The sequence below is a fragment of the Bacillus sp. LJBV19 genome (assembly GCF_017797845.1).
Taxonomy (GTDB): domain Bacteria; phylum Bacillota; class Bacilli; order Bacillales; family Bacillaceae; genus Bacillus; species Bacillus velezensis.
This window is the reverse complement of sequence record NZ_CP072563.1, coordinates 3768152-3973013: the sequence shown is the minus strand read 5'-3', so window position 1 is coordinate 3973013 and position 204862 is coordinate 3768152. Positions and strand designations below refer to the sequence as shown.

Annotated in this window: 201 protein-coding genes, 4 tRNA genes, 3 pseudogenes and 1 riboswitch (1 of these 209 only partly in view); of the genes and pseudogenes, 158 read left to right on the top strand and 50 right to left on the bottom strand. The window is 44.8% G+C overall.

What is annotated here, in order from left to right:
* The first annotated feature begins 622 nt into the window (after positions 1-622).
* From rpmH to J6600_RS19410, 10 genes are all read left to right on the top strand, one after another.
* Positions 623-757: a 50S ribosomal protein L34 gene (gene rpmH, locus J6600_RS19455; protein ID WP_003178075.1), complete on the top strand. Its 135-nt coding sequence runs from the start codon at positions 623-625 to the stop codon at positions 755-757.
* 153 nt (positions 758-910) lie between these two features.
* The gene (gene rnpA, locus J6600_RS19450) at positions 911-1261 is read left to right on the top strand and encodes a ribonuclease P protein component (RefSeq protein WP_004392944.1); all 351 of its coding nucleotides are present in this window, start codon (positions 911-913) and stop codon (positions 1259-1261) included.
* Between the two features lie 160 nt (positions 1262-1421).
* Positions 1422-2171 (top strand): YidC family membrane integrase SpoIIIJ, encoded by a 750-nt coding sequence (spoIIIJ, locus tag J6600_RS19445; RefSeq protein WP_007409906.1) that lies wholly within the window; start codon positions 1422-1424, stop codon positions 2169-2171.
* Complete coding sequence (gene jag / locus J6600_RS19440) at positions 2168-2809, top strand: RNA-binding cell elongation regulator Jag/EloR (RefSeq protein ID WP_017418434.1); 642 nt, start codon at positions 2168-2170, stop codon at positions 2807-2809. Before spoIIIJ ends, jag begins: the two co-directional genes overlap by 4 nt.
* 289 nt (positions 2810-3098) lie before the next feature.
* Positions 3099-4478 carry a tRNA uridine-5-carboxymethylaminomethyl(34) synthesis GTPase MnmE gene (gene mnmE, locus J6600_RS19435; RefSeq protein WP_209387806.1) on the top strand — a complete coding sequence of 460 codons (1380 nt, stop codon included), beginning with the start codon at positions 3099-3101 and terminating at the stop codon, positions 4476-4478.
* A 17-nt stretch (positions 4479-4495) separates the two neighbouring features.
* Positions 4496-6382 (top strand): tRNA uridine-5-carboxymethylaminomethyl(34) synthesis enzyme MnmG, encoded by a 1887-nt coding sequence (gene mnmG, locus J6600_RS19430; protein WP_007615086.1) that lies wholly within the window; start codon positions 4496-4498, stop codon positions 6380-6382.
* A 13-nt stretch (positions 6383-6395) separates the two neighbouring features.
* Positions 6396-7115: a 16S rRNA (guanine(527)-N(7))-methyltransferase RsmG gene (rsmG, locus tag J6600_RS19425; protein ID WP_007409901.1), complete on the top strand. Its 720-nt coding sequence runs from the start codon at positions 6396-6398 to the stop codon at positions 7113-7115.
* A 121-nt stretch (positions 7116-7236) separates the two neighbouring features.
* A complete protein-coding gene (gene noc / locus J6600_RS19420; protein WP_007615083.1) occupies positions 7237-8088 on the top strand; it encodes a nucleoid occlusion protein in 852 nt (283 codons plus the stop codon).
* A gap of 298 nt (positions 8089-8386) precedes the next feature.
* Positions 8387-9148 carry a sporulation initiation inhibitor protein Soj gene (gene soj / locus J6600_RS19415; RefSeq protein WP_007409899.1) on the top strand — a complete coding sequence of 254 codons (762 nt, stop codon included), beginning with the start codon at positions 8387-8389 and terminating at the stop codon, positions 9146-9148.
* Positions 9141-9992 (top strand): ParB/RepB/Spo0J family partition protein, encoded by an 852-nt coding sequence (locus J6600_RS19410; protein WP_004392966.1) that lies wholly within the window; start codon positions 9141-9143, stop codon positions 9990-9992. The genes soj and J6600_RS19410 overlap by 8 nt, the downstream gene beginning before the upstream one ends.
* Positions 9993-10021: 29 nt before the next feature.
* Here the strand turns inward: J6600_RS19410 and yyaC are convergent, their stop codons facing one another.
* Together yyaC and J6600_RS19400 are read right to left on the bottom strand one after the other, a co-directional pair.
* Positions 10022-10636 (bottom strand): spore protease YyaC, encoded by a 615-nt coding sequence (gene yyaC, locus J6600_RS19405; protein ID WP_004392969.1) that lies wholly within the window; start codon positions 10634-10636, stop codon positions 10022-10024.
* A 199-nt stretch (positions 10637-10835) separates the two neighbouring features.
* Entirely contained in the window at positions 10836-11120 is a 285-nt protein-coding gene (locus J6600_RS19400; RefSeq protein ID WP_245207596.1) for a GNAT family N-acetyltransferase, read from the bottom strand.
* Between the two features lie 250 nt (positions 11121-11370).
* Between J6600_RS19400 and J6600_RS19395 the strand changes: the two genes are divergently transcribed.
* The 12 genes from J6600_RS19395 (at position 11371) to J6600_RS19340 (ending at position 20724) form a co-directional block, all read left to right on the top strand.
* Positions 11371-12396: a YkvI family membrane protein gene (locus tag J6600_RS19395; protein WP_094296139.1), complete on the top strand. Its 1026-nt coding sequence runs from the start codon at positions 11371-11373 to the stop codon at positions 12394-12396.
* A gap of 85 nt (positions 12397-12481) precedes the next feature.
* Positions 12482-12688 carry a DUF951 domain-containing protein gene (locus J6600_RS19390; protein WP_004392973.1) on the top strand — a complete coding sequence of 69 codons (207 nt, stop codon included), beginning with the start codon at positions 12482-12484 and terminating at the stop codon, positions 12686-12688.
* Between the two features lie 46 nt (positions 12689-12734).
* Positions 12735-14738: a molybdopterin-dependent oxidoreductase gene (locus tag J6600_RS19385; RefSeq protein WP_209387805.1), complete on the top strand. Its 2004-nt coding sequence runs from the start codon at positions 12735-12737 to the stop codon at positions 14736-14738.
* 126 nt (positions 14739-14864) lie between these two features.
* Positions 14865-15965, top strand: coding sequence for a redox-regulated ATPase YchF (gene ychF, locus J6600_RS19380; protein ID WP_004392975.1), 1101 nt, complete (start codon positions 14865-14867; stop codon positions 15963-15965).
* Between the two features lie 111 nt (positions 15966-16076).
* Positions 16077-16364, top strand: coding sequence for a 30S ribosomal protein S6 (gene rpsF, locus J6600_RS19375; RefSeq protein ID WP_004392977.1), 288 nt, complete (start codon positions 16077-16079; stop codon positions 16362-16364).
* Positions 16365-16403: 39 nt separating this feature from the next.
* Positions 16404-16922 (top strand): single-stranded DNA-binding protein SsbA, encoded by a 519-nt coding sequence (ssbA, locus tag J6600_RS19370; protein WP_004392979.1) that lies wholly within the window; start codon positions 16404-16406, stop codon positions 16920-16922.
* Positions 16923-16965: 43 nt separating this feature from the next.
* On the top strand, positions 16966-17205 hold the full coding sequence (gene rpsR / locus J6600_RS19365; protein WP_004392983.1) for a 30S ribosomal protein S18: 240 nt from the start codon (positions 16966-16968) through the stop codon (positions 17203-17205).
* A 190-nt stretch (positions 17206-17395) separates the two neighbouring features.
* Positions 17396-17977, top strand: coding sequence for a bifunctional transcriptional activator/DNA repair enzyme AdaA (locus J6600_RS19360; RefSeq protein WP_209387804.1), 582 nt, complete (start codon positions 17396-17398; stop codon positions 17975-17977).
* Positions 17974-18531 carry a methylated-DNA--[protein]-cysteine S-methyltransferase gene (locus J6600_RS19355; RefSeq protein ID WP_209387803.1) on the top strand — a complete coding sequence of 186 codons (558 nt, stop codon included), beginning with the start codon at positions 17974-17976 and terminating at the stop codon, positions 18529-18531. The genes J6600_RS19360 and J6600_RS19355 overlap by 4 nt, the downstream gene beginning before the upstream one ends.
* Positions 18528-19286 carry an exodeoxyribonuclease III gene (gene xth, locus J6600_RS19350; protein WP_025650115.1) on the top strand — a complete coding sequence of 253 codons (759 nt, stop codon included), beginning with the start codon at positions 18528-18530 and terminating at the stop codon, positions 19284-19286. Before J6600_RS19355 ends, xth begins: the two co-directional genes overlap by 4 nt.
* Before the next feature lie 62 nt (positions 19287-19348).
* On the top strand, positions 19349-20287 hold the full coding sequence (locus J6600_RS19345; RefSeq protein WP_012118935.1) for a LacI family DNA-binding transcriptional regulator: 939 nt from the start codon (positions 19349-19351) through the stop codon (positions 20285-20287).
* Positions 20288-20343: 56 nt separating this feature from the next.
* Entirely contained in the window at positions 20344-20724 is a 381-nt protein-coding gene (locus tag J6600_RS19340) for a VOC family protein (RefSeq protein WP_209387802.1), read from the top strand.
* Between the two features lie 33 nt (positions 20725-20757).
* Here J6600_RS19340 and J6600_RS19335 read toward each other — a convergent pair whose 3' ends face one another.
* Positions 20758-22089, bottom strand: a complete 1332-nt coding sequence (locus tag J6600_RS19335; RefSeq protein ID WP_209387801.1) for an MFS transporter — start codon at positions 22087-22089, stop codon at positions 20758-20760.
* A 214-nt stretch (positions 22090-22303) separates the two neighbouring features.
* On the opposite strand from J6600_RS19335, the gene J6600_RS19330 reads away from it, so the two are divergent.
* A complete protein-coding gene (locus J6600_RS19330; RefSeq protein ID WP_209387800.1) occupies positions 22304-23200 on the top strand; it encodes a CPBP family intramembrane glutamic endopeptidase in 897 nt (298 codons plus the stop codon).
* On the opposite strand, the gene J6600_RS19325 is transcribed toward J6600_RS19330, so the two are convergent.
* On the bottom strand, positions 23197-25266 hold the full coding sequence (locus J6600_RS19325) for a thioredoxin domain-containing protein (protein WP_209387799.1): 2070 nt from the start codon (positions 25264-25266) through the stop codon (positions 23197-23199). The two genes, J6600_RS19330 and J6600_RS19325, sit on opposite strands and share 4 nt — an antisense overlap.
* 149 nt (positions 25267-25415) lie before the next feature.
* A complete protein-coding gene (locus tag J6600_RS19320; RefSeq protein WP_209387798.1) occupies positions 25416-26327 on the bottom strand; it encodes a DMT family transporter in 912 nt (303 codons plus the stop codon).
* Positions 26328-26455: 128 nt separating this feature from the next.
* Here J6600_RS19320 and pdxR point away from each other — a divergent pair, with 128 nt between their 5' ends.
* Positions 26456-27904 (top strand): MocR-like pyridoxine biosynthesis transcription factor PdxR, encoded by a 1449-nt coding sequence (gene pdxR / locus J6600_RS19315; RefSeq protein ID WP_209387797.1) that lies wholly within the window; start codon positions 26456-26458, stop codon positions 27902-27904.
* 42 nt (positions 27905-27946) lie between these two features.
* Here the strand turns inward: pdxR and J6600_RS19650 are convergent.
* Positions 27947-28088 (bottom strand): annotated as a pseudogene (locus J6600_RS19650) (DUF255 domain-containing protein); the annotation flags it as partial.
* 391 nt (positions 28089-28479) lie between these two features.
* Here J6600_RS19650 and J6600_RS19305 point away from each other — a divergent pair.
* The 3 genes from J6600_RS19305 (at position 28480) to J6600_RS19295 (ending at position 30790) form a co-directional block, all read left to right on the top strand.
* Positions 28480-29469: a S8 family peptidase gene (locus J6600_RS19305; protein WP_022554051.1), complete on the top strand. Its 990-nt coding sequence runs from the start codon at positions 28480-28482 to the stop codon at positions 29467-29469.
* 14 nt (positions 29470-29483) lie between these two features.
* Positions 29484-30269 carry an SAR2788 family putative toxin gene (locus J6600_RS19300; protein WP_014419374.1) on the top strand — a complete coding sequence of 262 codons (786 nt, stop codon included), beginning with the start codon at positions 29484-29486 and terminating at the stop codon, positions 30267-30269.
* Positions 30270-30331: 62 nt separating this feature from the next.
* Positions 30332-30790: a hypothetical protein gene (locus J6600_RS19295; protein ID WP_014419373.1), complete on the top strand. Its 459-nt coding sequence runs from the start codon at positions 30332-30334 to the stop codon at positions 30788-30790.
* A gap of 128 nt (positions 30791-30918) precedes the next feature.
* Here J6600_RS19295 and J6600_RS19290 read toward each other — a convergent pair whose 3' ends face one another.
* On the bottom strand, positions 30919-31464 hold the full coding sequence (locus J6600_RS19290) for a hypothetical protein (RefSeq protein ID WP_209387796.1): 546 nt from the start codon (positions 31462-31464) through the stop codon (positions 30919-30921).
* Between the two features lie 304 nt (positions 31465-31768).
* On the opposite strand from J6600_RS19290, the gene J6600_RS19285 reads away from it, so the two are divergent.
* The 3 genes from J6600_RS19285 to J6600_RS19275 are packed head-to-tail and all read left to right on the top strand — an operon-like array spanning position 31769 to position 33314.
* Complete coding sequence (locus tag J6600_RS19285; RefSeq protein WP_209387795.1) at positions 31769-32221, top strand: hypothetical protein; 453 nt, start codon at positions 31769-31771, stop codon at positions 32219-32221.
* 14 nt (positions 32222-32235) lie between these two features.
* Positions 32236-32664 carry an NUDIX domain-containing protein gene (locus J6600_RS19280; protein ID WP_014419370.1) on the top strand — a complete coding sequence of 143 codons (429 nt, stop codon included), beginning with the start codon at positions 32236-32238 and terminating at the stop codon, positions 32662-32664.
* 2 nt (positions 32665-32666) lie between these two features.
* Positions 32667-33314, top strand: coding sequence for an HAD family hydrolase (locus J6600_RS19275; RefSeq protein WP_209387794.1), 648 nt, complete (start codon positions 32667-32669; stop codon positions 33312-33314).
* A 246-nt stretch (positions 33315-33560) separates the two neighbouring features.
* Here J6600_RS19275 and J6600_RS19270 read toward each other — a convergent pair whose 3' ends face one another.
* Both J6600_RS19270 and J6600_RS19265 read right to left on the bottom strand, forming a co-directional pair.
* Positions 33561-34427: a DUF1259 domain-containing protein gene (locus J6600_RS19270; RefSeq protein ID WP_021494606.1), complete on the bottom strand. Its 867-nt coding sequence runs from the start codon at positions 34425-34427 to the stop codon at positions 33561-33563.
* A gap of 384 nt (positions 34428-34811) precedes the next feature.
* Positions 34812-35243 (bottom strand): GNAT family N-acetyltransferase, encoded by a 432-nt coding sequence (locus tag J6600_RS19265; RefSeq protein WP_014419367.1) that lies wholly within the window; start codon positions 35241-35243, stop codon positions 34812-34814.
* A 121-nt stretch (positions 35244-35364) separates the two neighbouring features.
* On the opposite strand from J6600_RS19265, the gene J6600_RS19260 reads away from it, so the two are divergent.
* The 8 genes from J6600_RS19260 to J6600_RS19225 all read left to right on the top strand — a co-directional run bounded on the left by J6600_RS19260 (position 35365) and on the right by J6600_RS19225 (position 41554).
* A complete protein-coding gene (locus J6600_RS19260) occupies positions 35365-35817 on the top strand; it encodes a MarR family winged helix-turn-helix transcriptional regulator (protein WP_029973037.1) in 453 nt (150 codons plus the stop codon).
* Between the two features lie 168 nt (positions 35818-35985).
* On the top strand, positions 35986-36864 hold the full coding sequence (locus tag J6600_RS19255; RefSeq protein WP_012118921.1) for a YitT family protein: 879 nt from the start codon (positions 35986-35988) through the stop codon (positions 36862-36864).
* 111 nt (positions 36865-36975) lie between these two features.
* Positions 36976-37437 carry a MarR family winged helix-turn-helix transcriptional regulator gene (locus J6600_RS19250; RefSeq protein ID WP_014722085.1) on the top strand — a complete coding sequence of 154 codons (462 nt, stop codon included), beginning with the start codon at positions 36976-36978 and terminating at the stop codon, positions 37435-37437.
* 13 nt (positions 37438-37450) lie between these two features.
* Positions 37451-38089, top strand: coding sequence for a nitroreductase family protein (locus J6600_RS19245; protein ID WP_014419365.1), 639 nt, complete (start codon positions 37451-37453; stop codon positions 38087-38089).
* Positions 38090-38119: 30 nt separating this feature from the next.
* On the top strand, positions 38120-38488 hold the full coding sequence (locus J6600_RS19240) for a DUF1304 domain-containing protein (protein ID WP_209387793.1): 369 nt from the start codon (positions 38120-38122) through the stop codon (positions 38486-38488).
* Between the two features lie 246 nt (positions 38489-38734).
* Positions 38735-39685, top strand: coding sequence for a DMT family transporter (locus J6600_RS19235; protein ID WP_209387792.1), 951 nt, complete (start codon positions 38735-38737; stop codon positions 39683-39685).
* A 91-nt stretch (positions 39686-39776) separates the two neighbouring features.
* Positions 39777-40994: an MFS transporter gene (locus J6600_RS19230; RefSeq protein WP_159353672.1), complete on the top strand. Its 1218-nt coding sequence runs from the start codon at positions 39777-39779 to the stop codon at positions 40992-40994.
* Positions 40995-41044: 50 nt separating this feature from the next.
* The gene (locus tag J6600_RS19225) at positions 41045-41554 is read left to right on the top strand and encodes a DinB family protein (RefSeq protein WP_209387791.1); all 510 of its coding nucleotides are present in this window, start codon (positions 41045-41047) and stop codon (positions 41552-41554) included.
* Between the two features lie 77 nt (positions 41555-41631).
* On the opposite strand, the gene J6600_RS19220 is transcribed toward J6600_RS19225, so the two are convergent.
* The 5 genes from J6600_RS19220 to J6600_RS19200 all read right to left on the bottom strand — a co-directional run bounded on the left by J6600_RS19220 (position 41632) and on the right by J6600_RS19200 (position 47790).
* Positions 41632-42294, bottom strand: a complete 663-nt coding sequence (locus tag J6600_RS19220; RefSeq protein WP_061861712.1) for a GntR family transcriptional regulator — start codon at positions 42292-42294, stop codon at positions 41632-41634.
* A gap of 79 nt (positions 42295-42373) precedes the next feature.
* A complete protein-coding gene (locus J6600_RS19215; protein WP_209387790.1) occupies positions 42374-43918 on the bottom strand; it encodes a glycoside hydrolase family 32 protein in 1545 nt (514 codons plus the stop codon).
* A gap of 73 nt (positions 43919-43991) precedes the next feature.
* Entirely contained in the window at positions 43992-45413 is a 1422-nt protein-coding gene (locus J6600_RS19210; RefSeq protein WP_014419358.1) for a glycoside hydrolase family 68 protein, read from the bottom strand.
* A gap of 346 nt (positions 45414-45759) precedes the next feature.
* A complete protein-coding gene (locus J6600_RS19205) occupies positions 45760-46671 on the bottom strand; it encodes a DMT family transporter (RefSeq protein WP_095060447.1) in 912 nt (303 codons plus the stop codon).
* 189 nt (positions 46672-46860) lie between these two features.
* Positions 46861-47790, bottom strand: a complete 930-nt coding sequence (locus tag J6600_RS19200) for a manganese-dependent inorganic pyrophosphatase (RefSeq protein ID WP_061861709.1) — start codon at positions 47788-47790, stop codon at positions 46861-46863.
* 206 nt (positions 47791-47996) lie between these two features.
* Between J6600_RS19200 and J6600_RS19195 the strand changes: the two genes are divergently transcribed.
* Entirely contained in the window at positions 47997-48368 is a 372-nt protein-coding gene (locus J6600_RS19195) for a winged helix-turn-helix transcriptional regulator (protein ID WP_007615010.1), read from the top strand.
* Positions 48369-48404: 36 nt separating this feature from the next.
* Here the strand turns inward: J6600_RS19195 and J6600_RS19190 are convergent, their stop codons facing one another.
* Positions 48405-48890 carry a spore coat protein gene (locus J6600_RS19190; protein ID WP_007407913.1) on the bottom strand — a complete coding sequence of 162 codons (486 nt, stop codon included), beginning with the start codon at positions 48888-48890 and terminating at the stop codon, positions 48405-48407.
* A gap of 133 nt (positions 48891-49023) precedes the next feature.
* Here J6600_RS19190 and J6600_RS19185 point away from each other — a divergent pair, with 133 nt between their 5' ends.
* From J6600_RS19185 to J6600_RS19140, 10 genes are all read left to right on the top strand, one after another.
* Positions 49024-49176, top strand: coding sequence for a hypothetical protein (locus J6600_RS19185; protein ID WP_004393059.1), 153 nt, complete (start codon positions 49024-49026; stop codon positions 49174-49176).
* 243 nt (positions 49177-49419) lie between these two features.
* Positions 49420-50355 carry a YybS family protein gene (locus J6600_RS19180; RefSeq protein WP_209387789.1) on the top strand — a complete coding sequence of 312 codons (936 nt, stop codon included), beginning with the start codon at positions 49420-49422 and terminating at the stop codon, positions 50353-50355.
* A gap of 30 nt (positions 50356-50385) precedes the next feature.
* Positions 50386-52365: a DHH family phosphoesterase gene (locus tag J6600_RS19175; RefSeq protein WP_007407911.1), complete on the top strand. Its 1980-nt coding sequence runs from the start codon at positions 50386-50388 to the stop codon at positions 52363-52365.
* On the top strand, positions 52362-52811 hold the full coding sequence (rplI, locus tag J6600_RS19170; RefSeq protein WP_004393063.1) for a 50S ribosomal protein L9: 450 nt from the start codon (positions 52362-52364) through the stop codon (positions 52809-52811). Before J6600_RS19175 ends, rplI begins: the two co-directional genes overlap by 4 nt.
* Positions 52812-52951: 140 nt before the next feature.
* Positions 52952-53515 (top strand): protein kinase family protein, encoded by a 564-nt coding sequence (locus tag J6600_RS19165; RefSeq protein ID WP_053573854.1) that lies wholly within the window; start codon positions 52952-52954, stop codon positions 53513-53515.
* An 87-nt stretch (positions 53516-53602) separates the two neighbouring features.
* Complete coding sequence (locus J6600_RS19160) at positions 53603-54259, top strand: PIG-L deacetylase family protein (protein ID WP_136803715.1); 657 nt, start codon at positions 53603-53605, stop codon at positions 54257-54259.
* A complete protein-coding gene (locus J6600_RS19155; RefSeq protein WP_209387788.1) occupies positions 54256-55590 on the top strand; it encodes a glycosyltransferase family 4 protein in 1335 nt (444 codons plus the stop codon). Before J6600_RS19160 ends, J6600_RS19155 begins: the two co-directional genes overlap by 4 nt.
* Positions 55580-56767, top strand: a complete 1188-nt coding sequence (locus tag J6600_RS19150) for a carboxylate--amine ligase (RefSeq protein WP_025285573.1) — start codon at positions 55580-55582, stop codon at positions 56765-56767. Before J6600_RS19155 ends, J6600_RS19150 begins: the two co-directional genes overlap by 11 nt.
* A complete protein-coding gene (locus tag J6600_RS19145) occupies positions 56760-57815 on the top strand; it encodes a phosphotransferase (RefSeq protein WP_209387787.1) in 1056 nt (351 codons plus the stop codon). The genes J6600_RS19150 and J6600_RS19145 overlap by 8 nt, the downstream gene beginning before the upstream one ends.
* A 22-nt stretch (positions 57816-57837) precedes the next feature.
* Positions 57838-59130, top strand: coding sequence for a glycosyltransferase family 4 protein (locus J6600_RS19140; RefSeq protein ID WP_209387786.1), 1293 nt, complete (start codon positions 57838-57840; stop codon positions 59128-59130).
* Positions 59131-59210: 80 nt separating this feature from the next.
* Here J6600_RS19140 and J6600_RS19135 read toward each other — a convergent pair whose 3' ends face one another.
* Together J6600_RS19135 and J6600_RS19130 are read right to left on the bottom strand one after the other, a co-directional pair.
* Positions 59211-61253, bottom strand: coding sequence for an ArnT family glycosyltransferase (locus tag J6600_RS19135; protein ID WP_209387785.1), 2043 nt, complete (start codon positions 61251-61253; stop codon positions 59211-59213).
* Between the two features lie 162 nt (positions 61254-61415).
* Positions 61416-61559, bottom strand: a complete 144-nt coding sequence (locus J6600_RS19130) for a YycC family protein (RefSeq protein ID WP_014306172.1) — start codon at positions 61557-61559, stop codon at positions 61416-61418.
* A gap of 118 nt (positions 61560-61677) precedes the next feature.
* On the opposite strand from J6600_RS19130, the gene J6600_RS19125 reads away from it, so the two are divergent.
* The gene (locus J6600_RS19125) at positions 61678-61887 is read left to right on the top strand and encodes a hypothetical protein (protein ID WP_015418617.1); all 210 of its coding nucleotides are present in this window, start codon (positions 61678-61680) and stop codon (positions 61885-61887) included.
* A gap of 30 nt (positions 61888-61917) precedes the next feature.
* Here the strand turns inward: J6600_RS19125 and J6600_RS19120 are convergent, their stop codons facing one another.
* Complete coding sequence (locus tag J6600_RS19120; protein WP_007407900.1) at positions 61918-62115, bottom strand: DUF2188 domain-containing protein; 198 nt, start codon at positions 62113-62115, stop codon at positions 61918-61920.
* Between the two features lie 170 nt (positions 62116-62285).
* Between J6600_RS19120 and dnaB the strand changes: the two genes are divergently transcribed.
* The 13 genes from dnaB to J6600_RS19055 all read left to right on the top strand — a co-directional run bounded on the left by dnaB (position 62286) and on the right by J6600_RS19055 (position 73492).
* A complete protein-coding gene (gene dnaB, locus J6600_RS19115) occupies positions 62286-63650 on the top strand; it encodes a replicative DNA helicase (protein WP_004393100.1) in 1365 nt (454 codons plus the stop codon).
* A gap of 117 nt (positions 63651-63767) precedes the next feature.
* Positions 63768-64181, top strand: coding sequence for a VOC family protein (locus tag J6600_RS19110; RefSeq protein ID WP_209388369.1), 414 nt, complete (start codon positions 63768-63770; stop codon positions 64179-64181).
* A gap of 238 nt (positions 64182-64419) precedes the next feature.
* On the top strand, positions 64420-65712 hold the full coding sequence (purA, locus tag J6600_RS19105) for an adenylosuccinate synthase (protein ID WP_022554035.1): 1293 nt from the start codon (positions 64420-64422) through the stop codon (positions 65710-65712).
* A gap of 202 nt (positions 65713-65914) precedes the next feature.
* Positions 65915-65990: transfer RNA gene (locus tag J6600_RS19100), tRNA-Lys, on the top strand.
* An 8-nt stretch (positions 65991-65998) separates the two neighbouring features.
* Positions 65999-66070: transfer RNA gene (locus J6600_RS19095), tRNA-Glu, on the top strand.
* Positions 66071-66154: 84 nt separating this feature from the next.
* A tRNA-Asp gene (locus J6600_RS19090) sits at positions 66155-66231 on the top strand.
* Positions 66232-66267: 36 nt separating this feature from the next.
* Positions 66268-66340: transfer RNA gene (locus J6600_RS19085), tRNA-Phe, on the top strand.
* A gap of 336 nt (positions 66341-66676) precedes the next feature.
* A complete protein-coding gene (walR, locus tag J6600_RS19080; RefSeq protein ID WP_004393104.1) occupies positions 66677-67384 on the top strand; it encodes a cell wall metabolism DNA-binding response regulator WalR in 708 nt (235 codons plus the stop codon).
* A gap of 6 nt (positions 67385-67390) precedes the next feature.
* Positions 67391-69226 carry a cell wall metabolism sensor histidine kinase WalK gene (gene walK / locus J6600_RS19075; RefSeq protein WP_004393106.1) on the top strand — a complete coding sequence of 612 codons (1836 nt, stop codon included), beginning with the start codon at positions 67391-67393 and terminating at the stop codon, positions 69224-69226.
* Complete coding sequence (gene yycH / locus J6600_RS19070; protein WP_191389389.1) at positions 69216-70574, top strand: two-component system activity regulator YycH; 1359 nt, start codon at positions 69216-69218, stop codon at positions 70572-70574. The genes walK and yycH overlap by 11 nt, the downstream gene beginning before the upstream one ends.
* Complete coding sequence (locus J6600_RS19065; protein WP_014419340.1) at positions 70561-71400, top strand: two-component system regulatory protein YycI; 840 nt, start codon at positions 70561-70563, stop codon at positions 71398-71400. The genes yycH and J6600_RS19065 overlap by 14 nt, the downstream gene beginning before the upstream one ends.
* A gap of 14 nt (positions 71401-71414) precedes the next feature.
* The gene (locus J6600_RS19060; protein ID WP_007407895.1) at positions 71415-72209 is read left to right on the top strand and encodes an MBL fold metallo-hydrolase; all 795 of its coding nucleotides are present in this window, start codon (positions 71415-71417) and stop codon (positions 72207-72209) included.
* An 86-nt stretch (positions 72210-72295) separates the two neighbouring features.
* A complete protein-coding gene (locus tag J6600_RS19055; RefSeq protein WP_014419339.1) occupies positions 72296-73492 on the top strand; it encodes a S1C family serine protease in 1197 nt (398 codons plus the stop codon).
* A gap of 387 nt (positions 73493-73879) precedes the next feature.
* On the opposite strand, the gene J6600_RS19050 is transcribed toward J6600_RS19055, so the two are convergent.
* Positions 73880-74791 (bottom strand): PepSY domain-containing protein, encoded by a 912-nt coding sequence (locus tag J6600_RS19050; protein ID WP_209388368.1) that lies wholly within the window; start codon positions 74789-74791, stop codon positions 73880-73882.
* Positions 74792-75004: 213 nt separating this feature from the next.
* Here J6600_RS19050 and J6600_RS19045 point away from each other — a divergent pair, with 213 nt between their 5' ends.
* The 7 genes from J6600_RS19045 to J6600_RS19015 all read left to right on the top strand — a co-directional run bounded on the left by J6600_RS19045 (position 75005) and on the right by J6600_RS19015 (position 83256).
* Positions 75005-75688 carry a response regulator transcription factor gene (locus J6600_RS19045; RefSeq protein ID WP_014419337.1) on the top strand — a complete coding sequence of 228 codons (684 nt, stop codon included), beginning with the start codon at positions 75005-75007 and terminating at the stop codon, positions 75686-75688.
* Complete coding sequence (locus tag J6600_RS19040; RefSeq protein ID WP_021494634.1) at positions 75685-77103, top strand: sensor histidine kinase; 1419 nt, start codon at positions 75685-75687, stop codon at positions 77101-77103. The genes J6600_RS19045 and J6600_RS19040 overlap by 4 nt, the downstream gene beginning before the upstream one ends.
* A 231-nt stretch (positions 77104-77334) precedes the next feature.
* A complete protein-coding gene (locus J6600_RS19035) occupies positions 77335-78342 on the top strand; it encodes a ThiF family adenylyltransferase (RefSeq protein ID WP_110124459.1) in 1008 nt (335 codons plus the stop codon).
* A complete protein-coding gene (locus J6600_RS19030; protein ID WP_209387784.1) occupies positions 78339-79661 on the top strand; it encodes a periplasmic substrate-binding domain-containing protein in 1323 nt (440 codons plus the stop codon). Before J6600_RS19035 ends, J6600_RS19030 begins: the two co-directional genes overlap by 4 nt.
* Before the next feature lie 18 nt (positions 79662-79679).
* Complete coding sequence (locus tag J6600_RS19025; protein WP_012118887.1) at positions 79680-80870, top strand: MFS transporter; 1191 nt, start codon at positions 79680-79682, stop codon at positions 80868-80870.
* 27 nt (positions 80871-80897) lie between these two features.
* The gene (locus J6600_RS19020) at positions 80898-82523 is read left to right on the top strand and encodes an ABC-F family ATP-binding cassette domain-containing protein (protein WP_007614956.1); all 1626 of its coding nucleotides are present in this window, start codon (positions 80898-80900) and stop codon (positions 82521-82523) included.
* Between the two features lie 13 nt (positions 82524-82536).
* Positions 82537-83256, top strand: a complete 720-nt coding sequence (locus tag J6600_RS19015) for a cupin-like domain-containing protein (protein WP_017418503.1) — start codon at positions 82537-82539, stop codon at positions 83254-83256.
* Between the two features lie 45 nt (positions 83257-83301).
* Here J6600_RS19015 and J6600_RS19010 read toward each other — a convergent pair whose 3' ends face one another.
* A complete protein-coding gene (locus J6600_RS19010; protein WP_481748175.1) occupies positions 83302-84717 on the bottom strand; it encodes a sigma-54 interaction domain-containing protein in 1416 nt (471 codons plus the stop codon).
* Between the two features lie 174 nt (positions 84718-84891).
* Here J6600_RS19010 and J6600_RS19005 point away from each other — a divergent pair, with 174 nt between their 5' ends.
* The 8 genes from J6600_RS19005 to J6600_RS18975 all read left to right on the top strand — a co-directional run bounded on the left by J6600_RS19005 (position 84892) and on the right by J6600_RS18975 (position 91722).
* Entirely contained in the window at positions 84892-85179 is a 288-nt protein-coding gene (locus tag J6600_RS19005) for an autorepressor SdpR family transcription factor (RefSeq protein ID WP_032875437.1), read from the top strand.
* Positions 85176-85811: an SdpI family protein gene (locus J6600_RS19000; RefSeq protein WP_209387783.1), complete on the top strand. Its 636-nt coding sequence runs from the start codon at positions 85176-85178 to the stop codon at positions 85809-85811. The genes J6600_RS19005 and J6600_RS19000 overlap by 4 nt, the downstream gene beginning before the upstream one ends.
* 229 nt (positions 85812-86040) lie before the next feature.
* On the top strand, positions 86041-87246 hold the full coding sequence (locus J6600_RS18995) for an ornithine--oxo-acid transaminase (protein ID WP_004393130.1): 1206 nt from the start codon (positions 86041-86043) through the stop codon (positions 87244-87246).
* 223 nt (positions 87247-87469) lie between these two features.
* Positions 87470-88870, top strand: coding sequence for an amino acid permease (locus J6600_RS18990; protein WP_021494640.1), 1401 nt, complete (start codon positions 87470-87472; stop codon positions 88868-88870).
* A 73-nt stretch (positions 88871-88943) separates the two neighbouring features.
* Entirely contained in the window at positions 88944-89834 is an 891-nt protein-coding gene (gene rocF, locus J6600_RS18985; protein ID WP_007407883.1) for an arginase, read from the top strand.
* A 130-nt stretch (positions 89835-89964) separates the two neighbouring features.
* Positions 89965-91080 carry a response regulator aspartate phosphatase gene (locus J6600_RS18980; RefSeq protein ID WP_209387782.1) on the top strand — a complete coding sequence of 372 codons (1116 nt, stop codon included), beginning with the start codon at positions 89965-89967 and terminating at the stop codon, positions 91078-91080.
* Entirely contained in the window at positions 91067-91201 is a 135-nt protein-coding gene (locus tag J6600_RS19725; protein WP_007407881.1) for a hypothetical protein, read from the top strand. Before J6600_RS18980 ends, J6600_RS19725 begins: the two co-directional genes overlap by 14 nt.
* A gap of 47 nt (positions 91202-91248) precedes the next feature.
* Positions 91249-91722, top strand: coding sequence for a GNAT family N-acetyltransferase (locus J6600_RS18975; protein WP_209387781.1), 474 nt, complete (start codon positions 91249-91251; stop codon positions 91720-91722).
* Positions 91723-91751: 29 nt separating this feature from the next.
* Here J6600_RS18975 and J6600_RS18970 read toward each other — a convergent pair whose 3' ends face one another.
* Positions 91752-92732 carry an aldo/keto reductase gene (locus J6600_RS18970; protein ID WP_209387780.1) on the bottom strand — a complete coding sequence of 327 codons (981 nt, stop codon included), beginning with the start codon at positions 92730-92732 and terminating at the stop codon, positions 91752-91754.
* Positions 92733-92915: 183 nt separating this feature from the next.
* On the opposite strand from J6600_RS18970, the gene J6600_RS18965 reads away from it, so the two are divergent.
* The 8 genes from J6600_RS18965 to J6600_RS18930 all read left to right on the top strand — a co-directional run bounded on the left by J6600_RS18965 (position 92916) and on the right by J6600_RS18930 (position 101868).
* The gene (locus J6600_RS18965) at positions 92916-93665 is read left to right on the top strand and encodes a YiiX/YebB-like N1pC/P60 family cysteine hydrolase (protein WP_160216942.1); all 750 of its coding nucleotides are present in this window, start codon (positions 92916-92918) and stop codon (positions 93663-93665) included.
* Positions 93666-93675: 10 nt separating this feature from the next.
* Positions 93676-94839, top strand: coding sequence for a hypothetical protein (locus tag J6600_RS18960; protein WP_209387779.1), 1164 nt, complete (start codon positions 93676-93678; stop codon positions 94837-94839).
* Positions 94836-94979 (top strand): hypothetical protein, encoded by a 144-nt coding sequence (locus J6600_RS18955; protein WP_209388370.1) that lies wholly within the window; start codon positions 94836-94838, stop codon positions 94977-94979. The genes J6600_RS18960 and J6600_RS18955 overlap by 4 nt, the downstream gene beginning before the upstream one ends.
* 153 nt (positions 94980-95132) lie before the next feature.
* Positions 95133-95303, top strand: a complete 171-nt coding sequence (locus tag J6600_RS18950) for a CxxH/CxxC protein (RefSeq protein ID WP_004393147.1) — start codon at positions 95133-95135, stop codon at positions 95301-95303.
* An 80-nt stretch (positions 95304-95383) separates the two neighbouring features.
* Positions 95384-95863 carry a 23S rRNA (pseudouridine(1915)-N(3))-methyltransferase RlmH gene (gene rlmH, locus J6600_RS18945; protein ID WP_013354196.1) on the top strand — a complete coding sequence of 160 codons (480 nt, stop codon included), beginning with the start codon at positions 95384-95386 and terminating at the stop codon, positions 95861-95863.
* 116 nt (positions 95864-95979) lie between these two features.
* Positions 95980-97464: a P-loop ATPase, Sll1717 family gene (locus tag J6600_RS18940; RefSeq protein ID WP_057080356.1), complete on the top strand. Its 1485-nt coding sequence runs from the start codon at positions 95980-95982 to the stop codon at positions 97462-97464.
* Positions 97465-97749: 285 nt separating this feature from the next.
* Positions 97750-100506 carry a hypothetical protein gene (locus J6600_RS18935; protein WP_209387778.1) on the top strand — a complete coding sequence of 919 codons (2757 nt, stop codon included), beginning with the start codon at positions 97750-97752 and terminating at the stop codon, positions 100504-100506.
* An 84-nt stretch (positions 100507-100590) separates the two neighbouring features.
* On the top strand, positions 100591-101868 hold the full coding sequence (locus tag J6600_RS18930; RefSeq protein ID WP_209387777.1) for a hypothetical protein: 1278 nt from the start codon (positions 100591-100593) through the stop codon (positions 101866-101868).
* 481 nt (positions 101869-102349) lie between these two features.
* Here the strand turns inward: J6600_RS18930 and J6600_RS18925 are convergent, their stop codons facing one another.
* Positions 102350-102511, bottom strand: a complete 162-nt coding sequence (locus tag J6600_RS18925; RefSeq protein ID WP_004393168.1) for a hypothetical protein — start codon at positions 102509-102511, stop codon at positions 102350-102352.
* Positions 102512-102569: 58 nt separating this feature from the next.
* Positions 102570-103124, bottom strand: coding sequence for a Pathogenicity island protein (locus J6600_RS18920; RefSeq protein ID WP_088461918.1), 555 nt, complete (start codon positions 103122-103124; stop codon positions 102570-102572).
* 316 nt (positions 103125-103440) lie between these two features.
* Between J6600_RS18920 and J6600_RS18915 the strand changes: the two genes are divergently transcribed.
* The 6 genes from J6600_RS18915 to J6600_RS18890 all read left to right on the top strand — a co-directional run bounded on the left by J6600_RS18915 (position 103441) and on the right by J6600_RS18890 (position 109782).
* Positions 103441-104457, top strand: coding sequence for an FUSC family protein (locus J6600_RS18915; protein ID WP_209387776.1), 1017 nt, complete (start codon positions 103441-103443; stop codon positions 104455-104457).
* A 69-nt stretch (positions 104458-104526) separates the two neighbouring features.
* Entirely contained in the window at positions 104527-105543 is a 1017-nt protein-coding gene (locus tag J6600_RS18910; protein WP_182072157.1) for an XdhC family protein, read from the top strand.
* On the top strand, positions 105540-106160 hold the full coding sequence (locus J6600_RS18905; protein ID WP_209387775.1) for an NTP transferase domain-containing protein: 621 nt from the start codon (positions 105540-105542) through the stop codon (positions 106158-106160). The genes J6600_RS18910 and J6600_RS18905 overlap by 4 nt, the downstream gene beginning before the upstream one ends.
* A 5-nt stretch (positions 106161-106165) precedes the next feature.
* A complete protein-coding gene (locus J6600_RS18900; RefSeq protein WP_209387774.1) occupies positions 106166-108496 on the top strand; it encodes a xanthine dehydrogenase family protein molybdopterin-binding subunit in 2331 nt (776 codons plus the stop codon).
* Positions 108483-109325, top strand: a complete 843-nt coding sequence (locus J6600_RS18895) for an FAD binding domain-containing protein (RefSeq protein ID WP_209387773.1) — start codon at positions 108483-108485, stop codon at positions 109323-109325. The genes J6600_RS18900 and J6600_RS18895 overlap by 14 nt, the downstream gene beginning before the upstream one ends.
* Positions 109318-109782: a (2Fe-2S)-binding protein gene (locus J6600_RS18890; protein ID WP_209387772.1), complete on the top strand. Its 465-nt coding sequence runs from the start codon at positions 109318-109320 to the stop codon at positions 109780-109782. Before J6600_RS18895 ends, J6600_RS18890 begins: the two co-directional genes overlap by 8 nt.
* A 60-nt stretch (positions 109783-109842) precedes the next feature.
* Here J6600_RS18890 and fbp read toward each other — a convergent pair whose 3' ends face one another.
* Positions 109843-111768, bottom strand: a complete 1926-nt coding sequence (gene fbp / locus J6600_RS18885) for a fructose-1,6-bisphosphatase (protein ID WP_014419314.1) — start codon at positions 111766-111768, stop codon at positions 109843-109845.
* A 298-nt stretch (positions 111769-112066) separates the two neighbouring features.
* A riboswitch (glycine riboswitch) is annotated at positions 112067-112147 on the top strand.
* Between the two features lie 145 nt (positions 112148-112292).
* Between fbp and J6600_RS18880 the strand changes: the two genes are divergently transcribed.
* Together J6600_RS18880 and J6600_RS18875 are read left to right on the top strand one after the other, a co-directional pair.
* Positions 112293-113639: an amino acid permease gene (locus J6600_RS18880; protein WP_014419313.1), complete on the top strand. Its 1347-nt coding sequence runs from the start codon at positions 112293-112295 to the stop codon at positions 113637-113639.
* A 140-nt stretch (positions 113640-113779) separates the two neighbouring features.
* Positions 113780-115012 (top strand): Fic family protein, encoded by a 1233-nt coding sequence (locus J6600_RS18875; protein ID WP_061861691.1) that lies wholly within the window; start codon positions 113780-113782, stop codon positions 115010-115012.
* A 42-nt stretch (positions 115013-115054) separates the two neighbouring features.
* On the opposite strand, the gene ahpF is transcribed toward J6600_RS18875, so the two are convergent.
* Positions 115055-116584, bottom strand: a complete 1530-nt coding sequence (ahpF, locus tag J6600_RS18870; protein WP_007614902.1) for an alkyl hydroperoxide reductase subunit F — start codon at positions 116582-116584, stop codon at positions 115055-115057.
* Between the two features lie 13 nt (positions 116585-116597).
* Positions 116598-117161 carry an alkyl hydroperoxide reductase subunit C gene (gene ahpC, locus J6600_RS18865; RefSeq protein ID WP_004393188.1) on the bottom strand — a complete coding sequence of 188 codons (564 nt, stop codon included), beginning with the start codon at positions 117159-117161 and terminating at the stop codon, positions 116598-116600.
* 561 nt (positions 117162-117722) lie between these two features.
* Here ahpC and J6600_RS18860 point away from each other — a divergent pair.
* From J6600_RS18860 to J6600_RS18850, 3 genes are all read left to right on the top strand, one after another.
* Positions 117723-118634 carry a restriction endonuclease gene (locus J6600_RS18860; protein ID WP_061861690.1) on the top strand — a complete coding sequence of 304 codons (912 nt, stop codon included), beginning with the start codon at positions 117723-117725 and terminating at the stop codon, positions 118632-118634.
* A 148-nt stretch (positions 118635-118782) separates the two neighbouring features.
* Positions 118783-119673: a M48 family metalloprotease gene (locus J6600_RS18855; protein WP_061861689.1), complete on the top strand. Its 891-nt coding sequence runs from the start codon at positions 118783-118785 to the stop codon at positions 119671-119673.
* 37 nt (positions 119674-119710) lie between these two features.
* A complete protein-coding gene (locus tag J6600_RS18850) occupies positions 119711-120397 on the top strand; it encodes a VOC family protein (protein WP_209387771.1) in 687 nt (228 codons plus the stop codon).
* Between the two features lie 36 nt (positions 120398-120433).
* Here J6600_RS18850 and J6600_RS18845 read toward each other — a convergent pair whose 3' ends face one another.
* The 3 genes from J6600_RS18845 to J6600_RS18835 form a co-directional block, all read right to left on the bottom strand.
* On the bottom strand, positions 120434-120889 hold the full coding sequence (locus J6600_RS18845; protein WP_209387770.1) for an RDD family protein: 456 nt from the start codon (positions 120887-120889) through the stop codon (positions 120434-120436).
* Between the two features lie 69 nt (positions 120890-120958).
* Positions 120959-122125, bottom strand: coding sequence for an MFS transporter (locus J6600_RS18840; RefSeq protein WP_209387769.1), 1167 nt, complete (start codon positions 122123-122125; stop codon positions 120959-120961).
* Positions 122126-122203: 78 nt separating this feature from the next.
* Positions 122204-122515, bottom strand: a complete 312-nt coding sequence (locus tag J6600_RS18835) for an ArsR/SmtB family transcription factor (protein WP_014471266.1) — start codon at positions 122513-122515, stop codon at positions 122204-122206.
* A gap of 142 nt (positions 122516-122657) precedes the next feature.
* Here J6600_RS18835 and J6600_RS18830 point away from each other — a divergent pair, with 142 nt between their 5' ends.
* On the top strand, positions 122658-123077 hold the full coding sequence (locus J6600_RS18830) for a DUF5391 family protein (RefSeq protein ID WP_029972995.1): 420 nt from the start codon (positions 122658-122660) through the stop codon (positions 123075-123077).
* 130 nt (positions 123078-123207) lie between these two features.
* Positions 123208-124428, top strand: a complete 1221-nt coding sequence (locus J6600_RS18825) for an outer membrane protein assembly factor BamB family protein (protein ID WP_088005523.1) — start codon at positions 123208-123210, stop codon at positions 124426-124428.
* Between the two features lie 36 nt (positions 124429-124464).
* Here J6600_RS18825 and J6600_RS18820 read toward each other — a convergent pair whose 3' ends face one another.
* On the bottom strand, positions 124465-125802 hold the full coding sequence (locus tag J6600_RS18820) for an aldehyde dehydrogenase family protein (RefSeq protein WP_209387768.1): 1338 nt from the start codon (positions 125800-125802) through the stop codon (positions 124465-124467).
* Between the two features lie 141 nt (positions 125803-125943).
* Between J6600_RS18820 and J6600_RS18815 the strand changes: the two genes are divergently transcribed.
* From J6600_RS18815 to J6600_RS18800, 4 genes are all read left to right on the top strand, one after another.
* Positions 125944-127101 carry a TetR/AcrR family transcriptional regulator gene (locus J6600_RS18815; RefSeq protein WP_032875496.1) on the top strand — a complete coding sequence of 386 codons (1158 nt, stop codon included), beginning with the start codon at positions 125944-125946 and terminating at the stop codon, positions 127099-127101.
* A 246-nt stretch (positions 127102-127347) separates the two neighbouring features.
* Positions 127348-128397, top strand: a complete 1050-nt coding sequence (gene desA / locus J6600_RS18810) for a Delta(5) desaturase DesA (RefSeq protein WP_099722005.1) — start codon at positions 127348-127350, stop codon at positions 128395-128397.
* 118 nt (positions 128398-128515) lie between these two features.
* Positions 128516-129652 (top strand): sensor histidine kinase, encoded by a 1137-nt coding sequence (locus J6600_RS18805; protein WP_209387767.1) that lies wholly within the window; start codon positions 128516-128518, stop codon positions 129650-129652.
* Complete coding sequence (locus J6600_RS18800; protein ID WP_007407848.1) at positions 129649-130248, top strand: response regulator transcription factor; 600 nt, start codon at positions 129649-129651, stop codon at positions 130246-130248. Before J6600_RS18805 ends, J6600_RS18800 begins: the two co-directional genes overlap by 4 nt.
* 56 nt (positions 130249-130304) lie before the next feature.
* Here the strand turns inward: J6600_RS18800 and J6600_RS18795 are convergent, their stop codons facing one another.
* Positions 130305-131126: an SDR family oxidoreductase gene (locus tag J6600_RS18795; protein WP_021494664.1), complete on the bottom strand. Its 822-nt coding sequence runs from the start codon at positions 131124-131126 to the stop codon at positions 130305-130307.
* 128 nt (positions 131127-131254) lie between these two features.
* On the opposite strand from J6600_RS18795, the gene J6600_RS19645 reads away from it, so the two are divergent.
* Together J6600_RS19645 and htpG are read left to right on the top strand one after the other, a co-directional pair.
* Entirely contained in the window at positions 131255-131503 is a 249-nt protein-coding gene (locus J6600_RS19645) for a hypothetical protein (protein ID WP_014306134.1), read from the top strand.
* 171 nt (positions 131504-131674) lie between these two features.
* A complete protein-coding gene (gene htpG, locus J6600_RS18790) occupies positions 131675-133555 on the top strand; it encodes a molecular chaperone HtpG (RefSeq protein ID WP_209387766.1) in 1881 nt (626 codons plus the stop codon).
* Between the two features lie 42 nt (positions 133556-133597).
* Here the strand turns inward: htpG and J6600_RS18785 are convergent, their stop codons facing one another.
* The 3 genes from J6600_RS18785 to J6600_RS18775 all read right to left on the bottom strand — a co-directional run bounded on the left by J6600_RS18785 (position 133598) and on the right by J6600_RS18775 (position 136872).
* Positions 133598-134986: a sugar porter family MFS transporter gene (locus J6600_RS18785; protein ID WP_014419298.1), complete on the bottom strand. Its 1389-nt coding sequence runs from the start codon at positions 134984-134986 to the stop codon at positions 133598-133600.
* 120 nt (positions 134987-135106) lie between these two features.
* On the bottom strand, positions 135107-136039 hold the full coding sequence (locus J6600_RS18780; RefSeq protein WP_007407843.1) for an aldo/keto reductase: 933 nt from the start codon (positions 136037-136039) through the stop codon (positions 135107-135109).
* 77 nt (positions 136040-136116) lie between these two features.
* Positions 136117-136872 carry a DeoR/GlpR family DNA-binding transcription regulator gene (locus tag J6600_RS18775; RefSeq protein WP_007614879.1) on the bottom strand — a complete coding sequence of 252 codons (756 nt, stop codon included), beginning with the start codon at positions 136870-136872 and terminating at the stop codon, positions 136117-136119.
* 444 nt (positions 136873-137316) lie between these two features.
* On the opposite strand from J6600_RS18775, the gene iolA reads away from it, so the two are divergent.
* The 10 genes from iolA (at position 137317) to fba (ending at position 148594) form a co-directional block, all read left to right on the top strand.
* Positions 137317-138780: a methylmalonate-semialdehyde dehydrogenase gene (gene iolA, locus J6600_RS18770; RefSeq protein WP_209387765.1), complete on the top strand. Its 1464-nt coding sequence runs from the start codon at positions 137317-137319 to the stop codon at positions 138778-138780.
* 73 nt (positions 138781-138853) lie between these two features.
* Positions 138854-139669: a 5-deoxy-glucuronate isomerase gene (gene iolB / locus J6600_RS18765; protein ID WP_209387764.1), complete on the top strand. Its 816-nt coding sequence runs from the start codon at positions 138854-138856 to the stop codon at positions 139667-139669.
* Positions 139670-139692: 23 nt separating this feature from the next.
* Complete coding sequence (iolC, locus tag J6600_RS18760; RefSeq protein WP_029972986.1) at positions 139693-140685, top strand: 5-dehydro-2-deoxygluconokinase; 993 nt, start codon at positions 139693-139695, stop codon at positions 140683-140685.
* Between the two features lie 24 nt (positions 140686-140709).
* Positions 140710-142623 carry a 3D-(3,5/4)-trihydroxycyclohexane-1,2-dione acylhydrolase (decyclizing) gene (gene iolD, locus J6600_RS18755; protein ID WP_209387763.1) on the top strand — a complete coding sequence of 638 codons (1914 nt, stop codon included), beginning with the start codon at positions 140710-140712 and terminating at the stop codon, positions 142621-142623.
* Positions 142624-142638: 15 nt separating this feature from the next.
* Complete coding sequence (gene iolE, locus J6600_RS18750; RefSeq protein WP_209387762.1) at positions 142639-143535, top strand: myo-inosose-2 dehydratase; 897 nt, start codon at positions 142639-142641, stop codon at positions 143533-143535.
* A 12-nt stretch (positions 143536-143547) separates the two neighbouring features.
* On the top strand, positions 143548-144843 hold the full coding sequence (locus J6600_RS18745; RefSeq protein ID WP_205161014.1) for an MFS transporter: 1296 nt from the start codon (positions 143548-143550) through the stop codon (positions 144841-144843).
* A gap of 22 nt (positions 144844-144865) precedes the next feature.
* Positions 144866-145900, top strand: a complete 1035-nt coding sequence (iolG, locus tag J6600_RS18740) for a bifunctional inositol 2-dehydrogenase/D-chiro-inositol 1-dehydrogenase (RefSeq protein ID WP_014419289.1) — start codon at positions 144866-144868, stop codon at positions 145898-145900.
* 19 nt (positions 145901-145919) lie between these two features.
* Positions 145920-146789 (top strand): sugar phosphate isomerase/epimerase family protein, encoded by an 870-nt coding sequence (locus tag J6600_RS18735; RefSeq protein ID WP_007407833.1) that lies wholly within the window; start codon positions 145920-145922, stop codon positions 146787-146789.
* An 87-nt stretch (positions 146790-146876) separates the two neighbouring features.
* Positions 146877-147719 carry a 2-keto-myo-inositol isomerase gene (gene iolI, locus J6600_RS18730; RefSeq protein ID WP_209387761.1) on the top strand — a complete coding sequence of 281 codons (843 nt, stop codon included), beginning with the start codon at positions 146877-146879 and terminating at the stop codon, positions 147717-147719.
* Positions 147720-147721: 2 nt separating this feature from the next.
* Positions 147722-148594, top strand: a complete 873-nt coding sequence (gene fba / locus J6600_RS18725; protein WP_209387760.1) for a class II fructose-1,6-bisphosphate aldolase — start codon at positions 147722-147724, stop codon at positions 148592-148594.
* A 262-nt stretch (positions 148595-148856) separates the two neighbouring features.
* On the opposite strand, the gene J6600_RS18720 is transcribed toward fba, so the two are convergent.
* From J6600_RS18720 to J6600_RS18710, 3 genes are read right to left on the bottom strand one after another with little or no spacing between them, the layout of a single operon-like run.
* Positions 148857-149591 carry an ABC transporter permease gene (locus J6600_RS18720; protein WP_021494674.1) on the bottom strand — a complete coding sequence of 245 codons (735 nt, stop codon included), beginning with the start codon at positions 149589-149591 and terminating at the stop codon, positions 148857-148859.
* 16 nt (positions 149592-149607) lie between these two features.
* A complete protein-coding gene (locus J6600_RS18715) occupies positions 149608-150366 on the bottom strand; it encodes an ABC transporter permease (protein ID WP_007614844.1) in 759 nt (252 codons plus the stop codon).
* Positions 150363-151274, bottom strand: a complete 912-nt coding sequence (locus J6600_RS18710) for an ABC transporter ATP-binding protein (protein ID WP_209387759.1) — start codon at positions 151272-151274, stop codon at positions 150363-150365. The genes J6600_RS18715 and J6600_RS18710 overlap by 4 nt, the downstream gene beginning before the upstream one ends.
* Positions 151275-151495: 221 nt before the next feature.
* Between J6600_RS18710 and J6600_RS18705 the strand changes: the two genes are divergently transcribed.
* From J6600_RS18705 to J6600_RS18675, 7 genes are all read left to right on the top strand, one after another.
* Complete coding sequence (locus J6600_RS18705; RefSeq protein WP_014419282.1) at positions 151496-152218, top strand: response regulator transcription factor; 723 nt, start codon at positions 151496-151498, stop codon at positions 152216-152218.
* A complete protein-coding gene (locus J6600_RS18700) occupies positions 152215-153654 on the top strand; it encodes a sensor histidine kinase (RefSeq protein WP_209387758.1) in 1440 nt (479 codons plus the stop codon). Before J6600_RS18705 ends, J6600_RS18700 begins: the two co-directional genes overlap by 4 nt.
* Before the next feature lie 149 nt (positions 153655-153803).
* The gene (gene yxdJ / locus J6600_RS18695; RefSeq protein WP_032875556.1) at positions 153804-154493 is read left to right on the top strand and encodes a two-component system response regulator YxdJ; all 690 of its coding nucleotides are present in this window, start codon (positions 153804-153806) and stop codon (positions 154491-154493) included.
* Positions 154490-155467, top strand: a complete 978-nt coding sequence (gene yxdK, locus J6600_RS18690) for a two-component system sensor histidine kinase YxdK (protein WP_209387757.1) — start codon at positions 154490-154492, stop codon at positions 155465-155467. Before yxdJ ends, yxdK begins: the two co-directional genes overlap by 4 nt.
* A gap of 143 nt (positions 155468-155610) precedes the next feature.
* On the top strand, positions 155611-156384 hold the full coding sequence (yxdL, locus tag J6600_RS18685) for an ABC transporter ATP-binding protein YxdL (protein WP_007614823.1): 774 nt from the start codon (positions 155611-155613) through the stop codon (positions 156382-156384).
* Entirely contained in the window at positions 156359-158227 is a 1869-nt protein-coding gene (gene yxdM / locus J6600_RS18680; protein ID WP_209387756.1) for an ABC transporter permease YxdM, read from the top strand. The genes yxdL and yxdM overlap by 26 nt, the downstream gene beginning before the upstream one ends.
* 13 nt (positions 158228-158240) lie before the next feature.
* Complete coding sequence (locus J6600_RS18675) at positions 158241-158588, top strand: YxeA family protein (protein WP_004393256.1); 348 nt, start codon at positions 158241-158243, stop codon at positions 158586-158588.
* Positions 158589-158628: 40 nt separating this feature from the next.
* Here J6600_RS18675 and J6600_RS18670 read toward each other — a convergent pair whose 3' ends face one another.
* Complete coding sequence (locus tag J6600_RS18670; RefSeq protein WP_209387755.1) at positions 158629-159591, bottom strand: iron-hydroxamate ABC transporter substrate-binding protein; 963 nt, start codon at positions 159589-159591, stop codon at positions 158629-158631.
* Between the two features lie 129 nt (positions 159592-159720).
* Here J6600_RS18670 and J6600_RS18665 point away from each other — a divergent pair, with 129 nt between their 5' ends.
* A complete protein-coding gene (locus J6600_RS18665) occupies positions 159721-160113 on the top strand; it encodes a hypothetical protein (RefSeq protein ID WP_007407824.1) in 393 nt (130 codons plus the stop codon).
* Between the two features lie 50 nt (positions 160114-160163).
* Here J6600_RS18665 and J6600_RS18660 read toward each other — a convergent pair whose 3' ends face one another.
* Both J6600_RS18660 and J6600_RS18655 read right to left on the bottom strand, forming a co-directional pair.
* Entirely contained in the window at positions 160164-160526 is a 363-nt protein-coding gene (locus J6600_RS18660) for a hypothetical protein (RefSeq protein ID WP_007407823.1), read from the bottom strand.
* A gap of 160 nt (positions 160527-160686) precedes the next feature.
* A complete protein-coding gene (locus J6600_RS18655; RefSeq protein ID WP_094296187.1) occupies positions 160687-161073 on the bottom strand; it encodes a hypothetical protein in 387 nt (128 codons plus the stop codon).
* Positions 161074-161182: 109 nt separating this feature from the next.
* Here J6600_RS18655 and J6600_RS18650 point away from each other — a divergent pair, with 109 nt between their 5' ends.
* The 7 genes from J6600_RS18650 to J6600_RS18620 all read left to right on the top strand — a co-directional run bounded on the left by J6600_RS18650 (position 161183) and on the right by J6600_RS18620 (position 167371).
* Positions 161183-161602 (top strand): lipocalin family protein, encoded by a 420-nt coding sequence (locus J6600_RS18650; RefSeq protein ID WP_021494681.1) that lies wholly within the window; start codon positions 161183-161185, stop codon positions 161600-161602.
* Positions 161592-162116: a hypothetical protein gene (locus J6600_RS18645; RefSeq protein ID WP_014306122.1), complete on the top strand. Its 525-nt coding sequence runs from the start codon at positions 161592-161594 to the stop codon at positions 162114-162116. Before J6600_RS18650 ends, J6600_RS18645 begins: the two co-directional genes overlap by 11 nt.
* Positions 162117-162184: 68 nt before the next feature.
* Positions 162185-162997, top strand: coding sequence for a sugar-phosphatase (yidA, locus tag J6600_RS18640; RefSeq protein WP_209387754.1), 813 nt, complete (start codon positions 162185-162187; stop codon positions 162995-162997).
* Between the two features lie 70 nt (positions 162998-163067).
* Positions 163068-164009, top strand: a complete 942-nt coding sequence (locus J6600_RS18635) for a DNA-binding transcriptional repressor DeoR (RefSeq protein WP_004393275.1) — start codon at positions 163068-163070, stop codon at positions 164007-164009.
* 90 nt (positions 164010-164099) lie between these two features.
* The gene (gene deoC / locus J6600_RS18630; protein ID WP_004393277.1) at positions 164100-164768 is read left to right on the top strand and encodes a deoxyribose-phosphate aldolase; all 669 of its coding nucleotides are present in this window, start codon (positions 164100-164102) and stop codon (positions 164766-164768) included.
* Positions 164769-164860: 92 nt separating this feature from the next.
* Complete coding sequence (locus J6600_RS18625; RefSeq protein ID WP_004393280.1) at positions 164861-166042, top strand: NupC/NupG family nucleoside CNT transporter; 1182 nt, start codon at positions 164861-164863, stop codon at positions 166040-166042.
* A gap of 27 nt (positions 166043-166069) precedes the next feature.
* Positions 166070-167371, top strand: coding sequence for a pyrimidine-nucleoside phosphorylase (locus J6600_RS18620; protein WP_007407816.1), 1302 nt, complete (start codon positions 166070-166072; stop codon positions 167369-167371).
* A 39-nt stretch (positions 167372-167410) separates the two neighbouring features.
* Here the strand turns inward: J6600_RS18620 and J6600_RS18615 are convergent, their stop codons facing one another.
* The 6 genes from J6600_RS18615 to hutP all read right to left on the bottom strand — a co-directional run bounded on the left by J6600_RS18615 (position 167411) and on the right by hutP (position 174868).
* Complete coding sequence (locus tag J6600_RS18615; protein ID WP_151295908.1) at positions 167411-168829, bottom strand: amino acid permease; 1419 nt, start codon at positions 168827-168829, stop codon at positions 167411-167413.
* Positions 168830-168899: 70 nt separating this feature from the next.
* Positions 168900-169850, bottom strand: coding sequence for a formimidoylglutamase (gene hutG / locus J6600_RS18610; RefSeq protein ID WP_209387753.1), 951 nt, complete (start codon positions 169848-169850; stop codon positions 168900-168902).
* The gene (gene hutI, locus J6600_RS18605) at positions 169843-171108 is read right to left on the bottom strand and encodes an imidazolonepropionase (protein WP_014419269.1); all 1266 of its coding nucleotides are present in this window, start codon (positions 171106-171108) and stop codon (positions 169843-169845) included. The genes hutG and hutI overlap by 8 nt, the downstream gene beginning before the upstream one ends.
* A 1-nt stretch (position 171109) precedes the next feature.
* Positions 171110-172774: a urocanate hydratase gene (gene hutU, locus J6600_RS18600; protein ID WP_095271191.1), complete on the bottom strand. Its 1665-nt coding sequence runs from the start codon at positions 172772-172774 to the stop codon at positions 171110-171112.
* Positions 172771-174309, bottom strand: a complete 1539-nt coding sequence (hutH, locus tag J6600_RS18595) for a histidine ammonia-lyase (protein ID WP_209388367.1) — start codon at positions 174307-174309, stop codon at positions 172771-172773. The genes hutU and hutH overlap by 4 nt, the downstream gene beginning before the upstream one ends.
* Positions 174310-174421: 112 nt before the next feature.
* Positions 174422-174868, bottom strand: coding sequence for a histidine utilization transcription antiterminator HutP (gene hutP, locus J6600_RS18590; protein ID WP_004393292.1), 447 nt, complete (start codon positions 174866-174868; stop codon positions 174422-174424).
* 241 nt (positions 174869-175109) lie between these two features.
* Here hutP and abnB point away from each other — a divergent pair, with 241 nt between their 5' ends.
* From abnB to J6600_RS18575, 3 genes are all read left to right on the top strand, one after another.
* Positions 175110-176516: an arabinan endo-1,5-alpha-L-arabinosidase AbnB gene (gene abnB, locus J6600_RS18585; RefSeq protein WP_209387752.1), complete on the top strand. Its 1407-nt coding sequence runs from the start codon at positions 175110-175112 to the stop codon at positions 176514-176516.
* A gap of 156 nt (positions 176517-176672) precedes the next feature.
* A complete protein-coding gene (locus J6600_RS18580) occupies positions 176673-177596 on the top strand; it encodes a restriction endonuclease PLD domain-containing protein (RefSeq protein ID WP_280878683.1) in 924 nt (307 codons plus the stop codon).
* Between the two features lie 12 nt (positions 177597-177608).
* Positions 177609-179615 carry a Z1 domain-containing protein gene (locus J6600_RS18575; protein WP_209387750.1) on the top strand — a complete coding sequence of 669 codons (2007 nt, stop codon included), beginning with the start codon at positions 177609-177611 and terminating at the stop codon, positions 179613-179615.
* A gap of 132 nt (positions 179616-179747) precedes the next feature.
* On the opposite strand, the gene J6600_RS18570 is transcribed toward J6600_RS18575, so the two are convergent.
* Positions 179748-180854, bottom strand: a complete 1107-nt coding sequence (locus J6600_RS18570; protein ID WP_209387749.1) for a DNA cytosine methyltransferase — start codon at positions 180852-180854, stop codon at positions 179748-179750.
* Between the two features lie 169 nt (positions 180855-181023).
* On the opposite strand from J6600_RS18570, the gene J6600_RS18565 reads away from it, so the two are divergent.
* The 3 genes and pseudogenes from J6600_RS18565 to J6600_RS18555 form a co-directional block, all read left to right on the top strand.
* Entirely contained in the window at positions 181024-181434 is a 411-nt protein-coding gene (locus tag J6600_RS18565; RefSeq protein WP_032875610.1) for a very short patch repair endonuclease, read from the top strand.
* 242 nt (positions 181435-181676) lie between these two features.
* Positions 181677-181913: a YwqH-like family protein gene (locus J6600_RS19890; protein ID WP_209387748.1), complete on the top strand. Its 237-nt coding sequence runs from the start codon at positions 181677-181679 to the stop codon at positions 181911-181913.
* Between the two features lie 55 nt (positions 181914-181968).
* Positions 181969-182786 (top strand): annotated as a pseudogene (locus J6600_RS18555) (protein rep); the annotation flags it as partial.
* Positions 182787-182830: 44 nt separating this feature from the next.
* Here the strand turns inward: J6600_RS18555 and J6600_RS18550 are convergent.
* The gene (locus J6600_RS18550; protein ID WP_032875613.1) at positions 182831-183454 is read right to left on the bottom strand and encodes a hypothetical protein; all 624 of its coding nucleotides are present in this window, start codon (positions 183452-183454) and stop codon (positions 182831-182833) included.
* A 133-nt stretch (positions 183455-183587) separates the two neighbouring features.
* Here J6600_RS18550 and J6600_RS18545 point away from each other — a divergent pair, with 133 nt between their 5' ends.
* On the top strand, positions 183588-183764 hold the full coding sequence (locus J6600_RS18545) for a hypothetical protein (RefSeq protein WP_024085988.1): 177 nt from the start codon (positions 183588-183590) through the stop codon (positions 183762-183764).
* Positions 183765-183963: 199 nt separating this feature from the next.
* Here J6600_RS18545 and J6600_RS18540 read toward each other — a convergent pair whose 3' ends face one another.
* On the bottom strand, positions 183964-184419 hold the full coding sequence (locus J6600_RS18540; protein ID WP_041482386.1) for a MerR family transcriptional regulator: 456 nt from the start codon (positions 184417-184419) through the stop codon (positions 183964-183966).
* A gap of 277 nt (positions 184420-184696) precedes the next feature.
* Between J6600_RS18540 and J6600_RS18535 the strand changes: the two genes are divergently transcribed.
* The 20 genes and pseudogenes from J6600_RS18535 to J6600_RS18445 all read left to right on the top strand — a co-directional run bounded on the left by J6600_RS18535 (position 184697) and on the right by J6600_RS18445 (position 202660).
* Positions 184697-184876 (top strand): hypothetical protein, encoded by a 180-nt coding sequence (locus J6600_RS18535; protein WP_209387747.1) that lies wholly within the window; start codon positions 184697-184699, stop codon positions 184874-184876.
* A 41-nt stretch (positions 184877-184917) separates the two neighbouring features.
* Positions 184918-185064 carry a hypothetical protein gene (locus tag J6600_RS18530; protein ID WP_024085986.1) on the top strand — a complete coding sequence of 49 codons (147 nt, stop codon included), beginning with the start codon at positions 184918-184920 and terminating at the stop codon, positions 185062-185064.
* Between the two features lie 93 nt (positions 185065-185157).
* A pseudogene (locus J6600_RS18525) lies at positions 185158-185286 on the top strand (family 1 glycosylhydrolase); the annotation flags it as partial.
* Positions 185287-185367: 81 nt separating this feature from the next.
* Positions 185368-185814 carry a universal stress protein gene (locus J6600_RS18520; protein ID WP_021494690.1) on the top strand — a complete coding sequence of 149 codons (447 nt, stop codon included), beginning with the start codon at positions 185368-185370 and terminating at the stop codon, positions 185812-185814.
* 147 nt (positions 185815-185961) lie between these two features.
* The gene (locus J6600_RS18515; RefSeq protein ID WP_209387746.1) at positions 185962-186873 is read left to right on the top strand and encodes a DMT family transporter; all 912 of its coding nucleotides are present in this window, start codon (positions 185962-185964) and stop codon (positions 186871-186873) included.
* 141 nt (positions 186874-187014) lie between these two features.
* A complete protein-coding gene (locus J6600_RS18510) occupies positions 187015-188079 on the top strand; it encodes a polysaccharide lyase family 1 protein (protein WP_014419260.1) in 1065 nt (354 codons plus the stop codon).
* 161 nt (positions 188080-188240) lie between these two features.
* Complete coding sequence (locus J6600_RS18505; protein WP_209387745.1) at positions 188241-195272, top strand: DNRLRE domain-containing protein; 7032 nt, start codon at positions 188241-188243, stop codon at positions 195270-195272.
* Positions 195273-195288: 16 nt separating this feature from the next.
* Complete coding sequence (locus J6600_RS18500) at positions 195289-195666, top strand: DUF2750 domain-containing protein (RefSeq protein ID WP_043867560.1); 378 nt, start codon at positions 195289-195291, stop codon at positions 195664-195666.
* Between the two features lie 452 nt (positions 195667-196118).
* Complete coding sequence (locus J6600_RS18495; RefSeq protein ID WP_048367823.1) at positions 196119-196334, top strand: hypothetical protein; 216 nt, start codon at positions 196119-196121, stop codon at positions 196332-196334.
* A 100-nt stretch (positions 196335-196434) separates the two neighbouring features.
* Positions 196435-196986 (top strand): Imm26 family immunity protein, encoded by a 552-nt coding sequence (locus J6600_RS18490; RefSeq protein ID WP_245207593.1) that lies wholly within the window; start codon positions 196435-196437, stop codon positions 196984-196986.
* Positions 196926-197192, top strand: a complete 267-nt coding sequence (locus tag J6600_RS19640) for a hypothetical protein (protein WP_228092438.1) — start codon at positions 196926-196928, stop codon at positions 197190-197192. The genes J6600_RS18490 and J6600_RS19640 overlap by 61 nt, the downstream gene beginning before the upstream one ends.
* Positions 197193-197290: 98 nt before the next feature.
* Positions 197291-197740, top strand: coding sequence for a hypothetical protein (locus J6600_RS18485; protein ID WP_095271171.1), 450 nt, complete (start codon positions 197291-197293; stop codon positions 197738-197740).
* A 58-nt stretch (positions 197741-197798) separates the two neighbouring features.
* Positions 197799-198212 carry a WapI family immunity protein gene (locus J6600_RS18480; protein ID WP_106067791.1) on the top strand — a complete coding sequence of 138 codons (414 nt, stop codon included), beginning with the start codon at positions 197799-197801 and terminating at the stop codon, positions 198210-198212.
* 11 nt (positions 198213-198223) lie between these two features.
* Positions 198224-198631, top strand: coding sequence for a YxiG family protein (locus J6600_RS18475; protein ID WP_017418577.1), 408 nt, complete (start codon positions 198224-198226; stop codon positions 198629-198631).
* 156 nt (positions 198632-198787) lie between these two features.
* The gene (locus J6600_RS18470) at positions 198788-199393 is read left to right on the top strand and encodes a hypothetical protein (protein WP_209387744.1); all 606 of its coding nucleotides are present in this window, start codon (positions 198788-198790) and stop codon (positions 199391-199393) included.
* A 1-nt stretch (position 199394) separates the two neighbouring features.
* Entirely contained in the window at positions 199395-200240 is an 846-nt protein-coding gene (locus tag J6600_RS18465; protein WP_209387743.1) for a DNA-binding protein, read from the top strand.
* Between the two features lies 1 nt (position 200241).
* Positions 200242-200607, top strand: coding sequence for a YxiJ family protein (locus J6600_RS18460; protein WP_209387742.1), 366 nt, complete (start codon positions 200242-200244; stop codon positions 200605-200607).
* Positions 200608-200623: 16 nt separating this feature from the next.
* Positions 200624-200839 carry a DNA-binding protein gene (locus tag J6600_RS18455; RefSeq protein WP_209387741.1) on the top strand — a complete coding sequence of 72 codons (216 nt, stop codon included), beginning with the start codon at positions 200624-200626 and terminating at the stop codon, positions 200837-200839.
* A 102-nt stretch (positions 200840-200941) separates the two neighbouring features.
* On the top strand, positions 200942-201166 hold the full coding sequence (locus tag J6600_RS18450) for a hypothetical protein (protein WP_209387740.1): 225 nt from the start codon (positions 200942-200944) through the stop codon (positions 201164-201166).
* Between the two features lie 54 nt (positions 201167-201220).
* A complete protein-coding gene (locus tag J6600_RS18445; protein WP_017418583.1) occupies positions 201221-202660 on the top strand; it encodes a DEAD/DEAH box helicase in 1440 nt (479 codons plus the stop codon).
* Between the two features lie 30 nt (positions 202661-202690).
* Here J6600_RS18445 and J6600_RS18440 read toward each other — a convergent pair whose 3' ends face one another.
* Entirely contained in the window at positions 202691-203941 is a 1251-nt protein-coding gene (locus tag J6600_RS18440) for an MFS transporter (protein ID WP_172869697.1), read from the bottom strand.
* A gap of 171 nt (positions 203942-204112) precedes the next feature.
* Here J6600_RS18440 and licT point away from each other — a divergent pair, with 171 nt between their 5' ends.
* Positions 204113-204862 carry the 5' portion of a BglG family transcription antiterminator LicT gene (gene licT, locus J6600_RS18435; protein ID WP_209387739.1) on the top strand. The gene runs 78 nt beyond the window's last position, so only the first 750 of its 828 coding nucleotides appear in the window; the start codon lies at positions 204113-204115; its stop codon lies off the right edge, out of view.

The window sequence follows — 204862 nt, the reverse complement described above, 5'->3', positions numbered from 1 at the left end:
TATCCGGCACAGCCCTCCTTTTCTTTAAAAATCAGCGCCCTTTCCCTGTTATAGAACACAAAAAAAGAGCATATGGCTCTGACCATTCGTACACACGAAATGTTGAAAACATATAGTATAGTAGAAAAATAGCTTTTCGACAAATTCCACAAGTTGTGGACAACAATCTACACAAGCTGTGTGAAAACAATCCACAACTTATCCACAAATTGTGGATAAAGAGAATGGACTGGATAAGTAATTAAGAGTTAAAACACAAATATAATATCAAATTAAGCGAGGACTTGCAATGGTTCTCGTAATCTTATCCACAAACCTGACAACTTGTTGAAAAATCTTTGTCCACAGGGGTTAGCAATGTGAAAATGTTGTCGATAACGATTGTGGATATTAAAAAAAGACCGAAAAATTATCCACATGTCGTTTTTTCGAGGGAGCGCGGCTTTTTTTTTTGCGTTAAAAAAAGGAATATGAAAAATAAGGTTTCTAAACTGGTTAAGGTATGTTATCCTATTATGGTTGTAAGAAATAAAAGCACTGCTGAAGTTGACAATGAATAGGCAGCACAAATATAATAAGTAAGACTGTCTTTAACAGCTATTCCTCGAGGGAGGTGTCATAAATGAAAAGAACATTCCAACCGAATAACCGTAAACGCAGTAAAGTTCATGGCTTCAGAAGCCGTATGAGTTCAAAAAACGGTCGTCTAGTATTAGCACGCCGTCGCCGCAAAGGCAGAAAAGTATTATCAGCTTAGGCCACTGAATAATGTCAGTGGTCTTTTTTCACATTAAGAGAGTGAGATGTCATGCGTCGCCCGGTACTGGAGAAATTTCTTCAGTATTCCGGCGGCCCGTTTTTTTTAGATAGAAATAAAAGTTTCTGCGAGTGAATATCGGAGTGAATTAAAGTGAAGAAGCGAAATCGGTTAAAGAAAAATGAAGATTTTCAAAAAGTGTTTAAACGCGGAACGTCTATGGCAAACCGCCAGTTCGTGCTGTATACGCTTGATCAGCCGAAACAGGAAGAGCTCCGGGTAGGGCTTTCTGTCAGTAAAAAAATCGGCAATGCCGTCGTGCGCAATCGGGTGAAGCGGTTAATAAGGCAGGCTGTTCAGGAGGAAAAAGAGCTGCTCAAGCCGAAAGATTTTATTATTATCGCAAGAAAACCCGCCGGCGACCTCAGTTTTGAAGAAACGAAAAAGAGTCTGCAGCACTTATTCAGAAAAACCTCATTATATAAGAAATCTTCGTCAAAATAGCTCATATTTTGTTTTCTTCACGTTTTTAAAAGCGCTTCCTTTTATTTGGCGAAAAATGAACGCCATTTGAAACTGAAAGATGCTAAAATACATACAAGGTTTATAAAGATTGGTATAGGAGGAAACGTTCTTGAAAAGGAGAATATGGTTACTACTGAGTATGGTCGGTATGCTCGTGCTGCTGGCCGGGTGCTCGAGTGTGAAAGAGCCGATTACGGCGAATAGTCCGCATTTCTGGGACAAATATGTTGTGTATCCATTGTCAGAAGTCATTACGTACGTAGCGAAACTGACGGGCGATAACTATGGTTTATCGATCATCATCGTTACGATTTTAATTCGTCTGCTGATTCTGCCGCTGATGATCAAGCAGCTTCGAAGCTCAAAAGCGATGCAGGCGCTGCAGCCTGAAATGCAGAAGCTCAGAGAAAAATACAGCTCTAAAGATCAAAAAACGCAGCAGAAGCTTCAGCAGGAAACAATGGCCCTGTTTTCAAAGCACGGGGTAAACCCGCTGGCGGGATGTTTCCCGATCCTGATTCAAATGCCGATTTTGATCGGATTCTACCACGCCATTATGCGTACGCAAGCCATTTCACAGCACAGCTTTTTATGGTTTGACCTAGGAGAGAAGGATCCTTACTATATTCTTCCTATCGTTGCCGGTGTGGCCACTTTTGTCCAGCAGAAGCTGATGATGGCCGGAAATCCGACTCAGAATCCTCAAATGGCAATGATGGTATGGATTATGCCGATCATGATCATCGTATTTGCGATCAACTTCCCGAGCGCACTTTCTCTGTATTGGGTAGTCGGAAACCTGTTTATGATTGCTCAGACATTCCTTATTAAAGGACCTGACATTAAACACGATCCGGAAACGCAGAAAGCGGGAGGAAAGAAAAAGTGAAGAAGGTGACTGCTGCGGGACGGAATGTCGAAGAAGCAGTTCAATCAGGCCTTCAGGAACTTCAACTGACGAAAGATCAAGTAGAAATAACGGTGGTGCAAGAAGAATATAAAGGGTTTTTGGGTATTTTCGGAAAAAAGAATGCGATCGTAGAACTGGAAGAGAAAAGAAATCCTGTTCAGGAAGCGAAAGCGTATTTGGAAGAAATCATCCATTCCATTGCCGGGCCTTCTGAGATTGTTACGGAAGAAAACAAGAAAACAGTCTGTTTTCACATTAAAGGTGAAAAAGCGGCGCTGCTTATTGGCAAAAGAGGACAAACACTCAATGCCCTGGAAACATTGACGCAGCTTGTTTTGAACCGCGGCTCCGGCCAGTATCGCCAAGCCGTTGTCGACGCTGAGAATTACCGGCGGAAAAGAAGAGAAATTCTGGATCAGCTGGCAAACAGGCTGGCCAAGCAAGTGTCGAAAACGAAAAAAGATGTGCATTTAGAACCGATGCCGTCAGGTGAAAGAAAAATCATCCATGACGCGCTGTCAAAGCATCCAAATATCAAAACGTTTTCTACCGGTGAAGGCCGGTACCGCCATCTCGTTATTTCCCATAAAGATAGCAGAAAACCGAAGTCCGGGTAAAATCGGAACTTCGGTTTTTTTATTGGTAAAAATGGCTCTATTCCTAAGCAGAATCGCATTTTTAGCGTTTAAGTTTTTTCTTTTTCGGTCTATGCTGTTGATAAAAAAGGTTTTAGGAAATAAAATTAATTGTTATTCACATGTGGATAAGTTAAAGTAATAAGGGATGAATTTCTGCCTTTGTGGATAACGTATCTTCCACTTCAAACCAAACTATGTTATCTTTTAATTTTGGCGTAAATAAAATTTTTTATATAGATGGAAACAGAGATAAAGAGAGGTGAACAGCATGGATACAATTGCAGCGATTTCAACTCCGATGGGTGAAGGCGCGATCGCGATCGTTCGGCTGAGCGGCCTGGAAGCCGTAAAGATCGCCGACAAAATGTACAAGGGTCCGAAAGGCAAAACGCTCAGTTCGGCAGAATCGCATACCATTCATTACGGGCATATCGCGGACAGCACGACGGGACGGATTATTGAGGAAGTCATGGTGTCTGTTTTAAGAGCGCCCAGAACATTCACAAGGGAAGATGTCATTGAAATCAACTGTCACGGGGGTATTGTGACGGTTAATCAGGTGCTCCAGCTTGCTTTAAGAGAAGGCGCGAGACTGGCAGAACCCGGTGAGTTTACGAAGCGCGCATTTTTAAACGGACGGATTGACCTATCACAGGCGGAAGCGGTGATGGATCTGATCAGGGCCAAAACGGACCGTGCCATGAATGTCGCCATGAACCAGATGGAAGGACGGCTTTCCGCGCTTGTCCGCCGTCTGCGTGATGAGCTGTTAGAAACACTTGCCCATGTTGAGGTTAATATAGATTATCCGGAATATGATGACGTCGAAGAAATGACGCATCAGCTTTTAGTGGAGAAGGCAAGCGGCGTGAAGAAAGAAATCGAGGCGCTGCTCCGTACGTCTGAGCAGGGGAAAATTTTGCGTGAGGGACTGTCTACCGTGATCATCGGCCGTCCGAACGTCGGAAAATCCTCTCTGCTTAACAGCCTTGTCCATGAAACGAAGGCGATCGTAACCGATATTCCGGGAACGACGCGTGATGTGATTGAGGAATATGTCAACGTGCGAGGCGTGCCGCTTCGGCTTGTCGATACCGCCGGAATCCGTGAGACAGAAGATATCGTCGAAAGAATCGGTGTGGAACGGTCACGGCAGGTTCTGAAGGAAGCGGATCTCATTTTGCTTGTGCTTAACCACAGCGAAGAGCTTTCTGAAGAAGATATAAAATTGTTTGAAGCGGTTGAGGGAATGGACGTCATTGTCATTATGAATAAGACGGACCTTGAGGCTAAGATTGACGCTGAGCGCGTCAAGGAACTGGCGAAAGGCCGGCCTGTCGTCACGACCTCATTGCTGAAAGAAGAAGGCATTCAAGATTTAGAGGAAGCGATTCAGTCGCTATTTTATACAGGAGCGATCGAAAGCGGAGATCTCACCTATGTCAGCAACACCCGTCATATCTCGATTCTGCATCAGGCAAAGCAAGCGATTGATGATGCGCTGAACGGAATTGAACAGGATGTTCCGATTGATATGGTCCAAATTGATTTGACAAGGTGCTGGGAGCTGCTCGGCGAAATCATCGGTGATGCCGTTCACGAAAGCTTAATTGATCAGCTCTTTTCACAATTTTGTTTAGGTAAATAAAAGGGAGGAAAAAAACCATGGGGTATGAAGCAGGCCAATACGACGTGATTGTCATCGGCGCCGGGCATGCCGGTGTTGAGGCTGCCCTCGCATCCGCGCGCCAGGGAGCCAAAACGCTTGTTTTGACGATTAATCTTGATATGGTTGCGTTTATGCCATGTAATCCGTCTGTCGGCGGCCCCGCGAAAGGGATTGTCGTCCGCGAAATTGACGCGCTCGGCGGAGAAATGGCTAGAAATATAGATAAAACTCATATTCAAATGAGAATGCTGAATACAGGAAAAGGTCCGGCCGTACGGGCGCTGCGTGCGCAGGCGGATAAATTCCAATATCAGCACGAAATGAAGCATACGCTGGAAAAAACACCGAATTTGACACTTCTTCAAGGGATTGCCGAGCGTTTAATCATTGAAGACGGGGAGTGCCGCGGTGTCATTACGCAAACCGGTGCTGAATATAAAGCAAAAACGGTCGTGCTGACAACCGGAACGTATTTAAGAGGGCGGATCATTCTCGGTGATTTGTCTTACTCAAGCGGTCCGAATAACCAGCAGCCGTCTATTAAACTTTCTGAGCACTTAGAGGAGCTCGGTTTTGATCTCGTCCGTTTTAAAACGGGCACGCCTCCTCGTGTCTCAAGCGATTCCATTGATTACAGCAAAACAGAAATCCAGCCGGGGGACCCGGTTCCGCGCGCTTTCTCATATGAAACGGTTGAATACATTACCGATCAGCTGCCTTGCTGGCTGACTTACACAAGTCCTGAGACTCATGAGATCATCGACAGCAACCTGCATCGTTCGCCAATGTATTCCGGTATGATTAAAGGAACGGGACCGAGATACTGTCCTTCGATTGAAGATAAAGTCGTTCGGTTTAATGATAAACCGCGTCATCAGATTTTCCTTGAGCCGGAAGGCAGAAATACGCAGGAAGTATACGTTCAAGGTTTATCCACGAGTCTTCCTGAGGACGTGCAGCAGCGGATGCTGGCGACCATTCCGGGACTGGAAAAGGTGCAGATGATGAGAGCCGGATACGCGATTGAGTATGACGCAATTGTACCGACGCAGCTCTGGCCTACACTGGAGACGAAAAAAATCCCTAACCTGTACACAGCCGGTCAAATTAACGGTACATCAGGTTATGAGGAAGCAGCCGGGCAAGGAATTATGGCAGGGATCAACGCAGGCCGCAAAGCGCTTGGAAAAGAAGAAGTGATCCTCAGCCGTTCCGATGCTTATATCGGTGTATTGATTGATGATTTGGTAACGAAAGGAACCAATGAACCGTACCGTCTGCTGACTTCACGGGCGGAATACAGACTGCTGCTCCGTCACGACAACGCGGATCTTCGTCTGACGGAAATCGGCCACGATATCGGCTTAATTTCTGATGAGCGCTATGAAGCGTTTGAGAAGAAAAAAGCGGCGATCGAGGCGGAGAAAAAACGTCTCTGGTCTGTTATTATCAAGCCGTCTCCTGAGAATCAGGAATATATCCGTTCACTCGGCGGAAGCGAGCTGAAAGACGGAGTGCGCGGCACAGATTTAATGAAACGTCCGGAAATGAACTATGAAACAGTGACAAAACTTGCGCCTGCAGATTCTCCGGTTCCGCAAGATGTGGCGGAACAAGTGGAAATTCAGGTGAAATATGAAGGATATATCGAAAAATCCTTGCAGCAAGTGGAAAAGCTGAAGAAAATGGAAAACAAAAAAATCCCTGATCGGATTGATTATGACGCCATTAAAGGAATTGCTACTGAAGCCCGTCAAAAGCTGAAAGAAGTGCGTCCTTTATCAGTTGCTCAAGCGTCCCGTATTTCCGGTGTCAATCCGGCAGACATTTCAATCCTGCTGGTATACCTGGAGCAGGGCCGTATTGCCAAGGTAGCTGAATAGAAAGGATGACGGCATGAATATAGAGGAATTTACATCCAGTTTAGCGGAGAAAGGGATTTCCCTTTCTGACCGCCAGCTGGAGCAATTCGAGTTGTATTACCGGATGCTCGTGGAATGGAACGAAAAAATGAATCTGACATCCATCACTGAGAAAAAGGAAGTTTATCTCAAGCATTTTTATGATTCGATAACGGCGGCATTTTATATTGATTTTGAAAAGGTCACCACTCTTTGTGATGTCGGCGCCGGCGCCGGTTTTCCAAGCCTGCCCATCAAAATCTGCTTCCCGCATCTGCATGTCACCATCGTCGATTCACTGAATAAGCGGATTACGTTTTTGGAAACTCTCTCTGATGCTTTACAATTAGAGCATACGACATTTGTCCATGACAGAGCGGAGACATTCGGACAGCGGAAAGACGTACGGGAAAGCTTCGATCTCGTGACGGCCCGTGCGGTGGCGCGTCTGTCGGTCCTGAGTGAGCTTTGTCTGCCGCTGGCCAAGAAAAACGGCGTATTTGCCGCACTGAAAGCAGCCGCCGCTGATGAAGAGCTGAAAGCGGGGCAAAAGGCGATTAAAGTATTGGGAGGAGAGCTTGAACAAGTTCATTCCTTTACACTTCCTGTTGAAGAAAGTGAACGGAACATTATGATCATTCGCAAGACGAAAAGCACTCCGAAAAAATATCCGAGAAAACCGGGTACTCCAAATAAATCGCCAATTGAAGGGTAATTTAGACAGCCTGATGTGACAATTCCATCATATTTTCTGCAAAATTGATGAAGATACAGCAGGAAAAACCATGAGAAAATAGAATTATAAAAATGGCAGTTTTTAAAGGTGGTGTAGGTACATGAAGCATTCATTCTCTCGTTTCTTCGGGTTTGGTGAGAAGGAAGAGGAACCGGAGATAGCTGAGCATGATACAAACAAAGAAGAGATACTCGAAATACCGGTACATGCTATCGTTCCCAACCGTTTTCAGCCACGCACCATTTTCTCAGATGAAAAAATCAAAGAGTTAGCAATGACTATCCATACACACGGCATCATTCAGCCGATTGTTGTCAGACATACAGAAGATGAAGGACAATATGAGCTCATTGCGGGTGAAAGGCGCTGGAGAGCGGTACAGACGCTTGAATGGGAGAAGATTCCCGCAATTATTAAAGATTTTTCTGATACGGAAACAGCATCTGTCGCTTTGATTGAAAACCTGCAAAGGGAAGAATTGTCCTCCATTGAGGAAGCTCATGCGTACGCAAGGCTGTTAGAACTTCATGATTTAACACAGGAAGCCTTGGCGCAGCGCTTAGGAAAAGGCCAGTCAACGATTGCGAACAAGCTCCGATTGTTAAAGCTCCCGGAACCGGTCCAGGATGCGATTATGGAGAAAAAAATTACGGAACGTCATGCAAGAGCACTGATTCCGCTCAAACAGCCGGAGCTTCAGGTCACATTGCTTGCGGAAATCATTGAGAAAAGCTTAAACGTCAAGCAGACGGAAGACAGAGTGGTGAAAATGCTTGAACAGAATAAGCAGAAACCAAAGCCGAGACGCAAAGCGTTCAGCAGGGATACAAGAATTGCGATGAATACGATTCGTCAGTCACTGTCCATGGTAGAAGACAGCGGCGTCAGACTGAATACCGAAGAAGAAGAATTCGAAGAGTACATCCAGCTTACCATTCGGATACCTAAATAAAAACTCTCCTGATCAGCAGGGGAGTTTTTATTTTAATCAAAAAACTATTTTGAGATAATGATAGATTTATTGTGCACTATACATTGTATATGTAAAATTTTATCTTTTTGTGTCGTGAATTGTCTTTTTACAGTCAAAAAAGTCACTTTATCGGAGAACTTATATTAGAAAGTGTCTTTTTCGTTTACATTTTTTTCACTTGCTGATAAACAAATTATGAAAAAAATAAAACGCTTTACTCTTTTTTTGATAAGATAGAAACAAGACAGTACATGTTCATGTGAAGGTAGGTGACATCGTGGGAAAAATCATAGCAATTACGAACCAAAAAGGCGGAGTCGGGAAGACGACGACTTCTGTTAATCTGGGGGCTTGCTTGGCTTACATAGGTAAAAGGGTTCTTCTTGTTGATATTGATCCGCAGGGCAATGCAACGAGCGGATTAGGGATTGAAAAAGCCGATGTGGATCATTGTGTGTACGACATTTTAGTAGATGATGCAGATGTTACAGATATTATTAAACCGACTTCAGTAGAGAACTTAGATGTCATTCCGGCCACGATCCAGCTTGCGGGAGCGGAAATCGAATTGGTTCCGACGATCTCACGGGAGGTCAGGCTGAAAAGAGCATTAGAATCAGTGAAACAAAATTACGATTACATGATTATTGATTGTCCTCCGTCTCTCGGGTTATTAACGATTAATGCGCTTACCGCTTCAGATTCAGTCGTTATCCCGGTTCAGTGCGAATACTACGCTCTTGAAGGATTGAGTCAATTATTAAATACAGTTCGGCTTGTGCAAAAACATTTAAATACCGACTTAATGATAGAAGGAGTGCTTCTGACGATGCTTGATGCCAGAACGAATCTGGGCATTCAAGTGATAGAGGAGGTAAAGAAATACTTTAGAGATAAAGTGTATCAAACCATTATCCCTCGCAATGTCCGTTTAAGTGAGGCGCCGAGTCATGGCAAGCCGATCATATTATACGATCCGCGTTCGAGAGGTGCGGAAGTATATTTAGATTTAGCAAAGGAAGTGGCAGCGAATGGCTAAAGGCGGGCTCGGAAAAGGGATTAACGCGTTGTTTAATCAGGTTGATTTGTCTGAAGAGACAGTGGAAGAGATTAAAATCAGTGATTTGCGCCCCAATCCTTATCAGCCAAGAAAACAATTTGACGATGAGTCATTAGCTGAACTGAAGGAATCCATCATTCAGCATGGCATTCTTCAGCCCATTATCGTGAGAAAATCATTGAAGGGCTATGATATTGTAGCCGGCGAACGCCGTTACCGCGCCGCAAAACTTGCCGGTAAAGAGACAGTGCCGGCTATCGTGCGGGATTTATCTGAATCGCTGATGCGGGAAATCGCTCTTTTGGAAAACCTTCAGCGTGAAGACTTATCACCGCTTGAAGAAGCTCTGGCATATGACTCACTGCTGAAGCATTTGGATTTAACCCAGGAACAGCTCGCTAAACGGCTCGGGAAAAGCAGGCCTCATATTGCCAACCATTTAAGACTGCTGACGCTGCCGGAAAGCATCCAGAACCTCATTGCAGAAGGTACGTTATCCATGGGACACGGCAGAACCTTGCTTGGTTTGAAAAATAAAAACAAGCTTGAACCGCTTGTGAAGAAAGTGGTTGAAGAACAGCTGAACGTCCGTCAGCTTGAGCAGCTGATTCAGCAGTTAAACAACAATGTTCCACGTGAAACAAAGAAAAAAGAACCTGTTCAAGATGTTGTGTTAAAAGAGCGGGAATCGTATTTGCAAAATTACTTCGGAACAACAGTAAATATTAAGAGACAAAAGAAAAAAGGGAAGATTGAGATTGAGTTTTTCTCAAATGAAGATCTTGAACGTATCCTAGAACTATTGTCTGAAAGAGAAGCGTAAAAACCATCTTTTTTTAAAAAGATGGTTTTTTATATACGTCTTGTCAGCTTATGAAACGGACTGAGCCGTTCCTGCCGGCCTTCTGATTTATCTGTCAGCTGTAACCCCTCTGCTAAAACATTTGCCATGCTCATAACAAGATGAAGCCTCGTATTCTGCAGGACAAAATACTCCATAAACCCGCTGACATTGACGATTCCGTTGATATGGACGTCGCCGATTTCAGGAAGGTCTTTTTGAACACCTGCCCCGGGCTTCAGCGGTCCATCGCCGATTTGAAATGAGCCTACGCTTTTGACGCGGCCTAAACAAGCATCAACCGCTATAATAAACGGATTTTTATGTAGATGTTGAATATCTTTCAGCTTGTCTTTCATATTGACGGCGTGAACAGGATCTGACAGCGTGCCGTAAACGTGCAATCTGCCTAAATTCATTTTTTCTAACTTTGTTCCTACGAGCGGACCTAATGAATCTCCGGTCGACCGATCTGTACCGATACACACGGTGACTAACGGTCTGCCGGCTGCTTTACGTAAAGATGAAGTAAGGATCGCTTGTATTTGATTCGCAGCAGAAGAATCCGTATGAGATACATATTGTTTTGCCCGTTCTTGAGAAAAAAGCCCGCCTTTTCGATTCATAAGGTTCACTTCCTTGTCATGTCATACGAGTATTACATTGTTGTTTTTGGTGATGTAGGTTGTTTACAGTATATCCAGCGCTGCCTTTTTTTATGCTTATGTCATGATCAGCATGCCGGTTGTTTGAAAAGAGCGGGATAGAAAAAAGAACTCAGAGCAGTTATTCTTTAAGTTCATGAAAGAAATAAGACCATTTGATCTACATTACATATTGCTGATGATCTAATTTCAGCGCTCTTTTTTCTGCAGAAAAGAGGATAAATTCTAACTGAGCGTAGAGTTTTTTTGCGGGTTCATTTGTTGAAGTAACAGAGAGATGGAGCTGTTCTGTGTCTTTCATCTTTTTTGCTTCCGCGCCTGACCTTCGATGTTTGGGGGAAATATACATAGAACCGATAACCGCAATGTATCTTAGGTTAAACAGCGAATGCTTGGAGATCTTGAGGATTCCTATCAGTCTGTCTTTTTCAAAGGCGCCAAGCACGATGGCATTACCGGATTCAAGCCTCGCGTCCGGGTGATCTTTTAAGCTTTGAGCCTGATATCGGTGTAAGGCTTGGTATCATTTGCGGTTAAACGCCTGATGTACACGATTTGAGCTCCTTATATAAATAAAATTTTCTGAATAGTCAATCGTCGTTATCATACCATATTTGTCCCATTTGTATGAATGATTGCCGCTGTCACTCAATATAGTAGCAATATGCGGAGATTATCAGAAATTTTATGAGGTGATGAGGGTGTGGAGAGCCGGGATGAAGTGGATGCTGCTCATATTAAGCAGCCAGATTGGGGCTGGGTATGCAAGCGGGCAGGAAATATGGCAGTTTTTCGGTGTCGAAAGCGGACTGGCTATTGTATTGTTTACAGTCATGTTTACGATTTCGGCTTATATTGTGTTGAAGATCAGCTATCGGGTTCAATCAACGCACTTTTTACCTGTGCTTGAGCATCTGATGGGGCCGGCTCTTGCTAAAGTCTATGATGTGCTTATTATGTTTTATTTGTTTTCAATGACGATGGTTATGATTGCCGGCGGCGGTGTGACGCTGCAAATGTACAAGCTGCCGTTTTGGATCGGTATTTTTCTTCTTTGCATTGTGACCGTCGGTTTATTCTTTTGGGATATAAAAGGAATACTATCTCTGAATAGTATTTTGATACCGATTCTTGTAGCGGGACTGTTATATGCATTGGTCTTTTTTCAGACAACCCATCATTACACGTGGACGATAGATTTGACCCGCCAGTATAATTGGCCGGCAAGCATTACCTTCACGTCCTTAAACATCCTTTCTGTTGTCGCTGTTCTTTCTTCAATCGGGAAAGATATGAAAGGATTGGGAGAAGCGAAAATCGCAAGCGTTGCAAGCGGGCTGATTTTCGGTGTGATTTCATTTGTTTACAATGAAACGCTTGTGCAGCTTTCAGGCAGTCTTACACAATATGAGATGCCTCTTTTCGCCGTCCTTGAAGGCGCTCCTTATCCGTTATTTCTTTGTATGGCCGCCGTGCTTTTTTTAGCCATCTATACGACAACCGTGACCGGTCTGTTCGGGCTTTCCAGCCGCATGCTTGCATTTGTGAAATTGCCGAGATGGACGCTCGTATCTCTTCTTTTAGCTGTGATGGTGCCTTTTACGACAATCGGTTTTTCAGATTTGATCGCCATTTTATATCCCATTTACGGGCTTTTAAGTCTTTATTTGCTGGTATGTCTTCTTCTTTACCCTATTTTAGGGAGATGGAAAAAAGTATAATGCTCATTTTGAGTGCGGCCGTTGCTCTTATCCTGTTTTTTTTTGTACAATAAATAAAGCAGTCTATGGAGAGAGGTGAAGGGTCTTGGCGGATAAAGACTTTGGCCTGAATGATATTGTTGAAATGAAGAAACCGCATCCTTGCGGTGAAAACAGGTGGAAAATCATTCGGATGGGAATGGATATTCGGATCAAATGCACGGGTTGTTCCCACAGTGTCATGATTCCGAGAAGAGATTTTGAGAGAAAGCTGAAAAAAGTACTCGTCAAGCATGAGGAGCCTACATCATAAGGGCTGGCGCTCATGCTTTTTCATATAGAGGAGAGGAAGAGGCCAGATGAGCAAAGTGCATCAGTCAGCGTGCCCGCTGAATTGCTGGGACAGCTGCGGCTTTTTGGTGACAGTTGAGGATGGAAAGGTGACGAAAGTAGACGGAGACCCGAATCATCCCATTACGGAAGGAAAAATTTGCGGCCGGGGCAGAATGCTGGAGACGAAAACGAATGCGCCGGAACGGCTTCGTTTTCCTTTAAAAAAGAAAGACGGCGAATTTGTCCGCATTTCCTGGGAGCAGGCGTTAGATGAAATTGCTGAAAAAATGGCGGTGATTAAGGAGACGTTGGGCACTGCCGCAGTGCTGCACAGTCATGATTACGCCAATAACGGTCTTTTGAAGGCGCTCGACCAGCGTTTTTTCAATGGATACGGCGGTGTAACGGAGATTGCGGGCAGCATTTGCTGGGGTTCCGGCATTGAAGCGCAGCGCTGGGATTTCGGGCGTTCTTACGGGCATGGACCGCTTGATATTTATCACAGCAAGCATGTGATCGTATGGGGCAGAAACGTGTCCCGGACGAATATGCACCTCTATCATCATCTGCAGCAGGTGAAGAAAAAAGGAGCGACACTGACGGTCATTGATCCTATTTTTAACCCGACTGCAAAGCTTGCCGATCGGTATATATCCGTCAAACCCGGCATGGATGGCTGGCTTGCGGCGGGTGTTTTAAAAATATTATGCCAAACCGGCAGAACCGATTCCGGTTTCATTCAAAGGCATTCGGTCGGTTTTGAAGAAATAGAAAAGCTTCTGAAGACGATTTCTTTTGAGGAGATCATTGAGAAAACAGAAACGTCTTTAGAAGTGATTGAATATCTTGCTGATTTATATGCTGACGGTCCCGCCTCCACTTTTATGGGTCTTGGGATGCAGAGATATAAAAACGGGGGCGGGACGATACGGTGGATTGACGCTTTAGCTGCGACGAGCGGAAATGTCGGTATCAAAGGCGGCGGCGCAAATTTCGGAAATGTGCAAGTCGGTGAAAGCTTTGCAAAGGCCGAGCTCACCCGTCCTGATCTGAAGAAAAGTTCGAGAACGTTTTCGATGATGACTCAAGCCGAAGAGGCGCTGAATGCAGCCGATCCGCCGATTGAGATGATCATCGTGACGTGCGGCAATCCGCTGACACAGGTGCCGAATACAAAAAAAGTGAAGGAAGTGTTTGAAAAAACACCGGTCACAGTGGCCATTGATTCGGTCATGACCGATACGGCGAAGCTCTGTGACTATGTGCTGCCGACGGCCGTTGTTTTCGAAGAGGAAGATATTTATTATTCCAGCATGTATCATCACTATGTTCAATATGGCAAGAAGCTTGCGGAACCGCAGGGAGAGGCAAAATCAGACCGCTGGATCTGGACGGAACTCGCAAAGCGTCTCGGATTCGGGGAGCTCTTTGATTACAGTACGGAAGATTTCTTGAAAATGGGGCTCTCTTCTTTGGAGAAAGAAGGAATCACCCTTGAGCAATTAAAGGAAAAAGGACATATGCCGCTTCCGGTCAAACAGGTTCCGTGGAGTGATTTTCAATTTTTAACCCCGAGCGGAAAATTTGAATTCGTCTCGTCACTGGCAGAAGAGAAAGGATACAGCGGCCTCCCTCAATTGGAGGTGCCGGAGGAGTCTGTTTATCATGACGCCGGGCTTGCCGGGAAATACCCGTATACGCTGCTGTCCATTCACCCGCAGCGCTCTAATCATTCACAGCACGTGCCGTTTATTGAAAAGCTCCAGCAGATTCAGGTGGACCTGTCGCCGGATATCGCCGAGGAGCTTTCACTTCAAGACGGAGATACGGCAGAGGTATACAATGACCGCGGCCGTCTGCGCGGCAGGGTGAAAATCATGAAGCAGGCTCACCCGAAGACGGTGAATATAGATGAAGGCATGTGGGCGGCATTCGGAGGCTCCGTCAACATGCTCACAAAGGATTCAAATTCCGATAATGGAATGGGAAGTACGCTTTTTGACTGTCTGGTAGCGGTTAAAAAAGGATAATCTAAGGAGAGAGAGGGCGGGAAATGCTTTTTTCTCAGCTTGTCTTTTCCTATGAACCTCCTTATAATTGCTCTAGGTTTACAATACGTTTATACGATGATGGTTTGATATAGAGGAGATGAAAGAATGGCTTTAACTGCTGGAATTGTCGGTTTGCCGAATGTCGGAAAATCGACGTTATTTAATGCAATTACCCAGGCTGGTGCCGAATCAGCCAACTACCCGTTCTGTACAATTGATCCGAACGTGGGAATCGTGGAAGTGCCGGATGAACGTCTGCAAAAGCTGACTGAATTGGTGAACCCGAAAAAAACGGTGCCGACTGCGTTTGAATTCACTGATATCGCGGGGATCGTAAAAGGCGCATCTAAAGGTGAAGGACTCGGAAATAAGTTTCTTTCTCATATCCGTCAGGTAGATGCGATCTGCCACGTTGTACGCGCATTCGCTGATGACAATATTACGCACGTGTCAGGGAAAGTCGATCCGATTGACGATATTGAAACGATCAACCTTGAATTGATTCTTGCCGACATGGAGACAGTCGAAAAACGCATCACGCGTGTAAGCAAGCTTGCGAAGCAAAAAGACAAAGAAGCGGTTTTTGAATTTGACATTCTGTCTAAATTAAAAGAAGCTTTCGAACAAGAAAAGCCTGCCCGTTCCGTTGAATTTACGGAAGAACAGCAAAAGCTTGTGAAGCAGCTTCATTTGCTTACGTCAAAACCCGTGCTTTATGTAGCAAATGTAAGCGAGGATGAAGTGGCTGATCCTTCAGATAATGAATATGTTGCGAAAATCCGGGAGTACGCCGCGGGTGAAAACGCCGAGGTTATCGTCGTCTGCGCGAAAATTGAGTCTGAAATTGCTGAATTGGAAGGCGAAGAAAAGCAAATGTTCCTTGAGGAGCTCGGCATCGAAGAGTCAGGTCTTGATCAGCTGATTAAAGCGTCATACTCTCTTCTCGGTCTTGCGACATACTTTACGGCGGGCGAACAGGAAGTGCGCGCATGGACATTCAGAAAAGGCATGAAAGCTCCTGAGTGTGCGGGTATCATCCACACTGACTTTGAACGCGGCTTTATCCGCGCTGAAACGGTTGCTTATGAAGACCTTTTGGCAGGCGGCGGAATGTCCGGAGCGAAAGAAGCCGGGAAAGTGCGTCTGGAAGGTAAGGAATATGTAGTCCAAGACGGAGATGTCATTCATTTCCGATTTAATGTATAGGACACAGTTGTAAAGGGACAAGAGCTTTGGTATAATATAAACTTGTGAGTAATAGAATTATTGCTCCTTGCCCATTATAGGGCCGCTTAGACCAAAAGGAGGTGCAAACAGATGAAAAAGTACGAAGTTATGTACATTATCCGTCCGAACATTGACGAAGAGTCAAAGAAGGCAGTTATCGAGCGTTTCAACAACGTATTGACTTCTAACGGAGCGGAGATCACTGGAACAAAAGATTGGGGTAAACGTCGTCTTGCTTACGAAATCAATGATTTCCGTGACGGTTTCTACCAAATCTTAAACGTTCAGTCTGAAGCTGCAGCGGTTGCTGAATTCGACCGTTTAGCTAAGATCAGTGACGATATCATTCGCCACATCGTTGTTAAAGAAGAAGAATAAGCAATTTGAAATATATAATGTTAAAAGGTGGTCTTTCATATGCTTAACCGAGTTGTATTAGTCGGAAGACTGACAAAAGACCCAGAGCTTCGTTATACGCCAAGCGGTGCGGCTGTCGCCACGTTTACTCTTGCTGTGAATCGTACATTCACGAACCAGTCCGGAGAACGTGAAGCCGATTTCATTAATTGTGTCACTTGGAGAAGACAAGCCGAAAACGTTGCAAACTTTCTTAAAAAAGGAAGCCTTGCCGGCGTAGACGGCCGACTCCAGACAAGAAATTATGAAAATCAGCAGGGACAGCGTGTCTTCGTGACAGAAGTCCAAGCTGAAAGTGTTCAATTTCTTGAGCCTAAAAACAGCGGCGGTTCTGGATCAGGCGGATACAACGAAGGAAACAGCGGCGGAGGCCAATACTTTGGCGGAGGCCAAAATGATAATCCGTTCGGCGGAAATCAGAACAACCAGAGACGAAATCAAGGGAACAGCTTTAATGATGATCCATTTGCCAACGACGGCAAGCCGATTGACATCTCGGATGATGATCTTCCGTTCTAATAGATTATCGCTATATTCATAACGAGAAAGGTGGGAAATGACAATGGCAGGAGGACGCAGAGGCGGTCGTGCGAAACGCCGTAAGGTTTGTTACTTCACTTCTAACGGCATTACGCACATCGATTACAAAGATGTAGATCTTCTTAGAAAGTTTGTTTCTGAGCGTGGTAAAATCTTACCTCGCCGTGTAACTGGAACAAACGCGAAATACCAACGTAAATTGACTATCGCGATCAAACGCGCACGTCAAATGGCTTTACTTCCATACGTAACTGGCGAGTAAGCCGAAAAAAGAGCAAGAGCCTGCGGGCTCCTGCTCTTTTTTTATATCAGTCCCCCTCCATCCTGCCGAAATGTTTCACATGAAACATGGAAGTGCTCCTGACACCTATCTTTGTTATCTTGCTCCTCTATTCAAAAACGCGTACTTATGCAATGAATTTGTTTATACTGAAAAACAGGGGGTGGCTGAGATGGAGACAGACAGAAATATCCTGACTGATGAAAAGTGGAGCGCAATCATACGCAATGATGCTTCTTATGACGGAGTATTTTATTATGCAGTAAAAACGACGGGGATTTTCTGCCGGCCTTCTTGTAAATCGAGAGTTCCGAATAAAGAAAACGTGCTGGTGTTTGATACGGCTGATGCAGCGCTCGAGAGACATTTTCGTCCCTGTAAAAGGTGCCGGCCGAACGGTCTTCGTCTTCCTGATGAAGAATGGATTGCTCAAATCATTGAATACATTGAACGCCATTATTACGAATCTCTGACTCTGAGTGTACTGGCCGAAATGTGTCACGGCAGCCCCTATCATTTACAGCGGACATTTAAAAAAATCAGGGGAATGTCCCCGATTGCGTATATACAGAAAATAAGATTGTCGAAGGCGGAACACCTTTTAAAGCATACTGATATGACAGTCATGGAGATCGCTCTGACTGTCGGAATTCCAAACACAGCGCATTTCGCGACTCTTTTTAAAAAGAGAACCGGGAGTTCGCCCACAGAATACAGAAAAACGGCCAAAATGGGACAGGGAGGTTCAATATGAGTAAAGAGCCTATGATCTATTGGACACTCTTCACACGGAATGATTGGAGCCTGTATACAGCCGCCACATCTAAGGGGCTTTGCTTTATAGGTTCAAATCATGGAAGCTTTGAAGAGCTTGAGCAGTGGACAAAAAAATCACTGCCGCAATACCGATTGGCACGTGATGATGAAAAGCTGGCGTCTTACACGGCAGAGCTGTCCGAGTACATTGAAAATGGCAGATCAGCTTTTTCAGTGCCGGTGGATCTTTACGGAACAGAATTTCAGCTTGCTGTATGGAAAGCGCTTATGGACATACCGTACGGCGAGACATACTCCTATTCGGGTATAGCAGAAATGATTCAGAAACCGGCAGCCGTAAGAGCTGTGGGCGCCGCGATTGGAAAAAATCCGGTATTGATTACGGTTCCGTGCCATCGCGTCATCGGGAAAAACGGGAAACTGACCGGATTCAGAGGCGGTTTAGAAATGAAAAAGCAGCTGCTGGCATTAGAGGGCGGAAACATTGAAACACTGGAATACCGGCTGAGCCGGACAGGAGGGAACACATGAAACTGATTTCTTGGAATGTAAACGGCTTGCGTGCCGTGATGAAAAAGATAGATATCAATACTTACGTTCAGGAAACGGAAGCCGATATTCTATGTCTGCAAGAAACAAAAGTACAGGACGGACAAGTATCATTACAGCCTGAAGGATATCACGCCTATTGGAACTATGCGGTGAAAAAAGGCTACTCAGGCACGGCTGTTTTTTCGAAAGAAAAGCCGCTGCACGTGTTCTATGGACTGGGGATTGACGACCATGATCAAGAAGGACGGGTGATCACGCTTGAATTTGAGCATGTGTTTGTCGTCAACTGTTATACGCCTAATGCCAAACGCGGATTAGAGCGAATTGATTACCGTCTTCAATGGGAAGCCGATTTTAAGGATTATCTGCAGAAGCTTGACCGGAAGAAGCCCGTGATATTATGCGGCGATCTGAATGTCGCACACAGGGAGATAGACTTAAAAAATCCGAAAGCCAACCGGAAGAACGCCGGTTTCTCGGATCAGGAGCGGGAAGCGTTCAGCGCCCTGCTGAACGCCGGATTTACCGACTCATTCCGCTATTTATATCCTGATCGGGAAGGCGCCTATTCCTGGTGGTCTTACAGGACGAACGCACGTGAGAAAAACATCGGCTGGCGGCTTGATTACGTCATTGTTTCAGACAGACTGAAGCAGCGGATCAGCGAAGCGGCCATTTGTGCCGATATCATGGGTTCTGACCATTGCCCTGTTGAAATGACAGTGGATTTATGATGAGATAGCAGTAAGAGAAATCCACTCTTGCTGCTTTTTTATCACTGAAAATGGAGGAGCACATGGCAAATATAAAAGAGATTGCGAAACTGGCGAATGTGTCGGTGGCCACCGTATCACGCGTGTTAAACCGACACCCGTACGTATCTGAGGAGAAACGGCGTCTTGTGAATCAAGTGATGAAGGAGCTGGATTATACCCCTAATCGAACTGCCATTGATCTGATTCGCGGAAAGACCAATACAATCGGCGTGATTTTGCCGTACAGCGACCATCCCTGCTTTGACAAAATTGTAAACGGTATCACGAAGGAAGCGTTTGCCCATGATTACGTGACAACCCTTCTCCCCACCAACTATGACCCCGCTATAGAGATGACCTATTTCGAACTGCTGAAAATGAAAAAGATTGACGGACTGATTGTCACGTCCCGCGCGAATGAATGGGAAACCGCCGTGCCTTACCTGGAATACGGCCCCATTGTCGCTTGTGAATATACACAGCATCAAGAGATTCCCTGCGCTTATAATGACAGGCAGGCAGCATACAGAGAAAGCTTTTTGTATTTGAAAAACCGCGGGCATCAAGACGTTGCTTTTACATGTGTGCGGGAAGCGGAAAAAAGCCCGAGTACGGCCGACAAGGTAACCGCATATAAGGCGGTTTTCGGCTCTCTTGATGAAACCCGCATTCTGGTCGGATGCCATGATATGGACGACGGAAAGCGGGCGGGTGAGCACTTCTGGGGTTTCGACAAGGCGCCGACGGCCATCTATGCGCACAGTGATGATGTGGCTGCCGGCTTGTACCAGTTTGCGAAAGAACAGAAATGGGACGCGGAGATCATCGGCGAGGGAAATCTGAGCGTCAGCCGGGCATTGAATATTCCATCTCTGGAACTTCATTTGGAACGGGTCGGAAAGGAAGCATTTTTATTGTTTTTTCACGAAGAAACGGCTAAAAAACAAATTATGCATCAATTTCAGCGGAAAAAGTCTTGAGATGAAATGGGTTTCATGCTTTATAACTAGATTGAGAAAAAAAGGGAGGCGGACATATGCGAATTGAACATGCAGCGATATGGGTGAAAGATTTAGAACGGATGAAAGAATTTTATGAGAAATACTTCGGCGCCAAGGCCAATGACCTTTATCATAATGAGAAAAAAGATTTCAAATCGTATTTTCTGACATTTGACTCCGGATGCAGGCTGGAACTTATGAAAAAAGGCGGCATTGATGAAGCGCCGTCACAGAATATGACCGGATGGGCGCATCTCGCATTTTCTACAGGCAGCAAGGAGCGGGTGAATGAATTGACGGAGACGTTTAAAAACGATGGATTTCAGGTCGTAAGCGGCCCGCGCGTAACGGGTGACGGATATTATGAGAGTGTGATAGAGGATTGGGAAGGCAATTTGATAGAAATCACAGTGTAAACAGTGCGGAGTGATTCCGCACTGTTTTTTTGATTAAATTTGCTGAGCATTTGTTTTCGGGCCGAAGAGGATTAACAAAACGGAACATAGAAGCCAGCAGCCGCCGATGAACAAAAAGACGCTGATGTAGCCGAGCTTAACGGCAATAAATCCGACGAGCAGGGAGCCGAATATATTGGAAAAACGGCCGAGCCCGTACGCCAGCCCGCTCCCGGCCGAGCGATATTCCGTAGGATACGGCTCCGATGTATATGCGTATAAGTTTGAGGTGAAAATCCGTTCCGTGACGTTGACGACAAATCCAAACACAATAATCATGATGGGAATAAACGTCATGCCGTATAACAGTCCGGCAATGGCAGTCAGAAAAGCGCTTGCGGCCAGAATCCATTTCCTTTGGAACGTCTCGGATATCATGGAACCGAGCAATGCGCCAAGCGGCGCGCCGACAGAGTGAAGCACATTGTACCACAGCGTTTTTTCCATGGTGATGCCGTTGCTTTTCAGCAGGCTGGGCACCCATGAAGCAAAGCCGTAAAAGCCAAAGGTTTCAAGAATCCATACCGCTGACAGGATGATGGTGATCTTTAAATTCCTGCCCTGAAACAGCCCTAAGTAGCCTGCGTGCTTCACTGTATGTACTTCAGCCGCCTCTTTTGGCGCGGGAAGCGGGCCTTTTTCTTTCTCTATACGTGCTTCAAGACGATTCATAATGGCGTTTGCCTGATCATATGCGCCCCGATTTTCGTGCCAGCGCGGCGATTCCTCAAGCCGGCGGATAAAAAAGAAATAAATGAGACCGGCCGCCCCCCATACGAATACGAGCCGCCACCCCCATGAGCCTAAAGGAATGACAAAAGCGGAAACAACGTTTGTGACGGGAACGCCGATCAGTCCGATCATGGCGCAAAGGGAGATGTATTTTCCCCGTACGGAGGATGGAAAAAATTCCGCCAAATAGCTGTTCGTCACAATCATGGCGGCCGCGACGCCGAGCCCGGTCAAGAAGCGGAAAATCATTAAGGACGGAATGTCCCATGCCAGCGCATTCAGAAAAGATGAGATCGAAAAGACAAGGACAAAACAATTCAGCGCTTTTTTCCTGCCGATCCGATCGGACAGCCTTCCGCCGATGGACGCGCCTAAAAACATGCCCAGGAAGGATGCGGCCGTAATGTCGGCAATGGTGGACAGCTTCACGCCCCAATGCTCAATCAGCGCCGGAGCCACGTTGCTGAGCGTAAACAGATCAGCGAGATCGAAAAAATAGATGATTCCGAGAGCGGTTAATACTTGATAGTGCACACGCGAAATGGGGAGACGGTCTAATCGGTTCGCTACATTTGAGAATGTCTGATGTTTCATAAAAAACCCCCTGACTTTGCAATTGTAATCAGAAAATACTGTAAATTTATCTGACGAATACATTATAAAGGTCTTTTTTTGGCAAAAACAGAGTGTAAATAACCAGAGCCAAAGGAAACGGCATAGCGCTTTCTTCTTAAAATATATAACATTTCCTATATCTGTTTCTGTTTATATTGTAAAATGTTGAAGGAAAGGAAGTTGATGCATAAATATGAATACGTTTGTACGGCCAGCAGAGGGAAGAAATAGTGTATCGAGATATCTTCTTTCTCTTTTGGTCATTGTGGGTTTGTTCTTTTTCGGAAGCATACTGACCGTGTTTTATATGTTTCTCACGTCCGCTTTCAACCCTTCACTGACGATAAATTGGGATGAGGCGGCATTAAGTGACCCGCTGGCGGATATTTATTTACAGCATATCGTCTATTTCATTGCGATTCCGGGCATTTGGATAGCGGTTCGTTTCATTATGAAACGGCGGTTTTTATCCATCATCTCACCGAATCAGTCGCTGAACTGGAAGAGAATTTTCTTTGGATTCGGCACATATGTTGTGCTGATGTTTGTCGCGGGGCTGATTGATTTTACAATTCATCCGGATCGTTTCATGCTTCAGGAATTCCATGCTTCACGTTTTCTGCTGCTGTTAGCGGCGGCCGTCTTGTTGGTGCCGATTCAAACCTCTGCGGAGGAATTTCTCTTTCGCGGTTTTCTGCTTCAGTTCGCCGGAAAATTGACGGCAAACGCGGTGGTTCTGACAGTCATTATCGGCGGATTATTCGGCGCACTTCATTTCGGAAATCCGGAGATGGAAAATGGAGCTCTCTGGGCGGGAATCGGATATGTCACCATTGGCATGATCTGGACCTTTATCACGATTAAAACGGGCAGTCTGGAGATGTCCCTTGGCGGTCACGCTGCCAATAATATGTTTTTATTTATCTTTCTCACAGAGGATCATTCGGTGTACGGCGGCATTCCGTCGATATTTACAACAGCAGCCGGCGGCTATGAAATATATGATTGCATATCGACTCTGGTGATCAATATCATCTTCGCATGGCTCGCGTTCCGTTTTGTGAAAAAAGAAAAGCAGCAGGCCGCCTAGGCTCTGCTGCTGATTTGTAAGGTGTTCATCGCTTCATCAATATCCGTCGTCGGCCTCCGGCAGGCGAAATTCTCGCAAATGTAGACCGTTGTCTTTCCGTCGATCATTTGATAACCCGCGGCAAAGTCAGAAATGCCTTTAAGCTCATCCGGATGTTCTGCGGCGAGAATCGTATAGGCGGGAGTGAAATGCTCCTGAAGCGCCTCAATGAAACGTTTTCTGTCCGGGTCATCTTTGCTTCCGAAAACAACGATTTCTTTTTGGGGCATTGTATGTGCCAGTACGCTTTGCATGAAGAAAGCGTTGCTGCTCGGATAGGCCTCTATTTCCCGTTTGAACACGGAAAACATCGCTTCGGCTTTTTCAATCAGTGATATGTCACCCGTCAGGCGGCCGAGACGAAGCAGCTGTACGGCAGCCGCGCTGTTTCCGGAAGGCACGGCCCCGTCATAAACCTCTTTTTCCCTGACAAGAAGGGTCTCGGCATCATTCCCCGTAAAGAAGAAGCCTCCGTGCCGTTCATCCCAGAACAGCTCCAGCATGCTTGTACATAACGTTTTCGCTTTCTGCAGATAAGACGGATGAAAACCCGCTTCATACAGTTCAAGGTAAGCCCAGATGAGAAAAGCGTAATCATCGATAAACCCTTTGTTTTTCACTTCGCCCTCGCGATAGCGGACCATGACGCGCCCGTCCGGCATGAGGTGCCGTTCGAGAAAGCGGATCGCTGTTTCCGCCATGCTGAGAAAGTCAGGCTCGTGAAATACCTTTGCGGCCTTTGCCAGCCCGGCAATCATGAGCGCGTTCCATGAGGTCAGCACTTTGTCATCTGTATGCGGATAGCTTCTGTTTTCACGCGCTTCCAGCAATTTTGTTCTTGCCTCTTCAAGGCGATCGGCCAGCTCATGTTCTGTGAGGCCGGTCTCTTCTAGGATGGCCTCACGCCGCGTGAAAATGAGGTGCGGGATGTTTTCGCCTTCAAAATTGCCTTGGTCTGTGATGTTATACACCTTGCAGTAAAGCGGGCCGAGTTCATCACCGAGAAGGTTCATGATTTCTTTTTTGGACCATATGTAATATTTCCCCTCACGGCCTTCGGTATCAGCGTCTAAAGCTGAGAAAAAGCTGCCGTCTTCATGCATCATTTCCCGCTGAATAAACGTTACGATCTGCATCGCAATCTGTTTGTAGCGCTCATTACCCGTGACTTGGTAGGCTTCTGTATATGCGGTCAGGAGAAGGGCGTTGTCATACAGCATTTTCTCAAAATGCGGCACGAGCCATTCATTATCAGTCGAGTAGCGGGCGAATCCGAACCCGATGTGGTCAAAAATCCCGCCGTTCGCCATGCCGTCGAGTGTCTTGGTTACACCGGCCAAAGCCTGTTCCTTGCCCGTATAGCTGTAGTAGCGAAGCAGAAACATGAGCATATGCGGCATCGGAAATTTCGGAGCCTGGCCGAACCCGCCGTACACCGTATCAAACCCGCCGGCCAGCTGGCGATACGTGTCATGAACCGCCTGTTCGCCAAGCATGCCCTCAGCCGGGTGAACCTTGACTTCAAGATGAGCGGCGGCGTTTTCGGCGATATCCTCGACATGCTGCCGGTCATTCGCAAACGTTTCGGACAGATGTTCAAGCACATCAATAAAACCCGGACGGTTATATTTGCTCGTCTTCGGAAAATACGTCCCCGCATAAAACGGCTTTTGATCTGGTGTGACGAACACGTTCAGCGGCCACCCGCCCTGCCCCGTCATCAGCTGGCAGATTCTCATATACACGGAATCCACATCAGGCCGCTCTTCACGATCAACCTTGATGGCTATGAATTGATCGTTTAATATACCGGCGATCTCTTCGTCCTCAAAGGACTCGTGGGCCATTACGTGGCACCAATGACACGTCGAATAGCCGATGCTGACAAGAACCGGCTTGTTTTCGCGTTTTGCTTTTTCGAAGGCTTCTTCTCCCCAAGGGTGCCAGTTTACGGGGTTGTGGGCGTGTTGGAGCAGATAGGGGGACTTCTCCGTGATTAAACTGTTGGGTTTACTATTGTTTGGCATGGGCTCACCTGCTTTCTATTAATATTTGTACGTTTAACATACCACAATCCTCTAAAAAAATTCATACACTCAACTTTGTGATCCAAACCCAAGTCATTAAAAAGGAGAACTGCTTATGATTCTATTTTCAGGGTTAAACTTCATCCACCTTATTGCTTTTTAGATAAGAAATAAGGATTTAAAATCTTTATCATTTTATTTACTGTTAGATAAGTGAAACACACCCCGGCGACTGTAACCATCCCGCCTGTCAGTGCAATAAACGCAGGTACTTCACCTAACCACACCCAAGAAATGGCCAAGGTTATGGCTGGTGTTAAATAAAGTGAAATGGTTGCTTCTGAAGCACCGACGAGTGATGTTACATACGCAAGTGCAAAGTAAGGCACAACCGTTGGTAATAAACCTAAGTAAGCGATAGACAATGTTGAGTTCATGGAAGCGTTCAAAAACTCTTCCCCTAAGCCAGGCAGAAATAGAAGCATAGGTATTGTCCCGCCCCAAATAGTGAATGTAACGAATGGAATAAATCCATATTTTTTTATATAGCGGGCTTGAAAAACGAAATAAATACTCTCCGAAAAAGCTGCCAGCAGGATTAACAAAATGCCGTTCACTGAATGTGTATAGTTTCCTGCCCCAAATGTAATGATCGACACACCTAATAAACTTATGATAGAGCCAATCCATTTATAAAGCCCAAAATGTTCACCAAAAAACAGACGAGATAACATTGCAGAAAAAATAGGTGTCATGGTCACGAGTAAGCTTGCTACCCCTGCGCTGACGGTTTTTTCTCCGATATTCAGCAAAATGTGATATAGTGCAAAACCTAAAAATCCTAAAGATAAAATAGCAGGGATATCCTTCATGTCAGGTAAACGCATATGAGTCAAAACAGCAAAAACCACCAGTGCCATTGACCCAATCAACAAGCGAAACAAAGCGAGGTGTTCCGGCGTGTAACTCTCCAAACCCGCGCGAATTCCCGGGAAAGCTGATGCCCACAACCCAATCATCAGACTGTAAGATATACCGATTCGAACTGTTTTCTTTCGCATCTTTCTCACTCCTCTTTACAAAAACCAACCAGTTATTTAATGTGTTTCTATATTAATAAAGATTTGATGATATGACTTCAACCAGTTAAATAGATTTTGACCCAACCACTTTAAGGAGGATACTTTTTATGAGCGCTCCAGAAGAAAAAAAGATGAAAAAGCTTCCTAAGTACATACAAATCATTCAATTTATAAAAGAGAAAATAGGAAATGGAGAATGGCCGATTGGAAGTAAGATTCCAAGCCAGCGCACGCTTGCCAAACACTTTGAGGTGAACAGGAGCACAGTCATTACAGCTTTAGAGGAATTGACGGCGGATGGATTAATCGAAGGCAGAATGGGCAAAGGGACAGTTGTTACGAACAATACATGGACACTTTTGGCTAAGAATTCCGCCCCCGATTGGGATCAGTATGTAACCTCCGGAATCCAGCAGCCAAGCCAAAAAATTGTTCAAGAGATCAATAAATCAGAATCAAATTCCGATCTTATACAGCTCAGTAAAGGAGAACTTTCACATGAGATTTTTCCTTTAGCTGCTATGAAAAAGATGATGGGAAAGGTATCTCAAAACATAGAGGCATTCGGGTATGAGGAACCAAAAGGATATTTACCTTTGAGAGAGGCATTAAGCGGCTATTTAAGAACAATCGGTATTCAAGCTTCATCTTCTTCCATTCTTATTGTTTCGGGCGCACTGCAAGCCTTGCAGCTGATATCAATGGGGCTTTTGCAAAGGGGATCGACCGTTTATCTTGACCAGCCGTCCTATCTTTATTCATTACACGTATTTCAATCAGCCGGTATGAAGCTGACTGGAGTTCCTATGGATAATGATGGACTTTTACCGGAACATATCCACATGGCAAGGGGGGAACGGGAGAGAGCTATCTTATATACAAATCCTTGTTTTCATAATCCGACAGGTATTTTAATGTCAAAAAAGAGACGAGAAGAAATCCTTGCGGCAAGTGAGAATGCACAGCTTCCCATTATTGAAGATGACATTTATCGTGAGTTATGGATCGATGAGATTCCTCCAGAACCTATTAAAACAATTGATAAAAATGGGCATGTGCTTTACATAGGCAGTTTATCGAAAACATTAAGTCCGGGCTTAAGGATTGGATGGATCGTCGGGCCGGAACCAGTGATTGAACGTTTATCCGACATAAAAATGCAAACAGATTACGGCTCCAGTTCGTTATCCCAGAGAGTAGCGGCAGAGTGGTTTACATCCGGTGAATACCAGCAGCATCTAGAACAGGTGAGAAGTCAATTAAAGGTGAGAAGACAATTGGTCATGAGTCTCTTAGAAACCAATTTGAAGAATGTCGCTACATGGAATATGCCGAAGGGAGGATTCTTTGTCTGGGTAAAAATATTGCCTTCACTATCTATGAAATTACTTTATACAAAAGCTTTGACAAAAGGGATACTTCTCAATCTCGGCAGTATCTATGCTCAAGAAAAAGGGAACTATATTCGCTTATCATATGCTTATGCATCTCTTGAAGACCTTCAAAAGGGAATTTATGAATTGGGTTTGATGATTAAGGAATTGGCAAGCAGATAAATATATAATGATTACTTTAATAGAAAGAGACATGCTATCAATGACAAGAATCGGCTTGTTTTCGCGTTTCGCTTTTTCAAATGCTTCTTCTCCCCACGGGTGCCAGTTTACGGGGGTGTGGGCGTGTTGGAGTAAATGGAGACATCTCAGCGATTAATCTATTGGGTTTGTTGTTAATTGGCATGGGCTCACCTGCTTTCATGATCCTGGGAAGTTTTCGAGATAAAAAGAGAAAACTCCGGTGATCAAATTCGATTAAGTTAAATGGCGGATTGTTCGCTGACTACGGTTGGGGTACTGGTTTAAAAATAATGAGGAGAACTTGATATTCAAAGAACCGTAAGAGAAAGATTATCTTTAAAACCGTCACTAGCAGAAGTCTTCAAAATTATTTAAGTTAATATGCCAGTCTTTATTGAGATTTGTTTTAAATATGTATTTGAAGGTCAATTTTCTTTATAGTGACTAAGAAATACACTACTTTATAACTGCAATTTATTAATGAAATATTTCCTAAAATAACTTTGATTTTTAATTGTAGATTGATATAATATATTTGTTATTCTTGGCCAAGGATGAGAATATTTACAAATCTTCAAAAAGTGGTGTTATCAATTAAAAAACCTCATATTTTATTATTTATATTAATCTTTACATTAGGTTTTTTTGCGTGCTTTTTATTCATTTTTAAGCATATAGAGAGAAATGGAACAGAAAAAATTAATCATAACCGTGTACAAGAAGTACCGTGGGGGGTGAAAAAAATCAATGCTGCTTCAATATGGACTTCAAGAGAGAAACAGAAAGTGAAAGTTGCTATATTAGACAGTGGTATTGATAAAGAGCATAAAGATTTAAAAGGGAAAGTTAAAGGAGAATTTAATCCAATAAACATGACTTTAACCTCAGATGATGATGTGGGGCATGGAACTGCTATTGCAGGCATTATAGCAGCTAAAGATAATAGTTTTGGATTAGTTGGAATTGCTCCAGACACTGAAATATATTCAGTTAAAGTACTAAATTCAAAAGGAAAAGGTTCATTAGATAACCTTGTTAAAGCTATAGAGTGGTGTATTGATAATAATATTCAGGTAATAAATTTGAGTTTTGGATTATCCAAAGATAAACCGTTGTTAAGAGGTGCAATTGATAAAGCAGTAAACAGTGGGATCATAATCGTTGCGGCCGCAGGTAACAATTATGGCGGAGATGTTGATTATCCAGCAGCTTATGAAAAAGTTCTCTCTATTAATGCTGTAGATAGAAATAATAAAATAGCTAACTTTTCACCTAAAGGAAAGATTGACTTTTCTGCACCTGGTGTAGATATACCGATACTATCCCTCAATAATGGATATAAAACTGAAAGTGGTACATCTTTAGCAGCTGCACATGTTACCGGTGTAATATCATTAATTTTACAAAATAGAGATAAATTTGGAATTAATTCAAAAGAGGATATTTATAATCAGGTTAACCATGTATTGTCCAAATTGTCCATCGATCTTGGAAAGAAAGGAAGAGATGAAATTTATGGAAAAGGTTTTTTATCTTTTAAGTAAAGGGGTTAATTTGAATGAAATGTTTTAAAAAGAGTATTGCAGTTATTTTAAGCCTAGTATTAACTTTCACTTTTATTTTACATAATGAATCAAAAGCTGAGGCTTTAAACAATAAGGATTACCAAATTGTAACAAACGATGAAGAGAAATTAGTAATCACAGCAGAAAAAGGCGGAGTTAAAGGTTTAATGACTTTAGATAAAGAAAATATGAAACTTTCATTAATAACCGATGAAATTTCGCAGAAGACTGGTGAAAAAGGTAAAGAATATAAAGTTAATATTGAAAATGCTACAAATGAGAAGATAGAAGCAACTTTTACTGATACGGAAACAAATAAAAAATATGAGATTAATTCAGATGAGGTAACAGCTTCTTTTGTTTGGTTTATACCTATAGGAATAGTTATTGGAGAGGCACTTTTAGCGCATTTAATTTCAATTGGATTAGCTGTGACTATTTCAGGAGTGACTTATGTTGCCTATTCTGAGTTTAAGAAGCGTAAAAGAACCTATTCTCATTATATGGCAGTAAGAAAGTCTAAAGGATTATTTATCGGTAATGGTTTGAAAAGACCTGCTGCAATTGCACGCCTTAAAAGGGGTGATGACACTTGGTCTACGTCGAAGAACAATGCCAAATCTATTGCTAAAGCCGCAAGTCCGATTAAAAAAATAGTTGGTCCGGAGATAGATAAAAAGGGTAAAGGTAAACATTATCATTATCACTCGATCTCTAGGTATAAACATGGAAAAGGTGTCCGTATGAAAGCTCATGCTTTCTATGGTGCAGCAAGATAATATAGATTAATTTATAAACATCTAACTTTAAAGTAATTAAAAGATAGGAGAAGGAGGTAACTATGTTAATTATTGATCACAACCCAAAGGATCAGCTGTATTCAGAGTTAATTGATTTGGCTTTCGAAATTTGCGACGAATTTCATTTAGTTTTAAGAAAAGATATGGGATCTTTAAAATCATTCGATCCTCTGTTAAAAAAACTTGAAAGTTCGTTGAAAGTAATGAAAGAGCAATCAGAATGGGCCAGTACTATTCTAGGAGACAATCAAAAAGCAAAAGTTTATTACTATTATACAGATGAAAACGCAAAAAACATTCTGAAAGAATCCGCAAATTCTTTATATGCTTGGGAGCAGCCACATTTACCAGAAGACTTGTCTTTTTTCAAAGATGGAAAGGAGTGGTTGGTAACATGCTCTCATGAAGAAGAAAGTTATATCGATACTGAAGATGATAAAGAAATACAAAGAATATTGAGTATACCAGGATTAAAAGTGCATTTTGAAAAATGGGATTAAAATCATTCAACTTTTTATAAAAGAGTTGCATGGTTTTTAGTGAATAATAATATATATAAGTAAGGAAACCGTATAGAATGGTTTCCTTACTTATTAAACTAACATTATTCAATTGGGATTTTTCTTGTTTATTTCTTGACTAATACATATTGTTTATCTTCCAAATAGAATATATGACTAAGGTGATTTATATCTTTAAACTTTATATGTTTTCCAAATTGTAAAGTATTTAATTTGATAACTACATCCATACTGTCATCTTTATCTTCATCTTCATATCCATCTAAGCAGGAATATATTTCAACTGATTCACCTTTTGACAAGTGTTTTTCAATGAAAAGAAAAAGTGATTTAATAGATTTACGTTGGCCAGGTGTATTGTTGGCGTGTAAGTACCCTTGTAATTCATATATATAAGGATGTGTGAATTTGTTTCTGACTGCTTCATATCCAGGATCTAAATGAACAATATCAATTCCGTATGCATCTTCTTCTGTGTCATAAACCTTTACAAGTGAATTTTCGCTATTCTTTCGATTTTTTTTAAATTGAGAGCGTTTGTTGACATCAATTCCTTTTATTTCTAGTTCGGAGATGGGCTTAAGTGTAGGATTCCTGCCATACTCACCAATAGGAAGTTCTTTGTCAGCCCCAATAAAATGATGTAAAGTCAATCTATTTCCTCCTTTATTTTATACAACTAAAATACTCAATCTGACTTTGGATAATGAGATCTTTTTTGTTGTGTCTAACTATGATACTCCGTGTTTGCTTGCCTCATCAAGGCTTGATAATGTTTGGAGGCTGAAGATGGATGATGTGACTGATTTTTAGGCACAAGTTTTTCTTTAGGGAAAGAGGAACCGAATTGAATTAATTTAATTGTTATATTGTCGACGCATACTCCATCAATGTCCATTTAGATTGTATGTTTACAGCTGCAGCTTTTTCTTCGACTATTTCTAACGTTCTTTCAAGTTGATTATATATGTATCCGGAAAATTAAGTATACCGTTTGACCAATTCCAGCGTTATGAAGATTTCGTTGCCAGAATACCAACAATTGAAGAAAAATTGAAGCAGAATAGCATTAAATCTACTCTGCCGGATGCAGCGCCAACAAATCTGCATTGGGTTCTTCCTCAATATGTAACAGAAGCAGTGGAGGAATTTTTAAATCATTTGTCTTTATTATCCGAAGACCTAATTAATGGTGATACCTTACTGCACGCTCCGGTATGGGAACTATGCTGGGATCGTGTTCAAGCAGAAGAGGGTCTTCGTACCAATGTACCTGGATTCTATGTTGCCGGAGATGCCATTGGATGGGCACGCGGAATTATTCAAGCAGCGACTACTGGAATCGTTATTGCAAGAGTTATTCTTAATGGTAAAAAACCTAGCGATAAGGAGCTGACATCTACTGTCTAAAAGGAGGACTAACAGTGGAAAAAACAGAGCACCCAAGAGTGGGAGTCGGAGCATTTATTCTGAATGAGGAACAGGAATTACTATTAGTTTTACGAAAGAAGGACCCTGAAGCTAATCATTGGAGTATACCCGGCGGTAAAGTTGAGTGGATGGAAAAGGCAGAAGATACAGTTATCCGTGAAATAAAAGAGGAAGTAGGGGTCACTATTCAGGTTGATTCTTTACTTTGTGTCACAAACCATATTTTACATGATGAGGAGACTCATTGGGTATGTCCGACGTATCAATGCAGTATTCAAACTGGGACTGTAAGAAACTGCGAGTTAAATGCAATAATTGATGTTGGCTGGTTTTCTCTTCAAAATTTGCCTGATCCCTTAACGTTAACTACTAAAAATGCTTTAGAGAGTTATCTTAATAAATTTGAAAGTCAGAGAAAATAAAAATGCATACAATTTTATTCGATTTAGATGCAACCTTGGTAAATAGTGAATGGTTGGCAAAAGAGGCTTATAATCATGGAATTGAAACAGTATTAAAGAGAAAATTAACGAATGAAGAGAGAGAGTCTCTTGTCGGTAAGCCTATTGCGGTTTTTTTGAGAAGATTTCCAAACGAGGCAGAGCAAATACGTTCCTCGATATTGCAGTATTTCGAAAATAAAATCCATCAAATCAGACCGTATCCGGGTGTTATCTCTTTGCTGGAAAGTTTAAGTGAAAGAGGATATGGTTTGGGGATTGTGACCTCACAATTGAAAAAATTTGCTTATGGCGAGTTAATCAATAATAAATTAGATGGGTTTTTTAAAGTCGTTCTCGCGGCTGAAGATTGTGATGAGTACAAACCGAGTCCTAAGCCATTACTAACAGCGGTAAATCACTTACATGCAGATGTAAGCGATTGTTTATATATTGGAGATCAAATGACAGATATTGAGGCAGCTCATGCTGCTGATATGAAAAGTGCGGGCGCATTATGGGGAGAGGGGAATCTTACACACTTATCTGCAGCTTCACCGACATACTTTGTAAAAGAACCCCAACAACTTCTTCGCATTCTGCAAGACAACAACTATTCCGCTGCTTTTTAACATTCTCACATTAAAGGATTCAGGATAAAAAAGCCGCCGACAAAGCGGCTTTTCTTAAGTTAAGATGCCAAATATAAAAAAAAGGCTAACCTCTGCTCTCCTTGTTTTATTCAAACTTCAATCTGTATGGCTATGTCTTTCCTAGAAGAACATCGGCTTGGATTTTGAAGAGTAAATCTTTTTTGTTTTCGGTTGATCATATGTAAAAGCGATTATTTTAATCGCTTTTTGATACTTCAAAACATGCTAAGCTTTGACCTCTTTATCAGTAAGCACTCTTAAAGCATCTCTCACTTTTAAGGCGAAGTTGACAGGTTTATCAATCGATTCGAAATGAATATACATCAGTCTCGGTTTATCAAACAGCCAGTGATTGTGAAGTGACGTTACAGTCAGATCATGTTTCCGAAGGACGCTGATAAATGGATTGATTTCTTTTTGCAGAATTACAGTTTCTCCGCTGCAAAGAGCACGGCCGTCTTTTGTCATTGATTCAAATGAAAACATTTGCGGAATGAGCAAAAATGATCTTCCGGGCCGTCCCAGTACAACCGGTTTTATATTCGTTCGGGATCTCATTACTGTACAAATTCCATTTTCAAACGTATGCATGGTTCCGCCTAGAATATCGTTGAATTCGTCACAAAGACCATGCCGTTCAATCATTTCCCCGTCAGTTTTTGGTACCGCACGCACAGTTTTAGTAGTTAGAACTCTCAGGGCCTCTCTCACTTTTCTTGCAAAATTGAGAGGTTTATCAATTGATTCAAAATGCATAAACATCAGACGCGGTTTATCAAACAGCCAATGGTTATGAACGGCAGTTACGATGATACCGAATTTGCGCAGCTCACTCATTAACGGGTTCACTTCTTCTTGCAGTAAAACAGTCTCACCTAAACATAAAGCTCTGCCTTCCCGATCCATGCTTTCAAATGAAAAGGCCTGAGGAATAAAAGGAAATGCCTCGGCTCTTCTTCCGAGTACCACCGGATGAATGTTGCTTCGAAATCTTGTCGCCGTACATACGCCATTTACGACACTGGGCGTTGAATTGAGAATTCTAGCAAATTCTTTGCAGAGCCGTGATGGTTCCATACTCGTTTCTTCCACTTCATATCTCCTCCTGGAATCTATTTATAACGTACTTAGTATTAAAGATATGTGAAGATAGAAAAAATGTAACGCGTCAGCAGTCCATATTAGAGAGAATCAGCCTTTCTTGCATAATTCAGGATTTCATTCCCTTTTTATAATCTCTTTAACTATTAATTTTTAATAGATTAAAAGCTTTTGATCGGACTATTTAAGAAATGAAAACGTTATAAATTGGTAGTTTTATCCCGGATTTGATTTTTTTGTGGCGGCCATTTGTGACAAGCACCGGCTGCGCACACATACCTTTTAATTTGAGTTTCAGGCTAAGAAAAAAAGCCTTTATACAAGGCTTTCGGTAAATAATTCATACAGCCGTTTGGCTGCTCATTCAGTGACAGCTCACAGCTCTTTTGTCATCAAGACATGCGGGATGCCGTCTTCCATAAATTCCGGTGAATCTGTCTGATAGCCCAGTTTGTGATAAAAGCCTTCCGCATGTGTTTGTCCATGCAGTTTACATTGGGTGATGCCTTTTTCTTTTACCATGTTTTCTAATTCGCTTATGATGACTTTGCCCAACCCGTATTTGCGGTAAGGCTTCAGGATGCAGATTCGTTCGAGCTTGCCTGTATGGTTTACGATGCGGACGCGTCCTGTGCCGGCAGGCTGATTTTCATGATAAACCAAGACATGCCCGCACTGTTCCTCAAGCGTATCGAACTGGTCAAATTCATCGGATTCAGGTACTTGCTGTTCCTCAATGAATACTGCTTTTCTAATCTCAAGCGCTGCTTGTAAATCAATTTCCGTTGTTATCCTTTTTATCTGCATGATCAACCAATCCTTTTCACATGTTAGTCTGGACTGCACGGCTTGCTTGTGTTCTTATAGAAGTAACGATAAAACAATTATATTGCAAATGCAACAAAAACATGAAGGGTTTGAAAAAGATATGACTGATATTTTGCGGGAAATCGGCATGATCGCACGGGCATTGGATTCCATCAGCAATATTGAATTTAAGGAATTAGACTTAACAAAAGGGCAGTATCTCTATCTTGTGCGTATATGTGAAAACCCGGGAGTGATACAGGAAAAAGTGGCGGAAATGATTAAAGTTGACCGAACAACAGCGGCGAGGGCAATCAAAAAATTGGAAATACAAGGGTTTATTGAAAAGCGTCCTGATGATCAAAATAAAAAAATAAAAAAACTGTTCCCGACTGAAAAAGGGAGAAAGGTTTATCCGTTATTGCAAAGAGAAGGAGAGCATTCTGCGGAGGTAGCCCTGTCCGGCTTTACATCTGAGGAAAAAGAAACCATTTTCGGACTTCTTCAGCGGGTGAGAAAAAATATAGAACATGATTGGGAATATGTGAAGAAGGGGAATAAAAGAGATTATTGATGGTTATTAATTCCTTTTGGTGAATGATTAAAGTCATAAATGGATACGTTATCTGTGAAATCTCCTTCCTCGGTTCCTGCTTCAACATAGCCGATAGGCTTATTTTTAACGAAAAGTATCAATTATGGTATATTTAAATAAGAAAAAATAATTGAAGCGGGGAATGATATGAGTACAATCGAAAAACAAAGACGTAAGAAATTCAGAGTGAAATCAATCGTACGGGCCATCATGGTCATCATCGGCGGAATTATTGCCGCGTATGGACTGGAAACCGTATTGATTCCGAATAGTGTATCTGACGGCGGTGTAACCGGACTCAGCATTGTCGGTTCACAGCTGTTTCATTTGCCTCTTGGGATCTTAATTGCGGTGATCAATATACCGTTTGTCTGGTTAGGATATAAGCAAATCGGGAAAGGTTTTGCGTTTCTATCAATTATCGGTATTGTCTCACTTGCCGCGGGCACGAGTTTTTTCCACCACACACCGGCTATCATCGAGGGAGACACCCTGTTAATCACCGTTGTCGGCGGGATTATTCTCGGCTTTGGAATGGGATTGGCATTGCGCAACGGCGGCGCATTAGATGGAATTGATATGCTGGCTGTGCTTCTGTCACGGAAATTGCCGTTTGGCACGAGCGACCTCATTTTATTTTTAAACATGTTTGTGTTTATTTTTGTTTCTTTTGTATTTGGGCTGCAAGGCGCATTGCTTTCCGTCATTGCTTACTACATTGCATCTAAGGTGATCCATGTGGTTGAGGAAGGCTTAAGCGGTTCTAAAACATTTCAGATTATCACCAATGAGCCTGCATTAATGGTAGAGACCATTCGTGAAGAATTGGGCCGGAGCGCTACTTATAAAGAAGCATACGGCGGTTTTTCTCATGAAAAATTCCAAGAAATCACATGTGTCATCAACCGTTTGGAAGAAACCAAACTGAAAGAAATTATTAATGACATTGATAAACAAGCCTTTGTGACGGTATATGATGTCGCAGAAGTAAAAGGCAGTAATTTCAGAAAAGTCCATAATCATTAAGTAGAGAGCTGCCGTTAATCGGCAGCTTTTTTTAAAAAAGGAGAAAAAACTTGCAAAAAAAGAATGGCGGCTGTATATTATTGATATATCAAACATTGACTAGTCAATTAATTGCGCAAAAGAAAGTGGGGATGGGTTTTGACAGCATGTTGTTCAGAGGAAGGCGAGATTTTATATCAGCTCCAATCACTGCACAAAGTGATCGGCACGAAGTTTGAAGCGTGCACCGGAATCAGCCAATCCCGCCTTGAGCTTCTCGCCGTGCTTTTTTACGTCGACGAGATCAGCCAAAGCGATCTTCAGAAAAAGGTGAATATTGATGGCGCAGCCGTGACAAGACACTTGAAACAGCTTGAAGCCAAAGAAATGGTCACAAGAAGGCGGAAGCCCGAGGACAACCGAATTATACTTGTCCGGCTTACTGATCAGGGGCGGGAGAGAATTGAGGCTTCCAAAAAGGAGAAGGAGCGTTTCATAAAGGAAATGCTTGCCGGTGTCAGCGAGGAAGAACGCAGTATGTTAAAAAACGTATTGTCACAGATGCAGAATAATATAGAAAATATGAAAGCATAGGAGTGTATTACACATGAAAACAGAACTGAAAACAAACGATTTTATGGACATTATGAAAGGCCGCCGTTCCATTCGGAATTACGATCCGGCTGTTAAAATCAGCAAAGAAGAAATGACTCAAATCCTGGAAGAAGCAACGACAGCACCGTCTTCAGTCAACGCGCAGCCGTGGCGTTTTCTCGTCATTGACAGCCCTGAAGGAAAAGAAAAACTCGCGCCGCTTGCCAGCTTTAACCAAACACAAGTCAGCACATCATCTGCGGTGATCGCGGTTTTCGCAGATATGAACAATGATGACTATTTAGAAGAAATTTATTCGAAAGCGGTCGAACTGGGCTACATGCCGCAGGAAGTAAAAGACAGACAAATCGCTGCGTTGACGGCGCACTTTGAAAAACTTCCGGAGCAAGTGAACCGTGAAACGATTCTGATTGACGGAGGACTCGTTTCCATGCAGCTGATGCTTACGGCACGCGCGCACGGCTATGACACAAACCCGATCGGCGGCTACGATAAAGAAAAGATTGCCGAGGTTTTCGGAATGGATAAAGAGCGTTATGTACCGGTCATGCTGTTATCAATCGGAAAAGCGGCAGACGAAGGATATGCTTCCTACCGTCTTCCTATCGAAACAATCGCACAATGGAAATAAGGTTGAAGTGAAGCTGAGAGGAGAGGGACAGTGGACATAATTGCGGCTGTTTTCGTCGGAATTGTAGCTTTAGAACATATATTTATCATGATACTTGAAATGTTTTTTATCAATTCGAAGGCAGCTAAGCGGTCCTTCAAATTGCCGAAGCATTTAGAAGGTGATCGGAATGTAGCGGTCATGTTTGCAAATCAAGGTCTGTATAATGGATTTCTGGCTGCCGGCCTCATTTGGGGGCTGATCCTCGGAGCTGATCCGATGGGCCATATGATTCAAATGTTTTTCGTCATCTGCGTGGTCATCGCGGCCATTTTCGGAGGCTTTACTTCAAACAAATCAATTATCGTAAAACAAGGACTTCCGGCTGTTTTAGCGCTTATTTTTCTTTTATTGGCGTAGGCAGAACGGAGTGAGGGCTTCCGGAATGGGAGCCCTCTTTTTTTATTCTGTTTTAAAAATCATTCCTGATAAATGGCTGATTCCGGCCGCTTGTTCTTGAGATGATAGGTTAATTTGAAAGCCGATGCCTGCGCGCATCGGCTTTTTTTCGGGTGATAGAAATACATTTTAGTATATAAAACAAAAAGGGAAACTGCTCACAGAATCGAAATAAATAATATTCGCACTAAGGAAAGGTGTAAATCTATGAGCAAAGTCGAAGTGAATACTCCGCCAAAACTAAACCATCCGTTTCTCGCCGGAATGTTGTTTATGATTGTTGGTACGCTGTGTTTTGCCTCAAAATCGATCTTTATTAAGTGGGCTTACACATTCGGAGCCACCCCGGAGTCAACGCTATTTTTCAGACAAATGATTGCAACCCCTCTTTTTTGCATCATTTTTCTTATGTATCGTGCAAAATTATCTGAAAAACCGGCAAAGGCTGATATAGTCAGAGCAGGAATCACGGGTCTGCTCGTTTTTTTTCTATCTCCGCTGTTGGACTTTATCGGGCTGCATTATGTTTCAGCTATTGTAGAAAGGATGCTCGTTATGAGTTATCCGATTTTTGTCATGATTATCTCGTTTTTCGGAAAAATGGAGAAAATCACCGCTGCAGACATCATTTCTGTCGTTGTGGTCAGCATAGGAATCTTTTTTTCCATTGGCGGCTGGAATCTGCACGAATTGAGTGCTAATATATTTGGCGTTTTTCTCGTTCTTCTGTCGTCCGCGGTTTACGGACTTTATTTGGTCTTATCCGGTCAGCTTGTTCGCAAAGTAGGGAGTATCCGTATGAATGCATATGGGATGTCCTTAGCAAGCATTGCCATGGTGCTTTTTTTAATCGCAAGAAAGGGTTTTGGCTATCAGACAGAGCTATGGTCGTTTCAGCCACCCGTATATTTCCTTTTTTTAATCATTGCTGTATTTACAACAGTCGTTCCTTTTTTATTTATGCTGGAAGGTATCAAACGGATTGGGGCAGTAAGAGGGTCTTTGATTTCAATGATGGGCCCGATCATCACAATCATCTTTGGCGCTTTTTTCTTGGGCGAGCGCTTAACATGGATACAGTGGATAGGCTGTTTCATTGTCCTAAGCATGATTACTTTTTCGGAAGGCAGGAAGATCAAATTAAAGGTGAGAGCCTGACATACGAAAGCCTCCCACTAAGGAGAGAAAGTAAACGAAAAAATAAGCCGATGCCTGCGCGCTTCGGCTTTGGGGAGTGAGGTTGCTGAGGATGAATATGAAGAGAGCGTATTATGCTATTTTATACAGCCAGACCGCTATCAACTTGGGGTTCTCACTTTATACGATGGCTGTCATCTTGTTTTTGTTTACAAAAACCGGTTCGACGGCGATGGCCTCTCTTATGACGTTCGTCAGCATTGTATGTCGCGTATTGGGCAGCGCCGTTTTGCCGCTGGTCACCGGCCGGTTCACGCTTCGTTCTTTGTTAATCAGTTCTCAATTGATACAGATCACACTGTTAGTCTGTTTGTTTTTTGTCATCCAAACCGGTTCATCTGCATTCTTTTTTCTGCTGTTTTGTCTGATCGGAGGCATTTCTTTTTGCAACGGATGGTTTGCTCCGATAAAAAGCGCGCTGATTGGGGAAATCATTCCTCCTGATCGAAGGGCGAAAGCGAACGGTTTATTATCTGCGGCGGATCAGACCGTTCAGTTTGCGGGGTGGTCTCTCGGCGGCGTCATCATAGCGTTCTTGGGAGAGAGCGATACAATGATCGTCACTGTCATGTTATTGGTTTCTTCGGTTTTGGGCATCATTCTGTTTCTTCAAGTACGCATGTGTGCGCCGGCAGCAGTCAGGGAACGTTCCCTTTTTGCAGATGCGGCAAGCGGCTGGGTGTATTTATTTCAGCAAAAACAGCTCAGGGTTCTCATTGTGATGGATGTGATCGAATCGTGGGCAGGCATGATATGGATCGGGTCTGTGTCCTTAACTTATGTGCATGACGTCCTTCATAAAGGAGAGGCTTGGTGGGGGTATGTCAACGGCGTCTATTATGCGGGGACGATGATCGGCGGACTGATCATCTATAAGTTATCCGGTAAGTTTCAGCATCATCTCATTCCGCTTATGCTGACGGGAGCTTTGGCATATGGAATGTTCACGTTTATTTATGGGTTGATCACAAGCGCCGTTGCGGCCCTTTTTCTGGTGCTGTGTATGGGGCCGGCTTGTGTATTACGAGATCTCACGCAGGAAACATTACTTCAAAACATCACGACCGAAAAGACACGGGTCAATATATTAGCGGCGAGATCAGCTTTAGTTCAGTTCATTTTTATGTTTTCCATTATCGGAACGGGGGTTATCTCGGATGTATTCGGCGTGCGGTTTATTTATATTGGCGCAGGCCTCCTCTTATTAATTTCGGCTTTTATCGGATTTTCTCAGCTGCGAATGAAGAAGATGGTACAAAGCCGCATGTAGTGTAGTATAATTAGGAACGTACGTTCTGTATCGAGAGAGGAGAGGGTAATGTGGGACATCTGGCACTGCAATTGTATGATTATCATCTTTGGGCAAATCAGCAAATATTCACCCGGCTTAAAGAGCTTCCGGAGGATGTGTACCGTAAGGAGATTCAAAGTGTCTTTCCGTCGATAGCCGGTGTATTGACTCATGTGTATCTGTCGGATAAGGGGTGGTTTGATGTGTTCTCCGGAGAGCGTCTGAAGGATACGCTGAAATCAGCTGAACAGCAAAAAGAGGACATCTTGTCTAAAGAGATAGAAGAGCTGGAAGATATGTTCTCGGAATTATCAGACCGGTATCAATTATTTTTGCAAAAGGAAGAAAATATCAGTCTCCCCCTTGAAATAGAGCATCCGTCAGGTGACATCATGAAAACCGCAGCGGCCGATATGATCCTCCATGTTGTGAACCACGGAACGTATCATCGCGGGAATATAACAGCCATGCTCAGACAGATGGGGTATGCTTCTGTGCCGACGGATTACGGTATTTATTTATATATAAACAAAAAGTAAACAAGACAGCCAACGCGGCTGTCTTGTGATATCAGTAAAAAAGCCAAATCATATGAGTGATTTGGCTTTTTCGTTTGCTATGCCATGTTCTGCAGCCGTTCTAAACTGTTTTTCCAATTCGCTTCAAGCGCTGTAAAAGCAGCGGCGGCATCTTGCTGTTCTAATGCGTGAATGATATCAGAATGTTCATTATATGATCTGTTTAAAGCGCCGTTTTCACTGAAATAGCGGATTTCCATTCTCTGAATTTTGACTTTCAGGCTTACTAGCAATTTGTGAAGTTCGGCGTTGTCCGCAAGCAGAATGATGCGATGGTGAAATGCATTGTCCGCTTCCAGGATGGCCAGTTTATCGCCGTCTTTCATCATTTGAAGAAGATTTTCATTCAGCTGTTTCAATTCCTGAATCACGGCATCGTCCACATGCGGGAGAGCTTGCTGCAATGCGAGTTTTTCAAGCGTCCAGACGATGGAATACAAGTTTTCCGCATCTTTTAACTCAATCGGAGCGACAAGCGTCCATCTGTTCGCTTTTGTTATCACCAAGCCGTCATCTTCCAGCCGCAATAAGGCTTCCCGTATCGGGGTGCGGCTGATTCCCAATGTTTCCGACAAATCCTTGTCCTTTAACTTTGTTTCCGGTTTGAGCTTGCCCGTTATGATCCAGTTTCTGAGTGTGCGATACACTTCGTCCCGCATGATGGTTCTTTTCAGCACAGGTTCTTTGTTTTGATTATCCAATGGAACACCTCATGAATCGTAGTATACATATTTGCATTTTACCACAGTCCGGGCGCTGGTTAGAAATGAAGAGGGACGTCTAAGAATGAATCGAACCGAGATGCTTCATCTCAATATGCTGAAAGTCAGCGGAGCCGCCTTCAGAAAAGAGCGTGATTCCCTGATCTTCGTGTTTTGGGAACACTTCATTTGTCAAAACGGTTTTTCCGTCGTCTGCAAATACTTCAATACTTGTTTTGTCTACGAGAATTTTCAGATGGACGCGCCCTTTGTTTCCGTCAAATGGGGCTTTGCTTTCGGCGTATGCGCCGGTTTTATCAGGCTGGCCTGTAAACGATCTGTTCACATAGGCGTAGCCGCCTTCTGCTGAAATACCGACATCAATATGCCGGCTTTGGTCTGCCGATTCTCTGAGTCTGACGCCTGCATTTTTGATATCTGACCAAGCGATATCCATATCAAGCTGATATGTATCACCTTTGATCGGCAGTGTCTCTGAACCGTTCACCTGTTTGTGTTCTATGCTGTCAGTTGAAGAGGTTAATTGGTTCAATGCTTCAACCGGCTCTGACACAAGGCTGTATGTGCCGCCGTCTTGCTGCTGAAGGCGGATTTCACGGACGATAGAATCCGTGCCGTTAAAGCCGTTTTTTAGTGTCGGTGTTTCATTCGGATAATCCCAATTGTTCATCCATGCCAGCGCATAGCGTTTTGCCAGCGGATCTTCGCTATTACCGTCTTCAAATGTGACGCCGCCGTACCAGTCAAAGCCGTAATCGAGCCATTGCGGTTCTTCTTGATCGGCGGTAAATTCCTTCCCGTCAAAGTTTCCGGTCCAATACGCATACGTATTCGGTTTGCCTGCGGGTTTGCCGTTTGCGCTTACGCCTAGAACCCACTTGGCTGTTCCGTCATCTCCACGCATCATATAAAGGTCGGGGCATTCGACGAGGCCGATCTGCTGAGTGATAAAACCGCCCGTGTATGTCCAATTTTTCAAATCGGGTGATTCATAAAAACCGATTTTTTCGCCTTCGGCCATGGCCATCACCCATTTGTCATCCTGTTCATCCCAGATCACTTTCGGGTCCCGGAAATCCTTAGTTCCCGGGTTTTTCATCACGGGCTGATCACTATAGGAAGTAAACGTTTTTCCTTTATCCGTGCTGTACCATAAATATTGTTCCTGGGCTTTTGTTTTGGCTGTCGGCTGCGTTGTGACGGCGACCAGCGCGTTTTTGCCGAAGCCCGCCGTGTTGTGCTTGTCAATGACGACAGAACCGGACCATATATCGCCGTTTTCGTTGGTGTATTTCGGAATAGCCGTGCCTTCGTCCGTCCAGTGCACCAAGTCCTCTGATACGGCGTGCCGCCATTCTGTGCCGTTGCCGTTCGGGTAATCCCGATTATAAAGATAGTAGTAATGATATTTCCCCTCGAAAAAAATGGGCTTTTGAGGGTCGTTTTTCCATTTGTCCGGGGTCGTAAAATGATACGCCGCCCGGTAATCCTTCTTATGCTCCGTGTTTGTGTCAGAGGAATTGTGGGTTTTGTTCGGCAGTAAGCCGACAAACAGGAACGCACCCAAAAAGATCAATATTACAATGGGCCATTTTCGTACCATGATTGAATTCACCATCTTGTTGAGAAATAAAAGAAAATGCCAATGAAGTATCGGCATTTTCTTTTTGTTGTTATTAGTTGTTAACCGTAAGCTGTCCTTGTTCAAGGATGCTGTTTTTGACAACGGATGTTTTCTTGTTTTTGATGTTCAATAAGAAGCTTGGCGCAAATGTTGCCTTTTTATCCTCAAAGAAGCCTCTGTTTGTCATGTAGCTTGTGATCACGACATTGTTGCCTTTGGCTTGCGGCACTGCGAAGTGAGAGTAAGTGAACGTCACATCGTTAGGATCAAGACCCATTTGCAGTACAAGACCAGTTTTGTTCAGCGGCTTGTAAGGACCTGTTAAAGAGTTTGATACATAACCAAGCATGTAAATATCGTTTGAGTTAATACCGTCGATCGTCATTTTTGAACCGCGTGAATCAGTGAACAGGTACCATTTGCCGTTCATTTTGAAAACATTCGCGCGCTCGATTTCATCAGTTACCGTGTTTGAAGTGATCAGCGGCTTCATGACTTTTTTCAATGTGTAGTCATCGTTTAACTCTACGATACCGAGGGCGCCGTTCGCTAATTCAGCATCGCGTTTTTTAGCACTTTGCTGAAGCTTCTGACTTTCTTTACGGAAGAAGTTTGTGCTGCCGCCGTAGTACGCTTTGTTAAATAAAGATTCTTCGCCTTGGTATCCGTTATCTGTTCCCGTGTTGGCTTCGAATACAAGGTATTTATGGCCTTTGTCTTCAACGTAGTGCGGGTCTCTCAGCGTGTGGTTGTCGCCGGATGTATAGTTCCCTTCATCGATAAACTGCTGAACGTTCTGGTATGTTTTTCCGTCGCCGTCAAAAATCGTTTTATGATCTTCCACTCCGTTGATCTTGAGCGTGTCATCAGATTTTGACACATTTACCTGCGCCGTTGTCAGGCTTTGTTTACCGTAATGTGTACCGGAAAAGTCAGTGTAGAATAAACGGATTTTTCCGTCAGATGTAAAGGTTGCAGAACCGGACCATTCTTGTGTCTGTTCTTTCAGGATTTCATCGTTGGCGTCGAACTTATCGCTGTCTTTAAAGACACGGCCCGCGTTTTTCCAGCTGTCGATCGAGTTGTCGCCGACTTTTTGATAAAACATGTAGATGGATGTGTCATCAGCGTCTTTCGGGCTTCCCGCTAAAGCAAACACGACGTGATAGCCGTTGTATTCAGCTACTGTTCCGTCAGCGTTTTGGAGCGGCCAGCTGTCCCACACATCCAGTCCTTTCGCGGACTCGATATTTTTAATGGTTGATTGGTCGAATTGAGGCACTTGGTATTTTTCACTTTGCTGCTGTTTAGGGATCTGCAGCATATCATGGCGTGTGATATGAGAGACGCCGTACGTTTCTTTGTAAGGTTTTTGGGTATTTTCTTTCGCGAAGGCTTGAGTCGCTCCCCCTGCCAGAAGTGCAGTCGTAAAAGTTAGAACTGTGGCTTGTTTTGCAAATTTTTTGATGTTCATGTTCATGTCTCCTTTTGTATGTACCTTTTTTTGCGATCTGCCGATTCGATCCTCCTGCATCCATGGATGGCAGGTTTGTTACAGAAAAAAGACCTAAAATATGTAAGGGGTGACGCCAAAGAATACACTTTGCCCTTAACACATTTTAGGTCTTGCCTGCTTTATCAGTAACAATCCTGCATGATTTACTTGTCGACATCATTCTATTAGAGTCTGATTCTATTGACAACTGGTCTATTTTCCTCTTTTGGATGATAGTAAAATGAAAAAAGACCTTTTAATTTATGGGTAATTGAGACTAAGGGGTGCTCTGAGCCTAGGAAATAACCTCTCTAAAAAAGAGAGGTTATTTTTTCTTGATAGATAATAAAGCGATGGTGGCTAAAATCAGCAAAGTACCCAGCCATTCTGATATTCCGAAGGGAACATGCAGCCAGATAACAGCTAAAAAAGCGGCCGACAGCGGCTCCGCACAGGCGAGCAGGCTGGTTTCAGAGGCACTCAGATATTTCAGGCTTTCCAAGTAGCAATAAAAAGCGATGAGCGTTCCGAAAATGATGATAAACACAATCGCGGCATATGCCGGCAAGGACCACTCGCCTTCAAATTTCCAGGGCGGGCGGATCAAGCTGAGGGCGGCTCCGCCGATCAGCATGCCCCATCCGACAATAATGGCCGATCCCCATTTCTTCAGCAGACGATGCGGCTGAAGGGTGTAAAACGCCAGTGCAAACGCCGAACTGATGCCCCAAAAGACAGCCAGACCGGATATGGACAGGCTTCCGACATTCCCGTGCGTGACCAAAATGAATGTGCCGGCAACCGCCAATAAGACGGCGAGAAGCTCTTTTGCTGAAGGCATTCTCTTTGCGCGAATCGCTAAAAAGCATGTAATGATCGCTGGCCCTAAATACTGAAGAACGGTAGCAGCGGCCGCGTTTCCGTACTCAATTGCCGCGAAGTAGGTGTATTGAACGCCTAACATTCCGAAAACCCCGAATAAAAGAAGGGGAATTCTGTCCCGTCTGTCTTTCCAAACAGCCCATATCCGTCCTTTTTCTTTGCGGTACGCGATGCCGAGCAGAAGCGCCCCTGACACCAGAAGGCGCACTGAAGTCAGCCATTCTGTATTAAAATGGCGGTGCTGGAACAGATACTGGGCAACCGTTCCCGAGACCCCCCATAAGATAGCTCCTGTCAGCACAAGCCAAATGCCTGTTGTTCGTGAATAAGAAAGAGCAGCGTGTTTTTCCAGGATAGACCCCCCCGATTCTGATGTTGTGATATTGACTTACAATAATTAGGAAAACGAACACCTTTCATGTGATATATTATATATTGTATATCAAATTCCGTCAAAATGATTTTCGGAGAAAGCGCTTACGAAACGGCCGTCTGATGAATGAGCAATAAAAAAACACCCCGGCGGGTTTCCGGGGTGTTTTGGTTATTCTGCAATCGCGTCTGTTAAAACAGGAACGACTTGTTTCTTTCTGGATACGACGCCTTTTAAAAGAGCCGTGTTGTTTTCTAAAGTCACGTTGAATGCTTTTTCCACTTTTGACGCTTGATCACCGATGGCAAGCGCAAGGGAATCGTTTTCCAGAATATCCGTAATCACGAGAAGGAACAGGTCAAGGTTCTTCTCAGCAATTACTTTTGAAAGAGCCGCTTCTAATTCCGGCTGCCGCTTTTTCACTTCTTCAATATCAACTGTGTTGACTTGGGCGATTTCGACTTTTTTGCTGCCGAGCGTGAACTCTTTCGCATCAAGAGAAATCAGTTCTTCCACCGTTTTTTTGCTTAAGTCGGCGCCCGCTTTCAGCATGTTTAAGCCGTACTCTTCCGCATCTACGCCGGCAATTTCAGCAAGCTCTTTTGCCGCTGCGATATCTTGCTCCGTGCAAGTCGGAGATTTAAATAACAGAGAGTCGGAAATGATTGCTGACAGCATGAGGCCCGCAATTTCTTTCTCGATTTTCACGTTATTTTCTTTGTACATTTTGTTTAAAATTGTAGCCGTACAGCCGACCGGCTCAGCACGGTAGTAAAGAGGTTCCGCTGTTTCGAAGTTGGCGATACGGTGGTGGTCGATAACTTCAAGAACCTGAACGTCTTCGATATCCTTGATGCTTTGCTGGCGTTCATTGTGGTCAACAAGGATGACGCCGTTTACTTCGTTTGCGGCTGTTTCCACCAAACGCGGGCTTTCCTGCTTGAAATAATCAAGCGCGTATTGTGTTTCGCCGTTGACTTGTCCGAGGCGGACGGGCTCAGCATTGAAGCCGAGTTTATTTTTTAGATCAGCGTAGGCAATGGCAGAGCAAATGGTATCTGTGTCTGGGTTTTGATGTCCGAAAATAAGAATTTTTTCCATAATAACTCCTTGTCCTTTTTTGTAGTGTAAACAATCTTTTTATAGTTTAACACGTCTTGCGGAGGGTGTAATCTTCAAAACCTTAAAAATTGATGTGAAAAAGAAGCATTTTTGTTGAGAGTTGGGGAGGGTTGCGAGTAAAATACTGGGTAAGTCAGATGCTAATCAGCATATAGTATCAAAAAAGGTACTATGGAGGATGAAAAATGAACATATATCCGAATAAAGAAGGTTGTCCGGTTGAACTGACGCTTTCCGTTATCGGCGGAAAGTGGAAGGGTATTTTGTTTTATCATATGATCGGCGGAAAAAAGCGGTTTAATGAGTTTCGGCGCATTTGCCCCAGCATTACGCAGCGTATGCTGACGCTTCAGCTTCGCGAGCTTGAGGCGGACGGCATCGTGCATCGCGAGGTATATCAGCAGGTGCCTCCAAAGGTGGAGTATTCTCTTACCGAATTCGGCAGGTCGCTGGAACCGATCGTTTTGCAAATGAAGAAATGGGGAGATGCCAACCGGGAGTTTCTCGAGGCATACCGGGAAAAAACGTCTCCTCAAGATCAATCCGCTCAAAAATAAGAAGCAGCAAAGGATTAAATTCCTTGCTGCTTTTTTTTATTTCATCGCGATGGCTTTTCTGGCGTTGCGCACGTCATTCTTCAGCAATTCGCTCAGGTTGTAAGCCGGATATTGACCGCGTTCTTCCATATACTCAAAGACCATTTGGTGCCACTTGATGGCCGCGTTTAAGTGCTTGACGAAAACGTGTCTTAATTGAGGTGTGGCCGTCTCTGTAATGGCTCCGGCGTAATTGCGGACAGATGTTTTGGCCAGAATGAGCAGGCCGCCGCTGTAAAAGGAGGAATCAGCGCGCTCTTCTGTTTCATCCTCACGAAAAGCGGGAGCTTCAGGGAAGAAAGGAAGCAGTTCACGCAGATTTTGTTCGAGCGAATGGATGGAAAATCTATAAAGCTGTTTTAATCTGGCATCGCTTACGTCCCGCTCTGTTCTTTTTAATTTCACAAGTCCGTTTGCCTGGAAAGCTACTAACTCATGCAGTTCTAACGTTTCATGCCATGCTAATGTTCTCCGCTCAGTCATGGTGTAAGAATCTCCTTTATCCTTCATTTTCACTTTCAGCATATGCCCCGGTCCCGATGTTGTTCCTGATGTTTTGAAGTTTCCAGAAAGGGAAACTCAATGTAAAGGAAATACGAAATAGAGGTGAAACTATATGTGGGACATGATAAAGAACTTCTTCCTTTTCAGCAGCGGGGTTTTGCAGGCGACCACTCTCTTACTTATCGTTATCGTCTTGTTATATGTACGAAAAACCAAAAAGAAAAACAGAGATACTTCTGGTTTCATGGATGATCAGGATCACTGATACAACGGGCATTCTTTCACTGGGATGTCCGTTTGTCTGTTTTCATGTTTCACATGGAACATTGCGGCTGTCCGCGCTCATTTTACTTGCGATTTCGACTTATGTTAAAATATATACGTGTATTTTGGAGAGTTTATGGAAAATTCAGGTCTTGAAAGAGACATTGCGGCGTCAAAAGAGCAGTCGTCTAAGCTGCTCTTTTCTATTCGTATGTTCGAATGATACAAGGTTTGAGGTGAGTAAGTGAAAAATACAAGGGCTCTAATAGAAGGCGCCATTTTGATCAGTATTTTTGCAATCATTTCCCTTTTGGTCGTGTACCTCCCTTTACTGGGGGCAATTCTTCTCTTTGCTTTGCCGCTGCCGATCATTCTTTACACCATTCGGCACGGTCTGAAGCCAGGGGTATGGATGGGGCTTGCCAGCCTTCCTGTCAGCTTTATTGTAGGTTCGTTTACCGGGCTTACAGGCGCTTTTACGGCAGCCTGTACGGGAATCGCCATGGGATATTATTTTAAAAAGAAACAGCCCGGCTATGCGGTTGCTGCCGGCGCTATGGCGTATGTGCTGTGCGGCGTCGTTTTTTTTGTGGTCAGCATCGTGTTCCTTAACATGAATGTGGTTGATACCACCATGTCCCAGCTTCGGGAGTCGCTGTCTTTAGCAGAAACCATGTCAAAGCAGCTCGGTTATGGAGACCAGTTCGGGAAGCAGATCAAGCTGATGGAAAGTCAGCTGAGCACGGTTCAATATCTTTTTCCGACAGTGCTCGTATTGACCGGCATCGTTTTTTCTTTCCTCAGTTATGCGATGGCAAGGCCGCTTTTACGGCGATTTTCCCCTGATCTTCCGAAGATGAAGCCTTTTAGAGAGCTCAAACTCCCGCAAAGCGTTGTCATTCTGTATTTTATTGTGACGATATTAGGGTTTCTGCCTTTAGAAAAAGGGCATATGCTGTATTCGGTTTCATTGAATGGGGGATTTATTCTCAGCTTGCTGATTTGTATTCAAGGATTAGCGTTTATTTTTTTCTATTGCCGCGAAATGGAGATGCCGAAAGCCGTTCCTGTATTAGCAATTGTGCTGGGGGTGCTTTTTCCGCTCATCTTGTCCGTGTATCTCCTCTTAGGCATCATTGACATAGGCTTTAACATAAGAAATAAGGTGACGCGAAATTGAGTGTGACTTACAGGTGGGGAGTTGATAGAAATGCCTAGTTTTTATGAAAAACCGTTGTTTCGGTATCCCATCTATGCATTGATTGCATTGTCAATCATCATAATCCTCATCAGCATTTACTTTAACTGGCTGATAGGAGCCATCGGCGTTGTGCTGCTCGCCGTGATCTTGTTTTTCATTAAGCGTGCGGATTCTCTGATCAGAAAAGAAATTGACGATTATATCTCCACGTTATCGTATAGATTGAAAAAAGTAGGCGAAGAGGCATTAATGGAAATGCCTATCGGGATTATGCTGTTTAATGACCAATATTACATTGAGTGGGCGAATCCGTTTTTGTCTTCCTGTTTTAATGAAAGCACGCTCGTCGGACGCTCGCTGTATGACACATGCGAGGCCGTCGTGCCGCTGATCAAGCAGGAGGTCGATTCGGAAACGATCACCTTGAATGAGCGGAAGTTTAAAGTAGTGATTAAAAGAGATGAGCGCCTGCTTTATTTCTTTGATGTGACAGAACAGATTCAGATTGAAAAGCAGTACGAAAATGAGAGAACCGTGCTGGCATATATCTTCTTAGATAACTATGATGACGTCACACAGGGGCTGGATGACCAAACGAGAAGTACGATGAACAGCCAGGTCACCTCATTATTAAATGCGTGGGCGCAGGAGTACGGCATTTTCCTGAAACGGACGTCTTCGGAGCGGTTTATCGCGGTGTTAAATGAACACATTTTAACGGAGCTTGAAAACGCGAAATTTTCGATTTTGGATGAAATCCGAGAAAAAACATCCGTTCACACTGTATCTTTGACCCTCAGCATCGGGATCGGCGCATCGGTTTCTTCTTTGAAGGAGCTTGGAGATCTGGCGCAGTCCAGCCTCGATTTGGCTCTCGGCCGCGGAGGCGACCAAGTGGCGATCAAAATGCCGAACGGCAAGGTGAAATTTTACGGCGGCAAAACAAATCCGATGGAGAAGCGCACAAGGGTGCGCGCCCGGGTGATTTCTCACGCGCTCAAGGAGATTGTCTCAGAAAGCAGCAATGTCATTATCATGGGGCACAAATTTCCTGATATGGACGCGGTCGGAGCCGCAATCGGAATATTAAAGGTGGCGCAGGCCAACGGCAAAGAAGGCTACATCGTCATTGATCCGAACCAGATCGGATCAAGCGTTCAGCGCCTGATTGAAGAAATTAAAAAATATGAAGAGCTGTGGTCGCGGTTCATCACGCCGGAAGAGGCGATGGAAATTTCAAATGATGACACGCTGCTTGTCGTCGTTGATACACATAAACCGTCCCTTGTGATGGAAGAGCGTCTCGTGAACAAAATCGAGCACATCGTTGTGATTGACCACCACCGCAGAGGCGAGGAATTTATTAAAGACCCGCTGCTCGTTTATATGGAGCCATACGCTTCATCCACCGCAGAACTCGTGACGGAGCTGCTTGAATACCAGCCGAAGCGGCTCAAAATCAATATGATTGAAGCGACGGCCCTGTTAGCTGGTATAATAGTGGATACGAAGAGCTTTTCCCTTCGCACGGGCTCGCGGACGTTCGACGCCGCTTCTTATTTGAGAGCAAAAGGCGCAGATACGGTTCTGGTGCAGAAAGTTCTCAAAGAATCCGTCGGTTCTTATATCAAGCGGGCGAAACTGATCCAGCATACGTCTCTTTATAAAGAACATATCGCGATTGCTTCTCTTCCTGAGAACGAAGAGGAGTACTTTGACCAGGTGCTGATTGCGCAGGCGGCTGATTCCCTCTTATCAATGAGTGAAGTGGAAGCTTCATTTGCGGTAGCCAGACGGGATGAGCATACGGTGTGCATCAGTGCGAGATCGCTGGGCGAGGTCAATGTGCAGATTATTATGGAGGCGCTGGATGGCGGAGGGCATTTAACCAATGCGGCAACCCAGTTATCGGGCATTTCTGTCTCAGAAGCGCTCGTCCGGCTGAAGGAAGCCATTGATGAATATTTTGAGGGAGGCGTTCAGAGATGAAGGTTATTTTCTTACAAGATGTAAAAGGTAAAGGAAAAAAAGGCGAAATGAAAAACGTAGCAGACGGTTATGCACATAACTTTCTCATTAAAAAAGGCCTCGCTGTCGAAGCAAATGCGACAAACATCAGCGCATTGAAAGGACAGAAAGAAAAAGAGAAAAAAGAAGCGATTGCCGAGCTTGAAAGAGCGAAAGATTTGAAAGAAACGCTTGAACAGCTGACTGTTGAGCTGAGTGCCAAATCCGGTGAAGGCGGCCGTCTATTCGGATCTGTCACAAGTAAACAGATTGCAGAAGCGCTGCAAAAAACGCATAAGATTAAAGTGGATAAACGGAAACTGGAGCTCCAAGACGGTATCCGCACACTGGGATATACAAACGTTCCTGTAAAGCTGCACCCTGAAGTTCAGGCTGTGCTGAAGGTTCACGTAAAAGAAGAAGCGTAATACACAATGAAAAACCCGCCGATCCGGCGGGTTTTTTTCATGTCAGCAGACGGCGCAGCGCAAGAAAATGAGGAGAATGTTTCATTTCCGATCGTTACGGATTGAATATTATATTACATCATGACGAAGGATGTGTCGGTATGAAACGATTTTTTTCTGAAACATATTTTAATTATCCGGAGAATAAAAAAGCGCTGAAACACTATCCGCTGATCGGAGACGGAAAAGACGGGGAGGTCTATCGCTTAACACACAACAAATGCGTAAAATATTTTTTTAAAAAAGAGACATGTAAGAAGGAATTGGAAGCTTTACAGCTCGGATATGGTTCACCGGTGATCCCGAAACTGTATGAATACGGAGATCATTATATTGTGATGGAATACGTCAAAGGCACCTCCCTTGCGCGCCATATCAAAAAAGAAAAATCCCTGTCCGTCAAACTGACAGCTGATATTTTAAACATGCTGGATGAATTAAAAGATATCGGTTTTGCCAGATGGGATGCCGAAATCAGGCATATTCTGATCAACGAACAAGGTGAACTTAAAGTGATCGACCATAAAAGAGCCTTTTCGACCGTTACCCGAGTTCCCGTAAAACTATTAAAAGGACTGGACAAATACGGCTTGGCGGATGAGTTTTTGAACACCATAAAAAAATTAAAGCCGTCACGCTACCGGGAATGGCGAAGGGAATTGTAAGTTTCTGAAAATCCGCATATGTAAGTTTCCTTTTTTTAGGGTCGTCATATGATATTTGTAACATTTGTTTGGTGGAGTGTGGAAAAAATGGCAGAATATATTATGGTTATCGGCGCTCATCCCGATGATGAACTATTGGGATCAGCGGGCACCATAAAACGGCTGATCAATGAAGGATATAAAGTGATTTCCATTATTACGGCATTAGGAAGAAAAGAAGAAGCTCATCATATTAAACAATTAGGCGAACGCGCGAATCAAGAGCTTGGAATTGAGAAAGTCATCTTTTTGGAGCATACGAATTTAGAGCTGGAATGTATCCCTCTTCATAAGCTTGTCAAAGAATTAGAGCAGCTCATTCGCGTCTATCAGCCTGAAAAAATCTTTACACATCATTACGGCGATGTCAATATGGACCACCAGAGAACATTCCAAGCAGTTTTAACAGCCGCCAGACCGCTTCCGAATCAAAAGCCTATCGAACTGCTTACGTTTGAAACGCTATCTTCAAGCGAGTGGGAGAGGAATACGGCTGATAAACTCTTCAAGCCTAATTACTTCGTTAACATCACAGACACAATGGATGCCAAACTCGCGGCGCTTCACCACTATGACGTAGAAATGAGGGATTACCCTCATCCCCGTTCATATGAAGGCGTTACACATTTAGGAAGAGTCAGAGGGATGACGGCGGGTGTGGAATACGCTGAAGCTTTTGAAGTCGTGCGGAGGATCTGGAAATGATCAAGACATTTTCCGTCCCGTATCCGTATATGATTCAGACGCTTGACCGCTACTACGGGGTCAAAGCGCACCCGCAAAAAAAGACGGCAGTAAAGACTCAGATGAAACATGCACATCATATTCCGCGATTATACGGAAAAAAACAGAAGTTATCCATTTTGATTGCCACGTTTTGGGACTACCCGCACACGGGCGGTTTATCAAACTATATTAAAACGCTTAGTGAAGGACTGAAAAAAAGAGGTCATAAGGTGGATGTCATATCCCCCAATCAGTTTCCTTCCGCACAGGTAAAAGAACTGCGGGCGGATGTTGTTCCGAAATTAAAAGATTTCTTTAGTGACAGATACGGGGATTACAGTGATCATATTTTGAAGAATAATCGGCTGATGTTTATATACGAGCAAATGCTTCAAAAGATTCATTTGGAAAAATATGATGTGTTTCATGCTCAAGATTTATTTACAGCCAATATATTGGGCAGGTTCAACCGTATTTATAAAAAACCTTTGTTTTTTACACCGCATGGCATGTTTACTTTCAACAGACTTAAATTTCACATCTTTAAAAAAGGATCGGTAGAAGAGTTTTATTATAAAAAACTAGAGATGAAAGCCATTGAATACGCAGATCGCCTGATTATTATCAGCGATACGTTCCGCAGCCCGCTCATGAAGCTCGGAGCCGAACAGGAAGACATGGCAACGGTGATCACAGGAATCGATTACGATGCAAAAACAGGCGGGAAAAGAAAAACCCCGTTACCGAAAAATAAGATCATCATCGCGTGTATTGCAAGATTAGGCCCGAGAAAAGGACATAATCATTTGCTTGACGCACTTTCACGAATTCCGTCTGTTCTGCTTGAACATGTTGAAGTGCTGATCGCGGGCGACGGAGAGATGAGGAGCGCCTTAGAGGAACAGGCTCGAAAACTGAATCTATCTATGGTCTCCTTTTTAGGAAAAAGAGATGATGTTCCCGCTATTTTGAATATGACGGATATATTCGTACTGCCGACCATTAATGATAGTCTGCCTATTTCGATTATTGAAGCGATGTTCAGCGGCTCGGCTATCATCGCGACCGATTGCGGGGGTATTCCGGATCTGATCCGCCATAACAAAACGGGACTTATTGTCGAACCGGGAAATGCAAAGGTTCTTGCCCGGGCTTTAGCATTTTTTATCTCTAACAAATCTGCGCGGGAGAAGGCTGCTTCAAACGCAAAGGCCTACGCGGAGAAATATTTAAGCAGTGAGACGATGATAAAAAATATCGAATCGATTTATCAAAATACCAACAGCTCGGAGGGAGATCATGAAACATGAACATGCAGCCGTTGTACTTGATTTCAGTGCAAACGGGATTGGGATCATTCGCAGTCTTGCCCGAAGAGGAATCGATGTTTACGCGTTTGACACGGAGGGACCTTATCGTATCGGAAAATCAAGATTGGCAGATTGCGGGATATGTCCCAGCCCATTAACACAAGAGGAAGAACTGCTGACATTTCTGACTGATTTCGGGAAGCGATTCCAAGCAAAGCCGGTTCTGTACGCAGGATCTGATGATTATGCGGGATTTATATCTAAATTCCGCGAGACATTAGCCGGTTTTTTTTTATTTTTGCTCCCGAGCCACTCTCTGTTAGAAACGGTCTTAGATAAAAGCAAAGCATATGAATTAGCGGTCAAGCATCACATCCCCTGCCCGAAAACCTTTTTTCCGAACAACCAGGATGAGCTGGAAGAGGCCATCGCCAATATTGATTTCCCGTGTATTTTAAAACCGGTGGCCGGCCATGAATACAGAAAAAAAGTAAACAAAAAAGCAATTGTAATGAAGGATGCCGCACAATTGCGCAAGGAGTTCAGCTCCTACAGAGAAAATGGAGAACTGCTCGTGCAGGAGATCATCCCCGGAGACAACCAGTGTTTTTATAAAGTCGCCACTTTTTATGATGACCAAATGAAATTAATGGGCTTATTCTCTCTGCAAAAGAACCACCAATTCCCTGCAGATTTTGGCGCGGGGGCCCACGTCGTCAGCAAACGGCTTCCTGATTTAATCGAGAAAACCCTGCCGTTTTTTGAAGCGATTCAGCTGAAGGGAGTGGGCATGGCGGAATTTAAAAAGGATCCCCGGGACAATGTTTACAAGTTTATCGAAATTAATCCGCGCTTTTGGCTCAGCCATAGCCTGACAGAACCGGCAGGCGTTCATTTCGTTTACATGTACTATCTGTATTTGACCGGGCAGCATGTGAAGCCCCAGCTCGAACAAAAAGACGGAATCAACTGGATTTATGAGGTGCGGTATTTCTTAACGTTTTTGAAGAAACGAAAAAGAGGAGAAATGACGTTCCGGGATTTTTGGAAAGGGTGTAAAGGAAAAAAAGAGTACGCTCTTTTTGCTTGGAATGACCCGATGCCATTTATCAGAAACACTTGGTCTCATCTCAAAAACAGCTGGAAACGGAAGCGGAAGGAAGATCGGCATGTATGAAAAGGAGATTTTGTATGGCGCATTTCAAAAACTGAGAATTGACGAAAAACTGTCGTATTCGTTCGGTGAAAGGGCTGCGGTGAATCCGGATGACATCACATGCCTGAAATCGACGGACAGAAGCGCCATTTATAAACTGTTTGTAAAGAAAAAATCCGGCACTGTTCCGCTGATATTGAAAGTATATAAATCTTCCCGTGAAAAAAATAAGGTCGAGATTAATATATACGGGAAAGCCCGTTCTGTTTTAGGAGATTTGCTGCCGGATATCTATCTTATAGAAGAAAGTGACCATGAAACGTGGATATTTATGGAGTTTGTCAGCCAGATCAGGGGACAGCTTACATTTCACCCGAAGCATTTCAAGTATATTATTCCGTCTGTCGCAGAACTGCACAGCCGCACCTTTGAAAACAAGAATATTTCTGACGGTAAATGGCGGTCGTGGCTGCCGGTATATGAATCGGAAACCATGAGAAAAGGGCGTAAAAAGCAGATCAAAAAGACAGCGGAATTTTTGGATAGAGCGCTTAAAGATGAGCGCACAAAAGATATCGTGAAGCCTCATTATCGGCAAATCACAAACTTGCTTGAGCAGGAGGAGCCGGATTTTTTCCCTGAATTGATACAAAACGGCTCAGCCATCACACACGGTGATCTTCATATGCAGAATATCTGCACCCACGATGCGTCCGGACATGAACCGTGGGATATTCAATTCATCGATTGGGAATCCGCAAAATACGCGCCGGTTTGGTTTGATATGACGGTGCTGGTTGAAATTCTGCTTGGTTTCAGAAAAGATTGGAGCCGGCACGCAGAAGATATTCGGACGTATTGCGTAAAAGTGTATACGAAAGAAATGAAAAAGCGGGGCATTCATTTTCAGACCCCTCCTATGACGCTTTATAAAATGGCTTATTTGCAGAGAACACTTGAGAAAGGGCTTCATACCCAATTGCGGAGAATCTTCGATAATCGGGGAGGAGAACTGCTGCCGTATCATGTTGACAAAGTGTCAAAATGGGGACGGGAATTAGGATTATAAGTTTGAGAGAGGGGGAGCGGATGTGAAAGAAGAGATCGGCAAGCCGAACGGTCTGGTGCCTCTTGCCTTATTGCGCGCCATGGATCAATTTTACGGGATCGAATATCAAGGTGAGCCAGAGATGCTGTATTCGTTCTGTGCGGAAGGAAAAAGCTCCCCCAAACGAAAAAAGCCATTGCGTATTCTGTACGCAACCTTTCTCCGTTACCCGAATGTCGGAGGGTTGGCGAGTTATATCACGTCAATTAAGACGGGTTTTGAGCGCATCGGTCATCAGGCGGATGTCATCTCGCCGCTCCAAATGCCGCCAACTTTTTTTCAGGAAGATATCCCGCGGGCCGCTGACGAGATCAGAGCGTTTCTTGTTGGCAGATACGGCGCCGCAAACGAAAAGTTTGTGAAGAATCTCAGCTATTTACATGTCTTCCAAAGATTTTTGAAGGAGAAGGATTTAGAACAATATGACCTGTTTCACGCGCAGGATTTATTTGCGGTATTTTTGCTGGGATACATTAATCAAACGTATCAGCGTCCTCTTTTTTTCACGCCGCACGGACATTTTACGAAAAGCCGGATGAAGTTTCATAAAATCCAAAAGGGTTCAATAGAAGAGGCATATTTCAGTGAAATAGAAAGGCAGGGTATTCGGGCTTCGGATAAAATCATTACAATCAGCGACTCCTTTCACGAGCCCTTGCTGGAGTACGGAGCGAAGGAGGCTCAGCTGACGACTGTTCATACCGGCATTGATATTCAGGATGCCCCTGAGACAAAACGTGCTGAAAAGCTCGTGATTGCGTGCGTTTCCCGTCTGACCGAGCGAAAAGGACATGATGTGATGCTGGACGCTCTCGCCCGCATCCGGCACCATTTATCCGGAGTCGACATATGGATCATCGGAGACGGAAACATGAGAGGGTTTCTGGAGGAAAAGAAACGGAAACTAGGTCTCACAAATGTGTTTTTCTTCGGAAAACGACGTGATGTGCCGGCGCTTTTGGCTGAATCATCTATATTTGTCCTGCCGACATTGAATGATAATTTCCCTATAGCGATCATCGAAGCGATGTTCTTAGGTCAAGCCATTGTCGCAACTGACTGCGGAGGAATCCCTGAGATGATCCGGCATGAGGACACAGGGCTTATCTGTCAGCCCGGCAACAGCCGCGAACTTGCTGATGCTCTCGTAATGCTGATTACGGATCAGTCTCTCAGGGAACGGCTTGGAAAAGAAGCGCGCTCCTATGCCGGCCGGCATCTGCGTCAGGAACTGATGGTTTCAAAAATAGAAAGTATTTATCAATCATTTTTCTGAATGATACCGGCGCCGCATGGCAGGTGCTTCCAAGAGCAAAATAAAGAGGCCGGCGTTTAACTATCCAGCCTCTTTGCGAACTATTTTTTCATCTCATACAGAGTCTGCTGACTTTGTCCGCCCGGGCCGCCTGTCATTCCTTGCCGGGCTGAGCTTGTTTTTCCGGTGCTGTATTGGTCAGCTGAGATTTTTGTGCCGTTCTTTTTAATCCATGAGACAAGCTTTGTGTTGCCTGAACTGTTTCCGGATAATAAGAAATACTTCACTTTTCCATCATCAACAAGTTTTTTCAGCTGTGAGACGGTTAAAATCGGATCGGTTCCGTTAAAGCCTCCGAGTGCCATGACTGATTCATTCGTATGGATGATATAAGGCGCCGCAGTCACCGTGGTGAGCGTTGCAAACAGATATTCCTCACCTGTCTGATGCTTTTTCAAATAAGACAGCAGGCCTGTATCCACTTCAGAGGTGAACATATTGCCGCCGTTTGAGCTTTTCAGCTGCGGGCCGGATTCGGGTATGACGCTGTTTCCGCCGTAAAGGATCGGCGTGGCTGACCAGTACAGCGGCGTGAGCATCAACACACACATGGTGATCACGGTCAGTTGTCTGCCGAACGGCTTGTGTTTCATCACAATGAGGGCAATGACAGTGCCGAGCCCCAACAGTCCGAGGATGTACATCCAAGCGCTGCCGATCTGGTTTGTATACCCGCTTACGATGAAGACCTGAAAACCGGCGGTGAGAAAGACACCCGCAGGCAGCAGCCAGCCCGTCCAGCCTTTATCATGCTTGTATAAATCATATAAGGCCCGCCAGCCGATTCCGGAAAGGGCTGAGATCGGAGGCGCCAGCATGATTAAGTAGTACGGATGGAAAAAGCTTGCGATGCTGAAGAAACCGGCGGCAGGCACAAGCCATGCTGTCCAAAACATCGTTTCTTTCATTTCCTCCGCTTTTTCCCGGCGGTTTCTGTACCAGCTGATGACGGCGCCGAACAAACCGGTGAGCGCAAAAGGCAGCATCCAGCTGATTTGCCCTGACAATTCAGATTGGAAAAGCCTGAGCGCACCCGGGGTACCGTTGCCATACATGTTCATACTCATGCTTTTGCCGCCGCCGGGGCCTTGTGAGCCGCCGTTTTGTGCCGGAGGAGTCCCGCTTCCTTGCGGTGAGGCCGCGTTCTGTCCGGATGGCTGCCGGGGCATTTGAACCTGCCCGTTTTTTCCTTGAGGAGCGCTGCCGCCCATTGCCGGGCTGTTCGTTCCCGGAGGCTGCATGCCCATCCCTTCCTGCATCACGCTTTTTCCGCCGGTCATGCTGCCGTGAGAAAGGCCCGTCGTCTGCCCGAGCAGCCGTTCTGTCCCGTTATATCCGAATGCCAGCTCCAGCACGGAGTTTGTCTGGCTGCTGCCGATATAGGGGCGGCTTGATGCGGAAATGGAATCAACGGCTGCCGCCCATGAGACGGAGAGCGCCAGTAGAACGGCTGCAGAAGCGAGAAGTGAGATCAGTTTTTTCTTAATGGATGTGTGTGATGCAATGAGATAAAAAAGCAGAAAAGCCGGAAGCACGATGTAGGCCTGCATCATTTTCATATTAAAGGCAAGACCGACAAGTGCGAATGCGGATAAGAGCCAAATGATTTTGCCGCGTTTCACCGCGCGCATCAAACACCAGGAACCGAGAAGCAGTGTAAAGACGAGCATGCTGTCGAGATTATTCGTCCGGCTGACGGCCGCCGCAATCGGCGTCAGCGCCATGACAAAAGCGGCGATTCTGGCCGCGCCCGTGCCGAACGAAGGCTTTATCATGAAATACAGCAGCAGAACGGAACCGAGCCCCGCCAAAGCCTGAGGAAGAATCACGCTCCATGTATGTACGCCGAAGACCAAAGCGAAAATCGTTTGAATCCATAAAGCGACAGGCGGTTTGTCCACCGTGACAAAGCCGGACGGGTCAAAGGATGCGTAGAAGAAGTTGTGAAAGCTTTGCGTCATGCTTTTGACGGCAGCCAAATAATACTGGTTGGCGGCATCATCCTGCCAAATGCCGTACATATTCAAAGCCGCTGCTGCTGATAAAATACCGATAAGAACGATGTCCAGTCGTTTTGTTTTCAATGGTTTCACCTCTTTTGTGACCCCATTGTAAAAAATAAATATGAAAAAGTTATGAATAAATGATAACGATTCAAAGAATGTTTTACCAAAATTTTCTTCGCGAAAAAAGAGGCGGAAAGCCATCGCTTCCGCCTCCCGCACATATATATGAGAGAGCAGCCTTTATTTGTGATCGTTCTCTTTTTGGATTTCAGCTAATTTGGCAAGCAGAATGTGCTGAGGCATGTGCATGATTCTCTCAAGCGGCATATTCAGTGATTCTGCGAGCTTTTGCGCCGTTTCGGCGGAAATTTGCAGCGGTTTCATGTGATCACTCCTTCCGTTTCTTTATTGTACTAAAATCAGAAATCTATCGTAAGAGGATATGACAAAGGAATGGAGGTTTGAAAAGCGGGGCTTTATAACAGAATGGGGGAGGTTTTTTATGCAATCGCCATTGATGTTATTACAGCTGAAGCTGGCTGATTATCAGAAAAAAGCCGCAGAACTGCGGACAATTGACGAATTTATCATACTGAAACAGACATTGCAGGACATGATGAAAGTATTCGCCGCCTGTGAAGAATGGGAGCTGTATCAAAAAACGGCCGATCTCATGGCGCAGACGGTGCTGCACATCCGTTTCATCGAATAAGAAAAGCCCTCGCTCGGGCGAAGGCTTTTCTTAAAAGGACCGTTCTTCTTCAATGTTTTTATGCTGATCATAAATGACAAGCTTAGACGGGCTGTTCTCTTTAGCCGTCTGCTCCGCTTTCTCGATCGCCGCGTCCTTCGATGTATAAAGAGCCGTCGGCGCCACATTTTCCACCTTCACAAACCATCCGTCCGCATCAACACTGGGTGTTACTGCATATGTTTTCATCCTTCTTACCTCCTGGTTTCGATTTATTTATCAGTTTCCCGGCATTCAGAATGGCGAAACACGCAGCCGCTGTTTAACAAATACAGGGAAAGCGATATTTTTCTATTCTTTTTCTTGAGAAATGGTAAAATGGAGTTTGGATATTTTTTAAGGAGAGGACGGTGCTTAGCATGACAGACCTTCTGAATGATCGGCTGCCGCCGCAAAACATAGAAGCTGAGCAGGCCGTGTTAGGTGCTGTTTTTTTACAGCCGTCTGCGTTAACACTGGCTTCTGAAGTGTTGATTCCGGATGATTTCTACAGAATGTCACATCAAAAAATTTACAATGCCATGCTCGTGCTCGGAGACCGCGGTGAACCGGTTGATTTGGTCACGGTAACGTCAGAGCTTGCGAATACCGATTTGTTAGAAGAGGTGGGAGGCGTCTCTTACCTGACGGACATCGCGAATTCCGTTCCGACAGCGGCTAATATAGAATATTACGCGAAAATCGTTGAGGAAAAATCCATTCTCCGCCGTTTAATCAGAACGGCGACCTCGATCGCTCAAGACGGGTATACGCGCGAGGATGAAGTTGAAGATTTATTAAGCGATGCGGAAAAAACGATTATGGAGGTCGCGCAGCGAAAAAATTCGGGCGCCTTCCAAAATATTAAAGACGTGCTTGTGCAAACATACGACAACATTGAGCAGCTTCACAACCGGAAAGGCGATATTACCGGGATTCCGACTGGTTTTATCGAGCTTGACCGGATGACAGCGGGGTTTCAGCGGAATGATTTGATCATTGTCGCGGCCCGTCCGTCTGTGGGGAAAACAGCGTTCGCCTTAAATATTGCGCAAAACGTGGCCACCAAAACGGATGAGAGCGTCGCGATATTCAGTCTTGAGATGGGTGCCGAGCAGCTTGTCATGCGTATGCTCTGCGCCGAAGGGAATATTAACGCCCAAAATCTCAGAACGGGAAATCTGACGGAAGAAGATTGGGGCAAGCTGACGATGGCGATGGGAAGCCTGTCAAACAGCGGTATCTTTATAGATGACACCCCCGGCATCCGCGTCAGCGAAATCCGTTCAAAATGCCGCAGGCTGAAGCAGGAAAACGGATTGGGCATGATTTTAATTGACTACTTGCAGCTCATTCAGGGAAGCGGCCGTTCAAGCGACAACCGCCAGCAAGAGGTATCGGAAATTTCACGGGCGCTAAAAGCGCTGGCACGGGAGCTTGAAGTCCCGGTCATCGCCCTGTCTCAGCTCTCCCGGGGTGTTGAGCAGCGGCAGGATAAACGTCCGATGATGTCAGATATCCGTGAGTCGGGAAGTATTGAGCAGGATGCCGACATCGTCGCCTTCCTGTATCGTGATGATTACTATGATAAAGAATCCGAAAACAAAAACATCATCGAAATCATTATCGCCAAACAGCGTAACGGCCCGGTGGGAACCGTCTCACTGGCTTTTGTGAAAGAATACAATAAGTTCGTAAACCTGGAACGGCGCTTTGATGACGGCGGTGTTCCGGCAGGTGCGTAAAGCCTCAAGCAATGTCTTGAGGCTTTTTTTCATTCGAAAGAATGAGAGAATGCCGTCCGTTCGGCAGACGAAATAAAGAAAGCGCTTTTATATAATGGCATTAAGGGAGGAATGATGATGACAATTGAATTTCCGCAATTTCAAGCGGCGCAAATCCGGATTGCCCGGCCGACCGGACAGCTCAAAGAAATCATCAGGTTTTATGAAGAGGGCCTCGGGCTGAAGAGGGTCGGCAGCTTTTCCGGACATAGAGGCTACAGCGGTGTCATGTTCGGCCTGCCCCATACGCAATACCACTTAGAATTCACCGAAGAAACCGGTTCGTCTCAGCCGGCACCCGTTCCGCACGGCGACAGCCTGCTTGTCTTTTACATCCAGGATCAGCAGGAGGTCATTCGCATCAGCAAGAAATTAAAGCAGATGGGATATGAGGAGAAAGAACCCGAAAACCCGTACTGGGAAGAAAAAGGCGTGACCATCGAAGATCCTGACGGCTGGCGGGTCGTCCTGATGAATACAAGCGGCATATAAATGACTGTCTGAAGAACCCTGATTACGGGTTCTTTTCCTTGTTAAAGCATGAAAGTTTCGGGAGTAATAGATAGCAAATGAAATAGAAAACGCTTTTAATCATGTTTAAGGCGAACAAATATAGATTGATAAGATTTAAATGTTCGGATTTACGATTGACTTTCTGTTTTGGCACTGATACACTTAATTTGTTTGAATGAGATATCGTTTTGAAAGGTTAACGGAGGTGCACGGATATATGTCTTCAGTAGTCGTAGTAGGTACGCAGTGGGGCGATGAAGGAAAAGGTAAAATTACAGATTTCCTATCAGAAAATGCAGAAGTGATCGCACGTTATCAAGGCGGAAACAATGCAGGACATACCATCAAGTTTGATGGAGTCACGTACAAGCTTCATTTAATCCCATCAGGAATTTTTTATAAAGATAAAGCGTGTGTCATCGGGAACGGAATGGTTGTTGATCCGAAAGCACTCGTAACGGAGCTTGCGTATCTTCATGAACGCAATGTGAGCACGGATAACTTGAGAATCAGCAACAGAGCCCACGTCATTCTCCCATACCATCTGAAACTGGATGAAGTAGAGGAAGAACGCAAAGGGGCCAACAAGATCGGCACAACGAAAAAAGGCATAGGACCTGCTTATATGGACAAAGCGGCGCGGATCGGGATCCGGATTGCAGACCTGCTAGATCGTGACGTGTTTGCAGAAAAGCTTGAACGGAACCTTGAAGAGAAAAACCGTTTGCTTGAAAAAATGTATGAAACGGAAGGCTTCAAAATTGAAGATATTCTGGATGAGTATTATGAATACGGCCAGCAGATTAAAAAGTATGTATGCGATACATCCGTCGTCTTAAATGACGCGCTGGATGAAGGCCGCCGCGTTTTATTTGAAGGCGCTCAAGGGGTTATGCTTGATATCGACCAAGGGACATACCCGTTTGTCACTTCATCCAACCCGGTCGCCGGAGGGGTGACGATCGGTTCAGGCGTAGGCCCGACAAAAATCCAGCACGTCGTCGGTGTATCTAAAGCGTACACAACCCGTGTCGGTGACGGTCCTTTCCCGACTGAGCTGAAAGATGAAATCGGGGATCAAATCCGTGAAGTCGGACGCGAATACGGCACAACGACAGGCCGTCCGCGCCGTGTCGGCTGGTTTGACAGCGTTGTTGTCCGTCATGCCCGCCGCGTCAGCGGAATCACAGATCTTTCTCTGAACTCAATCGATGTGCTGACTGGCATTGAAACATTGAAAATCTGTGTCGCTTACCGTTACAAAGGTGAAGTGATTGAAGAATTCCCGGCAAGTCTGAAAGCTCTCGCAGAGTGTGAACCGGTATATGAAGAAATGCCTGGCTGGACGGAAGATATCACAGGCGCAAAAACATTAAGCGATCTTCCTGAAAATGCGCGCCATTATCTGGAACGCGTATCTCAGCTGACAGGTATTCCGCTTTCTATTTTCTCTGTCGGTCCCGACCGTTCACAAACGAACGTCATCCGCAGTGTATACCGCGCTAACTAAGAATTTGCAGCAAACAAGCCTCCGGTCACGGAGGCTTGTTTTTTTATGTAGGAAAAAAATAATAGATTTTTTTCAAAAAAGTAGTTGCCACTTTCGAATGTTCTATGATATTATAAATCTCGTTGTTACGGAACAGCTTCAATAGAGTACTGCAAGAAAGCTTTTGTCTGAATGCTCTATGATACATAATCCGACACATCAAGAGCCATTAGCTCAGTTGGTAGAGCATCTGACTTTTAATCAGAGGGTCGAAGGTTCGAGTCCTTCATGGCTCACCACTTTTTATGGCCCGTTGGTCAAGCGGTTAAGACACCGCCCTTTCACGGCGGTAACACGGGTTCGAATCCCGTACGGGTCATTGATTTACTTTAGCGTTATTGCTAACTCCTTATTTGTCCTCGGAGGGCCGCCACGATACGGCTCTCCGGACAAATTACTGTAAGGTCCGGTAGTTCAGTTGGTTAGAATGCCTGCCTGTCACGCAGGAGGTCGCGGGTTCGAGTCCCGTCCGGACCGCCATTTTACTTTACTTTATAGTATAGAAAAGAAACATCTGGCTCGGTAGCTCAGTTGGTAGAGCAACGGACTGAAAATCCGTGTGTCGGCGGTTCGATTCCGTCCCGAGCCACTTACCCAAACGCATCTGCAATAGTAGGTGCGTTTTTTCTTTTGTTATAAAAAAGGGAGAGCCGGCTTTTCAGCCGGCCCAGAAGAAGACGTCAAACACTAGACGGCGTTTTTTTTTGTGAGGTTTCAAAAAAATATTATTTTTTAAAAGAAAATAAAAAACATGACAAAAGGATGGCAGTTCAATACGTTTTTGCGCTGTTCTCTTTAATTTTTTTATCTTTTGACCTGAAACCGTTATAATAGACGGGGAACGTTTTTCATGATCCGAATTGTGATCATCATGAAACATCAATAGATGAAATGAAGTCATTCTGGCAGGAGGAAAATCAAGATGATGGATAAGAAAATCCTTGTAGTCGATGATGAAAAACCGATTGCAGATATATTAGAGTTTAATTTAAGAAAAGAAGGCTATGACGTGCATTGTGCGTACGACGGAAACGAAGCCGTGGAAATGGTGGAGGAGCTTCAGCCTGATTTAATTCTTTTAGATATTATGCTTCCGAATAAAGACGGAGTTGAAGTGTGCCGGGAAGTCCGGAAAAAATATGATATGCCGATTATTATGCTGACGGCAAAAGACTCGGAGATTGACAAGGTCATCGGGCTTGAAATCGGAGCGGATGACTATGTCACGAAGCCTTTCAGCACGCGTGAGCTTCTGGCCCGCGTCAAAGCGAACCTGCGCCGCCAGCTTACGGTTGCGCCGGCTGAGGAAGAATCAGCTTCTAATGACATTCATATCGGTTCTCTCGTCATCTTCCCTGACGCTTATGTCGTATCAAAAAGAGAAGAAACGATCGAGCTGACCCATCGTGAGTTTGAATTGCTTCATTACTTAGCCAAACATATCGGACAGGTTATGACGCGTGAGCATCTGCTGCAGACTGTGTGGGGCTATGACTATTTCGGTGACGTGAGAACGGTGGATGTAACAGTGCGCCGCCTTCGCGAGAAAATCGAGGATAATCCGAGCCATCCGAACTGGATCGTCACAAGACGGGGTGTCGGTTATTACTTGAGAAACCCTGAACAGGACTAACCGGCGATGAATAAGGTTGGTTTTTTTCGGTCGATTCAGTTTAAGATCACGCTGATCTATGTGCTTCTCATTATCATCGCCATGCAGATTATCGGCGTGTACTTTGTGAAACAGGTGGAGAATTCTCTTCTCAAGTCCTATGAATTATCGTTAAATCAGCGGATTGACAATCTTTCCTATTATATTGAGCAGGAATATAAAGGAGACAATGACAGCACTGTCATTAAAGATGATGTCAAACGGATTTTGAATGATTTTACGAAAAATAATGAAATACGGGAGATTACATTTGTTGATAAAAGCTATGAGGTCGTCGGTTCTTCGAGGCCTTATGGCGAGGAAATAGCGGGAAAACAGACGACTGACCCGATTTTTAAACGGATTTTCTCAACAAAACAGGCCTATTCAAAAAAATATTATGATCCTAAAAGCAAAAACAGAGTGCTGATTTCAGCAAAACCTGTCGTCACAGAGAATCAGGAAGTTGTCGGCGCGATTTATGTCGTGGCCAGTATGGAAGATACCTTTAACCAGATGAAAACCGTCAACTCGATTCTTGCTTCAGGAACAGGCTTAGCCCTTGTTCTGACGGCTCTTCTCGGTATTTTTCTCGCCCGCACCATTACCCATCCGCTGTCAGATATGCGTAAGCAGGCGATGGAACTGGCAAAAGGGAATTTCTCCAGAAAGGTGCGGAAATACGGGCATGATGAAATCGGTCAGCTCGCAACGACATTCAACCATCTGACGAGAGAACTTGAAGATGCCCAAGCCATGACGGAAGGGGAGAGAAGAAAGCTTTCTTCCGTTATCGCGTATATGACGGACGGTGTCATCGCAACGAATCGCAACGGGGCGATTATTCTTTTAAACAGCCCTGCGCTTGAGCTGCTGAATGTTTCACGTGAAACGGCTTTAGAGATGCCGATTACGTCTTTATTGGGCATAAAAGAGAACTTTACATTTGAGGATTTAGTAGAACAGCAGGATTCAATGCTGCTGGAGATCGAACGTGACGATGAAACGACTGTACTGCGGGTGAATTTTTCCGTTATTCAGAGAGAGCACGGAAAAATCGACGGTTTAATCGCGGTTCTTTATGATGTCACCGAACAGGAAAAACTCGATCGGGAGCGCAGAGAGTTCGTTGCCAACGTGTCTCATGAGCTGCGGACACCGCTGACGACCATGCGAAGCTATTTAGAGGCGCTTGCAGAAGGCGCGTGGGAAAACAAAGATATCGCTCCGCGTTTCTTAATGGTGACCCAAAATGAGACTGAGCGCATGATCAGATTGGTGAACGACCTGCTTCAGCTTTCTAAATTCGACAGCAAAGATTATCAGTTTAATCGGGAGTGGATTCATATGATCCGCTTTATGTCACTGATTATCGATCGTTTTGAAATGACGAAAGAACAGCATGTCGAATTTATCCGCGAGCTTCCGGACAGAAATCTGTACGTGGAGATTGATCAGGATAAAGTGACGCAGGTTCTCGATAATATCATTTCTAACGCACTGAAATACTCACCGGAAGGCGGACATGTCACTTTCTCAGTCGATGTGAATGAGAAAGAAGAGCTGCTTTATATCAGCGTAAAAGATGAAGGTATCGGCATTCCGAAAAAAGATGTGGAAAAAGTCTTTGACCGTTTCTACAGAGTGGATAAAGCGCGCACAAGAAAACTCGGCGGCACCGGCCTCGGCCTTGCGATTGCAAAAGAGATGGTTCAGGCGCACGGCGGAGACATCTGGGCCGACAGTGTAGAAGGCAAAGGAACGAAGATTACATTTACTCTTCCATATAAAGAAGAGCAAGAGGATGATTGGGATGAGGCGTGAAAATATAAAAACAGTCATACTGTCAGTGCTGGTCGTCATTAGTCTTGTTTTAACATGGGGAATTTGGACATTCCAGCCCAATTTTTCAGAAGGCACGGCCTCAACCAAATCGACTGTCCGGGAAAAGCATAAAATTGACAAAACGAGCCAAAAAGTGTCGCAAACGGTAAAACCCCGGGATATGTTTATTCATACAAACGGCTCTCATTACAAAGTGAATGATGAGACGCTCTTTAATGACCTGTGGGCGGATTTGCCGCAATGGGAAGTAAAAGGGATGAAGGATATTTCCGATCAATACGACAAGCTCGGTTTTAAAAATTGGCTTTACGGCAGAAACGGCAATTCGGCAAAGCTCGATCTGCAATTCAATGACACCATTCCGATTGATTTCTTCCAAACGATGTTTAAATGGTCGAATCCGTCAATGGAATACAGCTCATTTGACCATATTGTCATTCCGTTTAATGAGAATAAGACAAATAAGAAGATTTACATGGTCTCATACAGCAAGCAGCTGATTTTGGAAGTGACTGTGGAATCGGCGAATTACCGCAATCTGATGAATGAGCTGTACAGCAAAAAGTCGAGTATGCCGTTATACCACCTCTATTCGGTCGGAAAAAGCAAAGAATTTCTCATGCCGAATGCGCGATTTAATATGAAGGAAAAAGAATTTATCACTGAAACCATTAAGACGAACCTGTTTAAGCAGACGCTTTTTAATGATCCGAGCACGGTCAGAGAAGACCCGAATTACAATCGGAATGTGCTGACTGACGGAATCAGCCGTCTGGAAATCAATTCGACACAGCGGCAGATTCAATTCCAGCATCGGAACCTGGCACAAAGCGCTTCTTATCAAACAGGGGAGCTGATTAAGAAAAGCTATAAATATTTAGAGGATACGGGAAGCTGGACGGATCATTATCAATTTTTCAATGTGAGTGATAACCAGCAGCTGAGTTTCTACATGTTTAAAGACCAAATGCCTGTGGTCAACAGCACGTCTAAGCCTTTCGGATCCGGACCTGTTTTGACCCTGCAATGGGCCAATGACGAGGTTCTCAGCTACAAGCGGCCGAACTATGTTCTCGGACCGAATCCGATTAAAACAAAAGACGTAAAAATGATGAACGGCAATGAGGTTGTGTCTCTGCTGGAGCAGCAGGATAAATACGACGTGAATAAAATCGACCAGATCTTCCTGTCCTATCAAATGGTCTCTTCATCAACGAATGATCTCGTTGAACTGGAACCCGTCTGGAGTATGAAAATCAACGGGAAGATCGTCCCGATTACGAAAGATCTGCTGGGGAAGGAGGAGGACGATAATGGAGTGGAATAAGACAAAAACGATCTTCATCATTGCCTTCCTCATCCTCGATATTTTTCTCGGCTATCAGTTTTTTGAAAAACGCTCGAGCAGTGAATACGAAGTGATTAAAAATTCAAATGTGGAAAAAGACATGGAGATGGATCATATCACTTTCGGCAACCTGTCCTCTGATTCTGCGACGGGCTACCGGCTGACGGCGGGCCAAAAGGTATTTACCGCTGAAGATATTGATGCTTTGAAAGATCAAAAGCCTTTAATGGAGATGCCGGCGGATGATCACAAGGTTACCACACTGAAAATGAAATTTACCGATCCGGTCGGTTTATCGAAGCAAAAAACGCAGGAGGATGCGGAATCGCTCGTCAGCTCTAAAGTAACCGGCGGTGAAAAATATAAACTGTGGAAAGTCGACAAGGATAAAAAACAAATCATTTTTTACCAGATGTATGACGGCCAGTTTATTTATCAGGATTTTGACTCGTCCACGGATGCGATCGGACAGGTGATTCTGCATCTGAACGATAAAAACGAGGTCGTATCTTACGAGCAGACCATGCTGGAGTCATTCAAGCGAATCCAGACGGAGAGCCTGATTCCTGAGCTGGATGCGGTCGAATTATTGTATTCTCAAAATTACTTAAAAGCGAATTGCGCCGTTAAAAGCGTCAAGTTCGGCTATATTGCCCAATATCCGCTGACAAGTACGCAGGTGCTGGCGCCGGTATGGAGAATTACAATTGAAGATAAGTCAAAAGGGACGAAGAAAAAGACACTGCAAACGTACACTGTGAACGCATTGGAAAGCACAGTCATTGATAACAATCAAAATAAATAATGGAGTGAGACACAATGGGCTTGCAATTTAGCGTGCTTGCGAGCGGGAGTACCGGAAACGCGTTTTATCTGGAGACAGAGGAGCACTCTTTTCTGGTGGATGCCGGCCTGAGCGGTAAAGCGATGGACGGGCTGATGGAGAAAATCGGCCGCAAGATAGACGACGTCGACGGCATCTTTGTCACTCACGAGCACAGCGACCATATTAAAGGGCTCGGCGTCATTGCGAGAAAGTACGGTCTTCCCGTCTACGCGAATGAAAAGACGTGGAAAGCGATGGAGAATCAGATCGGCAAGCTGGATACCGGACAAAAGTTTTTGTTCCCGATGGAAAGCGTGAAATCCTTCGGCGGGCTTGATGTTGAGTCATTCGGCGTCTCTCATGACGCGGCCGAGCCGATGTTTTATGTTTTCCACTACCAAGGCAGAAAGCTCGCGCTGATGACGGACACCGGGTATGTGAGCGACAGAATGAAAGGCATTATCCGTTCGGCCAATGTGTTTGTGTTTGAAAGCAACCATGATGTCGGCATGCTGCAAATGGGCAGATACCCTTGGAGCATTAAGCGGCGGATTTTAAGCGATGTCGGCCACGTCTCGAATGAAGACGCGGCGCTCGCCATGACTGATGTCATTGGCGACGGCACATCGCGCATCTATTTGGCGCATCTGAGTCAGGACAACAATATGAAGGAACTGGCGAGAATGTCCGTGCAGCAGACATTGGCTGCGAAAGGATTTGTCGCCGGGGAAACGTTTCAGTTATTTGATACCGATCCGAAAATCCCGACGCCGCTGTGCGCCGTGTAATTTTTCCAAATGAATCATGATTATTAATCCGCGATCTGACCCACACTATAAGCAAATCGAGTACTCTTGAAAGGATTTGAGATAGGGTGGATTATAATCGCGATGATGAACAGTACGCCTCCGAACAGCCCCGCCGCAGCAAGAGAGGGTACTTTCTATCAAGTCTGATCGGCGTCATCGTCGGGGCCGCGCTCATGGCTTTCCTGCTGCCGTACTGGACAGGCGGAGACCATGGAGAAAGCAGCAAAAGCACCAGCCAGCGTCTCGGCAGCGAACAGGTGAAAACAGTCAACGTAAATGTCAACGATGCTGTCACGAATATGGTCAGCCGTGTATCAGATTCGGTAGTCGGTGTTCTCAATATCCAAAAGACCGATATTTGGGGAGAGGGCGGCGAAGCGGGAAGCGGATCGGGCGTCATTTACAAAAAGAACGGAAACACTTCTTATATCGTAACCAATCATCATGTCATTGCAGGTGCGACTGAAATTGAGATCAGCCTGAAGGATGGCTCACGCGTGCCTGCTGAGCTGATCGGGAGCGACCGTCTGATGGATCTCGCCGTGCTGAAGGTGAAGTCTGATAAAATCAAATCGGCCGCCCAGTTCGGCAATTCTGATCAAGTCAAAGTCGGAGAACCGGTCATTGCGATCGGAAATCCGCTCGGGCTTGAATTTGCGGGATCAGTGACACAGGGGATCATTTCAGGCACGGAAAGGGCAGTGCCCGTTGACTCAAACGGCGACGGACAGCCGGATTGGAATGCGGAAGTGCTGCAGACCGACGCCGCGATTAATCCCGGCAACAGCGGAGGCGCTTTGATGGATATATCGGGCAAGGTGGTCGGCATCAACTCAATGAAGATCGCTGAATCCGCCGTTGAAGGCATCGGCCTGTCCATCCCGTCAAAGCTTGTCATTCCCGTTATTCAGGATTTAGAAAAATACGGAGAAGTCAGACGGCCTTTCCTCGGTATTGAGATGAAATCCTTAACGGATATTGCGAGCTACCATTGGAGCCAGACGCTGAAACTTCCGAAAGGCGTTAAAACCGGGGCGGTCATTATGGGTGTCGACGCGTTTTCACCGGCCGGAAAAGCGGGTTTGAAAAAGCTCGACGTGATTACCGGGTTCGACGGACATAAGGTCAATGACGTTGTGGATCTCCGTGAGCGCCTGTATCGCAAAAAGATCGGCGACCGTGTGAACATCACGTTTTACCGTTCGGGAAAGAAAAAAACAGCGGAAGTTAAACTGACAGAAGCGGATCGATTACAGAAATAAAAAAACAGCCCGGATTTCCGGGCTGTTTTTTATTGATTTATTTGTTAATATTATACTATTATGAAAACGGGGAGGTGAAACACATGAAAACGGCTGATGTGATCATCGTATTGAATGAAATTGAAGGTGAATGTGAAGGAAGAATTATTTTAGAATGCAGAATTTAAGAAAATGAAACATGTCATATCAAACGTCCTTTTTCAGGGCGCTTTTTTTATGCCTTTTTTCAGAAGCCATAAAAAAGAACTGAACGTGGGTCACAACACGTTCAGTTAAAAATGGGTATATTTAGAAAAAGGTAGACATGAACTTAGAACTTTGTGATTGAAACAGACTGGTGCTGCTGAATTGAAGCGGCAGATGAAACTGCCGGCAGCTTATTTTTTGTTATTTACAGATGGCTCCGTTTTGAGCGTTTACTTTCACCGTTTGTTCCGTATGGTTTTGGGCAGTGATTTTCACGATGTACTTGTAGACGCCGTTTTCTTTCTTCATTTCAGACGATTTCACAGCGCCTTTGCAATGGCTGAGCGCGATGGAATGCGCTTTTTTAGAAGCGATCATCACTTGTTTTTTCTGCACTTCTTCTTTCAGGATTTTTCCGCTTTTGCCGTCCATGTGGAGCGTATGAAGCTTGCCGTCCTGGCCGAATATGCTGACAACATAGACTGATACGCCGTTTTCTTTTTTCATTTGAGCGGATTTCACAGCGCCTTTGCAATGGCTGAGTGCGAACGATTCCGCTTTTGCACGGGTCATGTATTGCTGGTTATTCTTTACATCATGTTTGACGATTTTGCTGTTTTTACAATTGATATGGAATGTGTGAAGCTTCCCGTCTTGTCCTGACACCTGAACCACGTAAACCATAGCGTTATGTTCGGTCTTCAGCTCAGAAGACTTCACTGTTCCTTTGCAATTCTTCACGGCGATTTTTTCAGCGCCGGATTTTGAGATGAATTGCTGTTTCTTTTCAATTTGGTGTTTCACGACTTTTCCGCTGGAGCTGTTGACATTGACGGTGTGCTGCTTTCCTTTTACGTCAAGGACGTTGACAACATATACGTAAGCGCCGTTGACTTTTTTCATTTGCGCTGATTGAACGGCGCCTTTGCAGCTGCAGTTTTTCAATGCGGTCTCTTTCGCTTTAGAGATAGAAACGGAAGCCTGCTGTTTCGTTTCCACTTTCGTCTGCGCTGCGTCATCCTTATGAATGACAGCCGCATGCGCTGAAGTTAAAGAACTGATTGAAATAATGGTTCCCAGTGCAGCTCCTGATAAAACTTTTGTAATTCCCATCATATATTCCTCCTTAAACATTTCATTGTTGGCTTCCCAACTAAGGCTTATTGTAAAGACCCAAACTGAAAACAACATGAATCTAAGCTGAAAACTTCCTGAATTCAGCGGATTTTCAGCTTAGATTCAGTTTTGTTTCAGATAAAAGCGAATAATAGAAGGGGAAGCGAAAAAAATAAACACAGGCTGATACATCTAAGGAGAGACTGCATCATGGATAAGTTGAAAGGCATCAAGGTGCTGATTGTAGACGACGAGCCCGCCATCATTGATTTTTTAACGATGGGGCTTGTCAATGAAGGGTTTGAAGTGATGTCCGCGGCAGACGGGATGTCGGCGATGAATCTTGTGAAAACATTTCAGCCTCATATTGCCGTTTTGGACGTGATGATGCCGGGAATGGATGGGCTTGAGCTGTCAAGGATGCTTAAGAAAACAAGCAATACCGCCATCATCATGCTGACCGCGAAGGATGAAGTAGAGTTTCGCGTAAAGGCGCTGATTGAAGGCGCTGATGATTACATGATCAAACCGTTCAGCTTTGAGGAGCTGCTTGCCAGAATTTACGCAAGAATCCGCAACCAGTTTCCGCATCTTTTCGATGAGGTGGTGCTCGGCCCCTTCCGAATCGATGACCGGAGCAGAGAGATTTTTTACAATGAACAGCCTTTGAAGCTGTCCGCCACCGAATATGAACTGCTGAAATGTTTAGTGCTCCACCACGGAACGGTTCTCAGCAAAACGAGGATTCTCGATCAGGTATGGGGCTATGATTTTTACGGGGAAGACAATATCGTCGAGGTGTACATCCGTTCTTTGCGCGAAAAGCTGAAGGACAAAGAACACAAGGTGATTCGCACGGTTCGGGGCGCCGGGTACAGGGTGGATCTGGCATGAAACGGCTGTACAGAACCCTGCGATTCCAGCTCCTGTTCAGGTCACTGGCGATTTTGGCCTTGCTGTTATGTTTCATCGGCGGCACTCAGTACATGTTTATGACACGGACGATGTATGAAAATCAGGCGATCAGCATTCAGAGTTATATCAATTCAATGGATCAAAGCGTATGGAGGTCAATCAAAACCCTTGCCCGTTCCGAAACATCGGCTCATCCGAATTTGATTTACCCAGGGGTGACGGTTGCTTTTATCAATCAATCATACAAGATGTCTGTTTTATCAGAAGACCCGCACGCGGGGGCCGCTCCTTCTTTCCCGAAAAAAGTGTATCAGGATGCGCTGACAGATACAATGGCGCTTCACTATCAGGTGGCTCACAATAAGGCGGGTGAGGAAATCATCGTCGTGTTTCAGGCGATTTCCGTTGACGGAAGGCAGGCGGGAGTTGTGCAGATGAGCACGCTGACCCAGCCTCTGAATGATTCGCTTTTCCGCCAGATCAGCATTTTCGCGGTGCTTTCCTTTGCGGCTTTGGTCATCGGACTGTTTGTTTTCTTGCCGGTGATCCGGCTCACACTCAAGCCGCTGTCCCGCATTGTGCGTATGATGGGTGACATTAATGCCGGCAGTCTCGATAAACGGCTGCCGATCGATAGGAAGCAGGCCGAAATTGAGTCATTGGGCATCTCCATCAATCAGATGCTGGAACGGATTGAAACCTCTTTTCAGGCGGAAAAAGAAGCGAAGGAACGAATCCGGCAGTTTGTATCAGACGCATCACATGAGCTGAGAACGCCGCTTACCTCCATTCACGGCTTTATCGAAATTTTAATGCGCGGAGCGGCGGAGAAGCCGGAGCAGAAAGAAAAAGCGCTTCAAAGCATGTACGCGGAATCCGCCAGGGCGAACAAGCTGATAGAGGATCTTCTGTTTCTCGCGAAGATTGACCGGGTGCCGAGCTTTGAAATGAAAAAAGGCGCATTGGGAGACGTCATTTTGGAAATGGAGGCTCAGCTGAAGCTGCTCGCGAGAAACCGGAAGCTCGAGTTCTTTGTCGATCAAAAGATAGAATCCGTTTTTGACAAAGACAAAATGAAGCAGGTCATTCTCAATCTATTTTACAATGCGGTGCAGCATACGGATGAAGACACGGGTGTCATCACCGTCTCCCTGCAGAAAGACGGAGGAATCATGCTTATGATTGCGGATAACGGAACGGGAATCGCTCCGGAGCATGTGCCTCATTTGTTTGACCGGTTTTACAGGGCGGAAACCTCCCGATCCCGTCAATCCGGCGGCGCGGGGCTGGGTCTTGCCATTACAAAAACCATTATCGACAGCCATAACGGAACAATTGAAGTGAAAAGTGAGCAGGGAAAAGGCTCCGTGTTCATCATCCGGCTGCCGGGATAAACCGGGAAGCAGGAAGAAATATCACAATTTATATATAAATTCTAAATTTTCAAAAAATAACTTGTCCTTTTCCAATATTGATGATAATATCTAGTTATTGGTAAAGGGGGTGTGTACTGATGAAGATTGAAGAACTTGATCTTGATACAGAAACAGCAAGCTTGGTGCATCGCTGCTAGTAAAGCCGTGACTCCCCTCATTGGGGAGTTATTATCTTTCAGGGGGTATGTCATGATGTCAACGGACTGTAAGCGCTGGAAGTTTAAAGACAGCGTGCAGGTGCTGACCTACACGGCGCATATTATCATTCAATATCGAAAGGCGATTAAGCTTGCGCATACGAGTGAGATCAAAGAGGCGGTTGAACGGCTGATCACCGGCTGTGAAAAACAAGAGCTTTCTGATCTTCTGGGAGAGGAAGCGGGAAACCAGTTTTTCGATGCGTTAATGAAATTGGATGCTTTAATAGAGCCATGGCAAAACGGCCGTGAAGGCCGCATCACTGAAAAGCAGCTGTACCATTTTGAGAAATACAACCAAAACCCCAATCTGATCCAAAACAGATTAGACGGCAGCAGGGCAGCGATCGTGGGTCTGGGGGGCGTCGGAACGATCATTCTTCAAAACCTTTTGGCGGCGGGCATGCAGCATTTTATTCTCATTGATTTCGATGCCGTATCAGTACATAACCTGAACAGACAATTCGTCTATAATAAATCTTCTGTAGGCAAATTAAAGATCTCAGAATGCAGAGATTATATTGCGGGTATCAATCCCCATGCGGACGCAGCACTTTACCATCAGGAAATTACACAGCCGCAGGACCTGTGTGTGTTAGATCCGTATGAAATTGATATCGTCATAAATGCCGCTGACAAACCCCATAACATTTCTGAATGGGTTTACCGGTATTGTAAGGAGCGGAATATCGCGTTTATGACCGGGGGTGTCGGCAGCTTCAGCGGCCAATGGGGGCCTCTGCTCACGCCTGAATCCTATCAATCCGGCGTCACTTATGAAAAAAACATGCCGGCCGGACTTCTGAACTGTTACCCCGATGAACCGATCAAAGGTTCCTTAGGAGCGACAAACGGTATTATATCCTCATTTATGTCTCATGACATTATCACATATCTTGCAGGCGGAAGCCCGAAATCCCTGAATACCCGCATCGGCCTGGACTTTGACGGACTTCATATTACAGAAACGAAGCTTTCTCAAAAGGAAAGCGCTTTATGAAGACGATGCATCGTACGGCGAGAAAACCGGGCGACCCTCTGAAAATAGAAATCGACACAAGCCCGATACGCTTGAACCCATTAGATACGCAGGATTACACAAGCAAGATGATTTGCAGCATTATGTATGAAAGCCTGCAGGACGGCTATAACTGCCGGATCATCCGCAAAGATCCCCGCACCTGTCAGGTGGACATTCACCCGGACTATTTAGGTGACGCCGAGGGTGTGGTTCAAACGATCATCTATCATCTGACGAAAGAAAATCAAAGCCCCCATCTCGGCAGTTTCCTGAACATAAAACAGGCCGTTCCGTATGTAAAAGGCCTCGTCTCATCCGATCAGCTCGGGGTGAACGTAACGGGCGAAAAACGCTTTGAAGTCACCTTGGACGAGCCGTCTGATGAGATAGAAGCCGTTTTGCAGAGCAGCTTTCTGATTCCGGCGACCGCCGGGGGCGATGTGCCGGAAAACGGCCCGTACCGATTCAAGCGAACGTTTGAAAAGGGGCTGGAATTTGAGCGGAATCCGCAATATAAAATGACGCCCGCGGATCACCGCACGGTTCAGACCATCCAATTTATTTTGAATGATGATCTGGAAAAAAGCATCGGGCTGTACGAAGCGAATCAAACGGACGTGACCTGCCACACCCAGTTTCATCATTCAAACATGAGGTATCGGCAATATGCTGATTTTAAAGAAAATCATTTGCCGATGTTATTTACCTTCAAGGTAAAGGACGACATGCTGAGAACTTTCATTCAGCATTATTTTGATAAACAAAAGCTGGCCGGGGATTTGGGGCATATCATCACACCGACTGATTCACTGATCGGTATATGGGAAAGCGGGAGGACACCGCAGAAAGATCCGCCCCTTTTGACAAAAGAAGAACCGGTCCGAATCGTTTATGCCGATTATTATCCCAACGGAGAGATCATTGAAAGGCTGGCTGATCTGTTTCGGCGGGCCGGAGCGGACGTATCCGTCTCCCGCGTCAGTCATTTCAATGATTATTACCATATGGATAAAAGCGGGTTTGATATTGAGCTCCATTTGTTCCTGCCGGCTTACATGCATGAGCTGAGCTATATCAAATATTTCATCCGCGACATCAGCGATCCGGAGAAGAAAAAAACGATCATTGATGCCATAGGATCTGAAAAAAAGAAGGAACTTTTTGGGTTATTCGAGAATACAACTCATTATTGCCCAATTTGTTTTGGGAAAAGTCTGTATCTGCAAGATCCATGTATAGAGGGTTTTAGTGTAAAGACTGACGGGCTCCTTTCTGTTCATGATGTTAAATGCAGATAGCTGGAAAGGGGTATTCATTTGCGGAATCGAAATTTGCTTTACTTCTCCGGTTTTTTCGGAAACTTCTTTTTCGAACGGGGAATTTGGATTTTATATTTAACAAGCATGAATTATTCATTGTTTCTTGTGGGCATCCTGCAATCGGTCCTGAATTTGGCGATGTTTCTGGCGGAAGTGCCGAGCGGCGTCATCTCGGACAGAATCGGGAGAAAAAAATCGCTCTTGCTCGGCCATTTTATGGTCATTATCTATTTGGTGATGTTCCTGAGCTTCCATAACTTCATCGCCCTCTTCATCGCCCATATTATATACGGTATCGGGCTGACGTTTATATCAGGAACGGATCACGCCTTTTTGTTTGATTCACTGAAAGAACAAGGGAAAGAAAAGTGGTACGGCAAATCCATCGGAAACTATAACGGACTTGTCATACTCGGTCTTGCGATCGCCATGGGCATCGGCGGCTACTTGCAGGAAATATCATGGTCGTATGTGTTTATCGCCGGGATTGTCACTCAGCTGATTGCGATGGCGGTCATTACACAGCTGACGGAAATCAAATTTGAAAACAGTGAACACGAAACGCAGACGGTCGGTGACATCTTAAAAGAAGTCAAAGATTTCTTCAGGCTGAACAAAGCCTTTAAATATCTGGTGCTGTCACTCTCCGTTTTCTTTGCGATTACATCGGTTTTTTATATGTACGGACAAGATTTGTTAAGTCAGGAAGGGCTGTCCGTGCGCAATATATCCATTATTTTTGCGGGACTGTCCATCTTGCAGGCGCTGTGCTCCATCTTTTCTTCCAAGCCGGCGGAAAAATTCACGCCGAGGCGCGTGCTTCTGCTGACATTCTGCATCATCGGGGCGGCCTATCTGTTTATACCTTCGGGCAGTCTGTACGTGACGATTGCAGCTTTTGTCGTCATTAACGCGCTCTATGATGTGATAGAACCCGTATCCAGTCAGGTGGTGAATAATGAGATTCCGTCCAGAACGAGAGCAACGCTGCTGTCCATTATCAGTTTGATGACCTCGCTCTTCATGTTCATTGCCTTTCCGTTTATCGGATTCTTAACGGACTATTTTGATTCAGCTTTGCTGCTGACCGCAATCGGGGTATTATCCATCTTATTGTCGCTGTTTATGATGCTCAGCTTTTACAAACTGAAAGCGAGCGTCGCCATCCAGAATAAAGTCGAGCTTTGAACCAGAATGACAAAGGGATGATGTGAGTTGCTGAATATTCATAATCTTACGGTAAATTTAGCGGGAGATACGATTTTCAAACAAGTTTCTTTTTTCATCAATGAAGGCGAAAAAGTGCTCGTGGCCGGGCCGAACGGTTCCGGCAAAAGCACGCTGTTCAGGGTGCTTTCCGGAGAGCTTGAGGCAGATGAAGGAACGATTGCGATCAACAAAGGGGCGAAGGTCGGTTTGCTGAAGCAGATCGCTGATCCCCATGAAGATCTGACGTTGTATCAATATCTGGAAAAATCGTTTGAAGCTCTCGCGGCGATCCAGAAGGAAATGAAGGCCATTGAGCTGAAGCTTTCGGAACCGATGAGTGATGACGAGCTGACTGCTTTATTGGAAAAGTACAGTCAATACACGGAAACATTTGAGCGGAACAACGGCTACCAGATGCACGCGATGATTGATGAAGTATGCAATGGGCTCAGCCTCAGCGAATTAAAGGATCAGCCGTTTTCAAAGCTGAGCGGCGGCGAAAAGACAAAAGCCGGCCTTGCTGAAATTTTAATCCGCAACGACGACGTTATACTGCTGGACGAGCCGACCAACCATTTGGACGTCCATGCGATTGAGTGGCTTGAAGGGTTTATTAAAAAATCGAACAAAACCATTCTGTTTACGACCCACGATAAAACGTTTGCCGATCAAACGGCGATGAAGGTGCTCGAGATTGACGATACCGAGGTGAAGATTTGGCCTTACGGATTCAGCGAATACTTGAAAAAGCGGGAAGAATTCATCATCGCCCAGTTTGAGAAATATGAAGAACAGCAGAGAAAAATACAGAAGATGAAGGAATCCATCGCCCAGCTGAGAGATTGGGCCAACCGCTCGAATCCGCCGTCTGTCGGCCTGCACAGACGCGCGAATAATATGGAAAAGGCGCTGAAAAGGATTGAGCTGATCAATAAGCCGGTCCGGACGGAGCAAAAATTAAAAAACGCATTTCAGGAAGCGGGCGCCGGTTCAAAAGATATTGTGTTCATTGAAAACGGAAAGGTGACCAACGGATCTTCCCTTTTATATCAAAATGTGAACCTGCGCATAAAGCATAAAGACAGAATCGGCATCGTCGGCAGAAACGGCGTAGGCAAAACAACGCTGATCCGCTGCATCATTGGGGAAAGAGAACTGTCGGACGGCACCATTAAAGTGGGGGAAAATCTTAAGATAGGCTACATTGATCAAAAGAGCCACGTCGGAGATTCGAGTCAGACGATTCTGCAATTCTTTAAAGAAAATCTGCTGACTGAAGAGGGCATGGCCCGGAATATGCTGGCCAAGTACGGATTTTACGGGTCGTCGGTCTTTAAAAAACTTTCCGTCCTGTCGGGCGGTGAGAGAATCAGGCTGAAGCTGTCCATCTTAATGGAAAAAAAGCTGAATGTCCTGATCCTGGATGAGCCGACCAACCACTTGGATATTGAATCTCAGGAAATTCTCGAAAACAGCCTGATGCAGTTTCAAGGCACCATCATCTGCGTTTCTCACGACAGAAACCTGCTGGAGAAGTTCAACAAGATTTTCTGGCTTGAGAATCAAAACGTCACCATCTTTTCAGGTCCATACAGTTACGCCAAACAAAAAAAACGGCAGATTGCCGAATAAAAGGGGAATGGATATGACCATTGACAGACTGACAATCAATGAGTTATCGTACGATCTTTTTGTAAGCGAGTATGCTGATAAGAAACCTTTTATTTTGACGGGGGCAATGGATCACTGGGAATGCAGGCCGTGGACGCTTGAATATATTGATGAACACTATGGAGACAGAATGGTCACCATCCGGAAATCAGATATCGAAGGGGTCAAAACGTTTAAACAAGTAAAGCTTTCCAACTATATCGAGTACATTGATCAGAATGATGACAAATGGTACTGTGACTGGAATTTTACGCAGCTGAACCAAAATGACTTAGACCTTGTCTATTCCGCACCCGAGTATTTTACAAAAGACACATTGAGAGCGGATGAAGAAACGGGACGGGACTGGAAATGGTTCTTTCTCGGTTCTAAGCAGACAGGCACGCCGCTGCATCAGGATTTTAACAGCACGCACGCGTGGAACGGCGTCATTTTCGGGGAGAAGGAATGGATCTTCTATCATCCGGACGACTCTCCGTATTTGTACGAAGGAAATATCAATGTCTTTGATGAAAAAGACATTGAGCAAAAACCGCTGGTGCAAAAGGCGTCTCCGATCCGCTTCAGACAAAAGGCGGGAGAAATCATTTACGCGCCGCGCCATTGGTGGCATCAAGTCGAGAATACGGAACATACATTGGCAGTGAGTGAGAACTTTTGGTTTACCGGAGAGCGGCTTGCCAATCAGATATAACCTGACGAAAGGCTGAGGAGCATCTCAGCCTTTTTTTGTATGGATTCATTTCATCCGGTCCAGACCGAATTTTTTCAGGCGGTATTGCAGGCTCTGTCTGCTGATTCCGAGCTCGTTTGCCGTTTTGGATATGTTATTGCCGTGTTTTCTCAGGGTTTTTTCGATCATGTATTTTTCGAAGTTTTCCATTTTGTCTTTTAAATCGGTGCCGGGCTGGGTGCTTGCGGCGGCTTTGGTTTCCGTGTCAGCGGGTTTGATTTTCATCCGGTATTGGTAAGGCAGGTGGGCCGCCGTAATCGTCGTTTCATCCGTCATAAAGTTCATGGCGCCTTCAATCATATGTTCAAGCTCGCGAATGTTGCCCGGCCAGTCATATTCCAGGAAGAATCGCTGCACATCGTCACTGATCGAATCGACATGCATTTGGAACAGGTGATTGTTTTTCTGGATAAAGACTTCGGCCAGAGGCAGAATATCCTCCTTGCGCTCCCGGAGCGGGGGAATGATCAGCGTGACAACGCTTAAGCGGTAGTATAAATCTTTGCGCAGCCGCTCTTCTGAAATGGCGGTGATCGGGTCTTCATTCATCGTGGCGATGATGCGGACGTCAATCGGTTTGTCCTGAGCTGATCCGATGCGCCTGATTTTCTTTTCCTGAAGGGCGCGGAGCAGTTTTGCCTGCAGGCTGAGATTGAGAGAGTTGATCTCATCAAGGAGCAGGGTGCCTCCCTGCGCCTGCTCAAATAAGCCGGGCTGGTCGATGGCTCCGGTAAAGGCGCCTTTTTTCGTGCCGAATAAAATACTTTCGACCAGACTGTCCGGCAGGGCGGCGCAGTTTTGTGAGATGAACGGGGCGCCTGAGCGCTGGCTGCCGTTGTGAATGCTTTGGGCGAACAGTTCCTTGCCCGTTCCCGTCTCGCCGGCCAAAAGCACCGATGATGATGTGCGGGTTGCCCGTTTCGCGTTTTCGATGACTTCCCGAATGACCGAGCTGTTGCCGAGAATACTGTCAAACGTGTAGCTGTTCTGTTCTTTCCTGTGCATGTTCTCCCTGATCAGCCGTTCGAGCTTGGTGACGTCCTTGGCGATTTCTACGGCGCCCTTGATTTCGCCGTTTTGCACAATCGGGAAGGTGTGGTTGATCGTCGTGATTTCCTGGCCTTTGTTATTGAAATAGCTTTGCTTCACGTTTTTAATCGTTTTGCCTTCTTGAAGGGCCTGAACGAGCGTACTGTCCTGCTGATTGGAAAACATAAATACATCAGTCAGGTTTTTATGCAGGACGTCCCGTTCATCCATATCTTCAATCTGCATCATTTTCTTATTGTAAATGACGGTGCTGCCCTTCTCGTCCACCACATGCAGCCCGACATCAATCTCTTCCAGAATGCTTTGTAACACGAGTGTGTAAAATTCGCTGGTTGTGTGCAGTTCAATTCCCCCTCTCAATCGTCTTAACATTCATTATTTTAAAATAAATCGAACGGAAAACGCAAAAAAATTTTGCGCTTGGACGATATTTAAAAATAAATGGAAATTGAGGTAATAAAACCATTGACTTTTTTAGGAAAATGGTCGATGTTTAGATATATACTTAAATATCTAAATCATGTATGTATGAGAGGGGGAAAGTTTTTGAATAAAGCTTTTAAAGCACTGGCCGATCCTACAAGGAGAAAAATTTTGGATTTATTAAAGAAACAAGACATGACAGCTGGTGAAATTGCGGAACACTTCGACATGTCAAAACCCAGTATTTCTCATCACCTTACCATATTGAAAAATACTGATTTGGTTCACGATGAGAGGAAAGGCCAATTTATTATGTATTCATTAAATACCACTGTATTACAGGATCTTATAGGCTGGTTCTTTTCTCTGACTGATTCAGAACATGATAATAAGAAAGGCGGGGAATCATGAAAAAATATCTCTTTTCGGCAGGAATCATAGTTTTAACTGTTTTCACATGGGTTTGCACATATTCATCTTTACCGGACAATTTGGCGACACACTGGGGATTAAACGGAAGCGCAAATGATTACACTTCTAAATTTAATGCAATGGTGATGCTTATTGGCATCATGATTATTCTATATATTTTAATGGTTATCATCCCTAAGATTGATCCTAAAAATAACTACAAAACATTTATGCGGCCATATATGGCTATATTTAATACAATGTTTGCGGTTGTGTTTGTCATTAATCTGATTACCATCTTGACCGGCTTGGGATATGATCTCCCGATTACTCATTTAGTAACCCTTGCAGTGGGAGCATTATTTATGGTGCTTGGAAACTTCATTCAGATCGTTAAGCCTAATTTCTTTTTAGGGATAAGAACACCTTGGACGCTGAGCAGTGAAAGAGTTTGGAAGGATACACACAGGGTTGGTTCGAAACTTTTTGTCTCGGCGGGCATGCTCATGATGCTTGCAGCTTTTTTGCCGCCGGTGTATAGAGTGTCAGTCATTTTCATGGCTGCAATCGGCTGTATCATATTATCTTTACTATATTCTTACATTGTATATCAGAGACAATTGAATAAATAACTGTTGAGTAGGAGCAATCTAATTGGATTGCTCCTATTTTGTCAGCGGAAAACGCAAAAAATTTTTGCGCTTGGCTGAAGTTTGCACGCAAACTGCCGGAAAATTTTGCGGGAAAAGAAAGAATGCTGGCGAAACATCCCGTTTTTTCGGATTGGCACGGAACTTGCTTTATAAAAAGGGAAAGCAAGATCTAATGTTGAATGATTACAAAACAAGGGGGAATCAGATTATGTCAGCTTTCACAAAATCTCAAGAAATTATCAGCCAAACTTCACATTACGGCGCGAACAACTATCATCCTCTGCCGATTGTTATTTCCGAGGCGCAGGGTGTTTGGGTAAAAGACCCTGAAGGTAATCAATATATGGATATGCTGAGTGCTTATTCTGCGGTGAACCAGGGGCACAGACATCCGAAGATCATTCAGGCGCTGAAGGATCAGGCGGATAAAATCACTCTGACGTCACGCGCATTCCATAATGATCAGCTCGGTCCGTTTTATGAGAAAACAGCCAAGCTGACCGGAAAAGATATGATTCTGCCGATGAATACGGGGGCGGAAGCCGTTGAATCCGCTGTCAAAGCGGCGAGACGCTGGGCATATGAGGTCAAAGGAGTAGCGGATAACCAGGCGGAAATCATTGCGTGTATCGGCAACTTCCACGGCAGAACAATGCTTGCGGTATCCCTTTCTTCAGAAGATGAGTATAAACGCGGTTTCGGACCTATGCTTCCGGGTATAAAATTAATTCCATACGGAGACGCAGAAGCGCTGCGCCGGGCGATCACGCCGAACACAGCTGCTTTCTTATTCGAACCGATTCAGGGAGAAGCGGGCATCGTCATTCCGCCGGAAGGATTTTTACAAGAAGCGGCCGCCATTTGTAAGGAAGAAAATGTACTTCTGATTGCTGATGAAATTCAGACGGGACTCGGCCGCACAGGGAAAACATTCGCGGTTGACTGGGAAAATATCGTACCGGATATGTTCATCTTAGGCAAAGCGCTCGGCGGGGGCGTCTTCCCGATTTCGTGCATTGCGGCGAACCGTGACATTCTCGGCGTGTTTAACCCGGGTTCCCACGGCTCGACATTCGGCGGAAACCCGCTCGCTTGCGCAGTATCGCTCGCATCTCTTGAAGTCCTTGAGGAAGAAGGGCTGGCAGAGCGTTCCCTTCAGCTTGGCCGTTATTTTAAAGAAGAGCTTGAGAAAATTGATAACCCGATCATAAAAGACGTGCGCGGACGCGGCCTGTTTATCGGCGTTGAACTGACAGAAGCGGCCCGCCCTTATTGTGAAAAGCTGAAAGGCGAAGGGCTTTTATGCAAAGAAACACATGATACCGTGATCCGTTTTGCACCGCCGTTAATGATTTCCAAGGAAGACTTGGACTGGGCGATCCAAAAGATCACAAACGTGCTTCAAAACGCGTAAAACCTTGATGCGGCAATGCTTTCCCTCGGCTTGTATGGAATTTACAAATAAAAAATTCAGCACACTCTATTTGCGCGGCGACAGTATTTTAGTATAATGTATCTTTATGTACGAAAATGAATTTAATATAACATTCATATACAAATAGAGGCTCTTTGGACAGCAAATCGGTTTCAAAGCACCGGCTTGGTTCCAATACAAGTTGCTGAAGGGGTGCAGAATAGTGAATACAAATCAAAAAGAGAATCAGCTTCAGCGCACAATGAAATCACGCCATTTGTTTATGATTTCATTAGGCGGAGTGATCGGCACCGGGTTTTTCCTGAGTACCGGATTTACAATTAACCAGGCGGGACCGCTGGGCGCGGTTCTGTCTTATCTGGTCGGCGGCTTTATTATGTTTTTGACCATGCTCTGCTTAGGCGAGCTTGCGGTTGCCCTTCCCGTATCAGGGTCGTTTCAGACGTACGCAACCAAATTCATCAGCCCCGCTTTCGGTTTCGCATTCGGCTGGCTGTACTGGCTCGGCTGGGCGGTGACATGCGCCATTGAGTTTTTATCTGCGGGACAATTGATGCTCCGCTGGTTTCCGCATGTTCCCGTATGGGTGTGGTGCCTCGTGTTTGTCGGACTGATGTTTCTTTTGAACGCCATTACCACAAAAGCGTTCGCTGAGTCGGAATTTTGGTTTTCCGGCATTAAAATTGTAGTCATTCTGCTGTTTATTATTTTGGGCGGCGCCGCCATGTTCGGCCTGATTGACATGAAACACGGCGAGCAGGCTCCTTTCTTCTCTCATTTTTATGAGGATGGATTGTTTCCGAACGGCATTAAGGCTATGCTTATTACGATGATTACCGTAAACTTCGCGTTCCAGGGAACGGAGCTGATCGGGGTTGCCGCGGGAGAAAGTGAAAATCCCGAGAAAACGATTCCGCGCTCTATCCGGCAGACGGTATGGAGAACGCTTGTCTTTTTCGTTCTCTCCATCATCGTCATTGCCGGCATGATTCCGTGGAAGCAGGCGGGAGTGGTCGAAAGCCCGTTTGTCGTGGTGTTTGAACAAATCGGTATTCCATATGCCGCCGATATTATGAACTTTGTTATCTTAATTGCGCTGCTCTCAGTGGCCAACTCAGGCCTGTTTGCATCGACGCGTATCTTATATGCCATGGCGAACGAAGGACAAGCCTTTAAATCGCTCGGCAAAACAAATAAACGCGGGGTGCCGATGAACGCTCTGATCGTGACGCTGGCCGTCGCCTGCCTGTCACTGCTGTCTAAAGTAGCAGCGCCGGAAACCGTTTATATGTTTCTCTTATCATTAGCCGGACTAAGCGCGCAGGTCGGCTGGATCACGATTTCCCTGTCACAGCTGATGTTCAGACGGAAATACATCCGCGAAGGCGGCAAAGTGGAAGACCTGAAGTTTAAAACACCGCTGTACCCGGTGCTGCCTATTATCGGGCTGACGTTAAACACGGTTGTTCTGATCAGCCTCGCATTTGATTCAGAACAGCGGCTCGCCCTTTATTGCGGCATCCCGTTCATGGCGGTGTGCGTTATCGTCTATCATCTGTATGTAAAAAAGCATAAGCAGTCAGAAAAACAGATAGAGCTTTAAATCTTTTCGTGTCCAAGTCATCTTTGAGAAACCCGCACAGGACAACATACAACATGTTGAGGTGGAAAAACGGATGAACAAGAATATCTCAGTTATTGGAATGCCGATGGATTTAGGACAAGCACGACGCGGAGTGGACATGGGCCCGAGCGCCATCCGCTACGCGCATCTCATTGAACGGTTATCTGACATGGGGTATGCGGTGGAAGACTTAGGCGACATCCCCGTCAATCGTGAAAAACTCAAAAATGATGAAGAGCTGAAAAATCTGAACTCTGTGCTCTCGGGGAACGAGCAGCTCGCCCAAAAGGTGGACAGCGTCATTGAGAATGAGCGGTTCCCTCTCGTCTTGGGCGGCGATCACAGCATCGCGATCGGAACGCTGACAGGAACGGCAAAGCACTATAAACAGCTCGGCGTCATCTGGTACGACGCGCACGGCGACTTAAACACCCTGGAAACATCGCCGTCAGGCAATATTCACGGAATGCCGCTGGCCGTCAGCCTCGGCGTCGGGCACGACACGTTGGTGAACCTGGGCGGCTATGCCCCGAAAATCAAGCCGGAGAACGTCGTCATCATCGGCGCGAGATCGCTTGATGAAGGCGAGCGTGAATACATTAAGGAAACAGGCATGAAGGTATATACGATGCATGAGATTGACCGCCTCGGCATGACAAAGGTCATTGAAGAAACCATTGACTACTTGTCAGACTGTGACGGCGTTCACCTCAGCCTTGACCTCGACGGCCTTGATCCGAGCGACGCACCCGGCGTAGGCACGCCTGTCGTCGGCGGCATCAGCTACCGTGAAAGCCACTTGGCAATGGAAATGCTGTATGATGCCGACATCATTACTTCAGCTGAATTTGTCGAAGTCAACCCGATCCTCGATCACAAAAACAAAACCGGCAAAACAGCGGTCGAGCTGGTAGAATCTTTGTTGGGAAAAAAACTATTATAAAATATGAGCCTCCGCACCTGCGGGGGTTTTTTTGTTGCCACGAGGAAACTAGCGGGCTTTCACCCTCTTTTCGGAACTGTAAATATGATATATTTATTACACAAAATGGGAAAGGGAGGTGTCCTGACAGATGGCTGAGGTGATGGCCCACGAAACAGTTGCGAAAAAAATCAGTAACTGGTATGAGGAAATCAAAAAGCACAACACCGAATCGGCTGAGGCGTTAAGAGAACAACTGCTTACGGATCTGCAAAATATGACACAAAATCAAACGGTGCTCCTTTATTTTAATTTAATTGATTCCCGCTATAAGCTTTTGATGGAAGAGTATGAGAAAACAGACGGCATTTTAAAAACGATCCAGCTGAACGCCGATAAAGAAAAAACAGACCAGATGATTCAATACTATTATTATTTCTTTTCCGGAATGCACGAGTTTTACCGTAAACGGTTTATGAACGCCATTAATTTTTACCGGATTGCTGAAAGCAGGCTCCGGCACATACCGAATGAGATTGAAAGAGCCGAGTTTAATTATCAAGTGGCGATTGCCTACTATGAAATCCGCCAAAACTACTTTGCGATGAACCACGCGGAAAAAGCGTTGGAGATCTACAAAGCCAATGAAATGTACGCGGTCAGAGAAGCACAGTGTTTCATGGTGATCGGCTGTAACAGAATGGACTTGTTTCACTACCAGAAAGCCGAAGAGCTCCTGCAGACGGCGGTTCATCAAGCCGCCAAAGCGGGCGATCCGCATATTGAGGCGCTCGCCCACTTTAACGCAGGCATTTGCTATGAAAGACAGGAAAAGCTTGAGGAGGCGCGGGTCGAGTTTGAAACGGCTCTTGATCAAAAGGAGCATTTGCAATCAGCATATTCGGTGCGGAGTCTGTACATGCTGGCCAGAGTGTTATTGAAACAGGAACAGACGGATGAGGGCCGGTTTTGGCTGCATAAAGCGCTGAATGCCGCTGAAGAAAAAAACGAGCCCGTATACACCGAAAAGCTGCGCATCTTACAGCATGTCTTTATTGACCAGAGTGAAGAATCGCTTGAATCAGCTTTCGCCGAGTTAAGAAGGAAAGAGCTGTGGAGTGACGTTTCCGATTTGTCGTATCAAGCCGCGGCGCATTTTAAAAAACAGGAGAATTACAAACTGGCGGCGAAGTATTTTCAGGAATCAATTGATGCCAATGACCAAATTTTGAGATTAACGGAGGGGATTCGTAATGAAAACATGTAAATTCATTGTACTCTCAGCAGCCTTGGCAAGTCTCATTTCGATTGGATTATTTGCGCAAACTGGTTCAACGGCACAAGCCGAACAAATCATAAAACCGGCGGAAAACGGAGCCTTCGGATAATACTTCATGATACCGCTTTCAGTCCGTGTTTTGTAAGGAGTGATTCAATGGCTATCACGCTGCAGCCGATGACAGGACAAGAATTTCAGTCCTATCTCGCCCATTCAGCCAAGCATTACGCTGAAGAAAAGGTAAAAGCGGGAACGTGGCTGCCTGACGAAGCACCGGAATTAGCGGAGCTGGCGTTTAATGACCTGCTTCCTGACGGCCTGGAGACGGCCGATCACTATTTATGGACGCTGACATTGGACGGAAAGGAAAATGCCGGCTGGCTGTGGCTGCACGCCGATCCGGACCACCCGCAGCAGGACGCATTTATTTATGATTTCGGCCTTCATCCGCCTTTCCGCGGCAAAGGCTATGCAAAAGAGGCACTCGCAAGGCTGGAGGACAAAGCCAAAGACCTGGGTGTCCGCAAGATTTCTCTCCATGTGTTCGCTCATAACGAAACGGCGCGGAAGCTGTATAAGAAGACGGGATTTCTGGAGACGGATGTCATCATGAGCAAAAAGCTGTCGTGAAAAGGGGCCCGCACGCTGGGCCTCTTTTGTTATTCATCTAACAATGTCATCATGTGTTCCGGATAACGCTCGCCGGCCGCGGTGCCGATCGGAAACATCTCATCCAACCGCGCCTTCACATCCTCGGGAAGCACAATGTCGAGAGCGGCGAGGTTCTCTTCCAAGTAGTGTTTCTTTTTTGTGCCCGGGATCGGAATGAGATCATCGCCGTTTGCGAGAACCCATGCGAGCGCAAGCTGAGGCGCGGTAATATTCATTTCCCGGGCAATGGCGGTAAGTTTTTGGACGAGCCCTATATTCACCGCCAAATTGTCTCCCTGGAATCTCGGCGTTCTTCTTCTGTAATCATCGGCATCCAGCTGCTCGGTCGACGTCATCTTTCCGGAAAGAAAACCTCTGCCGAGCGGACTGTAAGGCACAAATGAGATGCCGAGCTCACGGCAGGCGGGCAGGACATGCTCCTCCGCTTCCCTGCTCCATAAAGAATATTCCGATTGAAGCGCGGCAATCGGGTGAATGCGGACGGCGCGCCTGATCGTTTCTGCGGAAGCCTCTGACAATCCGATAAACCTCACCTTTCCTTCGTCTATCAGCTCCTTCATGGCGCCGACAGTTTCTTCAATCGGCACCCGCGGATCAACCCGGTGCAGATAGTAAAGGTCGATATAATCCGTCCCGAGGCGTTTCAGACTGGCGTCACACGCTTTTTTCACATAATCGGGCCGTCCGTTAATTTCGATAAACTCACCCTTTGCGCTTCGGACATAACCGAATTTCGTCGCGAGGCACAGCTCCTTTCTGAATGGGGCGAGCGCTCTGCCGACAAGTTCTTCATTCGCACCCAATCCATATTGATCAGCCGTATCAAACAAATTCACGCCGAGATGAACGGCATGATGCAGTGTGGAAATCGACTCTTCCTCACTCTGGCTGCCATAGTATTCCGACATGCCCATGCACCCTAACCCCATTGCGGAAACCCGCATCGAACCGATCGTTCTGTCCTTCATATGTCCTCCCCCTTTCTTGTATAATAACCGGATTTCCTGATATTTGAAAATGTTTTATGCATAAGATTTACATATTGTTATAAAATTTTTAAAAATCTGTAAATTGTATATTTTTTTATCGCAATTCCGTCATATAATGCAAATGTGGAAAAATTATACTCAAAGAAAAGAGGCGAAGTCATGATGTGTAAAAAGCTGTTCAAAGCCGTCCTCCCGTTTGCCCTGTCATTCACCATGGTTCTGTCGTTCTCCGGTATGAATGTAAAAGCGAAAGAAACAGAAACAGCCCGCTACGCAAAAGAAATCGCAGAGCTTCAGCAGGGCACGACTCCCCAAGACGTTCTCCAATCCGCCAAAGAGCTTGCCAAACAGAAGCACGTTTCAACAGAAGCAATTCTCAAGCAGTTTCATCAAGAAATCACGGCAGACAAGGTGCAAGGAAATGTAATCGCTTCCAAAGAAGGGATCTCTGCGATGGGCGGATCGTCAGGAACCAAAAAACTTCCGAAAAGCACAAAAGGCAATATTTATTACACGAACTCATACACGGCTTATTACAACCACGGGCATGTCGGCATGTATTCATCCGCTGATAAAATTGTCGAATCCGTGCCGGGAGACGGCGTCCGCCAGATTGCTTATAACGGCAGAGAAGTCGAAGACAATTCAATCGTTCAGACCGTGAAAGTCACTGATGCCCAAAAACAAGCCGCCGCTGACTGGGCTGTATCAAGAGTCGGTGATGAGTACTCCTTCAACTTCGTCAATAACAGAAATACGGGCCATGATGGCGCCAAAAACTGCTCAAAACTGCTGTGGTCGGCATTCCTTTTAAAAGCGGGGATTGATATCGACTCTAACGGCGGCTTAGGCGTATATCCGCGCGACATCACAAGCTCGTCCTACACAACCACGATTCTGACCATTCACTAAGGAGAACAACGTGAAAAAAATCATCTGGATACCCTTAGTGATCATCGCCGCCGCAGCGGTCTTATGCTTCTTCTATTTCCGCACGGAAGATCCTGCGGAGGTTGCGAGAGACACATTAAATGACCCTGATTTTCTGAAAGATAAAGAGGCGCTGCTGTATTTCTCCACTGCGGCTGACCAAGACACGTTCGGCGGCGGAAAAAGCTACGCCCTCTTCGCCGATGAAAAAGGGCGGCTCTCTTCTTATCACATGAAGGGGCTTGAGCTCGGATCGGCCAAAGTGCATGACGGCAGCGTGCTGCTGGAAGACAAAAAAGGAATCTACACCGTTCAGGGCGGTCTTCACACGTATAAAAGAGCGTACCAGCATACGGGAGACAGCGCGGGATATATCGAGCGGGCGAAAGGCTTTTACACGCTGTATAATTCGGGCTACGACAAGAGCGGCGGCAGCTATCGCTCAGAGCTGTACCGCCAGATTGACGGCAGCTGGAAGCAAGACGTCATCCCGCATTACATCCGCGCTTCAGGCTTTTTTAAAGATCATCTTTTCGCACTCACGCCGACAGATGACGAAAAAGGCTATCACATCCAAGACATTCAGGCCGATAAAGAAAAGCTCCATACAAAATCAATCGCGACATGGCCGTATAAAGAAGGCACGTCTGTCGAATCCCAGCTCGCCGCGGACGATAGCGCCATCTGCTTTGTCACCAGAGGGGAAAAAGCAGATCACATCTATCAAATGGTGAAAGTCATGAAAAACAGCGGCGCCATCAAAACGTATGACATCGCCGCATATAAAAATGACGAACAGACGATCTATGACTCCATGCCGTTCAGCTTCAAAAAAAGCTTTTTCATGGAGCGGCGCAGCTTCTATTTCGTTGACGGCTTCGGAACCGTCTACCGCATCAACCCTGAGACCGGAAAAAGCAAAAAAGCCTTCACCCTCCCCGCATCACGAATGAAAGCCGACTTCAAGGAGCTGACCCATCAAAACGGGAAGCTGTATCTGTTCACGTACAGCTACAAAAAGCCCGCCAAAATCGAATCCTTCGACCTGAAAACGGGCAAAAAGCTGAACGACCGGACCATCCCAAACCTGAAAAACATCGTCACGCCGAAAAGCCATCTCAAGCTGTACGATGTGCAGGTGATGGGTGGGTTTTGAAGAGTATAAACATTTCGGAAGAGCTTGCCGCGTTTTTAAATGACGGAAAGCTGGACTGGATAGATGTATGCTCTACACTGCTGGCGTGTCTATTAAGAATTCTGTTCGTACTTCGCTTAGAAAAAAGAGAAAACACGTAAAGAGCCGGATGCTGAAAACACCGGCTCTTTTTGCGCGTGATTTGCCGAATTGTGGATAAAACTCAGCCCGAAGCACTACTAACATGTGTATAAATAGGTTATATTGAAAAGAGAACAATTGCCGCGTGCAAAAGAAAATCGGAGGATGTAACAATGAAAACCGCTTATTATTCTTGTGAAGAACATATCGAAACCGTGCTGGACATGTACATAGATGATCATGAGCTTCCGCCCGAAATCAGAAAAATCGAACATACTAACAGTTTATCCACAGCCTGTGAATTATGTGGGGACACTGCAACATATCTAGTAGGGAACGAATGATCCTACACAAAATACAGAAAAGATATCCACAATTGTGGACAATATATATGAATAACTTGTTTCTAAAGTGGGGATGACCTGTGAATATCAATATTGTGACCATCGGAAAATTAAAAGAAAAATACCTCAAGCAAGGCATTGAAGAATACAAAAAACGACTCTCAGCCTACGCAAAAATCGACATCATCGAACTCCCGGACGAAAAAGCTCCGGAAAACCTGAGCGACCAAGACATGAAAATCGTCAAAGACAAAGAAGGCGAACGCATCCTGGCCAAAATCAGCCCGGACACCCACGTCATCGCCCTCGCCATCGAAGGAAAAATGAAAACATCCGAAGAACTGGCCGATACAATAGATAAGCTGGCGACATATGGAAAAAGCAAAATCACCTTCGTCATCGGCGGCTCACTCGGCCTAAGCGACGCCGTCATGAAACGGGCAGACGACAAACTGTCATTCTCGAAGATGACGTTTCCTCATCAGCTGATGAGGTTGATTTTAGTAGAGCAGATTTATCGGGCTTTTCGGATTAACCGTGGGGAGCCTTATCATAAGTGAGTGAAGTTTGTAAATACCATTTTCTTGATGTATTCAGCATGAAAAATAATCGTTAAGGATCATATTTTGTTATAATATATTCATATGGAAAAATTATGAACGAAAGGATGACCATTTTGGAAAGAAAAATAGATTTACTTATGAACTCGCGTTTCGGGGAGAGGGTAGCCGAAGAGGATGAGAATTTAGCATCGTATTTTGTTGAAACGGCAGTATGGAATCAATTGTTGATGGGGGAAATTGATGTAGTCCGAGGAGTGAAAGGTTCAGGTAAAAGTGCATTATATATGCAACTATTAAAAAAAGAGGGTAGTTTTGCTGCGAAAAACACCTTATTAATACCTGCAGAAAACCTAGAGGGCACACCTGTTTTTAAATCTGTTCTTGGTGATGCTGATTTAACTGAAACCTCGTTTCAGTACCTATGGTCTATCTATATCATTACTCTGATAGGTGATAAAATCAAAGATTTTCGTAATAGAAGCGAAGAAGTAAAAGATTTTATTAGAAGACTTGAATTAGAAGGTTTATTAGAAGGTAAAGGGATAAGACGTCTCCTTACGAATGTTAGAGATTATGTTTTTGAATTCTTTAGAAATGTAAAAGAAGTTGAAGGAGTAGTAACCGTAGAACCTACAACTAATATACCTATTTTAAAAGGGAAAATCTCTTTAAATGAACCAAGTAAAGAACATAGAGAATTAGGAGCTATATCAATTTTTGAACTTCTTGAAATGGCTAATGAGGCACTTAAAAGTGTTGACTTAAGCGTTTGGATAACATTTGATAGACTTGATGTAGCATTTCCCGGAAAACCTGAATTTGAAACCTTAGCTCTAAGAACACTTTTTCAGGTTTACAATAATATAAAACTGCACAAACATATAAAATTAAAAATCTTTATTAGAGAGGATATTTGGAAACGAATTACTAAAACGGGTTTTAGGGAGGCAAGTCATATAACAAAGCAAGTGACGATTGATTGGTCAGAACAGGATTTTTTACATTTACTGGTTAGTCGTATTCTTGAAAACGATATTCTTTGCAAATTTTTTAATGTGGAAAAAGATGATGTATTAAAAGATAGTGACAAGCAGAAAAAAATATTCTATTCTATTTTCCCGAAAAAAGTTGAAGTAGGAAAGAATCCTGAAACATTTAAATGGATGATTGGACGGGTTAAGGATGGATTAAAAATAACAGCTCCAAGAGAACTCATTCATTTAATGAATGAGGCTAGGGCAAAACAAATTAAATTGTTAGAAACTGGTACTCCAGAAAACTCTTATTCAGAAATCATAGGACGAAGTGCTTTGAAGGACGCATTAAAAGTAGTATCCAAAATTCGTTTAGAGCAAACAATTTATGCAGAATATGCACATCTAAAAAAATACATAGAAAAACTTGAAGACCAGAAAACTGAACATGATGTTGGTACCCTTTCAAAAATATTTCTAATAAACAAAGAAGATACAATAAATATTGCAAATGAATTAGTGTCTATTGGATTTTTTGAGGAAAAAAAGGGTAGTCATAAACCTTATTGGACACCATTTCTATACAGAGCCGGACTTAATATGGTTCAAGGTAAGGAAGACTAATATTATAGAGATAAGAGTAAAGGGGGAGTATAAAGCTTCCCTCTTAATTTTTTATGCTTAAGTAACTCTATATTAGATTTAAAAAAATTCACATAAAGCTACATCAATTCTCAACTGTCATTAGTCTTAATTAAGCTTGTTACCATAGGGATGTTTCGAAGACTTTTATCAAAAAATGATTCAAATCTCACTTAGATAGAGACTATGATAAATTTTATATTATTTAAGTCGTCATTTAATTAACGTTTATTACAATAGAAATATAATCTATAGAGGTGTTGAAATTTGAAGAATGACATTTTGTTACCTAATAAAATTAAAGTTTTTATAAGTTCAAGGTGTGGACAAGGTTTTGAAAGGTATGATGAAGTAAGAAAACAACTAAAAAAACTTATCGAATCGACAAAGATTGCTGATGTATATCTATTTGAGGAAAGTGGAGCTTCGACACAGTCAGCAGAACAGGATTATTTATATGCCCTAGATGATAGTGATGTATGTCTATTCTTAATAGATAATAAAGATGATGTTACATCTGCAATTGTTAGAGAAATAACTAGAGCCAAATCACACCCAAAAAAGTCAATATATCTATTTTGTAATGAAAAAGAAAGTAAACCTACGCAAATCCAAGAAGAACTTATTGGAGCAAAAGGAGCTAAATATTATATAGTTAATAGTTTTAATGAATTTGCAAATCAAGGATTTAAAGATTTAATAACAGACATATGTAATATTTATAGACACTATTGTAAAAATAGACTCATAGACCAAGAATTTCACAATTCTGAACAGAATAAAATAGAAATAGGTTCAATAGCTTCTGAATCACTAGAGAAACGTATTTTACAAGGAATTGATAAATCAAAAGCATATATCGGAAAAAAGATATTTTCTGTTAATAAAGAAGTGAAAGAAACGAGTGAATTAGATAGATTTTATGAGCAATTTCTAAAAGTATTATTTGGTGAAAAAAGTATTGAAGAATTCAATGGGGATTTATTTTTAGAGCAAATAAAAAAAGAGCAAAGTGATAATATGCATCTAGTAGTAAAATTAAGATGGAAAGCTATTCAGTTTTACTGGCTCGATGATTTTGATTCTGTATTAAAATACTTAAAGGAAGCTTTTGACTTATGTAAGGAAAGTGGGTTACCTGATTGGATTTCACAGGATATACTGATAGATTTAATAAATATAGAAAATCAAAAGTTAAATCAGGAAAATAAATTCTCCTCTAGGAATGCTGCACAAGAAGAGTTAGAAAGTATGCGTCAATCTCTGTTTTACCCATCAATTGATAGATATGAAAAGCTATTATATAAAGAAATTAATAAAGCATCAACAAAAAAGAAAACTGAAACTGTGTATACTGTTAACCTTGGTAGTAATTTAGATGTTTATATTAAATATTTGACTAACATTTATATTGTTGGTGCCTTTAATGGATCTTTAACTCAATTATTATTATTGAGAAATAAAATAAAAGATATATCATTTCAATTATGTGAGGAATATTCCAATTGGGAATTCAGAGTGTTGCTGTTAAAAATGGCAGTAATAGTTGGAGATAGCAAGCAAACAGAAAATACAATTTCCTACTTTAATAGCATATTAGGAAAAATCAATTATATTGATGTGAAAAATATTTATAATTTTACAAACTGCCTCCCGGTAAAATCAGAAAGAATAAAATCTAAGCTAGAAGTATTTAAACATTTAGGGTATTATTTTAGCGATGAAGATTACATGTGTATCAAAAGGGAGTTATTGGAAGAGATTCATAATTATATTGATAATACTTTTATAGTGTCTATGGGAAAATTAATATTTGATTCTTTGAAAGAAAATATCAATAGAATCGAAGCCGATGAAATATCTAGAGTATGCATAAAAATTTTAGAAAAAAAGATGTTTCGCTTTTATGATGATGCTTTAAATTTGATAGGAATAATAAGTTTTAAAGGGATATCTACTCAAAACCTTGAAAAAATAAAGAATTTGTTGAAAGGAATCATTTTAGATTCTAATCTAGCAAACCAGTGTCATAACCTCTTATATGCAATTATAAATTTAAGAAAACAGATAATAGCGGGTACTTCGGAATTAAATCAAGTTGTATTAAGTAACATGTCTGAATCAGATCGCAAAATTTATAATTTAGAAACATCTAGTGTCAAAAGAGAAAGCCATATTATGAGTTATGTTCAGGAGATCAAGGAACAAATTGAGAAACAAGGTAAAAATGGGATTTACAGTGTGAAAGCGCAAAACCCATATCTAATAATCCAAAATATCATTAAAGAGGGTTGTGAAATAGTTGATAACTATCTATTAAATGAAGTTCTTCAAGTATGTAATGAATCGTTATGTGCAACTAATCTACTGTATTCTGATAAGGTGAGTGCTTTACAATTAACTATTTATATTAAACAGAATTTCGAAAATATTGATTACAATTTTAAAGATTTATATCAATATTTGATTAAACACGAAAACCATCTCTTTGAAGGAAAAGATGATCTTTTTCAAAAATATTCGACATTAACCGTAAAGATTAATTATTTTATGCTTAAAATGGTATGTTGCCAACTAGATAATGTTGATTTATTAAATCTATTAAGTGAAATTAATAATGAGGATGAGTTTGAAAAAATCCAATGCTTAAGGGCCATTATAAATGCTATAAATAATGAATCATTTAAAAATATAGAATCAGATATTCGTAGTATCATTATTCAATTCACTTTAAGTTTGAAGAATGACAAAAATCAAGATATACGGTATTTATCAATTAAAGCATTGCTAAAAATGATAACAACCAAAACTCAAAAAGTTATACTGACTCAGCTTTCACAATCTATGGATTATGAAAATGTATATATAAAAAATCTTATAATAGGAAACTTTGAAAAATTAGCAATTATAGATTCCAAAGTTAATAATTTAATATTGAAGAAAGCTTCCATAGATAATCATTATTTGGTTAGGACCGAAGCACAAAAATATATACAGACTAGAGCAATTAATATTACTCAATAAACTTGTTTAGAAAAAAAGAGATAATAAATGTGAATCAAATAATTTACTTTCAAATTTGAAAACAAATTATTAAGGAGTAAATACATGAAAGAAGAAATGATTTTAAGAAAGGTGATTTATTTTTTATCAACGGCAGAAACACCAAGGGAAGTATTTTTAGTATGGAATAAGCACAAGGAACATTTAAAATACTTTAAGTTGAGTATAAACCTAGATAATTATGATAAAGATACTTTCCCGGTTGGATTGGGAGAATTGGTAAATGCAGTTGATCAAGACTTTATTTCTTACTTTCAAACCGGAAAGTTATATTACATGGATGATGAATTACTGAATGATATGTTATTTAATGAAAGTATATCATTTCCTATTGACTATTCTGTGATGTTAGATACTAATTATGCTAGTTATATTCCTCGCTTTTTGAACAATCAAGGGAGTAGTGAATTTGAGAAAGAAAGTATTTACAAAACTATAGATACTCTACTGAAACATAAATTTCATTATGATTATAATTTCTATTTAGTAGAAAATTATAATAAAATTATTAAAGATAATGGGAGTTTTGATGCTTCTATAAAAAAACATAGGGATATGTACGAGAATTTAGTATTTTTAGAGCTATTTAAAAGCATTGATAATGATATATACATAAATAAGAATATTATTGAATACCAAATTTCGAAGTTTGAGGCTATCCAAAGAGTAGACGATATAATATATAAATTATATAAAACTAGGGAAGGTAAAAGTTCATTAAAGAAGTTCTTAGATATGCATCAGAATTTAACATTACTTCTGATCGGAATTATCAAAATACAGTTCAGTTCAAAAAAAAATGCAAAAAATAAAATGATTAAGTTACTTGAATATGTCCAAAATAAAGTAGGAATTTATTATGAAAGAGAAATGGTTATTGCGCTTAAATATTTCAAGAATCCTAAATCTGTTGGGATATTTAATAAAATTAATAAAGGTGGTAATCAAAAAAAATTACTCGAAAAAATTGAAAACACAGCTTGGGATTTTATGGCTCCGAGGGTAATGGAATATTTCTCTAACTTGAATAGTGAAGGAAGATATTTTATACCATTTTTCTTATCCCACGACAAAAACTTGAGAGAGCTTTTAACTTTATTTGAAATTAAAGGGGTTTTACAAGATATTAGAACGGGTCAGTTAATACCATTCACAAAAATCTCAAGTGCTGAACTCTTTAAAAATGAAGGAGTAGAAATAGATCTTTCTTTCTATTCTCAGGAATCCACAAATAAAAGACGATTAATATATGAAAAGAATATTAACGAAGGTTTTAGAATTCTGCAAAATGAATTCTCTGAGTTGAATGACATAATGAATTAATTGGAGCCTCTCTATATTATTTTACATTTAATTTTATGTTGTTTTATATAGCATGTTAACAGACCTAGGTATAAAACGCTGGTTTTGTTAATCCCTCTGTGCTGTATAGGCAATAGGGTAAACACATTATTATTCCTTTGCGGGGAAGTTATATAAATGCATTTGCTAAAAGTGAATTTAAAGTGATTATTCTACTAACCGTACAAGAAAATAATACCCAATCGCAGTAAACTGTGACGGCTAAATATTTCTAGGGAGATAAATCCTTGAGTTTAATCAATTGGATGCTCTTATGTCAAAGGAAAATACTTTTTATATAAAGACTCGGTGAACCAAGATCATAAGTCCCGATTATCTTGTATAGCAGGCCGATTTGTTGTCAATATTCGATTTACTATGAAATCTCTTGTTGGCTTATAGTGAACAAAACAAAAAAACCAGATCCATTAAAATCTGGTTTCCCACAGCTATTAAAAGCAACCTACTGTTGCTTCTCTTTCACCATCTTTATAAAGAGAAAGAAGACAATGAATACGATAAAATAATTCAATGGATTCTTAACGATGCTTATCTCCAGTGAAATCTGTAAGAGTATCCAGAGAATGAAGATGGCTAGTATTGAAGGAATGATGATTTTGTACATGTCGACCACCTTCCATAGTTAGTAAGAGAAAGGGGCGCGGGCCCCTTTTTCTTCATGGTTAAAAGCAAGATGCGGCAGCTCCTGTCATTGCACCGCCAACAGCGCCGGTAATTGCTCCGACGGCACCCGCTCCTACTGTTCCGATGCCGGGTATTGTGACTGTTCCTACAGCAGCTCCTGCGAGACCCAGTGTGCCGCCTCCAGTTACCGCACCGCCGCCAGTACCTAAAATACATTTCCCGACTGATTGGGTGCTGATTGAACCGCTCGTTTTTCCAGCGTCTTTGTTTACGACTTTGACTAAAACGCCATTTTTGATTTTTTCGTATTTCAGTGTAACAGGTTCACCATTTTTGTCAGTGGAGCTTTTCGGAAGAGCCTGCTCCTCGCCCGTTATGTTGTCTTTTAGGGTTGCCTTGCCTTTAGCGTCAATATGAACATCTGCATGATTGAACGTCATCTTCAGCTCACTGTCGTTGAGGTTTTCAACTTTGTATGTAGCTTGGGATTCTGCGGCAGCCGCAGCATGGGGTAAAACCGGGAGGGCAAAGGCACCTACTAGGAATACCAAGGCTGCCAGTTTCACTGCGGTTAGCTTCATTTTGCTTTGCATAATTGATCCTCCTCCTTTGGTTGCCATACTAACAAAGGCATTCTGCTTCTTAAACCCTTACCATATAAAATGATAAAAAATTCACCCAATTTCATCACATTAACCAACACGGTTTGTATGTTTCCCTTCGAAAGTCATAGGGGAGCAGGGTTCATATCTGATGCGAAGTTATCAAGGAGGGTAGAAACCGTAAAGAAGAGCTCAGAGAAGCACCTTTATTGCGAACAACAGCTTCTTCCGCATTTTCCATACGACAGTATAAATCCCTTTGCGTAACGGAAACCTAGTGGAAAAGGTTTCTGAAAGGAGGGGGTGTATGGTGAAAAGTGAAAAAATTCAAAACAAAACATCTTTGGTTTGGAAGATGGCGATTGCATCTGCGGTTTCTTGGGAAGCGGCAAAACTGGCGGGCTCTGAGCATCCCTATTTAGCGCCTCTATCTGTTATCTTATGTTTGCAGCCAACGATAGATCAGTCGATTCGCTTTTCTTTTCATCGTATTGCGGGAACTGCGATTGGGATCATGCTAACGTCCTTTCTTGTCAGTCACTTGCCAATGAATGGCTGGATGCTGGGGCTGTTCCTGTTAGGCGGTACTTACATTGCGAAGTGGTTGCGAATAGATGTAACGGTTTTACATCAGGCAGCGCTCACCATTTTGTTGGTCTTTACGTTTGAACGGAACTCTAAAGATTATGCATTCGACCGAATCATCGATACGGTGATCGGCGTCATCATCGCCATTCTGGTTCACATGTTCCTTTTTCCGCCGGACTACACAAAAAAGGCAGCGGACTCTTTTCAAACATTGGCTCGTCAGCTTTCCGGCACACTTTCAGACCTCTCCAAATGGGTGCAATCAGAGTGGGGACAAGGAAAAGGGAACCTTATGGAATATAAAATGAACCATCTTCTGCAGGAGCTGCATACGGCAAAAGAGATGCTGCAAACAGCCTCTGACAGCTTAAAATTCAACCCCGTCAGAAAAAAACATAAAAACATCATTTCAAGCTATCAAATAGAGATGCAAAAGTTGAGCGCCGGATTTGAGTATCTATCAAATATAGTGAAAACGTTAAAAGAATGGGAAAAAGAAGGAGCTTTATCTTCAAGTGACAAAAGGGAGCTGGGGAATGATTTACAAGTGTTAAGTGAATACTTTGCGGGTTTTAAAGGCATACAGCAGGGTGAAACAGACAATTGGAAACAGAAGGAACAGAGCGTGTTATTGGAATCTCTCCGTTACGACATGCTGTCGCACCCGCCGCCCGGTCATAAGGTCTATAAAGACTCTTTTTTTTTAGAAACGAAGAAATTGCTGAAGCGTTTGTAATGTTTTCTGGAAATAAAGAATACGGATATACAGATGCAGATATGATCAGGTAAAAGCGGGGGACATGAAATGGATGATATACACCGGATTTTGGATGTCATCGCCAATACTAAGAAAGCTAAGGTACTGGCTACCATCATTAAAACAGAGGGGTCCGCTTATAAGAAAGAAGGGGCTTCCATGCTGATTTTAGGGGATAAAACAAGAGTCGGAATGTTATCCGCCGGTTGTCTGGAAGAAGATCTCGTTGAACGGTCAGAACAGGTCTGGGCTGCAGGAGAGCCGTTGATTGTCCGCTTTGATATGAGCGCGGAGGACGATTTGTCCTGGGGACAGGGCATTGGCTGTAATGGTGTTTTGACGGTTTTACTTGAGCCTGTAAAAGGGGAATTGGAACGAAATCTGATGACAGTCAAGACATGCTTAGATGAAAAAAAGTCTGTGACCCGAATGAAACGATTCACTAAAACGTTAGAGCCGAAGGAAGATCTGTATATAGCTGAAGACGGCAGCGTGTTTGGAACCGGGGATGTTATGGAACAAGGCCGTATTCAAAAACTGAGACAGATAGAAAAGGGAATCAAAAGGGATGAACATACATCTGATTTATTTTTTATCCATCAGATGGTGCCAAAGCCTTGTCTATATGTCTTCGGAGCAGGGGAAGATGCGAAGCCGTTAGTTTCTTTGGCAGCCGGTACGGGTTTTCATGTGACGGTGATTGACTGGCGCCCCGCTTTATGTCATCACGGGCATTTTCCTGAAGCCGGCCATTTGATAACGGGAGCACCGGAAGAAGTCATGGAAGGGCTGAGCATGACAAAAAGGGATTTTGTTGTCATTATGACGCACAGCTTTCAAAAAGATCAGATCATTTTACATACATTAAAAAACGAGAATGTGTTTTATAAAGGCGTTTTAGGCCCCAGAAGGCGCACTGAACGGCTTTTAGGCGGAGCGGAGATTCCGGAAGATATTCATTCCCCTATCGGGCTTCCCATCGGGGCACAAGGCCCTGAGGAAATTGCTGTAAGCATTGTCGGCGAGATGATTAAAAGAATGCGAAAGCAAAGGTCTGCTTTATGAAAACAGCAGCCATTTACCTGGCAGCCGGTACAAGCAGACGCATGGGGACGGATAAGCGAAGTTTATTTCTCAATGGCGTCTCTCTGGGAAGTATAGCTCTTAAAAATGCCTTGTTATCTGAATTAGATCATATTTTCGTTATAACGAGAAAGGGAGATTCACTGCATTGGCTTTCGGATTTTTTCTTTTTAGATCCCATCTCAAATAAGTGGAGCCAGGCAGAATGTGAGCAGGCGGGTAAGGGCCAAGGCCATTCTATACAATGCGGTTTACAAAAAGCGGCAGAGTATGAGGCTGATGCCGTTATCATTCTCCTTGCAGATCAGCCGTTTGTCACCGCAGATATCATCAATACGTTAATTGATTCCTATCAAAAGGAGCGCCGCTATTTATTTATCGCCGCTGAAAATCAACATCTTCCTATGCCTCCCATTTTATTCTCCAATCAATGTTTTCCGGTATTGCATCAGTTAAAGGGAGATCAGGGCGCCCGGCATGTGATCCGTGAAAGTATGATCAAGACGGGAAAAATGATCAGCTTTCAAGACCCTTTGCTTTTTTATGACGTCGATACAGCTGAAGATTATACGCTGCTGCTGAATAAATTCGGGGAGTGAATGAGTTGGAGTATATCGGGAAGAGTGTCATTCGGAAAGAGGCCTTTGAAAAAGTGACGGGTAAAGCGAAATATACGGATGATTTTCAAGAAACAGGCACATTACACGCAAAAATGCTGACCAGTCCATATGCGCATGCCGATATTGTGTCTATGGACTTTTCAGAAGCTTGGAAGATTCCCGGCGTGAGAGCGATATTGGGGGATGAACCTTTTCCGCTTGCAGGTGAGGAAATTAAAGACAGATCGCCGATTGCTTATAAAAGGGTCAGATACCATGGTGAGCCGGTTGCTGTTGTTGTTGCGGAAAATCCAATTACAGCTAAAAAGGCAGCGGATGCCATCAAAGTATCTTATAAACCTCTTCCCGTCGTCAATTCCCCCCGTGAGGCCTTTCAAAAGGATGCGCCACTCGTCCATGAAAATGCGGACCGCTATGAGAAGACAAAAGGTGTATTCCCGGTTCCGAAGACAAATATCGCAAACCTGGATAAGGTTAGAAAAGGAAATATTGAAGACGGGTTTAGGGAAAGTGATGTGACAGCAGAATTCCAGATTTCCTTTAACCCTTCTGATCACGCTGCGATGGAGACAAGATGCTCGATTGCTGAAATTCGCGCGGATGAGGAGATTATCATTACCACATCTTCTCAAGCTCCTTTTGCCATTAAAAAATTAATGCAGTGGTATTTTGGAATCGAACCCGGAAAGGTTATCGTCAAAACGCCTTTAGTAGGAGGAGCGTACGGGGGAAAAGCAGCCGTTCAGTTAGAGGTGATTGCCTATTTGGCATCAAAAGCGGTCGGAGGCCGGCCCGTCAAATTATTTAATACGAGAGAAGAGGATATGATCACATCTCCCGTTCATATAGGATTGGATGCCATTGTTAAATTAGGGGCTACAAAGGATGGAATCTTAAAGGCGGCAGACATTCAGCTTTTATTTGATGGCGGAGCGTATTCTGATAAAGGAGTGGACATCAGCCGGGCTGCAGTGGTTGATTGTACGGGTCCGTACGCTATCGACCATATACGGTGTGATTCATATTGTATGTATACGAATCATCCATATCCAAGTGCATTCAGGGGCTACAGCCATGCTGAAGTGTTATTTGCCTTTGAGCGGACGATGGATGTATTGGCGGAAAAGCTGAACATGGACCCGTTAGAACTCCGCTATAAAAATGCCATTCGTCCCGGTGACACTACACCTACTCAAGTTCTTCTCAATTCAAGCACGGTCGGAAATGTGCCGAAGTGCATTGAAAGATTAAAGGAATTAATGAATTGGGACGAGGGACAGCGAATTGAAATCGATGGCCGGAAGATACGGGCGAAGGGAATCAGCTGCATTTGGAAAACCTCAACATTTGATACAAATGCAACGTCCGGGGTTCTTTTAACCTTTAATCCCGATGGAAGCATTAATTTGATGTCAGGGGTAGTGGAAATTGGAACAGGGACAAAAACAGTGCTAGCCCAAATCCTGGCGGAACGAATGAAAATGGATATAAGCAAAATTCATGTGAAAATGCTTATAGATACACAAACAACACCCGAGCATTGGAAAACCGTGGGGAGCAGAGGGACGTTAATGGCCGGAAGAGCCGTACTGAATGCAGCGGAGGAAGCCATTCGAAAGCTGAAGGATGTGGCATCATGTGTGTTGCGGGTTCCTGTCGAGGAATTGGAAGTTGCCGACGGAAAGGTTTATTTTATAGATCATCCTTCTGTACATGTTGACATAAAAGACATTGCTTACGGATATACGTTTCCAAATGGAAATACCATTGGCGGCCAAATCATTGCGAGCGGCAATTACACATTAACCCGGATGACGAATTTAGACCGGGAAACGGGAAGAGGAAAGCCGGGACCCGAATGGGCTGTCGGTGCTCAGGGAATTGAAGTTGAGTTGGATAAACGGGATTATACTTACAGAATTACTAAAGCCTATTCTGTTGTGGATATGGGAACTGTACTGAATGAAAAAGCGGCAAGGGGCCAAGTGATGGGGGCGATGAGTATGGGAATTGCATTTGGAGGAAGAGAGACCTTTGTATTTGATTCATATGGAAGAGTATTAAATCCTCAGCTTAGAACATACCGCCCCCTTCACTATGGAGAGCAGCCTGAATATATCATTGAATTTGTTGAAACCCCGCATGTGATTGCGCCTTATGGGGCGCGCGGCGGCGGGGAACACGGACTGTTGGGGATGCCGGCAGCATTGGGAAATTGCCTGTCCGCCGCTTTAGGTGTCCAATTGAATCAACTTCCTCTCATTCCCGAACAATTATGGAGGACGCAAGAGGGGTGGAAAGATGATACCGTTTGATTTTGACTATTTTAAACCGAAGACCATTCAAGAAACAACCCGCCTGTTTCACTCGCTTGCGGCCGAAAAGAAAACACCAATGTATTATTCCGGCGGCACGGAAATTATCACGTTAGGAAGGCTGAATATCATCTATACGGATGCGGTGATAGATATGAACGCGCTTCCGGGATTTCACGCGATCCGCTTTTATGAAAATGATCTGGTGATCGGAGCGGGCGTGTCATTAACGAAACTGGAGGAAGAAAATCCATTTCCGCTATTAAGTAAAACAGTCAGTGAAATAGCCGATCGGACGACTCGAAATAAGATCAGCCTGGGCGGAAACATTTGCGGGGGCATCTATTACCGTGAGGCCGTGCTGCCGTTGTTAATTTCCGATAGTTTGATAGGGATTGCAGGGAGAGCGGGGATTCATTACCGTCCCATAAATAAAGTATTTAACAAGGAAATACAATTGCAAAAAGGAGATTTTTTATTTCATGTCGTTGTCGATCGAGCGTACGTTGACTTGCCATTTGTCAGTATCAAAAGAAGACAGCAGTGGAATGTCGGGTATCCATTGGTGACAGGCTGTGCGCTGAAAAAAGATGATGAGATCAGAATGGCCTTCAGCGGCGTATGTCCATTTCCTTTTCGTTCTGCTGAAATGGAGGCTGTGCTTAACGATAAAAGCCGATCAGCAGAAGAAAGAGTACGCAGGTCTTTACAATATGTACCCAAACCTGTTCTTGATGATGCAGAAGGCTCAAGTGAATACCGAATATTTGTCTTGCAAAATACAATTTTAGATGCCTTACGGGAATTAGAAGGAGGTCCAAATGTCTGATCCTATTACGTTGAAAGTAAATGGCGAGGAAAGACAGATTACGGTCAGACCGGCTGATACTTTGTTATTTGCTCTTCGTCTTCGTCTCGGATTAACTGGTGCAAAGCCGGGCTGCTTAAATGGGGATTGCGGCGCCTGTACGGTATTAACGGACGGGGTGCCGATGAAATCTTGTTTAATGCTTGCGGCAGAAGGGGAAGGGAAGGACATTACGACAATTGAAGGACTGATCAATACGCCGATTCAAAAGGCTTTTATTGAAAGATTCGCGTTTCAATGCGGTTATTGCACACCGGGTTTTCTCATGAATTGTCATGCTTTAGTGAATACTGAGCCGAATGCAAGTGATGACACGATAAAAAATTGGCTGGAGTCCAATATTTGCAGATGTACGGGTTACAGGGAGATTGAAGAAGCAGTTAAATCCGTTTTACATACAGGGAAAGGGGATCATTAGCCGTTGTTACGGAGAATCATAAAAAAGAGCCCAGAGAATCATCCCTGAACTCCATATTCTTCACTTCATATACCGATACTCCCGCAGCTTCTCCAAAATCGCCACTTCTTTCATCAGTTCTTCACCGACGTTTGTTTCTTTCACTTTCTTCCGCTCCAGCTCTTTGTCGACTAATCGTTTCACTGTTAAGACGTCGGTTCCGGTGCTCAGCACTTCGGCCTTGGAGTTGAAGTGTTTATGGGCGACGAGCTGCATGCCGTAAGAGTTGTATAAGAGTGTGTAGCCGGCGATGCCTGTTGTGGATTGGTAGGCTTTGGAGAAGCCGCCGTCGATGACGATCATTTTTCCGTTTGCCTTGATCGGATCTTCGCCTTCGATTTCTTTTACCGGTGTATGGCCGTTGATGATATGGCCGTGATCCGGGTTGAGGCCGAATTCCTTCAGGATGTTTCGGCAGGCTGCCTCGTCTTCACGCAAATAGTAATACGGGTTTTTCTTTTCTTTATGCGTTTCCTTCTCTTTAATGAAATATCGCTCAAAGGTTGTCATGGCGCGTTTTCCGAAGAGGGAAGAGTATTCGCCTGTCCATAAGTACCACGTCATATCTGTCGCCAGATCATCGGTTTCTTCCGGATGGGCAAACGCTTCACGTAAGAACCGTTCAAATACATCGAGCAGCTCTCGGCCCGCATAAGCTTTATCCTCTATCATCATCGTTTCCATGCTGCCGTTTTCATCGACGGGAATACAGCCGTGAATCAGCAGGTTGCCGTTATATTTTAAATAAAGGCTGCCTTTTTTCATCATAAAATTCATATGGCGGCCCAGCTTTTCGGAGTTCTGAACAGAGAACAGCAGCTTGTCCATGACTTCCGCTTCTTCTTCTAACAGCTCGTCAGGCTGTTTAGGATTCACCGTCGCAAAGCAGGTGTTTTCCAGCTGATATGTTTTTCCGTTCAGCGTGATTTCATTGCGATCATAATCAATCTTTTCCAGTAACAGACGTTCCTCCATATTAAAGTTCGGCCGTCTCTTAATAATCGGGCTCTCAAGCTTGAATTGGATCATCGCGATCGCCTGATGAATTTTTGTGATTTGTTTAATCTCATCTTCCGGTCTGTTTTCGTCCGCTTTCGGGCGGAAAGACGGGTTATCATCGTAATATTTTTCGGCAAGGTTCAATAGCGGTCTCAGATTGATGCCGTAAACGTCTTCAATAATATCCAGATTGTCATAGCGGGCACAGATGCGGATAATGTTTGCCAGGCATACTTTTGAGCCGGAATAAGCGCCTATCCAGAGAACATCGTGATTCCCCCATTGAATATCCACTGAATGATAGTTGATCAGCTCTTCCATGATTTTATCCGGCTGCGGTCCGCGGTCGTAAATATCGCCGACAACATGCAGATGGTCGACCACCAATCGCTGCGTGCTGTAGGCAAGGCCGGTGATCAGCTTATCGGCCTGGCCGAGCGCAATGATCTGTTCTATGATTTCGGAATAGTATTGTTCCTTGTTGGCGGCTTGTTCTGTTTTGTACAGAAGCTCTTCGGAAATATAAGCAAATTGGGCGGGCAGCGCTTTGCGCAATTTGGAGCGGGTGTACTTGGAAGAACAATAAGAAACGAGCTTAATCATCCGATGAATCGTTTCTTTATACCACTCGTTTAATGCCTCTTTCGTATCAAAGTCATGTTTGATCAGCTTCAGTTTGTCCTCAGGATAATAGACCAAAGCCGCCAGTTCATCAATTTCTCTATCGTAAATGACGCCGCTGAAAATATCGCGGATCTTCTCTTTTACCCTTCCTGAACCGTTCCGCAGCACGTGCTGGAATGCCTGATACTCCCCGTGCAGATCACTGACGAAATGCTCGGTTCCTTTCGGCAGGTTCAGTATCGCTTTCAGATTAATGATTTCCGTGACCACTTTTTCTTCACAATCGTATTTTTGTGCGAGCAGATCTAAATATTTCGTTTCCAATCTCGTCCATCCCCTTTTTATTTACGAGCAATTGTATGATAAGGTGAATTTAAAGTATGACATAATGTTTACATTATTAGACCTTATATGATAGTACCGCATAACGCCTTTTTGAGACAATGAAAACGGAAAATACGGCGCTTCAGGCATCGGAAATTGGACCGGGATAACGCCGTGAGCTCATCCCCCTATTGACAATGAATTCAACTTCCATTATAATAAAAAGTTAGCTGATAGGTATTTCTATCAGAAACTCAATACGTAGCAGGCTATGATTGCTGTGGGTCGCACTACAGCAGGAGCGGCTTCTGGAGAGACCGCGGGTTTTCCGCGGCGCCGAAGGGTTCACAATCTCAGGCAAAAGGACAGAAGAGTACCGAATATGTATTTGTCATGCTGTTGATTGTCAGCGGCGCAGATATAATTTGATATTCTTATGACCATGAGATTGGAGGGCATCCAATCTCTTTTTTTATTGGCTTTTTTTGCTCGTCGTTCACTAGAGAGGTAAGGAGGAGTCAGATGTGGAGCAGCGAGAGCTAAAGAGGGACTTATCGAATCGGCACGTGCAGCTGATCGCCATTGGCGGCACGATCGGCACCGGATTGTTTTTAGGGTCCGGTAAGGCGATTCAGCTGGCGGGTCCTTCTATCATCTTTGCGTATTTTATTGTAGGTATTGCGCTTTTTTTCGTCATGCGGGCGTTGGGAGAACTGCTGTTATCTAAAGCGGGCTACCAATCATTAACGGATATTGCCGAGGCGTATTTAGGGCCGCGTGCAGCGTTTGTCACCGGCTGGACCTACTGGTTTTGCTGGATTATGACGGCTATGGCGGATGTGATCGCCGTCGGTGTGTATGTGAAATATTGGTTTGATATTCCGCAGTGGATTCCGGCACTTATCTGTTTGCTCATTTTATTAGGGCTTAATCTGTTAACGGTTAAGATTTTTGGAGAATTGGAGTTTTGGTTCGCCTTAATTAAGGTAGTCACGATTCTCGCGTTAATTGTCATCGGTGTGGTTCTGCTGGTGATTGGGTTCAAAACGCATACCGGAACGGTTTCAGCGGCGAATCTGTGGGAGCACGGCGGCTTGTTTCCGAACGGACTTTCAGGTTTTTTGCTTTCGTTCCAGATGGTGATTTTCGCCTATGTCGGTGTGGAATTAGTGGGTGTGTCGGCGGCGGAAACGTCAAATCCGAAAAAAAATATTCCGTCCGCTATCAATAAAATTCCATTGCGGATTTTATTTTTCTACGTCGGGGCATTGCTCATTCTTTTATGTATTAACCCGTGGATGCAGCTGAATGCGGCGGAAAGTCCTTTTGTGAAGACCTTCAGTCTGGTCGGCATCCCGTTAGCCGCGGGAATCATTAATTTTGTCGTATTAACGTCTGCTGCTTCTGCTTGTAACAGCGGGATGTTTTCAACAAGCCGGATTTTGTATAACTTAAGCAAAACGAAACAGGCGCCTGCAAGTTTTGCGAAGCTGAATAAAAATCATGTGCCGAGCCGCGCATTATGGATATCGGTTATTGTGCTGTCAGCGGGCGCTCTTTTAAGCAAATTGATACCGGAAGCGGCTTTTGGCATCGTGACAACCATCAGCGCGATTTGTTTCATTTGGGTGTGGGGCGTGATTCTTGTCTGTCATATCAGATACAGGAAAACCCGTCCGGACTTACACGCAAGCTCGTCTTTCAAGGCGCCGTTTGCGCCGTTTATCAATTACGCCGTGCTGGCGCTGTTTGCCGTCATTCTGGTGATTATGCTGTTTGCGGATGCAACACGCCCGGCTTTGCTGCTAACGCCGCTGTGGTTTATTGGATTATTTCTTATCTATCGGGCGAGAGGGAGAAAGACAGATTGAATTGCTTCAGACGGTGTACTGCCATGCAGTACGCCGTTTTTTGTTTTGATTGGAAAGCGGGAATATTTGTTAGAAATCAGGCTATAATGATTGTATAATTTTAAAAAAGTGTATAATTTTAAATTAAGCGAGGTGGTAATATGAAGTATGAGAAGTTATCTAAGCTTTTTTATAAAATGGATGCTGATTCATATGAGAAAGAATGTAAAAAGAGAACAAGCAGCTATGGCAGTTATTCAACATCATTAAACATACGGGGGTTCCGAAAAGGCCGACCCACGGGCGATTCATTTGAGCTATTTTATGTGAATACACATAAACTCATGAAGCTGAATAATGAAGTGTTGTTAAACAGTTCCAAAATTTCATCCCTTATCAGTCAGCTCCCCGAATTTGCCGTCAAACCTTATTTTGATAAATTAATTATTAATGAAGCACAGAGTAATAATGAAATTGAAGGAATCCGCAGTACAAAAAAAGAATTGAAAGAGGCTCTTAAAGCGTTAGAACAATCCGAGCCCTCACATAAGCGGTTTGTCGGATTGATGAAAACATATCAATTTATAGACCGAATTCCGTCGTTTACAAGCATTCATGACTTTAGGGAATTATATGACGAGCTGGTCGCAGATGAAATCGGAGCAGAAGATGCGCCGGATGGTGAGCTATTCAGAAAAGGCTATGTTGAAGTGGACGATGGGAACATGACCACCCATATCGGTGTTAATTCTGAACAGAAGATAACAGAAGCGCTTGAGGCTTTAATTGCTTATCTTCATGATGAAACACATCCCCAGCTGTATCGTTACATGACAGCTCATTACTACTATGAATACATTCACCCTTTTTATGACGGCAATGGAAGAACAGGACGCCTTATCGTTGGGAGTTATTTGTCCCGATACTTAGAAAAATATTCAGCCATCACTTTTTCTTACGCAGTTAATAAGAACAAAGATAAGTATTATAAGGCATTAGAGGAAATTCCCGCACCTTTAAACCGGGGAGAGCTGACTTTTTATTTAATGGATATGCTGGAATTGCTTCTGTCAGGTCAAAAAGGGATTATTGAGGATCTTGAATTTAATTTAATGAAACTGAAACGAATTAGGAACTATATTGATAGCGATCAATGGGCTGATTATAAGGATGAACGTGATATTTTTAATATCATTATCACGATTAATGTATTTGTAAATGATCAGGTTACGCTGTCGGTGCAAGATTTAATGGAGCTCTCAAATAAATCGAGACATAAAATTAACAGAGTAATGGATTATTTAGAACAGCAAGGATTTGTTGAGCTGGTAAGCAGAAGGCCAAAATCTTATAAAATCAGCGAGGATTGTTTAGAGGAGATACTGCCTTCTTAATTCATATTTAAAAAAGCCGCCATATGAATGGCGGCTTTCACATTAATTCCGGATCAAATAATCAAATGCGCCTAAAGCGGCAGTTGCACCTGATCCCATGGAGATAATGATTTGGTTGTACGGGCCGTCTGTGCAGTCCCCTGCGGCAAATAGGCCGGGAACGCTTGTCGCGCCGCTCTTATCGACGATGATTTCGCCGATGCGGTTGCGTTCGACAGTTTCGTCTAACCATTCTGTATTAGGCACGAGACCGATTTGGACGAATACACCTTGGAGTTCAACGTGTTTTTCTTCGCCTGTTTCACGGTCAACGAACGTAATGCCGTTTACGTTTTGATCGCCTGTGATTTCTTTCGTTTGTGCATTTTTGTGCACAGTGACGTTTGGCAGGCTGTAAAGACGTTTTTGCAGGACTTCGTCTGCTTTCAGTTCAGGCGCGAATTCCAGCACAGTCACGTGATTGACGATACCTGCAAGGTCAATCGCCGCTTCGATTCCGGAGTTTCCGCCGCCGATAACGGCTACGTCTTTGCCTTCAAACAATGGTCCGTCACAGTGCGGGCAGTATGCAACACCTTTGTTTTTGAACTCTTGCTCACCAGGTACGTTGACATTGCGCCAGCGGGCACCTGTTGAAAGGATCACTGTTTTACTTTTCAGTACAGCGCCGTTTTCAAGTTCAAGTTCGAAGAGGTCTTTTTTCTCAAGGCGTTTCGCGCGCTGAAGGTTCATGACGTCAATATCATAATCTTTCACGTGCTCTTCAAGGCTTGCAGCGAGCTTCGGTCCTTCAGTCGCTTTGACGCTGATGAAGTTTTCGATGCTCATGGTGTCGAGTACCTGGCCGCCGAAGCGTTCAGCGACGACACCGGTGCGGATGCCTTTACGCGCCGTGTAGATCGCCGCGCTTGCGCCGGCAGGTCCGCCGCCGACAACAAGAACGTCAAACGGCTCTTTGTCGGCAAACTCAGACGCATCTGCGCCGCTGCCCATTTTCGCGAGAATCTCTTCGATGGTCATACGGCCGCTTCCGAAAGATTCACCGTTTAAGAAAACAGTCGGAACAGCCATAATGTTTTTGCTTTCTACTTCTTCTTTGAATGCCGCGCCGTCAATCATTGTATGTGTGATATTCGGGTTGAGCACGCTCATCATGTTTAATGCTTGGACGACATCAGGGCAGTTGTGGCACGTCAGGCTGATATAAGACTCGAAGCGGTATTCTCCGCTGATGTTCTTAATCTGGTCAATGACCTTTTGATCAGCCTTAGGCGCTCTGCCGCTGACTTGAAGCAATGCCAGCACTAAAGATGTAAATTCGTGGCCGAGAGGAACACCGGCGAATGTAACGCCTGTGTCTTCTCCGGTACGATTAACGCTGAAGCTCGGTGTTCTGTTTAATTCAGTTTTTTCAACTGAAATTTTAGATGACATGGAAGCCAGCTCGTCAACAAGAGCCAGCATGTCCTTAGAAGTGTCATCGTCACCGGCGCTTACTTTGAGAACAATGTCGTTCTCAATTAGCTGCATGTATTGATTTAATTGTGCTTTGATATTTGCATCAAGTACCAATGGAATGCACTCCTTAGATTTTACCTACCAAATCAAGGCTAGGTGTAAGTGTTTCGCCGCCTTCTTCCCATTTAGCCGGGCAGACTTCACCTGGGTTTTGACGAACGTATTGAGCTGCTTTTACTTTGTTTACAAGGTTGCTTGCGTCACGGCCGATACCGCCTGCATTGATTTCAACTGTTTGGATCACGCCATCAGGATCGATGATGAATGTTCCGCGGTCAGCAAGACCAGTTTCTTCGTCAAGAACGTCGAAGTTGCGGGAGATCGTTTGAGATGGGTCACCGATCATTGCGTAAGTGATTTTGCCGATTTTTTCAGAGCTGTCATGCCAGCCTTTGTGTACGAAGTGAGTATCTGTAGAAACAGAGTATACTTCAACACCTAATTCTTTCAGTGCAGCGTATTGTCCTTGAAGATCTTCAAGTTCAGTCGGGCAAACGAAAGAGAAATCCGCTGGGTAGAAGCAGAAAACGCTCCATTGACCTTTCAAATCTTCGTTTGTTACATCGATGAATTCACCGTTTTTGAAAGCTTTTGCTTCGAATGGCAGTACTTCTTTTCCGATTAAAGACATAATATCTTCCTCCTGAAATGTGATTTGAAATATATTAAAAAGACAAAGCATTCACTTTATCTTTCAATAATAATTCTAATTATATATAGATTATTAAATAACATTTATTTTTTGTCAAGCTATATGGGGTATTATTTTCTGCTTTTTTTTGCTTCAGACGTTAAAAAACGCCTGGTATAAGCGGTTTGGCGCTGTTTGTCATGTGTAGCGCCGGGCGAAAGGGGGATTCTCAATTGGTGCAGAATAATATCAAGAATCCACCCTCTATATGGTAGTATAAACCAAAGAGGGGACGGTCATGCAAATAAAGTAACTTTGTTCAGGAACACTTTTGTGAATGGGTGTTAGGTTTTAAAAAAAATGATGAGTCCGGTGACTGGAATTTAAAGATATATATTTGTTTTGAACTTATTCAATTATGGATAGCGGATGTTCTTAAGTGATTTTTTGAAAGAGATTGAAGTGTGAAATGAAGAGGTTTTACGCAGGGGTGCTAGAGACGCAAAAATAATTTAAATATCAAGCCGGTTTTAACAAAGACGTTAAATAGGAGTGTAGAAGTTGACCATACCAGGATATCAAGAATTTATGTACCCTTTTTTAAAGATTCTTTCAGATAAAAAGGAGCACAGATTACAAGACTTATACGTGAAATTAGCAAAAGAGTTAAACCTGTCAGAGGAAGATGCAGAAAAATTATTACCCAGCGGAAACCAAAAAGTACTTCATAATCGAATCGGTTGGGTAAGAACTTATTTAAGTAAAGCCGGTTTAATCGACATTGTCAGACGGGGTGTTTTTCAGATCACCAGCGAAGGCTTAGAAATAATTAATGACCCGAGTGTCGCCAGTATAGATAATAGATTTCTAATGAAGTATAAGAGCTTTCAGAGATTCAAGCAGACGGGTAAAGACAGCAATCAACAGGAAAGTGAGCCGTCGATTACTTCAGAGCCCAGAACTCCCAATGAAATCATTGAACAGAATTATAATGCTGTTAAAAATGAGATTAAAGAAGAGTTACTGAACCAAATATACAAATGTTCTCCTGTCTTTTTTGAAAAACTAGTCGTAGAATTGCTTGTTGCTCTTGGATATGGCGGTTCATTAACAGATGCAGGCACGGCTATAGGGAGATCTGGAGATGGCGGCATAGATGGAGTTATCAAAGAAGACATTTTAGGGCTGGATATGATTTATCTTCAAGCCAAGAGGTGGAAAGATTCTGTTTCAAGGCCGGAAATACAAAAATTTGCGGGTAGCCTGGATGGGAAAAAAGCGAAAAAGGGTGTGTTTATTACTACATCTGTATTTACTGATGGCGCAAAAGAATATGTTAAAGTGATCGATAAAAAAATTATATTAATTGATGGAGAGAGGCTGACGGATTTAATGTTCAACTATAATGTCGGCGTTAGTTTAGAGAATACTTTTGTTATCAAGAGAGTTGACCTGGATTATTTTGAAGAGTGATTAAAAAGAGGTGCTGTTAAAAACAGCACCTCTTTTTCGGAAAAAAATGGATGAGCATCTTTACAATGCTATTTTCGAAACCGATAATAAAAAGACAGATTAAGTAGTGGTAAATCATTCAAACATAATAAAAAAAGGGTGATCAAAAATGGAAGTTAGAAAAACAAAGTTCAATTATTTATACATTGTTTGGTCTGGGCTGACAGTTTTGATTTCTATTATGATCTTCAGAACATTATTTCCTTTGGCGCTTTTTCCAACGGTTCTTCTTTTTTTATCCGTTTACGGATTGTTATTCTTTATGAATTACGGACTTTTTGGAGACTGGAGAAATAGAATAAGGGCCGGGTTAAGGCGCCCGGCAACCATTGGAGAAAAGGAGTACCTTGAAAGGTTAAACGATGAAGTTTTTGTAAGCGTACAAAGACATTATCCTCATGTGAAAAAAGCGGATCTTTTTATAATAGATGATGAGGGTATTAATGCATTTGCACTGGGGTTTAAAACGATAGGATTGACTTCGGCGGCTATGAGAAATTTAAGTGATGGTGAGCTAAAAGCGGTACTGGCCCATGAGTATGCGCATCTTGCTTTTAAAGACACATTACACCTTGTAATGTTTAATTCCAGTTTTACTATTTTGAGTATCGCACTGTTGCCGCTGTATGTGATGGGATTCTTTATATGTTTTATTCTGGGGTTTATTGAAGGGCTTCTGAACGGCGGATCAAATCCTTCTGTGTCTGGGGGGTTATTAAATATATTCTTCAGGCTGGTCGGATGGTGTTACATAACGTACTGCCGTTTGGGATTTTATTTTGTGAATATCGGAAGCAGAGATTTTGAATATCGGGCAGATGAAATAGCTGCGAAAGCGGGTTTCGGAGATGAGCTGTTAGAATTTTTCTATCGGATTGAACGTGAACATATTGACGTTCGAAAAGGTTTTATCGCTTTATTAGCTTCAACACACCCATATACTGCTTACCGAATTGAGAATATTGAATCATTTTTAAACGGTGTCAGACAAGAATATTGATATATTCATTGTCTTTATAACCAAAGGGGGTATGATCATGCAAATAAATAACATTACTTTGTACAGTTGTGCGTTGGATGCGACGAAACACTTCTATGGACGGGTGTTAGGTTTTCCTTTAATTGATGAGTCCGGTGATTCGTTTACCATCAAGGCGGGAGAAAGTGAGTTGGAATTCAGGCGCGCCGATTCTCACTCTCAACCGACGTATCATTTTGCGTTTAACATTCCGAATAATCGTTTTGATGAGGCGAAGGCGTGGATAAAGGATAAAGTCGTTTTTCAAACGGAAGATGGGGAGGATGAGGTGTATTTCTCCCATATTCAGGCGCGTTCCTTTTATTTTAAAGATCCGTCCAACAATCTGGCGGAATTCATCGCGAGAGACACATCGCCGCCAAGCGCGGAACGTTTTTCGATTGAGTCCGTTCTGAATATCGGTGAGGTGAATCTGACGGCTGCCGAGGTCGTATCAACCGGGAGGGAGCTGCAGCGTTTCGGCATTCCGGTGAGAAAGCATGCGCCTCTTAGTGAAAACGGGTTTCATTTTATGGGTGATTACAATGATGGGGCGTTTTTGCTTTTAGGGCCGAGCGGCCGCCGCTGGATTTTTTCTGATCAGCATGCGGAGTTCCATCCGCTGTCTGTCATTGTGAACGGGACGATCCGCATTGAGGCTGACGGAAAGGGCGGCATTGACATCAGGCGGGCACAGCCGTCATAAAAAAGCCCGGGCTCAAAAGGCCCGGACTTGAGGTCATTATTTATAGACAACACGGGTGCTGCACATGATGTCGTGCAGCGTTTTTTTCTCTCCGAAGGCGCCCATGATGAATCCGATATAAAGAATGAGCTTAGATATGATATATGCGAAAGCGCGTCCGAAGGCCTGGCCGATGGAAATGCGTCCGCCATCTTCATTGACGACCTTAAGGCCTAGCAATGCTTTTCCCAGTGTCCCCTGTATCTTTGAGGCCGTGAGCAGGCTGAAATATAAGATACTGATCACAAAAGAGCTCACAAGAATCGGGATGACGCCGAACACCAGAAAAGAGATGTTAAACTGATTTTCGGTCATGAAGGGGTCAGCCGCCGCAACGCCTGCCGCAAATAAAAAAGAGACCATAAATTGAATGATAAAAATCGGAATTCCTATGATGATTTGATCAATGACGTAAGCCAGAAACCGAATCCAAAATCCTGCCGGTCTTTCCATGTATCTTTTTCTCTCCCTTGCTTTAATCTGGAATATTATACGTAATCATTCCGGATTTTGCAACGGAGCTTAAGCTTCTGCGAGCAGCCTCTTTCCCCATGCCAAGCGTCCCATGATCAGCCCGAAAGCCAGAAGGGCAAACATGATGCCGCACCACATCAGCTGATGGATTCCTAAATGGGAAATAAACCAGCCGCCCGCCGCCGTTCCGATGGTGATGCCGAGGTTGGAAAAAGAGACAAACAGGCTGTTGCCGAATTCGGGGGCCTCCTTTGCTTCCGCAGTAAGCCATGTCTGGCTGACAATGAGCCCGCCGGAATGAACGGCGCCCCATACGAAGACGAGGACGGCCATCGGCGCGAAAGACGTCCCAAACCCGTATATGAGCAAGTAGGCGGCTGTATAAAGAAGAGGAAACAGGATGACGGTCTTTTTCATATTTTTATATAACAAAGCGCCGAAGACGAAATTCCCGGCTATCATAATCACTCCGAAGCTCATCAGCATGAAGCTGACCCATGTGCCGTTCATATGGGACACCCGTCTGAGGTACTCCGCAAAATAGCTGTAGACAGAAAACATGGCTGCAAAGAGACAGGTGACGGCAGCGATATTGAGCCACAAAGCCGGTTTGCGAAGGATGCCGAGCTGGCTTCTGAAAGACATGTTTTCTGTGACCGGCATGGATGGCAAAAAGAGAAGAATGCCCGTGAATGCGATGAGACTGATGATAGCGCCGAATAGGAATGCTGATTCAAGGGAGAGACGATCCGCCAGATAAGACGTGAAAGGCACGCCGAACGCAAAGCCGGCGGTGATGCCTGAAAAGACTTTCGTTACGGCTTTTCCGGATTGGCCGGCGGGGACAAGCCGGGCCGCGGCCGCAAGCGCTACAGAAAAGAACACCGGGTGGCATAAAGCCGGAATGATCCGAAACGCCAGCATGACACTGAAATGCGCCGTATACGCGTAGACCGCATTTGAAACGGCAAACATCAGCACCGCCAAAAGCAGAATGTATTTCCGGTTTATACCTGAAGCAAGCAAGGTCAAAAACGGTCCCGACACAGCGACGATGAACGCGAAAATGCTGACAAGCCACCCCGCTTTTGAAGCAGAAATATGAAATCTGTCCGCCACTTGCGGAAGAACGCCGATAATGCCCATTTCGGTCGTGATAATTCCGAAAACCCCTAATGCCAAAAACAGAATGAAGATGGAGCTGCTTTTTTTCATTGTTATGTATGCCTCCTTTTATAACTGCATATACAGAAAAATAGATATGTTAGAACAAAAAAAGCCCTCCTTTCATGGTTATAGCTGGTGCTGAACATAGTCAGCAAAGGCTTTAATTTGTTTTTCATTCCTTCTGTAATAGGTCCATTTTCCGATTCGTTCGGATTCCAGCAGGCCGGCTTTTTGCATGGTCAGCAGGTAGCTGGAGATGACGGACTGCGCAAGCCCCGACTTTGCCTGAATATCACCGACGCAAATTCCGGTGCGGAAGCTGAGTCCCTGCTCAAGGTAAGGTTTTTCATCAAAATGGTCCTCCGGGTGTTTAAGCCACGTCATAATATCACTTCGTGTTTTGTTAGATAACGCTTTATGAATCAATATCGGTTCCATAACGTTTATTATATCTATTTTTCTGGATTTGTAAATTCGTTTTTGACAAAACATTCTCAAATTAAGTAAAAATCGTGCTAAAATATAACATATTATCAGATTACCGGTAAAAAAGCCGGGTTATTGTCAGGAGGATATTCACATGAATCAAAAGAAAAAAGGTACGGTTGCGGTGACCTTGCTTTCCGCTCTGCTGTTTTGTTTATTGCCGGTCCTCGTCTCGCTTTCTCCGCTTGCGGAAACGGGGCCGAACGCGAATCGTTTTAATTCCGCGGGCATGTGGGCCGCCGTCGGCCAGATCCTTGTTATATATGCGGTCCCGCTCATTATGTATATTCTCGGTATTCGTGTCATGAAAATCATCATGGCCGTTTTTTGCGGAATCGGGTTTATCATTTGCGCGGCTGTCTTGTTGGTGACGTTATTGACCGCAATTTCCTTAGGGCAGGAGCTGTCTCTTTATTACGGTCTTCTCGTTTGGTCAGGCGCGGCTTTTATCGTCAACGTGGTGTGGTATATTGCCGCGTTTCGATCATCCCCGAAGCATCAGCAGGCTATGTGACATTTGTTCTATAAATCTGCCGAAAATACAAATATTTCATAGGTTAATTATGGTATGATCAAAGTGATATAGCAGCTTTTAATAGAAACGGGAGGAACTGACATTGAAAAAAAAGACAGCTTCATTGCGAATGAAAACATTGGCGGCCGGCGCTGCGGTTGCTGCGGCTTTATCTGTGGGAGCGGTTTCTGATCTGCCGGGGGCAAAATGGCTGCATCCGGCGGCTGCTCAAGCTGCGGAAACGGTATTTAAACAAAATCATGCGGCATCCGGTTTCTTGGCGGGACGGTATGACGCGCAGGCGATGTCTCCGACGATGTTCAACTGGTCAAGAGAAAGCCGGTTTACAAGCACTGCCGATGGCGCATTAAAATGGGAAAAGAATGTTCCGGCCACCCCTCAAAACGGTGCGGGAGCCGCGGTTGACGGGGACGGCACCGTATTTATTCAATCAAAAGACGGGAAGCTGACGGCGTATCATCCGGACGGTACTGTGAAATGGGTGACGGAAAACCTCGGGACGACCTATACGCTGACTCCGGTGCTCGGAACAAACGGTGTCATTTATCTTCCTTCTCATGATAAAAAACTATATTTCATCGACAAAGAAACCGGAAACATTTTAACATCGGTTCCGCTGAGCGGAGCGCCTAGTTCCGATGCGGCTATCGGCTCTGACGGCACGCTGTATGTGTCGACGCTGGATAACTATATCTATGCGATTAAACCGACGTCGCCTTCGACATGGACGCAAAAGTGGAAGTTTAAAACAAACGGCGTGGTCGGCTCCGCTCCCGTGTTAGCGTCAAACGGCACGCTGTATACGGCAACGTACAATAATATCTTTTACGCGATCAATTCAGGAACGGGCCAAGTGAAATGGTCAAAAACGACGTCCAACGGGTTTAAAGGCTATCCGGTTATTGATAGAGACGGCACCGTTTACGCCGGAAACCAGGACGGCAACTTATACGCCTATACATCAACGGGTGCTGTAAAGTGGACGTTCCCGTTAAACGGTTTCTCCAGCTCTTCATTAGCGATCGACCATAACGGCAATGTGTATATCGGTTCCGGAAGCGGCGAGCTGTTTTCCATCAGCAAAACCGGCAATATGAACTGGTCTTTCTATACGGACGGGCCTGTAAGAACGGCGCCGCTGATTGATGCGGACGGCAATGTGTACTTCGGCTCTGACGATAAAAACGTCTATGCGGTTGACGCTGACGGTAATGAAAAGTGGCGCTATCAAACAGACAGCAATGTCATTTCCTCCCCGGTTCTGGCTGAAGACGGCACGCTCTATGTCGGCACTTATACGAAACTGCTCGCATTCGGAGCAAAAAAATAATAAAAAAGAATCCGCGTCATCTGCGCGGATTCTTTTTTATTTAGAGGCTTGAATAAATACGCCTTTTTCATGAGAAAATTCTTTAAAGCCGTACACACCGTGATATGAACCGATCCCGCTCGTATTGACACCGCCGAACGGAAGGTTGACGTCAGTGAAATGAACGACGACATCATTGACAGAAGCATTGCCGGACGTCGTATGCTGCAGAACATAATCAATCAGCTCCTGATTATGGCTGAATACATACAAGGCAAGCGGCTTGTCCCGTTCAGTGATGTAATCAACGGCTTCACTGATATCTTCGTAATTCATAATCGGCAGAATCGGTGCGAAGATTTCTTCCTGCATGATCTTCATATCAGGCGTGACGTTTGTCAGCACGGTCGGAGAAATCGTGCGGTCATGCGCATCGAATACGCCGCCGAACGCCGTTTTCGCCCCTTTTTCAATGGCATCATCATACAGGGCTTTGACACGGTTAAAGTTGCGGTCGTTGACAATTTGCGTGAATTTATTGCGGTCAACCGTATGATCATCCTCCATAAAACCTGCATTGACAATGGTTTGCAGGAGATCTGTAAAGGTGCTCTGCACTTCTTTCTTCATAAGGAGATAGTCAGGAGCGATACATGTTTGCCCCGCATTGACAAATTTGCCGACGGCGATTTTTTTCGCCGCGTCCATCAAATCATAGCCGCTGTCGATGATCGTCGGACTCTTTCCGCCAAGCTCAAGCGTGACGGACGACAAGTGCTTCGCCGCTGCCGTCATGACGATTTTACCGACATTTGTGCTTCCGGTGAAGAAAATGTGGTCAAACGGCTGGTCGAGCAGTTCTGTGGCGACATCGACCTCACCTTCAAAAATGGCGACTTCTTCTTCTTGAAATGCCTCGCGAATAACTGTCGCGGCGATATGGCTCGTCTCCATCGTAAAATCGGACAGCTTCACAATCGCGCTGTTGCCGGCCGCAATGGCAGCCGCAAGCGGAGCCATCGTCAGCATAAACGGATAATTCCATGGGCCGAGAATTAAGGTAAGGCCTTTTGGCTCGTACATTAATACGCCGTCAGCGTCGGGGCTGACGGATGAGCCGACGCGTTTCGGCGCCATCCAGGTGTCGAGATTGTTCATATTATCTTTAATCGCCTTGATCGTTCCCTGCGTTTCCGCTCTTTTCACCTCATGATAAGGCTTGCGGACGTCCCGTCTGATCGCCTCGATGATTTCTTCTTCATGTGCGGTGACGGCATCTAAAAAGCGCTGAAGCTTTTCTCTGCGCTGCCCGGCTGTTGAAGCACGCAGCGCTTTTTGATTTTTTTTCTGAAGCTCAAAGACGCGTTTGATGTCTGCTTTTATATGCTGATCCATCGGTCTTCCTCCTCTGGTTGCTTTTTTGTTTCTTCAGGGCCTATTATAATGTGATGTGTTTTTGGGGCAAAGACAGCGTAAACACATCTATACGTTACCGTACAAATTGCGGTGATCTGTCTAATGAAAGGAGTGTCTCTTATGCCGGATTCTGTGACAACTGACATCAAACAAGCGCTTTTGGCCATGCTTGGAGAGCGGGATATCCGCCGTGTGACCATGAAGGACATTGCCGAACGGTCGCATGTGAGCCGGGGGACACTGTACCTTTATTACGAGGATAAATATGCGATTTTAGAGGATATAGAGGAAGAAATGAAAGACGGGCTGAGCGAAGCGCTGTATGATTCGCTGAAGAATAAAGATGTGCTTCATTTACATGGCGGATGGCAAAAAGTGCATCCGACCCTGTCTTTTGTTGACCGGCATCGGGAGTTTTTTCAAACGATGATGGACCGTCATAAAATGCCGTATTTTCACTTTCATGCTTTTTTAAAAGATGTGTTCCGGCATGATGTGCTGCTGTCACCGGTCAATGCGGATTTCTCACCGACTGAACAGGATATGTACATTCATTACCGCGCTTTATACACGTATGCCATTGTGTTGTACTGGCTGAATGAGGAGCCCGGGGCATCCCCGGAAGCGATCAGCGGACAGGTGTGGGATTTAATTTCTCAAAAACGGTTTTACTGGCTGTTTGGCCGCCGGGTGCCGGAACAAGAAGAAAAAAAGCCCGCCGACCGCCGGGTGACCCGGACGAGGCAGGCCTTGCAAGAAGCCATGATCGGCTTAATGGCGGAAAAAAAAGAGTACGCGGCGATTACGATTTCCGATATTGCCCGTCAAAGCAACCTCCGCCGTGCCACTTTTTATGACCATTACGCCAACAAAGAAGCATTGCTGAAAACGATCATCCATCAATCATGCCGGGATCTGATCGGATTATTGACGGTAAAAGGAGAGCCTGCCGACTGTTCCATGGAAGAAGCGGAAGCCGCCCTCGTCCGTCTCTTTTCCGCACTGTCGGACGGCATGCCGCTCGTCCATTTTCTGAGAGAGGGTTCGGGAGTGCCTGACGTCATCCCGGAAATGTTCAGAGCGCTGCAATCGTTTTATCTTCATCAGCCTCTGCACATTCAGGCGGGGAAAAAGCTCTATGCATACTATGTCGCGTCCATGCTCGTCGGCTTGATTCAATATCGTCTTCATGAAGGAAAAGACCACGCGCCGGACATGCTGGCCCGGGAGTTTCTGCAGTTTTTGGATGTGAAGAAGTATCGGGTGATTTTGCTGTGAGGATGATGAAAAGAACTCAGCCGAAAACAGGCCGGGTTCTTTTTTGCTGTTTTCTTTGAGAAGTGCCGCTATGAAGTGTCCGGCTTTATCCCTTATAAAAAAGAAACCTTCCATATGATGCCTGATCAGCATTCTGCCGCCAAACATGACAAATGTCATATTCGAGGCATGATGGCTGCTACTACAAAAGCGTCTGGCGCCCCGTTATACTTGGGATCATAATGAAAAAGAAGGGACATGACATTCATGATCAATCACGCCGCAACTCAAAAACAAGCGTCTTTAAAAAAGCAGGTTGCCGCATTTTCCGGCGCCGATACAAAGCATAGTGTCATTCAGCTTTTCAACACGTTTGTGCCGTTTTTTGCCCTTTGGTTTCTTGCTTACTTCAGCCTCAATGTCTCCTATCTACTGACCCTCGCCTTTACTGTTATAGCAGCGGGATTTTTGACAAGAATCTTTATTATTTTCCACGACTGCTGCCATCAATCCTTTTTCAAACAAAAGAAGCTGAACCGGCTGTTCGGGTTTATTTCAGGTGTGCTGACACTGTTTCCGTTCCTTCAATGGCAGCGCAGCCACTCCATTCATCATGCGACGAGCAGCAACTTAGATAAACGGGGCACCGGCGATATTTGGATGATGACCGTCAAGGAATACAACGAAGCGTCAGCTTGGACAAAAATACGCTACAGACTTTATCGCAATCCGTTTATTATGTTTATTCTCGGCCCGATTTACGTATTTCTGATTAAAAACCGTTTCAATGTAAAAGGCGCCCGCCGCAAGGAGCGCTGGAACACCTATTTCACGAACGCGGCGATTGTCTTATTGGCTGCTGCGACGTGCCTGCTTGTCGGCTGGGAAAACTTTTTGCTTGTTCAGGGTCCGATTTTCCTTATTTCGGGGTCAATCGGCGTCTGGCTCTTTTATGTTCAGCACACGTTTGAGGATTCTTATTTTGAAGCCGATGAGCATTGGGATTATGTGCAGGCCGCGGTAGAAGGAAGCTCCTTTTACAAGCTTCCGAAGCTTTTGCAATGGCTGACAGGCAATATCGGTTACCATCATGTCCACCACTTAAGCCCGAAAGTACCGAACTACAAGCTGGAAGCCGCTCATGAGGGGCACGAGCCTTTAAAAAACGTACCGACCATTACGCTTAAAACAAGTCTTGAATCCATGAAATTCCGTCTGTGGGATGAGGACGAAAAGCAATTTGTCACCTTTCGGGAGGCGCGGAAAACACCGCTGCCCCAACCGGTACCGAAAGAACCTTTAAAGAAAAATGCCTGATATGGCGCGCGGCTCTTTCTCTTATCAGAAAGGGCCTTCTCTTCATACGTGAGGATGCAATGAAGGCGGTGTTTTGATAAAGTGATGGTAGACACAAGCAGCAGAAGGTGGAACAAAGATGAAGAAGTATTTTAAATTTCAAAAACTGAATGGGATTTCTCCTTATATATGGACGATTTTTTTCATCTTGCCTTTTTATTTTATTTTTAAAAGCTCTTCTACCTTTGTCATCGTGGCCGGCATCATTTTCACACTTGTTTTCTTTGGCGCATACCGCTTTGCATTTGTTGCAAAAGGCTGGCCGCTTTACTTATGGGCGCTTCTTCTGATCGGCATTTCGACCGGCTCAGTTATGCTGTTCAGCTATATTTATTTCGCCTTCTTTATCGCCTACTTCATCGGCCATATCCGAGACAAAGTTCCTTTTTACATCTTATATTACATTCATATCATCAGTGCGGCGGTTGCCGTCAACTTCAGCCTTGTTCTGAAAAAAGGGTGGTTTTTGACACAAATTCCGTTTATCGTCATTACACTGATCAGTGCCATCCTGCTCCCGCTCACCATTCGAAGCAGAAAGGCAAGAGAGCGCCTTGAGGAGAAATTAGAATATGCAAATGAGCGAATCGCCGATCTTGTGAAGCTGGAAGAAAGGCAGCGCATCGCCCGGGACCTTCACGATACACTTGGACAAAAGCTCTCCTTAATCGGACTGAAAAGCGACCTCGCCCGAAAGCTGATATATAAGGACCCTGAACAGGCCCGCACTGAGCTGAAAAGCGTGCAGCAGACGGCCCGCACCTCCTTAAATGAGGTCAGAAAAATAGTCTCGTCGATGAAAGGCATCCGATTGAAGGATGAGCTCGGCAATGTTCGGCAAATTCTTGAAGCGGCAGGAATTGAATTTGTGTATGAAGAAAAAGAAGCGCCAAAACATATCTCTCTGCTGAACGAAAACATCGTCAGCATGTGCATAAAAGAAGCAGTCACCAATGTCGTGAAACACAGCGGCGCCAAAGTATGCCGCATCACCATTCAGCAGCTTTGGAAAGAGGTTGTCATTACGGTAGAAGATGACGGCAGCTTTCAATGCAAAGAAGACCGCTTTTTTTCAAAGGGGCACGGCCTGCTTGGAATGAGGGAACGTCTTGAATTCGCAAACGGCAGTTTAGCCATCGATACAGCCGCCGGAACAAAGCTGACCATGAGAATCCCGAATGATTCAAAATCAAAAGAAAAGGATGGTAGCAGATGATCAACATCTTCATTGCCGAGGATCAGCAAATGCTGCTCGGTGCACTCGGTTCGCTGTTGAATTTAGAAGAGGATATGACGGTTGTCGGCAAAGGCACAAGCGGCCAGGATGCCATCGATTTCGTGGAAAAACATGCGCCCGACATCTGTCTGATGGATATCGAAATGCCCGGGAAATCAGGTCTTGAAGCGGCAGAAGAACTCAAGGACAGCGGTGTGAAAATCATCATTTTGACGACCTTTGCCCGCTCCGGCTATTTTCAGCGGGCGCTAAAAGCAGGCGTCAGCGGGTACATGCTCAAGGACAGCCCGAGCGATGAGCTCGTCAGCGCCATCCGCAGCGTCATGAAAGGAAGACGCGTCTACGCACCTGAATTAATGGAGGACATCTATAGTGAAGAAAACCCGCTGACCGAACGGGAAAAAGAGGTGCTCGAGCTTGTCGCAGACGGAAAAAACACGAAAGAAATCGCAAACGCCCTCAGCATTAAAAGCGGCACAGTCCGCAATTACGTTTCGATGATCCTTGATAAATTAGAAGTGAAAAATCGAATTGAAGCCATTACCCGATCAAAGGAAAAGGGCTGGTTTAAGTAACCCGCCCTCAGCTTGTTCAGCCAGTGTTTTTGCACTGGCTTGTTTCTTTTTTACCGTCACTCCGTCTCTTCCTTCCACTTCTTATCAATCAGCATTTTTCCCGGCCAAGTGTATGCCATGATGCCGCCGTCTGCGGTGATGTCTTCTCCCGTTACGTAAGAGCTGTCGTCTGAAGCGAGGAAGAGCGCGACGGCTGCCATTTCTTCCGGTTTTCCGAGCCGGCCGAGCGGCGTGATCCATTTGTTGGCTTCACGGAACGCTTCGCCCATTTCGTCTTCTGTCGTGCCTGCCAATTTATCAATGAGCGGCGTTTCAATCGTCCCCGGCGATAAGGAATTGACGCGGATTCCGCTTCTGGCGTAATCAATGGCCATCGCTCTCGTCAGGTTCGTGATTCCGCCTTTTGCGGCGTTATAGCCTGAGCGGTCAAGGTCTGCGGCCCGGCCGGACATGGAGGAGGTGTTGATGATGGAGCCTCCTTTTTCGAGCATGAGCGGAATCAGGTATTTGCTGCACAGAAATGTGCCGCGCAGATCGACGGCGATGATCCGGTCAAACAGGTCGACCGGGTATTCATGGACTTTTCCGCCCTCTTGGTCAACACCGGCATTGTTAAACAGAATATCAATTGTTCCGTACTTTCGTTGAATGCCGTCTGCAAAAGACTTTACGTTTTCTTCGTCTGATACATCAAGGTGAAAGGCTTCTGCTTCTCCGCCGTTTTTTCTGATGGCGCTGACGGTTTCATTCAGTTCGCTTTCATTGATGTCACCGCAGATCACGCGGGCGCCTTCATCGGCGAAAATCCGTGCCGTCGCTTGTCCGATGCCTGTCGCGGCCCCTGTGATGATTGCGGTTTTGTCTGTTAATCTTCCCATATTACGATTCCTCCTTTTTTTATATCTGTTCCCGTTGAATAGGGGGATAAACATACGGCGGTCTGTTTCTAGATACCTATTAAATATGTTAATATTATGTATATACATCATTGGGAGGTTTACATATTTTGAAGATACAGCATAAGAAGGAGATAGCGTTTTATTGTTATGCCATTGTTCCTATGGGATTTGTGATTTACACCGTTATCTCTATTCTATTTCAGGACATCACATTTCCTCTCACTGTAAGAAATGTTCTGCATGAGTCTTTGCGAAACTTGGGATCTCTTATCTTATTTAGTTTGTTTTTCTACCCGTCATACATATGGATGAAGAAGGAATTCGGCCGCCGGAAAGAAGCAGAGAGGAGAGGATGATCAACATTCTCTCTTTTTTATTGATAAAATGGGTGAAGTGAATCCATTAACATGTTAAATTTACAATATATGCATCTGCTAATGCTAGTTGACAATTGTCACTGTATATGATAAATAGATGCTGAAAAGATTTTACATAACATCAAAGCATAATTAAAGGAGAGATCTGAAGTGCGGAAAAAAAAGTTTAAAGCAGAATCCAAGCGATTGCTGGACATGATGATTAACTCCATTTACACGCAGAAGGAAATTTTTCTCCGCGAGTTAATTTCCAACGCGAGCGATGCGATTGACAAAATCTATTACAAGGCGTTAACCGATGATTCATTAACGTTTGATCAAGACAATTACTACATAAAAGTGACGGCGGACAAAGAAGCGAGAACGCTCACCGTCACAGATACCGGTATCGGGATGACAAAAGACGAGCTTGAACAGCATCTCGGCACGATTGCGAAAAGCGGTTCACTCGCTTTCAAGCAAGAAAATGACTCGAAAGACGGCCATGACATTATCGGCCAGTTCGGCGTCGGGTTTTATGCGGCGTTTATGGTGGCTGATAAAGTCACGGTGAAAAGTAAGGCGCTCGGCAGTGACGAGGCGTATGTATGGGAGTCGGAAGGGGCTGCCGGCTACACGATCGCGCCGTGTGACAAGGAAACCGTCGGTACGGAAATCACCTTGAAAATAAAAGAAAACACAGAAGATGAAAGCTATGATGAGTTTTTAGAAAACTACCGCATCAAAGCGATCGTGAAAAAGTACTCTGATTTTATCCGCTACCCGATCAAAATGGAAGAGACGGTCAACAAGCCGAAAGAGGGCAGCGAGAACGAATTTGAAGAAGTTCAGGAAGAACAGACGGTCAACAGCATGGTGCCGATCTGGAGAAAAAACAAAAGCGAGCTGACGGATGAGGATTACGAGGCTTTTTACGCCGAGAAGCATTACGGTTTTGATAAACCGCTGACCCATGTGCATATCAGCGTCGATGGAGCGGTGCGCTACAATTCGATTTTGTTTATTCCGGAAAACATGCCGTTTGACTATTATACGAAGGAATTCGAAAAAGGATTGGAGCTGTACTCCAACGGCGTGCTGATCATGAACAAATGCTCCGACCTGCTTCCGGACCATTTCAGCTTTGTAAAAGGCATGGTGGATTCTGAGGATCTGTCGCTGAACATTTCCAGAGAGATGCTGCAGCACGACCGCCAGCTGAAGCTGATTGCGAAAAACATCAATAAAAAAATCAAAGCCGAGCTGAAGAGCCTGCTGAAGAACAAAAGGGAAAAATACGAATCTTTCTATGAATCTTTCGGCAGACAGCTGAAATTCGGCGTCTATAATGATTTCGGCGCGAATAAAGACGTATTAAAAGATCTGCTTCTCTTCTATTCATCTAAGGAGAAAAAGCTCGTCACTCTGGACGAATATGTGTCCAGAATGCCTGAGGATCAAAAATATATCTATTACGCGTCCGGCGATTCATATGAGCGGATTGAAAAGCTGCCGCAAACTGAAATGGTGGCGGACAAAGGCTACGAGATTTTATATTTCACGGAAGATATTGATGAATTCGCGATCAAAATGCTGACAAGCTATGAGGAAAAAGAGTTCAAATCCGTATCCAGCGCCGACTTAGGCATCGACAGTGACGAAGATGAAAAGCAGACTGAAGCCGAAGAGAACGAATATAAAGACCTGTTCGAAAGCATGAAAGAGATTCTTGCGGATAAAGTAAAGAACGTCAGAGCATCAAAACGTTTAAAATCTCATCCGGTCTGCTTTGCGACAGACGGCGAAGTGACGATCGAAATGGAAAAAGTGTTGAATGCCATGCCTGACAGCCAGCAGGTCAAAGCGGAAAAAGTGCTGGAAATCAACCCGAATCACGAAGTGTTTGAGACGTTAAAGAACGCGCACGGACAAGATCGGGAAAAGCTTGCATTATACACAAACCTTCTTTACAATCAGGCGCTTCTGATTGAAGGGCTGCCGATCCATGATCCGGTCGAGTTTACGAATGACATCTGCAAAGTCATGGTATGACGCTAAAAAGGAATCGCCCGGCGGGGGCGATTCCTTTTTTTATTACAGTGTGCGCTGTTTAAGAATTTGATTTTGTTTGCTGCGCTTCTTTAAGGAGAACCGTTTTTTCAAGTGCGTTTCGATTTCTTCTAAACTTCTGCCCTTCGTTTCGGGAACGATGTAAGCGGCAAAGAAGAAGGATGAGAGGCAAATGACTGAGAATATTCCGAATACCCAGCCGATGCCCATGGCGCTCAGCATAAGCGGGAATACCAGTGAAACGATCAGGTTGGTTGCCGACAGAATCAATGTCGTAAATCCGGTTGCGGCTCCGCGTGCGTTTGACGGGAACAGCTCCGGCATCAGAACCCACACGACGGGACCCCATGTCGCCTGGTAGAAAACGATATAGATGCCGAGAAACAGCACGGTCAGCCATGCCGTTGAAGCTGACAGGCCGGCCAGAAGGAGAATGGCTGATAGTGACGCCAGGCTCAAGGTAATGCCGACACTTCCCCACATCAGCAGTTTTTTCCGGCCGATCCGGTCAATTAAGATCATGGCGGTGATACACATGATGACGTTTAAGACACCGATGCCCATCGTGCCGAGAACGGACGCCGAAGTGCCGAGTCCGGCCTTTGTAAAGATGGTCGGCGCATAGTAAATCACCGTGTTGATACCGACCGCCTGCTGGAAGATGGCGAGGCCGATCCCGATCAGCAGCATAGGGCGGATCCATTTGGCTTTCAGCAAGCCGAGTGTAGATTCTTTTTTCTCAGCTTCACCTTGTTTCATTTCCGCCAATTCAACGGCGATATCCTCTTTGTCGTGGGTCATTTCCATGACTTGTCTGGCTTCCTGCTCACGGCCGCGTTTGACGAGCCATCTCGGAGATTCCGGCATAAACGCGATTCCGATTAATAAAAGCGCCGCCGGTACTGCGGCGAGACCGACCATCCAGCGCCAAGCTTCAAACGGGGTGAATATGTAATTCACGATATATGCGAGTAAAATTCCGGTTACAATCATTAAGTTATTCAATGTGCCGAGCGTTCCGCGTATTTTTGTCGGCGCCATCTCAGATAGATAAACGGGAACCAGCGCCGTTGAGCCGCCGACGGCTAACCCGAGTATGACACGGGAGATAATCAGCATAGTGACGGTTTGCGAAGCCGCACACGCAAGCGCGCCGATAATAAAAATGAGTGAAAGGACGAAAACCACTTTTCTCCGGCCCCATCGGTCAGAGCATGTCCCGCTTAAGGCGGACCCGAAAATCGCACCGAGCAGCAGCATGCTGACGACCAATCCCTCGGTCAGCGTGTTTAAAGGAATATCATTGTTAATAAATAACAAAGCCCCTGAAATCACACCGGTATCATAGCCGTAAAGCAGCCCGCCTAATGCTCCGAAAAAGTAAATCAGGTATTTTTTGGTACTTTTCTTCACAGATGATCCTCCTCATCTTTTGGAACGCATAATAGTTTATTTAGATAACTATTTCATTCCCCGAAGAGAAAAATATAAACATAAAAAAAACACGCCCCTTTAAAAGGCGTGTTTTTTTTCTTAGGAAAACAGCTTGTCGATAAACGCGATTTCTTCAGCAGATAGCGTAATGGAGGCTGCTTTCATGTTGTCTTTTAATTGATCCGCGCGTTTGGCGCCCGGAATCAGGATATCGATTTCAGGTCTCGCCAAGTACCAGGCAAGCACGATATGCGCCGTATCGGCATTGTGCTTTTCGGCAATCGGTTTGAGCTGGTTGACTTTTTTGATGTTTTCTTTAAACTGTTCCCCTTGGAAATGCGCCTGATCATTGCGCAGGTCGCCTTCAGGGAAGGTTGTGTTCTCGTCGTATTTGCCGGCAAGCAGTCCGGATACGAGCGGGAAGTACGGAATGAATGAGATGCCGTGTTCTGTCGTATAAGGGAAGAAAGTCTTTTCCGCCTCACGGTTCAGCAGGTTGTATTCTCCTTGAATCACGTCGACTAAGCCGTCTTTATTGGCTTCTTTCAGCTGCTCCAAAGAGAAATTGGATACGCCGATGGAACGGATTTTTCCTTCTTTTTTCAGCTCATTCAATGCTTGAACGGCTTCGTCCTTCGGCGTGTGCTCATCCGGGAAATGGATGTAGAATAAATCGATGTAATCAGTCTGCAGGCGTTTCAAGCTGTCTTCGACCGATTGTTTCAAAAAGGCCGGTGAGTTGTCGAAAACAAAGTCATCGCCTTCTTTTCTGTGAGCGGCTTTTGTGGCGATGAAGACATCCTCGCGGTTGCATTCTTTCAGCACCTCGCCGATTAATTCTTCAGAACGGCCCACACCGTAAATATAGGCGGTATCTAACATGGTAACGCCGCTTTTAATCGCTTCCCGGACCAATTCTTTTCCCGTTTCTTCATTCAGATTCGGATAGAGATTGTGTCCGCCGACCGCATTTGTTCCTAAACCGATCGGAAATACCTTTAGGTCAGTTTTGCCGATTGTTACTTTGCTCATGTTTTCGCCCCCTGAAAAAATTGGATATCATAGCGACTGCCGGAAAAATACGGCAGCGTTCTCTATTAACTATAACGCTATGCCAAGTGAATGTCGATTTGATGCTCTTGGCAATACTTCGTATATTCCTCATCGAGCTGTTGAGAAGTGACAATGCTGTGAAGCCGGTCGAAAGGTGCGTATGTCAAAAGCGTGGATTTGCCGAATTTGGAATGATCCGCGAGCAGATACACTTCGTTCGCCTTTTCGGAAATTCTCTTTTTCACCTCGTATTCCAGTAAGTCGGAATTCGTCAGGCCGTGGGTGATCGTTGTCCCGGTAGCGGACATGAACGCCTTGTTAATGTTGTATTTATTGAGTGTGCTCGGATCATCAATGCCGACAAACGACCTTGTCTTCCGTTTGTAGTTATTGCCGATGATGATCAGGTCGATATTTTTCATGGATGAAGCCGCGTTAATAATATCAAGGCTGTTCGTCAAAACCGTTACATTCTTATCGGGATCAAGCGTCTCCAGCATCGATTTGGTCGTTGTGCCGGAATCAATAAACACAAGATCGTGATCCTCGATAAACCGTGACGCATAGCGGGCGATTTTGATTTTTTCATCCTGATGTTGAATGGTGCGGTTCTCAAAAGGGACGAGCACAGATTTTTCGGCTGATGTCACGCCGCCGTACACCTTTTTGATAACCCCTTTTTCCGCAAGCTTATTAATATCGCGTCTGACCGTGTTTTTAGAGACATTGAATACCTCGCACAGCTCATCCAGCGAAGTGGCTCCGTGTTTGAGAATGTATTCTTCCATCTCCTGAATCCGCATCAGTTTCATAAAAAAACTCCTTCTAGAATTCTTAAAGTAATTAAAATATATAATAAACACCAGAAGTTAATCAATAGTTACTTAACAAATGATAAAAAAGAGGGTTCACACCGTACGATTCGACACGGTTCTCCAAGTTCCTGTTTTCCCGATCAAAAAAAGTATGATAAAAATAATGAAAAAATTTTGATTTTTTAGATTGACTTGAAGATGTGTTGGGCTTACAATGTAACCAAGAAATGACCAAAATATAACCTGTAAAATCAAAAGTGAAAGATGTAACCGTTTGCTTTTCCCGGTACATGACCAACTTTTACATGGGAAGATTGGGAGTCACCATCATTTTAGCATTTGTAAGCGTTTAATTCATGTCTTTTATATGTAAAAGATGAATATATTCATCCGTTATTATCCAGCTGAACAGGATGTTTACTATTTAAGGAGGCAATGAGAATGGCAGAGATCAGAAAACTGAAAAACTACATCAATGGTGAATGGGTTGAAAGTAAGACAGATCAATATGAAGACGTTGTCAATCCGGCTACAAAAGAAGTGATGTGCCAGGTTCCGATTTCTACGCGGGAGGATGTGGAATACGCCGTACGCTCAGCGTCAGAGGCGTTTCAAACATGGTCAAAGACGGCAGTGCCGCGCCGTGCGAGAATTCTATTTAACTATCAGCAGCTTCTCCAGCAGAACAAAGAAGAGCTTGCCCGTCTGATCACTTTGGAAAACGGTAAAAACACGACAGAAGCACTCGGTGAAGTGGGACGCGGAATTGAAAACGTCGAATTCGCAGCGGGCGCGCCGTCACTCATGATGGGCGATTCACTTGCCTCTATTGCGACGGATGTAGAGGCGGCGAATTACCGCTATCCGATCGGGGTGGTCGGCGGTATCGCACCGTTCAACTTCCCGATGATGGTTCCGTGCTGGATGTTCCCGATGGCGATTTCATTAGGAAACACGTTCATTCTGAAGCCGTCTGAGCGCACGCCGCTGTTAACGGAAAAACTGGCAGAGCTGTTTGAACAGGCCGGTCTGCCGAAGGGCGTCTTCAATGTCGTGCACGGCGCGCATGACGTCGTAAACGGCGTTCTTGAACATCCGGATATTAAAGCCATCTCATTCGTCGGTTCAAAACCTGTCGGCGAGTATGTTTTCAAAAAAGGCAGCGAACATTTGAAACGCGTGCAGGCGTTAACGGGCGCGAAAAACCATACGATCGTGTTAAATGACGCCCACCTTGAAGATACGGTGACAAACATTATCGGCGCGGCATTCGGTTCGGCAGGAGAGCGCTGTATGGCATGCGCGGTTGTGACGGTTGAAGAGGGAATCGCCGATGAGTTTATGGCGAAATTACAGGAAAAAGCAGCGGACATCAAGATCGGAAACGGACTGGATGACGGCGTGTTCTTAGGCCCGGTCATCCGCGAGGACAACAAAAAACGCACGCACAGCTATATTGAAAAAGGCATCGAAGAAGGAGCGAGACTTCTTTGTGACGGACGTGAACACGCAACGGAAGACGGCTATTTCGTCGGACCGACGATTTTTGACAACGTGACGACGGATATGACGATTTGGAAAGATGAAATCTTTGCGCCCGTTCTGTCGGTCATCCGCGTGAAAAACTTAAAAGAAGCGGTTGACATCGCCAACCAGTCTGAATTTGCGAACGGCGCGTGTCTGTTCACTTCAAATGCGAACGCGATCCGCTACTTCCGTGAGAATATTGACGCGGGAATGCTCGGAATCAACCTTGGCGTGCCGGCTCCGATGGCATTCTTCCCGTTCTCTGGCTGGAAGTCTTCTTTCTTCGGCACATTGCACGCAAACGGAAAGGACAGCGTTGACTTCTATACACGTAAAAAAGTCGTGACGGCACGATACCCGTCTCCTGACTTCAATTGATCTGACAGCCGGCCCGGACGGCTTTGTGATTCCGTCCGGGTTTTCTTTTACCATCAATTAAGGAGGAATAAACATGAGTCATTTGCTGCGCAAACCGCAGACCGATGAGATTTCTCAAGGCGTGAACATCATACATGACGTCACTTCAGCCAATTCAGACCTCAAATACGTCGGATTCAAAGTCGTTGACCTCACTCCCGGTTCCACATATACAGAAGATTTGAAAAAGATGGAGTGCTGCATCGTTGCGGTAACGGGAAAAATCACCGTCACTGATTATGATCAGACATTTGAAAGCATCGGCACCCGTGAAAGCGTATTTGATAGAAAACCAACGGACAGCGTTTATGTGTCCAATGACCGCTCTTTTGGAATCACAGCCGTCAGCGGGGCGAGGGTCGCGCTGTGCTATTCTCCGTCCGAACACCAGCTTCCGACAAAGCTGATTAAAGCGGAAGAGAACGGTGTGGAACATCGCGGCAAGCTGGCAAACAAACGAACCGTTCATAATATTCTCCCCGATTCAGATCCATCGGCAAACAGCCTTCTCGTTGTTGAAGTTTACACGGACAGCGGCAACTGGTCGAGCTACCCGCCTCATAAACATGACCAAGACAATCTGCCGGCTGAATCCTTTTTAGAAGAAACCTATTACCATGAAACGGACCCGCCGCAGGGGTTTGTCTTCCAGCGTGTGTACACGGACGACCGCTCGATTGACGAGACGATGACCGCAGAAAATGAAAACGTTGTCATCGTGCCGGCGGGCTATCACCCGGTTGGTGTTCCGGACGGGTATACCTCTTACTACCTGAATGTAATGGCGGGACCGACACGAAAATGGAAGTTTCATAATGATCCGGCCCATGAATGGATCCTGGAACGCTAACAAGTGAGGAGTGGCAGATAACGATGAAATATACATTTAATGAAGAAAAAGAGTTTGATATTGTCGCGATCGGGCGCGCGTGTATTGATTTGAACGCGGCGGAATACAACCGGCCGATGGAAGAAACGATGACGTTTTCTAAATATGTCGGCGGCTCCCCGGCAAATATTGCGATCGGCAGCGCCAAGCTCGGATTAAAAGCCGGTTTTATCGGCAAAATCCCGGATGATCAGCACGGCAGATTCATCGTTTCTTATATGCAGGGAAAGGGCGTTGATACGTCACAAATGACCGTTGACAGAGAAGGGCGCAAAGCCGGGCTCGCTTTTACGGAAATTCTCAGTCCCGAAGAGTGCAGCATTCTGATGTACCGGGATGACGTGGCGGATTTGTATCTTGAGCCGTCCGAAGTCAATGAAGGCTACATCGCAAACGCGAAAATGCTGCTCGTGTCAGGCACGGCGCTTGCGAAAAGCCCGTCGCGCGAAGCCGTCTTAAAAGCGGTGCATATCGCAAAAAAACATGACGTAAAAGTCGTGTTTGAGCTCGACTACCGTCCGTATACATGGCAATCGGCAGAAGAAACAGCCGTGTACTACACGCTGGCGGCGGAACAATCCGATATCGTCATCGGTACACGTGACGAATTTGACGTAATGGAAAACCGCAGCGGCGGAGATAACGATGAAACCGTCCGCCATTTGTTTGCGCACTCCGCTGACCTTGTCGTCATTAAGCACGGCGTTGACGGATCATACGCATACAGCAGATCGGGAGAAGTTTTCCGGGCGCATGCCTATAAAACAAAGGTGCTGAAGACCTTCGGTGCGGGTGATTCCTATGCGTCAGCCTTCATCTACGGACTTGTCAGCGGCCGGGATATTGAAACGGCTTTAAAATACGGGAGCGCTTCCGCTTCCATCGTCGTCAGCAAACACAGCTCCTCAGAAGCAATGCCGGCTGCCGGTGAAATCATCGAACTGATTGAAGCGCAGCACAGTCTTAACGGTAAATAGAACGTATAAAAGGTGGGATCGTTTGTGGGTAAGACAATTCGCTTAACGACAGCACAAGCGCTGATTAAATTCTTGAACCGGCAGTACATTCATGTTGACGGAAAAGAAGAGCCGTTCGTTGAGGGCATCTTCACGATTTTCGGCCACGGAAATGTGTTGGGGATCGGGCAGGCGCTTGAGCAGGACGCCGGGCACCTGAAAGTCTATCAAGGCAAAAACGAACAAGGCATGGCGCATGCCGCGATGGCATACAGCAAGCAGATGCTGAGAAGAAAAATTTACGCGGTATCGACATCTGTCGGTCCGGGTGCCGCTAACTTGACGGCTGCCGCGGGTACGGCGCTGGCCAATAATATCCCGGTGCTGCTGCTTCCGGCCGATACCTTTGCGACGAGGCAGCCTGACCCGGTGCTTCAGCAGGTGGAGCAGGAATACAGTGCCGCCGTCACGACAAACGATGCGTTAAAGCCCGTGTCCCGCTATTGGGACCGCATTACCCGCCCCGAGCAGCTGATGAGCAGCTTAATCCGGGCGTTTGAAGTGATGACAGATCCGGCAAAAGCGGGCCCGGCGACAATCTGCATTTCTCAGGATGTAGAGGGAGAAGCATTTGATTTTGATGAAAGCTTCTTTGAAAAACGCGTTCATTACATTGACCGGATGCAGCCGAGCGAGCGTGAGCTGAAAGGCGCCGCGGAGAGAATTAAGGAGAGCAGCCGTCCCGTCATTTTAGTGGGCGGAGGCGCGAAGTACTCCGGCGCGCGTGAGGAATTAATCGCGCTTTCTGAAACATACGGCATTCCGCTTGTCGAAACGCAGGCCGGCAAGTCAACGGTTGAAGCCGATTTCGCCTACAATCTGGGCGGCATGGGCATCACGGGCACACTCGCCGCAAACAAAGCCGCCCGCCAGGCTGATCTGATCATCGGTGTCGGCACACGGTACACGGACTTTGCGACATCCTCGAAAACGGCGTTTGATTTTGACAAAGCAAAATTTTTGAATATCAACGTCAGCCGCATGCAGGCTTACAAGCTTGACGCGTTTCAGGTCGTAGCCGATGCGAAAGTGACGCTCGGCAGACTGCACGGCTTATTAGACGGATATAAAAGTGCATTCGGCACGGCGATTAAAGATTGGAAAGATGAATGGCTGGCTGAACGGGATCGGCTCGGCAAGGTCACTTTTACACGTGATGCGTTCGAACCGGAAATTAAGAACCATTTCTCACAGGACGTGTTAAACGAGTATGCCGACGCGCTCGAGACTGAGCTGCCGCAAACAACGGCGCTGTTGACCATCAATGACACGATTCCTGAAGACAGCGTCGTCATCAGTTCGGCGGGATCTCTTCCTGGAGATTTGCAGCGGCTGTGGCATTCCAACGTCCCGAATACGTACCACCTCGAGTACGGCTATTCCTGCATGGGGTATGAGGTATCGGGCACGCTCGGCCTCAAGCTGGCCCATCCCGACAAAGAAGTCTATTCACTCGTCGGCGACGGAAGCTTTCTGATGCTGCACTCAGAGCTGATTACCGCGCTTCAATATAACAAAAAAATCAATGTCCTGCTTTTTGACAACTCGGGATTCGGCTGTATCAACAACCTGCAGATGGATCACGGGAGCGGCAGTTATTTCTGCGAGTTCCGCACAGAGGACAATCAGATTTTAAACGTTGATTACGCGAAGGTGGCAGAGGGCTACGGCGCTAAAACATACAGAGCCAATACGGTTGAAGAACTGAAAGCGGCGCTTGAAGATGCGAAAACGCAAGACGTATCCACTTTAATTGAAATGAAGGTTCTGCCGAAAACGATGACGGACGGCTATGACAGCTGGTGGCATGTCGGCGTGGCGGAAGTGTCGGAGCAGGAAAGTGTTCAGCGGGCATACGAAGCGAAAGAGATGAAGCTGAAGTCTGCGAAGCAGTACTAGAGGGGAGGCATCACGATGGGCAAACAAGATATTCTGTGGGGCATCGCTCCCATTGGGTGGCGCAATGACGATATGCCGGAAATCGGAGCCGGGAATACGCTGCAGCATTTGTTAAGCGATATTGTTGTCGCCGGCTTTCAAGGTACGGAAGTGGGAGGGTTTTTCCCTGAACCCTCCGTCCTCAATAAGGAGCTGGCTCTCCGGAACTTACGGATTGCGGGGAAATGGTTCAGCAGCTTTATCATTCAAGACGGTATTGAAAAAACGGCTGAACAATTTACAGAACACTGTGATTATTTGCAGAAAGTCGGAGCGGATGTCACCACCGTTTCTGAACAGACGTACAGTGTTCAAGGCTTGGACATTGATGTATTTAAGAAAAAACCGCACTTCACAGATGAAGAATGGGATACGCTGTGCCAGGGCTTGAACCGTCTCGGGAAAATCGCTGACGAATACGGGCTGGACATGGTTTTTCATCATCATCTCGGCACAGGCGTCCAGACGGCGGAAGAAGTTGACCGGCTGATGGATGGAACGGACCCGCGGTATGTCCATTTACTTTATGATACCGGGCATGCCTATATCTCGGACGGAGACTATATGACGATTCTCAACAAGCATATGGATCGGATCAGACACGTTCATTTCAAGGACGCGCGGTTTGACATTATGGAGCGGTGCAGACAGGAAGGCAAGTCATTCAGGCAGTCGTTTTTACAAGGCATTTTTACGGTTCCCGGAGACGGATGCATCGATTTTACCGAAGTGTACCGAGCGCTCGTCCGTCATGATTATTCAGGCTGGATCGTCATCGAAGCCGAACAAGACCCGGCAGTCGCCAATCCGCTTGAGTACGCGCTGATTGCGAGAAAGTACATCGACAGTGAGCTGCTTGATCCTGCAAATTAGAGGGGGACTTATATGAATAATGCCAAGGCGGAATCAGCTTTCAGCAAAAGGACCATCGCCGCAGCATTAGCCAATTACATTGATGCAGGTTCCATTGTGGCAGGATCAGCGGGTTTATCTATGTGGGTCAGCTATTTAAAGCTGTCCGACAGCCAGATCGGATTGCTCGGCGCCTTCAGCGCAAACGCGATATCAGCGGCCATCGGAGCGCTGCTCGGCGGGTATTTGGCTGATAAGGTCGGCCGAAAAGCTGTATACACAAACAGTATGCTCGTCTACGCCTTAGGAATTTGTTTGGTTTTGTTTGGATTCAACTTTCCCATGCTGTTATGCGGATACATGATTATCGGGATTTCTGTAGGCGCGGATATTACGGCTTCATGGACCATTATCGCGGAAAACGCCCCCGAGAAAAACCGGGCGAGGCATTGCGGAGTGGCGCAGGTGGCGTGGGCCGCAGGAGCCGTTGTGGTTCTGCTGTTATCCGTTTTGGTCGGTGACCTCGGGCTTTTAGGAAATAAAATTGTCTTTGCGCATCTATTGGTGATCGCCCTGATCACATATGTGATAAGAAAGCGTTTACCTGAGTCGGATGCCTGGAAAAACAGTGAAGAGCGGCCTGCCGCCGTGAAAAAAACATCTTATTTTGACCTGCTTCAGCCGAAATTTTTCAAGAACATTTTGTTTTTAATGGGTGTGTTTCTCGTATGGAATCTCGCAGCGGGCGTCATGGGATTCTTCATGCCGTACATCTACCAGCAGGTCGGCGGCGTATCCGCAAATACGGCCAACATTCTGCAGATGGCCCTGTTTATCTTCACCGGGCTCGGCGTCGCCTGTATCTTCATGCCTTTTGCAGATAAATATCGGAAAACGGTGTTCGGAATCTGCGCCTTTATGGCCGTTGTCGGCTGGTCGCTGTTTTTACTGCCGTTTCAGGGGCTCCCGATGCTGCTTTTGTTTGTTTTAGCGATCGGCATCAATAACGGAGCCGGCCAGCAGGCGAACTACCAGCTGTGGGCAAGCGAGCTGTTCCCGACAGAATACAGAGCGTCAGCACAAGGGCTCATGTTCTTTCTCGTCCGTATTTCAATCGGCATTTGGAGTTTATTTGTGCCGGTCATCATGTCACAATTCGGCATCGGTTTTATGGCCGGTATTCTGCTCATATGTGTGACGGCCAGTATGATCATCGGACTTGTCTTCGCGCCGAATACGTCCGGCAAGTCGCTTGAACAGATACAGGAGGAACTTTACGGCGCTCCTCAGGACGGCAGCGAGAAAAGAAAGACGAGAACCATTATTTGATTATCAGAAGGAGTGGCGATCAATGAATTTACGTATAGGTGTTATCGGAACCGGTGCTATCGGAAAAGAGCACATCAACCGCATCACAAATAAACTGTCCGGAGCAGAAATTACCGCTGTCACAGATGTGAATCAGGAGGCCGCGCAGCAGACCGTTCAGGATTTCAATTTGAATGCCTCCGTTTATCCTGATGACGACAGCCTCCTCGCTGCTGAAAATGTGGATGCCGTCTTAGTGACAAGCTGGGGCCCGGCTCACGAGTCCAGCGTTTTGAAAGCGATTCAGCACGGCAAGCACGTGTTTTGTGAAAAGCCGCTTGCGACAACGGCAGAAGGCTGTATGCGCATTGTCGAGGAAGAAATGAAGACGGGAAAACGATTGGTGCAGGTAGGTTTTATGCGCAGATATGACAGCGGTTACGTTCAGCTGAAAGAAGCGATCGATAACCGCGTGGTCGGCGAGCCGCTGATGATTCACTGTGCGCACCGCAACCCGACAGTCGCATCGAATTATTCAACGGACATGGCCGTCGTCGATACGCTCGTTCATGAAATTGATGTCCTCCACTGGCTCGTCAATGACGACTATGAATCCGTACAGGTCATCTATCCGAAGAAATCAAAAAATGCGCTGCCGCATCTGAAAGATCCGCAGATGGTCATCATCGAAACAAAAGGCGGCATCGTCATCAATGCCGAAATCTACGTGAACTGTAAATACGGCTATGACATTCAATGTGAGATCGTCGGGGAAGACGGTGTTATCAAGCTTCCGGAACCATCAAGCATCAGCTTGAGAAAAGAAGGGACATTCAGCACCGATATCCTGATGGATTGGCAGCGCCGATTTGTGGCTGCGTATGATGTGGAAATTCAAGACTTCATTGATTCGATCCGGAAAAAAGGCGAAGTCAGCGGTCCGACGGCATGGGACGGTTATATTGCCGCGGTGACAACAGACGCGTGCGTAAAAGCTCAGGAATCCGGGCAGAAAGAGCCTGTGGCGCTGCAAGAGAAACCGGCATTCTACCAATCATTTACGACTGTGAACAAATAATAGATCGGGAGTGAAAGAAATGAAACTGGCCTTAGATCCATCCATGTACCGCGATGATTTAACGTTAGAGGAAATGGTCTATAAAACGGCGGAGCTCGGATATGAATATATCGAATTGTCCCCGCGCGAGGATTTTTGTCCTTTCTACAAATATCCGAAAGTCGATTCAGCAAAAATCAAACAATTGAAGCGCCTTTTAAAGGATACAGGTGTGAAGCTGTCCTCTCTTCTTCCGCTTTACCACTGGGCGGGTCCAGATGAAGACCGCCGACAGGCCGCCGTGCGCAACTGGAAACGGGCGATCGAAATTGCGGTTGAACTTGAAGTGGATTTGATGAACAGTGAATTCAGCGGTTCAAAATATGATCCTTTGACAAGTGAAGAAAAATTTATCAAATCCATGGATGAACTGCTGCCCGTTTTTGAAAAAGAAGGCGTTAAACTCAATCTTCAGGCTCACCCATACGATTTTATCGAAACGCACAAAGGCGCGATGGATATGATCCGCGCGCTTGACAAGGATTGGATCAATCTTGTCTACTCGACTGCGCATACGTTCTTCTATGATGACGGAAAAGGCGATATTGCGACCATGTTTGATGAAGCCGGCGACCGCCTTACACATGTTTTATTTGCAGATACTTTTAATCATAAAGCGGCGCACGGCCTGCGTTACATCGTCAACCCGCCTGATGCGAAAGTAACGGTTCACCAGCATTTGGACATCGGGCAAGGCGAGGTCGATTTTGAGACGATTTTCAGAAAGATGAGAGAGATGAAATTCGACGGAATTGCGACGAACGCCGTTTTTGCTTGGGTCGGCGAAAGAGCGGATGAATCAAGCCGGACCACGCTTAAGAAATTAAAGGAAGAACTGGGTATGGCATAAGCTGAGTACGGAGTTCGGCGGAGCGGGGCAAAAAAGCCCTCCAGCCGGACTCCCTTCATATCGAAAACGCGGATGGGAGAGGCTGACATGAAACTTTGCTTTAATGAAGCGACTACGCTGGAGAATTCAAACCTGAAACAGGATTTAGAACTGTGCGAAAAGCACGGCTATGATTATATTGAAATCCGCACAATGGATAAGCTGCCGGAATACTTAAAAGACCATTCACTGTCCGATCTGGCGGAATATTTTCGAACCCATCACATTAAACCGCTTGCCCTGAACGCACTGGTTTTCTTCAACAACCGTGATGAGAAGGGCTATAGGGAGATCATTTCGGAATTCAAAAGCATGATGGAAACCTGCAGGACGCTCGGCGTGAAATACGTAGTGGCCGTGCCGCTTGTGACAGAGCGGAAAATCTTGAAAGAAGAGATCAAAAAGAGCAGCGCAGAGGTGCTGACTGAGCTTTCGGACATCGCGGAGCCGTACGGCGTAAACATTGCCCTTGAATTTGTCGGCCATCCGCAATGCACGGTCAATACATTTGAACAGGCGTATGACATCGTGAACGCTGTCGGCCGCGATAATGTCGGACTGGTGTTTGACAGCTTCCATTTCCACGCGATGGGCTCCAATATTGAGAGTTTGAAGCAGGCGGACGGAAAGAAAATTTTCATCTATCATATCGACGATACAGAGGACTTCCCGATCGGCTTTTTAACGGATGAAGACCGCGTCTGGCCTGGACAGGGTGCGATTGACTTAGACGCCCATCTGTCAGCGTTAAAAGAAATCGGATTCAATGATGTTGTCTCCGTAGAGCTGTTCAGACCTGAATATTATAAGCTGACTGCGGAGGAAACGATCAAAACGGCAAAGGAAACAACGGAAGCCGTCGTATCAAAATACTTCATGAAGGAGGCGTGAACATGGCTTTTGTCACCATGAAACATCTTCTTGCAGAAGCGAAACGGGAGCATTATGCAGTCGGCCAGTTTAATATCAACGGCCTCCAATGGACGAAGGCGATTCTGCAAGCGGCGCAAAAGGAGCAATCGCCGGTCATCGCCGCGGCTTCCGATCGTCTGGTCGACTATTTAGGCGGATTTAAAACGATTTCCGCCATGGTCGGCGCGTTAATAGAAGAAATGGCGATTACCGTTCCCGTTGTGCTCCATCTTGATCACGGAAGCAGTGCGGAACGCTGCAGACAGGCCATTGACGCCGGATTCAGCTCAGTGATGATTGACGGCTCCCATCATCCGATTGATGAGAACATCGCGATGACAAAAGAAGTCGCCGATTATGCGGCAAAGCAAGGCGTCTCAGTAGAAGCAGAAGTCGGCACGGTCGGCGGCATGGAAGACGGGCTGGTCGGCGGGGTCCGCTATGCCGATATCGCCGAATGTGAGCGGATCGTCAAAGAAACCAATATCGACGCGCTGGCCGCCGCCCTCGGCTCCGTCCACGGCAAATATCAGGGCGAGCCGAATCTCGGATTTAAGGAAATGGAGGAAATCTCCCGCATGACTGATATTCCTCTCGTTCTTCACGGAGCATCCGGGATTCCGCAGGATCAGGTCAAAAAAGCCATCACGCTCGGCCACGCGAAAATCAATATCAACACGGAATGTATGGTAGCCTGGACAGACGAAACACGCCGCATGTTTCAGGAAAACGGCGATCTGTACGAACCGCGCGGCTACATGTCACCCGGCATTGAAGCCGTGGAAGAGACAGTGCGAAGCAAAATGAGAGAGTTCGGATCAGCCGGTAAAGCCGTAAAACAGCAGGTCGGCTGATGAAAAGCACTCACAACATTGTGAGTGCTTTCGTCTTTTCGTTTATTTCCTTCTTGCGTTTCACCAAAGTATCACAATCAAATCAACCTGTTCAACCTTTACAGGCCCTTTCAATCCAAGCGAATTGTATACAGCTTGCCCCCTCGTTTACTATAGTTATGAAAACTAGAATTCGTTATTATCCTTTTCTTTATCGATGATGTCGGTAACTTTCTTTTTTGTTGAAATAATCTATAAGTCATAAGTTTATACCGCATATACCCTACGTAAGGTCTCGTTTAGTAAAACTTCTTATTCCGTAAACCAGGAGACCGAGACACGTTATTACCATAATTGAGTAAAACAGGAAATTTGATTGAATCGGTGATTCATCTTCGGGTGACATTGCTAACATAGGCTGTGTCCATGGATATACTTGACCTAATGGTGTACTGGCAATAATAATGGCCGGTAATGTAAAAACAATGCTAACAGCGAGTGGTATGCCAAATGTTTTAGACCTGATTGAAACAATAAGCTGCAATAAAATTAATGGTAAACAAGCTAAGATCCCTCTAATTCCATAACCTAGAATTGTAAGTAAAGGAAGACTCCCGCTTATGCCTAACATATAACCGAATCCAATAAATAAGAGGATTAAAATGGACATACTAATGAATATCATGCGGACCACTGTTAGAAACTTTCCCAGAAAGATATCTGAGTGTTTGACTGGTAAGGCTAGAAGCTGTTTCCAACCGCCTCCTGCGTGTTCCCCCCTGCAAACAAGGGCGGCGAAAATTCCCACTACGATAGGCAATACAAAAGGGCCCATAAATAAGGCAACTTGTGTCCAAGCCTCTACCCAGGGATTGTCTCCGGGATTCATAAAAAGGTTATAGTTTTTAATAAAGTTAGTGTATGCCAGGGATACACCTAACAAAGGCCCTAATAAGTAGATGATCCATAACTTTGATCGCTTAAGCTTTAAACGTTCTACAAATAAAATGTTTTTCAAGTATTTCGCCTCCTTTTTACAAAGCATCCCGTTTAGCAAAATGAATAGAGCCTAGAAATAATATAATTATCCCTAAGAAAAGGCTAATGCAAAGGTAAGATGAAAGATCTGGGTTATATCCTATACCTTCATACTGCAGAATGACTGTCGAAGATTGACTAGGATAAGCCAGCGGAAACCATCTCGTTGATTGAGCAGCTGCCAAAAACAAACCCATTATAGATGATACTGATCCTACAAGAATTGAGAATGCTTGGTTGCTAAACACCATAGATAACCATATCTGGAATGCCATTATAGGCAGTACTGTAACTAACATGCTGTAACTATCTCCAAACAAAAGTCCCCAAGGTACACTACCTTCGAATCCTACCAGTTTGCCCAGCAGTACCATGCCGAGCAAGAAGATTGTTGACGAAATAAATAAACTGACTACTAAGCAAATAAATTTACTTACATAAATTCGCATTCTAGATACAGGAAAAGAAAGGGTTTGCTTCCATCCGTTTGCTTGATGCTCTATATTTGCTATTATTGACGCAGAAAGTGTGGCGGCTAATGGAAAACCCAGACCAAATAACAAACTGTTATCATACAGTAAATACATCCACATTGATCCAGCATGGAACATTTCAGCTTGTTTTTCCACGTATTCAGATCGATAAGTAAGATTTACCAACTCATATGCTATAATGAGTAAGGGAACCAATAAGACTACAATCAATAACGACGAACGTTTCAGTTTTAATTGATCTGCCCATAATAACTTTTTCATAGACTTCCCTCTGTACCGGTTAATTCTAAAAAAATATCCTCAAGTGATCGTGTCTTTTCTTCAAGTCGAAATACAGACAGCCCTGAATGAAGAAGTATGGAATTGATTTCTGAAACGAATTCCGGTTCTGTTTGAGACAGCCACAAATCATTTTTGTGTAAATCAACCTTTAATCCTTTCCTGTTTAATATTGTTTTTGCTTCGATTACGTCACTAACACCGACTTTTAATAGTGGTTTTCGTTTTTGATGTAAACTTGCAATCGAGTCCTGAAAAATCATTTTTCCATTGTTGATAATTCCCACTTGAGTAGCCATTTGATCTATTTCACTCAATAAGTGGCTGGATACAATAACACTCATTCCCGATTTAGGCAATTCTTTAATTAGCTCTCTTATTTCTTGGATACCGGATGGATCTAAACCATTTGTCGGTTCATCCAGAATTAATAAATCAGGACTGCTTAACAGGGCAACTGCAATTCCCAAACGTTGTTTCATTCCAAGGGAATACTCCTTAGTCAGTCGATTTGCTACTTTAGATAACCTTACAGTTTCCAATACTTCATTGACCCGTTGTTCCGGAAGTCCTCGTAACCTCCTAACAGCTTCTAAGTTTTCGTAACCTGTTAAATTACCATAATAAGTTGGAGATTCTACCAGTGACCCGATTCTTTGCAATATCTGCAAACGATTCTTGTTTAGGTTTTGGCCAAAGATTTCGATGTTTCCTTTTGTTGGTTTAATTAAACCTAATAACATTCGGATGGTTGTTGTTTTACCAGCACCATTCGGTCCAAGAAAACCATAAATTTCGCCACGCCTAATCCTTAAGTTTAACCCATCAACAGAAGTATGCTTTTTATACTTTTTAGTCAGATCGTGTGTTACCACTATTTGATCATTCATTTGTCTCTCACCTCACTTTTATCATAAGCGATGTTCTTTAAACACAAACGAAACTCTTCCTAAACATTCACTTAACGACATCCATGGTTTATTGACTGCATATAGTAAAATTGATTATTTGATAAGAATATTCTGAAATCTAAACAAAAGCTAAATTCTTTCCTTTTCCAACTCTTATGTATTCGATTTCATTTAAAATGAGAAAAAAAGGAGGGTAACTTATGACGTTAGAAGAGAACAAAATCCTCATGGTGGATGATGACGAACATATCTTAAACTTATTAATAACTTGCTTTGAAAAGGAAGGTTTCAGCAATATTTCCACAGCTATGACAGGGAGCGAAACCCTTCTGAAAATCGATCAGGAACTTCCAAATATTATTTTATTAGATGTCATGCTTCCGGACACTGATGGCTTCACCTTATGCAGCAAAATACGCTCGCATACAAATGTGCCGATACTCTTCTTAACGGCAAAAACAACAGATTTAGATAAATTGCAAGGGTTTAGTTTTGGGGGAGATGACTATATTACTAAACCATTTAATCCACTAGAAATTGTAGCTCGTGTAAAAGCCCAATTAAAGAGAACGACTCAACTCTCTTCTTCTTACCCTCTAAAACAGGTATACGATTATGAATATTTTAAAATAGATCCCAATACCGGAAGACTTGTTGTTAACGGGACAAGAATAGATTGCCCTGCTCAGGAAATGAAACTTCTGATTTATTTCTGTGAACATCCCAATCAAATTTTAAGTAAACACCAAATTTATAAAGATGTGTGGGGGGAGTTTTATGGCGGAGATAGTACTGTAATGGTACATGTAAGACGATTACGTGAAAAATTAGAGGAAGACCCGAGCAGACCTAGATGGATTAAAACGGTTCGAGGACAGGGCTATATATTTGAAGCAGAGCCTATAGATGAGGATTTATTTTGAAGCTGAGAAATAGGATAGCATTTTACTTCGTATCGAGACTTTTTTTACTCATGTTTATTTGGGGTCTGCTCATTGTGGGCAGTATCATATTTTTCAGCCTCGTCTTAGGTCAGAATAAAATGGAAACGCCGCACTTATCCTTAAAAAAAATTGTTGACCAAACAGTTGTTGCAGATAAACAATTTTCAATAAATACGAAAGCAAAAGAAGATTTATTAGAGAACCGGATGTGGATTCAAATTTTAGATGAACAAGGAGATGAGGTTTTTTCTTTTAATAAACCTCAAAATATACCTAAGCATTATATTCTTGGAGAGTTAATATCAGATTACATGTATCCTGCCAAAAAAGGTTATCAATTATCTACGTGGTATGAAACGAAAAACAATCAGGATTTAACATGGGTATTGGGAAAGCCGATGGAAAAAAATAACCCTTTTTTCTATTGGGTGAATAACTTGTGGATTGTTTCTATTATTATGGCAGGGATTGTCATTGCAATATTTTACGGAAAAAAACTAGGTGCTCCCCTGCTGTTTATTGTATCTTGGATTGAGAATTTGTCTAAAGAAAAATATGAAGAACCTTATGATTGGAAGTTTCATTCAAGCAAATATAGACATAATAAATCTGGATATAAGACCTATCAAGAATTAATGCAGGCTCTGTCTGAACTTACCTCAACGCTTCAAAGGAATAAGGCTGAGCGAGAATTATTGGAAAAGACACGAGAAGAGTGGATGGCCGGTGTCTCACATGATTTAAAAACCCCTCTTTCGGTTATTAAGGGATATACGGTTCTTTTATCTTCAAATGAATATGAGTGGGAAAATCAGCAAGTGCGTGATTTTTCCTTAATAATGGAAGAACGTGTCGAATATATGGAAAAGCTGATTGAAGATTTCAACTTAACTTTTCAATTGAAAAATGAGTCGCTTCCAATCCATCTTGAAGAAAAAAACGTAGTGAAAGTAATTCATGACACTTTAGAAAAAATGAAGCTGCTACCGGAGTCAGAAAATAAGAGATTCGCTTTAGAATCCAGTCACAATAAGATACTTTTTAATATGGATGAAAGGTACCTAAAGCGCGCAGTTGAAAACTTGATTGCTAATTGTATTAAACATAATCCTCCGGGCACTAAAATAAAGGTCATATTATATCAGGACGTGTTACATGACAATGAAATACAAATTATAATAGAAGACGATGGGATAGGAATGGACGAAGAGACGGTTGAATGTTTATTTGATCGGTATTTCAGAGGGATAAGCGCTTCGTCAAATAACTCAGGGACTGGATTAGGAATGGCTATTGCTCAACAAATTATCAAGGCACATGGGGGAAATATTGATATATATAGTCAGCCGGGAGTTGGCACAAGATTTAAAATGACCTTTCCGAGTTCGCCATCTAAGTATAACAATGTCAATTAGAAATAATCGATCTTACATTGAGAAAGGGAGAAGCGGGTCTTTTATAAAGGCCCGCTTTCTCATGTTGCAGAGAACCGATGAAAGCATTATGATGGGGGCATCAAATAATGAGGGCTCCGAAAAGCCGTATCCTTTTGGAGGATGGTTGCATGAATAAAATCATGATTGTGGAAGATAGTGAAGACATTCGCGGACTATTGCAGAATTACCTTGAAAAATACGGATATCAAACCGTGGCCGCCGCGGATTTCACGGCTGTTCTTGATGTTTTTTTGCGGGAAAAGCCTGATGTGGTGCTGCTTGATATCAATCTGCCGTCTTATGACGGCTATTATTGGTGCCGCCAGATCCGCCAGCATTCTACAAGCCCGATCATTTTTATCTCAGCCAGAAGCGGGGAAATGGATCAGGTGATGGCGATTGAAAACGGCGGAGATGATTATATCGAAAAACCGTTTTCTTATGATATTGTGCTGGCGAAAATCAAAAGCCAGATCCGCAGGGCATACGGAGAGTACGCTGCCAAGCAGGGAGAGAAAGTGGTTGAATATGCCGGTGTGCAGCTCTTTGTGGAACGGTTTGAACTGCGCTTTCAGGACGAAAAAAGCGAGCTTTCTAAAAAAGAAAGCAAGCTTTTGGAAGTGCTGCTGGAGCGGGGAGAAAAGGTGACGAGTCGGGACCGTCTCATGGAAAAAACGTGGGACACCGACATTTTCGTCGATGATAATACACTTAACGTGTATATCACGCGGCTCAGAAAAAAACTGCGGGAGCTGAATGCGCCTGTTTCCATTGAATCGGTGCGGGGCGAAGGCTACCAGCTGAGGGCGCTGTCATGAAGCTGTTTCTCCGGTCTCATGCCGTGCTGATTCTGCTTTTTCTCCTTCAAGGGCTGTTTGTTTTCTTTTATTACTGGTTTGCGGGTCTTCATTCTTTTTCCCACCTGTTTTACATATTGGGCGTGCAGCTTCTTATTTTGGCGGGTTATCTTGCCTATCGCTGGTACAAAGACCGCGGCGTGTATCATTGGCTCAGCTCGGAGCAGGAAGGGACGGACATCCCGTATCTCGGTTCTTCGGTGTTCTGTTCAGAGCTGTATGAAAAGCAGATGGAGCTGATCCGGCTGCAGCACCAGAAGCTTCATGAGACCGAAGCCAAGCTTGACGCGCGGGTGACGTATATGAATCAATGGGTGCACCAAGTAAAGACGCCGCTGTCGGTCATTAATTTAATCATTCAGGAAGAGGATGAGCCCGTCTTTGAACAAATCAAAAAAGAGGTTCGGCAGATTGAATTCGGGCTGGAGACGCTTCTTTATTCATCAAGGCTTGACATGTTTGAGCGGGATTTTAAAGTCGAAGCGGTTTCCTTATCAGAGCTTCTCCAATCAGTCATTCAAAGCTATAAACGATTCTTTATTCAATACCGCGTTTATCCGAAAATGGACATTCGCGATGATCATCAGATTTACACCGATGCGAAATGGCTCAAATTTGCGATCGGCCAAGTGGTCACAAATGCGGTCAAATATTCGGCAGGCAAGAGTGACAGACTTGAGCTGAATGTCTTCCGCGATGAAGACAGGACGGTGCTTGAAGTCAAAGATTACGGTGTCGGCATTCCCTCGCAAGATATCAAGCGGGTGTTTGACCCTTATTACACCGGCGAAAACGGGCGGCGTTTCCAAGAATCTACGGGGATCGGCCTCCATCTCGTCAAAGAAATTACGGGCAAGCTCAATCATACGGTGGACATCAGCTCGTCCCCCGGTGAAGGGACATCGGTCCGATTTTCATTTCTTACAAAAATGTAAGGCTGCGTTAAGAAAACAACATAGCTCGTTTTGTTTCCCCTTGATAACATGGATTTACGTCAAGGGGATTTTTATGTTAAATGCCCCGGCACTACATGAAAGCAGCCCAGACCAACAAGAATAAAACCATAAGGAGGATTTTCATGGCGAATATGCTTGAAGTCAAACATATAAATAAAACCTATAAAGGACAAGTGTCCTATCAAGCTTTAAAACAAATTTCGTTTTCAATAGAAGAAGGCGGGTTCACGGCGGTGATGGGACCGTCCGGCTCCGGAAAAACAACGCTTTTGAATATCATTTCAACGATCGACCGTCCGGATTCAGGCGATATCCTGATTCACGGAGAAAACCCGCACCGCCTGAAGCGGACAAAGCTCGCTCATTTCCGCCGCAAGCAGCTCGGATTTGTGTTTCAGGATTTCAACCTTCTGGACACACTGACAATCGGTGAAAATATCATGCTGCCGTTAACGCTTGAAAAAGAAGCGCCGTCTGTCATGGAAGAAAAACTGCACGGCATCGCGGCAAAGCTCGGAATCGAAGACCTGCTCAACAAACGGACGTTTGAAGTATCCGGCGGACAGCGCCAGCGGGCCGCCATCGCAAGAGCGGTCATTCATAAGCCGTCACTCATTCTGGCCGATGAACCGACGGGAAACCTTGATTCCAAAGCGTCAAAAGACGTCATGGAAACGATGCAGAGCCTGAATCAGGATGATCATATCACGGCTTTGATGGTGACCCATGATCCGGTTGCGGCAAGCTACTGCCGCCGCGTCATCTTTATAAAAGACGGCGAACTGTTTAATGAGATTTACCGCGGGGAAAACCGCCAAGTCTTTTATGAGCAGATTCTTGATGTGCTGTCTATGCTGGGGGGAAACGCAAATGACCTTTCTTCAGTTCGCTTATAAAAACGTCACGAGAAACAAAAGGGCCTATCTTGCTTTCTTTTTAAGCAGCGCTTTTTCCGTTTTGATTTTCTTTACCTTTGCGATGTTCCTGTTTCATCCGGCACTAAAGGAAGGCTACCTGAATAACATCGCCAGAAAAGGCTTAACCGCCGCGGAATGGATGATCTTTGTTTTTTCTTTCTTATTTGTTCTGTATTCGGTTAACGCATTTTTGAAATCGAGAAATAAAGAATTCGGTATTCTGCTGATGCAGGGCATCACGCCGGGGCAGCTGAGAAAGCTCATTACGGCGGAAAACATGATCATCGGCGTCATGTCGATCGCAGCGGGGATTATCGGAGGATTCATTTTTTCGAAAACGTTCTTTACGGTCGGCGCTTATATTTTAGAAATGGACGCGCTGCCTCTGTACATGCCTTGGAAAGCGCTCGGCATTACGGCCGGCGGATTTCTGCTCTTATTTTTCCTTTTATCGCAGTTCACGATCCTTTTTGTCAGATCAAATACGGTGATCAAATTAATAAAGGGCACTGACAAGATCAAGCCGGAGCCGAAGCCGTCCGTGCTTCTGTCCTTATTCGGCATCGCCTGTCTTTGCGGCGGGTACGGCATGGTTCTGAAAGGCAATGTCCACGGGACTCAACCGTTCATCATTTTACTGCTTACCGTCATCGGCACGTATTTCTTTTTCAGCCAAAGCAGCATCTGGATTTTGCGCGCGCTGAAGAAGTGGAAAGCCTTTTATCTGCGCGGGAAAAATGTCATTTGGGTTTCTGACCTTGTCTATCGTTTAAAAGACAACGCCCGCCTGTTCTTTATCGTCAGCATTATTTCCGCGGTTGCGTTTACGGCGACAGGCGTGCTCGCAATGTACAAATCGACCGTCGGGGCGGAAGAGTCCGCCTATGAGATGGAGTATGTATCTTTCAGCAATAATTCAAAAGAAAAGACTCATTTGAAAGATATTGACCATGAACTGAAAACACACGGCTTTACGTATAAGAAAGACAAAATAAATGTTTCCTATGTCCGCTATCAGGAAGGAGATACTGTTCCGCCTGTTTACATGATCAGCAAATCGGATGTATCAAAATACTTCCATGTCAAGCTGAGCGGCCTGAAACATGATGAGGCTGTCTATTTCCCGGGCACGTATGACCGCAATTTCAAAAACGAAGCGCCGGATCAGCTGAAGCTGCTGAACCAAAAAGGCAAGCCGTCTGACCAAAAACTGACGGTAAAAGAAGTCAAAAAACCGCTGATCTCATTGAATGCCATCATCGCGGTGAACGATCAAACCTTTGATCAGCTCAAATCACTCGGTGATAAAGCGTCATTATACGGCTACAGCTACGATCATTGGAAAGACAGTCTTGGGTTCAGCCAATCTCTGAAAGATGAGATCTACGGCAACTATATCGACGTGCATTCTGATTTTATGTCAAAAGCCGGCACCTACTATGATACGGTGCAGCTGCCGAGCCTGAGTTTATTCATCGGCCTGTTTATCGCAATTGTATTCTTTGTCGCGGCAGCAAGTTTCTTATATTTCAGGCTGTTCACCGATTTAGATGAGGACCGGGGGCGCTACCGTTCATTGGCCAAAATCGGCCTGAGTGAGCGTGAAATGGCACAAAGCGTGACGATACAATTGGCGATTTTGTTCTTCTTTCCATTTGTCATTGCCGTCATGCATACACTGTTTGCTTTGAGAACATTGGCCGTGGAAGGCTATTCCGATGTAGCGGGGCCGCTCAGTCTGACCATCGGAGGGTTTTTCATCTTTCAGCTTCTGTTCTTCCTCGCGGTGCGGACAAGCTATTTGAAAAAAATGAACAAGTAAGGGGAGTGCAAAGATGAAAAAAGCATTGGCAATCCTGGCCGTCTTGGCGGCCGCTGCCGTCATATACGGACTTCTCTTTTTTCATAATGATGTTACAGACAGATTTAATCCGTTTATTCACCAGCAAGATGTTTATGTACAGATTGATCGAGATGGCAAACATCTTAGCCCGGGCGGTACTGAGTATACATTAGACGGATATAACGCATCCGGGAAAAAAGAAGAAGTGACCTTTTTCGCCGGGAAAGACCTTCGGAAGAACGCGTATTTGAAGGTGAAGGCGAAAGGAAAGTATGTCGAGACCTGGGAAGAAGTCAGATTTGAAGATATGCCGGGCTCCGTACAGTCAAAATTAAAGTGAACATGAAAAACGGCACAGTGTCATGACTGTGCCGCTTTTTTTATTTTTTATTTTCTTCAGCCCGTTTGATCAGCATGTCGGTGATAATATCCATCTGTTTGCTGACGGCAATCGGGTCATACGGATAGAAGGTGTTGAAATCGTTGATAAAGACACGATTGTGTTTTACGGCATCGAGATTTTTCCAAACGGATGAATCTTTCAGACGCTCAAATGTTTTGCTTTCTCCATTCGGATTGTAATCGGTAATGAACATATAATCAGCCGCATATTGAGGGATGACCTCTTGGGAAACCTGTTTCATGGCGCCCGTTTTCATGATGTCTTTTTCAATTTTGGCCGGCGCATTCAATCCGAGCGCGTTATAAACGGCTTGGCCGCCGCGGCCGGAATTGTCATTGAAAATCCAGATTTCGCCTTTATCCGTCGTTTCATAAAGGCCGACTGTCTCGTCTTTGCCGATCACGTTTTTGAGGCGCTTTTGATTCGCTTCGGCTTTTTTGTTGAAGTCTGCCATAAAGCTTTCGGCTTTATCCTTCGCCCCGGCAATGTCGCCGAATAGGCTGACCGTATCTTTCGTATTCTTTGCGGTGTTAAAAGGAATGACAATCGTCGGTGCGATTTTCGATAGTTTTTCGTATTGGTCATCCTTCATCAGCACGATTAAATCAGGCTTCAGCTGCATCACTTTCTCCACATTGACGGGATTGCCGATGTCCGTGGTGTTTTTCAGCTGTTTTTTGATAAACGGATTTTTGAAAGCCCATGAGCCCGCCCCGACGACATTTGCGTCAACGGACAGCAGCTCACCTGCATAAAAGTCAGTGACGATCCGTTTCGGATGTGCGGGTATGTCAATATTTCCTTTTGTTGATTCATATGTACGCATGTCTGTCTTTCCTTTGCCTGATGCCGATCCGTTGTTTTCCTTCGCGCCGCTGCAAGCGCTTAATGCGAAAACAAGCAGAAGTGCCAGGCCGATCAGCCATGATTGTTTCTTCATAATGATCCCCCTATTTCGGTGATAATGATTATCATTATTAATATAGCAGGAAGACGTCATTCCGTCTATGTTTTTTATAGAAATCCTTCCTTGATTATCCATGTTATAGTAGTAAAGGAGGAGGAATGAATGTTGATTACGAAAAGAGGGACTTGGTGGGAAGTGCTGCACAGCTGGTGGCTGCTGCTGACTTTTGCGCCGTTTGCGCTGACCGCTTTCTTGGCCTTTTTCTATATCGGCTACCGGGCCAAGAACAAAAAATGGCTGAAATACGGACTTATCTATTTTATTATTTTAGCAATTGCTTTTGTGCTGCCGAGCACGCCGGGCGTGTATATCGTGCTGCCTTTATGGGTCATCTCCATCATCCACGGGCTGAAAGTGCGGGCGGCTTATTTGATACAGCTTGATGTGTTTAAACAAAACGTCGAAGCAAGAGCGTTTGAAGCGGTAAGGCATGAGGCGGAAGCAAAATTCGGCGGAAAACCCGCTCATCGCATTGATCTGACAAAACAGAGATAAAAACAAATGACAAAGCCGGTATCTCGCGCTTTGTCATTTGCATGACCGGCCTATTGCTGGTATGAGTGCTGCTGAAACGGTGTGTGATGCTGTGTTTGCGGGAATGAAGAAACATTAGCGTTTGCCATCGGTGCAGGCATGTGTCCGCTTACTTCCTGCTGAAGCTGATTGCACACATTCACGATTTGCTGGCATTTCTGAATGGCCGCTTCATGCCCCTGCAGCGCTTGCTGAATGGTATGAACGGCATGCTGTTCATGGTTAAGCATCTGCTGAAGCATTTGAATGTTTTGCTGTTCCTGCTGGAGCATTTGCTTGTACTGCTGACTGCTTTGCTGTGTCTGCTGAATAAGCTGCTGTGCTGTTTGGCGGCATTGCTGCAGCTGATTTCCGCTGTATTGGTTTTGATACATCATGAAGACCTCCCGGAGTGATTGATTTTACACATTTATCATGTGAAAGAATAGGAGAGGCATTCATGCAAGAAAAGGATTCAAATATTTACCTGTTATGTACAGAGCGGAATACAAGGCTCGGGATGGCCTGTCGAGCTTTGTATTCCGGCCCTTTTTCTCAGAAGCCGCCTTCTGTAGCGTGAAAAGGAATATTGAGTCTGTTTTCGACTGCGCGCAGGCGCTGATTCAAACGGTTTAAGCGGCGGGTATGGATTTCAATGGACTGGCTCAGCCGTCTGATCTGCTCATTTATACGCGTGATTTCCCGGTTTTGGCGCTGGTCTTCTTGTGAGAGGCGGGTGAGCTCTCTCGTTTGCTGGGCGTTTTGTCTTTCAAGCTGGGCGACTCTCCGTTCTAAAGCCGTCGGCTGCCGCTCTTCAGACTGAGGGGGCGCATAATAATAGCTTTCCTGCTGCTGATACGGCTCATATTCAACGCGGCTCACTTCGTATTCCTGCTGCTGAGGGAAATAGGCAGATGGGGTGTAGTACTGATATGGGTTCATTCATCATTCTCCTTATCTAGTGAAGTCTTTATACACTATGTAGTCAATTGCACAGTGCCACGGCATCTGCCTAAGTTACAGGCGTAAAAAGCTTCATAGGAAGGTGATCATGTTGCGGAACATACGGATTTTCATCATGACGGTTCTTGTTTTCGGATGCGTCATGATAACAGGCTGCTCGCAAAAGAAAGCAGACGATACCCCTTTTTATTACGGGACATGGGATGCGGGGCTGAAACCGGGCCCGATGGACGGGGTCAGATCTGAAACCGTCACGTTTACGAAAGACAGCGTGCTGACTAAGCAGGTCATTCAAGGCCGCGGCGAGGTTGCCATGCCCTCAGATGTGTACAAGGTGATCGCACAAAACACGGACGGGACGATCGAGATTGAATACCTCGGCCATCCGCACCCCGTCAAAAGCACGTTGAAAAGAGGAAAAAACGGTACGCTCATTTGGAAGATATACGGAGAAACAAAAACAATGACAAGAATAAAAACCGGCGGGGAGGATGCACATGAGAAATAAGGCTGCCGACAGACTCGTTTTGACGGGTGTCATCGTACATATCATTCAATGGTTTTCACTGTTATGGTTATTTTTTATGCTTTTTGATCAGTTCGGGCGTTTTACCATTTACAATCCCAATGTCGTCAACGGCAGCATGCAGTCTTTTTCATTCTTTGATATGATGCGCGCTCTTCTGTTTTCCGGCACGCTGCGGAATACGCTTCTGCTGTTTCTGTTTGCGGCAATGCTCATTTACTTGTGGGTGAACGCTCTGTTTATCCTGCTGGAAATCGTTTCTTATATCATGATCAGGCGGAACAGCCGTTCATTATGGGCATACTTTCCCGCAGCGATGGGAATAAAGCTTGCCCTTCTGGACATAGCGGCCGTCCCTTTCTTTGCGGCGGGGCTGATGCTCTTGAAGCAGAAAACAGACGACGGCGGCGAACAAGCTGACAAGGGGAAAAGACGGCCCCGCATCCGGAGGCAGGCCCGGTATACGAAGAGAAGGCGGAGAAACTTGTCCGTTTGATTTTTCATTGAAACGAAAAAACGATATGATGAAAGCATAAGAAGAAAAGGATACAAAGGAGATGCAGGATGTACAAGTTAATCGCAATAGATATGGACGGAACACTACTAAACGATCATCATGAAGTGACGGCTGAAGTCCGCGGGGCGCTTGATGCCGCCAAAGCGGAAGGGGTCAATATCGTCCTGTGCACGGGCCGGCCGATCGGCGGCGTGCGTCGGTATTTGGAAGAGCTGAACTTACAGGAAGAAGGCGACTTTGTGATTGCCTATAACGGCGCACTCGTCCAAAATACGTATACAAACGGTGTCGTGGCCGAGCAGTCATTAGGTTATGAGGATTTGAAGTCGCTTTACGAGCTGAGCTTACAGCTGGATACTCCGATGCATTACTTTGACACAGCCAATCTGTACACGCCGAACCGGGATATCAGTGAATACACGGTATACGAATCATACATTACGAAAGTGCCGCTTCATTTCCGCACGATCGATGAAGTGCCGAAGGATATTCTGATTCCGAAAATCATGTTCATTGACGATCCGGACAAGCTGGAGAAAGCGGTCGCTTCCATTCCGGAATCATTCAGGGAAACATACACAATGGTCAAAAGCGCGCCATTCTTCCATGAGATTCTTCACCCGAAAGTCAGTAAAGGAAACGCGGTTAAGCTGCTGGCCGAAAAACTCGGCATTGAACAGAAAGACGTCATGGCAATCGGCGATAACGGCAACGACATGTCCATGATTCAGTGGGCCGGCTGCGGTGTGGCAATGGCCAATGCCATCCCGGAAGTAAGGGAGATTGCCGATTTTGAAACAAAATCAAATAACGAACACGGCGTGGCGCATGCGATTCAGGAGCTTGTGCTGAAAAAATAGGCACCCCATCAGAGGGTGCTTTTTTACCGCGTGTTTTGGTGATATGATAAGCGGAGAGGGGAGGCGCGACATGGATCGTGAAAAACAGCAGCTCAGCATAGAAGCGGCAAAACTATATTATCAATCAGATTACAGCCAGCAGCAGATCGCCGAACGGCTTAATCTGTCACGCCCCACCGTTTCAAGGCTGCTTCAGTACGCAAAGGAAAAAGGGTATGTGCAAATTCGCGTCATGGACCCATTTGAGGATCTGGACGAACTAGGCGCGAAGCTGGAAGAAAAATACGGGCTGCTTGAGGCGCACGTCGTCTTTTCTCCAAGCGACGATTACCAGGCCATTACACATTACTTAAGCCGCTATGGCGCAGACTATATGCATAAAACCGTAAAGGACGGCGATATACTCGGCGTAAGCTGGGGGACGACGATGTACCAGATCGCAAGCCGCATGGAGCCGAAGCAGGTAAAGAGCGTTGAAGTCGTGCAGCTGAAAGGCGGCATCAGTCATTCCAATGTCAATACGTATTCGTCAGAAACGATTCAGCTGTTCGCCGAAGCATTTCAGACGATGCCGAGGTATTTGCCGCTGCCGGTTATATTTGACAGCGCCGATGTGAAACAGATGGTCGAGCGGGACAGACATATTAAGCGGATCATTGAAATGGGCAGACAAGCCAATATCGCCCTGTTTACGGTCGGAACCGTCCGGGATGAGGCGCTGCTTTTCAGACTCGGCTATTTCCGGGAAGAAGAGAAACAATTGCTGAAAGCACGCGGGGTCGGCGATATTTGTTCGCGCTTTTTTGACGAGGAAGGCAGGATTTGCAGCAGCAGCATTAACGGCCGGACGATCGGAGTCGAGCTCAGCGACTTGAAAATGAAAGAGCGTTCGATTCTGGTGGCGGGCGGCAGCAGAAAATGCAAGGCCATTCACGGTGCCCTCAAAGGAAAGTACGCCAATGTTTTGATTACCGATCAGCATACGGCCAAAAAACTCATTCAAGAATTGTGACAATTCATGAACATAATTTCAATTACCAATTTACATATGTTCAAAATTCGGTTATTCTAAACGTATCCTAGGAAAAAGGAAGTGCATACAATGTCAATTGCAAGTCAAATAGACCATACTGCTTTGAAACCGCATACACAAAAAGCAGATATTTTACAACTGATAAAAGAAGCAAAAGAGTATAAATTCGCTTCCGTTTGTGTAAACCCGACTTGGGTCAAACTCGCAGCGGAGGAACTGAAGGGCACGGGAGTTGACGTTTGCACCGTTATCGGATTTCCTCTCGGCGCAACCACATCGGAAACAAAAGCATTTGAAACGAAGGATGCCATCTCAAAAGGAGCCACTGAGGTTGACATGGTCATCAATATCGGCGCATTAAAAGACGGCGATGATGAAGCGGTTGAAGCTGATATCCGCGCAGTAGTTGAAGCAGCTGATAAAAAAGCGCTCGTCAAAGTGATCATCGAAACATGCCTTTTGACAGATGAAGAAAAAGAGCGCGCGTGCCGCTTAGCGGTATCAGCAGGCGCCGATTTCGTCAAAACGTCTACCGGTTTTTCTACAGGCGGGGCAACGGCTGAAGATATCGCTCTTATGAGAAAAACAGTCGGACCGGACATCGGGGTCAAAGCATCAGGCGGCATCAGAACAAAAGCTGATGTTGACAGCATGATCGCTGCGGGCGCGAGCCGGATCGGCGCAAGTGCGGGCGTCTCTATCGTGAGCGGCGGAGACAGCGGCAGCAGCGACTATTAATCAGCAGTGCGGAAGCTGAAAGCTTCCGCCATCCCCTTTCTTTGTTGATGCATAAAAAATTGTAAGCGAATACAAATAAAAGGAGAACACATATGAAGTATCTCATCGGAATTATCGGAATCATTGTGTTTTTAGGTCTTGCCTGGCTTGCCAGCAACGGCAAAAAAAGAATCAGAATCCGGCCGATCGCCGTCATGCTCGTGCTGCAGCTGATTCTCGGTTATATTCTCCTCAACACCGGTATCGGGAATTTTCTTGTCGGCGGTTTTGCAAAAGGATTTAACTACTTGCTGGAATATGCATCAGAAGGGATTAACTTTGTATTCGGCGGGCTTGTGAATGCGAAACAGACGACGTTCTTCATGAGCGTGCTTCTGCCGATCGTCTTTATATCCGCTTTAATCGGAATTCTGCAGCATTGGAAGGTCCTTCCCTTCATCACGAAGTATATCGGTCTTGCGTTAAGCAAGGTGAACGGAATGGGGAAAATCGAATCTTACAACGCTGTTGCATCCGCGATTTTAGGGCAATCAGAAGTCTTTATCAGTTTGAAAAAACAGCTCGGTTATCTTACTGAACAGCGCTTATATACGCTTTGCGCGTCCGCAATGTCGACGGTCTCAATGTCGATCGTCGGTTCTTACATGATGATGCTGAAGCCTGAATACGTCGTGACGGCGCTTGTGCTGAACTTATTCGGCGGATTTATCATCGCTTCTATCATCAACCCGTACACCGTCAGCAAAGAAGAGGATTTGATCGTCGTTCCTGAAGAAGAAAAGCAATCCTTTTTTGAAGTGCTCGGTGAGTATATAATGGATGGATTCAGAGTCGCCGTCGTCGTAGCGGCGATGCTGATCGGATTTGTCGCACTCATTGCCCTGGTCAACGGCGTTTTTAACGCGGTCTTCGGCATTACATTCCAGGCGCTGCTCGGATATGTATTCGCGCCGTTTGCGTTTTTAACCGGTATTCCGTGGAATGAAGCGGTGAGCGCCGGAAGCATTATGGCGACGAAAATGGTATCGAATGAATTTGTGGCGATGCAGACACTCTCATCCGGCGATTTCCATTTCAGTGCGCATACACAGGCAGTGGTATCTGTATTCCTTGTCTCATTCGCGAATTTCTCCTCTATCGGAATCATTACCGGTGCGGTGAAAGGGCTGCATGAAAAACAAGGAAACGTCGTCGCGCGGTTCGGTCTGAAGCTGCTGTACGGCGCAACACTCGTCAGCTTCTTGACAGCGGCGATCGTCGGATTGATTCACTGAACATAAATGAAGGACAGGTGATAGATCATGAGAATGGTAGATCTTATTGTAAAAAAACAAAATGGAAAAGAACTGACAACAGAAGAAATTCAATTTTTCGTAAAAGGATACACGGACGGAAGCATCCCTGATTATCAGGCAAGCGCACTGGCTATGGCGATTTACTTTCAGGATATGACAGATCAGGAGCGCGCAGATCTGACAATGGCGATGGTGAATTCAGGGGAAACGATTGATCTCTCCGCCATTGAAGGCATTAAGGTCGACAAGCACTCTACGGGCGGGGTCGGCGACACGACAACTCTCGTACTCGCACCGCTCGTCGCGGCGCTCGGCGTTCCCGTTGCTAAAATGTCCGGCCGCGGTCTTGGCCATACGGGGGGGACCATTGATAAGCTGGAAGCGATCGAAGGCTTCCACGTGGAATTATCAAAAGATGAATTCATCAAGCTTGTGAACCGCGACAAGGTAGCCGTCATCGGACAAAGCGGCAACTTGACGCCTGCCGATAAAAAGCTGTATGCGCTGCGTGATGTAACGGGTACGGTGAACTCCATCCCGCTGATCGCAAGCTCAATTATGAGTAAAAAAATCGCCGCCGGAGCAGATGCTATCGTGCTTGACGTCAAAACGGGAGCCGGCGCGTTTATGAAAACGGATGAAGACGCCGTGAACCTCGCCAAAGCAATGGTCCGCATCGGAAACAACGTCGGCCGCCAGACGATGGCCGTGATTTCTGACATGTCGCAGCCGCTCGGTTTTGCGATCGGGAATGCCCTGGAAGTACAAGAAGCCATTGATACGTTAAGAGGGGAAGGGCCTGAAGACTTAAACGAACTCGTCCTCACGCTCGGCAGCCAAATGGTCGTATTGGCGAAAAAAGCTGAGACATTGGAAGAAGCGAGAACGAAGCTTCAGGAAGTCATGAAAAACGGCAAAGCGCTTGAAAAGTTCAAAGAGTTCCTGAGCAATCAGGGAGGAGACGCTTCTGTCGTTGACGATCCGTCCAAACTTCCGCAGGCGGCGTACAAAATTGACGTTCCGGCGAAAGAAGCGGGTGTCGTTTCAGAAATCGTCGCCGACGAAATCGGCGTCGCAGCGATGCTGTTGGGCGCGGGACGTGCGACAAAAGAGGACGAAATCGACCTTGCCGTCGGCATTATGCTCCGCAAAAAAGTCGGTGACAACGTCGAAAAAGGCGAGCCGCTCGTCACCCTTTACGCCAACCGCGAAAACGTTGAAGACGTGACCGCCAAAGTCTATGACAACATCCGCATCTCAGAAAAAGCGGAAGCGCCGAAACTGATTCATACGCTGATTACGGAATAAGAGAAGAAAGGCACATACCTCATCAGTATGTGCCTTTTTTTATGGCATGGTTTTATCCAAATGAATGTCACGGACGGATTGTTTCGGCTGTTTCTTTCTCAAAAAACGAATGAGATAGCACAGGATCATACAAGGAATTCCGCAGAAGAGGGCGATTCTTTGATTGGGATCAAATGCAAGGCCTACGCATGAAGCGAAACATAAGATCATGGCGGCGATCGGAACGAGAGGGTATAACGGTGTGCGGAAGGTCAGATCCGAGACGCGTCCGCCGTTTTTCACATAATGTTTTCGAAATAACAGCTGAGACAGGGCGATGCTCATCCACACCACGACGCCGGCAAATCCGGCTATTGCCACGAGCACCACGTAGACCGTGCCCGGGGCGGCAATGCTTGAGATCAAGGATATGCAGGAAACGGCCATGCTGGCGAGCAGGGCATTCAGCGGAATGCCTTTCGGCGTGACTTTTTTGAACCGGGCGCTGATCATGTTTTCATTTGCAAGAGACCACAGCATCCGGGTGGAAGCATACAGTCCGGAGTTGGCGACCGAAAGCAAAGCCGTTAAAATCACGAAGTTCATGATATCTGCGGCGTATGGGATACCGATTTGGGAAAAGACCGCGACAAACGGACTTTCAATCACACCGGCTTCCTTCCAGGAGATCAGTCCGGACAGCACAAAAATGGCGCCGATAAAAAAGATGACTGTTCTCCAGGCGACATTTCGGATCGAACGCGGAATATCTTTTGCCGGATTGGCGGTTTCACCCGCGGTAATTCCGATCAGCTCCGTCCCTGAAAAGGCGAAGCTTACGGAAATCATTGCGATGAAAACCGCAAGAAAGCCGTTCGGAAACAGTCCGCCGTGTGAGGTGAAATTCGACAGCATCGGAGCTTCACCCGAACCGTGCAATGAAATCAAACCGAACATCGCGGCGCCGCCTAAGATGATAAATAAAAGGATGGTAACGATTTTGACGCTGGAAAACCAAAACTCTGTTTCTGCAAACAATTTAACGGAGAATGCATTGGCGGCAAAAAGGAGAGCCGCGAAAATCGCGCTCCACATCCAGACGCTGCTGTGGGGAAACCAGCGCTGCATGAGGATACCGGAAGCTGTAAACTCCGATCCTACCGTCACCACCCAATTCACCCAATACATGATACCGACCATAAAACCCGTGGACGGCCCGATAAACGTTGTCGCATACGTTTGAAATGAACCGGTCACAGGCATGGCTACTGACAATTCTCCGAGACACTGCATGACAAGATACATCATCAAGCCGCCGATCAGGTAAGCGGCGATCGTCCCGCCCGGCCCGGCCTGGCTCAATGTATACCCTGTGCTCAAAAACAGCCCCGTGCCGATGACCCCTCCCAATGAAATCATAAATAAGTGCCTGCTTTTCATCGTGCGCTTTAGTTGATTGCCGCCTTGATCAACATCCATCGTGATCTCCCCCTTTTTGCGTGGCGTGAGAATCTTCCGGCAGCCGAGAGCACGCGTGCCGGATTTGACTTTAACGTGACAATTTAAATCCCTTTAATGCATGTAAAATGACGTGTGCGGCTGCCCGGCTTGTCATATCGCGAAAATCAAGTGTCGGATCAACCTCAACGATCTCAATACCCGAGATGTCAGCCTCCTGGGCTAAAAACCTGACCGCCTGAAGCAGTTCTTCGGTATACAGACCTCCGGGGCCGATCGCAGGACAGCCGGGCGCATGAGCTTGATCCAGCACATCCATATCAACCGAAATAAAAATGGCGTCGGCTCTTTTTTGAACGGCCGGCAAGACCTCTTGTATCGTTCGGAGGAGCCCTTTCTCCCGGATCATCTCCATTGTATGCACGTCTGCCTGCCGCTCTTTTACATATTGTTCATATGCCAAGCTGTTGCTGAACTCCCTGATTCCAAGCTGAATCAGGTTTTGTCCGCTTATGATATTTTCATCTAACAGCCGGCGGAATGGCGTGCCGTTTGTCGGTCCTCCGTCTTCTGTGTTGCGGACGTCGTGGTGGGCGTCGAATTGAAAGACGGCTGTTGTTCCTTTCGTTTCCGCAATGGCTTTAATGGTGGAATAACTGATGGAGTTGTCGCCGCCGAGAATGACGGGCACCCAGTCAGGCTGATCCGTCAGAATATCATAAATGGTCCGATAAATGTGTTCGTGAGATGTGACGACATCCGTGACGTGAATCTGAATATCGCCGATATCGTACAGATGGTCAATGACATGCTCCCGCAGCTCCGCGGAATATGCGGAAATCCCGCCGAGCGCCCGGCGGATCGCACCGGGTGCAAAGCAGGCGCCGGAATGGCTGATTGACGACTTAGAAAGCGGAACGCCGATCAAAGCCGGCCCTTTGATCGTTTGTCCCGCCCACGCTTCCGTCACATCACCGATCCTTGTCACATGGCGGTCGTTGAAGAGGGAGCCGGCTTTTTGCAGAAACGGATACTTATCCAAGAGCGGCTCCCTCCCTTGAAACGACCGTCTTTCCGTTCTTGATGACACGGCGGACATGATTGACGCCGTAATGATACGGGATATACATGTAATTCGGCGCTTCCCAAATGACAATGTCAGCCGCCCGTCCGGCTTTAATTTGTCCGGCCTCTTCGCCTTTTCCGATCGCATACGCGGCATTAACGGTGACAGCGTGCCAGATTTCTTCTGCGGTCATTTTTAAATGAAGCGCGGCAATTGACATGATGAGCTGGAGATTTTCCGTCGGTGAGCTGCCCGGGTTGAAGTCAGTCGCCAAACTGACCCGTACGCCCGCATCAATCATCTCCCGGGCTCTCGCATAAGTGTGTTTGCCAAGATAGAAAGTCGTGCCCGGCAGCAGGACGGCGATCGTTCCGGACTCCGCTAGCTTTTCGATGCCTTCGTCAGACGCCCCCACCAAATGATCGGCAGAAACAGCATGCAGTTCTGCCGCCAATTCCGCGCCGCCGAGCGGGTCAATCTCATCAGCATGGATTTTCAGGCCGAAACCAGCTTCAGACGCCTTTTTCAGGTAGTTCCGCGACTGGCTGACGGTAAAGACGCCTGTTTCTGTGAAAATATCGGCAAATTGCGCGAGGCCTTCTTCTTTTATTTCAGGCAAAAGCTGCAGCATGCGATTCAGAAATTCGTCAGGGCTGTTCCGGTACTCAGGCGGAATGGCGTGTGCCCCCATAAAGGTCGTGACAAGGTCGACCGGCTGGCGCCCGCCCAGTTTTTTCGCTGCGGTCAGCTGTTTCAGCTCCGTGTCTTTGTCGAGTCCGTACCCGCTTTTTACTTCCGCGGTCGTGATGCCGTATGACAGCATGCGTCCGAGGTGAAAAAGCCCTTTTTCAATCAGTTCTTCTTCGGAGGCGGCTTTCGTGTCTTTGACCGTTGACAAAATACCGCCGCCTTGCGCCAGAATATCCAAATAGGACATGCCCTGAATTTTTAAATTCAGTTCTTTTTCCCGGGACCCTCCGAATACAAGATGGGTATGGGGATCGACGAGGCCGGGGGTGACGAGCCGTCCCCCGCAGTCGATGATGTCTCTTGCCTCGTATCCTTCCTCCGCTCCTTGATGTCCGGCAAAAACAATGCGCCCGTCGTGAATGCCGATGACGGCATCTTCCGTGACATGAAGATCCTGCATGCTTCCGCCTGATCGGGGGCCGCCGGATTCCATCGTCAGCAGCTGGCCGATGTTGGTGAGTATGGTATCTATTTGTTTCGGCATGTTACCGCTCCTTTTTCATCGGTATCATAATGTCTTGTTCCTCGGCGACTTGAACCGCTTTTTCATAACCTGCGTCCGCATGGCGGATGATGCCCATTCCCGGATCGCTTGTCAGAACGCGGGAAAGCCGTTGTTCCGCAAGGATGCTGCCGTCAGCGACCGCGACCATTCCCGCGTGAAGGGAATACCCCATGCCGACGCCCCCGCCGTGGTGAAAAGAAACCCAGCTTGCGCCTGAGGCCGTGTTGATCAGCGCGTTCAGCACCGCCCAATCGCCGACCGCGTCGCTTCCGTCTTTCATCGCTTCTGTTTCCCGATTCGGAGAGGCGACAGATCCGCAGTCTAAATGGTCTCTTCCGATGACGATCGGGGCTTTCAGCTCGCCGTTTCTGACCAATTCATTGATGGCGAGCCCCATCTTTTCCCGTTCACCGTAGCCGAGCCAGCAAATACGGGACGGCAGGCCTTGGAATGTGACTTTTTTCTGCGCCATGTCAATCCAGCGGTGAAGGGCTTGATTTTCTGGAAACAGCTCTTTTAATAAAGCGTCCGTGCGGTATATATCTTCAGGGTCTCCCGACAGCGCAGCCCAGCGGAACGGCCCTTTTCCTTCACAAAATAAAGGCCGGATGTAGGCGGGAACGAATCCCGGAAAATCAAAAGCATCGGCGAGACCCTCATCTTTGGCAACTTGACGGATATTGTTGCCGTAATCGAAGACGATAGCCCCTTTTTTCTTGAAGGCAAGCATGGCTTCCACATGCTTTTTCATACTTTGCTTGGATAGCCTTACGTATAAATCGGGCTGATCCCGGCGCAGACGCCCGGCCTCTTCAAGTGAGTATCCTGCCGGAATATAGCCGATCAGCGGGTCGTGAGCGGAAGTCTGATCGGTCACGATGTCAATATGGACGCCGCGGTTCAAAAGCTCATGATGCACCTCAGCCGCATTGCCGAGAAGGCCGATCGATAAAGGTTCTCCGGCTTGTCTGGCTGCTTCGGCCCAGCGCAGCGCTTCGTCAATTGATGCGGTTTTACGGTCGCAATAGTTTGTTTCCATCCGTTTATCAATCCGTGTTTCATCAGCTTCAACGGCGATGACGACGCCATCATTCATCGTGACGGACAGCGGCTGGGCGCCTCCCATTCCGCCAAGTCCGGCCGTCAGCGTTAGGGTTCCTTTCAGACTGCCGCCGAAATGCTGTCTCGCAAGCTCCGCAAAGGTTTCATAGGTGCCTTGCAAAATGCCTTGTGAGCCGATATAAATCCAGCTGCCGGCCGTCATCTGCCCGTACATCATCAGCCCTTTTTTCTCAAGGTCATGGAAATGCTCCCAATCCGCCCATTTCGGCACGAGAACCGAATTAGCCAGCAGGACGCGGGGGGCGCGGCTGTGCGTGCGGAACAGTCCGACCGGTTTTCCGGATTGGATCAGCAGTGTTTCATCATCTTTTAACGTTTTGAGGGAACGCTCAATCGCGTGAAAAGCATCCCAGTTTCGCGCGGCCTTGCCTATGCCGCCGTATACGATCAGATCCTCCGGCTTTTCGGCAACCTCCGGGTCAAGGTTGTTTCGGAGCATGCGGAGCACGGCTTCCTGCTCCCATCCTAAGCATTCAAGTTCGGTGCCGCGGCCGGCGCGGATTGATTTCTTTACATCAGTCATCTTGTCAGTCCTCCTTCATTGGTCATCAGTTTTTGGTGATGTTCATTCGGCAGAAAAGACTCCTTCTTCAGCCAGTCACTCAGATGCTCGATGTCATAAGAAAACACGCGGTCTTCTTGTATGGACGGCACGATGTTCCTCATTTCAAGATAGAGCTGTTTTGTGTACGTAGCGCAATGTTCCGCACCCCGGTATTCCACGGCCTGCAGCGCGCAAATGGCTTCAACGGCAAGCACCCGTCTCGTATTCGCAATGATCTGGTAGGCGTGCCTTGAGGCGATGGTTCCCATGCTGACGTGATCCTCCTGGTTTGCCGATGAAGGAATGGAATCGACACTGGCGGGATGGGCCAGGGTTTTATTTTCTGACACGAGGGAGGCCGCCGCATATTGCATGATCATCGCTCCGGATTGTAAGCCGGGCTGAGGGCTCAGAAAGGGCGGCAGGTCATTCAGCTGCGGATTCACAAGCCGTTCGATCCGGCGTTCAGAAATATTCGCAAGTTCGGCCGCCGCTACTTTGAGAAAATCCATGGCAAAGGCGATCGGCTGTCCGTGAAAGTTTCCGCCTGAGATGATTTTGGCGCCGTCTTCGAAAATGAGCGGGTTATCTGTCGCGGCATTCATCTCAATTTCTAATTTTTCTTTTACATACGCTAATGTCTGCCATGATGCGCCGTGGACTTGAGGAATACAACGGATCGAATAGGCGTCCTGGACACGCAGCTCCCCTTGGACGGTCGTCAGCTTGCTGTCTGACAAGTAATAGCGGATTCGCTCTGCGACATCCATCTGTTCCTGATAACCGCGGGCGGCATGAATGTCCTCGTCAAACGCATCGATAATGCCCTGAAGGCCTTCGATCGTTAAGCTCGCGATCCGTTCCGATTGATAGGCCAGTTTTTCGGCTTCGAGGTAAGCGATCAGCCCCATTGCGGTCATGGCCTGCGTTCCGTTGATCAGCGCGAGCCCTTCCTTAGAGGTCAGGACGGCCGGCTGAAGGTTTGTCTTTTCTAAAGCATGAGCTGTCGGCATCCGGGCCCCTTCGTAAAAGACTTCGCCTTGCCCGATAAGCGCCAGTGCGAGATGAGAAAGCGGCGCCAAATCTCCGCTCGCCCCTAGTGACCCTTGCTGCGGGATGACCGGGTGAATGCGATGATTGAGATACGCGAGCAGTTGATCAATCAGCTCAGTCCGCACGCCGGAAAAGCCTTTCAGCAGGGCATTGGCTCGCAAAAGCAGCATGGCCCGCGATACAGATTCCGGAAACGGATCACCGACGCCGCACGCGTGAGAAAGAATCAGATTCAGCTGCAGATCCGCGGCGTCTTCTTTTTGAATCAGCACATCGCTGAACTTGCCGAACCCCGTTGTAATCCCGTAAATGGTCTTCTCCTCCTGAACGATCCGTTCAACCGCCGCCCTGCTTTTTTTCACACGTTCCATGCTTTCGGCAGATGCCTGAACCTCTTCAAAATCAAACAGCACACGCTGGGCATCTGCGGTTGTCAGTGAGGAACCGTCTAACGTCACCATCATTTCAACCCCTTTTCCTTTACTTTGGTAAAGCGCCCATACAAAAAGGAGCTATGCCATGAAAATGATGTTTCACGCATAGCCCCCTATCATCTGAAATCTATGGGCTGATTCATATGTGATTAATTCCGACTCCGAATGTTTCGTGCTCAAGCCCCTTAATCGGAGCTCCGATCGTGCCGTAAAGTGAAACGGCGATCCAATCGCCTTCCGCCTCGCTTTCATACGGATTTCCCCGCAAGACGGCAAACTTCAGGCCCACGGTACGAAGCAGCGAGCCAAGCAGCATTTCGCCCCGCGTCACTCCGTGCAAAGCTTCCATTGTGGCATGATACAGCGCATGTGATTCGCGATAACCCTCAGATTGAATGACGCCGCTCTTTTTGGAAGCGGTTTCAATTGCAGCTACCACCTTATGCGCATCCATTGAACCCACCCTGCCGAGACAGACTTTCCAGCCGTCCCGTTCCAGCCGGCTGATCTGCTGGTTTTCTTCAGTCTCATGAAGCAGAAGAAGGACGGACAGTCGCCCGATGCGGCGGTCTTTGTGTAAGGTCATATATGCTTCACTCAATTCTTAAATATTCTGATAACTAGTAACTGTTTTTTATATTAAGTGTTTGCGAATCAGAAGTCAAAACTTTTTTTCCAGTCTTTCACAAATCAGATTGCTATCGAAGTAAAGCGGTACATCGTGAAGCCGGCGCTGTTGATCACATATTTCCGCCAGCCGCATCATAAAATGGAGCGTTGTCTTGAAAGCGTTTTAAGAAAAGAAGAGAGCGAGGCGATTTCAGAAAATGAAAACCAGTTTCTTTCGTGTGTGCCTGGTCTCAGCAGCGGTCATCGGGTTCACTCTGCCGCAGGCAAAAGCCCAGCATTCGGTTTTTTCAGAGGTCAGCGTGCATGATCCGTCCGTCATCAAAACAGGAGATACATATTATGTATTCGGCTCGCATTTGGCTTCCGCCAAGTCGAAAAACCTGATGCAGTGGCAGCAGATATCTTCAAGCGTCAATCCCAATAATCCCCTGATCCCGAATGTCTACACCGAATTAAAAGAGACATTCGACTGGGCCCAGTCTGATACGCTGTGGGCGCCGGACGTCGCCCAGCTGGCTGACGGGAAATATTACATGTACTATAACGCCTGTAAAGGAGACTCGCCGCGATCCGCTCTCGGTGTCGCCGTGAGTGACAAAATCGAAGGACCCTACAAAAACAAAGGCATCTTTTTGAAATCAGGCATGGAAGGAAAAAGCGAAGACGGCACGACGTATCATGCAAACGTTCACCCGAACGTCGTAGATCCGCAAACGTTTTTTGACCATAAAGGCAAGCTCTGGATGGTGTACGGCTCTTACTCCGGCGGAATTTTCATACTGGAAATGAATCCGAAAACCGGTTTCCCGCTCCCTAACCAAGGCTACGGAAAAAAACTGCTCGGCGGAAATCACAGCAGAATCGAAGGCCCGTACATCAGCTACAATCCGGAAACGAAATATTACTATCTGTATCTGTCATTCGGCGGACTTGACACAGCCGGCGGTTACAATATGCGTGTGGCGCGCTCTAAAAATCCGGACGGTCCGTACTATGACGCCGCAGGTCATAACATGCTTGATGCTAAAGGAAAAGACGGCAGTTTCTTCGACGACAAAGCAATTGAACCGTACGGGGTTAAACTCATGGGCGGCTATAGCTTCGCCTCACAATCTGAAAAAGGCACGGGCTACGTATCGCCGGGACACAACTCCGTGTTTTACGACGGGAAAACGAAACGATCATACCTCATTTTCCACACCCGTTTCCCGAACAGAGGAGAAGAGCATGAAGTCAGAGTGCATCGGCTGTACATGAACAAAGACGGATGGCCCGTTGCAGCGCCATACCGCTATGCGGGAGAACCGGATTCACACATATCGGCGGTCTCCGCATCCGGAACCTACAAACTCATCCAGCACGGAAAAGACATCACAGCTACGATCAAAACCCCAAAAAACATCCGGCTTAACAACGACGGCACCATTTCCGGGGAAATGACCGGAACCTGGACAATAACGGACAGCAGCAAAGCCCGAATCAACCTGAACGGCACAAATTATGACGGCGTCTTCCTGAAAGAATGGGACTCAGCGAGAGAGAAAGAAGTTGTGACGTTTAGTGTGCTGAGCGGTGATGGGGAGGCTGTTTGGGGAGTGAAGTGACTTTGCAATGCATTTGTAAGTACTAGACTAGTTTTATCCAAAAGAGATATAATAAGTATGTATATGCAATTAACGCAAATCTAATTCTTAAACTTTAGTCCTTGAATAATGTTTTTAAAATAGGAGGGAAGTTCTATTCTTGTATACAAAGATCGTTTGTTTAATAATATTATACTAAATCCATATAACAAAGGAAGAAGAAAGTTAAAAGTGATTACTGCTTATGCTTCCCCTGCTTTTTTACATCATGTACTATATGCACTTAATGAAATTGAAATTGAAATGTACATCGGTATGACTAAATATCAGCCAATAACAGTATGGGATCACAAAGAATACTTAAAAATGGCGAGTGAAACTAATAGATTAAGTGTAAATTATTTTTATGGAGAGAGACCTGTCCACTCTAAAATTATTTATTGGGAGCAGGAGGGATTATTTGCATCAGAACTAGCTTTTGTTGGATCTGCAAACTTTACTAGAAATGGCTATGTTAATTATAGCGAAATAATGGCAGAGGCTGATCCCATAGAAATAGGCAATATTTTTGAAGATATTGGAGAGTATATAGATTTTAAGCATCCTAATATTGAAGAGTATATTACATTTACATATCAGTCTGATTTAAAAAGCTCAGAAAAAGAAGGGTCTGGGTTAGGGAAAATAGTAAAAGAAAAAGAATATAAACATTTTGATTTTCCGTTAACTATTAAAAGTGATAGAAGGAAGATTCATCAAAAATCAGGGTTGAATTGGGGACAGCGTCCGGATAGAGAGTCGAACCAAGCCTATATCCCTATTCCTAAAGAAGTTTATACAACTGACTTTTTTCCAGATAAGAAAATGCAATTCAATTTGATAACAGATGATGGAGAGAGTTTTACATGTGTAGTAGCGCAAGAAAACAATAAAGCTCTTGAGACACCAGAGGATAATAGCATACTGGGAAAATACTTCAGAAAAAGACTCAACGTACCATTAGGCAGTTTTGTTAGGGTTGAAGATTTAGATAGGTATGGGAGACATCATGTCACCATATATAAAATAAATAATGAAACTTATTTTATGGATTTTAGCTAAGGGAGAAATATAATGATTCGATCTGGAATAAGTAAGGTTGAGAAGTTCAGCAGAGTCCTAAAGAGAGAATTAGCAGAAGAGGAAATCAATAAGATAAAAAAAACAGCTGAAGATATGAATGAAAAGATAGGGTTTCCTAATAATGAAACCCGTCAAGGTTTACTGTTTGGACAAGTACAAAGCGGTAAAACAAATAATATGTTGATGACAATTGCTCAAGCCTCGGATAATGGCCATCGTTTATTTATCATACTGACATCTGACAACCTGTGGTTGTATGACCAGACCTTAGAGCGTGTTCAAGAAGCGCTCCCCGGGTTACTTACTCTTGGAAAGGATTCATGGGGAATTGAATCAATGACCTCTAGAATTCAAACAGCGTTAAACCATAACGGAGGAGTTGTTTTAGTTACCACTAAGAATAAAAAAATATTACCTAAAATGCAGGAGTTTATTAAAGAGCACATACCCCGGAATACAAGATCAGTTATATTTGATGATGAAGCAGATCAAGCGAGCTTAAATACGTTTGCCAATACTGAAGTGCAGGATAAATTAAGTGAAGTAAGTGCTGCTATTGTTAACCTTAGAGATTTTTTTAACAATCATGTCTATGTTCAAGTAACCGCTACGCCTCAAGCACTGTTATTACAAGGCGCAAACAAAGAATTCCGACCGGATTTTATTGTGAAATTCAGTCCCGGCGCAGGTTATATAGGGGGAGAAGCGTTCTTTGAAGAAGGTGCTGGTGCTCTCAAGACATTTGCAGACTCAGAGATTGATGACATAATGAACGAAGAATCAGATATTGCTCCCCATACAAAGGGGCTCGCTATCCCTACCGGTTTAAGACAAGCTCTATGCACTTTTTTTATTGGAGCTTCAATTAAAATTTGCAATGGAGAAGGGACAAATTATACATTTCTTTGTCACGTCAGTCATAAACAGGACGACCATCGAAGGTTAGAGACGATGGTTAATGGTTTTATTACAAGTCTATCTAAGGCTTTGCACGAAGAGAACCATGAAACAGAAAAAAATATTGTATATACTTATTTAAATGAAGCTTATCAAGATTTGGTGCAAACTAACAGCAGGACGCCTTCATTTGAATTAGTTATAGCGGAGCTAGCTGATAATATAACCAGCACGCAGTCACAATTAATTATTTCGGGGAGTCATTTTAAAAAACCCAGATACAGTTCCCCATTTAATATTCTAATAGGAGGAAATAAATTAGGCAGGGGAGTAACAGTTAAAAGGCTATTAGTTACTTATTATGGACGTTCCAGTCAAGCGCCAAAAGTTGATACAATTCTTCAACATGCCAGAATGTATGGTTATAGAGAACGAGATTTAGGTGTGCTAAGATTTTTCACATCGTACTCAATAGCTGAGATTTTTACAGAAGCCTATCTTTCTGAAAAAAGATTAAGAACAGTAATTAATAAGGCTGATTCTAGTGACCTTCAAGCATTAGTTCTATCAAGGACAAAACACTCTTTGCTCAGGCCGACAAGATCAAATGTTATCTATCTGGATTCTGTATTATTTTATATGTCAGGAAAACGCTATTTTCCTAGAAATCCATTGGTAAGTAATGTGGGTTTGCTAGATCAGTTATTAGAAGATTATAAAGATGAGCAAGGGCTGGAAATGATAACGATTCAAAGATTGATAGAAATCGTCAATCTAACTAAGTCTAAGAATATTGAGGGCGGCAGCTGGGATGATGAAGCAATTTTAGCTTGTTTGAAAAATATGAAAGAGATGTATAATAACCGTGGCTATATTGCCGTACGCAGAAACAGAGACATAAAAAAGAATGCCAGAACAATGCTGTCATCTGATGATAATTTATTATTCAATCCGCATGGTCCGACTTTAATTATGTATAAGTACACTGGATCTGCGAATAAAGGGTGGTCTGATGACAAACCTTTATGGGTGCCTAATTTAAGGTTCCCAGATGGAAATACCTATTTTATGTTTTCAACTAATGACATACCGAACGATTAAAAATGCTATAAAAGGACGGGACTGATCTTAACGATCGAACATTGATTAAAAAAGGGGGTCAGTCCCATTTTTTTTATTTTTAAACAAATGAAAAACTTGCAAATGTTGTCATTTGCAAGTAACGATTGTATTTTAGATGAGAAATGGAACTTTTTCCTCTTTAACTAACTCTTTAAAAGTCCATTTTGGCTCAATAGAGTCATATTCAATTCCAGCAAACGTTTTTAGTATCGCTTCTGCAATAATTTGAGCAGCTTTTGGAGGGACAGCCATGCCGATTTGCTGTCTTACCTTTTCTTTCTTTCCTTCAAATACAAAATGATCAGGAAAGGTTTGCAGGCGTGCCCGTTCTCTATTGGTTAAGGCGCGGGGCTCTTCCCAATGGTATACGTGAGTGCCGCCGCCCCCGCTTCCAGTCACCGTATAAGATGGTTCATCCGGATGAAGACGTTTATAAATCTGACTCATTCGGGCACCTTTCACTTTAAGTCGTAATTCTTCCGGGATGCCCTCATACCAAGCGTTCTTTCCGGGAGGAATATAATTCAGCATCTCAATAGTTTTTTGATTATGTTTCGTAGGCTCGTGATTTTCAGTAAAATCAAGAATAGGCGGATTATTGAGTGCGTCGTATGCAGTAACATACTGATTAGGAGTAGTAGGAGCGGGAATTTTGAATTCTAAATTCTGGTCTTTTCTGATACCTACTATAATAATACGGTGTCTTTTTTGCGGTACGCCGTATTCCTCAAATTTATATAAGTGAGGAGTGATTGTATAACCCATCCCCGCTTCTCCCAGTTCTCTCAATATCTGAATAAAAGCTTTACCTTCATTTGCACTTTGCAGACCGCCCACATTTTCAGCAATAAAAAATTTCGGATTATGATAATTGAGCACCTTTACACCATATGAGTAAAGAGGGCCGTAATCTCCGCTCATTCCTTTATGTTCTCCAACTATACTGTAATCATTGCAAGGGAATCCAAAGGCTAATGCATCTATAGGAGAGAGGCTTTCTATATCCAATTCTTGTACAGGACCCTCAATTACTGACGGGTCATCAATATTTTTGCAGATATTTCTTCTGTATGTTTTACATGCAGATTCGTCATAATCATTAGACCACTCATGTTTTATGCTGTATTCATTACCGGAACTGTCAACGACACGGGCACTTGTAATTCCTAAAGACAGTCCTCCTGGTCCGCTGAACAATTCTCCTTTTCGGAAGATCATATAAAAACCTCCATTTGTTGATCTCATACACATTATAAACTATAACACATCTTAACGCTAAAAAGAGAACGTTTGTTTCGCGAATTTAAAAGGAGAAAACTTTTGTTTTAATAGAAGATTTAAATGTTTTCATTGAGGGAAAACTTTTACAAATCGGGAGGGGAATCGTATGGCTGACACTCATACAAAAGAACAAAGAAGAAAGAATATGCAGGCGATTAAAGCAAAATCAAAATTAGAAGATAAAGTATCCGCAGCCTTATGGAACAGGGGGCTGCGATTCAGAAGAAATGTTTCATCTCTTTTTGGTAAGCCAGATATAGCTATTAAAAAATACAAAATTGTTATCTTTGTTGATTCTTGCTTTTGGCACGGATGCAGCTCTCACGGAAATCAGCCAAAAAGCAACAAAGTGTATTGGGAGAAAAAACTGAAGCGGAATAAGGAAAGAGATCAAAAGGTTACTTCCTACTATATAAAACATGGCTGGCATATATTAAGGGTTTGGGAACATGCTTTTAAAGAGAATTTTGAAAGAACAATAGATGAGATAGAAACTTTTATAAAAACGAATATGTAAATAACTGATTATAAATTTTTCCGGTGATAAATAATTCCTTTTTCCTATTCATCCAAATAAACCCATAGTGTAACATGAAAATAGTCTATAATGCCCAAAATTTACAAGCGAGGTGTTTACTTATACTAGCAGCGATGAACGCATTATATTCGGCAAGAGCCGACTTTGATATAAAACAAGAGCACATTCAATGCCTTGAAACAAGTCAGACATGAAATAACAAATTTGCAGATATCAACCATTTGATCAGTCAGCCTCATTTATCCCCGCATACGTGGAAAGGGAGCCATGCAAAGGCCTTTGAAGAGTGTCGCGAAGATATGGCACATGCCTGGGCTGATATCAAAAAGGACCAGGTGAACGGGATAATTGAACGCATTAATGAAAAGATTTCTATATTAGAGGGTGACGTGCATACACTTCAGCACAGAATACGATCAATTGAGAATGAGATCCGAAAACAAAAAGAGAAGAGATGAGGTGCGATATGGGACAGGAGATCAAGATGGATTTCCATATGGTAAAGCAGGGGACAAACTGAAGCTGTATCAAGCCCATTTTTGCAAAGTGAGGTTATGCCCTATGTGTGCGTGGCGCCGGTCGTTAAAAATTGCTTATCATAATAAATTAATTGTAGAAGAAGCTAACCGGCAGTACGGTTGCGGGTGGATTTTTCTCACGCTGACTGTCAGAAATGTAGCAGGAGAAGAGCTGAAGTCTAAGATTTCTGACATGATGAAAGGGTTTAATCGTCTCATGAAATACAAAAGGGTCGATACAGCGGTACTTGGCTATTTTAGAGCTTTAGAGATTACTAAAAATCATGAAGAAGATACATATCATCCGCATTTTCATGTGTTATTGCCTGTGAAGAGAAGTTATTTTGGCAAAAATTATATCAAGCAGGCAGAATGGACAAGTCTTTGGAAAAGGGCGATGAAACTGGACTATACGCCGATTGTTGACATTCGAAGAGTCAAGGGAAGAGCTAAAATTGATGCTGAGCAAATTGAGAGCGATGTGCGGGAAGCCATGATGGAGCAAAAAGCAGTTCTCGAAATTTCTAAATATCCTGTTAAGGACACGGATGTGGTGCGTGGCAGCAAGGTGACGGATGATAACTTAAATACTGTGTTTTACTTGGATGATGCGCTTTCTGCGCGAAGGCTGATCGGGTACGGCGGCATTTTGAAGGAGATAGGAGATACATAAAGATCTGAGATCTGAACCTTGAAGATGCGGAAGACGGCGATCTGGTTAAGATTGATGAGGAAGACGATGAGGTGGCAAACAGCGCTTTTGAGGTCATGGCTTATTGGTATCCCGGCATCAAAAATTACATAATCAAGTGAAAGGGAGCAGGCCATGTGGCTTGCTCTCTTACTTTGTGGAACCGTTATTCAATACAAGCAGAAACGATGGCCGTAATGCCAAAGAAGTCCATTATCGCCTCTTTTATTTCAGGGCTGGCTTTTGAAGCTGCTTTGGAGACTGCTTTGTTCCAAGCGGTTTTTTTACTGCGGTATTTTTTCTTGTAATAATTGTAGTACTGATATGTTTTAGTGACGAATGTCTTTACTCCACCCAAGGCTTTTATTGCCTTTTTGATCTTTAACAATTTTGCAGGAGCGAAAGCTAGGCTGGCAAGTGCGGTACCAACAGCACTTATACAACCTAGGACACCTTGAGTCTTGAATGGTTTGTCCGATTGATGAAGCTCAGTTGCAGCGGCGTTCATATCATTGATTAGCGATTGATCATCGATGTTATTTCTGAACCAATCTAAAATTGCATCAGAACCTTGGTTGACCACTGAGTCAGGTATGTTTTCAATTGCGTATAATGCTTTTTGACTAGAAAGCAAACTTGAAAATTCTTTTTCGAGATTAGTGTCTCGAACTAATGATTGATTATTCGGTGATTCAGCGGCTTCAGCGGCTGTCGTTCCAAGGATTGAAAATAAAAACACTGAAACAACTGCCAAAATAATTTTACTTCTGTACTTTAGAACAAATTTCATATTATCCCCCTTTTTTACTTGAAAATACCTTGTAAATTATAAACCATTTTACCGCTTGATTCCATAGCGGAAATTGTGTCATGATGGATTTAGGTATATAAAGTGTTTAACAGAAAGAGTGAGGGGATCAGCAATGAGTGACAAAAAATATGAATCTATACACTGGTTTGCGTCAGTACTAGCGTTTTTATTAATAATTTTGAATAGCTTTTTTACAAAAATTGAGGGTGTAACTGTTGGTATTGCGATTGTATACATAGTGATCATGGGAATTGTTAGGAGTACATGGAAAAAAGCTAAAATAGATTAAGCAGGCCTTCAGGCCTGTTTTTTTATTGCGGTGCAAAAGAGAGAAAATTGTTATGCATGAGTGAAAAAATAAAAAAGTGGACTCGGTGAAAGTCTCCTTTTTTGTAACACGCCTGACGGAAATCGAGAGATTTAGCATGTACACAGGGTTGTGTGTATAAGTGCGCCATTTTCCGTGTGTTCTATTTCCAAAATTGCCACTACTTTTTTTGTTTAGTGGCTGCGATCATTCTTTGTGTCTCTAGCGACTTCCGTAATGCCGCAGTGAGTGTCTCGTGTCTTTCATGCTGTCTTTTTTCGAATTGTTCCATCCGTTCCGCCATTCTTTGGTTGAATTCTTCCTGTCGCTTCATGAATTCCACCAAAGGATTGTCCTGTAGCGATGTAGCGGTATCCGATATGGTCAGTTTTGAACGATATAGGCTTGCTATATGCTTTACTGTTTCGTCGAGTGAGTGTCCATTGATCTTAGTCATTGTACATAGATACTCTAAAGTCTTTACGTCATCCTCGGTATAGAGTCGCCATCCTTTTGAATCTTTATTGAAGGAGTAGCCTTGTTCTTCAAGCATACTGGCATATTTGCGGACAGTCACTGGCTCTATACCGAGGTGTTTTGCAACGTCCTTTGACGATAATTTGACTCCCATGTCCATCACGTATCACCTCGTAAAAAAGGTTCGCTATGGCGAGGCCAGACACCTTTAAGTGTTGCACCCTTTATTGAAAAGGGTGCATTTCAAAAGGAGCGCTGCATACCTAAACAAGAGAAAAACCCAGCCATGACAGGAGACTGACTGGGTTCTTTTGTGTTTGAGTTTGTTTTGGAATTTAGGAGCGGTCACGGAGTGCCCAGTTATACGCACCAAATAAATTGGGACGTACTGGCGGAAATGATCCGCAGGGGCTTTTGATAAAGAGGAGGGGGTAGTAATGCAAAAGATTGATTTTGAAACAGGGATGAAATATGTAAGAGCAACCCTTGGCTTTGAGGGTTTAGTGCTGACAGAAGAAGAGGAAAAGCTCTTAGAAAGGCGGTTTCATGGAGAAATCACAGAAGAAGAATACATACGAAAAGCGCTAGAGCTGTCTTATTCCGGTAGTTCAAAATAAGGGATGTGAAGTTTTCGAGGGGTTGGGAAGGAGCCGAAAAAATGAATGTTGATAAGAAGAGGGAAATCCAAAGAAAATATAAAGAGCAAATGCGAAGGAAAAAAGTGACCTACACTGTAGAAGCAGTGGTTGTTACTGCGATTGTTGTGTTAATTATTTTTTTGAATTGCGTTATTAAAGGATTTTAGGGAAGCAAGCGAATAGGGCGGGAGTCAACGGTAACCGGACCGTAGGGAGGATTAAGGAGTTGACTCACTCAGCGCCACCCGAACCCTTTTAGAATGAAAAAACGCTACGGCTATATCTATGTCGACCGCGGCAATGACGGAAAAGGCACGTTTGAAAGGAAGAAAAAGAAAAGTTTTTATTGGTATAAAGACGTCATCGCCACAAACGGAGAAAGTCTGTAAGCGCAATGTTCCGGAGAAAGCCGGCAAAATTGACATTCAGCAAAGAGAGGAGGACAATAAAAGCAGAAAGGCGGGATTCATATGTTTAAAAAAATTCTTGCAGCAGTAGACGGTTCAGACATGAGCGGCAAAGCTTTGGACGCAGCGATCCATCTGGCGAAAGAACAGCAGGCTGAACTCACCATTCTCTATGCGGGACGTGAAGCCGTTGTCTCCACATCAGCCTTAACAGGGATTGTCTATGTTCCGGAAAACTTCATTGAAGACATCAAACATGAAGTCGAGCAAAAAGGAGCGGCCATTCTGGAAGATGCCAAGCAGAAAGCGGCAGAAAGCGGAGTAAACGCGGAAAGCCTGTACGTCCAAGGCGAACCTGCGCATCAAATTTTAAACATAGCGAAAGAACAGCATTTCAATCTGATTGTCGTCGGAAGCCGCGGAATCAGCGGATTTAAAGAAATGATGCTCGGAAGCGTGAGCCATAAGGTCTCACAATTGTCTCCTTGTCCTGTACTGATCGTTCATTAAACGGAAGACCCTGCTGATGCGGGGTTTTTTTAATGAGAAAAGACCGCCGTCTTTCGAAAAATAGGATGAAATCTTCCTCTGAATCAAGTAAAATGGCTGTTAGTATTTGTCTGAATAAACAGTCAATGATATGGGGGAAGCAAATCAATGCAAGCTGAACAAACATCAAATGCCGTCATCAAAATGGTCATTTCCATGGTCATTTTCGGATCAATCGGCTTTTTCTCGGAACATACGAATGTGCCTTCAATTGAACTGGTCTTTGTGAGATGTCTGTGTGCCTCATTGTTTCTGGGCGTTTGCTGGTTTGGTTCCGGACGGTACCGCACCGAACAATGGAACCGGCGTGAGGTGCTGCAGACACTGGCCTGCGGATTTTTTCTCGTGCTAAACTGGGTGTTTTTATTTAAATCATTTGAGGAGACATCAGTGACGATAGCGATTTCCGTTTATCATCTGGCTCCGGTTCTCGTCCTTCTCCTAGGGAGCCTTATATACCGGGAGAAACTGCATATTGTGTCCGTCACTTCCATCGTGATTTGTTTTCTGGGCACCGCCCTGATTTCCGGCATCAACGGAAGTACATCATTTTCTCAGCTGATGGGATCGGGTATTATTTGGGCCGTGCTGGCCGCCCTTTTTTATGCTTTTACGACACTGGCCGGGAAAGGCATCAACAGCCTCAGCCCATACGCCGTCACCTGTTTGCAGACCGGATTGGGCGTTATCATTCTTCTTCCGTTCGTCCGTTTCGGCGCTTTTTCTGATTTGTCGCATGTGAACTGGATCATGATTGTGTCGACCGGCATCATTCATACGGGAATTGTGTATTTGCTCTTTTTTGACAGCTTGCGGTTTTTATCCACCCGGTTTATTTCAATCATCGTATTTCTTGATCCGGCGGTGGCGATTGTGCTTGACACCGTATTTACGGGATTTCGCCCCGGCCTTTATCAATCTTTGGGGATTGTATTGATTTTTACGGGAATGGCGCTGTCCCTGATTCGAAAGCAAAAAGCCGTGCCGGCGGAAACTCAGGCAGACAGCACCCGTATATAGGCGGCCGTACCGGCTGCTTTTTTTATTTTGGGGCTATTCAGCCATAACGAAAAAGCAGACAAACAGATCATGGAAAAAGAGGATAGTAATTGTATAATACTTCTTGTGTTTACAATTTAAGAGATTAAAGGAGTGAAGGGCATGATAAACAAGACGCGTCATCTCGCTTTCTTGGCTGCACTCGGCTTTGCGCTTTGTCTGGCCATCGTATGTTCCGTATCAAAGCAGGCAGAAGCGGCAGCGGCTTATCCGGATGTGATGCAGGGACTTACCGGATTCGCGGGAAATGCGAAGGACCATAACGGAAAAGCAAAATCCGCCGTATCGGGAGGCCAAGGCGGCCCCGTCGTCTACGTCAGCAATCTCAATGATCTGAAAAACAATGCGGGCGGAACGGACCGCAAAACCATCGTCATCACAAGTGATATTTCTTCCCCGGGTAAAGCCGTTGTGACAGTCGGCGCCAATAAAACCATCGTCGGCTCTTATACCAGCCACAGGCTGACCAACATCTATCTGACCACCGGCTCCGGCTCAAACAATGTGATTTTCAAAAATCTCATTATCAGCCATAGTGCCGCCATTACAGGCAACAACGACATTCCGATGTACATAGCGAACGGACAGAATTACTGGATTGACCACGTGTGGTTTGAAGGACACAGCTACAATCCGAACAGCCACAGCGATTTGGGAAAGCTTCTGTATGTCGGCGCCAAAGCGGATTTTGTGACGCTGTCTAACTCTAAATTCACAGACCATCTGTACGGCCTGATTCTCGGTTATCCGAATGATGATAACGAAGGACGCAATTATATCGGCTATCCGCATATGACGATCACCAACAACTATTTTAATAACGTCTATGTGCGTTCACCGGGCCTGATGAGATACGGCTATTTTCACGCGAAAAACAACTATGTAACCAATTTCAATTTAGGATTCACCATTCATACAAACGCGACTGTCTTCTCAGAAGCCAACTATTTCGGCAACGGAAATGAAAAAGGCGGAATGATAGACGACTACGGGACGGCCCAATTCACCGACACCGGTTCATTCCCGTCGCTCAAAGCCCCGAAATCACCGCGCACCGGATGGAATCCGAGATCAAATTACAGCTACGGCACCCTTTCAGCCCAGGACGCCAAAAACTTCGCCCAATCCTACGCGGGAGCGCAAAATACAAATCTCCGCTATCCATAATACGAAAAACCGCCGGCAGCCGGCGGTTTTTTTATATGAATAAAAGGTTCAAAATCCCTATAATCCTTAAAATAACCTTAAATACCTAGGAAAATATTGATAAACAATTTCAATAATATTACTATTGTTAAGCCTATATTACAAAAGAAGGAGGAGAACCTATGAAAATAGGAAAAAAGAACAAGTGGAAAAAATGGCTGGCCGGCACTCTTGCGGCCACGCTGATGATTTCCATTGCGCCTGCCGATGTGTTTGCGGCAGAAACGCGTGATAAACAAGTTCAAGCGAAAACCGCCGCCATTCCGGCCGCAGACCCGGAAAAAGATCTTCCGGCAGAAAAAGCATCTGAGCAGATGCCTTTTGATCAAAAAGATATCAATCAAGACGGTGAGATCACGTCTGAAAGAACTGAGAATTCAAAGCTTTACTATGAAGGCGAGGGTGTGTACAAACAGGAAATCTACACAGACCCCATTCATACGAAAGAAACCGCCAATGCGGACTGGGAAGACATTTCTCCTGAATTGAAAACCGGCTCAAAGGAAGTCGGAACGGAAAATACAGTGCTGAACTCCGATTTTCTGAAGCAAATGAAAAACGGATTATACGCTACATTTGAACACGATGATCATAAGCTCACATACTCATTAACCGGCGCAAAAGGCCCCGATCAGGCTGCAATTACTCCGACAGATGCCTCAGCAAAAGTAAGGGAAGACAGCAACGAGCTTACGTATCAGCAAGTGTTTCCTGCAATTGATTTACAAACCTACACATTTAACGAAAACATAAAAGAAGACCTTGTGCTTCACAAATATGAAGGCTACAATTCCTTCACCTTTCAAATCAAAACCGACCTGCAGGCTAAAGAACAGGAAGACGGCTCGATCGCGTTTTCTGATGATAAAGACAATGTCGTCTACACCGTGCCGAAGCCCTTTATGACCGACTCAGATCTCGACGAAAAGTCAGGTGAAGTCAACAGGTCAGAAGATGTCAGCTTCAAGCTTGAAAAAAACAGCGAAGGCTACTTGCTCCATGTAACGGCCGATGAAAAATGGCTGAAAGATCCCAAGCGGGTTTATCCGGTATCTATTGACCCTTCAACATCAGTATCTGTGTCATCCGATACCTTTGTCATGAGCGCGTACCCGACGACAAACTACTCTGCCGCATCGCAGAAATGGGATGCCGGATTGAAAGCGTACGTGCTGAAAACTGGATATTATGACGGCACAACCGGAACGAACTACGCTTTTATGAAGTTTGATAATCTAAAGCCGATCAAAAACATGACGGTGACGAAAGCGACGCTCAAAGCATACACAGCCCACTCCTATTACGGATCAAAGGCGACGGGGCTTTGGCTCGACACCGTTAACAGCAATTACGACAATGCCAAGATTACGTGGAAGAACAAGCCGGGCTCCAAAAACATCGGCAAAGCCGAGGTCTATAAAGGCCAATGGGCAAGCTTCGATGTCACCTCCGCAGTCAAGTCGTGGAATAGCGGCGGCGCCAATTACGGCTTTAAGCTTCACGCAAACGGCAACGGAAAAGAATATTGGAAGAAGCTGATGTCATCAGCAAACTCTGCTAAAAAACCATACATTGAAGTGACATACACGATTCCGAAGGCGGACACGCCGTCTGTCAAAGCGTATCATAACGGAGATTCGACAGGATTTTTCAATATCAGCTGGAAAAAAGCTGAAGGCGCCAAAAGCTATAAAGTCTGGCTTTATAACGGGAAAGAATATCAGGCCATTCCGGTCGGAAATGCAACCTCTTGGAGCACAAGAGGGAAAAAGATTTGGCCGACAAAAGCGGAAATCGACTCCGGCAAATATAAGCTGCATACAGACGGAAAAGGCGGAAGTGAATTAGCGCTTAATCCTTCGCCGGTCTATAAAAACTCCGGCGGCAGCTATCCGGCAAGTAAAAATTACTGGGTCGCGGTCAGCGCGGTGTTTGACCAGGGAGAAGGCGCCATGTCTGCGGCCGCCAAGCCCGTCATTCCGAATATTGGCAGAGTTCAGAAACCAAGTACGAAAGGCTTTAATAACAACAACGCCACAGGCTGGTTTGATCTTTCCTGGAAAGCCGTATCAGGCGCAGCCGGGTATAAAATGCAAGTCTTTAACGGCAAAAGCTTTGAAACGCTTGACCTCGGAAATAAAACATCCTGGTCCACAAAAGATCAAAATATCTGGCCGACAAAGGCGGAAATCAGCGCCGGAAAATATGCGCTTCACCTGAAAGACAAAAAAGGCGCGGAATTGCCGATCAACCCGGGCTCTGTTTATAAAAACGCCGGCGGAGATGCGAACCGGAAAACCTACGGATTTAAAGTCATTGCCTATAACAAAGACGGAGAAGCGATCGCCTCACCGGAAGCGAGTCCGGCGCTGCCTGATATCGCAAAGCCGAAAAATCTGACAGGCTACGTCTATACGAACACGAAATCGAGCCAAACGGGTTATGTCAATCTCATATGGGATAAAGTCAAAAACGCCAAAGGCTACAAAATCAACATCTACAACGGAAAAGACTATCAATCATTCGATGTCGGTGATACCGATCATTGGACGACCCAAAACAAACACATCTGGCCTTCAGCCGATGAAGTGAAAGCGGGAAGATTCCAGCTTCACACGGACGGAAAGGGCGGCGAACTGGCGCTTGACCCTTCACCTGTTTACGAAAACGCAAACGGCAATTACAAAGGGAAGAAGAACTATTCCTTTACGCTGACCGCCTATGACGCAAACGGTGACAGCATACCGACGGCACCTTTTAACCCTGTTTTCCATGAAGGTGCGGAATTCCTCGGAACGGAAGAATTCTGGTCTATTATCGACATTCCGGACGGACAGCTGAACGGCGCGACGGGAAATGTCATCGTCAATGAGGAAGATATGTCAATCGACGGACGCGGGCCGGGGCTCGGACTCTCCCGGACCTTCAACAGCCTTGACAGCTCTGACCATATGTTCGGCCAAGGCTGGTATGCCGATGCGGAAACGTCGATTCTTTCTGAAGACGGCAGAGCCGTTTATATTGATGAGGACGCGACAACACATGTCTTCACGAAAAAATCTGACGGCACGTATCAGCCGCCGACGGGTGTTTATCTCGAACTGACGGAAACAAGCGATCAATTTGTATTAAAAACAAAAGATCAGACGAACGCTTATTTCAGCAAAAAAGGCGGAAAGCTTCAAAAAATCGTTGACGGACACAACAACACAACCGTATACGAGTATAACGACAGCAATCAGCTGACCGCCATAACAGACGCATCAGGGCGCAAGCTGACATTTACCTATGATGAAAACGGCCATGTCACATCTCTTACAGGGCCGAAAAACAAAAAGATTTCGTATTCATATGACAAAGACCTTCTCAAAAAGGTGACGGATACTGACGGCAGCGTCACAAGCTATGACTACGATGACGAGGGGCGCCTCGTCAAGCAGTATTCCGCAAACAGCACGGATGACAAACCGCTGTTCACTGAATACCAATATAGCGGCCACCGTCTGGCCAAAGCCGTCAATGCGAAAAAAGAAACGTACGACTACAGCTATGACGCGGACAAAAAAACGCTGCTCATGACGCAGCCGAACGGCCGCAAAGTGCAGTACGGCTATAATGAGGCGGGCAACCCGATTCAAATGATCGATGATGCCGAAGGGCTGAAAATCACGACCAACACTGTATACGAAGGCAACAACGTCATTCAGGACACCGATCCGAACGACGCGGATGCGGGCAAAGCGACAGAAAGCTATCAATATGATAAAGACGGCAACGTCACAGCCGTAAAAGACAACTACGGCACCGAAACGTATCAGTACAACAAAAACAATGACGTAACGAAAATGAAGGACACCGAGGGGAACGTCACTGATATTGCGTACGACGGACTTGATGCCGTTTCTGAGACGGATCAAAGCGGAAAATCCTCATCCGCCGCCGTGTATGACAAGTATGGAAATCTCATTCAATCAAGCAAAGAGCTGGCAGCTTCGGCAAGCCTGCTGAAAGACGGCAGCTTTGAAGGAACAAAGCTGGGCTGGAATCTCACCGCTACGAGAGACAGCGGAAGTATTGCATCTGTAAAAGCAAGAAGCGGCGCGCTGTCCGGACAAAAAGCACTGGAGATCTCCTCACAATCCGCTTCAGCCGGAACAGAGCACGGCCATGCGTCCGCAACGCAGGAAGTGCAGCTTGAGCCGAATACGACGTATACACTCAGCGGCCAGATCAAAACGGATCTGACAAAGGCAAGAGCGTATTTCAACATTGATCTGCGTGACAAAGACCAAAAACGCATTCAATGGATTCACAATGAATCAGGCGCATTAGCCGGAAAGAATGACTGGACGAAACGGCAGATCACCTTTACAACACCGGCCAATGCAGGAAAAGCCATCGTCTATATGGAAGTGGATCATAACGACAAGGACGGCAAAGGAAAAGCGTGGTTTGATCAGGTTCAGCTGGAAAAAGGCGAAGTCTCTTCAAGCTATAACCCGGTGCAAAACAGCAGTTTCACGGCTAAAGCAGACGGATGGAGCACAAGCGGAGCCGCCGCTGACCTTGATGAAGGCTTCGATGATGACAGCTCATTAAAAGCGTCCCGCACAAATGCATCACAAGCCAATGCGGCCGCAAAACAAACCGTTACATTAGGCCAAAGCGCGGACGATAAGCCGGTATATATCACGCTGACAGGAATGTCCAAGGCTGACGGTGTAAAATTAACGAACGACAATGATTACGCTCTTCAGGCCGGCGTCACTTATGCGGACGGAACGACGGGCGTCTACACCGCCAAATTCCCGCAGGGGACCCAAGAATGGAACCGGGCAGCGGCAGTCATTCCGAAAACAAAGCCGATCAATAAAATCGAAATCAGCATTCTGTTCCAAAAAAGCGCCACAGGAACGGCGTGGTTTGATGATATCCGTTTAATCGAAGGAAGCATCCTGACGAAAAACACCTATGACGAAAAAGGAAACTACGTCACAAAAGAAGAAGACGAACTAGGGTATGCAAGCACTGCTTCATATGACGAGACTGGAAAGAAAATGTCTGAAACCGACGCGAAAGGCGAAACAACCGCCTACGAATACGAACAGGCCGACCAGCTGACAAAGCTGACCCTGTCAAACGGCACATCCATCCTTCACAGCTATGACAAGGAAGGAAATGAGCTGACAAAAACGATTCGGGCCGGCGCAGATCAGACCTATCAATATGAATATGACGTCATGGGCAAGCTCGTCAAAACAACCGACCCGCTCGGCAATGTACTGAAGAGTGAATATGACGCCAACAGCAACTTGACGAAAACCGTTTCCGCCAACGGAAATGAAGTGTCGCTGACCTATGACGGCACCGATCGGGTTAAGTCAAAAGCGTATAACGGCACTGAAAAATATAACTTTACCTATGACAAAAACGGCAATGAAACGTCTGTCACAAACAAAGAACAAAATATAACGAAAAAACGCACCTTTGACAACAAAAACCGCCTGACCGAATTAACCGACCGCGGCGGCAGCCAAAGCTGGACTTATCCGGCTGATTCGGATAAGCTGAAAACTTTCTCATGGAGCCAGGGCGGCCAAAAAGGAACAAACAGCTTTACGTACAACAAACTTGATCAAATGATTGAAATGAAAGACGGCACTTCAGCCTATACATTTGATTATGATGAAAACGGCAATGTCCAGACATTCATCAGCGGCAATGAAGTCGGCACGAGTTTTTCATATGATGAGCGGAATCTCGTCAGCTCTCTTCATACCGGAACGAAAAACGGCGGCAGCATCTTCCGGGAAAGCTATGAATATGACGCCAACGGCAACCGCACGGTCATCGACAGCTCAGCGGGCGGAAAGGTGCAGTACGAATACGGCAAGCTCAACCAGCTCGTCAAAGAAACACATGAAGACGGCACCGTCATTCAATATACGTACGACGGCTTCGGCAACCGGACAAACGTCACCGCCACAAAGGACGGCGCAAGCAAATCAGTCAACGCTTCCTTCAACATCATGAACCAGCTGACGAAGGTGAATGACGAAGACCTGTCCTATGATAAAAACGGCAACCGCACATCGGACGGCAAATACACATATACGTGGGACGCAGAAGACAACCTGACCGCCGTCACGAAAAAAGGCGAAGACAAGCCGTTCGCAACATACAAATACGATGAAAAAGGAAACAGAATCCAAAAAACCGTCAACGGAAAAGTTACGAACTACTTCTACGACGGAGACAGCCTGAACGTCCTGTATGAAACAGACGCAGACAACAACGTCACAAAATCATACACGTACGGTGACAGCGGCCAGCTGTTATCCTATACAGAGAACGGCAAGAAATATTTCTATCACTACAACGCACACGGCGACGTCATCGCCATCTCAGACAGCACCGGAAAAACCGTTGCCAAATATCAGTACGATGCGTGGGGAAATCCGACAAAAACCGAAGCAAGCGACGAAGTAAAAGACAACCGCTACCGCTACGCAGGCTACCAATACGACGAAGAAACCGGCCTGTACTATCTCATGGCCCGCTACTACGAGCCAAGAAACGGTGTATTCTTATCACTAGACCCAGACCCGGGAAGTGATGGGGATTCATTGGATCAGAATGGATATACTTATGGAAACAACAACCCAGTGATGAATGTTGATCCAGACGGGCATTGGGTGTGGCTTGTGGTAAATGCCGGATTTGCAGCCTATGATGGATATAAGGCATATAAATCAGGTAAAGGATGGAGAGGTGCAGCCTGGGCAGCGGCTTCGAACTTTGGTCCTGGGAAGTTATTTAAGGGTGCTAAAAGGGTTTATAGGTTTGCAAAAACAGCAGGCAGACAAGGAAAACAAGCTAAGTTAAAATCTTTATTAAAGGATCATAAACAGCCTAGGCATGTTAGAGGGTGGATAAAAAATGAAATTAGACATAAGAAATACAAAAACAGAAAATCGATACGTGTTCCAAAAGGGTATGAACTAGCTCACAAACGTGGTTACGAGGCAAGAAAAGGTGCGAGCTACAAGCATTCTGATTTACAAGTAATAAGAAATCATAGGTTACAGCATTTTCATGATGGTTATGGTAAAGGAAGAAAAAATAAAAATACCCGATGGAAATATAGAGGATAATAAGGAGAATAAAAAAATGAACGAAAAAGAACTTGAAATGACATTAAAGTTGGATCCCAATAAAAGGTATCGTTATTTTATTAAGAAAGTTGCTGACTATGAAGAAGTCTGGTCATTGAGTAATGATAGAGGGTGGGTTACATCTGAAGACGACAATGGGAAAATACAACTTCATTTTTGGCCAACAAAAGAGCATGCAAAGTATTGTGCAATTGAGAAGTGGAAGGATACAAATCCGGAATCAATTAGTTTAGAGGATTTTGTAGAGAATTGGCTTCCTGGTATGCTTGAGGATAATGTCGGTATATCCATTTTTTATAATAATACTGATTCAATTTCAATACCGATTCCTCAGGTTTTTTCTGATATCGAGGATGAATTAGAAAACTATTAATAACTAAAAACTTTTTAAGAGAGACAATTTTCTGTCTCTCTTAATTTAAATTCCTGTGAAAGAGTTTTTCTTTTGACAACAAAAAAAGAAATTTTGATTGTTTTTGAATAGCTGAATCTAATGTAAAGAATATTGGTTACTGGCTATTCAATGCTTTCAAATAGATGCTAAAGGACCTTTTCTAGATCTTCATCTCTACAGTAACTGTTTAACAGATAAATACAAATCGATAATAATTGATGACTTCGCCCTGAAGACTGAAGCAGGTGAGAAAGTAACATATGGTGAAAGCGATTTTCAACAATTAGGAAATGCAGTGGAAATTGAATTTGAAGAGACTCGTTATTTTGTGAAGGTTCAGCAACGAAATGAATTCCAAAATCATACGAAGAGAGGGCTTGGAAAACTTATTTCAGGAATTTGTTTGAGGATGCTTCTTTTAGAGAGGCGCTTTGGATAAAACCAAAAAACCATTAAATATACTGGATCTAAAAAGCGAAGCAGATGAAGTATTCGAGACAGAGGATTGGGAATATCCCGATTATCTGACAGATCCAAGTCAACTAATTTCTTTTCAATCATTTGCGCAATATCTTGAAAAAGGCGCAGGTTCAGTTGATTTAGGTGATAATAACTGGAGGGAGTGGGAGGATTACGATATTGAGTAGTTGATGAAGGCAACCTTTTTAACCTCTGCGCGTACAGAATTTAAACACGACATTTCAGGATATGAGCGGTATGAAATAGAAAAGAAAGAAGGCCGTTCTATTGGGATATTGGGAAGAAGAATATAAAAACAAGAAAGTTTTACTTAGTGATGAAGGCTTAGATATATGTTTTGATGCTGTAGAAAAATTTTGTGAATTATATAAGAGAGAGCTGGATAGAGAACCGATATTAGAAGAATTCTTAGCAACTTTAGTTACAGTAATGAATACAAATGGAGATTCTTCGTTCACAGAGTTAGTTGATAAGCGAATAGTAGAAATAAAGCCAACGACCAGGAAAGTGAAACCAATAGCTAAAGTAATACCGGGAGCTGTTATTCAAATACCTTTGGATAAGATAGGGAAGTATACTTATGCTTGGGTCATTGAAGGTGATCTATCAAAAAGTAAAGACGATGACATTCTTATTCAGTATTATAATATTTTCACTGAAAATACACTTAGCAGAGAAGAAATCATTCGTCTAATGAAAGAAGAAAATAAGAAAATATTTGCGGCTAATACTGGGCACACAGGTTTTCTGCAAGGAGATTGGAAAGTAATATCCAAGATGCCTCAAGAGATAATAGAGAAAAACAGTCATTCTCAATAAAATTTGTTTTATATGAAGAAGGTAAATATCTCATAAGTGAAGGCGATTCATTTGCATCAGAAGATGAATTAGCAGAGGCAGATGAGAAAACGGGCAAGGACATCCCTAACCCATTAGGTATATTTGGACATTCGGCTGTAGAATCTATTCTCTATAAATATTTTGAAGGAATGTCAATGGAAGAAATCATAAAGAATGAATTGTAAAAGACTGATTCCTTACATTCTTGAAATTAATGTTAGAGGATACTTACTGTACAGAAACTGACAGTAGTAAGTGTTTTGAGTGCTGAACGAGGCATAACATGAAAAAAATCAACCTGAATTCTATTACACAGAAAGAGATACTACAAATAGAAAAACAATTTGAACGAATCGCATTAAACAAAATAAGAAACAATCAAGAAAAGTTTAGAAAAATGGGATTGGAAATTGAAGCTGCTTTTGGAAGAGTCGGAGACGAAAAAGTAATAGGAAACGAAGTACAGCCCTCAGATTGTTTTGAGAATACCTATAATTCATTGGTGTTTTTTTCTGCAGCTTATGTGGATGGCGCAGGCTTTCACGATAATGAAGTCGGCTATTGTGTAGACCACCTAGATATATGGATTTGTGAAAGAAGGTTGTTTTCGGGGAAAGTGGGATATTTATCAGATCTAGAAAGTGATGAAGAAATCGCAAAAGAAATTCAAAACAGGATAGATGAATTGTACTTAGAAGCGGCAGAAATGATTGAAATGTTAAATGAATCCTAGTCTATTAATGTGAAGAGAGGTTCCCGGCCTCTCTTTTCACCCAAAACGAGGAGGCAGCATGGCTAAAATTAGAGATGATTGTCTGGAACTTGACATAACACCGAGAAGGTATCAAGAGGCGGAGGATAATCCTTTAATCTCAACAATGTTTGAACTGTTAGAACATAATAAAGTAATCGCCCGCGATTACTCCGCCGCTTTATTAGAAAGTGAATATAAAATGCTGATATCAGGGATTGAAGCATTATTAGCAGGGAATCAAGATAGGATACGTTTAGAAACAATTGAACCATTTTTTATTTTGAGTATTGATAAAGAAAACGAATATTACAGTTTTATAATTAGGTTTGTGGAAAATCATTCAAATACAACTTTCTATAAATTGAACTGTAATGAAGAAAAGCTAGAATTTTTCGTGAAGACTTTAAAATCAGATCTCAAAGACACAAAAAATCCTCCAAAACGTCCTTAGGGAGATAAACAATGTACAAAACAATAATTGATTGGGTTGATTATATAGATGAGGGGTGCGCTGTCCTTCATTTTGATTTTAATGTGTTTAAAAAAGAACTTTCACTTGATATTAAGGTTTTTGAAAAAGAAAGTGAATATACACATAAAATATTATTTCAAAATGTAGCATCTGTTTATTTTAGCGCAGATATTGGTGATATGAGATTAGAAAAAATAGATCCCGAAGAATACAATTGGCAAGTATTTGAGATGAGTTATCACCCGGAAGGAATCGGAAATCTATCAAATTCTGTAATTCCGGAGTATCAATCAAATGCTAACTTTCTCATTGACATGAACAGAATGCTGATTGCTGTAGAAGCTGAAACCGTTCACTTTGATGATCAATCATTTTATGCGTATCATTCGAAATCATAAATAAACAAATAAGAGAGGTTCCCAGCCTCTTTTCTTAAAGGACAGAAACCAAACCGTGGATCTGCAGCAAATACATTTATACGTTGGAAACCGTTTATTCCACACAGAATATGGCTGTGAGCTTGCGTATAAACCGCCGAAAATAAGAGGTACAAGATGCATCCCTTTTTTATAAAGAACACAAAGGAATCGGCAGTCTTTCAATCTCAGATATATTCCTTATTTCATGAAGACAAAACGTTGCCCGAACAAGTATTTAAACAACAAAAACATTATTATCTATTCGAGGAATTCCACTGGGTCTTGTCTGAAGAAGGCTGGATGATGCTCAAAAGTTTGGCGCATCATCATCACGATGAATTTATCTTAATGGCCGTTCTGGAACACTCGGATGATATGAATCGGTTTTACGGGGAATTCGGATATTTTAACTGGTTAAAGATCCCTTTGCATATAGCTGCAGATGAATATCTTTCAATCTTAACTGATTATCCAAAGCACAGTAAAAATGACTGTATATTGAACATGGCATCTCGTGTTGTTTGGGCTTCACCGACTTTCAAGTGGGCGATTTACGGAGAGAGGGAATTTGAAATTTGTATTTTAGGCATTGATCAGGAGATTGCGGGAAAAACGTTAGAATCATGGAGGCTGTTAGATGATCATGTTTTAGACTGGATATCAGTTGTATTCCCGAATCAGATCGTTCCGGATGAATTTCAAAAAAAGCTCGCCGCTCATTATAAATACAAGGGGCAATGACATGAAAATAAAAATGAACAAGCTACATGACGAACCAGTAAAAGGATGTTTCATCCATTTTGATGACCGTGGGCGTCTGTATCTCGGACGGCATCAGAATGGCAGTCTTTCGTTTACGATCACGGAGGAATCCGGCGACACCCGAGAGGTTCATATCGATGAACAAATTCCGTGTGAGGATATTATGCTGTTTCAACAGAGTTCGGATGACAGGTATGTGCTGATTTTCTTTGAATCGCATGAGTATAAAGTGAAAGTATTTTCAACAGATGGAAAAGAACAAAGTGTATTTTCTCTGCCTTCAGGGGCTTCATGCAGTCTTCTGGATGAGAAACAAAACCTATGGATCGGTTTAAGTGATGAAGGCATTTATGATGATGAAAACTCAAATGGTCAAAGTGTGCTGTGCTTCACTTTAGACGGGCAATTAAAGGAAACGCATATTGATCAACAGCTTTCAGAAATATATGCGCCCGTTGTAGATGACTGCTATGCGCTTGCAGAAAAAAACGGACTGATCTACATGCTGTATTACTCATATAAAGTCATTGCTGCGTTTGATGAAACCGACGTGAAACGAGTGTGGATTATTTCTGATCAAGCATGTTCAGGGATATATGACCAGCTTGCGATTTCAGATGACGGGTTTTGGATATGCAAAGATGATCATTCACTGTCCCTCATTCCGGCTGATGTCAGTCTGCCGATGCAAGAGATAACGTGCTGTGATGCGGATGGCGATGAGCTTTCCGGGCATCAGCTGAAGCTGACTGGCAATGCCATTTACGCGGTCTCGAATTCAGGGATTTATAAGCGGGATATCAGTAATGGGAAAGCGGCTAAATGAGATGTTAAGATCCAACAGATATTCTTTAAATAATGACGTCATCCGAAACCTGAAATTGTACAAAAAAGAATTAGAGGGGCCGCTGCCTTCAGATACAGGGAGATTCGAAGAAGAATTAGAGGGTGCTGCCTGTGCTGGAGATTTTTATGAATACTTCGCACTTGTCTGCGGCGGCTTAGATTTTGTGTTGGCGAATAAACAAATGCCTGCACGGCAGCGTAAAGCCTTATATAAATCCTTTTTTGAGCTGTATTCGCAATATGCGCAGCTGAAAAACGCTTTAACAGATTATCCGGAGCTCAGCCGGGAAATCGGGCGGCACGAACGGGCCAGGAGGCTGTTAGTCAGCATTTTAAACAAGAAATGAAAGGCAGGCTTCTAACGTGAAAGAACCCACAAGAGCAGAATGTCTGAAGAAGGCTGGTCTGATCCTGAACGGTCAAGCGGCGAGGGAAGAAGTGTCGGATTGGGCGTGCGAGTACGTGGCTGCAGATGATCCGGCGGTTGAGGACGAAACCGTTTGGGAGATGCTCGTATATTTGAGCGGGTTTGATCTGAAAGATTCGCCTGATTCGTATCTGCATACGTTAGAAGAATGAAGAGATTGGATGCAGACATATAAGAGAAATTCATGGGGGTTTGTAAAGAAAATTCATTTGAGTCAGACATGCTTAATTCAGCTGAAAAAAAGGAGGCATAAAATGGAGTGGCACAAACATGAGAAAGCAGTTCTACTGAGGCTGGATGATCTTGAAAGCATCACCGACATCCATCTGGATATCAGCCCGGTCGACGGCGGCTGGGAATCGATCCGCTACTATGTCGATGGCGGGGAAGGAAGCATGAGCTTTTATTGCGCCAAATGGGTCGTGCTTGACATGAAGAAAAAGCAGTCCCCCGAATGGCCCGGCAAAACGTCAGGGTAAAGCGTCGGCATTTCGCGTATAATGAGGGGAGCCGGACAGAGAAGGAGTTTAGTCATGAATGAGTTTAATGAATATGCGATCAGCCCCGAGATCCGACGGGCGCTGAATGGCTTGCAATACACCGAGCCGACTGAAGTGCAGCGGCGCGTCATCCCCGCCGCGCTGCAAAAAAAAGACCTCGTCGTCAAATCACAGACGGGCAGCGGCAAAACCGCGGCTTTCGGCATTCCGATCTGTGAGCTTGCGGAATGGGAGGAAAACAAACCGCAGGCGCTGATTTTAACGCCGACCCGCGAGCTTGCGGCGCAGATTAAAGAAGATATCACGAATATCGGCCGTTTCAAACGGATAAAAGCCACGGCGGTTTTCGGAAAAGCTTCTTTTGACAAACAGAAAACCGAACTGAAGCAAAAAAGCCACGTCGTTGCCGGAACGCCGGGGCGTGTGCTTGATCATATAGAGAAAGGGACGCTGCCGCTTGAACGGCTGGCGTATGTGGTGATTGACGAAGCGGATGAAATGCTGAATATGGGATTTATTGAACAGGTGGAAGCCATCATTCAGCATCTGCCGAAAAACAGAGTCACCATGCTGTTTTCAGCGACGCTGCCGGATGACGTCGAGAAGCTGAGCCGCACATATATGAAAGACCCTGAATTGATTGAAGTAAAAGCGGAAGGCCTGACGACAAAAGACATTGAGCATTTTGTCACCAGAACAGAAGAAGAGGATAAATCATCATTGCTGCGTGATGTCCTGATCACCGAAAACCCGGACAGCTGCATCATATTCTGCCGGACAAAAGAAAGAGTCATCCAGTTAACCGATGAGCTGGACAGGCTGGGCTACCCTTGCGATAAAATTCACGGCGGAATGGTGCAGGAAGACCGCTTTGACGTCATGAATGAATTCAAGCGCGGCGAGTTCCGCTATCTCATTGCGACCGACGTTGCCGCCAGAGGAATTGATATTGAAAACATCAGCCTCGTTATCAATTATGATATTCCGCTTGAAAAAGAAAGCTATGTGCACCGCACCGGCAGAACGGGCCGCGCCGGACACCGCGGACGGGCCGTCACGTTTGTGACACCGTCTGAATCGCGGTTTCTGAATGACATTGAGACATATATCGGTTTCCGCATCCAGAAGCGGGAGGCGCCGTCTGAGAAAGAAACAGCGGAACGGAAAGCGGCTTTTGCGGAAAAATTGAACGCCCGCCCCGATGTCAAAACAGACAAAAGCGAACAGTTAAACAAAGACATCATGAAGCTGTACTTTAACGGCGGGAAAAAGAAAAAACTCAGAGCGGTCGATTTTGTCGGAACAATTGCGAAAATCGACGGCGTTTCAGCTGATGATATCGGGATTATCACGATTCTGGACAACGCATCGTACGTCGAAATTCTGAACGGCAAAGGCCCGCACGTTCTTGACATCATGAAAAATACGACGGTCAAAGGCAAAAAACTGAAAGTCCATAAAGCCAAGAAATAAAAAAGAAAGCCTGCCGCGTGCAGGCTTTTTTTACGCCGTCTCCTCGGGGACGAACGCAAGGATGCCAATCCCGATTACAAACAAAATGATCAGGCTGAACACGGCGGCTGACGAATTTCCGGTCAGCTGGGCGGTGACGGCAATCAAAAGCGGTCCGATAATCGAAGCGAACTTGCCGAAAATATTATAAAAGCCGAAAAACTCATTGGCGTTCTGTTTGGGGACAAGCTTGGCAAAGTAAGAGCGGCTCAGCGCCTGAATACCTCCTTGGGAAGTGGCGACAAGCATAGCCAAAACCCAGAAATCAAAAGCGGAATCCATAAAATAAGCGTACGTGCAGACAATCATATACACGCCGATTCCGGCATAAAGCATCGTTTTTCCTTTAAACCGTTCGGCCAGCCGTCCGTACAAAATCGAAAAAGGCGCGGCGACGACCTGTGTGACAAATAAAACAATCAGCAGATTTGCCGCGCTGATGCCGAGGTCAGCCCCGTATGACGTGGACATCGTAATGATGGTGCCGACCCCGTCGATGTAGAAGAAATAGGCGAGTAGAAACAAAAACAGCGCCCGGTGCTTCCTGATCTGCTTCAGCGTGCCGGCCAGCCGTATAAAACTGCTGAGTACAAGCCGCGGCTCCCTCTCGATATAATAGCGCTGGCGGACGCGGAGAAGGAGCGGGATCGAAAACAGCCCCCACCATGCCGCCGTAATCAAAAAGGCAATGCGGCCGGCAGCCTGGGCGGACAGCGGAATCACCTCCGCTTGTGCTGAAAGAATGACGGCAATGCTGAGGAGAAAAGGGATCGTGCTGCCGATATAGCCCAGTCCAAATCCCCTGGCGGACACCATATTCATCCGCTCCTTTGCGGCCACATCAACGAGAAACGCATCATAAAACACATTAGACCCGGCAAAGCCGATCGTGGAAATCGTATAACAAATTAATAACAGCATCCAAGATTCGCCGGGAATCAAAGCCAGCGCGGCTGTGCCCGCCACACCGATCAGAAGAAAGAAGGCAAAAAACCGTTTCTTGCATCCTTTGTAGTCGGCAATCGTTCCTAAGACGGGGCCGAGCATCGCCAAAATAAAAGTCGCGGCGGCAATCGTATAGCCCAAATAAGCGGTAGAATCAGCCGCGCTGACACCGTTTTCCGCCGCCGCGGCTTTAAAAAACAAGGGGAACACCGCCGTCATAATAATGACCGAATAAGCTGAATTGGCCCAATCATACAGCATCCAGCTGCTTTCTTCTTTCGAAAACCGTTTCATCACACACGCTCCTTCCCAAAAACCGGTTCTCTGCATTATATGCGCCTCATCCGCATCGTTGGACAAAGATTTCTGAACGGCGTTTTCTGATTGACATGGAGATATTGACCTAGTTCAAAAAGGATGTACAATCAAGGTGTAGCAGGTAAATGGTCAGGCGGGAGGGAGACAGAATTGAAGATTGCGAAAGTCATTAATAATAATGTCGTCAGTGTGCTCAAAGAAGGCAATCAGGAATTGGTCATCATGGGCCGGGGCATTGCTTTTCAAAAGAAAACGGGAGACACGGTAGATGAAGCCCGCATTGAGAAAGTGTTCATGCTCGATAACAAAGATGTATCCGAAAAGTTCAAAACCCTTTTGTATGATATCCCGATCGAATGTATGGAAGTATCCGAAGAGATTATCAGCTATGCGAAATTACAGCTCGGCAAAAAGCTCAATGACAGCATCTATGTGTCGCTGACCGACCATATTAACTTTGCCATCCAGCGCAACCGAAAAGGGCTTGATATCAAAAATGCCTTACTGTGGGAAACGAAACGGCTGTACAAAGACGAATTTGCAATCGGCAAACAAGCGTTGGCCATGGTAAAAAACAAGACTGGCGTGTCTCTGCCGGAGGATGAAGCAGGCTTTATTGCGCTGCATATTGTCAATGCCGAGCTGAATGAAGAGATGCCCAATATCATCAACATTACAAAAGTCATGCAAGAGATTTTGAGTATCGTAAAATACCATTTTAAGATTGACTTCAACGAGGAATCACTTCACTATTATCGGTTTGTCACCCACTTAAAGTTTTTCGCGCAGCGTCTATTTAACGGCACACATATGGAAAGCCAGGACGATTTTTTGCTGAAGTCAGTGAAAGAAAAATACCATCGGGCGTATGAATGCACGAAGAAAATCCAAACATGCATT

What these genes read in the sequence shown, in the direction of transcription:
- rpmH (WP_003178075.1), top strand. Translation starts at nt 623, where the DNA reads ATGAAAAGAACATTCCAACCGAATAACCGTAAACGCAGTAAAGTTCAT.
- spoIIIJ (WP_007409906.1), top strand. Translation starts at nt 1,422, where the DNA reads ATGGTCGGTATGCTCGTGCTGCTGGCCGGGTGCTCGAGTGTGAAAGAG.
- mnmE (WP_209387806.1), top strand. Translation starts at nt 3,099, where the DNA reads ATGGATACAATTGCAGCGATTTCAACTCCGATGGGTGAAGGCGCGATC.
- mnmG (WP_007615086.1), top strand. Translation starts at nt 4,496, where the DNA reads ATGGGGTATGAAGCAGGCCAATACGACGTGATTGTCATCGGCGCCGGG.
- rsmG (WP_007409901.1), top strand. Translation starts at nt 6,396, where the DNA reads ATGAATATAGAGGAATTTACATCCAGTTTAGCGGAGAAAGGGATTTCC.
- noc (WP_007615083.1), top strand. Translation starts at nt 7,237, where the DNA reads ATGAAGCATTCATTCTCTCGTTTCTTCGGGTTTGGTGAGAAGGAAGAG.
- J6600_RS19410 (WP_004392966.1), top strand. Translation starts at nt 9,141, where the DNA reads ATGGCTAAAGGCGGGCTCGGAAAAGGGATTAACGCGTTGTTTAATCAG.
- yyaC (WP_004392969.1), bottom strand. Translation starts at nt 10,636, where the DNA reads ATGAATCGAAAAGGCGGGCTTTTTTCTCAAGAACGGGCAAAACAATAT.
- J6600_RS19395 (WP_094296139.1), top strand. Translation starts at nt 11,371, where the DNA reads ATGAGGGTGTGGAGAGCCGGGATGAAGTGGATGCTGCTCATATTAAGC.
- J6600_RS19385 (WP_209387805.1), top strand. Translation starts at nt 12,735, where the DNA reads ATGAGCAAAGTGCATCAGTCAGCGTGCCCGCTGAATTGCTGGGACAGC.
- ychF (WP_004392975.1), top strand. Translation starts at nt 14,865, where the DNA reads ATGGCTTTAACTGCTGGAATTGTCGGTTTGCCGAATGTCGGAAAATCG.
- rpsF (WP_004392977.1), top strand. Translation starts at nt 16,077, where the DNA reads ATGAAAAAGTACGAAGTTATGTACATTATCCGTCCGAACATTGACGAA.
- ssbA (WP_004392979.1), top strand. Translation starts at nt 16,404, where the DNA reads ATGCTTAACCGAGTTGTATTAGTCGGAAGACTGACAAAAGACCCAGAG.
- rpsR (WP_004392983.1), top strand. Translation starts at nt 16,966, where the DNA reads ATGGCAGGAGGACGCAGAGGCGGTCGTGCGAAACGCCGTAAGGTTTGT.
- J6600_RS19360 (WP_209387804.1), top strand. Translation starts at nt 17,396, where the DNA reads ATGGAGACAGACAGAAATATCCTGACTGATGAAAAGTGGAGCGCAATC.
- J6600_RS19355 (WP_209387803.1), top strand. Translation starts at nt 17,974, where the DNA reads ATGAGTAAAGAGCCTATGATCTATTGGACACTCTTCACACGGAATGAT.
- xth (WP_025650115.1), top strand. Translation starts at nt 18,528, where the DNA reads ATGAAACTGATTTCTTGGAATGTAAACGGCTTGCGTGCCGTGATGAAA.
- J6600_RS19345 (WP_012118935.1), top strand. Translation starts at nt 19,349, where the DNA reads ATGGCAAATATAAAAGAGATTGCGAAACTGGCGAATGTGTCGGTGGCC.
- J6600_RS19340 (WP_209387802.1), top strand. Translation starts at nt 20,344, where the DNA reads ATGCGAATTGAACATGCAGCGATATGGGTGAAAGATTTAGAACGGATG.
- J6600_RS19335 (WP_209387801.1), bottom strand. Translation starts at nt 22,089, where the DNA reads ATGAAACATCAGACATTCTCAAATGTAGCGAACCGATTAGACCGTCTC.
- J6600_RS19330 (WP_209387800.1), top strand. Translation starts at nt 22,304, where the DNA reads ATGAATACGTTTGTACGGCCAGCAGAGGGAAGAAATAGTGTATCGAGA.
- J6600_RS19325 (WP_209387799.1), bottom strand. Translation starts at nt 25,266, where the DNA reads ATGCCAAACAATAGTAAACCCAACAGTTTAATCACGGAGAAGTCCCCC.
- J6600_RS19320 (WP_209387798.1), bottom strand. Translation starts at nt 26,327, where the DNA reads ATGCGAAAGAAAACAGTTCGAATCGGTATATCTTACAGTCTGATGATT.
- pdxR (WP_209387797.1), top strand. Translation starts at nt 26,456, where the DNA reads ATGAGCGCTCCAGAAGAAAAAAAGATGAAAAAGCTTCCTAAGTACATA.
- J6600_RS19305 (WP_022554051.1), top strand. Translation starts at nt 28,480, where the DNA reads ATGAGAATATTTACAAATCTTCAAAAAGTGGTGTTATCAATTAAAAAA.
- J6600_RS19300 (WP_014419374.1), top strand. Translation starts at nt 29,484, where the DNA reads ATGAAATGTTTTAAAAAGAGTATTGCAGTTATTTTAAGCCTAGTATTA.
- J6600_RS19295 (WP_014419373.1), top strand. Translation starts at nt 30,332, where the DNA reads ATGTTAATTATTGATCACAACCCAAAGGATCAGCTGTATTCAGAGTTA.
- J6600_RS19275 (WP_209387794.1), top strand. Translation starts at nt 32,667, where the DNA reads ATGCATACAATTTTATTCGATTTAGATGCAACCTTGGTAAATAGTGAA.
- J6600_RS19265 (WP_014419367.1), bottom strand. Translation starts at nt 35,243, where the DNA reads ATGCAGATAAAAAGGATAACAACGGAAATTGATTTACAAGCAGCGCTT.
- J6600_RS19260 (WP_029973037.1), top strand. Translation starts at nt 35,365, where the DNA reads ATGACTGATATTTTGCGGGAAATCGGCATGATCGCACGGGCATTGGAT.
- J6600_RS19255 (WP_012118921.1), top strand. Translation starts at nt 35,986, where the DNA reads ATGAGTACAATCGAAAAACAAAGACGTAAGAAATTCAGAGTGAAATCA.
- J6600_RS19245 (WP_014419365.1), top strand. Translation starts at nt 37,451, where the DNA reads ATGAAAACAGAACTGAAAACAAACGATTTTATGGACATTATGAAAGGC.
- J6600_RS19235 (WP_209387792.1), top strand. Translation starts at nt 38,735, where the DNA reads ATGAGCAAAGTCGAAGTGAATACTCCGCCAAAACTAAACCATCCGTTT.
- J6600_RS19230 (WP_159353672.1), top strand. Translation starts at nt 39,777, where the DNA reads ATGAATATGAAGAGAGCGTATTATGCTATTTTATACAGCCAGACCGCT.
- J6600_RS19215 (WP_209387790.1), bottom strand. Translation starts at nt 43,918, where the DNA reads ATGGTACGAAAATGGCCCATTGTAATATTGATCTTTTTGGGTGCGTTC.
- J6600_RS19210 (WP_014419358.1), bottom strand. Translation starts at nt 45,413, where the DNA reads ATGAACATCAAAAAATTTGCAAAACAAGCCACAGTTCTAACTTTTACG.
- J6600_RS19200 (WP_061861709.1), bottom strand. Translation starts at nt 47,790, where the DNA reads ATGGAAAAAATTCTTATTTTCGGACATCAAAACCCAGACACAGATACC.
- J6600_RS19195 (WP_007615010.1), top strand. Translation starts at nt 47,997, where the DNA reads ATGAACATATATCCGAATAAAGAAGGTTGTCCGGTTGAACTGACGCTT.
- J6600_RS19190 (WP_007407913.1), bottom strand. Translation starts at nt 48,890, where the DNA reads ATGACTGAGCGGAGAACATTAGCATGGCATGAAACGTTAGAACTGCAT.
- J6600_RS19185 (WP_004393059.1), top strand. Translation starts at nt 49,024, where the DNA reads ATGTGGGACATGATAAAGAACTTCTTCCTTTTCAGCAGCGGGGTTTTG.
- J6600_RS19175 (WP_007407911.1), top strand. Translation starts at nt 50,386, where the DNA reads ATGCCTAGTTTTTATGAAAAACCGTTGTTTCGGTATCCCATCTATGCA.
- rplI (WP_004393063.1), top strand. Translation starts at nt 52,362, where the DNA reads ATGAAGGTTATTTTCTTACAAGATGTAAAAGGTAAAGGAAAAAAAGGC.
- J6600_RS19165 (WP_053573854.1), top strand. Translation starts at nt 52,952, where the DNA reads ATGAAACGATTTTTTTCTGAAACATATTTTAATTATCCGGAGAATAAA.
- J6600_RS19160 (WP_136803715.1), top strand. Translation starts at nt 53,603, where the DNA reads ATGGCAGAATATATTATGGTTATCGGCGCTCATCCCGATGATGAACTA.
- J6600_RS19155 (WP_209387788.1), top strand. Translation starts at nt 54,256, where the DNA reads ATGATCAAGACATTTTCCGTCCCGTATCCGTATATGATTCAGACGCTT.
- J6600_RS19150 (WP_025285573.1), top strand. Translation starts at nt 55,580, where the DNA reads ATGAAACATGAACATGCAGCCGTTGTACTTGATTTCAGTGCAAACGGG.
- J6600_RS19145 (WP_209387787.1), top strand. Translation starts at nt 56,760, where the DNA reads ATGTATGAAAAGGAGATTTTGTATGGCGCATTTCAAAAACTGAGAATT.
- J6600_RS19130 (WP_014306172.1), bottom strand. Translation starts at nt 61,559, where the DNA reads ATGAAACCGCTGCAAATTTCCGCCGAAACGGCGCAAAAGCTCGCAGAA.
- J6600_RS19125 (WP_015418617.1), top strand. Translation starts at nt 61,678, where the DNA reads ATGCAATCGCCATTGATGTTATTACAGCTGAAGCTGGCTGATTATCAG.
- J6600_RS19120 (WP_007407900.1), bottom strand. Translation starts at nt 62,115, where the DNA reads ATGAAAACATATGCAGTAACACCCAGTGTTGATGCGGACGGATGGTTT.
- dnaB (WP_004393100.1), top strand. Translation starts at nt 62,286, where the DNA reads ATGACAGACCTTCTGAATGATCGGCTGCCGCCGCAAAACATAGAAGCT.
- J6600_RS19110 (WP_209388369.1), top strand. Translation starts at nt 63,768, where the DNA reads ATGACAATTGAATTTCCGCAATTTCAAGCGGCGCAAATCCGGATTGCC.
- purA (WP_022554035.1), top strand. Translation starts at nt 64,420, where the DNA reads ATGTCTTCAGTAGTCGTAGTAGGTACGCAGTGGGGCGATGAAGGAAAA.
- walR (WP_004393104.1), top strand. Translation starts at nt 66,677, where the DNA reads ATGGATAAGAAAATCCTTGTAGTCGATGATGAAAAACCGATTGCAGAT.
- walK (WP_004393106.1), top strand. Translation starts at nt 67,391, where the DNA reads ATGAATAAGGTTGGTTTTTTTCGGTCGATTCAGTTTAAGATCACGCTG.
- yycH (WP_191389389.1), top strand. Translation starts at nt 69,216, where the DNA reads ATGAGGCGTGAAAATATAAAAACAGTCATACTGTCAGTGCTGGTCGTC.
- J6600_RS19065 (WP_014419340.1), top strand. Translation starts at nt 70,561, where the DNA reads ATGGAGTGGAATAAGACAAAAACGATCTTCATCATTGCCTTCCTCATC.
- J6600_RS19060 (WP_007407895.1), top strand. Translation starts at nt 71,415, where the DNA reads ATGGGCTTGCAATTTAGCGTGCTTGCGAGCGGGAGTACCGGAAACGCG.
- J6600_RS19050 (WP_209388368.1), bottom strand. Translation starts at nt 74,791, where the DNA reads ATGGGAATTACAAAAGTTTTATCAGGAGCTGCACTGGGAACCATTATT.
- J6600_RS19045 (WP_014419337.1), top strand. Translation starts at nt 75,005, where the DNA reads ATGGATAAGTTGAAAGGCATCAAGGTGCTGATTGTAGACGACGAGCCC.
- J6600_RS19040 (WP_021494634.1), top strand. Translation starts at nt 75,685, where the DNA reads ATGAAACGGCTGTACAGAACCCTGCGATTCCAGCTCCTGTTCAGGTCA.
- J6600_RS19035 (WP_110124459.1), top strand. Translation starts at nt 77,335, where the DNA reads ATGATGTCAACGGACTGTAAGCGCTGGAAGTTTAAAGACAGCGTGCAG.
- J6600_RS19030 (WP_209387784.1), top strand. Translation starts at nt 78,339, where the DNA reads ATGAAGACGATGCATCGTACGGCGAGAAAACCGGGCGACCCTCTGAAA.
- J6600_RS19015 (WP_017418503.1), top strand. Translation starts at nt 82,537, where the DNA reads ATGACCATTGACAGACTGACAATCAATGAGTTATCGTACGATCTTTTT.
- J6600_RS19010 (WP_481748175.1), bottom strand. Translation starts at nt 84,717, where the DNA reads ATGTTAAGACGATTGAGAGGGGGAATTGAACTGCACACAACCAGCGAA.
- J6600_RS19000 (WP_209387783.1), top strand. Translation starts at nt 85,176, where the DNA reads ATGAAAAAATATCTCTTTTCGGCAGGAATCATAGTTTTAACTGTTTTC.
- J6600_RS18995 (WP_004393130.1), top strand. Translation starts at nt 86,041, where the DNA reads ATGTCAGCTTTCACAAAATCTCAAGAAATTATCAGCCAAACTTCACAT.
- rocF (WP_007407883.1), top strand. Translation starts at nt 88,944, where the DNA reads ATGAACAAGAATATCTCAGTTATTGGAATGCCGATGGATTTAGGACAA.
- J6600_RS18980 (WP_209387782.1), top strand. Translation starts at nt 89,965, where the DNA reads ATGGCTGAGGTGATGGCCCACGAAACAGTTGCGAAAAAAATCAGTAAC.
- J6600_RS19725 (WP_007407881.1), top strand. Translation starts at nt 91,067, where the DNA reads ATGAAAACATGTAAATTCATTGTACTCTCAGCAGCCTTGGCAAGTCTC.
- J6600_RS18975 (WP_209387781.1), top strand. Translation starts at nt 91,249, where the DNA reads ATGGCTATCACGCTGCAGCCGATGACAGGACAAGAATTTCAGTCCTAT.
- J6600_RS18970 (WP_209387780.1), bottom strand. Translation starts at nt 92,732, where the DNA reads ATGAAGGACAGAACGATCGGTTCGATGCGGGTTTCCGCAATGGGGTTA.
- J6600_RS18965 (WP_160216942.1), top strand. Translation starts at nt 92,916, where the DNA reads ATGTGTAAAAAGCTGTTCAAAGCCGTCCTCCCGTTTGCCCTGTCATTC.
- J6600_RS18950 (WP_004393147.1), top strand. Translation starts at nt 95,133, where the DNA reads ATGAAAACCGCTTATTATTCTTGTGAAGAACATATCGAAACCGTGCTG.
- J6600_RS18930 (WP_209387777.1), top strand. Translation starts at nt 100,591, where the DNA reads ATGAAAGAAGAAATGATTTTAAGAAAGGTGATTTATTTTTTATCAACG.
- J6600_RS18925 (WP_004393168.1), bottom strand. Translation starts at nt 102,511, where the DNA reads ATGTACAAAATCATCATTCCTTCAATACTAGCCATCTTCATTCTCTGG.
- J6600_RS18920 (WP_088461918.1), bottom strand. Translation starts at nt 103,124, where the DNA reads ATGCAAAGCAAAATGAAGCTAACCGCAGTGAAACTGGCAGCCTTGGTA.
- J6600_RS18915 (WP_209387776.1), top strand. Translation starts at nt 103,441, where the DNA reads ATGGTGAAAAGTGAAAAAATTCAAAACAAAACATCTTTGGTTTGGAAG.
- J6600_RS18910 (WP_182072157.1), top strand. Translation starts at nt 104,527, where the DNA reads ATGGATGATATACACCGGATTTTGGATGTCATCGCCAATACTAAGAAA.
- J6600_RS18905 (WP_209387775.1), top strand. Translation starts at nt 105,540, where the DNA reads ATGAAAACAGCAGCCATTTACCTGGCAGCCGGTACAAGCAGACGCATG.
- J6600_RS18895 (WP_209387773.1), top strand. Translation starts at nt 108,483, where the DNA reads ATGATACCGTTTGATTTTGACTATTTTAAACCGAAGACCATTCAAGAA.
- J6600_RS18890 (WP_209387772.1), top strand. Translation starts at nt 109,318, where the DNA reads ATGTCTGATCCTATTACGTTGAAAGTAAATGGCGAGGAAAGACAGATT.
- J6600_RS18875 (WP_061861691.1), top strand. Translation starts at nt 113,780, where the DNA reads ATGAAGTATGAGAAGTTATCTAAGCTTTTTTATAAAATGGATGCTGAT.
- ahpC (WP_004393188.1), bottom strand. Translation starts at nt 117,161, where the DNA reads ATGTCTTTAATCGGAAAAGAAGTACTGCCATTCGAAGCAAAAGCTTTC.
- J6600_RS18855 (WP_061861689.1), top strand. Translation starts at nt 118,783, where the DNA reads ATGGAAGTTAGAAAAACAAAGTTCAATTATTTATACATTGTTTGGTCT.
- J6600_RS18850 (WP_209387771.1), top strand. Translation starts at nt 119,711, where the DNA reads ATGCAAATAAATAACATTACTTTGTACAGTTGTGCGTTGGATGCGACG.
- J6600_RS18845 (WP_209387770.1), bottom strand. Translation starts at nt 120,889, where the DNA reads ATGGAAAGACCGGCAGGATTTTGGATTCGGTTTCTGGCTTACGTCATT.
- J6600_RS18840 (WP_209387769.1), bottom strand. Translation starts at nt 122,125, where the DNA reads ATGAAAAAAAGCAGCTCCATCTTCATTCTGTTTTTGGCATTAGGGGTT.
- J6600_RS18835 (WP_014471266.1), bottom strand. Translation starts at nt 122,515, where the DNA reads ATGGAACCGATATTGATTCATAAAGCGTTATCTAACAAAACACGAAGT.
- J6600_RS18830 (WP_029972995.1), top strand. Translation starts at nt 122,658, where the DNA reads ATGAATCAAAAGAAAAAAGGTACGGTTGCGGTGACCTTGCTTTCCGCT.
- J6600_RS18825 (WP_088005523.1), top strand. Translation starts at nt 123,208, where the DNA reads ATGAAAACATTGGCGGCCGGCGCTGCGGTTGCTGCGGCTTTATCTGTG.
- J6600_RS18820 (WP_209387768.1), bottom strand. Translation starts at nt 125,802, where the DNA reads ATGGATCAGCATATAAAAGCAGACATCAAACGCGTCTTTGAGCTTCAG.
- J6600_RS18815 (WP_032875496.1), top strand. Translation starts at nt 125,944, where the DNA reads ATGCCGGATTCTGTGACAACTGACATCAAACAAGCGCTTTTGGCCATG.
- desA (WP_099722005.1), top strand. Translation starts at nt 127,348, where the DNA reads ATGATCAATCACGCCGCAACTCAAAAACAAGCGTCTTTAAAAAAGCAG.
- J6600_RS18805 (WP_209387767.1), top strand. Translation starts at nt 128,516, where the DNA reads ATGAAGAAGTATTTTAAATTTCAAAAACTGAATGGGATTTCTCCTTAT.
- J6600_RS18800 (WP_007407848.1), top strand. Translation starts at nt 129,649, where the DNA reads ATGATCAACATCTTCATTGCCGAGGATCAGCAAATGCTGCTCGGTGCA.
- J6600_RS18795 (WP_021494664.1), bottom strand. Translation starts at nt 131,126, where the DNA reads ATGGGAAGATTAACAGACAAAACCGCAATCATCACAGGGGCCGCGACA.
- J6600_RS18780 (WP_007407843.1), bottom strand. Translation starts at nt 136,039, where the DNA reads ATGAGCAAAGTAACAATCGGCAAAACTGACCTAAAGGTATTTCCGATC.
- J6600_RS18775 (WP_007614879.1), bottom strand. Translation starts at nt 136,872, where the DNA reads ATGAAACTGATGCGGATTCAGGAGATGGAAGAATACATTCTCAAACAC.
- iolA (WP_209387765.1), top strand. Translation starts at nt 137,317, where the DNA reads ATGGCAGAGATCAGAAAACTGAAAAACTACATCAATGGTGAATGGGTT.
- iolB (WP_209387764.1), top strand. Translation starts at nt 138,854, where the DNA reads ATGAGTCATTTGCTGCGCAAACCGCAGACCGATGAGATTTCTCAAGGC.
- iolC (WP_029972986.1), top strand. Translation starts at nt 139,693, where the DNA reads ATGAAATATACATTTAATGAAGAAAAAGAGTTTGATATTGTCGCGATC.
- iolE (WP_209387762.1), top strand. Translation starts at nt 142,639, where the DNA reads ATGGGCAAACAAGATATTCTGTGGGGCATCGCTCCCATTGGGTGGCGC.
- J6600_RS18745 (WP_205161014.1), top strand. Translation starts at nt 143,548, where the DNA reads ATGAATAATGCCAAGGCGGAATCAGCTTTCAGCAAAAGGACCATCGCC.
- iolG (WP_014419289.1), top strand. Translation starts at nt 144,866, where the DNA reads ATGAATTTACGTATAGGTGTTATCGGAACCGGTGCTATCGGAAAAGAG.
- J6600_RS18735 (WP_007407833.1), top strand. Translation starts at nt 145,920, where the DNA reads ATGAAACTGGCCTTAGATCCATCCATGTACCGCGATGATTTAACGTTA.
- iolI (WP_209387761.1), top strand. Translation starts at nt 146,877, where the DNA reads ATGAAACTTTGCTTTAATGAAGCGACTACGCTGGAGAATTCAAACCTG.
- fba (WP_209387760.1), top strand. Translation starts at nt 147,722, where the DNA reads ATGGCTTTTGTCACCATGAAACATCTTCTTGCAGAAGCGAAACGGGAG.
- J6600_RS18715 (WP_007614844.1), bottom strand. Translation starts at nt 150,366, where the DNA reads ATGAAAAAGTTATTATGGGCAGATCAATTAAAACTGAAACGTTCGTCG.
- J6600_RS18710 (WP_209387759.1), bottom strand. Translation starts at nt 151,274, where the DNA reads ATGAATGATCAAATAGTGGTAACACACGATCTGACTAAAAAGTATAAA.
- J6600_RS18705 (WP_014419282.1), top strand. Translation starts at nt 151,496, where the DNA reads ATGACGTTAGAAGAGAACAAAATCCTCATGGTGGATGATGACGAACAT.
- yxdJ (WP_032875556.1), top strand. Translation starts at nt 153,804, where the DNA reads ATGAATAAAATCATGATTGTGGAAGATAGTGAAGACATTCGCGGACTA.
- yxdK (WP_209387757.1), top strand. Translation starts at nt 154,490, where the DNA reads ATGAAGCTGTTTCTCCGGTCTCATGCCGTGCTGATTCTGCTTTTTCTC.
- yxdL (WP_007614823.1), top strand. Translation starts at nt 155,611, where the DNA reads ATGGCGAATATGCTTGAAGTCAAACATATAAATAAAACCTATAAAGGA.
- yxdM (WP_209387756.1), top strand. Translation starts at nt 156,359, where the DNA reads ATGACCTTTCTTCAGTTCGCTTATAAAAACGTCACGAGAAACAAAAGG.
- J6600_RS18675 (WP_004393256.1), top strand. Translation starts at nt 158,241, where the DNA reads ATGAAAAAAGCATTGGCAATCCTGGCCGTCTTGGCGGCCGCTGCCGTC.
- J6600_RS18670 (WP_209387755.1), bottom strand. Translation starts at nt 159,591, where the DNA reads ATGAAGAAACAATCATGGCTGATCGGCCTGGCACTTCTGCTTGTTTTC.
- J6600_RS18665 (WP_007407824.1), top strand. Translation starts at nt 159,721, where the DNA reads ATGTTGATTACGAAAAGAGGGACTTGGTGGGAAGTGCTGCACAGCTGG.
- J6600_RS18660 (WP_007407823.1), bottom strand. Translation starts at nt 160,526, where the DNA reads ATGTATCAAAACCAATACAGCGGAAATCAGCTGCAGCAATGCCGCCAA.
- J6600_RS18655 (WP_094296187.1), bottom strand. Translation starts at nt 161,073, where the DNA reads ATGAACCCATATCAGTACTACACCCCATCTGCCTATTTCCCTCAGCAG.
- J6600_RS18650 (WP_021494681.1), top strand. Translation starts at nt 161,183, where the DNA reads ATGTTGCGGAACATACGGATTTTCATCATGACGGTTCTTGTTTTCGGA.
- J6600_RS18645 (WP_014306122.1), top strand. Translation starts at nt 161,592, where the DNA reads ATGAGAAATAAGGCTGCCGACAGACTCGTTTTGACGGGTGTCATCGTA.
- yidA (WP_209387754.1), top strand. Translation starts at nt 162,185, where the DNA reads ATGTACAAGTTAATCGCAATAGATATGGACGGAACACTACTAAACGAT.
- J6600_RS18635 (WP_004393275.1), top strand. Translation starts at nt 163,068, where the DNA reads ATGGATCGTGAAAAACAGCAGCTCAGCATAGAAGCGGCAAAACTATAT.
- deoC (WP_004393277.1), top strand. Translation starts at nt 164,100, where the DNA reads ATGTCAATTGCAAGTCAAATAGACCATACTGCTTTGAAACCGCATACA.
- J6600_RS18625 (WP_004393280.1), top strand. Translation starts at nt 164,861, where the DNA reads ATGAAGTATCTCATCGGAATTATCGGAATCATTGTGTTTTTAGGTCTT.
- J6600_RS18620 (WP_007407816.1), top strand. Translation starts at nt 166,070, where the DNA reads ATGAGAATGGTAGATCTTATTGTAAAAAAACAAAATGGAAAAGAACTG.
- J6600_RS18615 (WP_151295908.1), bottom strand. Translation starts at nt 168,829, where the DNA reads ATGGATGTTGATCAAGGCGGCAATCAACTAAAGCGCACGATGAAAAGC.
- hutI (WP_014419269.1), bottom strand. Translation starts at nt 171,108, where the DNA reads ATGCCGAAACAAATAGATACCATACTCACCAACATCGGCCAGCTGCTG.
- hutU (WP_095271191.1), bottom strand. Translation starts at nt 172,774, where the DNA reads ATGACTGATGTAAAGAAATCAATCCGCGCCGGCCGCGGCACCGAACTT.
- hutH (WP_209388367.1), bottom strand. Translation starts at nt 174,309, where the DNA reads ATGGTGACGTTAGACGGTTCCTCACTGACAACCGCAGATGCCCAGCGT.
- hutP (WP_004393292.1), bottom strand. Translation starts at nt 174,868, where the DNA reads ATGACCTTACACAAAGACCGCCGCATCGGGCGACTGTCCGTCCTTCTT.
- abnB (WP_209387752.1), top strand. Translation starts at nt 175,110, where the DNA reads ATGAAAACCAGTTTCTTTCGTGTGTGCCTGGTCTCAGCAGCGGTCATC.
- J6600_RS18575 (WP_209387750.1), top strand. Translation starts at nt 177,609, where the DNA reads ATGATTCGATCTGGAATAAGTAAGGTTGAGAAGTTCAGCAGAGTCCTA.
- J6600_RS18570 (WP_209387749.1), bottom strand. Translation starts at nt 180,854, where the DNA reads ATGATCTTCCGAAAAGGAGAATTGTTCAGCGGACCAGGAGGACTGTCT.
- J6600_RS18565 (WP_032875610.1), top strand. Translation starts at nt 181,024, where the DNA reads ATGGCTGACACTCATACAAAAGAACAAAGAAGAAAGAATATGCAGGCG.
- J6600_RS18550 (WP_032875613.1), bottom strand. Translation starts at nt 183,454, where the DNA reads ATGAAATTTGTTCTAAAGTACAGAAGTAAAATTATTTTGGCAGTTGTT.
- J6600_RS18545 (WP_024085988.1), top strand. Translation starts at nt 183,588, where the DNA reads ATGAGTGACAAAAAATATGAATCTATACACTGGTTTGCGTCAGTACTA.
- J6600_RS18540 (WP_041482386.1), bottom strand. Translation starts at nt 184,419, where the DNA reads ATGGACATGGGAGTCAAATTATCGTCAAAGGACGTTGCAAAACACCTC.
- J6600_RS18535 (WP_209387747.1), top strand. Translation starts at nt 184,697, where the DNA reads ATGCAAAAGATTGATTTTGAAACAGGGATGAAATATGTAAGAGCAACC.
- J6600_RS18530 (WP_024085986.1), top strand. Translation starts at nt 184,918, where the DNA reads ATGAATGTTGATAAGAAGAGGGAAATCCAAAGAAAATATAAAGAGCAA.
- J6600_RS18520 (WP_021494690.1), top strand. Translation starts at nt 185,368, where the DNA reads ATGTTTAAAAAAATTCTTGCAGCAGTAGACGGTTCAGACATGAGCGGC.
- J6600_RS18515 (WP_209387746.1), top strand. Translation starts at nt 185,962, where the DNA reads ATGCAAGCTGAACAAACATCAAATGCCGTCATCAAAATGGTCATTTCC.
- J6600_RS18510 (WP_014419260.1), top strand. Translation starts at nt 187,015, where the DNA reads ATGATAAACAAGACGCGTCATCTCGCTTTCTTGGCTGCACTCGGCTTT.
- J6600_RS18505 (WP_209387745.1), top strand. Translation starts at nt 188,241, where the DNA reads ATGAAAATAGGAAAAAAGAACAAGTGGAAAAAATGGCTGGCCGGCACT.
- J6600_RS18500 (WP_043867560.1), top strand. Translation starts at nt 195,289, where the DNA reads ATGAACGAAAAAGAACTTGAAATGACATTAAAGTTGGATCCCAATAAA.
- J6600_RS18485 (WP_095271171.1), top strand. Translation starts at nt 197,291, where the DNA reads ATGAAAAAAATCAACCTGAATTCTATTACACAGAAAGAGATACTACAA.
- J6600_RS18480 (WP_106067791.1), top strand. Translation starts at nt 197,799, where the DNA reads ATGGCTAAAATTAGAGATGATTGTCTGGAACTTGACATAACACCGAGA.
- J6600_RS18475 (WP_017418577.1), top strand. Translation starts at nt 198,224, where the DNA reads ATGTACAAAACAATAATTGATTGGGTTGATTATATAGATGAGGGGTGC.
- J6600_RS18470 (WP_209387744.1), top strand. Translation starts at nt 198,788, where the DNA reads ATGCATCCCTTTTTTATAAAGAACACAAAGGAATCGGCAGTCTTTCAA.
- J6600_RS18465 (WP_209387743.1), top strand. Translation starts at nt 199,395, where the DNA reads ATGAAAATAAAAATGAACAAGCTACATGACGAACCAGTAAAAGGATGT.
- J6600_RS18460 (WP_209387742.1), top strand. Translation starts at nt 200,242, where the DNA reads ATGTTAAGATCCAACAGATATTCTTTAAATAATGACGTCATCCGAAAC.
- J6600_RS18450 (WP_209387740.1), top strand. Translation starts at nt 200,942, where the DNA reads ATGGAGTGGCACAAACATGAGAAAGCAGTTCTACTGAGGCTGGATGAT.
- J6600_RS18445 (WP_017418583.1), top strand. Translation starts at nt 201,221, where the DNA reads ATGAATGAGTTTAATGAATATGCGATCAGCCCCGAGATCCGACGGGCG.